A 230,686-nucleotide genomic window follows, 5' to 3' on the forward strand; every position below is an offset into this window, starting at 1 on the left:
TGCTCAGACCATCGCTGTCATGCGGCCAGGAATCATCGATTGCGTTTTGCAGGGACGGAACACGTCCTATGACGCAATCCACCGTAGCCTCGTACTGGTTTTTCGCCAAGCTATCCCAATCGGCATGGCTTTCCAAATACGTGGATATGGGATTGAAGACAGAGTCGCAGGAACCTTTCTTCTTGCTATAGGTTGCCTGGATCTTCTCGGAAAGCTTCTTCCCCGCTGCGGTGCTGGGATCCAGATCCATATATCGGAAGTCGGGGCTGTCGTATGAGATTTCGCCGTCGCCGATGAGAATCCAATAGTCGGTTGCGGGGTCATAGTGATACTTCCCGCTCAGCCCGGCTTCGGTCAGACATTGAACATATGACTCCGCCGACTGCTTTGCCTCCGCGGTCGTCACTTTTTTATCCGCCATAACGTCATCTACTAAGGTCTGATAATTTCCCGTATCCGACGATTGCCCCTCAACGAACTGTTCGGCCTGTTGCTGGGAGTTGCCGCAGCCTGGTAATAACGCTATGCATATTCCGATACTGATGAGCGCTGAACAGTGTCGCATGACGGAACCTTTCGCCGAACCGCTTCCCCGATCTTCCTCGATGGGGGAAGATAACTCCAGCATATGGCATGCGAAATCGACAACACGCGTTTGATCAGAAACGGTCAGATAACAAAAAACCGCTCCGAAGAGCGGTGATGGAGCGGACAACGGGACTCGAACCCGCGGTCTCGACCTTGGCAAGGTCGCGCTTTACCAACTAAGCTATGTCCGCAAAAGATGACCGACTGGCCAAATCGTGGGCGATACAAGATTCGAACTTGTGACCCCTTCCGTGTCAGGGAAGTGCGCTACCTCTGCGCCAACCGCCCGGTTGTGTCGGAACCAGTCGATCACTCGACCGATTCGAGAGCGGACAACGGGACTCGAACCCGCGGTCTCGACCTTGGCAAGGTCGCGCTTTACCAACTAAGCTATGTCCGCAAAGTACTGCTGCCAGTACCGGTGGGTGATGTAGGAATCGAACCTACGACCCCTTCCGTGTGAAGGAAGTGCGCTAGCCGCTGCGCCAATCACCCAAACTGAACCTCTTCAATTAGTCAAATCGGCTAGGCCGATCTGGTGGGCGATACAAGATTCGAACTTGTGACCCCTTCCGTGTCAGGGAAGTGCGCTACCTCTGCGCCAACCGCCCGGTTGTGTCATGCCAAGAACTTTCATTCCCGACATAAGAGGTGGGTACGAGAGTCGAACTCGTCTATACGGCTTTGCAGGCCGCTGCCTAACCGCTTGGCTAACCCACCACTTGCGGTCCTTTAGGGACTCGAGCGGACAACGGGACTCGAACCCGCGGTCTCGACCTTGGCAAGGTCGCGCTTTACCAACTAAGCTATGTCCGCATGTGATTTCAACCCCGACCTGACTGGCCGGTGCCGTAAGCACGAGTAATTAATATAGCGATCACCTTGGGTTAGCGCAAACTCGGCGTGTCGCGCCACTGTATGCGGTGCCTGTATGAGCGGTGGACCCGTTCTCGCTGGGCATACTCAACCGTTGGAAACACAGGGCTGCGGTAGTGTGGGAGACATGAGCGAGAGTATGAGCAAACGACGTTTTCTGATCGCCGCCTTCGGTGGCTGGAACGATGCCTGTCAGGCTGCCACCGACACGGTGCGCCATTTGCTGGATGCCTACGAGTCACGGGAGATCGGTCATATCTGCTGCGACTCCTATTACGACTATCAGACCTCAAGGCCGATGATGTGCACCGTGCAGGGGCGCAAGCGCATCGTTTGGCCGGAAACCACGTTCTATGAGGTCACGATTGATGAGAACACCACCATCTATGTGGAGATGGGTCCCGAGCCGAACTTTCACTGGTCCGATTACTGCCAGCGGTCGCTGCGCTTCGCTGACGAATGCGAGGTGACCGACGTCATCACGCTCGGCGCCATGTTCGCCGACTGTGTGCATACCAGGGCATTGCCGGTCAGCCATTCCGACGGTGACGATGACGACCCCCAGAATGACTCCTACTGCGGTCCCGTGGGCATTCCCACCGTACTCAACTACGCGGCCGCGGAAGACGGTTTCGAGGCTCGTTCCCTATGGGTCTCCATCCCCCAGTATCTCGGCGGCGACGATTGCCCGGCCGGAACCATGCGACTGCTGGAGGAGCTCGGATCGATCATCGGCGTGGGATTCGACGAGACCGATCTGGCCGCACGCGCCGAGAAATGGCGCAGGAAGGTCGACATGCTCACCCGGTGCAACGACGATCTGAGTGATTACGTGCACCATCTTGAACGGATGATGGACGAGGACGGCGAGCAGGACGTTCCCACGCCCCATGCCAAGCAGCTGGTCGAGGAGACCGAGGAGTTCCTGCGGTCGTTCGATCATCCCGCGGCGCCGGAAAACTGACGGAACGACAGCGGTACTCAACACGGAAGCGGAAAGCGGATATAGAAAGGGCGGCTGGTTCATTTCGGAACCAGCCGCCCTTCTGTGTATTTATCGCGCCCCGGCTAGGCTGCGGCCGCGACGGACGGATCGATCGCCGGCAGCACGCCGGTGATGAGCAGGATCGCCACCACGACGGCAAGGCCGATACGGTAGATGGCGAACGCTTTGTACGAGAACGTGGACACGAACTTCAGGAAGCCGATGATCACGATGTAGCCCACGAAGAACGACACGAACGTGGCAGCGATCGTCGGACCCCAGCCGGGGAACGCGCCGATGGCCGCGCAGGCCTCAGTGGCGGCCTTACCGCCGGCGGAACAGGCGCTCACGTCCTTCACCGCGGAGACGGCCTCGAGGATACCGGCACCGAATACGGCGGGAATGGCCATCAGGAACGCCACGCGCACGGCAGCCTCACGAGTGTATCCCATGGCACGACCGAAGGTGATGGTGCCGCCGGAGCGGGAGACGCCGGGAATCAGCGCGAGCATCTGACCAATACCGAAGATGATGGCATCCTTGGCGGTCATACGATCCATGGTCTTGATCTGCTTGGAACGGGCATCGAACACCCACAGCAGCACACCGAAAACGATGAGCACGGTCACCGTGATCCACAGATTACGGAACGTGGTCTCGATCACGTCCTTGAGCAACAGGCCGGCGATGAGGATCGGCATGGTACCGATGATGATGTACCAACCCATCTTGGTGTCCTCGTTATGAGCGCCAAGACGACTCTTCCAGTCCTTGCCCTCCTTGCCGAACAGGGAGCCGAACCAGGCACCAAGAATACGGATGATGTCACGACGGAAATACAACAGCACAGCCAGCTCGGTACCGATCTGGATGATGGCCGTGAACGCGGCGCCCGGATCCGAACCGATCATCAGATCACCGACGATACGAATATGCGCACTGGAAGATACAGGCAGATACTCGGTCAATGCCTGTACCAGACCAAGGACGATGGCTTGGAAGAAATTCATATACCCCTCGTTGTCCCTTATGTCTTTTCGATTGGTTATCTACAATACGTTGCAACACAATAGCCGCACCCCTCTAAGAAACGATGAAGAAAGGGGTGGGTGCTCACGTAACGGACACGCGATTGCCACGAGCATGTCATACGGACATCGGATGTGGAAACGGGGGTATGGGATTGCGTGGTTGTCAGCGACACGACCGCGGTCCTAATATGAGTCGTGTTTTCACCAAGGAGGAATGTGATGTCCAAATATCGCAAGAGCCGCGTCATGGCACCGGAAGGATTCTTCGAATGCGAGGGACGCGGCCTGCAGTGGCTGGGCGAGGCCCAGTCCAAAGGCGGTCCCCGCGTAGTGGACGTATACGAATGGGGCAAGGACTATCTGGACATCGAACGCGTGGCATCGGCCTCCCCCACCGCCGACGCGGCATACGCGTTCGGCGCGGCCCTTGCCCGCATGCATGACGCCGGCGCCCCCTATTTCGGCTCGGCGCCGGAAGGATACGAAGGAACCTGCTACTTCGGTCCCCTGCAGGATCCGGTTCCCATGGACACCGGCAAATGGACCGACCCCATCACCTACTTCGCCGAAGGCCGACTGCTCCCGATGGTTCGCATGGGCATCGAACGCCGCGAACTCGACCAATACGACTACGAGATGACCCAGGAAGTGGTGGACGCCATGCCCGACCTGATGGGCGGCGCCGCCAAGGACAAGCCGGCACGAATCCACGGCGACCTGTGGAGCGGCAACGTGATGTGGACCAAGGACAAGAACGGCAAATCCGAAGCGGTGCTCATCGACCCCGCGGCCCACGGTGGCCATCGCGAGGAGGATCTGGCCATGCTGCACCTGTTCGGCATGTCGTATCTTGGCCAGATTATGGACGGCTACCAGTCGGTGCATCCGCTCAAGGCAGGATACGAACAGCGCTACACGCTCTGGCAGCTCTACCCCATCGCCGGACACTGCGTGTTCTTCGGCGGCGGATACGTCAGCGAATTCCGGTCGATGTGCCGGTCGCTGCTGCGATAACAGACCAGGAAGGGAATCAGTATTAGGCTCCCCTCAGTCCGCACGGCGAACAGCTCCCCTCTTCAGAGAGGGGAGCCTGAATGTCTGAGCGTCAGCTCAGCGCATCCTTCAGCTTGCTGAAGAAACCACCCCTCTTGGAGGAACCGCCGGCCGGACGCGGCTTGGACTGCTGCGTGACATGCTGGGCGTCGCCATCATGGGACTCGGCGAACTCCTCCATCAGCTTGCGCTCCTTGTCGCTCAGCTTGGTCGGAATCGCCACCATGATATGCGCGATGATGTCACCGCGCTCTCCCTTGGAACGCAGACGCGTCACACCCAGGCCATCCAACGTGACCGTATCCTCCTGCTGACTGCCCGCGGGAATGCTGATGGTGCGTGAGCCGTCGAACGTGTCGATCTCGAGATCATGACCGAGCACGGCCCAGCTCATCGGCACCTCGATCCAGCAATGCAGATCGTCGCCGTCGCGGACGAACGTCTTGTCCGGGGCGATGCGCACATCGATATACAGATCGCCGGCGGCGCCACCGCATTCGCCGACCTCGCCCTGCGAGGTGAGACGCAGACGGGTGTCATCGGAGATGCCCGCGGGCACGGAGACGCCGACGTTGCGCTTGGAACGGATACGACCATGGCCCATGCAGGACGGGCACGGATTCTGAATGATCGTGCCATGGCCCTCGCAGCGCTCGCACGGCGCGGAGGTCATCATCTGGCCGAGCATGGTGCGCACCACCTTCTGTGCGAATCCACGTCCCTGGCAGTCCGGACAAGTCACCGGCTGCTCGCCCTTGACGGCGCCGCTGCCCTGGCAGTCCGGGCACAGCGACATCGTACGGATGTCCACGTGCGCGGTGCCGCCAAACACGGCCGTCTTCAGATCGATGGTCACGTTGGCCAGGGAATCTCGGCCCGGCTGGGTGCGCGGAATCGGACCCTGGGATCCGCCACCGAAGCTCTGGCCGAAGAACTGGCCGAAGATGTCGCCCATGTCGAAGCCCGCCGCTCCGCCAAATCCGCCGGCGTTGGGGTTGTTGGGATCCACGCCCTGGTCGTACATACGGCGTTTGTCCGGGTCGGAAAGCACCTCGTATGCGGAGTTGACCTCCTTGAACTTGTCCTCGAATTCGGGGCCCGCGATATCGGGATGGTATTTGCGGCTCATCTTGCGGTAGGCCTTTTTGATCTCATCCTCGCTGGCGTTGCGGTTCACGCCCAGCACTTCGTAATAATCAGCCACTTCCTGATCTTTCCTGTCGTCGGTATGGGTATTGAAGTTGAACTAGTTGGGTAGGGTTTTGCTGTCGAATATTGTGCCACAAGGTATGGCGGGATCAGTCCGTATCGTCGTCCGTTTCGTCCTCCCCTTCTTCGTTCAGCATGAATTCGGTGAGATACTTCGCCACGGCTCTGACGGCGGGGATCGTGCTTGCGTAGTCCATATGCGTGGGACCGATGGAACCTACGAACGCCACAGGCTCGACCGTTGTGGAATCGGAGGATGCGTCTCCGGTGGTCTTGGAGGCGCCGGCCGTCGATTGACCGTAGCCGGAGGTGATCACCGAGGCGTGCATCAGACCGGGTGTGTGGGTTTCGGAACCGATGGCGATGCCCACACCATGCAGTTGCGAGACCTCGGTGAGCGCGGTCATCAACCGCATCAGCACCGCCTGCTCCTCCAACGCGTCGAACAGAGACGCCAGCGACGCCATGTCGGAGACGGAGCGATGCGCCAGCTGCGAGGTGCCGGCCATGTAGAGGTTGCTGGTCTGCTCCTGAGTGGCGAGTTCGTCGAGCACGCGTGCGACCGCCTCCAGGAAGGAACGCATCGGAGCGTCGGGCTCATCCTGCGAGAAGAGACGGATGCCATCCGCCGCCCGGCGAAGTGATTCGCCCTGGCATGCGGCGTTGATTCGGGAGCCCAGCTGGTTGAGGATGTCTTCCGACGGCCGGGCCGCGGTGACGATCGTACGCTGCTCCACTCTTCCCGTATCGGTAATGACGACGACAAGCACGGTGGCCGACGACACCGGAACCATTTCGATATGACGCAGCGCCGAACGGGCCAGCGATGGACTGGCCACCACGGCCACCTGTCCGGTGATCTGAGCGAGAAGACGCGCCGAGCGACGCAGCGTGTCGTCGAGATTCACCGAACCGGAGAGAAATGTTCGAATCCCCCGCTTCTGCGCCTTGGATAGAGGCACCACCGTGGCCAGCTTGTCCACGAAATACCGGTAGCCCTTCTCGGTAGGGATTCTGCCGGCGGAAGTGTGCGGCTGCACCAGATAGCCTTCGTCCTCCAGCGCGGCCATGTCGTTGCGTACCGTGGCCGAACTCACTCCGAGTTTGTGTCCGCGTGTCAACGCGCCGGATCCGACCGGTTCCTGTGTGCGAATATAGTCTTCGATCACGGCACGGAGAACCAGCATGCGTCGTTCGTTTGCCATGGAACCTCCTTTGAAAATCGCCGTACTGTACCTTTTTAGCACTCGGCGGTGTCGACTGCTAGCTGACGGAGAAAACCGAACTTTTGAACGGTCTTAAACGAACAAAAAAAGACATATTTGAACATTTAGTTCACAACTCGCGTAAGGAAATGCTGAGAGAAGTCTCCATACTGGGTTAGCATAAAAGGGCAAATGAAGCCAATGCGCACGTTCTATTCGTCCGTGCATGCACGGCGGCCGGAACGGGCGCGCTGGTTCCATCCGATTGGAAGGAAAGTTGATCCATGACCGAATTCAAGGAGACCGAACTGGACGAGCGCGCCATCAAGATGGCCAAGGTCCTTTCGGCTGATGCGGTCGAGAACGCAGGAAGCGGCCACCCCGGTTCCCCCGTCTCGCTGGCACCTATCGCCTACACCCTTTACCAGCATTTCATCAAGCATGATCCGAACGATCCCAATTGGGAGGGTCGTGATCGCTTCATCCTTTCCGGTGGCCACGCCTCCCTCACCCAGTACGTCCAGCTGTACTTCTCCGGCTATGGCCTGACCCTGGACGATCTCAAGCACTTCCGTGGCGGCGCCGACACCCACACCCCGGGCCACCCCGAGTACGGCCTGACCCCGGGCATCGAAATGACCACCGGTCCGCTGGGCCAGGGCTTCGCCTCCGCCATCGGCTTCGCCTACGGCGAGCGTTTCCAGCGCGGTCTGCTCGACCCGGAGACCAAGAAGGAAGACTCCCCCTTCTACCACAAGATCTGGGCCATCTGCGGTGAAGGCGACATCGAGGAAGGCATCTCCGGCGAAGCCGCCGCTCTTGCCGCCAACCAGAAGCTCGGCAACCTGACCGTGATCTTCGATGCCAACCGCATCCAGATCGAAGGCGACACCAACCTGGTGCTGGCCGAGGACGTGCTCAAGCGCTTCCAGGCCTACGGCTGGTACACCGACGAGTTCAGCTTCATCCAGCCCGACGGCTCCTACAAGGAGGACATCGAGGGTCTGGCCGACGTCATCGCCAAGGCCGAGAAGGAAGCCCCCGATCAGCCGAAGCTCATCAAGGTCCACTCCCTGATCGCATGGCCGACCCCGGGCAAGACCAACGACCCGTCCTCCCACGGCTCCAAGCTGGGCGCCGAGGCCGTCGCCGGCCTCAAGGAGCTGCTCGGCTACGACCCGGAGAAGAGCTTCCAGGTCGACGAGGAGGCCCTCGCCCACGCCCGCAAGGTCGCCGAGCGCGGTCTGGCCGCCCACGCCGAGTGGGACAAGAAGTACGAGGAGTGGCGCAAGGCCAACCCCGACAAGGCCGCTCTGTACGACCGCCTGAAGGCCGGCGAGCTGCCCGAAGGCTTCGACAAGGCCATCGATGATCTCGAGGCCACGTTCGAGGTGGGCAAGAAGGTCGCCACCCGTGGCGCCTCCGGCTCCGTGCTCAACGCCATCGCCGCCGTCATGCCCGAACTGTGGGGCGGTTCCGCCGATCTCGGCGGCTCCAACAAGACCGATCTCAAGGGCGCGGCCACCTTCGCTCCCGAGGAGTGCGCCACCAAGCAGTGGCCGGTCTGCAACGAGTTCGGCCGTCAGCTCCACTTCGGCGTTCGCGAGTTCGCCATGGGCTGCATCACCAACGGCATCCTGCTGGGTTCCCACACCCGCCCGTTCGGTGGCACCTTCTTCATGTTCTCCGACTACGAGCGTTCCGCCGTCCGTCTGGCCGCCCTCATGGAGATCCCGAACCTGTACATCTGGACGCACGATTCCGTCGCCGTCGGCGAAGATGGTCCGACCCACCAGCCGATCGAGCACCTGGCCTCCTTCCGCGCCATGCCGCAGCTTGAGGTCGTTCGCCCGGCCGACGCCTTCGAGACCGCCGAGGCCTACCGCTACTTCTTCGAGAAGAAGAACACGCTGCCGTCGGCTCTCGTGCTCTCCCGCCAGGGCGTGCCGGTGCTCGCCGAGACCGCTGCCAAGGCCAAGGACGGTGTGAAGAAGGGCGCCTACGTGCTCGTCGACACCGAGGGCACCCCGGACGTCATCCTCATGGCCACCGGTTCCGAAGTGCAGCTGGCCGTCGAGGCCGCCAAGACCCTCGCTGCCGAAGGCGTGAAGGCCCGCGTGGTCTCCGCTCCGTCGCTCGAGTGGTTCGAGGAGCAGGACGCCGACTACAAGGAGGCCGTGCTTCCGGCTTCCGTGAAGGCCCGCGTGTCCGTCGAGGCCGGTGTTGCCATGCCTTGGTACAAGTACCTCGGCTCCTACGGCAAGCCCGTGTCCATCGAGCAGTTCGGTCTGCAGGGTGACGGCGCGCAGAACCTGATCGACCTCGGCATCACCGCCGAGCACGTGGTCGAGGCCGCCAAGGCGTCCATCGCCGAGGCCAACGCCTGATCCGTACCGGTAACCGGCAATAAAGATTTTCCGTCTCCCCTTTTTCCGATCAAGGGGAGACGGAATGAAAGAAACAAGGAGAAAAACACTATGACTGCTGCAACTCAGCGTACGTCCGATTCCGGCGTTTCCATCTGGCTGGACGATCTGTCCCGCACCCGCATTGAGTCCGGCAACCTGCAGGAGCTCATCGCCGACAAGAACGTCGTCGGTGTGACCACCAACCCCTCCATCTTCCAGAAGGCCCTGAGCCAGGTCGGTCCGTACGACGCCCAGCTCAAGGAGCTCGGCAAGGTCGATGTTGAGACCGCCATCCGCGAGCTCACCACCACCGACGTGCGCAACGCCACCGACATCTTCCGCGAGATCGCTGAGAAGACCGATTTCGTCGACGGCCGCGTCTCCATCGAGGTGGATCCCCGCCTCGCCCACGAGACCGAAGCCACCGAGAAGCAGGCTGTGGAGCTGTGGGAGAAGGTCAACCGTCCGAACGCGATGATCAAGATCCCTGCCACCCTGGAAGGCCTGCCGGCCATCACCGCCACCCTGGCCAAGGGCATCTCCGTGAACGTCACCCTGATCTTCTCGCTCGAGCGCTACGAGCAGGTCATCGACGCCTTCATCGAGGGCATCGCCCAGGCTGACGCCAACGGTCACCCGCTGGAGCACATCGGCTCCGTCGCCTCCTTCTTCGTCTCCCGCGTGGACACCGCCGTGGACAAGAAGCTCGAGGAGATCGGCACCGATGAGGCCAAGGCCCTCGAAGGCAAGGCCGCCATCGCCAACGCCCGTCTGGCTTACGAGCTGTTCGAGAAGAAGTTCGCCGAGGATCCGCGCTGGGCCGCTCTCGAGGCCAAGGGCGCCAAGAAGCAGCGTCCGCTGTGGGCCTCCACCGGCACCAAGAACCCGGCCTACTCCGATTGCGTGTACGTGGACGAGCTCGTCGCCCCGCACATCGTGAACACCATGCCGGAGAAGACCCTGAACGCTCTCGCTGACCACGGCAACGGCGCCCCGACCATCCCGGGCACCTACGAGGAGAGCCACGCCGTCATGGCCAAGCTCGCCGACCTGGGCATCGACTTCAAGGCCGTCACCGACAAGCTCGAGGCCGACGGTGTCGCCGCCTTCATCAAGTCCTGGGACTCCGTGCTCGCCGACGTGCAGGCCGGTATCGACCGCGTCAACGGCTGAGACTCCTGACCGTTATGCGATTCGCCTAATGCGAGTTGCATAACAATGGACCAAGGGCTCCGATCCAATTGGATCGGAGCCCTTTTGCATATCCACTGAAAGTGTCAAGTGTCCTACAGACTTTCCAGCCATACGCGCATGCGGCGTAGTCCCTCGGCAGTGGCCTGAGCCGTGCCCACGTACGACATTCGCACGAATCCCCTGCCGCGGGAGCCGAATCCCGACGCCGGGGTGACCACGACCTTGCCCTCATGCAACAGCCGAACGGCGAACTCATGGTCGTCCATACCCGTGGCGGAGACATCCACCAGCACATAGAACGCGCCATCCGGTACGTTGCAACTCACCAACGGCATGTCGGCAATGGCGGATACGACCATATCCCGGTTGGCCCGATACGCCGTCTTCATCGTGGGAAGGATATCCGAACCGTTTTCCAGGGCGGCCGCGGCGCCGGTCTGCAATGCGCCGGGAACGCAGGATACGACGTTCTCCTGCATGATCGTCATCTGGTCGATGATCGATTTCGGACCGAATGCGCAGCCGATGCGCCACCCGGTCATGGCGAACGTCTTCGAGAACGAATCCACGACGATGGTCCACTCCCCCATATCTGGCATTGACGCAATGGACAGGCAACGGACGTCATCGTCGTAGACGAAGGCCCGGTATACCTCATCGCTGATCACCCACAGGTCATGCTTGACCGCCACCTCGGCGATGGCGGCGAGTTCGTCGGGGTCGATGATCGCGCCGGTGGGATTCGACGGGGAATTGAGCAGCAGCACCTTGGTCCTCGGAGTGATCGCCGCTTCGACATCAGCCGCACGCATGCGGAATCCGTGATCGGCGAACAGCGGGACCGGCACCACGTTTGCGTGGACCATGCGTACCTGTCCGAAGTAGTTCGCATAGCCGGGGTCCGGGATGAGGATGTCGTCGCCGATGTCCAGCGTGGCGATCAACGCCAGATAGATCGCCTCCATGCCGCCGGCAGTGATGATGATCTCTCCGTCCGGATCATAGTCGAGCCCATCATGCGAACGACGATAGTCGCACCAAGCCCTGCGCAGGTCGGCCGCACCCCGGTTTGGCGTGTAATGGGTATCGCCACGCACGGCTGCGGCATACGCCACATCGATCATCGAACGCGGCGTATCGAACCCCGGCTCCCCTATCGCAAACGATATGGCGTCCGGCTCCTGAGCCGCCAATTCGAACATCTCTCGGACGCTGGGATACAGCGCCTCACGAGCACGTTGAGACACAATCGGCATGCGGCCCTCCCTGTTCGTTCATTCATATGACAATCGCAAGGGCATTGTATACACGGCGATGTTGCGGGAGCTCATATTGTCCTATGTTCTTCGGAGTATTTTTCGCAGACCGGGCAATCAGTCTATGTCGAGGAAGGTCACGGCCGGCGGCTTCCAGAATCCGTAATGACGGAGGAACCAATTCGGTTTGTCAAGTGCGTGAACATTCCGAGCATAGGCGATGGGAACTCCGCCAAACGTCGAACTGTCGAATCTACTGGCGGTAGTAGCTGAGGAAGTCGGTGAGCTTGGCGGTGGCGTCCTTGAGGACCTCGATGCGGGGTAGGTAGACGATGCGGAAGTGATCCGGCTCGTGCCAGTTGAAGCCGCCGCCGCGCGTGATCAGGATGCGTTCGTCGTGCAGCAGGTCGAGTGCGAACTGCTCGTCGTCGCTGATGTTGAACTTCTTCACATCGAGCTTCGGGAAGATGTAGAACGCCGCCTTTGGCTTGACCGCGGTCACGCCGGGAATCGAGTTCAGCGCGTTGTAGATGTATTCGCGCTGCTCGTAGATGCGACCGCCGGGCACGATGTAGTCGTTGACGCTCTGATGGCCACCCAACGCGGTCTGCACGATCGACTGTGCGGGCACGTTCGAACAGATGCGCATGTTCGTGAGCATGTTGATGCCCTCGATGTAGTCCTTCGCCACGTTCTTGTTGCCGCTCAGTACCATCCAGCCGACGCGATAACCGGCAATCATATGGGACTTCGACAGGCCGGAGAACGTTACACAGAACAGGTCGGGGGCGAGCGACGCGATGGAGATATGCTCCAGACCGTCCATGACCAGACGGTCGTAGATCTCGTCGGAGAAGATCATGAGCTGGTGTTCGCGGGCGAGATCGACGATCTGCTGAAGCACTTCCTTCGGATAAAGTGCGCCGGTGGGATTGTTCGGGTTGATGACGACGATCGCCTTGGTCTTGTCGGTGATCTTGGCGCGCATGTCGTTGATGTCCGGATACCATTCGGACTGCTCATCGCACAGGTAGTGCACGGCGGTGCCACCGGCCAGGTTGACGCAGGCGGTCCACAGCGGATAGTCGGGGCTGGGGATGAGGACCTCGTCGCCGTTGTCGAGCAGCGCGGACATCGACAGGTTGATCAGCTCGCTGACGCCGTTGCCGGTATAGATGTCGTCGATGCTCACGTTCGGCAGGTTCTTCAGCTGCGAGTACTGCATGATGGCCTTGCGTGCGGAGAACAGGCCCTTGGATGCCGAGTAGCCTTCGCAGTCGGGCAGCTGGTGGGCCATGTCGTAGATCACCTCGTCCGGGGTGCGGAATCCGAACGGCGCGGGGTTGCCGATGTTCAGCTTGAGCACGTGCGTGCCGGTGGCCTCCATTCGGGCCGCTTCGTCGACCACCGGGCCTCGTACGTCATAGAGCACATTGTCGAGTTTGGTGGATTTGGTGAAGCGTCGCATGAGTCGTCCTTCCGGGATCGTGGTGTTTGGTGTGGTGTGATGCGTGTTGGAGGTCTTGGATGGCGCGGGTATGGTGTCTGGCGTCGTTCCGTCTGATACCGACGTCTGTTCTGTGATGCCGGCATCATTGGACGAATCGTTCCGTTCCATGGGGACGTCGTCACCGTGCAGCCATTGGTCATTGACGTTCAACGTGGCGGCCAGGAATCGCAGGGTGTCGACGCGAGGCACCGTCTTGCCGCTGACGTATTGGCTGATGTGACTTTTGCCGAGTTTCAGACCCTGTCTTTGTGCGGCACGCACCACGTCGATCTGTTTCATATGACGTAGGGACATGGCGGAGTTCAACCGCTTGGCGAACGTTTCCCGACTCATATCACTCCTCGGAAGTTCAACTTATTGAAATGCTGGTTCAAAGATTAGCACGAGGGAGGTAAAGGAAACGCACGGGTTCGGAATATGGACGTTGCAAACGTGGTCATATGAAATCATGAGTTCAATATTGAATTTACATAAGCTGTAAAAAGAATGAAAACCTTGAAAAGCAATGGTGACAACGTTTGTATTGATATATAAATGCAAGATTTTGATTAACAACTATGAAAAAATGATGACAACAACGTATGTAAATTGAACTCTCAAGTGAATGACTACATTATGTGACAAAACATGAATGCAAGTAGATTCCCCGCGATTGCACTATACGTGCGTATATCCATCCTCTCGGAGAGAGGGATCCGACATGGGCCGGAGTCTCGACGGTCTAGTTCAATTTACTTTCGATCCATTGCGCAACGCCGTCCTCATTGTTGGACGGGCAAATCTCGTCGGCAATGTTCAATACTTGTGGCACGGCATTGGCGACGGCGACTCCCCTACCGGCTCGTTGCAGCATGGTGATGTCGATAAGATCGTCGCCGAACGTTGCGGTGGAGTTCAATGGGATCTCAAACTTGGCGCACAGCAGATCCAACGCATGGCTCTTGTTGGCCAGCGGATTCATGAGCATCCACATCACGCCTTCGCTGATGCTGACATCGAAGTCAGGAGGAATCATTGTGCGCAGTCGATCCCATTGTTCCGGCTTCGGTAGGATGATGATCTTGTCGGCGGTGCCTTCGGGTACATCGGTGAAGTCGGTGTACCGGAACGTCTGTGTTTTCCAGAGTTCACGAACATCGAAGTTAGTGTATCGGATATCGTTCATTACGATGCCGATACGAATGCCGGGAAACTCCTCCAGCAGGAATCGGCAGACCTCGCAGGCCCGTCGTGAGGAGAAACCGAGTCGGAGCAGATGTCCGTCGTCGGGAACGGCGCCGGTGGTGAGCATGTCATAGTCGGATCGTGTCGGATCAAGGTCGATGAGCGCGCCGTTGAGATAGGCGCAGGCGTCGACGGGGAGACGATCGACAAGTTCGAGTGCGGTGCTGACTGGTCGTGCCGTTGCCACGGCGAACCGCACTCCCCTATCGTGCATGCGGTTGATCGCGTCGATGGTCCGTTGCGTGATGAATCGTCCTTCGAATGTGTCGGAATCATGCAGCAACGTGCCGTCGAGGTCGGCGACGATCAGGCGGGGAGTTTCGAGGTCGGTCATGACAGCGGGTTCTCCTTATGACAAGCTGACTGGCGTTTTCCGGAACCGGGCCCGTATGGGATAACGGACAAATGACAAGGCCCGCGGCAAGATCAGCCACGGGCCCTGAAACGATATGAATGGGATCAGATGAGACCGTACTTGGCCATGAGTCCCAGCGCAATGATGATAGCCACCCAGATCAGAGCGACGATAACGGTAAGACGGTTCAGGTTCTTTTCCGCCACACCGGAAGTGCCGGCGTTCGCGGTCAGGCCGCCGCCGAACATGTCGGACAGGCCGCCGCCCTTGCCCTTGTGCATAAGGATCAGCAGGGTCAGCAGAATGCTGGCCAGCACGACGATGATTTCAAGAACGATCTTGACAATGGCCACGGTTACCTCCGAATTACGACTCTTAGCAAGGATACCCCACGTATGGGATAAATGCCGATGTTTTGCAGGAAAAACTGACGGGAATCCGGTTAGCGACGGTTTCGTGCGGCCTTGGCCGTCAGACGTGCGATCGTTGCGAACTCGTCGGCATCGAGAGAAGCACCTCCGACGAGGAATCCGTCGATGTCACGTCCCTCCTGCATGAGCTGGGTGGCGTTCGAGGCGTTCACGGATCCGCCGTAGAGAATACGGACCTTGTCCGATACCCCTTCGCCATACACTTCTCCCAGATGGGATCGGATGGCGGCCGCGGCCTGCTGCGCCGATTCGGGTGTGGCCACCATGCCGGTGCCGATGGCCCAGACGGGTTCGTATGCAATGAGCATGCGCTCCGCCTCCTTATCGGAAAGGTCACGGATCACATCCTGTACCTGGCCGACGGCGAATTCCAGTTCGATGCCCTGTCGACGTTCCTCGAAGCTTTCGCCCACGCAGAGGATGGGACGCATGCCGGCCGCCAGCACGGCACGTACCTGATCGACGATGTTCGCGTCATCCTCAGGATGGTATTTGCGGCGTTCGGAGTGACCGACCAGTACATAACTGCAGCCGAGGCGGGCGAGCATGTCGGCCGAGACGTCACCGGTGAACGCGCCCTGATTGGTCACCGACACGGCCTGTGCGCCGTAGGTGAGTTTGAGACGGTCCGCGTCGATGAGCACTTGGACGCTGCGGATTGAGGTGAACGGCGGCATAAGCGTCACTTCGCAGCGTTTGAAGTCGAAGTTGGCGTCACGGAGTGTCCACGCCAGTTTCTGTACGAAATATGTGGCTTCGAGATGGTCGAAGTTCATCTTCCAGTTGCCGGCCACCACCGGTGTGCGTGCCATGATGCTCCTTGTTGCTGCGCGGGACCGATGCCGATCGAATGCCTGATCGACGGAAACGCGATGTTGATGTTGGATTGGGACTGATATCGGCTCGATGACATGCAGACTCCCCGACAGTCCGCACGCGCGCGGCGGCGCAGACGGACTGCCGGGGAGTCAGCAGAAAGGCGAAACTACTCGAGAACGCTCAGGCCCGGCAGCTCCTTGCCCTCGAGGAACTCGAGGGAGGCACCACCACCGGTGGAGATGTGCGAGAAGCCATCCTCCGGGAAGCCGAGGTTACGCACGGCGGCTGCGGAGTCGCCACCGCCGACGATGGTGAACGCACCCGCGTGGGTGGCGTCGACCAGAGCTTCGGCCACGGCCTTGGTGCCTTCGGCGAAGGTCGGGATCTCGAACACGCCCATCGGGCCGTTCCACACGACGGTCTTGGAGTCGACGATCTTGTCGTGGAACAGCTTACGGGTCTCCGGACCGATGTCCAGGCCCTCCTCGTCGGACGGAATGGCGTCGGCCTTGACGACCTTGGGGTCGATGACCGCGTCATCGCCGGCCGGGAAGCCGGGGTTCACGACGATGTCGATCGGCAGCAGGAGCTCGACGCCGTTCTTCTTGGCGGTCTCCATGTAGCCCTTGACGGTTTCGATGTTGCTCTCGTCGAGCAGGGAGTTGCCGACCTCGTAGCCGAGGGCCTTGAGGAAGGTGTAGGCCATGCCGCCGCCGATGATGAGGCGGTCGACCTTGCCCAGAAGGTTGGAGATGACGCCGAGCTTATCGGCGACCTTGGCGCCGCCGAGCACGGCGGTCAGCGGACGATCAGGGTTCTCGGTGGCCTTGGACAGTGCGGTGACTTCCTTCTCGACCAGCAGGCCTGCGGCGGCCGGCAGATCGGCGGCAACGTCGTAGTTGGAGCCCTGAGCGCGGTGCACCACGCCGAAGCCGTCGGAGACGAAGACGTCGCCCAGAGCGGCGATCTTCTTGGCGTACGGGGCACGCACCTCGGGATCCTTGCTGGTCTCCTCCGGGTTGAAGCGGACGTTCTCCAGCAGCACCACGTCGCCATCGTGCATGGCAGCGACCTTGGCCTGAGCGTCCTCACCGTAGGTGTCCTTGGCCAGCGGCACGCTGATGCCCAGCAGCTCGCCGAGGCGGGCAGCCACGGGGGCGAGGCTCAGCTCGGGGACGACCTTGCCCTTCGGACGGCCGAGGTGGGCCATCAGAATGACCTTGGCACCCTGCTCGCGCAGGTTCTTGATGGTCGGCAGGGCTGCCTTGATACGGCCATCGTCGGTAATGGTCGTGCCATCAAGCGGAACGTTGAAATCAGCACGCACCAGAACGCGCTTGCCCTGAAGATTTCCTAGATCCTTGAGAGTTTTCATTGATATCCTTTCCTGCTGCGGCGCGGACAAAACAATCCGCATGTGCTGCGCCATTAAGGAATCTTACCGTGCCAGAGGGAAAAAACCTATTAACGCGGCGCCTGATGTCGCGTATTCACGGATTTCGGGAGTGGCGCGAAAATCCATGCAAACGAAAACGGGTGCCGTTCCGGACCATGCCGGACGACACCCGTTGACGACTGAGCGAACGCATGGCCTGGTGACTCACATGATTCATATGGTCATCGGCCTGTTCAAGCGAGAATGGCGTATCACTCCTGTTCGGCGGCCGCGGCGGCGGCCCGCTGCTTCTCCACCTTGTTGGCGAGCTGCAGGAGACGACGAATACGGCCTGCGATCGCGTCCTTAGTCACGGGCGGATCCGCGAGACGACCGAGCTCCTCGAGGCTGGCGTCACGATGGTCAAGACGAAGCTGCCCGGCGGCACGCAGATTTTCGGGGACGTCGTCGCCCAGGATCTTGAACGCCTTCTGCACCTTTTCACTGGCCTCGACGGCGGCCTTGGCGCTACGCCTCATGTTCGCGTCGTCGAAGTTTGCCAGACGGTTCGCCTTGCCGCGGTATTCGCCGTCGTTGCGCTTGCCGCTCCATTCACGGGCCGTGCGCGTGGCTCCCATCAGGGTGAGCATGCGCTCGATCACGTCGGGGTCGCGCAGCGTCACACGTTCGGAGCTACGCACCTGACGTGCCTTGGCGGTGATGCCAAGACGTCGTGCCGCACCGACGAGAGCCAGGGCGGCTTCCGAACCCGGGCAGACGATCTCGAGATAGCTGGCCTTGCCAGGGTCGGACAGTTCGCCGTGCGCAAGGAACGCACCGCGCCATGCGGCCTTGATCTGGGCGATGTTGCCGGAGACGATCTCCGCGGGCAGGCCGCGGACGGGACGCTTGCGACGATCGAGAAGACCGGACTGCAATGCCAGAGCGCCACCGGCCTTGAGCACGCGCACCGAGTATCGTTCGACGGTGCCGGTGGGGGTCTTGCGGGCCACCTTGATCAGATCGGCCTCATGTCCGTAGACTTCCTGAATGGTACGCTGAAGCCACTGGGCTGCATCCAGTGAATCAAACTGGCTTTCGACGACGATGTGACGTTGGATGAGGTGCAAGCCGCCTCCGAAACGGATCATCGCAGCCGCTTGCGCCTTCTTGGCGGCAGGCAGTTCGTCATCGATTGCGGCCAGTTCGCTTTTGACTTCATCAACCAGAGCCAAGAGCTAACCTCCTTTAAATTGTACAGCTTCAATGGGGGTGTCGATCGAGTATCGCCGTTCGGGCTGTCGTATGCACCGATCTTCTGTGTTACAGAATCAGGTGGACAAAAACGGTGTTCGTACCGTTCCTCATCCAAAGGTTTTCAGGATGTGAGATAACGGGGAGAATCCGACCCGGCGGGACCGGGTCGGGGGGATCGGAGTCAGTGGTGTTTCTTCAGCTCTCGTGCCGAGACGGTGACGTTGAGTCCCTTGGCGCTCAGACGCTTCGCCAGCGCCCGGCTCATGGCCACGGAACGGTGCTGGCCGCCAGTGCATCCGATGGCGATGGTCACGAAGTGCTTGTCCTCCCGCGAATATCCGGCGATGGCGGTGAGGATGGCGTCGGTGTAGGAGTCAAGGAACTTTGTGGCACCGTCGCTGGAGAGCACATAGTCGCTCACTGCCTTGTCGTTGCCGGTGAGTTCACGCAATTGGGGAACCCAGAATGGGTTGGGCAGAAATCGTACATCGGCGACGAAGTCGGCATCCAGCGGGATTCCGTATTTGAATCCGAAACTGAAGATGTGGACGGCCACGGTCTGCGGTCCCTTGCCGAGCAATGCGTCGTAGAGTTTGGTGGACAGCTGGTGGATGCTCAGCGTGGAGGTGTCGATGACGATGTCGGCACGCTCCTTGAGGTTCTCCAGAAGTGCGCGCTCCTCTTCGATACCGTCGATCAGACGACGACCGTGCTGCAGCGGATGGGGGCGGCGGACGGACTCGTAGCGTTGGATGAGCACGTCGTCGGCCGCATCCAGGAACAGGATGCGGCATTTGACGCCCAGATCGTCCAGATGGCTGAGCACCTGGGCGAGATCGTCGAAGTAGGATCGGGACCTCACGTCGATGACCGCGGCGAGCTTGTGCACCTTGGAACCCGATGAGGTCATCATGTCGACGAGCGGGACCAGCAGGTTCGGCGGCAGATTGTCGACCACGTACCAGCCCATGTCCTCCACGCTGTCAGCCGCACGGGAACGGCCTGCACCGGACATGCCGGTGATCAGCAGCACCTCAAACGAATCGGCGGGCTGCGGGCGTTCTTCCTCGTTTACTTCGGCACCGTTCATTACAGCACTTCCTCCAATGCGTGACGGATGGTCGAATCAAGATTGGCCGGCAGGGCGTCGAAATCGGTGCCGGTCATGTAGGCGATCTGTGGAATGGCCTGGTACAGGAGCATTTCCTCGCCGCCGAGCGCAATGCCGCCGAGACGACGCCAGGCGGACATCAGTGCGGTGGGACGGGGATCATAGACGACGTCGAGCAGTGTGCCGCGTACGCTGCCGGGACGGAGCGAGGCCAGGCCGGCAGCGGTGGAGTCCGCGGCGTGCGACGGTAATGTGCTGACGACGATCTGCTCGCCACCGACGATCTCCGGAATCTGTCCGAGGGCGATCACGTCGACGCTCATGCCGAACGTCTGCGCCAGAGGTGCCAGAGCGTGCGCCTTGTCCGGATGACGTGCCGCGATGGTCACATGCTGGATCTGCAATGTGGAGAACGCGGCGATCGCGGACGTGGCGGTCGAGCCGCTGCCGATGACCAGTCCCTTGCCGCGGATATCGTCGGGAACCTCCCCGCCGTCGCGTTTCATCGCATTGGTGATGGCGAGATTGATGCCGGCCACGTCGGTGTTGTACAGCTTGATGTCGGGGCCGCTCGCCTCGGGACGCCAGCGGAAGATGGCGGTGTTCGCCACGCCGAGCTTCTCGGCCCAACGGTTGCTGGGCTCGCCCATCGGCATGATCGCCTTCTTCAACGGCATGGTCAGGCTCAGACCGCTCCACCGGGGATCAAGCTCGCCGATGAAATCCCCCAGCGTATGCTCGTCCACCTCATGACTGTCGTAGAACCAGCCGTCCAATCCCATCGCCCTATAGGCGGTGTTGTGAATGATCGGGGACAGGGAATGCGATATGGGCTTGCCCAACACGGCCGCGCGGTGCCTGATTTCTGTCATCGAATGCTCCTTGCTCTCTGGGTCTCATGCTAGCCCATGGAACCGATTATCCATGGATGATTGTAGATGCGTCCGTATGACGTCATGATGACGTTCGACCATGTTCGTCGGCATGCAGGGCGTCGTAGATGGCCTGAGCCTTCTTCGTTCCGATGCCGGGAACCTCCATCAGATCCTCGACGCTCGCTCCGCGCATCGTTTTGACCGAACCGAACCGTTGCAGCAGTTTCTTCTGATAATTCAATCCGATGCCGGGAATCGCGTCCAATGCCGAACGCAGACCGCCCTTCGTTCGCGCCTCACGATGATAGGTGATGGCGAACCGGTGCGATTCGTCACGCACGCGCTGCAGCAGATACATGCCCTCGGACTGTCGTTTGAGAATGACCGGATAGTCGTCATCCGGCACCCAGACCTCCTCCAGACGCTTCGCTAGACCGCACAACGCCACATCATCCACGCCGCAGTCCGCCATGGCACGGGCGGCGGCCGCCACCTGCGGTTGACCGCCGTCGACCACGATGAGGTTCGGCTTGTATGCGAAATGCCGACGATCCGTGTTCTGCTGCACGACCGCATCCGACGGCGAGTCCGCCGCGGATCGTGCGTCGGCGGCACGGTCATTCATGGACGAGGCGACGCGACGCTCATTGTCCATGCTCTCGCCGGAATCTCCCGCGATGTTGCCATGACGGAACCGGCGGGTCAGCGTCTCGTACAGGGCCGTGGTGTCGTCCACCGCTCCCCTGCCGTCCTTGCCGCGAATGGCGAACCGCCGATATTCTGATTTCTTGGCGACACCGTCCTCGAACACCACCATCGACGCGACCTGATAGATGCCGCCGACCGTATTCGAAATGTCGTAGCATTCGATGCGCAACGGAGCCTGCTTCAACCCCAATGCCCGGGCCACGTCGTTCATGGCCTCGGTGCGGGTGCCCACATCCTTGATTCGGCTCATCTTGCTGCGCTGCAACGACTGCTTCGCGTTCGCCGTGGCCCGGTCCATCAGCTCCCTTTTCTCGCCGCGCGATGCGACGCGAATGGTGACCACGGAACCACGGAGACCGGAAAGCCACCGTTCCAATTCCTCACGACGGGACGGTTCGACCGGCACGATAACCTCCCGCGGCACCGGCGCGATCGGCGCCAACAGATCGGCGCGCCCGGTCAGTTCCTGACGGGAATTACGCGAACGCGTGGCCTGAGCGCGGGCCGACGCATCCACAGCGGTCACACGCTGCGTGGGACCGATCGCATCGCGACTGCGCGACACCGCGACCGCGCCTGCCGACGAGACAGGCGCCATAAGCTCCGTCGATTCTCCTGCCACATCGGCATACACCTGCGTGATCAGATCGGCGATCAGATCGGCGTCATCCACGTCCTCCACGCGTTCCACACTCCAGCTACGCTCGCCGCGAATGGCGCCGGACCGTACGAAGAACGCGTGCACACTGGCTTCGAGCTCATCCGCATCATAGCCGAACACATCCGCATCCACATCGGAGTCGAACGCCACCGCATTGCGCTGCAGTACCGTGTTGAGCATCGTGATCTCGTCACGGAGCCTGGCGGCCCGCTCAAACTCCAGTTCGGCGCTTGCGGCCTTCATCTCCGCGGTGAGTTGGGCGACGTACGATTTGCCGAGACGCCCGGTCATGACGCCGACGAGGCGCTCGCACATGAGCCGGTGTTCGTCGGCGCCGACGCGTCCCACGCATGGCGCCGAGCATTTGCCGATCGACGCGAGCAGGCAGGGGCGGTTCGTCAGACGGGCCTTGCGGAACGCGCTGTCCGTGCAGGTGCGGACAGGGAAGCTTTTGAGCAGTAGGTCAAGCGACTGCCGGACCTCCCATACCTTCGCGTACGGCCCGAAGTATCGGGTGCCGCGACGGTTGCGGCTGCGGGTGATCCAGACGCGGGGATACTCGTCTCCGACCGACAGTGCCAGATACGGATAGGTCTTGTCGTCGCGGAACACCACGTTGAATCGTGGATCGAATTCCTTGATCCACGTGTATTCGAGGGTCAGGGCCTCGAGCTCGGTGCCCACCACCGTCCATTCGAGGCTGCGGGCGGTGAGCACCATCGTCTGGGTGCGCGGATGCAGTTGGCACAGCGGCTGAAAGTAGTTCGTCAGACGGTTGCGCAGGTTCTTCGCCTTGCCGACGTAGATCACGCGGCCTTCGCCGTCACGCCACTTATAGACGCCCGGCTGCGTGGGAATGTCGCCGGTTTTCGGGCGGAACAGGTCACGGGAGTCCCCGAGCAGCGGGGCTCCGTTGACGTTGACCGCGGAGTCGGTGACATCGCCGGGATCGTTCATGGCCGTGCTCTCCTGTTGACGCTGTAGTTGTTCGGCGGCCTTGCGCCATGTGCCGGGCGCGTGTCGTTCGATCATTCCCGACGGCATGCGTCACCTCGTCGATGTCGCCGTTGCGGCCAGCATCGGCTTGAGGAAGCGGCCGGTCCATGATGCCTCGCATTGCGCCACCTGTTCGGGCGTTCCCTGGGCGACGATGGTGCCGCCGCCGTCACCGCCTTCGGGACCGAGGTCGATGATCCAGTCGGCTGACTTGACCACGTCGAGATTGTGCTCGATCACGATGACCGTATTGCCCTTGTCGACCAGGCTTTGCAGGACGCCGAGTAGTTTGCGCACGTCCTCGAAGTGCAGGCCGGTGGTCGGCTCGTCGAGAATGTAGATGGTCTTGCCGTCCGATCGTTTTTGCAGTTCGGTGGCAAGCTTGACGCGCTGTGATTCTCCGCCGGACAGCGTGGGGGCGGGCTGGCCGAGGCGAATGTAGCCGAGGCCGACGTCCACCAGCGTGTTGAGGTACCGGGAGATGGACGGGTAGGCCCGGAAGAAGTCGGCGGCCTCCTCGATGGGCATGTTAAGCACGTCGGCCACGCTCTTGCCGTTGTACTTCACCTCCAGGGTCTCGCGGTTATACCGCTGGCCGTGGCAAACCTCGCAGTCCACATAGACGTCGGGCAGGAAGTTCATCTCGATCTTGAGCGTGCCGTCGCCGTGGCAGGCTTCGCAACGGCCGCCCTTCACATTGAACGAGAACCGTCCTGGTCCGTAGCCGCGCACCTGCGCTTCGGGGGTCTTGGCGAACAGCTGGCGGATCTTGTCCCATACGCCGGTGTAGGTGGCCGGGTTGGATCGCGGGGTGCGGCCGATGGGGTTCTGGTCCACGTGGATGACCTTGCGCAGTTGGTCGACGCCTTCCACTCGCGTATGTTTGCCCGGTACGATGCGCGCGCCGTTGAGACGATCGGCGAGCACCGGGTAGAGGATCGTGTTGACCAGCGTGGATTTGCCGGAGCCGGATACGCCGGTCACGCACGTGAACACGCCCAGCGGGAAGTCGACCTTGATGTTTTTGAGATTGTTTTCGCGGGCGCCTACGACGGTGAGGCACCGGGTCCTGCGTACCTTGCGCCGCTGTTCGGGAACCGTGATGGCCCGTCGTCCGGCGATGTAGTCGCCGGTGATGGACCGCGTGGCCTCGGTCAGATGGCTCGCCGGGCCGGAGTAGACGACCTCGCCGCCGTGTTCGCCGGCGCCGGGGCCGATGTCGACCAGCCAGTCGGCCTCCTCGATGGTTTCCTGATCGTGTTCGACCACGATCAGTGTATTGCCGAGGTCTCGTAGATGATGCAGCGTTTCGATCAGGCGTTCGTTGTCGCGCTGGTGCAGTCCGATGGATGGTTCGTCGAGCACGTACATCACACCCACCAGTCCGGATCCGATCTGCGTGGCCAGTCGGATGCGCTGCGCCTCGCCTCCGGACAGGGTGGCGGCCGCGCGTGACAGGGTCAGGTAGTCGAGGCCGACGTCGTTGAGGAATCCGAGCCTTGCGCGGATCTCCTTGAGCACTTCACCGGCGATCATGGCGGCCGAGCCGGTGAGCTTCAGTCCGTTCACCCATGCCAGTGCCTTGCGCACGGGCATGTCGCACACGTCGAAGATGGATTTGCCGGCCACGGTTACGGCAAGCACCTCGGGTTTGAGTCGCTTGCCGCCGCATTCCTGGCAGGGCACCTCGCGCATGTACGACTCGTAGTACTGCTTCATCGCATCGGAATCGGTCTCGTCGTGGCGACGCATCAGCGTGCGCACCACGCCTTCGAATCCGGTGGAGTATTCGCGCAGGCGTCCCCAGCGGTTGCGGTACGACACCTTCACCTTGAAGTCGTGGCCGTACATGATCGCCTGACGGATATCCTTCGGCAGGTCCTTCCATGGGGTGTCCATGGAGAATCCGAGATCCTCGGCAAGACCTTCGAGTACGTGGCCGTAGTACTGCGAGGTGGTCTTGGTATTCGACCATGGTTCGATCACGCCTTCGGCCAGCGACTTATCCGGGTCGGAGATGACCAGTTCCGGGTCGATCTCCAGCTTGAATCCCAGTCCGGTGCACACCGGGCAGGCGCCATAGGGCGCGTTAAACGAGAACGTACGCGGCTCGATCTCGTCGAGCTCCAGCTGATGGCCGTTCGGACAGCTGCGCTTCTCGGAGAACGGCTGACGACGTTCGGGACTGTGCTCGTCCACGTCCACGAAATCGGCGATCACCACGCCGTTCGCAAGCTTGAGCGCCGTCTCCACGGAATCGGTGAGCCGCTGGCGGATGCCATCCTTGACCACGAGACGGTCCACCACCACCTCGATGGTGTGCTTCTTCTGCTTGGTGAGCTTGATGTCATCCGACAGCTGCGTCATCGTGCCGTCGATGAGCGCACGGGCATAGCCATCGGAGCGAAGCAGCTCGATAGTCTCCACGAATTCGCCCTTGCGCCCCTTGACCACTGGGGCGAGGATCTGGAATCGGGTGCGCTCCGGCCTGGCCATGAGCGTGTCGACGATCTGCTGAGGCGTCTGCGCTGTGACCAGCTCGCCGCATTCGGGACAGTGCGGGATGCCGGTGCGGGCGAACAGCAGACGCAGGTAGTCGTACACCTCGGTGATGGTGCCGACGGTCGAACGCGGGTTGCGGTTCGTGGTCTTCTGATCGATGGACACGGCCGGGCTCAGGCCTTCGATGAAGTCCACATCGGGCTTGTCCATCTGGCCGAGGAACTGCCGGGCGTAGGCGGACAGCGACTCGACGTAGCGACGCTGTCCCTCGGCGAACAGGGTGTCGAACGCCATCGAGGACTTGCCCGAACCGGACAGGCCGGTGAACACGACCATCCGGTTGCGGGGAAAGACGAGATCCACGTTCTTCAGGTTATGCTCGCGCGCGCCCTGCACCACGATCTTGCGGTCGTTGGGCAGGCCGGACAAGTCCGCGATCAGGGATCCCTCGGCTTCCTTGCCGTCGTGAAGCCATGTGATGGAGTCGGTGGTGTCTGCGTTCGCGCGTATCGCCATTCCTGTGCCTCGCTGTCCTCATCCCCCCGTAGAAGTCCCCTTCGTGCGGGATTGCCATGCCGTGATGTTTTCCGGACTCAAGGATAGCGCAATTCACCCCTTGTTTCGAACGACTGTTCGACATCGGCGAAGATGTCCAAAATGCGGTCCAGTATACGGACAATATTTCGCGATGCGACCTTTTTGCCGTCATGTAGATGAATTTTCCCTAAATGGCATTGACAATCAATTTCCTCCAACGTACCTTTATAAACCAGAAACGCAGAGCCGCGTTTCTGTAAGGAGAAGGGGCCATGAGCAAAGTGGCTGCAAAGGAAGGGATCCCCTCCTACACCAAGGAGGAAGAATCCCGAATCATCAGAAACAAGCAGGGCGTCCCGGTCGGCGTGGAACCCGACTACAAGTGGACACCGAAAAAAGTGGCGATCTGGGTGGTCATCACCGCACTGGGGGTGCTCGCATGGCTGATGATCGCCGTGATCCGAGGCGAGGAGGTGAACACGCTATGGTTCGTCATCGCCGCCGTATGCACCTACGCGATCGCCTACCGCTTCTATGCGCTCTACATCCAGCAGAAGATCATGCGGCCCGATGACCGCAATGCCACACCATCCGAACGCATCAACAACGGCAAGGACTTCGACCCGACCAACCGCGTCGTGCTCTACGGACACCACTTCGCCGCCATCGCCGGCGCCGGACCTCTGGTCGGACCGATCCTGGCCGCCCAGATGGGCTACCTGCCCGGCACGATCTGGATCATCGTCGGCGTATGCCTCGCCGGCGCCGTACAGGACATGCTCGTCCTGTTCTTCTCCATGCGTCGTGGCGGTCGCTCCCTCGGCCAGATGGCCAAGGACGAGATCGGCAAGATCGGCGGCTCCGTCGCCACCATCATCGTGTTCGTCATGCTCATGATCGTGCTCGCCGTGCTCGCCATGATCTGCGTGAACGCGCTCGCCGCATCCCCGTGGGGCGTGTTCTCCGTCGGCTGCACCATCCCGATCGCCATCTGCATGGGCCTGTGGCTGCGCTATGTGCAGCCCGGCAAGATCACCGAGGTTTCTATCGTCGGCTTCGCCGTGCTGATCTTCGTGATCATCGCCGGACGCTGGGTGTCCGAATCATCCTTCGGCCAGTATCTGCATCTGTCGCCCACCGCCCTAGTGTGGTGCATGGTGATCTACGGTTTCTTCGCCGCCATCCTTCCCGTGTGGCTGCTACTCACGCCGCGTGACTACCTGTCCACGTTCATGAAGGTCGGCACGATCTGCATCCTCGCCCTCGGCATCGTCATCGTGCGTCCGATCGTGGAGATGCCGGCCGTCACCGCGTTTGCCACCAACACCGAAGGCCCGGTGTTCGCAGGTGCCATCTTCCCGTTCCTGTTCATCACCATCGCTTGTGGTGCGCTGTCCGGCATGCACGCCATGGTCTCTTCCGGCACCACGCCGAAGATGATCCAGAAGGAGAGCCAGGTGCGCATGATCGGCTACGCCGGCATGCTCATGGAATCCTTCGTGGCCGTGATGGCCATCGTGGCGGCGATCTCCCTCAATCAGGGCATCTACTTCGGTATGAACACGTCCGAGGCCACCAGTGAGAAGCTCGCCGGCCCGGCCGTGGTGCAGGTAGCCACGGACAAGGAGGACATCATGGCCGCCGCCGTGCAGAACCTCGGCGTCACCGATGTGCACGGCAACAAGATTCACGCCGAATGGGACTCCTGGGACGAGAACGGCAACGACAAGGTCTACAAGGACGCCGACGCCTACCGTCAGTTGGCCAAGGATGTCGGCGAGCCTTCCGTCGTCTCCCGTACCGGTGGCGCCCCGACCCTGGCCGTGGGTATGGCGCACATCCTTCACCAGATCGGCGGCGGACGGACGATGATGGGCTTCTGGTACCACTTCGCCATCATGTTCGAGGCGCTGTTCATCCTCTCCGCCGTCGACGCGGTGACCCGAGTGGCCCGCTTCCAGCTGTCCGACGCGTTGGGCAACATCTGGCCCAAGTTCAAGGATCCGTCATGGCGCATCGGCGCATGGTCCTGCACGGCCGTCGTGGTCGCCGCATGGGGTTCGCTGCTGCTTATGGGCGTGACCGATCCGCGAGGCGGCATACAGACGCTCTACCCGTTGTTCGGTATCGCCAACCAGCTGATCGCCGCCGTGGCCCTGCTCGTGGTGACCGTGATGGTGGTGCGCAAGGGCTACGTCAAGTATGTGTGGATCCCTGTGATTCCGCTGGTGTTCGACACGGCCGTCACCTTCGTGGCCTCGTGGCAGAAGATCTTCTCCACGGATTCCGCCGTCGGCTACTGGCAGCAGTGGCGTGACGCCAACGCGAAGCTCGCCACGCTCACCGACCCGGCCCAGATCGAGATCGAGAAGGCGATCGTGCGCAACACGTTCATTCAGGGAACGCTGTCCGCGGTGTTCCTCGTCACCGTGGCGTTCGTGATGGTGTGCGGTCTGGTGCGCATCGTGCAGACTGTCCGCACCAAGGACACCACCACCAGCGAGGATCCGTTCGTCGAATCGAACTTCTTCGCCCCGGTGACGATGATCCCGTCCAAGCTCGACCGCAAGCTCGTCAAGGAGTATTCGATCGTTGGCGACCCGGAGCTCATCCCCGGTCTCAGCCGCGAGCAGCGCGACGAGCTGGAAGGCAAGGTCAAGCAGCCGGCGTGATGAACGTTCGGTCGTGACCTGATCCCAATGATCCATTGTGGCCGTCGGAATGGCATCCAGCCGTTTCGACGGCCACAATGGTTTTGGTTATCCATGAAGGAGACGAACAATGAACATGGCTGTCATCCGTACCACATGGCAGGAGTTCCGTGCGTTCTGGCGGGACCTCACCGGAGAAAACGCCTACGATCGGTATGTGGAGCGGCATCGTCGCAACCATCCCGATCACGAGCCGATGAGCGAACGCGAATTCTGGCGCGCCCGCGACGACTTCAATGAGACGCATCAATCGACCGGCTGCTGCTAGGCGACTAGGCAACTAGGCAGCCAATCTCTTGCTGACGGGTCATCTCACCATGAAGGTTCGTTCTCCGGGGAGTGCGGGCATGCGGGTTACGGTGACGTGCTCCACTTGGCTCCATCTCGGACCTTTGCGGAGCTGCCCGGTGAATTGTCCGAGCGCGTCGGCCTGGCCCTGTGCTTCGATTTCGACGGATCCGTCGTGCTTGTTGCGTACCCAGCCGGTGATCCCGTATTGCCGGGCTTGGATTGTGGTGAAGTAGCGGAATCCCACTCCTTGGACGAGTCCGGTGACGATGATGTGTATGCGGGTTGTCGTGTCTCTGCGAGTCATGATGTGGTTGCGTCGGTTGGTTGTGGTCTCTGGTTTAGTATCCGTGGGCATGGAGGTAATCGTCGTCGAAACCGAAGTAGTGACCGATTTCGTGCATCACGGTTTTGCGTATCTGCGTGACGAGTTCCTCATGGGTGGTGCAGATGCGTTCGTGAGGGCCTTTGAAGATGGTGATGATGTCCGGCATCACTCCCCCGTATCCGTTCGTCCGCTGTGGCAGTGGAATCCCCTCATATAATCCCAGCAATTCGTCGTATGCGCTCTCCATGGTGGCGAGTTCGCGTTCGTTCGGCTCGTCATCCATCGCGATGCCAATGTTGTCCAACGCCCGATGGAAGCGCGCCGGAATCAATTGCAGCGCTTCTTCGATGGCCTTCTCGAATTCCTCGTCGCTGATGCGCATGCCGTCTCCCATCCTCAATGACGCCTGTTGCATCCACTGTTCTCCATGCCGGAGACTTTTCGATTACGGCCAGTGGATGAATGTCCAGACTCATGCGATTAACTTACCCATTGGAAAGCGTGAGAACAGGAACGGAGAACAGAGGCGACTGATGGATAGCGAACTGTTTGAGAGGGCGCCGATCCCCAAGGCGTATTTCAGTCTGGCCATGCCCGTGGTGATGAGCATGCTCGTCACCCTCGTCTACAACATGGTCGATACGTATTTCATTGCCCACACCGGCGATGCGAACATGGTGGCGGGCGTGTCCCTGTCCGCGCCCGTGTTCATGGTCATGATTGCCATTGGCGACATCTTCGGTCTTGGCGGCAGTTCCGTCATCTCCCGGCTTTTCGGTCAGCACCGGTACGCCGATGGCAAAAGACTCAGCGTATTCTGCTTCTACGGAGCGTTGCTCGTCGGCATCCTCGTCATGGCATTCGGGTTGATCTTCCATGATCCGATCCTGCGTCTGCTCGGCGCGAATGATGCCACCTGGTCGTACGCCTCCGCATACTATACTTGGATCCTCATCGGTTCACCGCTCATCATCGTCTCCATGACGCCGGTCAATCAGCTACGCACCGAGGGGCATGCCGTACCGTCCATGATCGGTCAGATCGCCGGCACTGTGATCAACATCATCCTCAACCCGCTGTTCATTCAGGGATTCGGCTGGGGCGCCGCCGGCTCCGCGTTCGCCACCGTATTGGCCAACGTGTGCACTGATGCATACTTTGTCTGGTTCCTGCTGTTCCGCAGCACCAACCTGTCGATCGATCCGCGGCTCATGCTGCGTTCCAACGCCGATACCGGCCGCGCCGCGCATGATTCCGGCAAAACCTACGGCAGGGCGTTCGAGGAGCATCCGGTGCCGGTGCGCCGCCGTCTGCTCAACATCACATCCCTGGAGATCAAGGACATTCTCGTCATCGGCATTCCCTCGGCCATCACCAGCTTCACGCAGAGTTTCGGCATCATCATGGTGAACCTGTATCTGCTGCGTTACGGCAACGATCCGGTCGCCGCCATGGGCATCGCGTTGAAGGTCATCATGATCGCCGTATCCGTGTTCGTTGGTTTCGCGTTCGGCGCTCAGGCGCTCATCGGCTACAACTACGGTGCGCGCAACATGAGGCGTCTGGCCGGAATCCTCAGATTCTCCTATATTTTCCTCAGCTGCTTCGCCATTATCATGACCGTCTTGCTCAGCATATTCGACCGTCAACTCATGGGCTTCTTCATCAATGACCGGCACATCATCGATCTGGGTGCGGGCATGCTGCGCGTGCAGCTGCTCAGCCTGGTGTGCGTCGGCATCATCATGGTGACCACCTGCACGTTCCAATCCACCGGCAAGGCGCTTGGCGCATTCATCCTGTCGCTCAGCCGTCAGGGAGTGGTGCTGGTCGTCGTGCTGGCGGTCGCCTCCCGCATGGCCGGATACGATGGGGTGATCGCCGCACAGGCCATCTCCGATCTGATCACCGCGATCATCGCCATCGTTCTGTTCATCGTGATGCTGCCGGAACTGCGCGGCGGAAAGAGGAAAGGAGCCAACGCATGACGATTCGACTGCTGGTAATGGATGTGGACGGCACGCTGACCGACGGGCGCATCTGCATCGGCGCCGACGGCGAGATGATGAAGACGTTCAACTGCAAGGACGGATACGGGATCAAGCATCTGCTGCCCGCCGCGGGGATCACACCGATGATCATCACCGGACGCAACTCGACGATCCTCGCTCGTCGCGCGGATGAGCTCGGCATCACCGAGCTGTATCAGGGCGTGCACGATAAGCTTCCGCTGCTGAGACGTCTCATGGAGGAGCGTGGACTCACGCCGAACGAGGTCGCCTACATTGGCGACGATTTCAACGATCTGGAAGCCATCCGATTTGCGGGACTGTCCGGATGCCCGGCCGATAGCACGCAGGGCATCATCGACGTCGTCGACTACGTCTGTCGACGGGACGGCGGCCGCGGTGCTGTTCGTGAATTCATCGAACATATGATCCGACTGAACGAGGCCGAACGCTGATGTTCTCCTTCGAGGACATCCAACGGTTCAACGACACGGAGACCGGTATCTACCGGTATGTGATCGCGCATACGGAATCCGTGGCGTACATGACCATTCGCGAGCTTGCCGCCGCCACGTTCGTCTCGCCGTCCACGATCCTGCGCTGGTGCGACAAGCTCGGATACCCCGGCTATACGGAGTTTCGCAACGCGTTGCGCGAGGAGAACGAGAGACGAACCGTGCCTCGACTGGAGCCTCGGCAGGATCTGCACGATCTGGCGTTGTTCTTCGATCGGGCGAACTCCCCCGCGTTCGAGGAACATCTCGACTCTGCCGTACGACTGATCGGCGATGCGGAACCGATCGTGTTCATCGGCGAGGGTTCCTCCGGGGTGATCGCCGAATACGGGGCCCGCCTGTTCGCCAATCTCGGCATCTTCGCCGTCGGCATGACCGACGCCTTCTATCCGGTCTCCGCCTATGCGCGTGATCACATGGCTGTGATCGCGGTATCGGAAAGCGGAGAGACTCCCAAACTGGTGAAGGCCGTGGAGGCGTTCCGAGCAGCGGGAAGCGTGACGCTGGGTGTGACGAACAGCGTGCACTCCACACTGGAGCGGCTGTGCGACTGGTCATTCAGTGCGGGGCTGCCGTCACAGCGGGTGAACGGCGGATACAACGCCACCACGCAGGTTCCCGCACTGTTCGTCATCGAATCGCTGGGACGTCGTCTGCGCTAACGGTCGTCGTCTGTCGTGGCGGATTCGTCGTCGTTGATCCGGCGCAGAACACGACAGGGGTTGCCGACCGCGACCACATTGGCCGGAATGTCCCTGGTGACGACCGATCCCGCGCCGATCACCGTGCCGGCGCCGATGGTCACGCCCGGCAGCACGATCACGCCGCCGCCCAGCCAGCATCCCCGGCCGATTGTGATGGGCCGGGCGTAGGTATGCCACCGGTATCGGGCGTCTCCCGGCGTCCAATCCTCGCGCAGGCGATCATGCAGTTCTACCGGATGAGTGGCCGTGTACAGCTGCACGTTGGAGGCGATCAGCGTGTCCGAGCCGATAGTGATGGTGTTGCAGTCCACGAACGTGCAGTTCATGTTCACCGACACGTTCGACCCGATGTGGATGTTGCGTCCGTAGTCGCAGATGAACGGCAGTCCCACGGACACGTTTTCTCCGATCGATCCGAACAGTTCGCGCAGGATCGTGGTCTTGCGCTCCTTTTCGTCGTAGGCGAGCCGGTTGTATTCGGCTAGCAGACGGCGGGCATGGTTCTTGTAGTCGAGGAAGATCGGATCATGGCAGTCGTAGATCTCCCCGGCCATGCATTTGTCCAGTTCGGTGTGCTCCGGTTTGCTTGCTTCCATTGTGGCCCTTCTATTCCCACACGTCGAGGCGACGGTTCTTGAAGTAGTATTCGCGGTCCTTCTCGCCGATCTCGCGAACCGGTCTGCACGGCACGCCGACCGCGACCACGTTGGCGGGGATGTCGTCCACGACCACCGAACCGGCGCCGATCACCGAATTGTCGCCGATCGTCACACCGGGCAGGATCGACACGTTCGACCCCACCCACACGTTGCGTCCGATATGCACGGGAATCGCATACGTGTAATGGTGTTCGCGCAGGATCGGCAGGATCGGGTGCCCGGCCGTGGCGATCGTGACGTTCGGGCCGAACATGGCGTAGTCACCGATCGTGATCTCCGCATCATCCACCATGCTCATGAACGCGTTGATGTAGATGCCGCGACCCATGCGCACGCGACGGCACCCGTTGTTCGCATGCAGCGGCGTCTCCACATGACATCCCTCTCCCACCTCGGCACACATGTCCTTCAGTAGGTTCTGCCGTTTCTCCTGCTCGGTGGGTTTGGTCTGGTTGTATGCCCACAGCTTCTCCTGCCAGGCCAGCTGACCATCCATGATCGCCGGATCGTCGTAGTGGTACGGCAGCCCGGCGTCCTTACGCTCCGCGTTGGTCAACGGTCGTTCTACGCCATCCGTCTGTGGATTCGGTCGATCGGGTGAACTCGTATCCGCCATCATGCGTCCTTTCGTTCGTTGTCGACACCCATCGTAGAAGCGTCGTAGTCGACTTGGTTGCCGGACGGGACATGTGGAACATCCTGTTTCGGGAATGGAACGCATGCGCCGTTGAGCAGGGCGTGGGCGTAGTGGTGGAGTTGCTCACGGGTGAGTGCGTGGCCGCGAAGGTAGGCCCAGTCGAGAACAAGCATCAGCGTGGAGGCATAGTGGTCGGCGATCAGTTCATCGGGCAGGTCGTGTCGTCCGTGATCGGTGCAGGCCTGCATGAGCATGCGCGCGCGTTCGGCGATGAATGCGCGCAGGCTTATGAACAGCGGACCGTCGGCGGGATTGTGCTCCAATATGGCTGCGAGCAGGTCCGCGTTCGATTCAAGCAGGTCCGCCATTGCATCGAGGGCGACATCCACGCGGCGCTCCGGTTCGATCGATTCGAGGTCGGTCATGTTTGCCCGCCCCGCCAGCGTGGTCCAGCAGTAGTTCACCAGATCGTCGCGATCGTCGAAGTAGTTGTAGAACGTGGCACGTGGGTAGGAGCTCGTCTCGCAGAGCTCGTTGATGCTGATCGCGGTGAGGGGCTTGGTGCGCAGCAACCCTGTCATCGCGTCGAAGAACGCGTCGAGCGTGCGGATGGTTCCGCGTGTGAGCTTGCCGCTGAGATCTTTTTTCATGGGGCTCCCCTCGGTGTGTTGCAAGGCATGGCAATGGTTTCACGCTAGCGCAACGTCCGTAATTTTGCAACTGTCTAAAAATCGACTACTCTCAAGTTTAGACAGTTGTACAACTGTAGACATTCGCAAACAGATGGAGGAAGCCATGACGAACAATCACGCGCCCAGAGTCGCCGCACCACTCACGTTGCCCTGCGGTGTGACGGTGAAGAACCGCTTCTACAAGTCGGCGATGAACGAAGCGATGGCGGGTCGGAACTGTGCGCCCACCGAGAGGCACGTACGCCTCTACCGTACGTGGGCCGACGGCGGGGCCGGCGTGCTGGTCACCGGCAACGTGATGGTCGACCGCACCCAGCTGGGCGAGCCGGGCAACGTGGCGGTCGAAGATGAACGCGATCTTGCCATGCTGCGTCGCTGGGCCAAGGCCGGCACCAGCAACGGCACCCACTGCTGGATACAGATCAACCATCCAGGACGACAGTCCCCCATCACCATCAACCAGCATCCCTATGCGCCCAGCGGAGGAAAGCTCGAAGGCGACTACGGTCGATTCTTCGCCGAACCGACCGAACTGACGGTCGAGCAGATCCACGACATCGTGCGTCGGTTCGCCAACACCGCCCGTATCGCGAAGAAAGCCGGATTCACAGGCGTGGAGATCCATGCCGCCCACGGCTATCTCATCAACCAGTTCCTCTCCTCCGCCGACAACCGTCGCACCGATGAATACGGCGGCGATATCGAGCATCGCGCACGCTTCCTGTTCGAGGTGTTCGATGCGGTGCGCGAAGCGGTCGGTCCTGCGTTCCCCGTCGCGGTCAAACTCAACTCGAGCGATGTGCCGATCGCGGTGAAGACCGGTGCCAAGGATGTCGTGTTCGCTGGATTCGACGAGACGGAGTCGATCTGGGTCATGAAGCAGCTTGAACGACGAGGCGTCGACCTCATCGACATCTCCGGCGGAACCCTCGAACAGCCGGTCATCCAAACCACCAGTGGTGCCGTCGAGGATCGTAGGCGTGGCGTGTACTTCACCGAGTTCGCGCGCCGCGTCAAAGACGAGCTCACCGTACCGATCGCGCTGACCGGGGGATTCCGCAGCGTACGCGACATGGAGCGCGCACTCGACGAGGACATCACGCAGATGATCGGCGTCGCTCGTCCCTTGGCGCTCGTCCCCGATCTGCCCAAGCGCATCATCCGCGACCATTGGGAAGGAACCGTCGATCTGCCGTGGGTGACGACCGGCCTCAAGGCGCTCGACAAGGCATTCGGCGGCATCCTCGTCATCAGCTGGTTCGAATTGCAGATGAACCGCATCGGACGCGGACGGAAACCGAATCCCCGCATTGGCGGAATGCGCGCACTGTGTTTCGCGATCGGCAAGCACGGGCCTGCCGCGCTGACGCCACGCCGTCGCAAAGGCCGCCAGTAGCACACGACGAGTCGCGTAGTTACGCACGTTTTCCGGGTCCGTAGCGTGCGTAACTACGCGAAACCGTCGTGACGGCGCGGAGTTATGCAGCCGAGTTATCCACAATGGCGTGACATTCGACCACATGCTCCGATCCGCCTTGCCGCGACGTTCTCTGATCGTTCATCATCGTTGCATGAGAACGAACAACGATATTGAACGACTCCGCACCCAGGCGGAACGAGCCCGACGCTGCTTTTATCCGACGAGTCGATCACAGCAGCAGGCGGCATACGCCAGAACACGCGTCGGACAACTGGTGCGACCGTACCGCAACATGTATGCGGACTCGGAATACTGGAGCACGCTGCCGCCTCCGGAACGCTCGCGACACATCATTCGTACGATGGCGCAGCAGTATCCGGGTCGTGTGTTCGCCGGACTCAGTGCCGCCGCAATCCTGAGTCTTGAGTATCCATGGGGTCTGCACGCCGATGGTCTGATCTACATTGCCGCGCCCCGCGGCCGTTCGGCGGGTACCCACCCGCAATTGCGGCACATCGTCCTGACGGACACTCCGGTTCGCACGGTGGTTGACCGTATCGATGGCGGGCGGTTCGGGACGCTCATACTGCCGGACCCGGCAACGTATGACGGAATCGGCGACGTCGTCAACACTATGCGTATCACGACACCAGCCCGTACGCTGGTTGACTGCGGATTGCGGTATCCGTTTGTGCAGACGCTGCCGATGTTTGATTCCGCACTGCGGCGCAATCTGGCCACTCGGGAGGGGCTCCTCGAACTGTGCGATGGGTTGCGGGCAGACTGCGGACCGGTCATGCGACTGTTGCGGTACACCAATCCCCTCAACGAGAACGGTGGCGAATCGCTGTGCTATGGCACGATCATCGAAGAGGGGTTCGCGGTACCGGAACTGCAGCACGTATTCATTGATCCGGATGATCCACGGGTTCGGTACCGTGCCGATTTCGTATGGCATACGTCGGATGGACGCGTGATCGTGCTGGAGTATGACGGTACGCGCAAATATGTCGATCCGGCCATGACGAACCGGCGGGACGTGCGGGATGTGGTACGCAGGGAACGGGCAAGGGAGGACGCGCTGCGACGTGCCAAGGTCACGGCCATCATCCGCACGGACTATGACGAGGTGATACGACGCACTCCCCTACGTCGTAAACTGCTGACCGCAGGCGTGCCGATGGCCGTCGCCGACCCGCGGTATGAACGTCGTCTCGACATGCACGGACGGGAATGGTGAATATGACGAAGGTCGCGCGTAGTTACGCACGTTTTTCGGGCCCGTATCCTGTGTGACTGCGCGCGACCGTCGTGACGGCGCGGAGTTATGCAGGATTCGTGGCGGCATCACCACTGTTCCGATTCGGCAGACCGTTCGGTATCATGGTCGGTTGGACTTTACGAGAGAACAACGAACTGACGGCAGGTGAACCATGGCAATTGACGCACAGGGACTGGAAATCCGCATCGGCGCACGTACGCTGCTCAACCCCACGGACTTCCACGTGGCGAAGGGTGACCGCATCGGTCTGGTCGGCCGTAACGGCGCCGGCAAGACCACCCTCACTCGCGTCATCACCGGTAGCATGCTGCCCACCGCCGGCAAGGTGCGCGTCACCGGCAAACTCGGCTACCTGCCGCAGGACACGCACACCGGCGACCAGGAGCAGACCGCGCTCGACCGCATCATGAGCGCCCGCGACATCAACACCATCCTCACCCGCATCCGCAAAGCGGAAAAGGACATGACCAACCCCGATCCCGACATCATGGACAAGGCCATGAAGCGCTACGACAAGGCGCAGCAGGACTTCGAAAACGCCGGCGGCTACGCCGTCCAGTCCGAAGCCATCGTCATGGCCGAAAGCCTCGGCCTCGACCAGGAAGTCCTCAAGCGCGAACTCGGCACCCTCTCCGGCGGCCAGCGTCGACGCATCGAACTGGCTCGCATCCTCTTCTCCAACGCCGACACCATGATCCTCGACGAGCCCACCAACCATCTCGACGCCGACTCCATCGAATGGCTGCGCGACTACCTCAAGAAGTTCCAGGGCGGCTTCCTCGTCATCTCCCACTCCACCGAACTCCTCGACGAAGTCGTCAACAAGGTCTGGCACCTCGACGCCCAGCTCGGCCAGATCGACATGTACTCCCTCGGCTGGAAAGCCTACCTGCACCAGCGCGCCGTCGACGAGGAACGCCGTCGCCGCGAACGCGAAGTTGCCGAAAAGAAGGCCGAACGCCTCATGAAGCAGGGCATCCGCCTCCACGCCAAGGCCACCAAGGCCACCGCCGCGCAGAACATGATGCGCCGCGCCGAGAAACTCCTCTCCGAAACCAGCGAAGCCCAGAAGCAGGAAAAGGTCGCCGACATCCGCTTCCCCGAACCCGCACCCTGTGGCCGCACCCCCATCATGGCCAAGGACATCTCCAAGGCGTTCGGATCCAACATCGTTTTCGCCGGCGTCAATCTCGCCATCGACAAGGGATCCCGCGTCGTCATCCTCGGCTACAACGGCGCCGGAAAAACCACCACCCTGCGCATCCTCGCCGGCATCGACAAGCCCGACACCGGCGAAGTCGTCTTCGGGCACGGCGCCAAGATCGGCTACTTTGCCCAGGAACACGACACCCTCGACAACGACGTGACCGTGCTTGAGAACCTCACCCACGTCGCGCCCGAACTCAACGACACCCAGGCCCGCAGCATCCTCGGATCTTTCCTCTTCTCCGGAGACGACGCGCTCAAACCCACCCACGTCCTCTCCGGCGGCGAAAAGACCCGACTCGCACTCGCCACCCTCGTCACCTCACGCGCCAACGTACTCCTCCTCGACGAGCCCACCAACAACCTCGACCCCGCATCCCGCGACGAAATCCTCAAAGCCATCGCCAAATACGAGGGCGCCATCGTCCTCGTCACCCACGACGAAGGCGCCGTCAAAGCCCTCAACCCCGAACGCGTGCTCCTCATGCCCGACGGGGACGAGGATCTGTGGAGCGACGACTACCTCGACCTGGTTGCCGAGGAATAACGGAGCGTCAGCCGCGTTGCTCCTCAGTCGACGTACCGTTGTACGTCTTCCTTCGGTGCGCCTTGCTGCCGCACGCGTTATTCCTCGGCAACCCACCTGGGGGTTGAAGGCCTTGGAGCTGAGCCGCTAGACCGGTAGTTGAAACGAGACAGGTCCGGACGAACGTGCGCGATCACAACGTTCGTTTCGACTACCACATCACATATGAGCCACGGCTTGGCCACAATCCCGCGAAACCCGACATCCCAGACGCGACAACGGCATATACTGAATGCTGTTTACGCAATCAATGTCAGGGAAGAACGGGGTGAACCGCCATGGACGAATCCACGGATTCGGCTACACAGGCTACAACAACCAACACCAACCACACGGCACCCAAGCCGGTACAGGAAAGCAAGCACGCAGGATCAGCCGTCAAAGCCGCACTCGCCGCCAACATCGGCGTAGCCATCGCCAAACTCTGCGCAGCAGTATTCACCGGCTCATCCGCCATGCTCTCCGAATCCGTACACTCCATCGCCGACTGCTCCAACGAAATCGTCCTCATGATCGGCGGACGATTCTCCCACCACAAAACCGACGGCGACCACCCATTCGGCCTCTACCGCGCCAAATACCTCGCATCATTCGTCGTCGCCACCCTCCTCTTCTTCGTCGGCGGCTTCTTCTCCACCTCCGAAGCCATCAAAAAGATCGTCGCCGTCGCGGAAAACCCGGCCATGCGCGACGCCAATCAGGGAGAACTCCTCGTCGCGCTCGCCGTCGTTGCCATTAGCGCATGCCTGGAAGGCTACGGTCTGCATCAGAGCGCCAAGGAAGCCAACGAGCGCATGAAGCGCACCAACACCCCGCACATGGGGCTGTACAAGTTCTGGGGACGCACCAAGTCCGCCGAACTCGCGGCCGTGATCATGGAGGACACGCTCGCGCTCATTGGCCTCGCCTTCGCAGGCGCGGGCATCGGACTGGCTATTCTGCTCGACAACGAACTCTGGGATGCCGTCGGTGGTCTCATGGTCGGCCTGGTGCTGATCTGCGGATCCCTGCTGCTCGCCTTCAAATCCGGATCCCTGCTGATCGGCGAAGCGGTCGACCCGGACACGCGTTCCAAGATCGTCGATGCCGTCAACGCGACGCCCGGCGTAACACGCCTGCTCAACATGCAGACCGTGCACATGTCCGAAAACGACATCCTGCTGTGCGTCAAGATCGAAACCTCGAAACTCGACCGCGACTTTGATGTGCAGACCGTCGACAAGCTTGAGACCTCAGTGCGCAACGCCCTGCCATGGTACACGTTCGAGATCTACGTGGAACCCGACATCTACCGCAAGGACCACAGCAAACCGATCGAACTGTAAACCGACCCGGTCGAACGTGAAAGGCGTCATGATTGCACGGACAATCACGACGCCTTTCCCTATAGGTGGACTACTGCGCCGAACCGTTGTCGTCCAGTAGGACCTCCTGTAGGTAGGAGCGGGAGGTGTCGGGATCCTTGTAGGCCACGTAGGCCTTCGAAGAGACCTCGAGAATCTCCGCTGTCTTGCTTTCCGGAGCGGATACGATGACCTGGAATCCCAGCCGCGGCAGCACGGACAGCGCACGTTGCGTATACCGGCCGTCGGCCTTGATCAACGCCTCGTCCAGGAACAGCGTGGTGTACGTGGGCTGGCCGGTCACGTCGCCACCCAACAGGTAGATCAGCGCGGCGCCGTACACGAACGAGGTGAGCTCCTGCAACGCGCCACCCGACTTGCCGCCGGTGGACGTGATGCGCTCGTCTTCGCCGTCCTTGTGATGCACGACCGCGTAGAACGATGATCGGCAGCGTGGATCCAGATTGCGGGCGCCGTAGCTGCGGATGCCGTTTGCGTCACGTACCTGCTCAAGCTCGGTTCGGAGACGGTTCACCAGTCCGGCGCACCGGGCGAACACCCGCCGATTCTCCTCCGGCGTCGAAACGCCGCCTGCCTTCCATTCGTTGAGCAGGACCATCGTACGCTTCAACGGACCGGTGAATGCCGCCTCCGGACGACGGACATCCGCGCCGATGGACAGGCTGCCATGCTTGGGCCCGAACTGCTGACCGCGCAGCATGGCGTTGATCTTGTCAAGCTGATCGCCGATGTCACGAGCGTCGGCGTCGATCGCACGATTGAGCTGAGTGAAGTCCATGAGCATCTTGTCCAGACAGTTCACGTACTCCTCGTTGGTGGCGTTCACTGCGGCCAGTTGCGATAGACTCCTCAGCTCCTCCTGATAGAACCGATAGTCCCCCACGCTGGCCGTGACCGTATCGTCATCCGGCACATATAGTTCGCAGTACGTGGCCATGCGATCCTCTACGGCGGACCGTGCGGAACCCACGCCGGCGCGCAGCATGCCGATCCGCTGACGAAGGTCGCTCTCCACGCTGGCCACGGTGCTGGCGACGAACGACTTCCCCGCACCATCGGCATCGGTCTTCCCCGCGCCCGCCATGACGATTACATGGGCGCGGTCATCATGGTTGAGCACGCTGGAGAATGCACGCTCATAAGCCGCATCCAACACCTGACGAACATCGTCGGCAAGTACCGGTGTCGTCGTTCCCTCCTCCGACGGGCGGGCGGTATGCCCTACGTTCGCGGTGGCGGAAGCGGCAGGAGCATGCGCTTCCAGCCACCGCTGCGCCGACTGGATCGCCTGTTCGGTTCCCTGCTTTGCCATCTTGGCTTCGACGGCGTGTTCACGGGCCTCGTTCAGCTCACGTACAAGGCCCTGCTTGATGTCGAGCAGCCGGGCCAGTTCGGGATCGTTACGAATCGCATCGATGGTCGCCTCGAGATCAGCGATCCGCCGTTCTGCGCCATCGACGTCGACCTTGTCCCACGGCGTGTACGACAGCTGCTCGGCCAGATCCTCCCTGGCCCGCAGCGTCTCCAGGTCGTTGCTGGCCGTGCGGTACTCGTCGTCGGCGGAGACCAGTCTGGCTTCCGCATCGGTGACCTGGTCGCGTAGCTCCTCAAGATACGCCTCGGTCACGAAGCCGATGACCGGGTGCATGCCCTTGCTGCCATGATGGCCATGCTTGCCGGACTTGACCTGTCCGTCACGCTGCACCTGCCGCGTCGAGCGATCCTCATCGTCGATGGCATCCACGCACAGGGCGTCCAGCCGTTCGGAACACGTCTGGGATTTCAGCCAGTCGGCGAACGGGGAATCCTCCCGATAGCGCAGCTTGCCGGACATCCACGCCTTCTCGCTGTCGGAGATGTAGTCCCGCGTGGTGTCCACGAACGTCCACGTACGACGAACCATCAGCTTGGGGTCGATGGCGCTCACCTTGGCCGCGAATCCCGGTTCGTGCCGCTTGTCCACGAGAATGGTCTGGGCCAGCTGGCCGTACACCACGTTCATGGCGTTCCGCCATTCCTCGGCGTCCTCTCGTACGTCCATGAGCTCGGCCACATACGGTAGCTCGGCCACGGATAGGCCGGTGGCCTTGGCGATCAGCGCGCGGGCCTCATCCATCGGTTGGGAGATGCGGGTGCGCTGCGTGCGCTGACGCTCATAGTCGCGACGCAGCACGGCCAGTTCGCGTTTGATGCCGCCGCTCGTCTCCACGGCGGTGTTGCGTCGCTCCTCCAGTTCGGCCTTGTGCTGCGCGAGATCAGCGTCGAGCGCGGCGAGACGAACGCGGCATTCCTCCCACGACTGCCGATCGGCAGGCATGGTTTCACCGGCGGATGTGAACCGTGCCTGCATGCGTTTCCGCTGCTCCCGTACGTCGTCCAGCGCATGCTCGGCCTGCTCGAGCTCCGTCTCCAGACGGCTCAGATTACCACCGTCGCGCTCCTGCATCTGCGATTCGATCTGTGTGACGCGCTCCTGCAGATCATTGACTTTGCGCTGCAGAGATTCAAGCTCCTGCTCCTGACGTTGCAACGCGAGCTCGTCAAGTGGCAGCTGCGCGCGCACCTCACCGGTCATACGGGACGTCACCCAGGCGGCAACCGTCGCATGCCCCTGCCGCTCGTCGTCGGGGTCCACCGCAGTAAACGCACGTTCCTGCTGTACGGCGTCGACGTAGGCGTCGTGGCTGGTCTGAATGTCCCTGAGCTTGGCGATTCGCTTGGCCTTCTCCTCCATGCTGCGGAAGTTCGCGTCGTATCGCTCGTAGTCCGTGACGGCGGCCTGGGCGAGTTCGATCGCCTTCGGTACGCCGAGCACACCCTGCTTGAAGATGTCGTCGAGCCGGGATGGGGCATCCGCCGACTGCAGCTTGTGCAGCAGCCGGCATGCCTCCGCGCTCAGACCCATGATCTGCCAGATGTGCGCATGGAACACGTCGGCGTTCGGGAACGTGTCGCACCCGTCGTACGTGTTCTTCAACTGGGTTGGGGTGAACGGGGTGTCGCGATACCGGTCCATCAGCCGAGGATCGATGGCATGATCCCATGTGACGTACTGGCGGCGAACCTCTCCCTGACCGTCTCCGGCGGACAGATACAGGAACTTGCCGCACGACAGCGTCTGACCGGTCGTGCGGTTCACGTAGGTGTCCACGATGGCGCCCCACACCGGCTGCGGTGTGCCGTCATCGCCTCGACCGCGCAGGAACACGGGGACATCCCCGCCGCCGCTGTTGCCGTAGCCGAGCATGCCGCGCAGATACGTGTAGTCGCTGCGTTCGGAGCGGCCGGCATTGGACGCTTTGTTAAACGGCGTGCCTGTCGGGTACAGCAGGGAGATCTGCGCGTCCACCAACGTGGATTTGCCCGACTCGCTGGCGCCGGCGAGCAGGGTCACCGGAAGCTTGTCGTCAGTGGACGGACGGAACTCGTGATAGCCGTCGTACGATCCCCAGTTGACGATGCGGCGACTATCCAGCATCCATCGGTCGGCGATGATCTGCATATCGTACGACATGGTCACTTCCCCTCCTCATCGTTCACGGTGTCTGCGGGAACGTCGTCATGATCGTCGTCCGCGTCGTCGAACAGTGTTATGGCGTCGTCCGTAACTGCGCGATGCTCGGCTGGCTCTGTGGTATCCGTTTCCACAGCGTCGTCCTCGTACGATTCATCCGTTCCCGCTTCCAGTGATGTGGATTCAGACGTGTCGGTGGCGGTGGGATTCGCGTTCAGCCATTCGTTGGCGAGCCGACGATCCAAGACCACGGGCACCAGCGGCGTGATGCGGTACATGCCTTCGTCGTTCTCCACCGCAGTCAGATATCCGTGGGTCAGCGCCATGGAGACGGTAATGGACAGCTTCTTCAGCACGCCCTCCTCGTCGTTGCGCGCGGCGAGATATCCTGCGCCGGTGGTCAATGCGGCTCGGATCTCCTCAAAACCGACGATCCATTGGTCGACGTTGGTATTCACGTTCTCGTACTCCAGCACTCGAATACGCAGGAACGCGAGCAGCGCAGCCTCCTCGCGGGTCAGGCTCGCACGGGTCTTCAACGACCGGATCGTTACGTCCGGACCACTGACCGGTGTGGCGTACATGATGCGATACCGGTCGTTGACCACCAGTTCCAGCATGTCGTTGTTCAGGGAACGAACCACTGCATCTCGATTGTCCAATACCGTGTCGTACAGGCTGCCGGCGATGTACCGATCGCGCTTGAGCGCAATGGCCGCCATGCGGGCGTCGGCAGGCATAGTGCTGAGATCACCTTCGAACAGGGCGTTCGGATTGACGTCGTTGACGGCATCGTCGTCGTCGATCATTCCGGTCATCGTTGCGTTCATCCTTCCTCCATGATGTCGTCCAGCAGATGTTCGTCCACCATTATCGGACGGGTTCTCCAGGAGCGTTGCGCACCATTGAGCGTGACGCAATGCCAGGTCACGTAGTCATCGCCTTCGGCGCGCATGCTGCCCAGAAAGCCGATGATCTCGCTTTCCCGCCGTTCCTCCGCAGGCAATTGGTTGAAGCTGGCGGCCATATCCACCAAATCGCCGCGCTTACAGGGGTTTTCTCGGATGAGCGAGACCATGCGTTTGAGACGAGGGCCTCCTACTTCGATCATCGAACGAATATCGGGAGGCGGGGTCTGAGCGTCCGTACGATCGTCCAGCCCCGGTGTTGTGGCGCGCGTCATGGGCTTGGCTGGCCGTGTCGGAAGGCCTGCAAGACGGACGAATGCCGTATCGGTCTCATATGGCGCGCTACTGTCATCCGGGTCGGCTTTCGCCTCGGTATTAAGTTTGACGAACAGTTTGTTCAGTGTGTCGAGCATGGTGCGATACCGGGTGTCGGTCTGCTGCCGGACCAGACGGCTGACCGCCTCGTCAGAGACGCGCATCTGGCGGCGTACGTCCTCGATGCCGTCGTAGATATGCGCGAGCTCCGACTTGACCTGTCCGAGCAGTGCGTTCGTCTCCCCTGCCAGATATGGGGTCTTGGCGATGGCACGCATGGCGTCGTCGATCTGCTGACGGCCCTCGTCGGTGACGATGACCTGGAATGCGTCCTCGAAACGGCGGCCGCTGTCGGACTCGCGGAAGGCCCGACGATATTCGTCATGGTATGCGGTGAGGATCTCATCCACGCTCATGCCGCCGGATTGCATGCGCCGCCGTAGCTCGTCGCCGTTATCGCGTTCGGACAATGCCAGTTCATGCAATTCGACGGGTACACCACGCAACGTGTTGTGGATCACCGCGATGATGTCGTCCACATCCTGTTCGGACAGCCGATTGTCACTCCGCCCCTGCAGAATGCGCTTGATCTCATGCTTGCGGGCCTTGATCTCGCGATTGAGCAGGGTGATACGTTCCCGGGGGTCCTCGGTCAGCTGCATGCGCGCATGCTCGACCTACATGATGATGCTGTTCGCCTGTGCGCCGGACAGGTTCTGCGTATCGTCATCGAGTCTGGTGAGCGCGTCGATCGCACGATGGGCGCGGGCGGTGAGCCGGTACAGGAACCGATGTGTTCCCACATCCAACGAGTTGGCGAGCCATGCGTAATCGCCAGCACCCTCACGAGTGAGCTCGCCAAGAATCAGCCGCGAGGCCGACTGATAGGTCTGGTCCTCGGCAAGCGTGTAGTCACCGATCTCCGCAAGCCCGCGCAATCCCTGAGCGAGACGATCCTCCAGGATCTCACGAGGCAGCTCCGTGGTCAGCGGATCGAATGCGGAGCGCAGCAGCGCCACGTACATCCTTGAATTGGTGCGGAGAAGCAGTCGCAGCACGCCGGTCTCGTACACCGGTCGCAGCCGTTCCATCTCCTGTCTCACATCACCCAAAACCGACCTCGCTCTTCCATACGTCACGTGTGCGATTGCATATAGAAGCTAGCATACGACGTCATATGCGGCATGACACGGAACGACTCCCACAGGGCCGTCCAGCCATCCTATCCACGCTGGTAGTACAGCGCGAAACCGATCCGCAGCGCCTGCATCAGGCAGACCACGATCCCGCAGGTAAGGCCGATGGTGCCGAGCACCACGCTGTGATATATCGGCAACAGCATCAGCGTTCCGACCATCACGATGACCAACGTCACCTCCAACACCTTGGCGGTCATGGCATTGGCCTGGGAAATGATCTGCCGATCGCGTTCGTCGAACGGCAGGGTGGCTTCCGTGGCAAGCGACATCTTCTCGGAGAATGCGCTTGCCAATTGCATCATGCCGGCAACGAGCCACAGGGCCGGAAGGGTCCACTTGAAAATGCGGTCGAAAATCGGCATTCCCGTATATGGGGCGGTGACGAACACCGCCTGAATCAGAAAGAACGCCGCCGCGAACAGGCTGATCACCGCCCTGTGCAGCGTTTTGCGTCCGTGGATCTTCATGATGATCACCTCTCGTCTTCGAGTCGTCGGTTTTCCTCGAGCAGACAGAGATCCTCGACCGTGGTGCCGAATACGCGGGCCATGCGATAGGCCAGCATGAGTGAGGGATTGTACTGCTCTTTCTCTATGGAGATGATGGTGCGGGCGGAGACGAATACGGCGTCCGCCAGTTGCTGCTGTGTCATTCCCGCTGCTCTGCGGTATTCACGTACCTTGTTTTTCACCGATTCGCCTCACCTCCCTGGTGAATCGCGCGGATACAAAAAACTGAAGCTTACTTCATGTGAAGTTAACTTCAGTTTATATGATTCGATTGCCATCGTCAACGCGTGACCGGGATCTCAGTCGTCCGCCGACCGTTCCTCGGACAGGTCGAAGTCCGGTTTGAGGATTTTCTGCAGATCGGCCAGATACCGGTCGAACGCCGCCTTGCCTTCGCGCGTGAGCTTCACATGCGTCGCCGGAATGCCGGTCGCGGAGAACGACTTGATGATCGTGATGTAACCGGCCTCGTCCAACTTCTTCAGCTGCACCGAAAGATTCCCCTTGGTGACTCCGAGTAGCTTCACCAGGCGTTTGAATGAGATGCGTCGCCCCACTCCGAGCTCCGCCATGGTGGCCATCACGCGCAGACGTGTCGGAGAATGAATGATTTCGTTCAAGGCCCTCTCCTCTCGGTGCAGTACTGGGGTGGTATGTGACGTTGTTTGGGCAGTTGCTTTGTGGTTGGTGGTGTCGTAGGTTTTTATTATAGAAGATGTCTGTGATATAGACTTGTCTATAAATGATGGGTTTTCCTTGTCCGCTAATCATCTCGTTTGGCAACACCGACATACTCCCGCTGCTATTGGCCCCTGTACACAGTTCGGGGTCATGCCTCATCCTTGTGGAAGGCACGACCCCGAACTACCGCTGTTGACGATGTCGATCGGTTCCGTCAGTCCCCTATCACCGCGTTGACGATGCCGGAGACGATCGACATGATCAGCGAACCGATCACCGCCCACAGGAACCCGTGAATGATCACGCCCACGTCGAACAACGACAGGGCAAGCCACGAGGCAAGCTCCATGAACAGCCAATTGAGAATCAGCGCGAAAATACCGAAGCTCATGATCGACAGCGGCAGGGCGATCAGATGCACCACCGGCTTGATCGAGGCGTTGATCAGCGCGAGGAACAGCGAGAATGCGGCTACGCCGAGAATCGGCGGCTCCCCCACCGCTTCCATGCCGGGCAGGATGGCTACCATGACGCCGGCCGCGATGGTGAGCACAAGCCAACGGGAAAGAAATCGTGTCATGCCCCGATTATGGCATCACAGCACCAATAAAGGTGGCATGGCAACAGACTCTCCCCATTTCGTACACTTGTTCGATCGGCGGAATGATGACCGTGCCCGCTCCCCTATCCTTCGAGCGCGGTTGTTTTGTTTGTGGGGTTGTGGTGGGTTTTAGTCGAGGATGGTGTTGTTGTCGATGATGGTGTTGTCGAGGAACCAGTAGTCGTGGGGGTCTCCGCGGAGTGCGGTGAATGGTGTGAGTTCGATGTCTTGTTGGTGGGCTTGGTTGATGAGGTAGGCGCGGATGATCCAGGGGTATTCGAGTCGGTTGGATTGGAGGTTGATGATGCGTTCGATGGTGTGTGGGGTGACGTTGAATGTTTGTGCGAGTTGTTGGGTGGTGAGTCCGAGGCGTCGCATGTTGTCTTTGAATTCTTTGATGGTGGCGGTTCGTTGTGTGGTGGTGAGTGACATGGTGGTTCTTCTTTTCTGGTGTTGGTTGTGTGTCTTGTTGTCGGTTGTTGATTGTAGGGCGGTGTTGTTGGTTGTGTGTGGGGTTTTGCCGTGGAGATAATGGTGGTTCGGTAGGCTGGAGCGTGCAGTGGTGCCTGGGAAAGGATGAGTATGACGGATAGTGGTGGGCGTTCGTGGCGTGAGCGGGCGCGTACGTTTGGTAGGGCGATGAATTTGGAGATTCATCAGCATAAGGTGTCGTTTGCCGTGTATGCGATTCTGCGTTTGCTGGTTATTGCGATGGCTGTGTTGCAGTTTTTCAATGGTGATTATGAGAATGTGTTTTTGTGTGCGTTGACGTTGTTGATGTTGATGGCGCCGGCGTTTGTGCAGGTGCGGTTTCGGATTGAGTTGCCGTCCGTGCTTGAGGTGATCATGTTGTCGTTTGTGTTCGCTGCGGAGATTTTGGGTGAGATCAGTGCGTTCTATGAGATCTTTCCGTTTTGGGATACGGTGTTGCATACGTTGAATGGTTTTTTGGCGGCGGCTATTGGTTTTTCGTTGGTGGATTTGTTGAATCGGTCGGAGCGGGTCAGGTTTGAGTTGTCTCCTGCGTATTTGTCGTTGGTGTCGTTTTGTTTTTCGATGACGATTGGTGTGGTGTGGGAGTTCTTTGAGTTTGCGATGGATTTGGTGTTTGGTCTTGATATGCAGAAGGATACGGTTGTTCATGTGATCAGTTCGGTTGCTCTTGATCCGGCGCATGGGAATACGCCGGTGCGTGTTGATGGGATTACTGCTACCAGTGTTAATGGGGTGGATCTGGGTGTTGGTGGTTATCTTGATATTGGTTTGATCGATACGATGGAGGATCTGCTGGTGAATTTCATCGGTGCGGTCGTGTTTTCCGTCATTGGTTTTCTGTATGTGAGGAATCGTGGTCGTGCTGATGCGTTGATCGATAGTCTGGTGCCGCGTCGTAAGTCGGAGGATCAGGATTATCTGCGTTTGGTGCGTGATGGGGATGAGGGGTTGTCGGATGGCGGGGCACGTGTTTAGGTCGTTGTTGTGTCTCGTGGCGTGCGGTCGGTCTTGCTATGCTGGTTAGGCGAAGGGTTTCGGGATTGGGGGCGTTGTGTCCATCACCATCAGGCATTTGAGTAAGCGGTACGGCGAGCGCGAGGCGCTTCGGGATGTGAGTCTTGAGGTGTGTGATGGTGAGTTGGTGTGTTTGTTGGGGCCGAGTGGTTGTGGGAAGTCGACGTTGTTGAACATTGTTGCCGGGTTGTTGGATCCGTCTGGTGGTGATGTGTGTATTGATGGTCGGTCTGTGGTTTGTGTGCATCCTAAGTATCGTGGTATTGGGATGGTGTTTCAGGATTATGCGTTGTATCCGCATATGAGTGTGGTGGAGAATGTGATGTTTCCCTTGCGGGTTGGGGAGCATAGGGTGTCTCGTGGTGAGGCGTTGGTGCGGGCGCGTCGGTTTATGCGGTTGACGGGTATTGAGGATTTGGCGCGGTTGCGGCCGGGGAGTTTGTCTGGTGGGCAGCAGCAGCGGGTGGCGATTGCGCGTGCGTTGGTGCAGGAGCCTCGTGTGTTGTTGTTGGATGAGCCGTTGAGTAATTTGGATGCGCGGCTTAGGTTGTCGATTCGTGAGGAGATTCGGCGTATTGTCAAGGCGACGCGGGTGACGACGGTGTTTGTGACGCATGATCAGGAGGAGGCGTTGTCGATTGGGGATCGGATTGCTGTGATGGATCAGGGGGTGATTCAGCAGTTCGCTGCCCCGCAGGATTTGTATTTGGATCCGGCGAATCTGTTTGTTGCCCGGTTCATGGGGTCGCCTGCCTTGAATACGTTCCGTTTGTCGTATGATGCTGGGCGTCGCGTGTTGGCGGGTGATGATTTTTCGGTTCCATTGGATGTGTTGGATGTGGCGCGTTTTCGTCGGCCTGTTGGTGAGGTTGAGGATGTGTTGGCTGCTGGCGGGTGTGTGCTGGGTGTGCGTCCTGAGCATTTTCATATTGTTGATGGTTGTGATGGTGATGGGTCGGATGGTTTCCCGGTGATGTTCGGGGTGCTGGTGGAGTCGGTGGAGATGATCGGCCGGTATGCGGTGGTGCATTTCACGGCGGATGGCGAGCGCTGCCGGTGTGTGGTGGATGTGCGTCGTGCGCCGCGGGCTGGCGATCGTGTGCTGGTGGGGTTGGATTGTGTGAGCGTGCATGTGTTTGACGCTGATGGTGGGAGGTTGTACTGATGGCTGGTGTGGTGCGTCGCTGGCTGGGTCGGGTTGGCTCGTATAGTGCGGAGCGTCAGCCGCGGGCGTGGCTGTTGTTGTTGCCGGCGTTGGTGTGTATTGGCGTGTTTAATGTGCTGCCGTTGGTGCGGGTGTTGGTGATGGCGTTTCAGTCGGGTACGTTGCGGCATTTGCGGTTTGCGGGATGGTCGAATTTTGTGGCGGTGTTCGCGGATCCGTCGTTTGTGCGCGCGTTGGTGAATACGGGTGTGTTTGCGGTGGTGACGGTGCCGGTTGGTCTGGTGGTGTCGTTGATGCTGGCGGTGGCGGTGGATTCCGGGCTGCGCGGGTCGCGCGTGTTCGAGGCGCTGCTGTTCGTCCCGTATCTGACGAGTGTGGTGGCGGTTGGCGTGGTGTTCCGCTACCTGTTCAATGGTGATTATGGTGTGGTGAACTACGTGTTGTCCCTGGTTGGGTTGGGGCCGTTTGATTTTCTCAATGATCCGCGGTTGAGCATGGTGACGTTGTGCGTGTTCGGCGTGTGGCTGTCGTTGGCGTTCAACATTGTGATCCTGTTGTCGGGGCTGCGTGCGATCGACCCGATGCTGTATCGGGTGGCCGACCTGTATGGGGCGTCCGCGTGGGAGCGGTTCTCTCGGATCACGCTGCCGCAGTTGGCGCCGATGATCACGTTCCTGTCGATCATGGATCTGATCAACGCGTTCAAGGTGTATACGGAGGTGTACGTACTGTTCAATGGCAAGCCTGGCGTGGCGGACAGTGCGGTGACGGCGGTGTTCTACGTGTATGACAAGTTCTACGTGCAGGGCCGGTATGGGCAGGGCATGGCGGCGGCCGTAGTGCTGTTCATGCTGATTCTGGTGTTCACGCTGCTGCAGTCGCTGCTGGTCAGGAGGCTGTCGAAGTGAGACGTGCGGGCAGGGTTTTCGCGTACGGGTTCGTGCTGCTGATGACGGGGATGACGGTGTTCCCGTTCCTGTACATGGTGTCGGCGTCGCTCATGTCGTTCCAGGAGGCGACGGGCGTGCCTCCCGCCATGCTGCCCGCCCACGCCCGATGGTCGAATTTCGGGGAGGCGCTGCACGCGGCCCCGTTCGCCCGGTATGCGGCGAACACGGTAATCGTGTCGGGCCTGTCGACGGTGGGTACGCTGGCGACGACGATACTGGCCGCGTTCGCACTGGTCCGCCTACGGTTCCGGTTCAAACGACTGCTGACCGGCATGATGGTCGCGCTGCTCATGGTGCCGTATGAGATCCTCGTGTTCACGAACTATCGAACGATCGCACAGCTCGGCTTGTTGGACACGTATGCTGCGCTGATACTGCCCTCTCTGGCCAGCGTGTTCTACATCCTCTACCTGTGCCAGTATCTGACCGCGATCCCAGACACATACTACAAGGCGGCGATCGTGAACGGGTGCGGCGACCTGGAATACATCTGGAGGATCATGATCCCGATGTCACGCTCCGCACTGTTCACCATGGCATTGCTGCTGTTCATCTCCGGATGGAACTCGTTCCTGTGGCCGATCCTGGTGACCAACACGACGGACATGCGCCTGGTAGGCAACGGGTTGAGCGCGTTCGTCACGGAAAGCGGCACGGCCGTCCAACTGCAGATGGCGGCGAGCACGATCATCGTGCTGCCGATCCTCATCCTGTACGCGGTCTTCCACCGCAGGATCATCGAAGGAGTGCACGTCAATGGCATCAAACGCTGACCCCACACACGGCAACGGCAGCACAGCGAGCGCGACGACGGTCGGCGAGCGCACGCGGATCACGCTGCTGCGCGGCACGGACACGATCGGCGGGAACCTGATCCTGGTCGACTATGGTCGGGATCGGATCGTGTTCGATTTCGGCTGCGTGTACGATCCGGCCGCCGGCGAGACGCCGCGGGACCTGCCGGGCTTGGTGGCTTCGGGCGTCGTCCCCTATCTGCCGGGCGTGTTCGACCGGGATGTTCCGGTGCCCGGCCACGAGTGGCGTGACGATCATGATCATGTCGCCGTCTTCGTCTCGCACGCGCATTTGGATCATTCGGCGATGATCAATCTCATCGACCCGGCCGTCCCCCTGTACATGATGGAGGACACGCGTCGCCTGGTGCGGGCGATGAACGCGTTCGGCGGATTCTGCCTGCCGGCCGGGGCACGTCATGACGGGTGGGATCATACGCGGCCGATCATCGGCGTGCCCGCCGGCGGCCGGGTGACGGTCGGAGCGATCCAGGTGACGCTCATGCCGGTGGATCATGACGCGTACGGGGCGGCCGGCTTCCGCATCGACACTCCGGACGCGTCCATCGCATACACGGGTGACCTGCGCTTCCACGGCTGGCATGGCGGTGACTCCATGGCGTTCCTCGCCGCCAATCGTGGCGTGGACATGCTCATCATGGAGGGGGTGAGCATCTCGTTCCGCGAGCCCGGCGAGCCGGCCGTGGAAGCGGAGACCAGCGAGGCCGACGTGCTGCGCGAACTGGTCGGCCTGATCGAGGCCAATCCGGGCCGGCAGATCACGTTCGACTACTATCCCACCGACGTGGAACGCGTCCGTCATCTCATCGCCTTCTCGCCGCGCAGGATCGTGCTCGCCGCGCGGGCTGCCGGCGTGCTCGCCGCCGTCACCGGCGAGAAATCCTACTATTATCGGCTGCCCGGCGAGCGGACAGTCGACACGCTGGACCCGGGCATGGAAGTGGACATCGAACGGCTGATCGCCGACCGTCACGACTACTGTTGGCAGTTGGACGCCATGGCGCAGGACCGGGTTTTCGACCGGCTTGCCGCCGGCGGCCTGCACCTGCATACGGGAGCCCTGCCGTTGGGTGATTTCGACCCCGCGTACGAGCCGTTCATGCGACGGTTCACCGACCGGGGCATCCGCGCGTACGACGTGAACTGTTCGGGACACGCGTACGTGGAGCAGGCGATCGGCATCATCGACATGGTCCGGCCGCGTACGCTCATCCCGGTGCACGGGGAACGTCCCGACCGGTACCGCAATCCGTATGGCAGGACGGTCATCCCCCGTCCCGGCATGATCGTCGAACCCTGAACGTCACCCTGACGACAACCAACCGACAAGAGAGGAAACCATCATGAGGATCAGAAGGACACTGCTGCCGGCCGTGCTGGCCGCCACGCTCGCCCTAGCCGGCTGCGGTTCAACCGGCAGCGGACAGGACACGACGTCCGAGGCGACGCCGGACACGACCATCACCGGGAACGTGACCATCACGTTCTGGCATGGCATGACCGGCGACCAGGAGAAGACCCTGCAGCAGATCACCGACGCGTTCATGAAGGAGAACCCGAAGATCACGGTCAAACTGCAGAACCAGTCCAGCTACGACGGACTGCAGCAGAAGCTGACCGCCGCCCAGCAGAGCCCGAAGAACCTGCCCACGATCACCCAGGCGTACTCCAGCTGGATGATCAACGCGATCGACGACGACCTGGTCGTCGACCAGACCCCGTACATCGAATCCAAGGACCAGAACCTCAAGTTCGACAACTGGGACGACGTGCTCGAAGGCCTGCGCAAGAGCGTCACGCTCGATGGGAAGATCTACGGCATGCCGTTCAACAAGTCCACCGAAGTGCTCTGGTACAACAAGGACATGTTCGACGAGCTCGGCCTGAAGGTCCCCACCAGCTTCGAGGAGCTGGAGACCACCGCCAAGGCGATCCACGACGCCAAAGGCATTCCCGGCGCCGGCTTCGACTCCCTGCAGAACTTCTACTCCGTGTACCTGTCCGACCACGGCAGCGAGTTCGGCAAGGACCTCGACGTGACCAGCAAGGCGTCCCAGGACGCGTTCACCTACTATCAGGACGGCGTACGCGACGGCTGGCTGCGCACCGCAGGCACCGACCAGTACATGAGCGCCCCGTTCGCCAGCGAGAAGGTCGGCATGTACATCGGCTCCAGCGCCGGCGAATCGTTCGTCAAGGAAGGCGCCGCCGGCAAGTTCACGTACGCGGCCGCGCCCGAACCGTCCAAGCACGCCATCCAGCAGGGCACCGACATCTACATGTTCACCTCCGCGTCCAGCCAGCAGCGCACCGCCGCCTACCTGTACGAGAAGTACCTGACCGGCAAGGACAACCAGATCACCTGGGGCGTGCAGACCGGCTACATTCCGATCCGCACCTCCGCGATCACGGACAGCAAGTACACGTCCGCCGACACCGCCATCGCGCCCATCCTCGCCGACGCGACCCGGAACCTGATCGCCGCACCCATCAAGCCCAGCTCCGAACAGGCCACCACCGACGTGGAGAAGAGCCTCGAGGCGGTGCTCGCCGACCCGAACAGCAGCGTCAAGGACGCGCTCGCCAAGCTCAAGCCCACATTCGAATCCGACTGGCAGGAATAAAGCCGGCTCGACAATAGGTGTGCGACCGGCCCACCACCCGTCACACGCCTCCCCATGCGGATGGCCTCCCCTCATCACCGAGGGGAGGCCGTCCGCATATCGGGATCCGAACAATACCGACACGTTGCACGAGACCAGAAAGCATGCTATACTCCGGTCTCGTGCATTGATTTTTCATGCCTTCGTTCCTCAGTTGGAACGCCTTGACCAGAAACCGAGGGAGTAGTGTATCCACACGCTCTCAAGGGGACTGGAACAGGACCAACCAACAGGAACGAAAGGATATCATGACGACGATCCAGTCGATCAGCCCAGCACACACCACCAGCATCTCCCCCATCAACCTGTCCGCCCTATCCGAACGCCTCCGCGCATCGACGCGCACCGTGGACGTGACCGACATGGGCAACGGGCTCATCGTCACCGACGAACGCACCCCCTACCTCAGGACCTACATCCGCCCCGACGGCATCGCCCTGCCCCGCTGGGAATACCCGGCACCCGACCGCCGCGGCCGCATCCGCGGCCTCAAGCCCTACGACGTGCAGGCCGTACAGCGGCTCGACTCCCCCACCATCCCCCTCACCCCGTTCACCCTGGCCGGCGACACCAGCCGGCAGACGCTGCTCCTGCGCCTGCACCTCGACCGTCAGGCCAACCGGCTCGCCCCGCACCAGGTGCACACCGCGCTGCGCCTCGACCAGCTGACCATCTCCGTCAACGCCCGCCACGACGTATGGGGAGCATTCCAGCACCTCCTCGCCGACGCGATCGCCGCGGGCGGCACCGACCGCCTGTTCGCCGACGGCCCGGATCGGGACATGCAGATCCTCATCGACGCCATGGCCTCCCCGGCCGCACCGAGCGTCATCGCCGCGCTCATCATCGGCGAGGTCGAACGGCTCATCCCCGACAAGGACCGAACGGCCCGCGACCGCGAACTGCGGTTCATCATCGACGACATCACCTACGACACGGACCCCGACACGCAGACCGACCAGGCCGAACGGCTCACCGACACCGCCGTCGAGCTCCTCTCCCACGTGCGGATCCGCCCCGACCAGACGCGCATCCGCATGATGCGCGCCCTGCTCACCGGCATCGCCAACCGACTGCCCGCCAGCGCGCTCGCCGCCGCCAACGTCAGCCGGGCCAGCCTGGGCGGCACGCTCATCCTCATCTCCTGGTGGCTGGGCCGCGACCTCGACCGGCTCGCCGAATCGGCGCTCCGACTGGAGATCGCCACCGGAACCACCACCGGCACACGGGCCGTACGCAACGGCCGGCCCGGCTGGCTCGCCTGAACCGGCCTCCCAAGGCGGTCTCCCCGGAAATGGGGAGGCCACCCCTCCACCACTGTCCGCCGGAACGCCCTGCGCGAACGCAATGTCAGCTGCGAATGACACGATGTGTGGCACAAACGGCACAGCATGGAGGCGGCATGAGACGACACGCACACTACGGACGGGGCGGCCGGCGAAGCGGCATCGGCACGGCGATCGCGGTGATGCTCACCATGGTCGCCGCACTCACCGCCATCGCCATGATCGTCCTCCTGATCAACCTGCGCCGCACGGACACCACGCCCGCCCCACGCTCCGCGTCCGATGCCTACTGCACGGCCGGAAATGACACCATGCCCCTCAACCCCACGCAGGCGGCCAACGCGGCGCTCATCACCCGGATCGCCATCGACCGGGGCCTGCCCGACCATGCGGCCACCGTGGCGCTCGCCACCGCCATGCAGGAATCCAAGCTCACCAACATCACCTACGGCGACCTCGACTCCGTGGGACTCTTCCAACAGCGGCCCAGCCAGGGATGGGGAAGCGTCGACCAGCTCACGGACGAAACCTACGCGGCCAACGCGTTCTACGACGCGCTCGTCAAAGTGCCCGACTGGCAGACCATCCCCACCGAGGACGCCGCCCAGGAGGTGCAACGCTCCGGATACCCCGACCTGTACGCGAACTGGGACGGGCTCGCCCGCGCCTGGGCACAGGCCCTGACCGGCGAGGTACCGGCCGGCGCCACCTGCGCACTCGAACCGGCAAGCACCTCCGACCATAACGGGCTCGTCGCCGCGCTCGGCGAGACGTTCCCCACGATCAGCGTCACGACGGGCACGGCGAGCGCGACGGCCGATGGGAGCACGGCGAACGGTACCGCCTCGTCGTCATCGTCGGCGTCGGCGTCGGCATCATCGTCGGCGAGCGCGGCGGAGGGGTCGTCGAAGACGCTCACGCTGACGGTGCCGGCCGGCCTGTCCGACGCGGGTGCCACACGGCTCACCTGGCAGGCGGCCACGTGGCTGGTTACGCAGGCCCGTGCGTACGGCATCGACGCCGTACGCGCGAACGGGATGAGCTGGAATCGTACCGACGGCGTGTGGACGGGAAGCGAGTCGGGTCAGAGTGCGCTGAGCGTCACGCTTGTGTGAGGCTTTGCCTGTCGGCCGGGTTGTCGGCCCTGTGGGTGAACCAGCCGGCCCAGTCGGTCACGGCTTCGATGTTGTTGCCGTCCGGGTCGAGGACGAACGCCGAATAGTAGCCCGGATGGTAGGGTCTGGGGCCGGGTGCGCCGTTGTCCGTTCCCCCGGCGGCGAGCGCCGCCTCGTGGAATGCGTGGACGCTTTCATGATCGGGGGCGAGGAAGGCGATATGCGTGACCGGGGTTGCCCGGGTGTCCGCGGGATCGTCGGTATCGATCGGTGAGATGTAGAAGTCGGAGTGCGGGGTGCCGTCGTCGACGCCGAAGCCGAGCGTGGGCTCATGGTGGGCCTTGACGATGTAGCCGAGGGGTGCGAGCGCCTGCCGGTAGAACGCGATGCTGCGTTCCACATCGCGCACGTGCAGGGTGATGTGATCGAGCATGCCTGTCACTGTACGCCGGTCGTGGTCGTGACGGATGGGAAGTTCCACGCGTTCCCGGAACGCCCGTTTGGGGCGGCGGGGCGGGACCGGGGCCGCTTCGGGACCTGTCCGGTCGTCCCCCGACGCCATACAATGGCTGAGCAGGAAAGAAGGTGGACGGGCATGTGCAGGAGATTCGCGATCGACTTGGATTGGAATGCCGTGGCGGAGGGGTTCTCCGTGGATGGGGATGACGTCGATGGTCCCGAACTGCCGGAGCCTTCGTATGATGTCGCGCCCGGGCAGACCATTGCGGTCGTGGCCCAGGGAAAGGATGGGCGTCGTCATCTGACCGGTGCACGCTGGTCGCTCGTCCCCCGGTGGAGCACGACCGACGGTCTGCCGTATCCCACGTATAACGCGCGCGTGGAGTCGGCCGCGTCCAAGCCGACGTTCGCCGAGTCGACGCGGTCCATGCGATGCGTCATCCCCGCGTCGGGCTACTACGAGTGGCGTGGCGTGCGACCGTTCTATTTCCATGCCGTCGACGATGCGCCGCTGTTTATGGCGGGACTGTACTCGTGGTGGCGGGCGTCCGGGTCGATGCCGTGGCTGCTGACGGCGACGATCATCACCTGCGGGGCCGTGGATGGTCCGGCGAGCGTGCATGATCGCATGCCCATGCTCGTGTCGCCCGTGATGCGTGACGCGTGGCTGGATCCGACGGTTGATGGTTCGACGCTGCTGGAACCGGTTCACGAGCATGGTCTGGCATTGTCCCGCGCGCTCGCCTTCCACGAGGTCGCGCCCCTCGACGAGGCCGAGCGTGCCGGCGTGCATGACCGCCGGCTCATCCGGTCCGTCGTCCGCGAGGAGCCGCTGCGCCTGTTCTGACCGTTCCGTCCGAATGGCCGGCGGGGTTTCCGGTGGCTGGTGTCACGGCACGCCGGCCGCCGGCATGATTCATGATTCGGCGGGGAATCGTTTGTTGCGTATCCAGTTCGGTGCGAGCATGCGACCGTCACGCTGCAGGCGGATCAGGATGGCGATGGCGAGACCGCCCAGCAGGATCACCGGGACGATGCTGGCCTCGAGGCCGAAGGATCCGCCGGTCAGCAGGTCCGGTCCGTTCCAGCGTGCGACCAGCCATGACTGCTGCGAGCCGGTGCCGGATACGACGGAGCCGAAGATCGGGCCTTCGGCGATGTTCCACATGGCGTGGAAGCCGATGCACCACCACAGGGAGCGCGTCGCCAGGTAGATCGCGCCGAACAGGAGTCCCGCCTCGATGGCGATCGCGACGCCGCCCCACAGCGTGCCGTCCTGGTTGGTCACGTGCAGCAGGCCGAACACGAGCGCGGACACGCCCACCGCGCCCCATGAGCCGAGGCCCTCTTCGACCAGGCGCAGTAGGATGCCCCGCATGATGATCTCCTCGGCGACACCGGCCACCAGTCCCATCGTCAGCAGGTCGGCCCACGGATTATAGCCGGCGTTGAATCCGACGATCCGATATCCGCCGAACAGGGCGATGACGGTCAGGCATGCCGCCATGCAGGCGAACGCCATGAGCCCGCCCCACAGCAGGCCGATTATGCGCGACGGCCGCAATTCCACGGGATGGCGGCGCCCTTCCATCGCCAACACAACGACCGCATAGGCTGCGATCGCGCCCGTCAGCTCGCCGATCATCGACATCAGTATCTTCGAATCTCTGCCCGTCGTTACGGAGAGAATGACCCCTCCCGTGACCTGGACGGTCACCATGATGCCGACGAGCACGGCCGCGAACGCGAGACCGCGCAACGGCGCCTTGAGCCGCAACGGCTCGCCCACATACCGGCGAACCGGATGATCCTCGGTGAGCAGATCACGATCCCGTATTCGTACCGCATCATCCGTCGGTATCGGACGTCCGCCGCCTCCTCGCCGCGTGGCCCGTCGCATATCGTTCATGGTCATACCCCTTCGTGTGAGACCGATTCAACCCCGCTCCCTCTTTCAGTATGACACTGCAGCGAGCGCGACACCATGGGGATGGAGCCTCATCCTTGAGTATGAGGCGCGTATTCATTCCTGTGATCGATGGATATTCCACGTGGAGGGGAAGACCATGGAAACAGCATCCCCCTTTGGATGCCAATGGTAAGCAGCGTCGTTAGACACGCGGCCGGGGGGGGGGGGCAAGGCTCCTTGGCTTTTGCCTTTGAGACCGTCTTCTTTTGAAAGGTGAATCATGCCAGCTATATCGGCCACCAATCTCTCGATCGGGTACAGGAATTCCCCGATCGTCAGCAACATCAACCTGCAGCTAAGGACGGGCAGAATCATCTGTCTGCTCGGAGCGAACGGCACGGGCAAAACCACGTTGATGAAGACGCTGCTCGGACGGATACAACCCGTGAGCGGGCAGGTCACATACACCCAGACGAATATCAACGAGATGTCCGCGGCAATAGACCACCCCAGTTTCTTCCCCTACCTGAGTGGCAGGCGGAACGTTGAAGTAGTCTCCGCATTCTGGGGTCTGGACGTGGATCCGGAGACGGCGTTGAACAATGCGGGCATCGATCGCACGGCACATGGACGAAAGGCAAAGGACTACTCGACCGGCATGAAGGAGCGTCTGGAACTCTGTCTCGCCCTCGTGCCGCGTCCAAGGTTCCTGTTCCTTGACGAGCCGCAGAACGGCCTGGACCCCGATGGCATGATCGCCCTGTCCGAAACGCTTCGCGCCTATCGGGACAAGGGGAACTGCGTCGTCATCTCCACGCATCTGCTCCATGAGATCCAGGGAGTCCCGGACGAATGCATCATGATCCGTCATGGTCAAGCGGTCCAGATCCCGGATCTGACCGGGGTGGACCTCGCGGATCTGTACCAGGGGAGGTAGGGTCGTGAGTACTGCGTCTCCCATTCGAACGCTGATCGACTACTACTGGAACGTGTGGTATTTCCTCGCCGCGGTGTTCGGCGCCATAGCGTCCCTCCTGCTGGGTGCCTGGATTTCAGGCGCGGCGAACGGGACCCCGATAACCGGTGGGTATTGCGTCTATTTCACCGGCACCCAGCCGCTGATCTGTCTTTCGCTGCTCTTCGCATACGATGACAGGGTCTTGAAGGCGCACTACGGAGGCCTGCCCCGCCGGGTGTATTTCGCTTGGAAGCCAAGCTCGCTCAGAACCGTATTCCGGGCTCTGGTCCTGGCCGCTGTGAACCTGCTCGGCGTATTATGCTTCGACGCCATCATGATCCTGACGGGCGTCGAGATGCACCCGAATCTGGCCATCGTTTTGCGTTGTGTTGTACTGCAAAGCTTCTTGATTGCCCTGATCTACTCGATAATCGAGATCGTTACCGATCCCAAGATTGCCGGGATCGTCTCGGGCGTCCTGTGCTATGTATGGGTTATTCTGCCGGGCGACCTTCCCGACTACGCGACACCCTACGTTGCAGCCGCTCTACGGACCGTCGGCCTGAACCTGAACGGCACCGTAATGTCGCCGGCGGAAACGGGGAGCCGATCGTCTATCGACCCCGTGATGGGCGTGCCGATTGTGGCGCTCTGGATCGCCTATATTGTCGTCTACGTTCTGCTGAGCTGGTTCCATCGCGAAGGAGCGGAAAAGAAATGAAATCCGAAATGAAATCCCTGTTCCGTATTGAACATGTGGCATTGATCCGCTGGTCGACGCTTGCCTTCATGGCCGTGCTTTTTCTTCCGCTGTTCTTTTTGCGTTACGGGAACATGGGCGCGGTGGTGCAGTCGGCGATGGTGATGGCGCTTCCCATAGCCGCGGCAGGTCTTGTCTTCTCCCATGCGAGAGTGCCCGGCTCGTATCGTTCCTTCAGCATCCACGATCGGCTCCTGCTCCGCTTCAGTCTGAAGTCACTGTCGCTCGGCGTCGCGGTCAACGTCTGTCTGACCCTGATATACGGATTTGCCGTCGGATTCGTCGTCAATGAGCGACCGCTTTCATCGCATACCGTCCTGATGCTCGCATTCACCGCCGTTGTCCTTTCCTTGGCATGCTTCGTCCTGCGGGTCTGGACCAGTCCCCTTGTCTCCTGGAACGTTGTCGCTTTCTTCATCGTCGCCGGACTCACGGTAAGTTCCGGCATGTTCGAAAACGCGCCAATCCTGCACGCCGTCATACCGACCACATGGATGCTAAGCGGGGCAGGATTCGCCGGTTACGTGATTCCGGTCGGCATCGCCGTCGCCGCGATAAGCGCATGGCTGCTGCTCAAGGCGGTGAAACGAGTCTAGCTACCGAAACTTCAGCGAATAGGCCGAACCATTGTTCGAGATCGGCGAGCGCGACGGGCTGCTATAGCACTGATAACGTCCCGGAACATCACTCATGCGAAACATCATGAGACCTCGGGAATTTTTAGCGTGAACCTATCGCGAAGTCACGGCTACCAACTATTACAAGTAGCCTTCAATGAGGAGTGATCATGGGTTTTCTGTCGGCGTTTACGGTTCCGTTCCTGTTTGCGTTGGCGTTGTGGCCGGTGGTGTCCATGGCGTTGACCGTTCCGGTGCTGGCGATGCTGTATCACCGCGATAACCGGCTTGGATTGCCGGCGGTCCTGTCCGCGTATGGCACGGTGCTGTATGCGATCGGCTTGCTGTGCTTCACCTTGTACCCGCTGCCGTCCGATCCCGTCGCGTTCTGCGCCGCCCACCATCTGACGCCACAGCTGGACCTGTTCCGGTTCATTGACGACATCCGTACCGACGGGTTGGATGCGGTGTTGCAGATCGTGATGAACGTCATGTTCTTCCTGCCGCTCGGATTCATCGTCAGGCGCGTGTTCCGCCGCGGGTTTTCCACGGCTCTCGTCGCCGGGTTCCTGGTCTCGCTGCTGGTGGAGACGATGCAGCTGACGGGAGCGCTGGGCATGTTCCCGTGCGCGTATCGCCTGTTCGACGTGGATGATCTGGCGTGGAACACGTCGGGCGCGCTGGCCGGGTACGGGTGCGCGCTGGTGTTCGACCGGCTCCTGCCCGTGCGTGAGTCGAATGCGGTGACGGTGACCCGTCCCGGTCTGATCCGGCGTCTGGTCGCGTTCCTCGTGGACATGGGCCTCGTGATGTCGGCGGCCCTGCCGCTGGCCGTCGCGGCGAACGTCGCCCACGCATTGGTCTCGGGCAGCAGGCCCGGTGCGGATGCCGACCGCGTGCTGGGCGGGTTGGGGTTCTCAGGGCTGATGTTCCTGCTCATGCTGTTCGTCTTCGAGGTGCTGGTGCCCTGGCTGCGGGACGGGCGCACGTTGGGAGGCGGCTACACGCATATGACCTGCGAGACAGTCCCGCGCTCGGGCGCACGCCGGGTCCTGTTCTATATGGCACGGTTCGTGGCGTTCGCCTGTCTGACGCTTGCCGGCATGCCGTGGCAGCCCGTGATCGCCCTTGCGCTTCTGGCGTTCTGGAGGGTGTTCAGGCGCATGCCCTACGACCTGATCTGACGATCCTCCGGGCGTGTCGGCGCCCGTGCCGTGAACCGTCTGCGCGTTCCCCGCTACGTAAACCGATGGATACCCGTCTACGATGTGCCGTGGAAGGAGCAGCATACGCAGGATGACATGACCTCGCCCGGTGGGGAGGCGACGCGCGACGAGGATCTGCTCGCGCGGGTCGCCTCCGGGGACGAGCGCGCCTTCGAGACCCTGTACGGACGGTACGCTGTGGCGGTGCGGGCGTTCGTGCGTGCACGCGTGCCGGATACCGGCACGGCCGAGGAGGTGTGCGCCGACGTGTGGCTGGGCTGCTGGCGGTCGGCGAAGGCGTTCCATGGTGACGCGAAGGTGCTGTCATGGCTGCTGGGCATCGCGAAACGCCAGATCTATATGCGTATACGGCGCGTGCGCCCGAACGTGACCGCGTTGGACGACGCGCCCGAACCGCGTGACGATGGCCCGAGCCCGGAGACCGTCGTGCTGTCCGAAGCGGGCATGGACGATCTAACGTCGTTGCTGCGCCGTCTGCCCGTCGAACTGGTGGAGACGGCGACGTTGGCGTGGCTGCATGGCCTGCCGTACCGGCAGATCGCCAGCCTGCTGGACGTGCCGGAGGGCACGGTCAAATCCCGTGTCTCGCGTGCGCGCCGTCTGCTGCGCGCGCAACTCGACCGCCAGAATGATGCGGCTGGAAAGGAACGGTGAACCCTAATGACCGATCATATCGACGAAACGACCGGCCGCTTGACGGACGATGAGGCCGACGAGCGTCTGCTCGCGGCATTGGCCGCCGTGGAACGATCCCGTTCGGGAGAAACGCCTCCCGTGACGGCATTGATGGCGCGCATTCGCGCATCGCGGTCCCCGTTGGATGGTCCCGCATGGTCGTGGGCGCGTAGCCTGCGGTTGTTCATGCTGCTGCTGGGCCGGCAGACGAGGGTGGTGCCGTGGCAGGTGGTGCCGGCCACGCTGGCGTTGATGGCGTTCGCCGGATTGGGGGCGCGGTTCTTCGCGGTCGGCTGGGGGGTGACGGTCGTGTCCCGCGCGTTCTGCTCGATGGTGCTGGCCGGCGTGTTGTTGAGCGTGACGATGGCGTTCGGTGATTCCCGCGCGGACATGATCTCGTCGGCCACCCCGTTGGGGCCGGGGGCGGTCACGCTGGTCCGGTTGGCGTTCGTACTCGCCTGCGACGTCGTGTTCGGACTGTTGGTGACCGTTGTGATGGGCGTGCAGGACTATGGGGCGTTCGGCGTGCTGCTGGTCGGGTGGCTGTCGCCTTTGCTGTTGGTCGCCGGCGTGGGCGCGATGCTCGCGATCCGTTTCTCCACGGGCGTCGGCTTCGGCGTCGGCCTGCTGCTGGTCGCCGTGATCCGCACGGACCTGCTCGGGCTCATGGGCCTGCCGTCCGCGGGCTGGATCGATATGACCCGGACATTCGGGCAGCCGCTGCTGGCCGTCGCGGGTCTGCTGGCGTGCGCGGTGGCGGTGGCGTTCGCTGGACGATTGTCCGAGGCGCGCGTGGCGGCCGCGGCCGTCTGAACGGATCAAGGTCGATGAGTCGGCCGGTGGTCGTTCGGCGTGTCGCGTGAACCATGCGGTCGGCGACCGCTACCTATCTGGTGACGGACGATAAGGAACGGCCGTCGAACTTTCGGACTTCAGGGAGGGACGGCATGTCGGGAATGATTCGCGCGCAGGCCAGGCGCATCGGCCCGGGATTGTTGGCGGCGCCCGTGGTCTGCGGGATTACTGTTGCGGCCGCCGGCATCATGGTGTTCGGCGTGTGGTCGCGTACGCAGACGTTGACGGTGGTGAACTGGCTCGCCCAGCTGATGGTGATCGGTTCGGGCGTGTGCGTGGCGGTCGCGTTGACCGGCGACCCGCTGGTCGAGGCGAGCGAGTCCACGCCCGTGGGCTGGCGGCGCGTTGAGTCCACGCGGTTCGTCCTGACGGCCTTGTCCGGTCTGGTCGGCGCCGTGCTCATGTTCGCGCCGTTGCACGTGCTGGGCTTGTGGCCGCAGGACCTGGGATGGATGAGTCTGATCGCGCCGACGGGCGCGGTACTGGTCGTGGGGGCGGCCGGATTCGCGACCACCGCCATGACCGCGTCCACACAGGCCACGGTCATGGCGGTGGTCGCGGTATGGATGTTCCTCGCCCTCCTGTGGGACCCGTACGTGCTCGACCCGGTCGCGCAGCGCGGCATACCGCTCGCCGCCGCCGTGATCGCCGTCGGGGCCGCGTGGCGGCTGCTGGGCGACGAGGAACGCAACGTGACGCTTGCGAGGAGGAGCATATGAGCATGCGCATCGGTTTCCCGCGATTGGTCCGCGTCCACCTGTTCATCGTGTGGCGGCAACGCTCCCTATGGGCTGCGGCCGTCCCATTGGCCCTGTTCGCGCTCCTGCTGGGCGTGATCTCCCCTGCCGGTCCGCACGACCACGGCGCGGGAGATCTGGCGTTCATGGCCAAGACGATGGCCATGTTCATGCCGATCGCCTACATGGCCGCGTTCACCGATTTCCACACGCGCCACGACCGGCTCGGCATCGGCCAGTTGGAGGACTCCACGCCCACACCCGCGCCCGTGCTGGCCGCGGCGCGCACGCTCGGCGCGTTCCTGATCCTCATCGCCCCGTCGCTCCTGCTGCTGGCCTGCGCCGGCGTCACGCAGACCCTGCACGGCTCGTGGCGGGCCGTCCCGCAGGCGTTGGCCGCCGGGCTTACGATCACCGGGCCGGCCGTGCTGACCGCGATGAGCCTGTCCTCGCTGCTCGGCGCGATCCTGCCCATGATCGTCGCGCGCATCGCCGGCGTGCTCGCATGGTTCGCGCTCGTGTTCTCCTCGCCGATGCTGCCCGTGCCGACCGTCAACGGCACCATCCTCAACGTGATCGGCGACGCCGTCGGCGCCGGATGGTTCGGACTCAAACCCGTCTACCCGGCCGCGGGAGGCATCCTCGCGGTCACCGGCACGCCCGCCAACGCGGCCTTATCCCTGATCGCGCAGCTCGCCGCCGCCATACTACTCATGGCATTGGGCGGATGGTGCTCGGCACGCCCACGCACGGCACGCTGAACAGCATCGGCGGAACCCTCATCGGAAACATCGACACGGGAAGGAAAAGCATCATGTTCATCTCCATCAGCCATCTGACCAAGGACTTCCCGAGGAAGCCCCGCGCACTGGACGACGTGACCTGCGACCTGCCGCACGGCATGGTCGGCCTGATCGGGCCGAACGGCGCCGGCAAGACCACGCTCATGCGCATCCTCGCCGGCATCATCCGCCCCACGTCGGGCCAGGTGCTCATGGACGGCCACGATCTGAAGGACGCGAAAACCCGCCGCGCGCTCAAACGCACGCTCGGCTACCTGCCGCAGGACATCGAACCCTACCCGCAGCTCACCCCGCTCGAATTCCTCGACTACGTGGGCGTCCTCAAAGGCATCGACGACACCCGGGAGCGCATGCGCCAGGCACGCGAGCTCATCGACCGGGTCGGACTCACGGACGTGGCCGACCGGCGCATCGGCGGCTTCTCCGGCGGCATGTGCCGCCGCGTCGGCATCGCCCAGGCTCTCATGGCGGATCCCCGGCTCATCATCGTGGACGAACCCACCGCCGGACTCGATCCCGAGGAACGCATGCGCTTCCGCACGCTGCTCGCCGGCCTCGGCGGCGAGCGCACCGTGATCCTGTCCACCCACATCCTCGACGACATCGCACAGACCTGCCCATACGTGTTCGTCCTGCGCCAGGGCCGCATCCGCTACGACGGGCCGACCGAACAACTCACCGGACACGCCGCGGGCCGCGTCTGGCTCACCCAGCCGGCCAACACCCCGCCACCCGCAGGCATGATCGTCGCCAACGCCGTCACCACCGCACGAGGCGTACGCTACCGCGTCATCACCGACAATCCGCCCGCCAACGCGCACCCCATGGAACCCACATTGGAGGACGGCTACATGACCCTCATCGAGGAACACCCCGACCACCACTGACGGCCGGAGAACCGGCAACCAAAACACCGCCGAACACGACAAAGGAAACCAGCATGACCAACACGACACACGCCATCCGCACCATCACGGCCACCGGTCTCGCCGCCATCATGGCCCTGAGCCTGACCGCCTGCATGGACGGAATCAAGCACCCCGAAAACTACCCGACCGACGGCAGCAAAACAATCACCGCGACCAGCAACCCGCAGGACATCAGCGCCGACCAACTCGGCCACACATGGCCACTCACCGTCGACCACGGCACCGTCAGCTGCACGCACGACACCAAAGGCGACCCCGTCATGCGCTTCACCGCACCCGACGGCACCCAATACGCCCTCAACCAGACCAGCGACAACAAGGACCTGCCCGACATCGACCAACTCCTCGCCAACGGCAAATCCACCGGCACCCTCACTAGCTTCGCCTTCACCGTCTGCGACGTGAAATGAACAGCACAGCCCTCATGGTGAGAGGGCGTTAAAACCGGACCCTTAGATTTGAGATTGCCCGTTCATCAGTCTGCGCATCATATGGGCGAATCCCGGCATGCCGGAATGTTCAAGCCGTTCCAGTTCTTCCCGCATGGTGCGCGGCGGATGCTTCTTTGATGCGACCAGTTCGGTCATGGCCTTGATCGCGCGTTCGGGATACGCCTCGGCGATACCGGTCAAAAACGCGTCAGGATGACGGGCGGATAATCCGATCTTGGCGAGTTGGTTCGCTGGGAAGTCTTTCAGATTGAAGGTGACGATCACGTCCGCATCCCCGTTATGGGCGGCGGCCGCCACATGCCGATCGCCGGCGTCCGGCAACACGACCTCACCGGTCAGTTCCGGAATGGAGGAGACAAGATAATACGGCTTGATATTGCGGATGGCGGACAGATAGCGGTCAACCCAAGCAGGGTCCTTGCCGAGATCATCGACGAATGCCCGGCGGGCTTCTTCAAGCACGTCGTCAGAGTATTCGGGGTCGAACAGGTGATGGTCGGCAAACGTGAGCAGCACATCCGTCAGCCAGGTGTGCGGGAAGATGTTCGCGTCGAGAAAAGCGACTACCAACTCAAATTCCTCTCGTTTTTCAGCTATGACGAGCCAGATAGGCCGAGTAGTCGATGTCGTCCAATCCGCCTTGGCTGGCGGCCTCGCGCATGGCCTCCAACGCCTCGTGGCCGTGGGATTCCGATTTGTCGCGGTAGGCGATGACCTGTGCTCGGGAAACCATGCGGTTGCCTTTCGCACCGTAGCGGACGAACGGAATCTCGCCGGCGTCAAGCATGCGCGCGACGGTCTTCGCTGATACGCCGAGAATCTGAGCGGCCTCGCCGGTGGTGATCATTTCGGTTGAATCGTCGTGCACGATGGCCGCGAACGCGCGACGCAGCTCCTCCGCATCCAACGGATACGCCCTGCCATCACCCGTGGTGATGTATGCGGAGCCTTTGCCGATCTGGGAAATGGGGATCGCCTTGAATGCGGTCATGGCAGTTCCTTTCCTGAAGCCTTATGTTCAGCCTACCCCAGACCAGACATTTCGGCAATATCGGACATATCGGACAATCAGCCGATTAGTTACGCCGCGTATGGAATGCCGATCTGCGTTGAATGCCGCGCGGCCCAGACGATGAGACGGACGCGGTTGATTTGACCGGTTTTCCTGAGGATGTTGCCGATGTGGGTTTTGACGGTGGATACGCTGATGCCCAGGCTCTCGGCGATCTGGTCGTTGGAGTCGCCTTGGACGACGCGGGCAAGAACGTCGTGCTCCCGGTTGGTGAAATCGGGAAGATCGTCGTTCCTCTCATCCGAGGTTTCGCCATCGTCCGCGGATACCATCACCGGTGCCGACGTCTGGACGGAACCGGTGGCGAGACGCCGGTTGAGGCGGTTCATGGTGGTGGTGTCCATGACGGTGTTGCCCGAGACGGTGGCACGTATGGCGTCGAGGAACCGTTCGGCGTTGGTGTTTTTGAGAAGGAAGCCATTGGCTCCGGCGTCGAGCATGCCTATGGCGTAGTTGTCGGTGCCGTATGAGGTCAGTCCGATGATGCGTGTTTCCGGCAGATCGTGGATGATGGTGCGTGTGGTTTGGATGCCGTCGAGTCCGGGCATGCGCACGTCCATGAGGATCACGTCCGGTTTGGCCTGTCGGGCCGTGCGTATCGCGGTTTCGCCGTCCGTGGCCGTGACGATGACGCTCATGTCGGGCTGTGCGTCGATGATGCGTGCGAATCCGTCGAGGATCAGCGTCTGGTTGTCGACCAGCATCACGCGAATGGGCCGTGTCCCGTGCATATTCGTCATCGTCATTGTTGCCGTTCTCCTTGCCTGTGTCCGTCGGCCGTCTCGCCGAATGCCGCCGCCAACGGTTCCCGCTGATGATGCAACGGCCAGACGGCATCAATCGAATAGAGCCCATCCGTCATGCTGACGCTGGCGCGGCCATCGTATTGTTCGCACCTCCACCGAATGCCGTCAAGACCGTGTCCGTGTCGTTGTCGTTCGGTGACATCGGTGTGTGTGAGAGACGTATACGGGTTTTCGCAGTGCAGTCGTATATCGTCGCCGGTGATGGTCAGGGACAGGTCGACGCAGCGGGGTTGCGCGTAGCGCAGCGCGTTGGTCAGACATTCCTCGGCCACCCGGTACACGGCGTGGGACAGTCCCGTCGGCAGATACGGCGATTGCGTATACTCCTGGTGCAGGTCGATGACCAGCCCCTGCTTCCGGTATCCGGCGATGAGATCGTCGAACTGGTTGAGCGTGGGTTCCGGCAAGCGGTCTTCTTTCGTGTTGTCGGATAGCAGGGCCCGCAGATCGGCGACGGCCTCGCGTGAGGCTTGGGAGATGTCCGCGAACACCGTGCGCGCTGTGGAATCGGCGGTGGTTGTTCTGCCGCTTTCGGCCTGGACGGTGATGCCGGTGAGCGTGTGGGCGAGGATGTCGTGCATCTCGTGGTTGATGCGCATGCGTTCCTCCAAGACGGCCAGTCGCGCACGCATGTCGCTGTCACGTTCGGCCATGATCCGTCGTTCCTCCTCCGCCTCAAGTCTCATGTCCTTGACGCGGTTGAGCCGGCCCGCCTGCCATGCGGCCAGCATCAGACTGCCCGCGAACAGTCCTGCCACGGGCATCGTCCAATCCGTCGAGCGGATGATCGCCAGATGCAAGCCGAACGCGACGACGGGCAGCAGACATGACGCCAGACCAACCAGCCGGCAATGCTTCGCCCGACTCGCCCCGCACAGGAACGCGGATACTACTGCCATGAGCTGGCCGATCAACGTGAACGAACCATAGACTGTCGTGTAGGCGAAGGGAACAATGGCAGTCAATACGGCGAATACGGTGAACCGCCGTCTCATGAACACGCTGGAGGCGCCGGCCACGCTCGCCCATATCCAATCGCCCATGCCCGCCGCACCGAACAGTATGCACAGCAGCACGCCGAACAGGGCGATCGCATCCTCTGTACGAACCTTCATGCCAACGACGTTACCCGTGCCGGTTGGCCGATACCATGATTCGCAATGATGGTTTCCCGCATCCTCATCCCACGGGAGTTCATACCCAGGTACCATACGGCTCGTACTTCGGTGCCATGCGCATGGAACGTGATCCGTTCGGACGATACCCCGCACGATTCCGTCCCCGTAGGTTGATTGTGTGCATGGACGATCCGACGTACCGGCAGCCGAATCATCCGCGGAACACAGGAAGGGGCTGGCATGACAGGCATAACAGGAACGAGCACCGGCATGACCGCGTATCCGGCGGCGGTCGAGGCGCTTGACGTGCGCAAGACGTACGGTTCCGGCGTGGCCGAGACGGTTGCGGTGGCGGACATCACGGCCCGGTTCGAGAAGGGCAGGTTCACTGCGATTGTGGGACCGTCCGGTTCGGGCAAGACCACGTTGCTACATCTGCTGGCGGGTTTGGATACGCCGACTTCCGGCCGGGTGGTCATCGACGGCACGGATATTTCGACGTTGTCGGATGACGAGCTGTCCGATCTGCGGCGTGACCGGATCGGGTTCATCTTTCAGGATTTCAACCTACTGCCGTATCTGACGGCGGAGCAGAACATCGAGCTGCCGTTCACGCTGCGCGGTAGGCATCCGGACCGGCAGGCCATACGGGGGATCGCGCGTGAGCTGGGCATCGAGAATCGGCTTGATCACAAGCCGCGGGAGATGAGCGGTGGGCAACGGCAGCGCGTGGCGGTCGCCCGCGCGCTGGCCGGGAATCCCGCGGTGGTGTTCGCGGACGAGCCGACCGGCGCACTGGATGTGAAGTCGTCGCGCCAGTTGCTGGCGATTTTGCGGGATATGGCGTCGCGTCGTGGGCAGACGATCGTGATGGTCACGCATGACCCGAACGCCGCCGCCTATGCCGACCGGGCGCTCGTGGTGCGCGACGGGCTGATCGCCGCGGACATCGCGCATCCGGCCGCGGTGGACGTGGTGCGAGTGCTCGAGCAAAGCGCCGAACCGGCGAACACGGAAGCGGGCGTGCGATGATCCGGGTGGCATGGGCGCAGATCAAGCATTCTCCATCCCGACTGCTCGCCGTCCTGTTGGCGGTGGTCCTGTCGGCGGCGATGCTGGCGGGCACGGTCGTGTTCCAAGGCACGTCCACCGCGAGCATGGCCACGGTCACGGCCGCGCCGTTGAAGCCGGTGGACGTCATCATCGACCCCGGCGACACCGACGTGAAATCATTGAAGCCCTCGTGGGCCGAGGACGTGCTCACCAAGGCGCGTATCAACGACAAGGTGAAGGCGACGGCACCGTATTATGCGGCCACGGTCACCGCATACGGCACGGATGCGCGCGGCACGGCGAACGTGTATTCCGTCTCCAGCGACCCGTCCCTGCGCTGGTTCGGACTGGAAGCCGGCGACTGGCCACGGTCCGCCGACCAGATCGTCATCTCGCAGGATACAGCCGACAAGCTCGGCGTGAACGTTGGGGGCACGGTCACGTTGAAATCATCCGACGGGACGAAACATGTGGTGACGGTCAGCGGTGTCAGTGATGTGCGGTTCAAGCCGATGACCGGCACCGACTACGCGATCTACGCCGACCCGACGTACTTCGGCGACGCGACGCCGGGCGAACTGTTCGTCAAACTCAACGACCCCTCCGACGTCGATTCGGTCGCCCAACGTCTTGCGGCGGCGGCCAGAGCGGATGGCGTCACGGCGGCCACGGGCGCGGAGATGATCCGGCAGGCGTCGGCAATGATGGCCGGCGGCAGCACGCAGCTGACCGTGATCATGGCGGTGTTCGCCGTCATCGCCCTGCTCTGCGCGATGATGGTGATCTCCAGCACCTACCGGACGTTGATCGCGCAGCGCACGCGGGACATCGCCATGCTGCGCCTGATCGGAGCACGCAGAGCGAACATTCGTTCGCTCGTGCTGTCCGAAGCGCTGATCACCGCCATAGCCGGCACGATTATCGGCGCCCTGATCGGCATGGGCGGCGGATACGCGGCCATGACGGTGATGGGGCAAGCGTTCGGCGGATTCGCCGCCAACCCGCTCCTGCTGTCGGGAACGCTGCTGCTGACCGTTGCGGCCACGGTATCGACCGCATGGACGACCGTGCGCCACGCCACGCGCATCCCACCCATCCAGGCATTGGACGGAGTGGCACAGCCCGGCAGCGGAAACAACGACGTGAAGGCGGGTGGCAGGACGCATAACGGCAGTGTTCCGTGCATCGTGTTCGGCGCAGTGTGCGCGATCGCCGGCATCGCGTCGCTGTGGATCGGGGCGACCGGCTTCCACATGCCCGTCGCGTTGGTTGGCGGAATCGCCTTGGCACTCGGATTGGTACTCGCCCTGCCCGGACTTGTCGCGATGCTCATGCCCGCCATCGGTGCGGCATTGTCCGTATGCGGGCTGGCGGGCAAACTGGCCGCGGCGAGTCTGACGGCGAACGCGCGGCGCGCGGGCGGCACCGTCACCGCGGTCGCGTTCGGCATCAGCCTGATCGCCGCGCTCTCCTCGGCCGCGGCCACCGGCACCGCCACTATCAACGCCGACCTCGACCACCGCTACCCGGTCAGCGCCGCCCTCTACACGCCGGACGGCAATGCGCTCTCCGACAAGGTCCTGCAGCATGTCAGCGAAATCACCGACGCGCGAGGCTCCTACCCGATACACACCATCGCCATCGATCAAACGCCGGACGGGGCGAAAACCACGCCCCGGATACTCGACGTCATCCCCGACAAGGCCGCCGCCGTCTTCGCCAAGGACGACCAGTGGCACGCCGGCGAGACGAACGGCTTGCCGGTCGCGCTCGTCCACCCGCGTTACATGAGCGCCATAGGCATCAGGGAAGGCGATACGCTCACGTTCACCGTCGCCGGTGTTCCCGTCACGGTCAGGGCGCACGCCTCGCAGCTCACCGAATCGCCGAAACTCGCGGTCATCATCACCGACAGCCAACTCGCCGCACTACCACACGCCGACGCCATCGAACCGGCATTGAAGACCAGCATGATCTGGTTCAAGACCAAGCCCAATATCGACCGAGCCAAACTCGCCGGCCAAGTCAACCGACTGGCCGTGGCCGACCCGAACGCCACGGTCGGAGGCGGCATCGCCGAAAGCAACGACATCCTCAACGTGCTCAACATGCTGCTCATGCTCTCCTACGCGATGCTCGCCATCACCGTCATCATCAGCCTGACCGGACTCGCCAACCAGCTCGCCTTGTCTGTCATCGAACGCACCAACGAGATCAGCATGCTACGCGCGCTCGGCACCAGACGCGGTGTCATCCGCACGGAAATCGCCATCGAAGCGGTGACCCTGACCATCATCGGCACCCTTATCGGACTGCTTGTCGGATTGCCGCTCGGTGTTGCCGGCATCAAAGCCCAGATCGGCGGCATGACCGGCCAGTTCACCACGCAGCTGCCGTGGACGCAGATCGGCGTGCTCATCCCCGTCATCCTCATGGCGGCGTTCCTCGCCGCGGCCATCCCCGCGCGCAACGCCACCCGAATACAACCAGCACAAGGCCTCACGCATTAGAAAAGCCCGCCGGCCGTATACATGCGGCCGGCAGGTTTCCTCGGCAATCACTGGCAATCGGCGATCAGTCGCCCCACACCTCGTCGGCGATGGACTTGACGAGGGCGATCTTGGCCCACTGCTGGTCCTCGGTGAGCTTGTTACCCTCCTCGGTGGACGCGAAGCCGCACTGCGTGGACAGGCACAGGCGCTCGAGCGGCACATACTGCGCGGCCTCCTCGATGCGGGCCTTGATCACGGCCGGGTCCTCAAGCTCGGGGGTCTTCGACGTGATCAGGCCGAGCACCACCTTCTTGTCGTCGGACAGTTCGGCGAGCGGCGCGAAGTCGCCGGAACGGTCGTCGTCGAACTCCAAGTAGTAGGCGTGCACGTTCTCCTTGCCGAACAGGTTCGCAGCCACGGGCGCGTAGCCGCCGGAGGACAGCCACGTGGAGTGGAAGTTGCCGCGGCACACGTGCGTGTTGATCACCAGGTCGGCGGGCTGGCCGTCGATCACCGCGTTGATGATGTCGAGGTTCTGCTGCTGCAGGCGTTCGGCGTCCTCGTCGCTCCAGCCCAGGCGCTCGCGCACGGCCGGATCGCACAGGCGGGTCCACGTGCAGTCGTCGAACTGGACGTTGCGGCATCCGGCCGCGTACAGTTCGGCGATGGTCTGACGGTACGCCTTGACGATGTCGACGGCCAGCTCCTCGTCGGTGGCGTAGAACTCGTCGTACGGGTAGGCGGCCTTGTTGCCGGTGAGCACGAACAGGGTCTGCGCGGGCGACGGCATGGTCTGACGGGCCACGGTGTTCTCGTCCTCGAACTGCTTGACGAACTTGAAGTGCTCGACGAACGGATGGTTGTGGCCGTCGAGCCTGCCGGTCACGGCGGCGGTGTCGGCGGGGGTCACCTCGTCGTGGAAGGCGACGCGGTGGGCGGCGGCCTTGTGCTCCACGCCGGCGAAGCCCCACATGAAGTCGAAGTGCCACCAGCGGCGGCGGAACTCGCCGTCGGTGATCACGTGCAGGCCGGCCTGCTTCTGCCTGGCGATCAGGTTCTCGATGGCCTTGTCCTCGACGGCCTTGAGCGCCGCCGCGTCGATCGTGCCGGCCTCGTAGTCCGCGCGGGCCTGCTTGAGGGCCTCGGGGCGCAGGTAGCTGCCCACCACGTCGGCGTGGAATGGTGCGTTGCTCGCGTATGCCATGATTGTCTCCGTTTCCTCGGGTTGCTTGCATTGCCGTCGCGCCCGGCCGGGCCGGCGCACGACGTTGACCTTGGTACCTTACCGCGATTTTCCGTGTCGCGTGGAGGCTGCCCTCATCCCGGACAGTCCCCCGGCACCGGTTTTCGTCCGGTTCCCCGACGCTCAGATCCTCACGCCCAGCGAGGCGAGGTCGCGGCGCGCCTGTTCGGCGTCGGTGAAGAGGAACGCGCGGATGCCCGCCACCTCAGCGCCGGTCACGTTGCGTTTGGTGTCGTCGAGGAACACGCATGAACCGGCGTTCAGGCCGAAACGCGTCAAGGCCAGCTCGTAGATGTCGGCGTTCGGCTTGTGCATCTTCTCCACGCCGGAGACCACGGTTCCGCCGAGCAGCTCCTCGATCTGCGGGAACTTCTCGAACGCGAGGTGGAACGTCTCGTGCGACCAGTTCGTCAGGCCCCACACGCCGTAGCCGGCCGCTTTCAGGTCGCGCAGCAGCTGCTCCATGCCGGGCAGCATACGCGGCAGCGCATCATCGTAGTGGTCGATGTAGTAGCGGAAGATGCCGGCGATCTCCTCGCCCTGCTCGCGCACCACGTCCGGGTAGATGTCGTCGAAGTCCTCGCCGGCGTCCATGCGGTCCTCGTACCGGTAGAATCCGTGCGGATCGTCGTCCGCGCAGATCGCGTCGACCGTCTTCTGGGGGAAATGCCCTTCGAGGCATGCGCGGCACTGCCAGTCGAGCAGCACTCCGCAGAAGTCGAAGATGACGTCGGTGATGGGGGAATCGGTGCTCGTGTCGCTCATGGAGGCTCCTCTTCGCTGTCGGCAGGCCGGGTGACGGCCGGGATTCGGTATGACGTCTGACAGTGTAATGCGGAACGCCGGCACCACACGCCTCCGTTCCGAGCAGTGGGCGGCACGGGACACGGCCCGGCCCTACGGCCCGTCTTCGGACGATGGCAGGGGGTAGAGTTGGGGAAAGCATGCCGAACGAACGGCATTGGGGCCGAAGGAGTGTCTAGCCCATCATGTCCGACTGGAATTCAGCGCAGTATCTCAAGTTCGAAGCCGAACGCACGCAACCATCCGTCGATCTGGCGCGCCGCGTCAAACAGATCATCCCGGGACCCAACATCATCGCCGACCTCGGCTGCGGACCGGGCAACAGCACCACGGTGCTGCGCGAGGAGTTCCCCGGCTCGCGCCTGTTCGGCATCGACAACTCGCCGAACATGATCGCCAGCGCCAAGGAGAACCATCCCGGCATCGACTTCATCCTCGGCGACGTACACCATCTGCATGGCCGCTACGATCTCATGTTCTCGAACGCCTGCCTGCAGTGGATCCCCGGCCACCGGCTGCTCATCCCCCAGCTCATGGAGTCGCTCAACCCGGGAGGCGTGCTCGCCGTGCAGATGCCGATGGTGGGCCGCATGCGCCTGTTCAACATCATCAACGAGGTGGCGTGCGACCCGCGCTGGAATCTCGGCGACATGCTCGACGGCCGCAACGGCACGCTGCAGCCCGACGAATACTTCGATATCCTCGCCGCCGTCAGCGCGGACTTCGTCCAGTGGGAGACCACGTACTACCATCGCATGCCGTCGGCCGACGCGCTCGTGGAATGGGTCAAGGGCGTACGCATGCAGGTGTATCTGCACGCGCTCGACGAACGCGATCCGAGCGGCGAACTGTCGAAGCAGTTCGAACGCGAGGTGGCGTGGCGCGTGAACTCCGTGTACAAGCCGCGCCCCAACGGCGAGGTGATCCTGCACTTCCGCCGGTTCTTCTTCATCGCCACCAAACGCTGGTAGCGATCCGAGGGAAGCCTGCAGACGGATGGCCGCATACATGGCATACGTTATGCTCGTTATGCTATTGCAGAGTTTCACGTCACAGGACGGCAGAACAGTAAGGATGCGGGACCGCGTTGCATGCGGCGACGCCCGCACATGAAGGAGACCACGTTCATATGGCATTGACCAAGAAGCAGATCAAGCAGCTGCGCGCCATGGGCCAGCAGCTGAACCCGGAGCTCATCGTCGGCAAGAACGGCATCACCGACGCGTCCATCGCCCAGGCCGACGAGTGCCTGGAATCGCACGAGCTGATCAAGTGCACGCTGCTGGAGGGCTGTGGATATACCGCCAAGGAGGCCGGCGAACTGTTCGCCGAACGCCTGCACGCCGACCTGGTTCAGGTGATCGGTCACCGTTTCGTGCTGTACCGTCGCAGCAACAAGGACGGCGTGAAGAACATTCGCCTCGTACGCGAGTAGCGGATCTGATCGGCCGCGACACCGGCGACCGGCCGACCGATCCGATCGCATGATCGGCATGGAAAAGGGTCCGGCATGACATACGCGTCATGCCGGACCCTTCATCGTATTCGCGCCCGCAACGAGGAACGGGGATGCGATCCTCGCTCATCTTCGTCGGGCTGCGCGAACGTCAGCCGGGAATGCGCGAAAGCATCGTGTCGAGCGAATCCAACGCGTCTGACGCCTGTGCGGCGGAATCCTTTGCCTGATCCACCGCGTCGGTGACCTGTTGCACGTGCGTTTCCGGCAGATCGTCGATGGTGGCCTTCACCCGCGCCATGACGTCAGCCGCATCCTGGATGTCCGTCTTGGTCTCGCGGATCCTCGGGATGGACAGCGTGCCATCGCTCCACGACGTTCCCTGGAACAGGCTGCCAAGATCCGTGTCGACGAGCGTACCGTCGGCGGCCGATTCGATCTTCGGCAGCGCGTTGGCGGACGCATCGGCGCCGGCCGACAGCAGGCCGCGCACGGCCGTGACATCCGACCCGTAGTACGGTACGACGGACGCGATACGCCAGATCGGCGTCTCGGCCTCACGGTGCGCGTCCTCCACGCTGGCACCGGCACGGTCCAGTTGCCTGAGCGCCGTCTTCAGATCACCGTCCTTGAAGCTGGACTGCGCCTGGCGCGCATAGCCGCCCGCCTGACGCACGGACTCCCCCACCGTCGCCGCCGAATGCCAGAACATCAGTCCGAGTGTCACGATCGCCGCCAGGACGATGCCGATGACAGAGATCACGATGATGGGCGCACGACTGCCGCGCGCACGAGTGTTTGCTCTCATGCCGCCCATTATCCCCACTCCTACGGGACAATGAAGAGCCGGCGAAACGGCAATGATTCCAAGGGGTGCATCCGTATTGCGGCATGGGGTCATCCATGGAGGGGCGTGGCGTGGGAACATAAACGAGACCCCGGAGCTAGTGTTTCAAACCCCGGGGTCTCATGGCTGATTTGTTTCCATATCGCCTTTCCTTCAGTTATTGGACGAGCGGTCTCGTCCGTTGGATTATCCATATTCAGTTATCGATTCAACTACCTCTGGGCGTCCTTGCCCGATCATCATCCGCGCGGCCTTACATATTCATTCATCTACTTCTCGTTTTCCTCGTTCGCCGCGCCTTGCCGTCCGCGTCTCGGCCATCATCTTCACATTCCATCTGCCATCGGACGGCTTCCCTGTTCTGTTATCTGTTCCATTATCCTCGTTCGCCGCATCCTCGCGGGTTCCGGAAGATCGGAAAACCAACCATCCTTGGACTCGAATCGAACACGTCATCATGTTCGATTTTCCTTGGTTGATCATTTCCAACCTTCGCTTTCAGTATAGCACACCATCTCAAATAAGCAACTGGAAAACACAATATTCCCAATGGTTCGGCAATCATCTCGCCAGATGTAGAAACCGCTCAATATTGAGCGCTAACGCTGTGTGATTCGCACATACATCACCGTATTTCTCACATTTTCCACCACGGTCGCTTCGCCATGCCCGACGAACGACTGCACACCCATACGTGAAGGAACCGTGATGTTCGAAAGCCCGGAAACATCCATCCACCTAGACTTACTCGAATGCACATCTCCAATCATGTACGATCCATCATGACGCGCGCGGTCGCGTCGATTCTGTCCATCGCATTCCTGTTCGGTCTGGCGGGCTGCGCCGCTGACTCGGATTCCGTCAGCCGGGGGCTCGACGAACTCACCCAGTCGCTGTCGTCCGGCAGCACGCCGACGCTGTCCGACAACCAGTCCGCGGACTCCCCCAACGCCATCGTCTGGTCGCAGCAGCAGTACCCCGACTACTACGTGGTCTCCGGCAAGGCCGACTTCACCAACGCGGGAACCATGCCCGCCAAGGGCGAGATCCGCTACACGGGCCTCGACTCGTACGGTCGCGCCGGCATGGTCGTCGGCGTGATCGACAAGCAGCTGCGCGACAGCGGCTCCGCCCGCGAGCGCGACATGCCCGAGACGATCGCCGGATACCCCCGCCCCAATCCGAAGGTGACGATCGATCTGGGCGGCGGCAAGTCGTATCGCGGTTATCTGTTCAACCGCAGCCATCTGCTGGCGAAGAGCCTCGGCGGCGAGGATGCGGAGAAGAACATGGTGACCGGCACGCGAACCCAGAACGTGGGCAAGAACCAGCCGGCCGGCGGCATGGCGTACACGGAGACCGAGGCGCGTGACTGGCTGGACGACAATCCGAACGGCACCGTGGAGTACATGGCTACGCCGAACTATGAGGGTTCCGAGCTGCTGCCGCGCACCGTGAGCGTGGACATCCGCACGTCCGACGGTTCGATCGACCAGCATGTGATCGTGTTCAACACCGCCAACGGCTATAACATCGACTATCAGAACGGTGGAGTGAAGTAGCGAGCAATCTGCCGCGATTGCTGACGCCGTCATATAAATGTCCCGTCGACCCCCTACCGGGGTCGGCGTTTTTGTTTGCCCTTTCATATGGTGAGATCATGCGGCCCACTCCCCCGTATCCGTCATTAGGGGGGGGTATGTTGCTGATTGTGCGTGCAATGTCGGACGTCTGATCGGCATGCAGTACGCGCATGAAGAGCAGTGAAAGGAAGCGGACATGAATAAGACGCTGAAGATATCGGTGGCGGCGACGGTTGCGGTCGCATCCCTGGGAGCGCCGACGATGGCGATGGCCGATGAGGTCTCCTCCGAGCAGACGGACGCTCAGGTCGCGGCGCAGTCCACGAAGACGACCAGCGTGGCCGACGCGCAGGCGAAGGCCGATCAGGCGGCCGAGAATCTGAACAAGGCACAGTCCGGGTTGGATCAGGCCCAGTCGAAGGCCGATCAGGCTTCGGCCGCGCAGTCGCAGGCGAAGCAGGAGAACACGGCCGCCCAGCAGCAGGCCCAGCAGGCCCAGCAGTCGGCGGAGGCGGCGCAGAAGGCTGCGGACAGTGCGGCCGCGAGCGCGGCCGACGCGCAGCAGCGTATCGACCAGGCGAATGGTCAGAAGGCTCAGGCCGAGGGCGAGAAGACTCAGGCCGAGTCGGAGAAGGCTTCGGCCGAGCAGGATCGTCAGGCGGCTCAGGCGGAGTCGGATCAGCATCAGCAGGCCATCGATCAGGCGCAGTCGCAGGCCGATCAGGCCCAGTCGCAGGCCGATCAGGCGTCGGCGGACAAGGCGAAGGCCGAGGCCGAGCAGAAGCAGGCCGAATCGGATAAGGCGACGGTGGATCAGACGGTCGCCGAGGCACAGAAAGAACAGACGCAGGCCGAGCAGGACAAGACCGGCGCCCAAGCGGAGGCCGACAAGGCCGCTTCGGAGAAGACCGAGGCGGACAAGACCGCGGCCGACAAGCTCGCCGCGTTGAAGAACGCGCTCGACAACGAGAACACCGCCAAGGCGGACAAGGATGCGGCCGACCGGAAGGTCGCGGACCTGGAGAAGGAGGACGGCGGACTCGCCGATCTCGCCGCCCAGCTCCAGGCCGCCAAGCAGGCCGCCACCGAGGCCGATCAGGCGCAGGCTGATGCGGACGCGGCTCAGAAGGCTGCGGACAAGGCGAAGACGGACAAGGCTGCGGACGCGGCGGCCAAGCAGCAGGCTGCGGACGCGGCGCAGGCCGACGCGGATGCGAAGAAGACGGTCGCCGATTCGGCGGATGCGAAGCTGCAGCAGGGCGCGACCTCCTACTATCTCGACAAGGGCGCCCAGCGCGCGTACAAGATCCTCACGGACGGCGACGAGACCATGTACCTGCAGTACGTGCACAACGGCGACAAGGCCGACGCCACGTCGATCGACAACATGCTGCGCGCCCTCGAGTACATCAAGGAATGCAACGAGATCCGCAAGAGCGAGGGGCTGCCCGAACTCAAGGTGTCCGACGAACTGATGGCCATGGCCCAAGCCAACACCGACTACGCCAACGAAAACACTCATCACTCGATGCAGTTCGGTGTGGCCGAAAACCTGGCATGGGGATTCAGCGAGGAGAACAGCCCGTTCAAACTGTGGTACGACAAGGAAAAGGCCATCTACGAGCAGGCGGTGAAAGAGAATCCCGCCATCAAGAACCTTAGCCCCTACGCCTTGCAGTACCAGTACCCATCCCTGTACAAGCAGGTGGGCCACTACCTCAATATCATCGACGGCAACACGGTCACCGGATTCGGCGTCTCTCAGAACGGCACGACCTACGGAACCACCGCCAGCCAGGTGTTCTCCACCAGCGCATCCAACAAGAACGGCAACCGTGTAATGACGGTCGACGACTACATCGCGGACCTGACCGCGTGGAAGGCCGCGTTGGAGAACGCGAACGGCGACTGGCAGGCCGCCAAGGCCACCGCCGACAAGGCCGCGCAGGCCGCCGAACAGGCCAAGGACGAGGCCGCCAAGGCCGAGGCCGAGGCGGAGAGCGCGAAGGCGACGCTCACGGAGAAGACCCAGGCCGCCAAGGAGGCGCGCGAGAAGCTCGCGGCCGCGCAGAAGGCGTACGACGAAGCCGTCCAGGCCAACGCCGACAAGGCGCAGGCCCTGAAGCAGGCCAAGGCCGACCAGCAGGCCAAGACCCAGGCATACGACAAGGCCAAGGCCGCATCCGAAACCGCCCAGAAGGAGTCGGATCAGGCCCAGGCCGCCGCCCAGACCGCCCAGAAACGTCTCGACGAGGCCACCCGGAAGGTCACGGACGCGCAGACCCGCATCAGCCAGGCCAAGGAGAAGGCCCAAACCGCCAAGGAAGCGGCCGCCACCGCCGACCAGCGCATCAGCCAGGCCAAGAACGCGAAGGCGGACGCCCAGACCCGTCTCGACCAGGCCACCGCTGACAAGACGACCGCACTCAAGGCGCTCGACGAGGCCAGGAGCGCGAAGAGCGTGTCCGATGAGAAGGTCGCCCAGGCGCAGGCGCGCGTGGACGCCGCCCAGCAGCGCATCGACCAGGCCCGGGCCACGATCAGCACGGCCGACCAGCAGATCGGCCAGGCGAACACGGACCTGAAGAACGCCGCGGACGCGAAGACCCTGCTCGCCCAGGCCAAGACCGCCGCGGAGAAAGCCAAGACGGACGCGGAGAACGCCCAGGCCAGGCTCGACAAGGCGAACGAGGCCAAGCAGCAGGTGGACAAGGAGCTCGAATCCGCGAAAACCGCCTACGCCAAGGCTCTGGCGGACAAGACCGCGTCCGACGCGGAACTCGACGCCGCCAAGAAGGCCCAGACCGACGCCCAGCACAAGGCCGAGCAGGCCGAGCAGGACAGGAACCAGGCCCAGACCGACGCCGACAACGCGCAGAACGCGCAGACCGACGCCCAGTCGAAGGTCAACACCCTGACCGGCGCCACCACCGTGGGCTCCACGACCACCACCGGCAAGAGCGAGAAGACTGTGGATGCTCCCACAACCGTCATCAAGGAGTATGGCCCGCTCGCTGCCACCGGTGTCACGTCCGAGGCGATGCTTGGTCTCACCGCGATCATGATGCTCGTGGGCACTGGATGCGTGCTCACCCGTGTCCGCTTTGATCACGAGTAATCCCGCCTGACCATTACCCACCCGAAGGTTCCGCTCTGTCATTTCGCAGGACGGAACCTTCATTCATATTCGACGACCATCCTCCCCCATGGCCGGCGCGGCTGCGCGTATGTCGGTTCGGCGTGACGATACTCCGAATCTTCCGGTAGACGACGCTTGTTGCCACGATCGCGCTGGTTACAGCCGATCACACCCGGCCGGTTCCAGCGCGCGTCCTTCTGCAGGTAGGTGGCCGGCCGGCAGCACTGACCCTCGCGTATCCGTTTTGAGGCACTTTTTCCCGGCGTTTCGGAGACGAAAACCGGTTCGGTCGAACAGTGTCCGTAAACCTCCGTTTTCGAGACACACTTCGCTAAACCAAGGATCGCCGGTTCAAAGAGTTCAGACAGGACGTTATCCAGCATATGAAAACCGATCTCTCACGATGTTCGATATCGGCTTCGTCATCCTCCATAGGAGGAGACATCCACGCGCAGCGATCATGACGCAGCTCCACATTGGTAATCCTCATGACCAGCCACAACCGTTACGTTTTCGACTAGCCCCAGTAAGAATCCTTAAAGTCCATTTATCCGAGAGCGGCAGAACCCATACCTTTCCAGCCTCTCATGATCGCTGAAAACCTTACCGAGCATCACCGTTTTTTATACCATCGACAATTTCCGACAAATAGGTCGTACTATCAGCTTTCATCGATTGTTCAAGATCAATAATGCACTGATAAACTCCCAGCTCACGCTCTTTTAAATCCGTCTGATCACTGCCGTATGCCATTTTTAACGATTCGATATACTGTCGAATGTCGTCGACCTCTTGATTCAGGTCCTCTCTTCCGTTGGGGTTGACGACCCTTTGCAGATCCTGAATGCCGATCCAGTCATTATCAAAATTTTGATCCGCTACAGTGAGCGTAACAAGCCTCAGCCAGTTAGGATCAAAATCATTGGATACCAATACCGTATCAATAGGACGTCGTTCACCTCCACTAACGGTAAACATCGATCCACTTTGCATCCCCAGTAATCTCTGCACGTAAAGAAGATCCCAGGAAGCATTCCACGCGGTCTTGGCAATCCGGTTGGCAAGCTCCCGACGCTTCTCCGCTACCTGCGCTGAAGAAAGTCCACCCTTCTCGATCTCCTCTTTGATCGAGTCGGTTTGACTGCGCAATTGATCAAAGTGAAGGAAACTACGCGCCCTCGATCGGTACTTTTCCGACTTATCGCCACCAGACATGTCCCTAGCGGACAAGAACAGGATTATCAAAGATAGAGGGTATGCAAGCACCGATCCGTACTTATTGCGCATCCATCCCCATTCATCATTAAGCATTCGCTTCTTATCTTGCATCGTACGAGGCTCACCCTTCTCAATCTCAATGAGAGAATGGAGGAAATGCAGCAGGATGCCATAAAATGCAAACACCTGCGCCTTAACAGCCCTACATTCACGGCGAATGCGCTTCCGATCCTTGGGCTCAATACCCCGCTTCCGCCCATGCCTAGTCCTACCGGCACGTTCGAAATCTGCATCGTTCATGGTCATTAGCTTTTCTACAGCCGTCTGAGAGTTATACCATCCCTCGTAATGGAACTCACCGATTCTTGGACAATACCTTTCCGCAAGGCCAAATAGCTCAAAAAAGGCAGTCTTGGTAGTCCTGCAGAACGGATGTTGTATCCTTGCTTGCATTGCTCGCGTAAGTACCGAATCACAGGGGCAAACGACTCATCTTGGACCGTCTCAAAAAAGTATTTGTCCATTTCAATCACAACATTTGTATCAAGGATAGGGCAACAAAGATCCAACGGGTCAATTTCTGGCAAATGAATCAGACGGCAGCTCTGAACTACGTCACTACTCTGTCTCCATGAGATCTTCGAAGCCACATCAGAATCCCTAACCACAGAGTCTTTTATTGCCTTGCCAAGCATCGATCGTTCCCCTTTGCAAATACACCTTTTGCCATTATGGGGCTATAGGAACTTTTGTGGTGTTTTAGGTTTGTCTTATCTCTGTTCTGAGTGACGGCCGTGTCCTGTCCTTGCATGGCGTTTGTTCCTGTGACGGGTACTGTGGCGGGCGGGCTGCTTGCCTATCTCAGAGAGCCGGAGGGCAAACAGCGGCGGTTCCGTAATAGCGGCGACGAGTGGCAGCCAGTGTCCGCCGGTGATGCCGTTACCGAATGCCTCGGCAAGGTTGGATGAGATCTGGACGAGCTGCAACAGCGTTTCGACAATTTGCGTCATGCCGGCGTCTATGCGTCCAGCGCGCGTGGCGCCGGCTCAGAGATACGTGGAAGCCGCGATGGTCAGCAGTCGAATCGCCGCCCGACGTGGGTGTGGAACTCGTCCCAGCTGATGCCGGTGCCGTATTCCGGTGCGCCGGTGTCGCCGTCCTCTTCGGCCGGTGACGGTCGTGCCGGACTCCGGTGTTCGGGTCTGATCAGTGATGCGGGGTCCGGGGATCCGCTTTTCATGTAGCGCACCCATTCGCAGGCGCGTCTCATGTGTTCCTCGGGCAGACCGTGGTGGTCGAGGAGCACGTGCTTGAGCGGCGAGTTGACGCCGCCCTCCAGCCGGTTCGTGGTGCGCACCACCGGACCGCCGGCCGTGAGCGCAGGTTCGAGGAACGCGAACAGCTTGCCCTCGCGGAACAGTCGCTCCAACCGCCGGTAGCAGCGTCTGACCTCCTGGTGGGTCCACCACCACTCCCGGCGCGTGGCCTTCGGGTTCGTCGGATCGTCCCTCGCGAAGGTGCGTTCGTTGATGAAATCACCCCACCTGAGATGCCATGCGTTGAGCGCCTCGCCCCATCGGGCCGCCTGTTCGGCGTCGTGCACCTTGGTGAGCCGGTCGGAGAGTTTCTTGAGCTCCTTGCCCGCATCGAGCCTGGGCTTCGACGTGAGATCGGCCCTCGTGTTGCGCTGCACGTGCACCAGGCAGCGCTGGATCCGCGTATCCGGCCATGCGGCGTTGCATGCGGTCTCGGCGCCGTGCAGCCCGTCGGTGATCAGCACGTCGGGCGCGGGGATGCGCGAGAACAGCGCCATGTACGCGGCCTTCGACTCGTGCGCGCACCACCGCAGGCCCAGCACCTCGCCGCTCTCGCCGTCGACCGCGACGATCAGGCACCAGCCGTGGTTCATGTACGTGCCGTCCGCCATCACCGTGTGATGCCTGACGATCGGCGGCGGGATGACGGGCCGGACGTTCCAGCACCATTGAATGCGTTTGCGCAGCGCGCGCGGCCCCGGGCCCATGTCACCCTGCGTCCTGCCGGAAAGCAGCCAGTCGAGGAAGGCCCGCAGATCGGCGTCATGTTTCCTGTCCGGCCTGGGCGCGGTGACCCCCAGTGAGCAGTCCGTGCATTTGCAGCGTTGGGAGCCGGCCTTCGTTCTTCCGTTCTTCCTCATCGGTTTTCCGCATACCGGGCACAGCCGGGCCCTCTTCGACTTCGTCCTCATGCACCCATCGAACAGGCACCGGACGACCGGACCGGCGGTCTTTAACACGACAACGCATTAAAACCACCCCGACACGCCTACTGCTACAAGGCCAAACCCCGGTCATAAACACCACGTTTGGTTCCTATAGCCCCACAAGGGGTGCCGGTTTTTTTGTTGCTCATCGGGATATCGAGATGCATGGGCCGGCGAGCGCCGAACACGTTCCGAGAAAGCTGTTAATAGATGCAGGGGGCTTCCGTTGTTTCTGCGGTTCAGTCACTCGCTTCTTCGCGACTCACCCCCAGGCATCAATAGAAGCTGGGAATCGGTGGGGTCCGGCAGGATGAACGTCTCGCCCGCCCGTTCTCGAATGATTTGATCAGAGTGGATCGCACGGAAGTGTCATCGTCGGGAGAATTGCTGCCCGTTTTGCGACGATGAGTGACCTTACGGCTCAGACGACGATACGCGTCGCCTGAGCGCAGGTTAGACATTATCGAAACTTCCAGTCATGGAAACGATCGTTCGCATCGTGCGGTGGCCGCGTCATTCCATCGTCGAAACCCCTAACGACGTAAGGCATGGCAACCGTTGGGATATCACCGATATCCCAACGGTTGATGGGTGGGGTTTCGCGGGGACTATGGGCTTCGGTTAGGCTAGAGCACGGTGGTTTCGACGATGTGCTGGTAGACGGCGAAGCTGGGCTTGGGCGTGCGCGCGAAGGTTCCGTTTTCGCGGTCTACGGAGCATAGGCCGAGCCGGGAGTCGTAGGCGGAGATCCATTCGAAGTTATCCATGAGGGTCCAGTGGAAGTAGCCCTTGACCGGTACGCCGTCGCGGACGATGTGGGCGAACTGGGCGAGGGAGTCCTCGATGAATCTGCAGCGCAAAGTGTCGTCGTCGGTGGAGGCGCCGTGTTCGGTGACCACGATCGGCAGTCCTGTCAGTTCGTGGATGTAGATGACGGAGTGGGCGAGGGATTCGGGGCGGAATGCGGTGCCCATGCCGTTGACGGGTTCGCCAGGGGCGGGCGGGATGATGCCGTCGTCGCCGAAGACGAGCTGTTCGTAGTTCTGCACGCCGATGAAGTCGTCGCCCTGGACGGCGTCGACCCAGGTGCCGTAGCAGGCGTCGCGTTTCTGCTGGCACAGTTCGCGGCCGTGTTCGGTCACGTAGGTGTCGTCCATCACGGACAGGGACAGGCCGACCGGGACCGTGGGGGCGATCGCGCGAATGGCGGCGACGGCGGCGCGGTGGGCCTTCTTGAATCCGTTCTCGAGTTCGTCGAATTCCTCGGGGATGGCGACGTTGCCGGCGCGGTAGCGTTCGACACCGGTCTTGGCGGATGCGGCGTCGAGGCAGGCGCGCTGCAGTTCGATGGCCTCCGGGGGCAGGCCTCCCATGGCGAGGATGTGGGGCAGGTTGGGCTCGTTGAAGGTCACGGCGAGGGCGACACGGTCGCCGATGCGCTGCATGACGCGGGTGCATTCGTCGGCGAACCAGTCCGCGGCCTGGGGGTTGAGCCAGCTGCCCTGGCGTGCGAACCAGTCGGGCGCGGTGAAGTGGCTGAGTGTGATGGCGGGGGTGATGCCGCGTTCGAGGCAGGCGTCGATCTGACGGTCGTAGTGGTCGAGGGCGGTCTCGTCGATCTTGCCCTGTTCGGGTTCGATGCGGGACCATTCGATGGAGAACCGGTAGGCGTTGAGCCCGTGGTCCTTGATGAGGTCGAGGTCGGTCTGCCACATGTTCCAGCTGTTGTCGGCGAGGCCGGCGGGCTCCTTGAAGACGCTGGGGGTGACGTGTTCGAGGAAGGTGGTGTCGGCGTGCTCGTCGCCGCCGTCGATCTGGTGTCCGGCGGAGGACACGCCCCACAGGAAGTGGTCGGGGAACTGTGCCGTGCTGCTGGTGGTCATGATTGATGCTCCTTCTGGTTGTTGTAATCGTGTCTGATGGTCTGGGGGCGGCTGCCGGTTTACAGGTGGTGTTCGGCCATGAACCTGTCGGCCGCGCTGACGATGAGGTCGGGCATCGGGCAGTAGCCGCGTGCCGAGGCGACGGTGGGCAGTTCGCCGATGGGGTCGTCGAGATAGGCCTTGGCGTTGCCGGCGAATACCACGTCCGCGTCGTCGCCCGCGTACATCGGGTTGCCGCACTGTCGCAATGCGTCGCGCAGCTCGTCGAACAGGGGCTTGTCGTCGATCAGGTCGCGGATCGTGGCGACGTGATGTTCCGGTCTGGTGAACGGGACGGTCCATGTGTGGGTGCCGTGGCCGACCGTGGCATGGGTGCCGTCAGGCAGGGTCACCTCGGCGGTGACGCCGGCGGGCAGGATGATCGTCGCGCTCATCGTATCGTTCTCGAGTCTCCATGCGGTGTCGATCGTGCCGTACGGGGTGGTCTGGCTGGCGGTCGCGTGGCTGAGGTCGCCAGTAGGCTGAGGAGCGAATCCGACCTTACGGTATCCGGGTTCGATGATCGACAGTCCGGCCACGCCGCTGATGAGCCATCCGGCGATGGCGCCGAGCGCGTAGTGGTTGAACGAGGTCATCTCGCCGGGGTTGATGTCGCCGTTGGGCAGCATGGAGTCCCAGCGTTCCCACACGGTCGTGGCGCCCATGGTGACCGGGTACAGCCAGCTGGGGCAGCCGCGTTCGAGCAGCAGTCGCATCGCCAGGTCCATGTGTCCGCTTTTGGCGAGGGCGGGACAGACGAGCGGGGTGCCGAGGAATCCGGTGGATACGCGGAACGCGGTCGTTCGCACGATGTCGGCGAGACGGTCGGCGGCGCCCGTGAACTGGCGGCCGGGCTCGAGCAGATCCCACACGATGGCCATCGCGTACACGCTGGCGCAGTCGGACAGCACGCGTCCGCCGGCGGTCACGTATTCGTCGCGGAACGCGCGGGCGATCTCGTCGGCCAGTCTGGCGTACCTGTGTGAGCCTTCCCTGTCGTTCAGGGCCTCGTGCGCGCGGGCGACGAGGCGTGTGGAGTGGGCGAAGTACGCGGTGGCGACCACGTCGGGATTGGCCTTGGAGCCGCCGGGGTTGTCGGGCGGGGCGGTCGGGTCGAGCCAGTCGCCGAACTGGAATCCGCCGGCCCAGATGTGCGTGCCATCGGTGAGCTCCTCCACGCCGTCGATGAACGCGTCCATCATGGCGATGTTGTCGGCGAGGATCCTGGTGTCGCCGGTGGTCTCGTAAATAGCCCAGGGAACCAGCACGGCGGCGTCGCCCCACCCGCAGGTCAACTGCGGGCCGTCGAGCACCTGGGGCACGACGACGGGAATGCCGCCGTTGTCGCCGCGGTCGGATTCCACGTCGGTCAGCCATGAGGCGAGGAAGCCGCCGCAGTCCATGAGCCGGGTGGCGGTCGGCGCGTACACGGCGATGTCGCCGGTCCATCCGAGGCGTTCGTCACGCTGCGGGCAGTCGGTGGGGATCGTGATGAAGTTACCGATGGTGCTCCACACCGCGTTGAGGAACAGACGGTTGACCTGCGGGTCCGAGCAGTCGAACCGGGCGAGCCTGTCCATGTCCGCGGACAGCACGCGCAACGTCGCGTCTTCGAGTGCGAGTTCGGTCACGCCCTGGATCTCGACGTAGCGGAATCCGTGCTGGGTGAGCTGCGGTTCGAGGACCTGTTCGGGCGAGCCGTCAAGGATGAACGTGTCGACGGCCTTCGCATTGCGCAGGGGACGCACGCCCAGTTCCCCGTGTTCGAGGACCTCGGCGTGACGCAGGGTGACCGTGTCGCCGGCCTTGCCGCCGCGTACGGTGAGCCTCACCCAGCCGGTCGCGTTCTGTCCAAAATCGATGATGGTCCTGCCGGACGGCGTGGTGATGATCTCCCGTGCGGGCAGTTCGTCGATGATGCGCGCCGACGGGGCCGTCTGCGGCACGATCCTTGCCTCGGGCATGGGCAGCACGCGCACCGTTTGCTCGTCGTCGGGCTTACCGAGGAGCGGACGACGGGTGTCGGTGTCCTGTCCCTGATACAGGTCGTTGGCGAGGATGTTGGACTGGCGCCATGTCCAGGTCTCGTCGGTGCCGAGCACGTGCGCGCCGTCTGCGTCGGTCCACCTGAGGTCGGCGAGCAGCCACAGGTCGTCCCCGTACACGTTGGTGCGCATGGCCCAGGTGAGGTTGCCACGCCACCAGCCGTTGCCCAGCAGAACCGCGATCTCGTGCTCGCCCGGCGTGAGCATGTCGGTGACGTCATGGGTGGATGCGGTGATGCGCTTGTCGTATTCGGTCCATCCGGGCGCCAGCTCGTCGTGGCCGACACGTTGGCCGTCGATGTAGGCGATGAGGATGCCGCCTGCGGTGAGCGTCAGTCGCGCGTCACGAGCGTCCGGTCCGACGGTGAACCGTCGGGTCAGCACCGGTGCGGGGTCCTCCCGGCCGACGGACGGGACCGGGGTGACCGGCACGGCATGCCAGTCCGTTTTATCCAGCAGGCCGCATTCCACGGTGACGGGATCCGACCATGCGGACCACGTGTCGTCGGTATCGGGAACACCGATTCTGACCGTGGCATGTTCCAGTGAGGCGAGCGGAGTTGCGGGCCACGGCACGTGCACGCCGTCCGCGTCGTCGATCTCATGGACGTGCGCGATGCCGGCCTGATCGGTCACCTCGATTCTCGCCTGTGTCGGATGCCAGTCGGCCGGCGCGTCCTGTACACGCCAGGACAGCGATGGGGTGGGGTCGTCGAATCCGATGACCGTGTCGGATGCGCGGTGGTGTCCGAAGCGTACGTCCACGACCTTCATGGGAGTGTTCCTTTCCGAAGCGGGTCCCGCACGGGGCGGGACCCTGGTATTCGTTGATGTCTGATTGTCCTGGCGGGCTGGGCGTTTACTTGACGCCCTTGACGAGGGGCATCATGCCGGCGGCTACCAGGGCGAGGACCGCGGCGACGCACCAGTAGAGCAGATAGTTCTGTCCGGCGCCCATGTTGATGAAGAATGGGGCGCAGGCGGGGGCTGCGGCCTGGCCGATGGACAGGGCCACCGAGAACATGGACATGTCCTTGCCGGTGTCCTTCTTGTTCGGCAGTACGGCCACGCACAGTGCCAGATCGACGGTGAGGTACATGGCCTGGCCGATGGCGAACAGCTCCCATGCGATCGCGAACTGCACGAATCCGTGGGAGGTGCCGGCCAGCACGAGGGCGGCGGCCATGCAGATGCCGGCGATGACGACGAGGGGCTTGCGCCGGCCGATCTTGTCGGAGATCCAGCCGGAGACGGTGAAGAAGATCACGCTGACCGGCGCGGACATGAGCGTGAGCGTGCCGGCTGCGGCGCCCACCGAGGTCAGCGGGGTGTCGAGCTTGTCGATGAGGTAGTAGGTGAAGTAGCTGAACAGCGCGGCGATCGTGAAGCCGGACAGCACACGGGTGATCCACACGAACATGTAGTCACGGGCCTTGAAGCCGGAGAACAGGCCGCGGAACACGTCGCTGGCCCGGCCTTCGGGAACTTCGTCCTTGGTCTTGTGCGGGTCCTTGTACAGGATGAGCAGCGGGATCGAGGTGATCAGGCCCAAGGCGACGGGCGTGGCCATGAGCAGCATCGGCCAGCGGACGAGCGCGCCGGCGAGGTAGGAGCCGAACGAGGTGGCGAGAGCACCGAACATGCCCATGAAGCCCATCACGCGAGCGCGGTACTTGTCGGGTACGCCTTCGGCCGGGATGACCGAGTAGATCGAGAAACCGCACTGCATCATCATCAGACCGAGGCAGTAGCAGATGCCGATACCGATGGCGTTCGTGAACAGGCCGACGCCGAGCATCATGATCACCGAGACGATCAGGCAGCCGGCGATCCACGGCTTGCGGCGTCCCCAGCGGCTGGTGGTTCGGTCGGACAGAGCACCGATGAACGGCTGGGCGACGATGTTGATGGCCGCGCCGAGCGCGGTGATGGAACTGTAGATCGTGTTGCGTGTGGCGGCGTCCATGGCGTTCGGCCCGTCGGCCAGCGCGGCGATGCGCAGCGACAGACAGGTTCCCAGTGACATGCACATGATGTACATGCCGATGGCGGCGATGAGGATCAGCGCGATGGTGCGTTTCGGATCGCCGTATTCGGCGACCACGCGACGGTAGTCCTCCTCCTGAGCCCGGTGGATGGCCTCGTTTTCGGTGACGGTTGACGGTGCAGCCATGATGCGTTCTCCTTCGTTCGGACATCATTGTTCCTGCGACGGATCGACGCCGCGTCCGCCTGTGGCGTGGACGGCGCCGCCGTTTCGGATACGTCCGACGCGGTCATTGCATCGGACGCGGATTATGCGTTTCAGCTGTTGACTCCGATTCTGCCCGACCGGCAGGCAGTGCACGGACCCGGTTTCCATTGGATGGAAAAAGACCTGATTTTTCCATCCAGTGGAAAATCATGCAAGCCACGGCTAGACTCGAATGTCATGGGAACAAGCAATGACGCCTGCAGGAACGATGGACGTCGCACGCGCTCCGGGATGGTGGACCGCGTATTCGCGATTCTCGACTGCTTTACTTCCGAGACACCTCGGTTGAATCTTACTCAATTGGCTTCGCGTTCCGGCCTGCCGGTCAGTACGACCAGCCGCATACTCACCGACCTGGAACGCCACGGCGTGGTGGAACGACTGCGCGGCGGCGAGTATTCCATCGGGATGCATCTCATGGAGCTCGCCCAATTGGCGCGTCCCCTGCTGTCCATCCGCGAGGACGCCTCGCCCTGCCTGGACGAGCTGAACCGGATCACCGGCATGCACGTGCAGCTCGCCGTGCTCGACGGCCCGAACGTCACGATCATCGACCGTCGTGACGGCAAGCAGAAACTGCCCATCTACTACCACATCGGCGACTCCATGCCACCCATCCCCACAGCGGTGGGACGCGTGCTGCTCGCCTACGCAAATCCCGCGCTGATCAGCGAAGTGGTCGACCGAGACGACTTCACCTGGCCAAGCTTCGACTCCCCACGCCCCAGCGTCACCGCGGTCCATCGGGAGCTCGACATCATCCGCAGGAACGGCGTGGCCCTGTTCGCCCCCGACGGGGCACCGGTGCACTCCGTGGCCGCGCCCATATACGACAGGACAGGCGCGGTGGCTGCCGCCATCGCCGTCGTAACGAATGCCGAGTCCATGCCCTCGGACCGGGTTGTCGCTCTGGTAAAGGGCGCCGCCGTGGCCATCACCAAACGCCTCGCCGCCCCACCGGCACAAAGGGTGCTGCCCTCATGGGAGGAATCCAATATCAGCATCCGGTAACACAAAGTACGTGCACAGAGATTCCCGGCGAGAGGGACTGAGCCCGTCTGTCCAACACGACGGTGGTCATCGTGAGGTCAGTACAGAACATCTGTTCCCGATAATGGCGTTCCTTCCAACAGAGCGTCCGCCAATCTATGGTCACGACTACGGAGAACGACCGAACACGGCCTCGTCGCCCATCAAGAAGGCATTGGATTGGAATTGGCCCATGGATGCAGCTCCATGCCGTCCATCTGTTGGCCCATGAGTTCGCTATGGCGGACCGGTGAGAGATAATGATCATGATGCTCCTAGCAAGAAGAAAGGCCTTCTATGCTCAATCAGTATTCCGATTTTCTTCGGTTTGCCTGCACGCAGGAGACGTGGGTGACCCGTCTGACGGCGAATGCGCTCAATGCAGGGGCGAATACCTTCTTCTGGCGCGTCTGCTGGACCGTGGTGTGTCAGGGTTGGAGATTCTTGGCGCGAGCCGGAGCTCCCGGTCGAACACAACAGGACCGCATTCGCCGGCTGGTCATACCTGAAACTGCTCAGTCACTGGCAGCGCAAACACAACCGCGCCGCATACGTGCCTTACCTGCGCGAAGACAAGGACGGCGATACCTCGGTTGAGTTTGGTCCGCTCATCACTCTTGGTATCTCTACCAGCTTCGGTCTGTTCCTTCAGGCATTCAAGGACGGCAAGGCTGTTTACGATCCTGGGGATAAGGCCACGCTTACGGACGGCAAATGGACTCCACATGCCCGCAGCCAGTTCCGTATCAACCTCAACGACATCGCCGCCATCTACGGAAAGGTGCGCGAGGTTGATATGCGCGATCCGGAATCGTATTAAAGCGGTTAACTATGCGTCACCTATTCACGGGGATGCGGAACACGAAGCTGCCAACCTTATACCCAGAACAATTAGATCACGTTGGATCGCATGAAAGGCCTGTATCATATGGGCGCCATTCGAAAAGCTTTTAAGGTGAAGAATGCTGTCAGACATCCGGTTCATACCGCGACGAGGCCTGTCCGACGCGCTGTTCGAAAGGCAGTAGTTCCCAAGTCCGTGCGCAAGGCATCGTATAAGATACGTTCGGTAAGCACCGCAGTGCACAATCCTGTTTCAACTGCCGTGCGTTCTTTGGACGGAGACAATCACGGAAGGAGAGCGCCCGGCCGATCATCTTCCCCCAAAACAACATATGGCAGGTCTTTCAAAAGGTCTACAAGGCGAAGCACAAGCATCGGATATCCCGAACACTCATATCCTTTCGAAGGAATGGCATCTGATATAGACGACGTGAGTAACCCCAGAGAGACCGCTCCTGTCGTCTATATCAGCAAAGAGAAGTCGCTTGCCCTGCAATTTCTTGACAGAATTATCGAAGTCGTTGCACCATGGATTCTCCTATTCGCCGTACCGTTTTTGTTTTGGTTAGCGATAATGCCCTTCACTTTTCTTCCGGGAGGAGGAAACTACGACAGATATATTGCGCCGATTCTTGACCATACACAACAGGAATCCATGCCGAGCTACACATCCGTAGAGGAAAAAGCCAAAGCCGGCAGCAACGAAGATCCGGCATCACTTAGGGATAGCTGGAGAGATAATGATCTTGATGTCATTCTGATAGATTCCCAGACCGGTCAGATCGTCACTAATGAAGTGACGCGAGATAATTGGCATACTGACGGACTGATCTCATATTCCAATGACACAATATCCATGTTCGTCAGGTCCAAATAAATCGAATCTTATTCATTGCCCCAGCGAAATTGGATATCCATTTACTGAGAAAGATAAGCATGGACAAAGATACCAAAAAAGCATTACTTCTACTCCCGTTAGCTGTATTGGCAATTGCGGCTATCGTTTTGTCTGTTTCTTTCATAAATTCAAAAACCACTTCCAATGCAGACAATCCAACCACCCAGGCAAAGACATCCGCACAGCAGGGAAATAACGCGGGAAAATCTAATTCCGTCAAACATGTTAGCTCCATCGACCAGCTTGTTAAAGCATGTCCTAGCCTAGAACAAGATTCTTACGGCACTGTTTATGTGACCTATGAGGGCGGAGACAGTGACGGAAAACTCGATTGCCTATTTAATGGCATCGGAATTCCCCCGAAAGACCGTGAATATATTAGAAACGGAAGGGCCTTCCCATCATCAACAAGGCCTACATACACTGATTTCAGTAATGGCACATGGAATGGGTTCGATATTTCATGGATGACCAAAGCCGAGGGAGGTATTTATGGATTAAATGTAAAGGACAAGGACAGCACCAACGAAACAATTGAACTACCCGAGGACTACAAGCGTGGAGAAGAAGCACTCTTCCCCAATGGCTTTTTCAAGGAGGAAACCGTTGCCTCCAGAATGGACGGCGTGCAACAACTACGTGATGAGGGGTGGACCGTCTCCTTCACCGATAAGTCTGAAGATGTTACCAGTAAGGTAGATGCAGCTCCAAATGATTGGCAGCTCGTTGCTTTGGGATTAGGATCTTCTGACGATCGGATAATTTCCGTCCTAGTTAGTGAGATCAAGGACGACGAGCCTCAAAGCACTCCCGGCAATAGGAGTAACGTCTACTACCCCAACTGCAAAGCCGTCTGGAATGCTGTAGGACATGGAATAGGCAGAGGGGATCCGGGATACTCCGCTCACCTGGATGCCGATGGCGACGGCCGAGCATGCGAACAAAAGCCAAACTATTAAAACAGACAATGCTCTATCTGGCATAAACTGCTTATGCGAGAACACTACCTGCCTATTGGCAAATAGTATTGGAATGCAACGGGACTAGTGAGAACAATGTTATTTCTTTATTCGTTCCATATTGCCTATCCGAGGAGGAGATGTGGTCATGTCCATTCCCGTACTCACGCTGCCGGAACCTCTACACCGCATCCAGTCGTGGCTGATGGCCCATTGCCCGCACCACTATCAGACCGGGTACGATCCCGACACACTCCGGCGCTTGGCCGAGCAGGGGCATCGTGACGAGCTCACCGCCTTGTTCACGCATGCCATCGTCCATGCGACGGACCGCTATGACATGGAATACGTGTGGTTCCTACGCGTCATCCACCCCCATGACTTCACCGGCCTGCTGCCCGGCCTGGTCGGGGAATGCCTCCGCACGGTCGACGAACGCGCAGCCATGGGCGTCCGCGATGTCAGGAACCCGGCCCTCGAACGTCTGCTCGTCGAGGAACGCCTGTCGGACGCGCCCCTGCATTATCTGCATCATGTCTCCCGGCCGCCGTACCCGCTGCTGCGCGTTTTGGCGATACGGCATCGTCCTGTCGCCGACGCGCTCATCCTGCGCGGCCTGCCTACCGGCGCCCTGCACGGGCATTGTCTCCTCGCGGACAACCAAGCCGCCTACAGCCGTATTGCACACGTTCTGAACCAATACGCGGACGTGTTCACTCCGGCCGACGCGTCCTGTGTCGTGCAACGGATCCTCGACCGCTACCCCGGCCGGCGGAAACTGAAAGCAATCATCGGCCGCTATCTCAACCCATATCCCGCAAGCACACATCGATCCCATTCACAGCTCTCCTGATCTTCGGCCGATTCTCCAAGGTCGTTCAATCGCCGAAGATGAACTCAACCTTCCGAGGATGCCTCAGCGTCCACGAGACGGATGCGGTTGCGGTAATGCAGATGCCATGGAGGGTAGTCATGCCTTGCGTACCGATCTCCTTTGGATAAACCCCGTTCCGGGTATAAAAACCACCCGTGCGGGTGGTTGCAAAAATGGAGTGAATCGTTAGACGACCGCGCCTTGGGGAATCTTGTACCAGGGGCGTGGCTTGCCTGCGACAAGGCATTCGATGGCCATCTCCCTAGCCTCCTCATCGTTTCGTGGATTCTTTGGATCGTTGAAGTGATAATCGAACACAAGGGCATAGTACGAAAGAACGTCATCCACCGGGAGTGCGGCGAATTCCGGGGACGCATACATGTCCTTCAGCGACGCGTAATCGTCCGGGTCGGGGTAGTATCCGGGGTCTCCTGGTTTCATGACGCCATGCTCCTTATCATGTCTTGGAACATTTTACTGTCCTTTTTTGGAGGAAAGGATGGCTCATGAACAGGGTCCGGGTAATCTCGCCGGCGAGATATCCGGAAAGCATTTCAGCGAGTGCCTTCATGACGATTTTGCCGTCAATGTGTCCCTCGAAGAGAACATCACCGAGGATTCGCAAAACGCCCTTGCCATAAAGGCTTGCCGAAGTACTTGCTTGCATCGTCGTGTTTGATAGTCGGTGCAGATAACGGTTTTCGCGTATCCGCGCTTGCTGGCGTCTCTGCGGATGCTCCCGGGCTGGCGTTGGGCGTTCGGTCTGACTGTTTGAGCTGTTCCAGCTCGTCGATTGCGCTCTTGTTGGCCTTCGCACGCTTCTCCCGCTCATGCGAATGCGAGATGACGTCCTCGCATTTGGCCTTCCAGTCGACCGCCGGGGTCTGCGGCTCGCCGTTCGGCTCGACCACAGACCGCTGAGATTCGGTGGATTCCTCGGCCATGCTTCCTCCTTGGGAAATGGGGCTGGGACCCGTTCCCGGCATAAAAAAACCACCCATGCGGATGGTCAAAGACAAGAAAAAATGGTTATAGGCTGGCTAGTCCTTGGCGGCGAACGGATACTCGTCACGCGGGCGCCCGTAGAAAATACACCAGTTCAGCCAGTCGCGCAGCTTCTTCTCTCCAACGTATGGCCCGTCTTCCCCCATGTTGAAGAACGCCTCATGGAATACGTGCGCGTAGGACGTCAGGAGATCGCCGAGTGGCATGCTTTCGCCTTCTTGGCAGAACTCCTTGAAGAGCTGGTCATCCATTGAGCGTCTCCTGTACCATCTTGTCCACCAGTTCAGCTGATTACGTCAGAAGCATCACCTGAGTTGATCCGGTCGCTCGTCGTCGGCATCGTATTTGTCGACGGCGAGCATTTCCCTCAGCGCGACACGAAACCGCCTCTCGACCTCGTCGTAATCGACTCCTGCAACCATTCCAGACATGTCTACATTTTATTGTCCTTTATCTGACCGGATAGGAGCTTCACACGAAATCGGATTCTTCCTGTTACCAATGTTCCACCGGCTGGCACACGCCACATTGGTCGCACGGCATTGCCCTTACACAACGGTAGGATGAAGGTGTCAACGAGGTAAGGGGGACGTGTGGAATCCTCGAAGGCAAAAGTTCGGATTCCGGTGAGATTGCGTATCTGCCGGTTCGGCGTGACGATGCTCCGAATCTTCTGGTGGACGACGCTGATCGCGACGATTGCACTAATCGCCGCGGCGTTCGTGATGCTACCGCACGATTGGCCTGCATGGCTTGGTGCGACGACGGCCGTGGTGGCGATCGAGTCGGTTGTCTTCTGGATCGGCATCATCGCAGTGTATCTGACGAGCGTGCAGCTGGGATTGAAGATCCGTGTCATCGGCGTCGTCTGCGGGTGGATCCCGATCGCGAACCTCATCGCCCTGCGACTGATCATCCGCACCGTACGCGAAGAGGTCCGGTTCGAGACGGACAAGGAACGGCTCGACCAGTCGCGCGCCGGCGATCGCGTGTGCGCCACCCGGTATCCGATCCTGCTGGTGCATGGCGTGTTCTTCCGCGACACGAAGGTTCTCAACTACTGGGGTCGTGTGCCTGCCGAATTGGAGCGCAACGGCGCGACCATCTACTACGGCAACCATCAGTCTGCCGCCTCGGTCGAGGACAGTGCGAAGGAGCTCGCCGAACGTATTCGTCAAATCGTCGAACAGACCGGCTGCGGCAAGGTCAACGTCATCGCGCATTCCAAGGGCGGACTCGACATGCGTTGGGCGATCGCACGTGAGGGCATCGGCGACTGCGTGGCTTCGCTGACCACGATCAATACGCCGCACCGCGGCTGCGGGTTCGCCGACTATCTGCTGGGATCCATTCCCAAGGGCGTGCAGCATCGTGTGGAGGCCTCGTACAATGCGGCCGCATCCAGGCTCGGAGACTCCAATCCGGATTTCATGGCGGCCGTGCACGATCTGACCCAGGCCGGCTGCGAGCGCATCAACCGGACCATCGGGCTGGACGCGTTCCCCGGCATCGTGTGTCAGAGCGTGGGTTCACGACTGCTGCATGCCACGACGGGCAAGTTTCCGCTGAACTTCACCTACCCGTTGGTCAAATGGTTTGACGGGCCCAATGACGGTCTGGTCTCCCGTCCGTCGTTTCCGTGGGGCGATCGGTTTGTCTGGCTGGAGCCGTCCGGCGATCGTGGGATCTCGCATGCCGACATGATCGATCTGAATCGTGAGAACATCGCCGGCTTCGATGTGCGTGAATTCTATGTGGGGCTCGTCGCCGATCTGAAACGGCGGGGACTGTAGCAGGCGGTATCGTGGGAGTGGATATGGAAGGCCGGAGCGTCTACTCGCATTGCAAATCACCGGTCGGAAAGGACGGCTGATGGCCCGCCTGTCGAGATCCCGGATCGTGGGATTGTGCATACTGCTTGTCGCGGTGATCGTTCTGTGTGGCGGCATCGCGTGGAAGGCGACGCGTCCCAAGCCTGTGCAGACCGTATCCGTGACCGGCTATCTCGGCGGTGAGAAGACGGGTCTGTTCGACGATTCCGAATTCCAGACGCTGGCGAAAAGCGCGGGATTGGATGTGTCGTATCGCAAGGCCGGCAGTCTGGACATGATGGATGCCGATCGTTCGGGCATGGATTACCTGTTTCCGTCCAGTCGCACGGCGGTCGAGTACGGCAAGAGCCGCGGTGTGGATGTGAGCCGTCAGGATATTGTGTTCAACAGTCCGATCGTCGTCTACACGTACAGGCAGGTGGCGGACGGTCTGTGTTCCACCGGTCTTATGTCGAAGGATGATGCCGGCGTGTACCGGTTGGACATGAACCGTGTGGTGGACGCCATGAAGAACGGCCAGTCTTGGGCCGACGTGGGCTGGCCGAGCGGGTATGGCGTGTTCCACATCGAGTCCACGGATCCAGTGAAGTCCAATTCCGGCAACGAGTATGCGGCTCTGCTGGCGACGGTGATGAACGGCGGCACGCCCGCCACCGTCGACAGCGTCAACCGCGACTTGCCGGTGCTGCAGGACATCTTCCGCAAGTCGGGGTGGATGGAGACCAGCAGCGAGGATAGTTTCAGTCAGTTCCTTACGCTTGGCGTGGGGTCCAAGCCGATGATGGTTGGCTATGAGAGTCAGATCCTTGATCTGGCTGCCACCCAGCCGGATGCGTACGCGCAGGTGAAGGATGATCTGGTCATCGCCTACCCCACGCCGACAGTGTGGAGCACGCATGTGTTCATCGCACTCGACGACAAGGGCGGCAAGCTGCTCGATCTCATGCGATCGGATGACGTGAGAAAGCTCGCTTGGGAGCGCCATGGCTTCCGTTCGGCGAACTATTCCGGCACGGACGGCATCAGCCGGTTCCACGTGCCCGGCACGGTCGATCAGGTGCAGCAGGTGGTGGAGCTGCCCGCCAACGACGCCATGCAGACGCTGATCGACGGGTTGAAGCAGCAGTGACCCTGAGATATAACCGCAATCGATGACAATACCTCTGGGTATCATAAAATTTTATGACACTGCTTCAGCTTAAGTACATCGTCAAGATCGTCGAATGCGGTTCGATGAACGAGGCGTCCCACGAACTCTATATCTCCCAGCCGGCGCTGTCGTCCGCCGTCAAGGAGCTGGAGAAGGAGATGGGCATCGAGATCTTCACCCGCTCCTCGCAGGGCATCGCCCTGACCGTGGACGGCGCCGAATTCCTCACCTACGCGCGTCAGGTGCTCGACCAGACCGCACTGCTCGAGGAACGCTACAAGAACGCCAAGCCGCGCAAGCAGCTGTGCCAGGTGTCCACACAGCATTACATGTTCGCCGTCGAGGCGTTCGTGGAGCTCATCAACTCCATCAAGTCCGACGAATACGAGTTCACCATCCGTGAGACCCGCACCAAGGACATCATCAACCAGGTGGCCAACATGCAGTCCGAGGTCGGCATCCTCTACCTGTCCGACTTCAACAAGGATGTGATCGGCAAGCTGCTGCGCGAGAAGCACCTGGAGTTCCATCCGATCTTCCGTGCGGGACTGCACGTGTTCCTCTCCCGCTCCAACCCGCTCGCCACGCGCAAGAGCCTGACCATGGAGGACCTCAAGCCCTATCCGTGGATCCAGTACGAGCAGGGCGAGGAGGGTAGCTTCTACTTTGCCGAGGAGGCCGTCTGGCCCGAGTACTCCCCCAAGCAGATCAACGTGACCGACCGTGCCACGATCCTCAACTTCATTGTGGGTCTCAACGGCTACACGGTCTGCTCCGGCATCGACAACGAGGATCTCAACTCCGAGAAGATCGTGACCGTGCCACTCGAATCCGACGAGAAAATGCTGGTTGGCTGGATCACCAACGAGCGCACCAAGCTCTCGCAGGCAGCCGAGATCTACCTCGAGAAGCTCAAGTCCGTGATCGCCAACCACGGATACACGCTGATCGACTGACCGCCCGCATTTGATCTTTGATCAGACGATTGTGTGAAACCGCCTGACGGTTTGTACGACCGAAATACAAATTCGATGTGAATCACGTATGTAAATGCCCGGGGATTCTCCCATCACAGGGATCCCCGGGCATTCGCATATCATTCGACCGCATTATTGACAACTCTAGCGACGACGCAGGTGTTTCGGGGAGCGCAGGGTTTCCGGCAGCACCGTGTCGTTGGTGGACGCCGGGATCCCGGTCTTCGGAAGTTTCGCGTAGTCTCTGATGGCCTTATCGTCGGGCTGGTATGTGGCGTGTCCATGCGTTCCCTGAACCATTTGTCGCGAACTCGCCCGGATGGACTACGGCACCGTCAATGTCAGAGGCATCGCCAAACAGAAAAGAAAGCTCATAAGACAACGCTGCCCGCACATATGCGCAGGCAGAACGGAAAACCATGTCAGAACAACGTCAGCTGCTCACCGATGCTCCGATGCTCATGAACCCTGACGATGGAAACATACCGCGTCATAAGCCGATTGTTCTCATCCAACGACTTCTCCACGCGCATATCAACACGATAAATATCATTGGCACGCATGGCTTCATCGCCATCAAGCACGCGCTTCTTGAACTGCTCGTCCTCAATCGTCACGAACTGCGTCTTGATACCGTCGGTGATACGCCATTTGCCGTTCTCGCGAAAGGACACGTCCAACGCCTGAATAACGATCTCCACCGTGTCCTCGCTGCTCTCCCTGGCATCAGGATCATAATGGGAAATAGCATCGGCCTCCTCCGTCCTAACCGTCTCATCGCGAGTGCCAGACTGGAACTGCACGAGATCAATGCCATCCTCCAACGTCGGAGCAAAGACCCCCTTGACGGCCTTCACGAGCTCTGGATTCCTCAAAGCATCCACGGATGCCTTCAACTCACGCATTCTCGATCCATCGGGGAAGGTGATATCCACAAGGTCAAGCCCGTTCTCATCCTGTCCGGCATCCTCCGACTTCGCCGGCTTGGCATGCATGGCAAACCGCTTGATAAGCCTCACAGCACCGAAGTAGATGGCCATCAGACCGGACGCGTTAAGCACCGCGGTCACACCATCCCCCGTGAGTAGCCCCTCCGCCTCGTTGACGAAGTGGAGCAGCAGATCAATGGTGAACGACCCCTCACGGGTCGCCTGTGCGTTGAGTCGTACGCGAGCTTCCGGCGCCACGTCCTTCTGCATGATGTCGAACGCCTTCGCAAGCGACAACAGCGCCGGCGCAAGCTGCTTCACGTCCATCTCATGGGTTCTCAGCGCCTCACCGTCATAGCGCACATACAGGGTGTCCACGGCAGTATCGGGCTTACGCTGTGCAAGATCGGTTGATTTCATACCGTCCACGATATCCGTAGATCAATCAGAGACATGCGGGCCAAGCCAAAATCCACAAAACGTACGAGGTAGAACAAAGGCGGGAAACCCGACACATATCCATGAAAACATGGATTCACCAGGAAAAAGATGTTCAAGAATGGTTCGCCTAACACACCGTCCACGACCTGCGACGCACTGCCTAGTCGATCCGCCGTGCACGCCGAAAAGCACTCCCAAAACGAAAAACCGGGCGTCAGCCACACGGCGGGCACCCGGCAGAAACCCTTTACTAGCGACGGCGCGGGCGTGCTTCGCGCAACGCGTCCTTGACGGCGACCTTAGTGATCGCATACTGCAGCCACACGCCCACGACGATGCTGGCCACGGTGATCGCGCCGGTGATCAGCGCGGGGACGATCATCTCCTTGTTCGCCTTGAACGGGCAGACGCGACAGGTGTTCGGCTCGTCATCGTCGTCGAAGAGCTCGGCATCGTACACATCATCGTCGTACACATCGTCGGGGTTCTGGATGGTAGCGTCGTCGGTCATGCATCCTCCTTTGCATAGCGTGATCCGTAGTTCTCAGTCTACTGCGATCACGCCATGCCGGAGGTGACCGAAACGCAACGCGCTCGATCGGTTTCAGCGTGATCAGGCGCCGTACTGGTCGAGGTAGGCGTCGGCGGCGGCCTTGATCTCGTCGGTCACGTACGGCTCGCCGCTGGCGGTGGCGATGTGACGGCCGGCCTCGAAGATCTCACGCACGTTGGCGATGGCGAACACGGGGAAGCCGAATTCGGCCTCGACGGCCTTGACGGCGGACGTGTCGGAGTCCTTGGTCTTCTCCATGCGGTCCACGGACAGCACGAGGCCAACCACCTCGACGTCGGCCTCGGCCTTGAGCTTGGGGATGACCTCACGCACGGCGGTGCCGGCGGTCATCACGTCGTCGACGAGCAGCACCTTCATGCCGTCGGTCAGCTGGGTGCCGACCATCATGCCGCCGTCGCCGTGGTCCTTCTTCTCCTTGCGGTCGAAGGTGTAGCCGATCTCCATGCCGTGGGCGCTGGTCAGCGCGATCGCGGTGGACACGCCCAGCGGGATGCCCTTGTAGGCGGGACCGAACACGGTGTCGATGTCGGCGGGCAGGTTGCCGGCCTTGATCTCGTCGGCGATCTTCTCAGCGTAGAACGCGCCGAGCGTGGCGATCTTGCGGCCGTCGTTGAACGCGCCGGCGTTGATGAAGTACGGGGACTTGCGGCCGGACTTGAGGGTGAACTCGCCGAACTTCAGTGCCTGCGAGTCGAGCAGGAATTCGGTGAAGCGATGGTCGAGGGATACGTTGGTCATGATGCTCCTTATTGTGGTGGCCTTTTATCGTGGTGGCCTTGTGTGATGCCTAATGCCCGATGTGATGGCCGGGACTCCCCTGTCGAATATCGAAAATCCGAGAAGAGCCCCGCCCGGGGAAAGTGATCGCTCAGCGCCAGGTCTTGCCGGCGGCGAGCTTGGCGGCGAGTTCGGGACGCTCGTCGAGCAGGGCGTCGAGTTCGCGAGCCACGCGCAGCGGTGCGATCGGATCGAACAGCGCGGCCGCGCCCACCTCCACGGCGTTGGCGCCGGCGTACAGGTATTCGAGCGCCTTCTCGCCGGAGTCGATGCCTCCAAGGCCGATGATCGGAATGTCGGGCAGCGCGGTACGCACCTGCCAGACGCGGGCCAGACCGATCGGCAGCACGGCCGGACCGGACACGCCGCCGGTCACATGGTCGATGATCGGCTTGCCGGTGCGGGTGTTGATGCGCATGCCCACGATGGTGTTGATTAGGCTCAGCGCGTCGGCGCCCGCCTCCACGGCGGCGCGGGCCGGCACGGTGATGTCGGTGACGTTCGGCGTGAGCTTGACGATCATGGGCTTGTCGGTGAGCTTGCGCAGACGGGTGATGAGCTTGCTCAGCGCGACGGGGTCGGTGCCCACGCTCATGCCGCCGTGGCTCACGTTCGGGCAGCTCACGTTGATCTCGAGCATGTCGGCCGGCGAGTCGGCGAGCTTGGCCACCACCTCCGCGTAGTCGTCGTCGCAGCGGCCGGCCACGTTGGAGATGACGTTCGCGCCGATCTTCTTGAGCTTGGGCAGGTCGTCGACGAGATAGTGGTCCACGCCGGGGTTCTGCAGGCCCACGGCGTTGACGTTGCTGGCCGGTCCCTCGGCGGTGCGCACGCCGGGGTTGCCCTCCCACGGCACCGGGGAGACGCCCTTGGTGCACACGGCGCCGAGCTGGCTGACGTCGTAGAACCAGCGGACGGCGGCGAACTGGAACGTGCCGGAGGCGGTGCCCACCGGGTTCTTCCAAGGCACGCCGGCCACCACGGTGGGGTGCTTCCACTCGTACGGCTCGTACAGGTCGATCGGGGTCGTATCGCTCATCGTCATCACTCCCATCCCAGCTGTTCGCGGGTGAATACCGGTCCGTCGGCGCACACCTTGAGACGTCCGTCCACGGTGTCCGTGGTGCACAGCACGCAGGTGCCGTAGCCGCATCCCATGCGCTGTTCGAGGCTGAACTGGCAGGGGATGTCGCGCTTGGCGGCCCACGTGGCGATGGCCTTCATCATCGGCATCGGACCACAGGAGAGGATGACCGGCGGCAGGTCGGACGCCTTCAGCTCATCCTCGATGCGATCGAGCACGGTGATCACATTGCCTTCGGACTCGTCGATGCTGTGCACGGTGTCCGCGTAACGGGCCACGATGTCGTCGGCGAAATGGTTCTTCCGGTAGCCGAACACCGCGGTGGAGCGAGAGCCTTCAAGCCCGGCAATATGCTGAGCGGCGGCGATCACAGGCGGCACACCAAGGCCACCGGCCACGAGCACGTAGTTGGCGTCCTCCTTGGTCTTGAACGGGCGTCCCAGCGGACCGAGCACGTCGATCACGTCGCCGGCGCGCATGGCAGCGAACTGGCGGGTGCCCTCCCCCACCACGGCGAAAATGAAGCTCACCTCGTCGCCGTTGATCTCGCCGATGCCGAACGGACGCGGCATGAGACGCATGGGATCGTGGGTGAAGAAGTCCACGAACTGCGCGGGACGGCCATGCTGCGCGATGTACGGGTCGCGGATGGTCATGCACATCACGTTCGTGTCAAGTTCGCGCATGCCGGTGATCTCCACCGTGTGGCGCGGGGGGAACCAGCCGTGGCTGACGGCCGAGGCGACCAGGGCCTCGCTGTGCTCCAGCTTCGCCCGGTCGGCGACGGAGACGGTGGGAATGAACGCGTCCGTGGTCATCGACGGGCCTCCTTCAGGGCCGAGTTCAGGTCCTCGCGCATGGCGAGCGCGGCCGTGCGGGCGCTCTGTGCCACGATGGCGAGCGCGTCGTCGATGCTGAGGTCCTCGTTGTAGTCGGGGTTCTTCTTCCACGCGCCGATGATGCCGCGGGAGGAGTTGACGATGGCGCCGGATCCGTTGGTGTCGAACATGCGGGCCACGTCGGCGGCGGTGCCGCCCTGGGCGCCGTAGCCGGGGACGAGGAAGAACGTGTGGGGCATGCGTTCGCGCAGTCGTGCGCCTTCCTCGGGGTGGGTGGCGCCCACCACGGCGCCGGTGCGCGAGTAGCCGTGCTTGCCGATCGTGTTGGCGCCCCAGCCTTCGACCAGGTCGGCCACGTGCTCGTAGACGCGTCCGCCGTTTGCCAGTTCGAGTTCCTGGATTTCGCTGCTGGACGGGTTGGAGGTGCGGACGAGGATGAAGATGTCCTTGTCGTGGGTTGCGGCCGCGTCGACGAACGGGGTGATGCCGTCGGTGCCGAGGTACGGGTTGACGGTGACGGCGTCCTCGTACCATTCGGAGCCGAACTGGAATTCGTCGCCGTTCTCTTCGGCGTCGTCGATGCCGGCGGCGTTGGCTTCGGCGTTTCGTTCCACGTTTTCGACCTCGTCGGGGTCGGCCACGTCGGCGAATTTCAGCGGGAAGCCGCTCAGGTGGTGGGCGTAGGCTTCGGCGGTGGATCCGATGTCGCTGCGCTTGATGTCGCCGAGCACGTACAGGCCGTTGTCCTGCGCGTACTTGCAAGTGCGGGCGTACATCCACAGTCCAGCTTCGCCGAGTGCCTCGTACATGGCGATCTGCGGCTTAACGGCGGGCACGATGTCCTTGACGGCGTCGATGATCGCCGTGTTGAACTTGAGGTACATGGCGGCGAAGTTGATGGACCATGCGGCTTCCGCGCCCATGGGGTTGCCCATTTCGCTTTCGCTGATGGTGGCTTCGCGGGCGTTGTCGATCAGCTGCTTGGGCAGCAGTGCGGGCTTGGGGTCGAGGCCGACCACGCTGGGATTGTCGGCGGCGGTGATGGCGTCGATGAGTCGATCCACGGTGTTCCTTGGTTCCTTTCTGTGCGTCTGTTCTGTGTGCGCTTGTGGCGGTTACGTGTGTGCGGTGCTTGTCTGTGCGGTGGTCGTCTAGCACGCGATGCGGCTGAAGACGAGTCGGGGGCCGATGATGGTGGCGAGGGGACGGCCGGTCACGTGCCAGCCGCCGAATGGGGTGTTGCGCGCCTTGGAGTGGAACTGTTCGGGGTCGACGGTCCAGGCTTCGCCGGTGTTGAGCACGGCCAGGCCGATGCCGGCCGCGGTGGTCTCGTCGAGTGCGCCGAGGTCGAGCGTGCGCTTGGCGCCGGGCTCGCCGTTCCGGTTCTGCTTGTCGAGCAGTGCGGTGACGTCGGTGGGCTTGTGGCCCATGAGGCGCATGGGTTCGACGCCCATGAGTTCGATCAGGCGCTTGTCGGAGATGTGGCCGCCGTCCACGAGCACCTTGTGGCATACGCCGTACGCGCATTCCAGGCCGATGATGCCGTTGGGCGCTTCGAGGAAGCCGAGCTTCTTCTCGTCGAGCGTGTGGGGCGCGTGGTCGGTGGCGAGCAGGTCGACGGTGCCGTCGGCGATGGCCGCGATGGTGGCCTGGCGGTCCGCTTCGGAGCGCAGCGGCGGGTTCATTTTGGCGAGCGTGCCGTATTCGAGCAGCGCCTCGTCGCATAGGGCCAGGTAGTGCGGTGCGGTCTCGCAGGTGATCGGCAGGCCTTCGGCCTTGGCCTTGCGGATCGCGTCGAACGAGATCGCGGTGCTCACGTGCTGGAAGTGGACGTGCACGCCGGTCTCGCGCGCCTTGGCGATGTCGCGTTCGACGACCTTGAGCTCGGTGTCCTCCGGGATTCCGGGCACGCCGAGCTTGCGGGAGACGGGGCCTTCGTTCACCGCACCGGTGTCGTGGTGCTCGCAGTGTTCGATCAGGTAGAGGCCGGATTCGCGGGTCATGGCGAGCACGTCGTCGAGAATCTCCGGAGTCACGGCCGAACCGTCGTCGCTGATCGCGGTGACCGGGTGGGCCAGCTGGTAGCGGTCCTTGGACTCGTCGTCCTGACCGGGCATGTAGCGGCGCCAGTGGTCGAGTTCGGTGGCCTCGTGGCCGACTCGGCCCTTCGACGCGCACACGCACAGGTCGTAACGCACCGGCAGGTCGACCTTGTGGATGGCCTCGTAGTGCTGCAGGTAGTCGATGACGTTGTCGCATCCCGAGTCAAGCACTTCGCGCGCGCCGGAGGCTTCGGGATCGGTCAGGGTCTCGCCGTCCATGGCGGGCACGGTGTTCGGCATGATGAGCACGTCGGTGTAGCCGCCGGAGGCCGCCGCCGCGCATCCGGAGACCATGGACTCCTTGTAGGTCTGGCCCGGATCGCGGAAGTGGACGTGCGGGTCGGCGAAGCCGGGGGCAAGCGTGAGCCCCGTGGCGTCATAGTCGCCGTCGGGCATCGCCGTGCCCTCGGGAATCGTCAGGTCGATGGTCTCGCCGGTGTCCCACACCGTAATGTCGCGCAGGGTGATCATGCGTCGTCCCTTTCCTCAGTAATCGTCAGTCGAACAGTCGTCAGTCGTCTCGTCGGTCGTCCTCAGTGATCGTCATGATCGCAACGACTCCGCCGCGCCGACCAGCCCGCTCGGGGGGCTGGTCGGCGCGACGGAGTCGAACGGTCTGTCAGAGCTTGGCTTCCTCGTCGCAGTAGTCGCAGCGGTATTCCACGCGCTCCGAGTTGGACAGGTGGAAGCGCTGCTTGATGCCGCGCTCGATGGTGGTGACGCAGCGCGGGTTCACGCAGGTGATCACGTTGGTCACGTGCTCGGGCAGCGTCGGGGAGAGCTTCTCCACGATGCGTCCGCCGTGCACCACGTCCACGGTGGCCTGGCGGGCCACGAGGCCGAGCACGTCGAGGTCGATGTCCACGTCGCCCTCAATCTTGATGATGTCCTTCGACTCGTACTGGTGGCTCGTGGCGTTCATGATCAGCGCCAGACGGGTGGTCGCCGGATCGATGTTGAGATAGTTGAGCACCTTGAGCGCCGTGCCGGCCGGCACGTGGTCGATGATGATGCCTTCGCTGATGCTGGTCACCTCCATCAGGCGGCCACCTCCTTCGTGTTGACTGCGTCGATTCCATCGGGGTCGAAGCCGGGCAGCTCGTCGCCCAGCACCGAGCACTCCAGGGCCATGCGCATGAGCATGCCGTTCTTCACCTGTTCGAAGTATGCGGCGCGCGGATCGCCATCCACGTCCACGGAGATCTCGTTGACGCGCGGCAGCGGGTGCAGCACGGCCATGTCCTTCTTGGCCAGACGCATCTTGTCCTCGTCGAGGATGTAGGTGTCGCGCAGACGCAGGTAGTCGTCCTCGTTGAAGAAGCGCTCCTGCTGCACGCGGGTCATGTACAGCACGTCGAGGTCGCCGATCACGGAGACCAAGTCCTTGACCTCCACGTACGTGCAGCTGTCGGTCGCGTTGATGCGGTCGATCACGTACTGCGGGGTCTTGAGCTCGTCGGGGCTGATGAGCACGAAGTTGACGTTGCCGAAGCGGCACAGCGTTTCGATGAGCGAATGGACGGTACGACCGAAGGTCAGATCGCCGCACAGGCCGACGGTGAGGTTGTTGATGCGGCCGAAACGCGACTGCAGGGTGCACAGATCGGCCAGCGTCTGCGTGGGATGCATGTGGCCGCCGTCGCCCGCGTTGATCACGGGGATGTTCACGGCATGGGACGCGACCAGGGCGGCACCCTCCTTCGGGTGTCGGATGGCCACCACGTCCACGAAGTTCTCAACCGTCTTGAGCGTGTCGGCGATGGACTCGCCCTTGCTCACGGAGGCGAGCTGCGCGCCGGCGAAACCGATCACCTGACCGCCCAGACGCAGCATGGCCGTCTCGAAGCTCAGACGGGTGCGGGTGCTCGGCTCGTAGAACAATGTGGCGATGATGCGTCCGTCGCAGGTGTGGGACACGAGCTTGCGATTGGCATCGATGTACTGCGCCTTGCGCAGCAGCAGTTCGATCTGCTCGGTGGTCAGATCATCGAGCGTAACCACGCTTTTGCCGATGAAATCCTTGCTCGGAGATGAATTGGAGCTGGCTTGAGCAGCTGATAATGACATGCGCACGCCTTTCTGAAAACGTAGAATCAAGGCGGCCACAACATCGTCGCGACCTAATCAAGTCTAAGCTGTAACGGGGACGATTGGTACGAAAACCGGACACGCGTTGTTCAGCTTGGGTTTACGCGGCGTTTTCCGTAAGCCAATGATGAATTCATCCGACGTTTGAAACATCGGACTGTTAGAGTCGGAACGTATAAGGTTTTACTCTACGAAGAGACAAGAGGGATTCTTTTCGCCATGGCTGTGCTCACGTTGGTACTGGAGATTCTGATCGCCGTTCTGATTTCCTCGGCTCTCAGCCATTTCATACCACGCGTATCCACGCCTCTGGTTCAGATCGCGCTGGGTGTCTGCTGGTATTTCACGCCGTTCCTGCCGAATCTGGAACTGGATTCGGAACTGTTCATGGTGCTGTTCATCGCACCGCTGCTGTTCCTCGAATCCCGCAACGTTCCCAGACGCGAGGTGGCGAAGAACCTCGGTCCGTCATTGTCGCTGGCGATCGGCCTGGTGCTGCTGTCGCTGGCGGTGACCGGCGTGACCCTGCACGTGCTGTGGCCCGCCGTGCCGCTGGCCGCCGCCTTGGCGCTCGGCGCCGCACTGGGACCGACCGACGCGGTGGCCGTCGCGTCGCTGGGCAAGGAGGCCAAGCTCACCGACCGTCAGCTCAACGTACTGCGCGGCGAAAGCCTGTTCAATGACGCGGCCAGCATCGTCGGCTTCCAGTTCGCCTGCGCCGCCGCGCTCACCGGCACGTTCTCAATGTCCGAGTTTGCCAGCGGCATCACCGCCAGCTTCTTCGGCGGCGTGACCGTGGGCGTGATCATCGGATTCCTGTTCAACCAGCTGGTGCTGCTGCTGCGCCGCTACCGCATGGAGACGATGACGCTGCGCATCGGCATCGAGATCCTCATCCCGTTCACCGCGTATGCCGCGGCCGAGCATCTGCACGTCTCCGGCGTGCTGTCCGTGGTGGCGGCCGGCCTGATCATCACGTTCCAGCGCTACGGTTTCGGCAGCGACATCGCCCGCACGAATCTGGTGTCCAATTCGGTGTGGCAGTTCGTGGAGTTCACGCTCAACGGCTCCGTGTTCGTGCTGCTCGGCATTGAGCTGCCCATCGCCATGCGCTCCAGCTGGGAGAACGCGGCCGTGAGCAGCCGCATGCTGGTGACCGCCGTGGCCGTGCTCACCGTGGTGTCGCTGATCCTGCGATTCCTGTGGATGGCCGGCATGCTGCGCGTGACCAAGGACGCGGCCACCGGCAAGCGCCGCAAGATGACCAAGGATCGCTGGCACAGCGCCGCGGTGATGACGTTCGGCGGCCCGAAGGGCACCATCTCGCTCGCCCTGGCGTTCACGCTCCCCTACGGGATCGACGAGGCCACGCATATTCCGCTGCGCAGCGCCCTGCTATTCATCATCTCCGGCTACATCGTCGTCTCGCTGGTGCTGGCCAACGTCGTACTGCCGCTGCTCGCCCCCAAGGACGACGACGCGCAGGGCGAGGAGTACGCGCGCGTGAACGTGGAGATGCTGCGCCGCACGCTCACCAAGATCGCCGAACTCGACACTCCGGACACGCACGCCGAAGTCCGCGCCGTGATGCACTCGTACGGCGAGCGCATCGACCGTGTGAAGCTGGCCGTGCCGCAGGAGACGATCAAGCGCGAGCAGAAGGTGCGCATGACCACGCTGGAATGGGAGCGCATGTGGCTGAACAATCTGATCGAGGAGCATCCCGAGAAGGAGGAGGCGGCCGAGGAGCTGCTGAGCCGTCTGAACACGTCGCTGAATCATATGGCCGGCCCGGACGGTCACCATATCCAGATCCGTCAGGCCAAGCCGCGTCGTCAGCTCGCAATTCTCATGCGTCGCGCGTGGTCGGTGATCGCGCGTGTGGCACCCGGTCTGAGCTCCAGCAAGGTAGACATGATGCGCGCCATTCAGATCGAACTGTTCAAGGCGACGATCGCGCACCTGCAGAAGGAGGTGCTCACCGACGTGGAGAACGCGGAGATCATCGCCCGTCTGATCGGCGAGTATCGTGCCGCGTTGAGCAGTCTGCACACCAAGACATCGTCGCTGGTGAGTCTGCAGACGCTGCCGTCCCGTCAGGGCGTGGCCGACATTCGTACGCAGACGTTCCGCCTGGAGTTGGAGACGATCCGCGAGATGCTCGACGAGGACGAGATCACCCGCGCCCAGGCGAAGATGATGCGCCAGAACGTCTACCTCATGCAGGCTGACGCCGTGCTGTAATCTCTCTCCGCCCGCTCCCCTTGGTTCTCCCTCCCCATTCTTTTTTGGTTCTCCCTCCAGGGGAGGGAGATGTCCCGGCAAATGCCGGGACAGAGGGAGGGCTCCGATGCGGAAGAGTTTCCTATCCCCTACTCCACCCGAGAATAGTTCACCGCGAAGTTCTTCACCGGCCGCAACACCGGCATACGCAGCAGCGGACTGAACCATTCAGCGTCGTAACGCTGGTAGATATCCAGTCCACGTCCAAGATCGATCACCCATCCCGTATCGGTGCGGATGGAACGGTCATGGATGGATCCGCTGAACTCGTATGAGAACACAATGCCCAATTGGCGATAGTTCTCCTGGATGTATGCGAGATCGTCGTCCTGTCGTTCGTCCGGCGGATTGTCCCGACTGGTGATCAGATGGACGCGGATCTCCTCGGTTCGGTCGGTGAATCGCAGCACGGTTTCCAGAAACTCCGCCAGATTGCGGATCTGGTAGGCCTTGCGAATGTACGCGTCGCAAATGGTGATGCTCTTGGCCTTGCAGATCCAGGGGCCGAACAGTTTGTCGTAGCTTACGCCGTGCTGACCTTCCTGGTATTCCCTGCGGCCGGGCTTTGCCTTGAGCGCAAGCTGTTCGCGTGCGCTCAGTTTTGGCTGAGGCGCGGCATGGCTTTCCGCATTCCCTGAAGCGACAGGCTCGGTTCGGGAAGCCGGGGATTGCACGGAGTCGCCACTCGTGGATTCCGCATCGGTCCCTTCCGTGGTTTCGCCCATATCCTCATCCTCGTCCGGCCTGCCACGCCAGTACAGTCGCGGATACTCCGTCTCCTCCAATGTGCGCACGGCGGTCGCCTCGGCTGCGCCTCGCCGCGTGTAGGAGAAGTCCACCTCCGCCATGGTGGAGTCGATGCGGCACAGCTGGTCCTTGACGCGCTTGCGTCCCTCGATGGCGCAGCGCAGCAGCGGCTCCATCTCGTCCGCGCTGGCCTCCCCCGTTGGATAGATGAGCTTCATCAGGCCGGAGAACGTCTTGCGCACACCGTCCTTGTCTCGCGTGCTCAACGACGACGACAATGTGAAATACCGTTCGTACGCCGCCCCGTAGTCCACGTTCCGCAGATTGTGCAGGATCTCCGCCAGATAGTCGACCACGAAACCGTAGCCGTTGGTGAACATCTCCCCGCGGATCTGCTCGAACTCCCATCCGGGCACGTAGTAGTGGATACGGTCGAGGAACGCCGAATCGTGATACTGCTTGGGCAGCTCCTCGAACAGGTCGGAGTTCTTGAGCATGTACGGCACGTTGTGCGACGTGTTGCCCACGAACACCATGGAGGCCTCGCCCTGCATCATTTCCTTGCCGCGCGAGAACGACTTGTTGGCCATGTAGTTCTTCATGATGTCGACGAGCGCCTTGTCGGCCCGCTTCGCCTTGCCGGCGAACTCGTCGAACGCCACGATATCCCAGTAGCCGACCAGACCGATCTTGTTGTTCGAGTTGTTGACGAACAGTTTCGCGGCGGTCACCTCACCGCCGGAGATGAGCATGCCGTGCGGGGAGAACTCGGAATAGATGTGGGACTTGCCCGTACCCTTTGGGCCGAGCTCGATGAGATTGTAGTTGCGTTCCACGAACGGGATCATGCGCACAAGATGCAACAGTTTCGCGCGGGGGCCAAACATGTCGGGGTTGAAGCCGATCGACTGCATGAGCAGGTCGATCCACTCCTGCGTGGTGAACCGGGAACGCAGCGTCAGATAGTTCTCCCGATCGTCATGGGACATCTGCACCGGGACGAGCTTCAGCAGCTGCCATGGCACCTCATGCGGGTCGCCGGAATACGCGTAGCCGAGGGCGCACTTGCACCACACGCCAGCGACCAGCAGCTTCGGATTCTTCTTCACCACGGCCGGATCGACCGTAACCCCGCTGATCCCGAGATTCGAGAACGAGGCCTCATACCGGTCGTATTTCTCGTTCAACGCCACCTGCACGCGGTCGATGATGCTGTACCGGCCGCGCTCGCGGATCTTCGACTGCACCAGATTGGCTTCCTCACGGTGAACGTAGTTGTCCGCGAGGATCTGACGCACGCGGCTCACGCCCGCATCGAGGCTAGCCGCATCCGTGGTGGCAGCGTACTGGCCGATCAGATATTCAAGCACGTATGAGGGCACTAGGGCGTTGCCCTTGATCTTGCCCACCAGATCCTTGCGCACCGTGTATTCGGGGAACGCGTCGACGATCTTCCGGTCGAGCTCGCTTGAATCGGCCGGAGCCTTGTCGGCGTCCAGTGCCGTGTCATGATTCTGCATCGTGTCATTCATGCCCGTCATATCCGCAACCTTAATCCGTTTTACTGTCTTGCTTTGAATCGTGTCCGTTCGTCTATCGTGTCCGACCGTCGGAAGCGATCGTCAGAAGTCGATGCCGTCGTCGAAGAATCCTCGACGCAGTACGTAGTCGGCCTTCTTTTCCACCATGCGCCGCTGGCTGCTGCCGGGGATCGTCTCGAACACCCGCAGCTCCACCGTCGTGTTGTTGAACCTGTCGGCGTCACTGGTCAGCATGAAGGTGGCGGGAACGTGGCGTTCCCTCGCCTCCGGGCTCTGCGACAGGAACGTCACCGGCACTTCGTTGGAGATGGGCACGGCGTTGCCGTTTTCGAGACCATATAGTCCGGCGAACACCGTTCGCTGGATCACCTTGTCCTGCACCGGTTCGGTCTGCAGGAATTCCACAGTCAGCTGTCCGGTGGTGATGCTGTCGGTCTGCTGCAGGATGCGGAAGCCCACCGGGCGCACGTCCTGCGAGGAGGAGCGGCCCTTGCTGATGTGCACCACCGGCACCACGATCTCCGGCAGCGAGGCCCCGCCATGCACGTATCTCACGCCTCTGCCCTGCAGACGAAGCCGATGGATCGCATTGGGGATCTGCACGGTCACTCCCTCACCCTCGGGATCGTCCAATCCAAGCTGGTCGGCCGTGAACGTGGTGAAGGCCGGGGATTCGGCAAGGTTCGAGCCGATGACGAAGCGGCGCTTCCTGTGCCATATGACATCGCCCTGCGGCTGCTCGCTCAGCCATTCGCTGTCCGCCACGTCGTGGTCCTGATACAGAAATCCGTGGTCCGCGGTGACGATCATGTTGGTCACGTTCGCGTTGGCGAGTTTCTTGACGAGGTTCACCAGTTCGTCGACGCACTTCTCGCAGGCGTCGAACGTGTCTTCCTCCTTGTGTTCGCCGATCTTGTCGATGGCGTTGTGGAATACGTACAGCACGTTGCATGACTTCACCAGCTCACGGGATTCGTCGCGGTTGCGTTTGATGAGATCCTCGTAGGTCACGGCCTTGCCGTTCACCTGCGCCAGGATCGCAGCACGGTTGTCGAGTCCCTGCGAGGAGGTGCCGTCCACGAGCACGTTGTAATGCTTGTCCTTCGGGTCGAACGCCAGCGTCTTGTGCGGCAGCAGGGCCGCCATGCCGAGTTGCGTGTATGACGGCAGCACGCCCAGCTGGGCCTCCGTCCGGGCGCTCCAACGGTTCTGCGAGCGCAGTCGTTCGGCGAATGACTGCGCCACCTCGTAGCGCAACGCGTCGGAGATGATGACGGCGATTTTTCGACCACCGTTGACTGTTTTGCTGATGCAGCGTTCGTAGAAGTCCTGCTGTGCGGGCACACCGTCGATGGTCCAGTGGTCGAGGGTGTCCAGCTGCTTCTGCCAGACGCCGCCCAAGCGTGACTGGAACAGTGAGTAGCGGCGTTCCAGATTGTCGCGGATGCCCGAGCATTCGCTTTGGCGGGTGCTGTTCTTCCACGCGCGGATGAACAGTCGATACGCCTGATCGACCAGATACAGGCGATCGGCGTACAGCGTGAATCCCTGGTTCGGCGAGTCGATACCGTCCATGAGCGGTTCGCTCTCGTCGAGCAGGACGCGCAGTCCGCTTGCGGCGCCGATGGCCTCGTAGTCGTCCCGGTAGTCATCGTACCAGAGTCGCGGCTCGCGTTCCCGGATGATGTCCTGCACGTCCTTGTGGGCGATGGATTCGTTGCCGACGCTCTGGTACAGCAGGGTCACGATCTGCTGGTCCACTTCACCGAACAGGCCACGATCGACAAGCTCCTGTAGGGGCATGGCGAGGATGGTCCGGTCGAGCCCGAGTTCCTCGTACGTTTGTTCGGCGAGGCGTTTGAAGGTTGCGGTGAAGGTGCGGTCGTTGCGCCAGTTCTCGAAGTCACGGCGGATGTTGGCGTACCGGTCCGATCCGGTGTCGTCCTGGGTGAAGTCGTTCCATGCGAGTCGGAACAGCCAGATCACGAAGTCCTTGACGGTAGGCGATTTGTCAGGGAGATTCCCCGGGCATACGTATCCGTAGATGCCGCATGTTCCCTGCCAGTGGAAGTCGGACAGTCCCATCTGCTTGATGCGTTCGATGCCGTCATCGTCGCCGTCGGTGTACTGTTCGAGCAGGCAGCGCCAGATGTCCTGCAGACTGTGCTTGCCTTCGGGCAGGCCGAGCAGCACGGCGATCATCTTCGCCTGCATGGCACGCGCGTCATCGTTGGCGGTCAGGCGCTTCGCAAGCGCGGTCACATAGTCGTCGTTGTCGAAGAACGGCTTGGTCTGCTTCATCACGTCGAGCCATGCCTCGCGGGTTTCGCTGTCGGCGTCCTTGGGCAGGGTCTCGTTGAGGATGAGCATGAGCTTGTCCGCGGAGAATATGGGACCGTAGGCGAGTTCGAGATCAAGGAGCCAGTTGTCCGCGTCTGCGGGATGCTCGTTACCAGGTTCGGTGGTGTTGCGGTAGATGAGGAACCTGTCGTGCGGCTGTTCGATCAGCACCCGGTATTTCACACCGAACGGGTTGGTGTTGGTCAGTCGGATCAGTTCGACGTTGCGTAGTGTCTCGTTCACCGCGTCCGGTCCGACGATCGTATCCACGATGCCGTCGTATGCGCCTTCGTTGTCCTCCCAGAACACGAGACGCCCCTCGCCGTTGGACGATTCATCGTACTGTTTGAATCGCGCCGCCAGCAGTCGGCTCAGCTGCTCGTTACCGCCCATAGGGTCTGCTCTCCTTCTGTCACGAGGGTCATGCCGCATCGCGGCGTGGTTTACGCTTTCGGCTATTTCGTACTGAGACTATTCTGCGTCATCATCAGGAAGTACATACTTGGTGTAGCGTGCCGCTCCAACACGCTTCAACATGTCTTTGGCAACAAGATCGGACAGTAGTGTTTGTGCGCGACGCTCCCGAACCTACAGCAGAGTCTGCACCTCCTTGGCGGTAATCTGACCGTATTCCCCCACGAAGCGTCGAATAATATTCTGTGGATCAGCATCGTCAGTAACATCCCGCACTTTTTCTTCGGCCGGAGCCAGTTCATTCTTATTGGAAGACTCCACGCGGCGATAGATATTAATTAGATCGGCGTCCCCGCCAAGAAACTCCGGTTCCGGTAATCTAGCCTCGCGCACTTCCCTGATGAACTGATCTACTATTCCTTCAGAAGATATCTGATGCTCTTTCCAATTTTATCGTTGTTCAAACGTTCCCGCATTTGTCCAATACTCGCCCCAAGCTGCAATCCAACCCACAATCGCAAAATTATCATTCCCTCCATTGTCACCTCATACATAGTCTGAAAATCAGAACTTTGCGCATCTGGATGTTTATCTCCCATATAAGTGTTCCTCATATCCATCTTCCATTTATCAGCATCAATAAATGGAAAATTGTCTTCAAACTTTTCTATAATAGCGTCAAGCATCTTGCTATACGGCCCTGCTTGCTGCTTTCCTGATCGCTTTTTCATACGTTCCGTCTGCTGTTCGGATTGGACAATATACCATCCAACACATTCAAGGGCCATTCCAGCCAGCATAGTCAAAGTCTCTATAGCCATATGCTCATGATTCTGATCCAAGTGTCTCAAAACAGACATTCCCTGACCACAGTCGGTATTCAACTTTCGCCATGTACGAATCCCCTCAGATCCTATATCAGAGAAATCAAACAAGAAATTCTTCGGACAATACTCATTTCCCTTACGATCAATTAGAGGCTTATACGAAAAAACTGGAGCCCATCGATCATCAATAACCGTTCCAGCCTCAGTCTTTATCGGATCACTTTTACATATAACCGTCATATCAGTGAAGCCCTCTGACATCCAACTAGTTATAGAAATCAAATCCAAAACTTCTCTATGAATTTCAAGATGTTTGGACCACTCTTCCACATCATCAATATTTGTTTCAATATCAACGTTCTGCCGCGAAATAACTGCATTTTTCATTGGCGACATTGTGACATTGAAAGTAGGTCTAACATAAAGTCCAACTTCCTTATCTATAGGCAGAGGATCTTTTACCTCTGAATGAACATCTACGCTTTCGCAGCGACCAACGTCATTCAAAGTTGATCTACATTCCGTAGAAGGTAAATTAAACCATTGTACCATATCAGCACAATTAGTCCTCATACCGTTGATTTGGTCATACTCATCGGTTCTTCCACCATAAACCACATATGTAGGAACAATTTTCCCGGTTCCAGGACCCAAACCAAACGAAAAGGAGCTGGTCATACCAGCATAATGACAGTCGATTAGAATAAACGTTTCGTTATTGTATATGAAACGCATGGAATAAGGAATCTGCGACTCTTCATCTTCTTTTAAAGGGAAGACACCACGATTAAACCATTTTCCACGCCCTTCTTTAAGACTTGAAAAAGGGATTGATAATTCAAAACGCTCCCCTGTATCATACAGCATTGCCGTATCAGCGGTATCTTTATCTTTCAGAACGAGCCAGCCAATCATCGGCTTAGACAGATCCGGCATATTGGTCATAACAGCCTCCCATTCCTCTTAAATGAAAAGAGATATTCCCTCATCCTTCTAGCTTGTGGTGGGGCCAGGTCCAGGTGGTTACTTCTTTGCGTTTGCGTTCCAGGGCGGGGATGGAACGAAGAGCGTCGCCGAGGCGCAAGTAGTTCACCAGCACGCCGTCGTCGAGGTCGATCTCGAGGTTTCGGGTGGCGAGCGGGTAGAGGATGCGGTCCTCGTAGGTGCGACATTCGGTGATCGCCGACTGCAGCTTCTCCCCCTCGCGCACATCACGGGCGGAGTCGGAGGCGAGCAAACGCTTGGACTGGGCGTCGAGCTTGGCGGTGTAGTCGCGCAGGTAGCCGAGCACGTTGCTCGTGGTCTGCGGTGTGTACCGGTGCAGGTATACAAGCGCCTTGAACGAGCCCTTGTTGTCGGTGCGGCTTGAGTACATCCAGTAGATCGGACGGTTCTTGTACATCTTCACGTGATCGTTGTAGAAGTCGTTCACGAAATACTTGCGCAGGTCCTTGCCGAGCATGGATTCGATGTACGCCACGTTCTCACTCAGGTGCTCCTCGCCGTAGACAATACCGAGGAACTTGCGGAAGCGGGAGACGATGTCGTCCTCGAACCATTCATCCGAGGTGACCGGAATCACGTTGTCCTCGTCAGGCATGAACCGCGGCTCCGGGATCTGCGACAGGTAGTCGTCAAGCGTCTCCCCTTGCGAGGCGAGAATGAGTCCCGGCTTGTCGATGCTGTAGCGGCCGAACACGCAACCGACCGCATAGGAGATCAGCTCCTTGACCAGATCACGAGCCATGAGCTCGTCGCGCTCGGCGGGCGTGTTCTTCGGATAGACGAACGCCGGATTCCGCTTCAGTGAGACGCGTTCAATCGGCACGTCGCACGAAACCTCATCACGGACACCATAGGCATCCGCCACTAGCTCATTGTTTTGTACTTCATAAGACTGTTGCTCTCTTGCTGACACCTTACATCTAGTAATACAATTGGGAACAATTTCGGATAAGCTTAAGCCCATATTAAAAGAATCACTATCTGATTGGGAAGATTTCGCATATTTCAAAATTGTCAACCTCGCGAAATCCCACGAGGTTTCATAAGAATCCCAATCGAATCGCGAAGAAGCAATAAGCTTTTCAATAGCATCAATACCGATGTCTCTCTTAATAGGAGCATATCCAACCGGACCTTGCATATAATGCGTAGAGGATCCCAGTACATTTAGCAATTTTACAGCTGTCGAACTATTGAGAATAGATAAAAGAACTTGCAAATTCTCATCGCTTGACGAAGCAAGAAATCCGCTGGTTTGATCACAGATTACCCCCGTACCGTCAAAACGAAAAGAGGGATTCCCGGATGTCACCGTCGACCATGAAATGGACTGGCTAAAATAAAAATCTATATTCTGCGGACGTGACTTAACACGACCTCCACACTCAGTACCAAAAGAACGAATTTCGCTGCCATCTTTTTCCCAGTTTACTAAATAATCTCGATTTCCATACCATTTGCGGAACTCACCACCTTTGTTATATGGAAACCAGCGTTTACCGCTCGCAGCAGCCTGCTCACGCGTATCGCATTTGAATGAACTACACGAATAGTTCACTTCCCACCATAAACGAACAAATCGATTATTGTCCGCTGTTGCAAGTCCCTGACGAGGTGGAACAAAATTCCGAAGAGGTACACCCTTCGAAAAAGCAGCAAGAACCCTTTTAGGCAACCAATAGGCAATAGCCGACTCCGGAATTTGAGTGAAATCGGACTGTGAGACAGTGAAGATCTTCGAAGTGTCACTCCCCTCAGTCGGCCGCGCCGACAGCTCCCCTCGGCGAGGGGAGCCAGCGATCCTCGAGCATGCCTTCGCCTGATTCGCATCGCCTTGTACATCAACCAAACGAATATATGAGCCTCGTTCACCATTTCGAGCCGCGGCACGACGAATGGTAAAAGCCGTGGTCGAAACTACTTCGCCGCCGATCGAGTCGAATGCGCCGGCGCCCAGATGGGCCATCGTTTCGATGGTGTTGGTGGCGAGCAAATCCTTGCGCAGGTTCTCGAACGAGGAGAGGAACATCCAGCTTTGCATGGTGATCATGCCCAGCAGTGCATTCGGCTGGATCAGCTGCAGGTTACGCAGGATGAACGCGGCGAACAGGTCGGCCTTGCCGCCCTTGTAGTTGCGGTTTACGTAGTCCTTCAGCTCGGCGCCCATGTTGCCTGAACCCATGTAGGGCGGGTTGGCCACGACCGCCGTGTATTTGCGGGCAAGGTAGCGGGTCTGAGTGAAGACGATCTTGGCTTTTTCAGCGAGTGTTTCGTGGTTGACAAGGGTGTCGCTGAGGAGCGCGGGCTGCTCCGAAGCGATGCTATTATCTCCCTCAGTCACGTTTGGCGCAAAGGCTTCCGCATCAGAGGAAACCTGGGAAGCCAACGATGCGAGCTGCGGCGAAGGCTGGATGAGGGAGCCGAGGATGTCGGCCTGGGCGTAGGTGTTCCAGATTTCGGGGTCGAGATCCACGGCGTACTGCTGGTTGAGCTCATGCACCTCGTCGTCGGTGAACGATACCGGTTCGATGCGCTGGATGTTGGGGCGCACGTGCTTGCGGAAGAAGCGACGGTAACGGTCGCGGGCCTTCATCGTCAGAGCGAAGGAGGCGAGGTTCGCGGCGCGTTCGTCGATCTCCATGCCGTAGAGGTTGTGTTCCAGGATCAGACCGGGGATCTCGTTGGGACCGTAGCCCTGCTCCTCGTAGATGTCGTAGAGCAGATCGAACGCGTAGGTGAGCATGTGACCGGAACCGCAGGCGGGGTCGCAGACGGTGAGGTCTTCGGGAGTGTCGATGGTTAGTACGGAATCGGAAACCCCCTCCGTCGGCTGCGCCGACACCTCCCCCTGGTAGGGGGAGGCAGAGGACGCGGGGTTCGTTTCGTCCGATACCGACGACGTGGGATCGATGTAGTATTCCCACTTCTTGTAGAGCTGGGATTCGGGGTGGGACTGCATCCAGAGACGACCGACGGTGTTCTGCACCAGATACTGTACGATCCAGTCCGGGGTGAACAGCTGCGTGGCGGCGGGGATCTCGGCGGCGCCGGCCTTGGCACGCTTTCTGAAGCCGGCCATCACCTCATCCTTGCGCTGGGAGATGTAGAACTGGTAGAGCCAGCCGATGACCTCCACGTTGCCGCGGCGCTCGCCGTCCTCGCCGACAATGATGCAGTCCTCGGGAGTCATCGCCTCCAGCGCGCGGCGCGGCACGGAGTCGGAGGCCAACAGGTCGGTGGGCATGAGCAGTTCGTCCACTTTGCGGTCAAGATTCTCCTCACCTTCGAACATCGAGGGGATCGACTCATGCCAGTGGCGGCAGTACGCCTGCAACAACAGACCATACGCCTCACCCTGCGGGTCGTCGCTCGTTCGAGTGCCGTCTATCAGCGCCTCGACCGTGCTCTGCACGCCGGCATCACGGTTTACGCGATCGTTCTCGAACACGTCGGGGTCATAGACGCCGCGCAACGCGTCGGACAGCACCTCCGGCAGGCCGTTCGTGGCCGACACGTCCTCGGCGGAGACCACATGGGCGTCCGTATAGTCGAGCACGTCCATGTAGCGGAAGGCGATGATCCTGTTGAACCACCGGTAGGCGTAACGCTCCACCACGGCCGCACGGCCGGCGTCGCCGCCGCCCGCCTCACGGATGATCTCCTCCAAACGGCCGACCACTTCGGGTACATCCGCTCGGGCCGACGACATGGGGGCCAACACCGTTCGCACTCGGACGGCGATCGAGGCCATCAGCTCGGTACGGGATTCGGAGGCAAACGTCTGAAGCTTGTTCGTGTTCACAGCAGGATCTTCTTTCCTTCATTGATGGCCTGAATAAGGGTGCGCCGGTAGGCTTCGAGGAACGTGTCCACGTCATGCTCGTTCTCCAACGCCGTCACGGGTTTGGGCGCGGGGATCGTGGTGATGAAGACGCTTCGTCGCACCGTAGGCTCCAGCGTCTCCTTCGATTCGGGCTCGGCAACGGTCTTGACATGTCGTCCGGGCTGCACCGCGGGCTCCGCCCCATTGCCCGTGGTCTTCTTCTCGTCGCGAACGGCGGCGTCCAATCGAGTGACGAGTTCCGCATACAGGGTCTTCTGCACGTTGTCGGCAGTCTGCCGGATATCCGCAATGTACTTGACGGACCTCACCTTGCCGGCCGCCGCTTCCAGCTGAGCAACCGCCTGCTTCTGTGCCTGTTCGGTCGCGTTCCCGTAGGATTCCGACTGGACGATGCTCTCCTGCACCGACGTGATGACGGCGAGCGCCTGGTCGCGTTCCTCGGCGATCCTCTGGTCAAGCGCCTCGCGGATCCCGTCCACCTTGGTTTTGAGCTGGTTGATCCGGTTGCCTCGGAACAGCTTCGTATCGCCGGCCATGTCCAGGGCTTCGTCTCGTGCGGTCTGCAGGTCGGCCGGTGCGAGTGTGAAGTTCGATTCGTTGCTCTTCAGATAGTCAACGCAATCGACGAGCACGGTCCTTTGCGCGCCGTTGAGGATCTGCCTGATCGGATCGACGGTATCGTCCTTGTCGTCGAGCAGCTGCTCGTCGTTGTCGTCCTCGCTGCCGGTGACGAACAATTCAAGCATCCACTGGTCGCCATGGTTCACCACCCGACGCAGGCATGCGATGACCGGTTCCAGCTGCCGGACGAACGCGAACCGGGCATTGCGGTCGACCAGACTCTGCAATTGCACGGTCTCATCGCTCAACGCGTTGCGAATAAACCCGGCCATGTCCACCGGGTCGGCAGGCAGCCTGCCGTGGGATGAACTGAAATACTCGTCGTAGAAGCGGCGCAGACGGTTCACCTTGCTCTGGTCGTACTGTTTAGGCACCTCAACGGCGATGGAATCCTGCTTCTTCGAGTTCGTCAGCAGAGTGACGACAGCGGTCCGCTCCACCTTACGACTATCCAGCGTGAGCTGGATCTGGCCAGTGCCATACAGGTGCAGCAGGCACGCCAGGGTGGCAGCGTACGGCCAGCCGTACGGCGGCTCCTCGTAATGGGAGATGATGGCACGGACGGTGGGGCGAATGGTCTTCGACCTCAGCAGGATGAACGAGAGCACGTCCTGCACGGGCGCGTCCAGCCTGGCACGGGCGTCACTCGTACCGGGCAGCATCTCATCGTCCGGGGTCTGCGCGTCAGACAGCACCTTGGCCAGACCCTTCTCGTCGTATTTCACACCGCCGAGCATGCTGAAGTTCGAGTAGAACTTGCCGATCATCATGTCCATGGCCTCGACGATGCGCCCCTCGGCCGTGGACGACTTCGGTTCAAACACCGCACCGTTGTAGGCGAACGTGGACTGCATGATCGTCTGCTGAAGCGTGGCCTTCAACGTAAGACGCATGCCAGTCAGGGCGGCGCTCTTCTCACTGATGATGCGTGCACGCTGCTCGGACGTCTCCTTGTTGCGCAGATTCACCTTCACGTACTTCTCGGTCTTCTCGTACATGATCACGTCGCTGATGAACGTCTTTTCCTCAGGGAGGATAATGCGCACGACGTTGCGCTCACCGGAGCTGCGCAGCACCTTGTTCTCGATGCTGGTATTGTCGCCCGTCATATCGATCAGCGGCGTGACAAGGTGAAGCGCCGTCGCCTGGGCGCGGCCGATGTTCGCGCCGTCGATGGCGATGTTGTACCTGAACGGGGTCTTCTGCGGACCGTGCTCGATCTGCAGACGGCCGCGCAGAATATCCTGGCTGAGAAGCTCGTGGATGAACGATCGGATATCCGTGTCGGCGATGTCGACGTTCTTGATCTCCTTCTCGACCTCCTGCTCCTCATTGGTCAAGTACTCGTAGAATTCGCCGTTGCGATGCACGTAGTTCTCGGTCTCGAGCATGTCGAGCACCCGGGTGATGCGAGCCTCCAGTTCAGGGATGTCCTCGCCGAACCTGTCGAGCACCAGCACGCGGAGATTACGCACCGTGGCCTTGAACCCCTGAACATGCTTGACCATGAGCAGCGCCTTGAGCAGAGACAGCGCCAACGGCTTGTCGTCGTTGTCCGGCAGACGATTGTTCGCCTCGTTGATGCGATAGTTCGCCGAGGTCTGCAGAGTACCGGCGATGCCATCATACAGTTTGCTGAACGGAACGATGCCGCCGAACGGCACGTTCCGGCTCTCCGTCAGCGCAATGCTCACGGTGCTGAGCAGCGAGCGCTCGCCCACGGAACGGTGAGAGCCCTCGAAGAATCCGGAGTCGGACATGCCGCGCATGGCGTTCTGGAACAGGCCGAACTCGTAGTTCATGAACGGGTAGGAGCTGACGAAGTCCTCTTCGGAACCGAACTGGTTCGTGCGGAACTGCTGGGCGCCACCCTCGCCCTGAAAGTCGAACAGGGTGCCGAGATTGCCCTGCTCACGCTGCCAGAGCCGTTCGAGCTCGGTCTGCGCCTCATCGGTCTTGGTAAGCAGACGGCGTTGGATCACCTCGATGGCGTCGGTGCTGCTCAGTCGCATGTTGATGTCGAAACGGCCCTTGATCTTCGTCAGGTCGAGGCCCTGGCTCACGGTGCGGTCCTTCACCACCTTGTCCAGATCCTCCTGCGAGGTGACGAGGACCCATGCCCGGCCGTTGGTGCGGGTGAACAGCTCCTCGGTCACGGACTGCAGGTTGAGCATGCGCTCTGTTTTGTTCGAGATGAACTGGCCGACCTCGTCCACGAGGAACAGGATGCGATGATTCGGATCCTGCGTGTTGAGCCAGGCGTTCACATCGTCGGCGAAGTCGGCGATGGTGGGACGGTACTGCGTCTGATAGTCGGCGATGATCGTCCTGTCTTCGCGCGTGGGCTTGCCGGTCGCCTCGGTGAACGCCTCGCTGATCTCCTCGTCCCAGAACTGGGATTCGGTACGGCCCTCCTCCCACGACTTGCCGGTCTTCTCCTCGAACAGCTGCTTAAAGGTTTCGAGCTTGCCGTTGTTGTCGAGATCATGCTCGAACTTGGCGATGTAGCGGTTCGCTCCGAAATAGCCGCGAGCCTCATTGAACACGCGTGCGAACGCGTCCGCCGTAGCGGTTTCCTTGTTGCCCTGCGACTTGCTGTCGATGTTGAACAGCAACGAGGTGGCGGGAATGCCGAGGCTGCGCTGCAACAGTCCCTCAAGCTCGTAGTTTCCGGCTTCCCTGGCCTTGCGCATCAGCGTGCGAACGGCCTGCTCTCTGGGGATGCGGGCGGCCGGATCACTGACGAACGCATCGGGGGTGTCACCGAGAATATGCGAGAGGATCTTCAACAGGTGGGATTTACCGGAACCGAAATAGCCTGAGATCCACACGCCATTCGTATGATGCGCGCCCGGAGCATCATATTCGCTCAACAGGTTATCCAGACTCTGCTGGATCTCGTTGGTCAGCACATATTCGTCGATCTCGTCCCTGAGGTTCTTGTCGTCGCTGGCCTTGACCACACCGTCGATCCGCTGATCGATGTCCTTGACGAACATGCTCTTCAACGTCATCGTTCCGCTCATCGTCTCATCAGTCATATTCTCGCTCCTTTGCTCGCAATCACGCCATCAATCAAACTTCGCTCTCGCACGGCTATTCGTCGGCGAGCGGATCCTCCATCGCGTTCAGACTGAATGCGCGGTAGTAGTTGCTCGATTCAAGCCGGTCGAACAGGCGCATGGTGGACACCGTGCTCGCCGTCTTCGCATAGGTGCCGGGGAAGAACAGCACAACGGGCCGAGTCTGCTCAAACACCAGCTGGATGCGTTCCATCAGTATGTGCGTGCGAATGTACGGGTACACCTTGCCCACACCGGTGATGAATACGATGTCGCCCTGCTTATGCTCCCGCGCCTGTCGGTATTGTTCGGCGATGGAGTCCATCAGATCATCCTTGTCCGGGCTGAGCTTGTCAATCAACGACTGAGTAAACATGTCGGGTATCTCTCCGTCCGGCGAGGCCCGGTGTAGTCTCGGCTCCTTCCTAAGCACCCGTTCGAAGATCCGGCTGTCGCGCAGCACCTGGATGGCGGTCTCGTACAGGTCGATGATCAGCACGCCAGGAGCGGTTTCGGCCGGGGATGGCATGGTCATGCTTCGCAGACGATTCGCCAGCTGGTCGGTGCGCCGCTCCACTTCGAGCTCCTTGACCGGCGGATACGCGTAAATGTAGTTCGCCGGCTCGCCTGCGGTGTCGCTGCCGGTACGGAAGGACGGTCTGCGCATGATGGCGAACAGGCTTTCGAACTCACGCTCGATGTCTCGCGGATCACGCTGTACCGTATTGCTGACTGCCACGTCGCTGCTCCTCCTTGCTCTTGCCGGCTCATCACGATTCGTATTCGCTCATCGGAAAGAATCCGAACGATTCAGGTCTATTCTTCAGAATATCGGTAACTTCACGGCTCAGCAGGGAAGGCACGACGATATTCCCCTCACGTTCCAGCAGTTTCGCCTCGAACATGGCCTTGAACACGTTCTGACGCAGCTTCTTCGCCGTGGATTCGCTCAGCTCCTCCAGCTCCGGATGCCATACCGTCTTCTTAAGCACGAACCGGTCGTAATCCGCGTAGGTCACGCTGGGCAAGCCCAGCAGATAATGGTCACGCAGCACCTCGTTGGCGAACTCCCCCACCAGTTCGTAGTATCGGCACATCGCCACCCACATGATCGCGTCGCAATCCTCGATGGGCGTGTCTGATGATGCAAGGTATCGCAGCTCGGTCTCGGAAAGCGCACCAAGTCGTTTGATCGTCTCCCTAGCGATGCGCTTGGCGGCAGCCAGCGTTCTGACACCGAACCGGTCACCGTCCAGCACGATCAGACGGGACTGCTCCCAATCCCCGCAATCCAGGAACGTTCTGGCGACGTCTATGCCCTGTCGTGTCAGCAGTCCCCCGACCGTGAACGATAAACGATACCGATCCGCCACCATCACGCTCCTTCTTGATTCACACGAATATTTCAGTCTACATCCCGAATCATCGTCATGGCAATCACGCCGCGGCGCGACGCAGATATTCGCGAAGGAACGGCACTGCGAAATCAACCTCACCGCGTTCGGTCTCCCGCTTCGTTTTATCCAAATTCAAAAGAATCAAAAATATCAAAAGAATCAAAATTCCAGCGGACAGCCATACCTGCTGGGGACGTCGCATCGCTTCCTTTCCCAATCGAACCGTACGGGTTCGACGTGGTCTCCCCTACCGAGACCCGCAATCCCGCCGATTCGCGAATGCGGCACTACCATGGGAAACATTGCTGGAATCACAGCGCACGAAGCACCGTACGGAAGGGGAGGCTCATGAGCGACGACGCCATGACCATCACGAATTTCAATGATTTCTGCGCCGACCTGGTCAACGTCGCACAGTGGGCGAAATCCAACGGTCTGGGAGGCACGCCACTGGTCGCCGTCAGTAGCGACATCGTCGAACGGGCGCCGCAGGAGATATGGGAGGCCATCACTCGTATCAACAGCGCCCGGGCCGATGTGATCGCCGAGCCGGACGATTATTCGAACTTCCTCAGCGAGGAGGATCTGGATGCGCTCGCCGATCTGTCCACCGATGATCCGGACATGTTCGACGATGAGCATGGCATCGATGATCGGCCCGAGGTGATCCGATCGCTGTATACGCTGCTGTGCTCCTATGATCAGCGTCGCCTCGATATCCTCTCGTCACGCATGCTGTCGGATGATCCGAAGACTTTGGATGAGATCGGCAAGGAGCAGAGTATTACGAGGGAACGGGTGCGTCAGATCGAAAAGGAGATGAAGGCACAGCTGTCAAGTCTCCTCAATGAGTCGGAGGTTCCCACGCAATTGCGTGATCTGTTCCGCCATGAGGGAGACATCCTGCCGCAATCCGCGGCCTTCAAACATATGCCATTGCTCGGCGAGAACGTTCCTCTCGTGGACGTGCCGATGTGGAGACTGGTGCAGGAGCTCGAAATGGAGCCACGGTTCGAAATCGCGGACGGGTGGATGGCGGCGCCGTCCATCGCCGATGCGAAACGGTTCGTCAACGAGACGCTGTCGGCCGACGCGAACGGATTCGGTGTGGTGCGTATCGGCGGCACCGCCTCGCACGCGAAGACCGACCAGATCGACGACAGCGCTCGCAATCTTCAATTGTGGCTGCAGTACTGCGGGCTGATCGTGGTGGATGACTTCGCGTTCGTCTCCTGCCGCAGCGTGGAGGACTTCGCCGCGGCCTTGCTGTATGTCAAGGATCGTCCATTGACCCTTGACGAGCTGAGCAGCGCCGATCCCAAACGTCGGAGCATGACTTCGATGCGCAACGCCATGGCTAGGGATGAACGCATCATCAGAGTCAGCAAGGACAAGTACGGGCTGGTGATCTGGGGCATGCCCGAGTACTCCAGCATCCGTGGGGAGATCCAGCGGATCCTCGACCGCAATGGCGGGTCGGCCGATCTCGACCAGCTGGTCAAGGAGATCGCCGGACGGTCCGGCGCTTCGGAGAGAAGCATCATCTCATACGCCGCCTTTCCTCCGTTCCACACGGCTCGCGGCGTGGTGACCGTGGCCGATGCCGATCAGCTGAAGGCCGACAACGACCCGTACGAGGCGCCACGCCTGTTCCGCAGGAATGACGCCTGGATACTGCGCGTCACGCTGACCAAGGAGCATGAACGCGGCAGCGGCAGCGTCCTTCCCTTGGCCTTGGCGAACGTGCTCGGCATCGAGTTCTCCGGCGAGCGCGAACTGCAGTCGCCGGCGGGTGTGCAGCACGTGTATTGGAATGGCATGAGTCCGAATCTGGGTACCATCAAGCGGTTCTTCGGCCAGTACGGTCTGGCTGCCGGTATGCAGGTGTTTCTTCGGTTCGGGGATGATGGCACCTTCGACATCGTGTCGGCGTCGTCATTGAACGGGGATCCGCTGCACGATGTTGTCGCGTTGTCCGGAGTCGAGGAGACCGCCGACCCCGAGGCCGTCATCTCCGCCTTGGCGCAGTCGATCGGTTTGCCGGCCGATTCCGTCGCCGGCGATGTCGCTGCGCGTCTGCGCAAGCGCGATGATGACGACCTCGCCGATCTGGTGGACTCGCTGGCGGAGTAGTCGAGGTCCGACGGAATCACGGATCTGGGTATAACCGCATCACGAAGAGATCGAAAACACGTCCTTCATGATCCGGTTATACCCAAATTCACTGCCACCGTTACGACCGGCCGGCCGCCCCTACTCTGCCTCCTTGCCGTAGAAGAGACGGTCGGTGACCTCGCGGCAGCGGCGCATCACACCGAGCAGCTCGTTCTCGAAGTCCTGTCCGCGGTGGGCGGGGCGCTTGAGCACGGCGGCGATGCCGCCCAGCGAGTAGGCGTCGTCGGGCAGCACGTCGGCACGGTTGGCGCGACCGGACCACAGGTAGTTCGCGTTGCGCGCGTTGGTGGCCATGGTCCACGCCTTGCGCAGGGTGGCGGCGTCATCGGCATCGATCTTGTCGAGCCGTTCGAGCGCGTCGAGCGCCGGTAATGTGGAGACGACCTGCAGTTCGGGATGCTCGTGCGCGTTCTGCAACTGCAGTAGCTGCACGGTCCACTCCACGTCGGACAGACCGCCCTTGCCGAGCTTGAGATGCCGTTCGCGGCGCACGCCTCGAGGCAGTCGTTCGGCCTCCACACGGGCCTTGAGCCTGCGGATGTCCATGAGTTCGGTCTCAGTCAGCTGTCCGGCCGGGTATCGCAATGGTGCGGCGATGATTTCGAGGAAATCCTGCGCGAGCGCCTGATCTCCGGCCGTGTACCGGGCGCGCAGCAGCGCCTGATGCTCCCATGTGCTCGCCCACGACGTGTAGTATTCGCGGCAGGATTCATAGGAGCGGACGAGCGGGCCGTTCTTGCCTTCGGGGCGCAGATCGAGGTCAAGTTCGATCTTGGCCTCGGTGGAGATCGGCCCCATGAGAATGCGACGTAGATCATCCACCACGTTCTTGGCGAAGGTGAACGCGGTCCGGTCCTCCACTCCCCCGTTCGGCCGATAGATGACGATCACGTCGGCGTCAGAACTGAAGTTGACCTCGCGTCCACCGTATCGTCCCATGCCGATGACGGTCAGTCTCGCCGGCGGCTCGTCATAGCCGTGTTCCCGGCACTGGTTGTCGAGCGACCAGTTGAGCGCACAATCGATCAGCGCGTCGTACACGGTGGTCATGGCGTCGAGGCTCTGGATGTCGTCGATCACCGAGCTCATCCATCCCAGACCGATGCGTTCGATCTCGTGCCGGCGCATGGCGCGCAGCACAGTGGCGAAGTCGTTGATCCGGTCGCTGTATCGGGTGCGGGCCGCATGGCATTGGATGTTCAGGCTTTCGCGGGTGCGTGGCTGCATCTCCTCGTCGTGGCCGAGCCAGGTCACCGACTCCATGGACTTGTTCATCGCGTCGCCAAGGTAGCGCGAGTTCGACAGGATGTGGCACAGACGCTGTCCGGCGGATGCGGAGTCGCGCAGGAAGCCCAGATAGTCGCTTCCCTGACCGAAGTTCTCCTCGAGCTTGCGCCAGGCGAGCAGTCCCATGTCGGGGTTCTGACCGTCACCGAGCCACTGCAGCACGGCGGGCAGGATAATGCGGTTGATCTTCGCGGAACGGCTGATGCCGCTGGTGAGCGCCTGCACGTGGCGGACCGCGCTCTCCGGGTCGGCGAATCCGATAGATGCGAAGCGCTCCCTGGTCGCCTCGGCGCTCAGCGTGATCTCGTCCTCGCCGAGCGTGGCGATGTTGGGCAGCATGGGCCGGTAGTAGATGTCGAGGTGGAGTTTGCGTACCTCGCGGCGTGTGGCGTCGTACCGTTCGATCAGTTCCTCGGGGTGCAGGCCGAGCGCGCGGGACAGGCGGCGCAGTTCGGCGTTGTTCTGCACCTCGTCTCGGTCGAGCTGACGCTGCGTCTCGATGCCGCCGGCGTTGCCCTTGCCCAGATCGGGGAACAGGTGGGTGCGCTTGAGCGCCCACATCTGCTGACGGTGTTCGAGCACGCGTTCGAAACTGTAGTCCACGGCGAGTCGCGCCGCCTGCTTGCGCGACACGTAGCCTCCGGCGGCAAGCGCCTGCAGGGAGTCGAGCGTGCTGGCGGTGTGCAGGGCCTCGTCGGTGCGACCGTGCACGAGCTGGAGCATCTGCACGGTGAATTCCACATCGCGCAGTCCACCACGACCGAGTTTGATCTCGCGGTCCTTCTGAGCTTTGGGGATCAGATCCTCCACGCGTTTGCGCATCTGCTGGCAGTCGTAGACGAAGTTCTTACGTTTGGATGCGGACCAGACAAGCGGACGGGTACGGTCGTAGTATTCCTTGCCGAGTTCGGGATCACCGGCGACGGGACGCGCCTTGAGCAGCGCCTGGAACTCCCAGCTTTCCGCCCACTTGTCGTAGTAGCCCAGATGCGAGTCGAGGGTACGAACCAGCGGGCCGTCCTTGCCTTCCGGGCGCAGACCGCCGTCGATCTGCCAAAGCACCGGTTCGGCGACGCCCATGACCACCGACTGACAGACGCGCTGCAGGGTGACGCCGAGCTTGGTGCCGACGCGGATGAGCTGCTCGTGACCAAGTTCGGGGTCGGCGGGTTCGACCACGTAGATGAGGTCAACGTCGGAAACGTAGTTGAGCTCTCGGGCGCCAAGCTTGCCCATGCCAATGATGGCGAAACGGCATCGTTCGCTGCCGGCGACCTCATGACGGGCGATGGCGAGCGCGCCTTCGAGGGCCACATCGGCCAGGTCGGACAGGCATCGGCTGGTGGTGGGTTGAATGGTGAGCGGATCGTCGGCGGTGACGTCCTTGGCCATGATGGCGGCAAGCTGCTCACGGTAGCAGCGGCGCAGTTCGGTGGTGGATTCGGCGATGGGTTTGCCGCTGACCGGTGTGGCGGCTTCCGGATCGGCGCCGATGCGTTCGAGCATGGCCCGACGACGCTGGTCACGGTTCCACAGGTGGGTTTCGTATCCGGTTCCGGTGGTGACGGCCCGAATCAGGTCCGGACGGTTGAGCATGAGGCGTCCGAGCTCGTCGGATGCGCCGAGCACGGCAACGAGCCGGGACAGTCCGTCGAGCCCGGTGAACAGGGATTCGAGTGGCTCGCCGGCATCGTGCACGCGTTGGGCGAGCTCGGTCACGTGCCGAAGCGCGGTGTCCGGGTCGAATGCGGATGACAGGGCTTCAAGCAGTTCCGAACGATAGTATCCCTCCACTCCGAGGGATGTAAGAGTGGCGAACAGGTTCTGCGCCTTGTCCAGATCGGAGATCCCGGCCCTGATGATCTCGCGCAATGGCAATCGTGAAGCTTCCATGGTGTTCCATTTTAGCGGCTGACAACGTTGAAACGACGCAATCGGAACGAATACGCGACGAGGGGTTGCGCTCCCGTCGTGATGTATCGGGAACGCAACCCCTCGTTGTTGTCCGTAGGTATTGTCCGTATGACCGGTGCGGCCGGTGTCCTACGACGTTTGACCGCGGCCGGTGTCGGTCAGATCTTCTGGAACAATGGCTTGACGTTGTTCCAGATGCGCCGGGTGGTGCCCGGATGGTTCATCGAATACAGATGAATGCCATCCACGCCGTTCGCCACCAGATCATTGATCTGCTGCGACGCGTAGGCGATACCCGCCGCGTGCAGCGCGTCACGATTGCCCTCCCACCGGTCGAGAATGGCCTCGAGCGGCTTGGGGATACGCGAAGCGTTACGCTCGGCCATGCGTCGCACCGACTTGGCGCCACGCACCGGCATGATGCCAGCCTCGATCGGCACATCAATGCCGGCGGCACGAGCCTTGTCAAGGAACCGATAGAAATCCTCGTTGTCGTAGAACAGCTGGGAGATTAGATGGGTCGCACCCGCGTCCACCTTGATCTTCAGATTCTCGATGTCCTTGTCCAACGATTCGGCCTGATAATGCCCCTCCGGATAGCAGGCGCCGAAGATCTTCAACGACGGCCTGCGCTCGCGGATGTAGGCCACCAGATCGCTAGCGTGCGGGAACACGCCGACGGACTCGTGGTCGGGAAGCTCGTCGCCACGCAACGCCAGAACGGCGGTGACGCCGGCTTCATCGAACATGTCGAGAGCACGATCGACGACCTCATGATCGGAGTACAACGCGGTCAGGTGCGCGACCGTGGGAATGCCGTATTCGGAGCGGATCGTGTGGGCGATGCGCGCCGTGGCGGTACGGTCCGACTGGGTGCCGTGACCGTAGGTCACCGAAATGAAATCGGGGTCGAGCCCTTCCAGTCCGTCGAGTGTGTCATAGATGGTTCCCACCGGAGCGTTGCGCTTCGGTGGGAACACCTCAAGCGAAAAGATCGGCTTGTGCATGATCACGCGAGTTCGGCGCGCACCTTGCGGGTCGCTTCGACCAGGTGCTCAAGGCTCGGCCAGGTTTCGGCGTTGCCACGAGTCTTCAGACCGCAGTCGGGGTTGATCCACACCTTCTCCACGTCCATCTTCTTGAGGATCTCGTGGATACGGTCGACGATCTCCTCGGTGGAGGGGATGCGCGGGCTGTGGATGTCGTACACGCCGGGGCCGGCCTCGGTTTCGAAGTTGGCGTCGTGGATGGCGTCGAGCACGACCAGATCACCGCGGGAGGCCTCGAAGGAGATCACGTCGGCGTCCATCGCGTCGATGTCGCGGATGATGTCGTTGAACTCCGAGTAGCACATGTGGGTGTGGATCTGGGTGCCGGGCTTGACGGCGGAGTGGACCAGACGGAAGGCGGGCACGGCCCAGTCGAGGTACTTCTTGTGCCAGTCGGAGCGGCGCACCGGCAGCTTCTCGCGCAGTGCGGCCTCGTCGATCTGGATGACCTTGATGCCGGCGGCCTCGAGGTCGAGCACCTCGTCGCGGATGGCGAGCGCGAGCTGCGTGGTCTGCTCCTCGTGCGTGATGTCCTCGCGCGGCCAGGACCAGTTGAGGATGGTCACCGGGCCGGTGAGCATGCCCTTGACCACGTGGTCGGTCTTGGACTGGGCGTAGGAGCTCCATTCCACGGTGATCGGGTTGGCGCGGGAGACGTCACCCCACACGATCGGAGGCTTGACGCAGCGGGTGCCGTAGGACTGCACCCAGGCGTTCTTGGTGAACAGGAAGCCGTTGAGGTTCTGGCCGAAGTATTCGACCATGTCGTTGCGCTCGAATTCGCCGTGCACGAGCACGTCGAGGCCGATCTCCTCCTGCTTGGCGATCACCTCGTCGATCTGCGCGGCGATGAACTTGTCGTACTCGGCCTTGGAGATCTCGCCCTTGCGGAACTTGGCACGGGTGGAACGCACCTCGCGGGTCTGCGGGAAGGAGCCGATCGTGGTGGTGGGCAGTACAGGCAGGCCGAGTTCCTTCTTCTGGATGGCCTGGCGTTCGGCGCGGGCGGGCTGGCGCACGTACTCGTCGTCGGTGAGCTTGGCGACGCGCTCATGCACGGCCGGGTCGGCGGCCACGCGGGTGCCGTCGAACAGTTCCTGGTTGGCGGCGAGCTTGGCGTCGGCGGCGCGGGCGGCGTCGTCCAGATCGGCAAGGTCGGCCACTTCCTTGAGCTCGTCGAGCTTTTCGACGGCGAAGGCGAAGTGCTTGAGCACGTCGGCGTCGAGCTTGTCCTCGCCGGCGGTGCTGAACGGCACGTGCAGCAGGGAGTCGGCGGTGGAGACGGCCACGTTGGCGGTCTTGGTCTTCACGGCGTCGACGAGACCCAGGCTCACGGCGTAGTTGTTGCGCCAGATGTTGCGGCCGTTGATCACGCCGGCGAAGATGGTCAGATCGGCGGGCACGCCGTACTCCTCGATGGCGGCGAGGTTCTCGTCCTTGCCTTCGATCAGGTCGAGGCCGAGGCCGTCGAAGCCGAGGTCGATGGCGGTCTTGTAGGTGTCGGCGATGTGGCCGAAGTAGGTCTGCAGCAGCACCTTCACGCTGCCCTTGGCGGCGAGGATGGTGGTGTACAGCTTGGTGAAGAGGTCGAGGTCGCCCTCCTCCTTGTCGAGCACCAGGTACGGCTCGTCGAGCTGCACCCACTGGGCGCCCAGCTCGTTGAACTTGGCGAGCAGGTCGGCGTAGGCCTTGGCGGTGTCGGCCACGAGCTTGTCGGTGAGCTCCAGATCGGCGCCTTCGGCACCACGGGCGAGCTTGAGGAACGTGTAGGGACCGATCACGACGGGCTTGGTGACGATGCCGAGCTCCTTGGCCTCGTTGAACTCGTCGAACGGCTTGGTGCCGGTCAGGGCGATCTCGGTGTCGGCGGTGATCTCCGGAACCAGGTAGTGGTAGTTGGTGGTGAACCACTTCTTCATCGGCTGGGCGGTCACATCGCCCTTATCTCCCTGATAGCCGCGGGCGATGGCGAACAGCGTATCCTCGGCGTTCAGGCCAAGATCCTTGTAGCGCTGCGGAACGGCGCCGAGCAGGATGGCCGTGTCGAGCAGCTGATCGTAGTAGCTGAAGTCGTTGCTCGGGATCAGGTCAACGCCGGCCTGCTGCTGCAGCTTCCAATGCTCGGCACGCAGCTGGGCGGACGTCGCCTTGACGTCCTCCAGGCTGTTGGCGCCCTTCCAGTAGCCTTCGATGACCTTCTTCAGCTGTCGGTTGCTGCCGATGCGGGGGAATCCGATGACGGATGTCAGTGCGCTCATAATTCTCCAATACGATGTGAGTGAAAACCGCAAAAAGGTTAACAAACTTGGCGCGAATCAAGGATATCCACCGATTTTGGGTGTCGTCATAGCAGGCGTTTATAACAGCAAAACCCTCATTTATGACCGCTCAGTGTTATGCAAACACACGTACGAACGGTCACGAATGAGGGCGAGAGCTGATTGATTACGACTATGCCGCGCAGTCCTTGGGGGTGAGGATGGCGATCAGATGGGCGCTGCGCAGATCCCACTGGGCGAGCGGCTTGTCAGAGCCGAGAATGACCACCGAGCCGGTGGACAGTCCCAGTCCAAGCACGTTGAGCAACGCCGGATCGGAGTCAGGCGAGGCCAGCCACTGAGCCGCGGACGACACCGTGGGCTCATGACCCACGATCATCAGACGCTTCGTTTTGGGCTTCATATGACTCATCTCGCCGAGAATGGCCTGCATGCCGTCCTCGTACAGACTTTTGCGATAGTCCACGCCCGGCTTGTCGCCAAAATACTTGAGCATGCGCTCCAGCGTCTGGCGGGCGCGCGTGGCCCCCGAGCAACGGATCTGATCGGGAATCAGCGACATCACGGCCAGCGCCTTGCCGACCTTCTTGGCCTGCTTGAGACCCTTATCCGTCAGTTCCCGATCCACATCGCTCTTGCCGGATCCGGACTCCGCATTGGCATGACGCATGATGATGAGCTGATACTCATATGATTTGGTCTTTTTGGCGACCTTGTTCAGGTTGACCATTCCCTGCCCCTTTCGACGGACGGCTGCAACGTCCGTGTACTCTATTGTGGCAGATTTTCACCCCGGCCGGTGCTTTTGGCGATATTTGCCACCTGCGTGTCCAGATCCTTGAGCACCTTGCGAAGCTTACGGTCGGAGATGTCACGCAGTTCAAGCTCCTCCAGACGCGCCTGCTGCTGTTCGGGAGTGAGCTCGTCGATATCCGAATACGTGTCCTTGGTGGCACGCTGACGCTTGTGCAACGCCTCGACGTCCGGGGCCATGGCGCGCGCGGTGATCAGGAAGCCGGTGTGGCCGATCATCTCATGGTTCGGTCGTACGGCAAGACCCTGGGCCTTCCATCCGCGTTCCATGGTTTCGCTGATCTCCGGCTCGGTCCACTGCCCGGATTCACGCATCGCCTCGGCCACGCGGCTCAGCTGCGTCGTGGTGGTCACATAGCAGGTGATCACACCGCCCGGGGCAATGACCCGCCACGCGTTCTCCAAACGATTCCACGGGTCGAGCATGTCCAGGAAAATGCGGTCGAAATAGTGCTCGGGAAGATCCTGGGACTTCGAATCGAAATCACCGACGAGCAGGTTCCACCATGCCGGGCGCTCGCCGAAGTACACGGTGGCGTTGGCCTCGCAGACGCGTGCGAACTCGGGGCGCATCTCGATCGTGGTCAGTTCACCGTCCTCGCCCACGGCGTCCAGCAGATGCAGGCCCATGGCGCCGCTGCCGCCGCCGGATTCGAGCACGCGCATGCCGCGACGGATATCGCACACCTCGATGACCTGGGCGATGTCCTTGGGGTACATGATCTGTGCTCCACGAGGCATCGAAAGAATGAAGTCCTGCAGTCGGGGTCTCATGACCGTGTACTGCCATCCGCCGATCTTGCGGGTGTTCTTCCACGGTTTGCGTGGATTGTGACGGTAGGCTTCGGCGGCGCTTTCCACGCTGCCTTCGCTGGTGAGGGTGACGACGACCGCACCTTCCGGACCGCCGATGATGTCATCATGACGGATCACGCCACGCTCGGTCTGGGTCTCCTCCCCCGCCATGAGCTGCACGGTGATCTTCTTGCCCTTACGATCGGTGAGCTGCACCTTTTCGCCGGCCTGCAACGGTCCTCGACGCACCATCGTCATCCTCCTGTGAATTCTCGTGGATCATGGCTGGATCTCGCCTTTTCGCCTTGCACAGATTGGCAAGACAGTGCGACAAACGCCCGAATACACGTGCCGGACATGCCTGCCGGCACCGATTCGGCGTCACTCGGCGAATGCCTGCCAGCGACCGTTTTCGTGTCGTACGGTGAGCGGCAATCCGAAGATGCGCGACACCCGTTCGGTGGTCAGGCCATGCTCCAGGTCACCGGTGTAGATGATGGTTCCCGGCGCGGGATCGCCGCCACGCACCTTGGTCTCGTGCGCAAGCTTCTCGTCGCCCTCGATCCTGCCCATCACGGCGATATGGTCGAATCCCTCGGGGATCTCCTCGAGTCGGTGGGTAACCAGAATCACGGCGCGGTCGCTCTGCTCCCGGCCCAGATCGCCCAGCGTCTTGACGACCAGTTCTCGGCCACCGAGGTCAAGCCCCGTGGTCGGCTCGTCGAGAATGGCGAGTTCGGGATCGGCCATGAGTGCGCGGCAGATGAGCACGCGCGTGCGTTCGCCTTCCGAAAGACGCCACATCTGCTTGCCTTCGAGGTAGTCGATGCCGAACCGGCGCATCAGGTCACGGGCCCGATTCATTTCCTCGTCGGTGTAGGTGTCGCGCCAGCGTCCCGTGGTTGCGGTGAGCGCGGTCACCACGGCGTCGAGAGGATCCTCATCGGGAGGGAACGCTCGGGACAGTTCGGCCGAGGACAGACCGATCCTGTTGCGGTAGGAGAACACGTTCACCTTGCCCAGCCGATTGCCGAGGATGTCCACCGTGCCCTCGCTGGGGTATTTGCGGGTGGCCATCATGGCGATCAGCGTGGATTTGCCGATGCCGTTGGGGCCGAACAGCACCCAGCGTTCCCCTCGTCGGATGGTGAGGTTCACGCCGGTGACGATGACGCGGCGGCTGCGGCGAAATTCGACGTCGGTGAGCTGCAGGGCGATGTCGGTGCTCGCATTGTTCATGGATCAGGTCCTCGTGGTTTCCTCGTGACATGGGACGGGCTCCCGACGTGGGGAGCCCGTCATGATTACCGGATTACCGGCTGTATCCGTCGACAGCGTCTCGGGTCAGCCGTTGATGATCTTGTTGTACACCTCGATGGTACGGTCGGCGATGGTCTCCCAGCTGAACACGTCGCGGGCGCGAGCGTAGCCGGCCTCACCCATCTTCTTGGCGAGCTCGGGATCGCGCATGACCTTGTTGATGGCGTCGGCCATGTCGTGCACGAACTTGTCGGGGTTGGTGGGAGTACCGGTGCCGTCGTGCAGCTGGTCAATCGGCACAAGGTAGCCGGTCTCGCCGTCGACGACGACCTCGGGGATGCCGCCGGTGGCGCTGGCGACCACGGGCAGACCGCAGGCCATGGCCTCGAGGTTCACGATGCCAAGCGGCTCATAGATGCTCGGGCAGATGAAGGCGTCGCAGCCGTGCTCCAGGGCGCTGAGCTCCGGCTTGGGCAGCATCTCCTCGATCCAGATGATGTTGCCGCGCTCCTTGTCGAGTTCGGCGAAGGCGTTCTTGACCTCCTCCATGATCTCCGGGGTGTCGGGGGCGCCGGCGCACAGCACGACCTGCACGTCCTTGTCCACGAAGTGCAGCGCCTGCAGCAGGTACGGCAGGCCCTTCTGGCGGGTGATGCGGCCGACGAACAGCAGCGTGGGCTTGCTGCGGTCGATGTGATAGCGATCGAACACGCCCCAGCCCGGATCATCATCCGCGGGGGTGGCAAACTCGCTCATGGTGATGCCGTTGTACACGACGTGCACCTTGTCGGGGTCGACGTTCGGGTAGGCGGCGAGGATGTCTTCCTTCATGCCGCCGGACACGGCGATAATGCCGTCGGCGTGCTCATAGGCGTCACGCTCGGCCCAGGAGCTCAGGTTGTAGCCACCGCCGAGCTGTTCCTTCTTCCACGGACGGAACGGTTCGAGGCTGTGCGCGGTGATGACCAGCGGGATCTCGTGAAGCTGCTGGGCGAGACGACCGGCCAGGCAGGCATACCAAGTGTGGGCATGGACGATGTCCGCATCGACATCATTGGCGATCTGCAGATCCACACCGAAGGTCTTCAGCGCCGGGTTGGCATCGGCAAGCTCGGTGGGCGTATTGTATCCCACGACGTTGAGGCTGCCCTTGGGCGAGTCGCCGGGGATCGCCGGAATGTCGTCGGAAGTGCGCGGACCGTCGAACGCACGGACGGTCACGTCGATACGTTCCGCCAGCACCTTGGACAGCTCCTCGGCATGAACTCCTGCACCACCATAGATGTGCGGCGGATACTCACGGGTGAGGATATCGACTTTCATTGGCGTCTCCTTTGAACAAATGAACAACATATCCCAGTATATGAAAGAACCGCCGGAAAGTCCGGCGGTTCATCACATGTTTCGCGTGAATTTGCGAGAAGGTCGGTCCAATCAGACCCGACACGCCATACACGCGTTAGACGGCTGTACCGTATTCGTCCAGATTCGGATTGTCCTTGGGATTGCCGGCCACGAAGAACAGACTGAGCACTCCCACGGCGAACACCGCGGCCACCACGATGGTGGCCCATGTCGGCATTCCCGGGATCCACATGACCACAAGGAACGCGATGGCGGACAGGATGATCAGCGCCCAGCTGACAAAGCGCAGCCAGCCTCGCACCCCTCGGGGCGCGCCGGGCTTGCGCATTGTACGAGCGGACGACGCGGACTGCTCAGGCAGGTCCGTGGTTGCCGTGGGCTTCCATTCGGCGGTCTGTCCGTTCTCCAATCGGACGGACCGCTCCTGCAAGGCGTACTCGTCGACCAGTCCCTGACGGGAACGGGCCTGCGGACGTTGCTGCTGGCTGGTGGTTCCACGACGGCTGCGCTTGGCATTGGCGCGTCGTTCTGCTCGGTTAGGCATAATCGCTCCTTTGACGACGTATCACTGACTGCGAGTATAACCCTTTGGTCAGCGAGGGAGCATCATCGGACGCTTCGACGCGGTGATCGGGGCGGGCAGCTCGGTGGAGCCGGTCAGGTAGCGATCCACGGCGGCGGCGCAGGAGCGGCCTTCGGAGATCGCCCACACCACGAGGCTCTGGCCACGGCCGGCGTCGCCGCAGGCGAACACGCCGTCCTGACTGGTGGCAAAGGAGTCGTTCCTTGCCACGTTGCCGCGACGGTCGAGCTCGACGGGCAGCTGGTCCACCAGCGTGTCGGTCTCGGGGTGCAGGAAGCCCACGGAGATCAGCACCAGATCGGCGGGAATCACGCGCTCGGTGCCGGGCTGACGAGTGAACGGACCGTTCTCGCCGGGAGCCACGCTCACGATCTTCAGGCCGGTGACGTGACCACGCTCATCGGCAACGAAACCTTCGGCGGTGGCGCCGTCGATCTCATGCACGTTCTTCGGATCCGTGGCGCCTTCGAACTCCACCGAATCGGTGTCGTACACGTAGGTGCCGCCCTCTTCCATGGAGGAGGTCTTCTGGTAGATGCGGGCGTAGGTCGGCCACGGCTGGTTGGCGGGACGTTCGGAAGGCTCCTTGCTCATGATCTGCAGCACGGTGACGGACTTCGCGCCCTGACGGATCGAGGTACCGAGGCAGTCGGAACCGGTGTCGCCGCCGCCGATCACCACCACATGCTTGTCCTTGGCGGTGATGTCGTTGACCGGCTTCTTGCCCCACACGCGACGGGTGGCGTCCGGCAGGAAGTCCATGGCGAAGTGGATGCCGTCCAGCTCGCGGCCGGGCAACTTCATGTCGCGCGGCACCGTGGAGCCGATGGCCACCACGACGGCGTCATAACGGGAGCGCAGATCGTCCCAGGAGATGTCCTTGCCGATCTCCACGTTGGTCTCGAAGCGGGTGCCCTCGGCCTCCATCTGCTCCACACGACGGTCGATCAGGGACTTGTCGAGCTTGAAGTTCGGGATGCCGTAGCGCATCAGGCCACCGATGGCGTCGGCGCGCTCGTAGACGACCACGGTGTGGCCGGCGCGGGTGAGCTGCTGGGCGCAGGCAAGGCCCGAGGGGCCGGAACCCACGACGGCGACGGTCTGGTCGGTCAGACGCTGCGGCGGCAGCGGCTTGACGTAGTCAAGGTTCCACGCCTGGTCGATGATCGTCTGCTCGTCGAGCTTGATCATCGTCGGCGGCTGGTGAATGCCCAGCACACAGGCGGATTCGCACAGCGCCGGGCAGATGCGGCCGGTGACCTCGGGGAAGTTGTTGGTCATGGACAGCTTGCCGTAGGCGTCCTCCCACTGGCCCTGACGGACCAGATCGTTGAATTCGGGGATGACATTGCCCAGCGGGCAGCCGGTCATGCAGAACGGCGTGCCGCAGTCCATGCAACGTGCGGCCTGCTCCTGGGTCCACGGCTGCAGACCGGACTCGGCGTGGACGTCCAGCCAGTCCTTGATGCGTTCCTGGACCGGACGCTCCGCGAGCTCATGACGGGAACGGACCTTCAGAAAACCTCTAGGATCGCCCATGTTCAGCGCACTCCTTCCATAACCTGCTCGTAGACCTTCTCCCAGGCCCCCGGAGCGTTGAAATCAACATTGTCTTCCTCGGCCTTCTTCATCGCCGCGGTCATGGCGACGAACTGGGTAGGCACGATGTGGGTGATGCGCTCGACGGCGGCGGGCCAGTTGGCCAGCAGCTCCTTGGCGATCGTGGAGTCGGTCTCCTCGGCGTGACGCTTGATCAGCTCGTGCACCAGCTTCTCGTCGTCGCCTTCCAGCGGGAGGAACTTCAGCGCACCGCTCTTGACGGCGGAGGGGTTCACCTTCGACATGTCCAGATCAAGCACGTAGGCGTTGCCGCCGGAGAAGCCGGCGCCGAAATTGCGGCCGGTGGCGCCGAGCACCACGACCACACCACCGGTCATATACTCGCAGCCGTGGTCGCCCACGCCCTCCACCACGAACGTGGCGCCGCCGTTACGCACGGCGAAGCGCTCGCCCGCCTTGCCGGCGACGAACATCTCGCCGGAGGTTGCACCGAATCCGGTGACGTTGCCGGCGATCACGTTGGTGTGCGGGTCGAAGCGCACACCGTCCTCGGCACGCACGATGATGCGGCCACCGGACAGGCCCTTGCCGGCGTAGTCGTTGACTTCGCCGTAGATGCGCATCGTCTCGCCGCGCGGGATGAACGCGCCGATGGACTGTCCTCCGGAGCCGTGCAGGGTCATGTCGATCGTATCGTCCGGCAGGCCCTCGGCCTGATAGCGCTTGGTGATCTCGTAGCCGAGCATGGTGCCGACGGTACGGTTCACGTTGCGGATCGGCAGCTCGATGCGCACGGGCTCCTTATGCTGGAGCGCGGGCTGGGCGAGCTCGATGAGCTGGTTGTCGAGCGCCTTCTCGAGCTCGTGGTTCTGCTTCTCGGTGTTGTGCAGGATCGTGCCCGGAGTCGGGCCGACCTGCTTGAGCACGTTGCTCAGGTCCACGCCTTCAGACTTCCAGCGCTTGATGGCCTCGTCCTGATCCAGGCACTCGACGTGGCCGACGGCCTCCTCGAGCGTGCGGAAGCCGAGCTGGGCGAGGATCTCACGCACCTCCTCGGCGATGAACATGAAGAAGTTGACCACATGCTCGGGCTTGCCGCGGAAGCGGGCGCGCAGCTCCGGATCCTGGGTGGCGATGCCCTGCGGGCAGGTGTTTTTCTGGCAGGCGCGCATCATGACGCAGCCCTCGACGATCAGGGCGGCGGTGGCGAAACCGAACTCCTCGGCGCCCAGCAGCGCGGCGATGACCACGTCGCGGCCGGTCTTCAGCTCGCCGTCGCACTGCACGACGATGCGGGAGCGCAGTCCGTTGAGGATCAGGGTCTGCTGCGTTTCGGACAGGCCGATCTCCCACGGGGTTCCGGCATGCTTGATCGCGTTGAGCGGAGCCGCACCGGTACCACCGTCGTAGCCGGAGATCAGCACCACGTCGGCATGGCACTTGGCCACACCGGCGGCGATGGTGCCGACGCCGAACTCGGACACGAGCTTGACATGGATGCGGGCCTTCGGGTTCGCCATCTTCGCATCGTTGATCAGCTGCTTGAGATCCTCGATGGAGTAGATGTCGTGGTGCGGCGGCGGGGAGATGAGCTCCACGCCGGGGGTGGCGTGACGGACCTTGGCGATCCACGGCGGGACCTTGGCGCCGGGCAGGTGGCCGCCCTCGCCGGGCTTGGCACCCTGAGCGAGCTTGATCTGCAGGTCGGTGGCGTGCACCAGGTAGTCGCTGGTCACGCCGAAGCGTGCGGATGCGATCTGCTTGATCTTGCTGTAGCGCAGCGGATCGTTGATGCGGTCGTCGGACTCGCCGCCCTCACCCGAGTTGGAACGGGCGCCGAGCTGGTTCATGGCGATGGCCAGCGTCTCATGGGCCTCCTGGGAGATGGAGCCGTAGCTCATGGCGCCGGTGGAGAAGCGCTTGACGATCTCGCTGGCAGGCTCGACCTCGGAGATGTCGATGGGCTTGCGCTTGGAGTTGAACTTCATGAGTCCACGCAGGGTCATCAGACGGTTCGAGGTGTCGTTGATGTGGTGCGAGTACTTCTTGAACATGTCGTAGTCGCCACGCTGGGTGGACTGCTGGAGCAGGAAGATCGCATCGGGATCGTTGAGATGATCCTCGCCGGTGCGACGCCACTTGTACTCGCCGCCGGTGCGCAGATTGCGGTGCGGCGTGGCGGTCCACTGGTTCGGATAGGCCACGCGATGACGGATCGCCACCTCCTCGGCGAGTTCGTCGAGGCCAACGCCGCCCACGCGGGACGTGGTGCCGGTGAAGTAGCGGTCGATGACCTCCTGGCTCAGGCCGATGGCCTCGAACAGCTGGGCGCCGCGGTAGCTCATGATGGTGGAGACGCCCATCTTGCTCATGATCTTGAGCACGCCGGTGGAGAGCGCCTTGATGAGGTTCTTCACGGCCTGGGCCGGCTCGACCTTGACGTAGCCGCGACGGGACAGGTCCTCCACGGATTCGAGGGCAAGGTACGGGTTCACGCAGGCTGCACCGTACGCGATGAGCAGTGCCACATGGTGGATCTCGCGCACGTCGCCGGCCTCCACGGCCATGGAGATCTGGGTGCGGGTGTGGCGACGCAGCAGGTGGTGCTGCACGGCGCTGGTGAGCAGCAGGGACGGGATCGGGCCCCACGTGTGGTTCGAGTCACGATCGGAGAGCACCAGGAAGTTCTTGCCGTCGGCGATGGCCTGATCGATCTCGGCGAAGATCTCCTCGAGACGCTCCTCGAGGGCCTTGCCGCCGCCGGCGACCTGATACAGGCCCTTGACGACGAACGGACGATAGTAGCCGCCGAGCACCTTGGCACGGTCGAGACGCTTGAGCTGGGCCATCTCATCGCTGTCGATGACGGGCAGCGGGATGAGCACCTTCTTGGCGTGCAGCTCGGAATCCTCCAGCAGGTTCGGCTCGGGGCCGATGGCGGACTCGAGGCAGGTGACGATCTCCTCGCGCTCCCAATCGAGCGGCGGGTTGGTCACCTGGGCGAACTTCTGGGTGAAGTAGTCGAAGAGCATGCGGGAACGCTTGGACAGCACCGGCAGCGGCACGTCGTTGCCCATGGAGCCGAGCGGCTCCTTGCCGGTGTTGGCCATCGGCGTGAGCAGCAGCTTGAGGTCCTCCTCAGTGTAGCCGAAGGCGCGCTGGCGGCGCTGCACGGACTGACCGGAGTGGTTCACGTGCTCGCGGGCGGGCAGCTGGTTGAGTTCGACGGAGTTGCCCTCCACCCACTGACGGTAGGGGTGCAGGGAGGCGAGGTTGCGCTTGATCTCCTCGTCGGGGATGATTCGTCCCTCGGCGGTGTCGATGAGGAACATCTTGCCGGGCTCGAGACGGCCCTTTTCGACGATGTGGTCCTGGGCGATCTCGTTGAGCACGCCGGCCTCGGATGCGAGCACCACGTAGCCGTCGTCGGTCACCTGCCAGCGGCCGGGACGGAATCCGTTGCGGTCGAGCAGGGCGCCGACCTGGGTGCCGTCGGTGAACACGATGTCGGCGGGGCCGTCCCACGGCTCGATCAGCGTGTTGTTGTACTCGTAGAACGCCTTGATGTCGGGATCCAGATTGTCGTTCTTCTCCCAGGCCGGGGGCAGCATCATGGAGATGGCGTGCGGCAGGGAACGGCCGGCAAGGTGCAGCAGTTCGAGGCATTCGTCGAAGGTGCCGGAGTCGGAGTAGCCCGGGGTGTTGATCGGCAGCAGCGGCTTGAACTCGCCCAGCAGTTCGGAGCTGAGGCGGCCCTCACGGGCGGACAGCCAGTTGCGGTTGCCCTGGATCGTGTTGATCTCGCCGTTGTGGGCGAGCAGACGGAACGGCTGGGCCAGCGGCCAGCTCGGGAACGTGTTGGTGGAGAAGCGGGAGTGGACGATGGCCACCACGGTCTTCATCGAAGGATCGGACAGATCCAGGAAGAAGGACTTGAGCTGCATGGTGGTGAGCATGCCCTTGTAGGTGATGGTGCGCGCGGAGAGGGAGGCGAAGTACACGCCCACCTCGTGCTCGACGCGCTTGCGCACGCGGAACGCCTTGCGCTCCAGCTCGATGCCACCGAGCTTGGCGCCATCGGCATCGGCGAGCACCAGGGTCTTGAAGGCGGGCATGGAGGAGAGCGCCTGCAGGCCCAGGCCGTTGGGGTTGGTGGGCACGACGCGCCAGGCGAGGACCTCGAGGCCTTCTTCCTCGGCGATGGCGGCGATGGCCTTCTCCTGCTGGGAGCCGGCCTCGATGTCGCGATCAAGGAATGCGATGCCGGCGATGTAGTGACCGGCGGCGGGCAGCGCCACGTCGATGGTGTTGCGCATGAACTCGTCGGGCATGCTCATCAGGATGCCCGCACCGTCGCCGGTGTTCTCCTCGGCGCCGACGGCACCACGATGGTCGAGGTTGATCAGCACCTCGATGGCGTCGTCGACGATCTTGCGCTCGGGAATCTTGTTGAGGGTGGTGACCATGCCAACACCGCAGGCGTCATGCTCCGAGATCGGGTCATACATGCCTTCGGGAGTATGGATCGTCAGGTCAAGCGGAGCTTTTGTCACCGAAATCACCTCTGGGCTAGGGCAGGACACACCTGCATTTTGAATTGCCTTGACAGAATACAGCCTCTGTGTATCTTAGAGGCAAATCGGACCCCATATCACAAAAGCCAAAACTTTTAAAGACTTTTCTTTTCTAGGGCTTTGATATGTTCCACATAGTGAGACAGTGTGTGTCGTCGTGGCGTATCGTCTCGCCCGACACGCCCGTACGTAACATTCTCGAAACGCGATATGACACGCCGAAGGGGTATATCGACGTGTCATATCGTCAGAAAAACGGGAATTTTTTTCGAAAGGTTCCCGATGCCCTTCATACGATCGACTTTGCGGGTCAACTCCGCGGATCACCCGACTCTACAGATCGCACAGATCGAAGAAATCACCGATCAACGCGTCGTTCAGCAGACGTCCGCGACGCGTCGGGATCACACGGTCGCCGTCAAGGACGATCAGACCATCATGGGACAACGTGTTGAGCTGTGATCGATCCATCTCATGTCCCAGTTTCGATTCGACACGCTTGAGATCCAGTCCCTCCCGCAGACGCAGCCCCAGCATGATGGTCTCCTCGAGATCCTCCTCCGGGCTGATATGCTCGCTGCCCTGCCATGGCACCCGGCCTTCGGCGATGGCGGTTCCCCAGAGACGGGGGTGCGCGATGTCCCATGATCGCAGCGCATCCGGCGACGCATAATGCGAATGCGCCCCAGGGCCGAGCCCGGCCCAATCCACGTTGCGCCAGTAACCGAGATTATGGCGACTCTCGTATCCGGGCCGGGCCCAATTGGAGACCTCGTACCATTGCAGGCCGGCTTCGGAGAACAGGTCGTCGGCGATCTCGTACTTGGCGGCTTCGTCGTCGTCATCGGGCTTCGGAAGCCGTCCCGCAGCAATCATGCGCCCCATCTTCGTGGTGGGCTCCACGGTAAGCGCATATGCCGAGATATGGTTCACGCCAAGGCCTACGGCCGCACGCACCGAAGTGCGCCAATCATCGAGGCTCTCCCCCGGCGCGCCATAGATCAGATCCACGCTGGAACGCAGTCCCGCATGATCAGCGGCGCGCACGCCGGCCTCCACGTTGGCCGGCGTATGCGTACGGTCCAACGTGCGCAGCACATGCGGTACGGCGGACTGCATACCGAAGGAGATCCGGGTGAAACCGCCGTCGGCGAGCGTCTTGATGTACTCGGCGTCCACCGTGTCGGGGTTGGCCTCGGTGGTGATTTCCGCTCCGTTCTCGATGCCCCAGATGCTGCGGATTGCGTCGAGCATGCGGATCAGATCGGCGGCGGGCAGGATGGTGGGGGTGCCGCCGCCGAAGAAGACCGTGGACACCGCCGGCTCGTCGATCCCGTGATCGAGCTGCCATTGGCGTACGAGCTTCATCTCCTTGATCACCATGGCCGCGTAGTTGCCGCGGCTGGCGCCTCCACCGAGGTCGGTCGCCGTGTAGGTGTTGAAGTCGCAGTATCCGCAGCGCCGCATGCAGAACGGCACGTGGATGTAGATTTCGTAGGCCACTGGCGGTAGGTCAGCCTTCCTTCTTCTGCGCGGCGCGGATCTTGTCCTTGGTGTCGCGATCGGTGGGCTCGTCGGTGGACAGCGCGGCGATGAACGCCTCCTGCGGCACTTCGACGTGGCCGAGCATCTTCATGCGCTTCTTGCCGGCCTTCTGCTTTTCGAGCAGCTTGCGCTTACGGCTGATGTCGCCGCCGTAGCACTTGGCGAGCACGTCCTTGCGCAGGGCTCGGATGGTCTCACGGGCGATGATGCGCGAGCCGATGGCGGCCTGGATCGGGATTTCGAACTGCTGGCGGGGAATGAGCTCGCGCAGCTTCTTGGTCATCATCACGCCGTAGCTGTAAGCCTTGTCGCGGTGCACCACGGCGCTGAAGGCGTCCACCTTCTCGCCCTGGATGAGGATGTCGACCTTGACCAGGTCGGCGGACTGTTCGCCGTCCTCGTGGTAGTCGAGCGAAGCGTAGCCCTTGGTGCGGCTCTTGAGCTGGTCGAAAAAGTCGAAGACGATCTCGGCGAGCGGCATGCGGTAGTGCATCTCCACGCGGTCGGTGCTGATGTATTCCATGGTGCCCATCTGGCCGCGGTGCTCCTGGCACAGGTCCATGACCGCGCCGATGAACTCCTTGGGCAGGATGATGTCGGCGGCCACCATGGGCTCGACGATCTTCTTCACCTTGCCGTCGGGGAATTCGCTCGGGTTCTTGACGATGTGCACGCTGCGGTCCTCCATCGTCACCTCGTACGTCACGTTGGGGGCCGTGGAGATCAGGTCGAGGCCGAATTCGCGGGCGAGTCGTTCGGAGACGATCTCCATGTGCAGCAGTCCGAGGAAGCCGCAGCGGAAGCCGAAGCCCAGCGCCACCGACGTTTCCGGCTCGTAGATGAGGGCCGCGTCGTTGAGCTTGAGCTTGTCGAGTGCGTCGCGCAGGTCGGGGAACTGCGCGTTGTCGATCGGGAACAGGCCGGCGTACACCATGGGCTTGGGGTCGCGGTATCCGGGCAGCGGGTCGGCGGCGCGGCGCGCATCCTCGGTGACGGTGTCGCCCACCTTGGACTGGCTGACGTCCTTCACGCCGGTGATCACGTAGCCGACCTCGCCGGCGCCAAGCGCCTTCGTTGGCTGCATTTCGGGGCTGATCACACCCAGTTCGATCGGATCGTGGGTGGTTCCCAGACCCATCATGTGGATCTTCTGGCGGGACTTGAGCTCGCCGTCGACCATACGGATGTACGTGACGATGCCACGGTAGGAGTCGTAGACGGAGTCGAAGATCAGCGCGCGGGCCGGGGCGGTGGGGTCGCCGTGCGGCGCGGGGATGTCGGTGACGATGCGGTCGAGCAGTTCGGCCACGCCCTCACCGGTCTTGCCCGACACCTTGAGCACGTCGGAGACATCGCAGCCGATCAGGCCGGCGATCTCCTCGGCGTGCTTCTCGGGTTCGGCGCTGGGCAGGTCGATCTTATTGAGCACCGGGATGATGGTCAGGTCGTGGTCGATGGCCATGTACAGGTTGCTCAGCGTCTGCGCCTCGATGCCCTGCGTGGCGTCGACGAGCAGCACCGCACCCTCGCATGCGGCCAACGCGCGTGACACCTCGTAGGTGAAGTCGACGTGGCCCGGGGTGTCGATCATGCCGAGCGTGTACTCGGTGCCGTCGAAGGTCCACGGCACGCGCACGGCCTGCGATTTGATGGTGATGCCACGTTCCTGCTCGATGTCCATGCGGTCGAGGAAGCGGTCGCGCATCTCGCGTTCCTCGATGATGCCGCTCAACTGAAGAATGCGATCGGCCACCGTGGACTTGCCATGATCGATGTGCGCGATGATACAGAAATTACGGATCAATGACTGATCGGTGTAACCGGGCTTGTTCTTCTGCTCAACCGCCAAACTAGTCTCCTTGTCAACCGCATGGGCATACGACGTTTATTCCAAAATCACTAGTCTACCGGCAACCGTTGTCACGCGGTCAACGCACGACGTTGCCGCGGGAGAACTGGTCGGCCCACGACTGCGAGTTCACGTTGGTCGCGGGATCGCCGGAGATACGGCCCTGGGGATCGTGCAGCGCGTCGATGGCGGCCATCTCGGCGTCGGTCAGCTCAAAGCCGAACAGATCGAGGTTCTGACGCATACGGTCGGGATGCGACGACTTGGGGATGATCACGCGACCGGACTGCACGTGCCAGCGCAGCACCGCCTGCGCCGGGCTCACGCCATGGTGCTCGGCCGCCGCGAGCACTGCCGGGGTGTTCATGTCGCCACCATGCCCCAACGGGGAGTACGCTTCCACCGCAATGTCGTGTTCGGCGCAGTACGCGCGCACCTCGGGCTGGGAGAATCGCGGATGCACCTCGATCTGGTTGATGGACGGAGCCTGTCCGGTCTCGTCGATGAGCCGCTGCAGATGTTCGGGGAGGAAGTTCGACACTCCGGCGGAACGCAGCACGCCTTCGCTCTTGAGGTCAAGCAGGGCCTTGAACGTCTCCACGTATCGGTCGATCGCCGGGAACGGCCAGTGGATCAGATACAGGTCGAGCACGTCCACGCCCAGCTTGCGGCGGGATTCCTCGAACGCCACCTTCGTCGGCTCGTATCCCTGATCGCAGTTGCGCAGCTTGGTGGCCACGAACACCTTGCCCGCCATACCGGTCGCCCTGAGGGCAGCACCCACGCCCTCCTCGTTGTAGTAGGCGGCAGCGGTATCGAAATGGCGGTATCCGATCTCCAGCGCCTCCTCCACTGCCCGCTGGGTGTCCTTCGCGGGAATCTGATAGGTGCCGAATCCCACCTGCGGGATCGTCACGCCGTCGTTCAGCCGGATATCCTGCACACCGTCGTACTTGTCTGTCATGGCCTGTCCTTTCCTTGTCCGGAACCGGCGAAGGGCCGGTCCTTCGTTTCTCAGAATACCGTTCCGGCACCGTTGTTTCCGGGATGCGACATGATCGGCAGGAGAAAATCCTCTGAAGAGTTGGCGTCCGTCCTTGCCCGTGGTATACTATTCGCTCGTATGTCCGTTTAGAACACGTCGTTTGGAGTACATAGTGGCAAACATCAAGTCGCAGAAGAAGCGCGTCCTGACCAACGAGAAGGCTCACATCCGCAATGTGGCCTACAAGAGCGAGCTGAAGACCGCCGTGCGCAAGGTCCGCGAAGCCATCGCCGCCGGTGACAAGGCTGCCGCCGAGGCCGCCTACCGCGTCGCCGCCCAGAAGCTGGACAAGGCTGCCGGCCGTGGCATCATCCACAAGAACCAGGCCGCCAACCGCAAGTCCGGTCTGGCCCTCGCCGTGAACGCCCTCTGATCGTCGTTCATAGCCTATAGGCGCTTCGGGATTCACCCGCGATCCACATGTGACGGCGTGAATTCATAGACGTGAAAGCCCCGCAGGATTATTCCCGCGGGGCTTTTTCACATTCTCACCACATGGAGTAGCACAGCAAAAGAACGGAAGTGGCCGGGACCGATTCGCTGTTCGGTCCCGGCCACTTCCGTCCGTTCCTCTCTATTGTGCAATCGGGAGAATCATCACTCTCCGGCGTCGATGGAACGTAGCACGTCGATCATTTCCAGGGCGCCGAGCGCGCAGTCGAAGCCCTTGTTGCCGGCCTTGGTACCGGCACGTTCGATGGCCTGTTCGATGTTCTCGGTGGTGATGACTCCGAACAGCACCGGCACGTCGGTGTTCAGGGACACCTGAGCGATGCCCTTGGCCGTCTCGTTGCACACCAGATCGTAGTGGGAGGTGCTGCCGCGGATGATCGCGCCAAGGCAGATCACCGCATCGTAGCGGCCCGTGTTCACCATGCGCTTCGCGGCGATCGGGATCTCGAACGATCCAGGCACCCATGCCACGTCGATGTCGGAGTCCTCGACGCCGTGTCGGCGCAGTCCGTCCTGTGCTCCGGACAGCAGGTTGGACGTGATGAACTCGTTGAAGCGGGCCACCACGATGCCGATGTGTACCGGTCGTCCGGACTGCGGCTGTGCCTTGGCTACGAGGCTACCTTCGAATACCGTCATGATTGTGTTGCTCCTTTTGTCTGTCTGGTTGGAGATATCGGAAAATATTGTTTGATCGATTGATCAATCGGCGTGTGCGATCGATCAGTCCATATCAGTCCGCGATCGCACCGATGAGATGGCCCATGCGGTGCTGCTTGGTGGACAGGTACCGTGCGTCGAACTCGTTCGGTTCGATGACGATCGGCACGCGATCGGCCACGACGATGCCGGCCTGTTCCAGCTGTGCGACCTTGTCGGGATTGTTGGTCATCAGATCGATCGATTCGATACCGAGATCCTTGAGAATGGCTGCCGCCGTGCCGTATTCGCGCATGTCGGCGGGGAATCCGAGCTCGAGGTTGGCGTCGAGCGTATCGAAGCCCTGCTCCTGCAATTCGTAGGTGCGCAGTTTGTTGAGCAGTCCGATGCCGCGCCCCTCCTGGCTGAGGTACAGCACCACACCCAGGCCGCGTTCGGCGATACGACGCATGGCCTCCTGCAGCTGCGGACCGCAGTCGCAGCGCATGGATCCGAAAACGTCACCGGTCAGGCACTGGGAATGCACGCGGCAGAGCACCGGCTCGGTCACGGCATCTCCCCCGGCGATCGAGGCGAGAATGTCCTTGCCCATCACCAGCGCCACATGTTCGCCGCCGTTTTCGGATTCGTAGCCGACCATGGTGAACCTTCCGTAGCGCGAGGGCAGGTCGACCGTCGCCACGCGGCGAACCGTGTGGGGGAACTCGTGTGAGCGGCGATACTCCTGCAGCTGGGCGATGGTGATGTACGCCAGTCCGTGCTCGTTGGCGAACGCGCGGAGATCGTCTCGGCGCATCATGGTGCCGTCCGTCTTCATCATTTCGCAGCACAGACCGCACGGCTCGAGGCCAGCCAGTCTGGCGAGGTCCACGGTGGCTTCGGTGTGGCCGTTGCGTTCCAGCACGCCGCCAGGGCGGGCCACCAGCGGGAACATGTGTCCGGGACGACGGAAATCGCCGGGCTTGGCGTCAGGGTCGATGCACGCCAGTGCCGTGACGGAACGGTCGCGTGCGCTGATGCCCGTGGACGTGGTCACATGATCGATGGAGACGGTGAACGCCGTCTGATGGTTGTCGGTGTTCGACGTGCACATCGGCGGCAGATCCAACCGTTCGGCGAGCGCTCCACTCATCGGGGTGCAGATGAGACCGCGACCATGGGTGGCCATGAACGCAATATTGCCGGGCGTGGCAAAACGTGCGGCGCAGATGAGATCGCCTTCGTTCTCGCGGCTTTCGTCGTCGGCGACCACAATGATGCGGCCCGACGCGATGTCGTGGATGGCACGCTCCACAGGATCGGCAATACGTCCGTCGGTGGAGGTCGGCTCGATATTCGTTTCGTGATTCATGATTGGTCCTCGAATAAGTTCGGTGATGTAACAAATGAAAATGGATGGTTTGAATGAATGTTGCCAAGCGAATGAACGGTCCGGGAATGACTCGGCCTCGCAGGACAGCGAAACCGCGTCAAGCGGAGCGACGCCGAGCGGGGTGGTCAGAACCCGCGGCTCAGCAGAAAGTCCTCGGTGATCGACGATCTCGACGCTTTGGGCGTGTCCGCATCGTTCTCGATCCGCGGCATGGATAGCAGTCGATCCACGTATCTGGCGATGGGGTCGATCTCGAGATTGACGATGTCTCCGACCTTGCGTTCCGGGAGTACGGTGTGCCCGGCGGTGTGCGGAATGATCGATACGCCGAAGGATCGGTCGTCCGCGAAGGTCACGGTCAGGCTGATGCCCTCCACCGCTATGGATCCTTTCTCCGCGATGAACCGCATCAGGTTGTGTGGGGCGTCGATCGTGTAGACCGTGGCGATGCCGTCCCGGACGATGGCCCGCACAATGCCGGTGCCGTCGATGTGTCCGGAGACGATGTGCCCGGAGAATCGACCGTCCGCGGGCATGGCGCGCTCCACGTTGACGGGGCTTCCCCGGCGCAGCAAGCCGAGGCTTGACCTGCGGAGCGTCTCATGCATGACGTCGGCGGTGAAGGTCGTGCCGTGGATTGAGGTCACGGTCAGGCACACGCCGTTGACGGCGATGCTCTCCCCCAGCAGCGTGCGGTCGGTGACTACGACGTTGGAGGATACGGCGAGCGCGGCGAAGTCGGCGCCGCGGGTCAGCGACTCGACGGTGCCGAGGTCCTCAACGATTCCGGTGAACATAGTCCACGCCTCCTTCGAGCAGGACGTCGTCTCCGATCGTCTGCACCGTGAGGTCGACGATCCGGTAGCCGTCGGCGGGGTCCTCCACGCCGGGGCCGCCGATGGGCGACGGAGCCGTGGCGCCGCCGAAGAGCTTGGGCGCGATGTAGGCGTCGATCTTATTGACGATCCGGGCGTGCAGGGCGGACCATGCCAGAGTCGCGCCGCCTTCGATCATCACGCTGTCGATGCCGCGCTCCCCCAGCGTGTGGATCAGCGTCTGCAGGTTCACGTGTCCGGTGTCGTCGGCGTCGATTGTCAGCACTTCGCATCCGGCGTCGCGGTACGGCTTCGCCTGTTCCTCATCGTGGGAGCAGGTGGCGATGATCGTTGGCGTCTCGCGGGCACTGCGCACAAGTGCGGAGTCCAGTGGCGTGCGCAGCGTGCCGTCGCATACGATGCGCAGCGGATCATGACCGTTTTCGATGCGGCAGGTGAGCATGGGGTCGTCGGCGAGGACCGTGCCCACGCCCACCATGATCGCGGCGAAGCGATTCCGGTCCTCGTGCACGCGTCTGCGGGACGCCTCGCCGGTGATCCATCGTGAACGGCCGGCTGCCGTGGCTATTCTGCCGTCCATGGTCATGGCGTACTTGAGCAGCACAAACGGCGTGTGTCGCACGATGTAGTGCATGAATATCTCGTTGAGGGCGTCGCATTCGTCGCGGAGCACTCCCTGATCGACGGTGATTCCCGCCTGTTCCAACTGACGGATTCCCTTGCCCGCCACCAGCGGATTGGGATCGGAGGAGCCTACGACGACGCGGGAGATGCCGCTGTCGATCAGCGCCTGCGTGCATGGCGGCTGCTTGCCCTGATGGCAGCATGGTTCCAAGGTGACGTACATCGTGGCACCTTGAACCAGAACGCCCTGAGCCTTGGCCGCCTCCAATGCGGCTCGTTCGGCATGCCAGCCACCGAAATGGTCATGGTGGCCGGTGGCGATGATCCGGCCGTCTCGTACGATGACGGCTCCCACCATGGGGTTGGGATTGACCTTTCCCGCGCCCAGTTTTGCGTGGCGCAATGCCACGGACATGAAATCTCTATCGTCCACGTTTCCCCTTTCGACGCGATAGAGCATGTCCAGGGTACGTGGCGACGCATGTGCCGACGATCGTCACGACAAATAAAAAAAAATCCCTGAACTCCGTTGGAATTCAGGGCCGTATGTCCGTGACGACGTCACCGTGCACGATATGCACGGTATACGCGCATATGTATGATTCGCATACGCACGGTTGCGCCGCCGCATTCTTCTTCCATCCAGACTGTAACTGTCGGTACCGGAATCACACCGGTTCACGAACGTCGTAACGTTCCTGCATATTGATTCGATTGCGATCTCAATGCTCGCGGACTATACCGCCGATCGGGAATTTCACCCTGCCCTGAAGATGCGTTGTTGAGTTATGGTTTTGATTGAACACCGTCTTGTCGACATCACATCCCGACAACTACGCTTTTGTCCGCATAATGGACAGCCGATATGGTGATCGAATCACAACGGAGGACGTCCTATTTACACATATAGGTGTTCGGATGGATCTTTCATCTATTCACCGTCATCGTTTCTCACGGTCTTTTCCGAGTCCGGATGAATCACCGGACGCTTGAGATACCGGCCCTGTGACGGCAGATGTGCTCGACGACGCTCCATCGCGCCCGGGAAGGTGATGTTGAATTTCACCGAGATCACGCGCAGGACGAACACGAGGATCACGATGGCCACATCGAGGACCATCTCTCCATTGAGCCCAAGATTCCAATATACGGACGCACGATAGGCGAACACGGTGAGCACGCAGGCCACGCATGACGGCACCGCATACAGATGCTTGTCACGCAGGATCGACGGCACCTCGTTGAGCAGGATGTCGCGGATGGTGCCGCCGGCGAGCGCGGTGAACATGCCCAGGAATGCCGCGGTCATGCCGGACGTGTGGAACGCCAGCGCCTTGGCGGTGCCGTTGACCGCGAACAGTCCTAAAGACAGCGCGTCGGTGACGATCATCGACCATTTGAGGTGTTCGATCTCCGGGTGCGCGACGGCGACGATAATGCCGGAGAACAGGGCCGTGAGCACGAATCCCTTGTCCGTGATGCCCACGGGAGGCAGATCGCCGAGCAGGACATCTCGCGTGATGCCGCCGCCGAGCGCCGTAACCCATGCGATGACCAGAATGGAGAACAGATCGTAGTGCTTGCGGATCGCGGCCAGACCTCCGGAAAGCCCGCAGATGAAGATCGCCAGATATTCGATGCCCATGAATACGGCGTTGCTTTCCAGCGCGACCTGATCCACTGCGCCCCTCCCCTACAACCGCGGGCCCTGCCCTTATCGGATTTCAGCCGATAAGAGCGTAGCACCGTACGCCGGTGACACACTGACACCATGACAGAGTTCGCCCGTTGTTCACTTTCGCAGCGCGGCGGCGGGAAGGCTGTCGGTACGGGATTTTCTGCTTAATCTTCGCCTAGCAACAATCGCCTCGTGCTGTCGGCCAGCGAATAGCGGACGGGACGCATGCCCATCGTGACCACGTCTCCGCTCTCGACCAGCGGATCCAAAGCCGTGTTCACGCGCTTGCGGCCAAACTTCAGCCCATTCTGCAACTGTGGGCGAGTAACCCGATGCGGCGGCGTTCCGAACAGCTCTTCCTGGATGAGTACGCCGACGATATCCACCTGATCATCGCTCCATCCGCGCTCGCGGCTGAGCTCATAAAGTACGGCCTTGGCGCGCTCGAACGCTCCGTATTTCTCGGAAAGATCATCGATGATGCGCCGCTGCGCGTCGCTCACGAACTTCATCATCCGGTAAGAGAACAGACTCGCGTCGCAGCAGTTCAATGGGTGCTGAGCATCCTCGAACGCCTTGTAGTACCGGTCCTTGCCGTCAGAGATCACGGGACTAAGGCTGATGGATGTGGGTACGCTCAGATGTCGTCTGAGCTGCAGGGCGAACAGGAACCGTCCCGTCCTGCCATTGCCATCGTAGAACGGATGAATGTATTCGAACGCGAAATGGCACATCGCGGCACGAAGTAGCGGTGGCACATCCCGGTTCTTCATAAAGGCAAGCCACTGCGTGAGCAGCACTTTGATCTCGGATTCCGGAGTGATGCCCGTGTGGATGCGCCGTCCAGTAGCCTCGTCATCGATGTAAACGGGACCGTTGCGGAACAGATCCCCATCCGGCATGTCACCGTCATCCAATTCCCCGGAGACCACTCGGTCGTAGAGGGCTCGGATATCCTCCAGACTGTGTGGAAGGGCGAGATGTTCCGGGTCGCTGTCACTGAGCGCAAGAAACAGCTTGGCGAACTCGCTGAACCGCTTGTGAGGACCATTTGTCATGGCGGTCTCAAGCGCCTCGCTGATCTCCTTGCGAGTGGAACGCACTCCCTCGATGCTGTTGGTGCTCTGCATCTCGGCACCGATGAGATCCATGATGTAGGCGCGACGGGCAATGGGAGGAAGAGTCTCCCATAGGGTAGTCACCATATTCTCCTGTTCGCGGACACGGTCGAGGATGGCGGCGAGTTCCCGGAAGTTGACCACAAACATCTCGTGACCGCGTAGAACGATGTCGGACCTGAACGTGCTCCATCCTTCCAGCCGTTGCCGGTACTCATGTTCGGCGATGGCCTTGGGCGGCTGCGTGGATTGGCTCATATGCGTCATCTGCCGAATGCTCTTGTACTGCATATGGTCTCTTTTCATGGTTTTACGTCAAAGAATTGTCTGAATTCTACTTCTATTGTTTCTTTTTAGCAAAAAGAAACAATAGACTGCATTCGTAGATGAGTGTATTGTCTCGAGGTATGCTTGACGCATGTCTTGAGACAATGCACCATCAAAACGCGCCAAATCTCACTAAAAACACAATAGCCGCTTGGCCTAATCGAGATTAGGCCAAGCGGCTATTGCTCAACGTTCCGCGGAAGCGACGATCAGCGCTAGCAGACCTTCCACATCCAGTTGTGCGGATCCTCGATCTCGCCGAGCTGGATGCCGAGCAGCTTGTTGCGCAGGGCCACGGTCAGCTCGCCGGAGCCGCCGTCGGCGACGGTCACGTCGAACTTCTCGGACTTGAAGCGGCCGATCGGGGTGATGATGGCGGCGGTACCGCAGGCGAACACCTCGGTGACCTCACCGGACTTGATGTCCTCGAGCAGCTGCTCAAGGGCGATCATGGTCTCGACCACGTCGTGGCCGTCGTCCTGCAGCAGCTGGATCAGCGAACGACGGGTGACGCCGGGCAGGATGTTGCCGGTCAGGGACGGGGTCTCCACGTGGCCGTCCTTGTGCACGACCATCATGTTCATGCCGCCAAGCTCCTCGAGGTAGGTCTTGGTGGCGGCGTCCACGAAGCACACCTGTTCGCAGCCGTTTTCGATGCCGGTGTACTCACCGAGCAGGGAGGCGGCATAGTTGCCACCGCACTTGGCGAAGCCGGTGCCGCCGGGGCCGGTGCGGAACCACTTGTCCTCCACCCAGATGCTCACGGGCTTGACGCCACCGGGGAAGTACGGGCCGGACGGGGATGCGATCACGCAGTAGTCAACCTCCTGCGGGGCACGCACGCCCAGGAACGGCTCGGAAGCGAACATGAACGGACGCATGTACAGCGTGTACTCGCGACGGGACGGCACCCAGTTGGCGTCACGCTTGACCAGCGCGGCCACGGAGCCCAGAAAGTCGTCGATGGACAGCTCGGGCAGGTACAGGCGCTTCGCGGAGTTCTGGAAACGCTCAGCGTTGGCGTCCGGACGGAACAGCCAAGTGGAGCCGTCGGCGTGACGGTAGGCCTTGAGGCCTTCGAAGCACTCCTGGGCGTAGTGCAGCACGGATGCGCCCGGATCCATCTTCAGCGGGGCGTACGGCTCAACGCGGCGGTCGGACCAGCCTTCGCCCTTGGTCCACGTCATGTGGGTCATATTGTCGGAGAAGACCTGACCAAACGCCGGCTTGTCGATGAGCTCCTGACGCTTGGCGTCGGAGGCCGGATTGTCGTTGGGCAGCACGGTGAAGGCGTCGGCCAGCTTGGACAGGGCCGCCGGATCGTGATGAGTATTTTCTGTCATTCTCAGCTTCTTTGTATTCCTTGCCGATCGAGAATCGGCTGTCAGTATGTCGTCAGCGCTTCTGGCGCCGAACTGAGTAACACTTTCTCACATGCCTGTTACCAGCATGGAAGAAAGTTCACATTATGAAAACCGCGGACCGTTCCGACGGAGGTGCGCAAAACACCCCACGAATGCGAAGAGCCCACACGGACGGTGGGCTCTTCTCCGATGGCGTTGACCACCGGTTAGTCGTTCATCGTCGGATGACGATCGGTGAGACTCAGGCCTGAGCGTCGGCAGCCGGAGCGGCAGCAGCATCGGCGTCGGCAGCCGGAGCGGCTGCCGGGGCCTCGGCGGCGTCTTCCGGCACCTCGACGGTCACGACGGACTCTTCCGGGTTGTCGTGCACGAGCTCGACGCCCTCGGGCAGGACGACGTCCTTGGCCAGCACCTTGGTGCCGTCAACCAGGCCCTCGACGCTGATGGTGATGCGCTCGGGCAGGTTGGTCACGTCGGCCTTGACCTTGAGCTCCTGGATGTCGACGAACGCCACGGCAGCGCCCTTCGGGGTACCCTCGACGAAGACCGGGACCTCGACCTCGATCTTCTCGCCGGCGCGTACCTCGTAGAAGTCCACGTGCTCGATCTGCTGCTTGACGGGGTTGCGCTGCACGTCCTTCACGACGGCGAGCTTGGAGTCCTCACCGAACTTCAGCTCGAACAGGGCGTTGGTGTGACGCAGGGCGTTGGTGGTCTCCTTCATCGGGAGCTGCAGGAAGGTCGGAGCCTCGCCGCCGGCGTACACGGTGGCCGGAACCAGCTTGGCGACGCGCAGACGACGGGCCGCGCCCTTGCCGAACTCGGTACGAGCGGCACCTTCGAGAGTGATATCTGCCATGATGTTCTCCTTGATTAGAACTAAAAACCAAAGTTTCGTTTTGGCGCATCGACGCGCCGCGGAGAACGCCGTGCCATATGGGTACGGGGAAAATCACACGTCGAGTCGATAACGGAGGATGACGCAATTCACGTCACCGCTCCCTCGCCAAGACAACAGTCACTTAGTCTACCACATCCACCGAATCATGACCAACCGGGTGTCGCACTCGGGATGTTCCGGAGAATGTGACCACTACGGCGAGCATCACGCATCCGACGCCAATGAGCTCCCAGATGGTGGGGAATTCGGCGAACAGCAGTCCGACCGCCACCGCCATGGCGGGGTACATGGACTGCATGACGGAGAACGTGCCTGGCGTGGTCTTGCGCATCACCACTTGGTCGATCACATAGGGGAAGAACGAGCTGAACACGGACACGACGAGCATGAGCAGCAGCAGATGCAGGATTCCCCATTCTCCTTCGGTCACGAGCCATGTCGCCGTCTGCGGCGGCACGAAGAGACCACGGATGGCAGGCACTGCGAGGAACACCGATTGAATGGCGAATCCGATGCACATGGCGATGGACAGGCGATTGAGCGGACTGCCGGTGTTGGCCACCTGACGTCCCAGAACGATATAGATGCCCCACATCGTGCCACCGGTCAGGATGGCAATGAGTCCAACGAGGAAATGTCCGCCGTCCGGCGAGGCGAGCGACATGCCGGCGAGCAGCACCACGCCGACGGCTGCGATGAGAATGCCGACACGTTCCCTCCAGTTTCGTCCGGTGATCACCGCGACGCCGAGCGGTCCGACGAATTCGATGGCGACGGCCATACCCATGTTCATCTGACTGATGGCCAGATAAAACATGGTGTTCATGGCGACGATGGCGAAGCCGCATCCGGCGGTGATCAGCCAATCGCGACGGGTGGAAGGCAGAGTGTGACGAACCTCGCGCCGCCACGGCCTGCGCCACAGAAGCATGAGCAGCGCCAGGAAGCCGAATCGATACCATGCCGCGCATAGCGGATTGATCTGGGTGAACACACTTTTGGCGGTACCGGTGGCAATGTACATGAGCGCGCCCTCAAGCGCCACGATCACCACGGCCGGGGTCGCATCAAGCGTACGGATAACGAACTTCTTCACACTGCCTCACCCTACATCACCCTATGCCTGACATAGCCTCATCCAATGTCCCCTCACACCCTCGCACGCCCACCGCCCAAAACAAGGCGAGGCCCCGCCCGATTCCTCGGACAGGGCCTCGCCCACATATTTCGTTTCGAAATCCCTCCTACCGCTTCAGTTCCTCTCAGGTTCAATTTCCCCACAGGAAATCACCCCCAACCGAAGGACCTAAAACAATTGAGGGGTAAGGGGTGATCATTCACGTAACGCGTGCGGCTTCGGTCGAGCGGAAGGCGAAGGCGTACGACGGTACGTCGAGTCTTCCGATCGGCCGAAGACGCTCCGTTACGTGAATGATCACGAGATGAGTTCCTTGACGGAGGCGATGATGGCCTGCAGCTCCTTCTTCGCGTCGCCGAAGAGCATCTGCGTGTTGTCTTCGAAGTAGAGCTCGTTTTCGATGCCGGCGTAGCCCTTGCCGCGGCCGCGCTTGATGACGACGACGTTCTGGGACTTGTCGACGTCGAGGATCGGCATGCCGGAGACCGGGGTGCCGGGGCGGCGGGCGGCAGGGTTGGTGACGTCGTTGGCGCCGACCACCAGAGAGATGGTGGCGGTGGGGAACTGCGGGTTGATGTCATCGAGGTCGACGAGCTCCTCGTAGGGGACGTTGGCTTCGGCGAGCAGCACGTTCATGTGGCCGGGCATACGACCGGCGACGGGGTGGATGGCGTAGGCGACTTCGACGCCGCGGCTCTTGAGCAGTTCGCCGAGGTCGGCGAGCTCGCGCTGGGCCTGGGCCATGGCGAGACCGAAGCCGGGGACGAAGATGACCTTCTGCGCGTAGACGAGCTGGACGGCCACGTCGTCGGCGGATGTCTCCTTCATGGTGCCGGTCACGCCGTCGTCGCCACCGGCCGCGTTGTCGCCGCCGAATCCGCCGGCGAGGACGGAGAGCAGCGGACGGTTCATGGCCTGGGCCATGAGGATGGACAGGGTGACGCCGGCCGCGCCGACGAGGGCGCCGGCGACGATCAGGGCCACGTTGTCGATGGCGAGGCCGGACATGGCCACGGCGGTGCCGGTGCAGGCGTTGAGCACGGAGATGACGACGGGCATGTCGGCGCCGCCGATCGGGATGACGAACACGAGGCCGTAGCACAGGGCGAACACGGTGGTGAGCACGGACCAGAGGAGCCGCTGCTCGGGCTGGACGCACAGCATGACGAACGCGGCGATGGTAAGGATGATGAACAGCACATTCCAGAAGCTCTTGCCGGGCAGCTTGAGGTTCTTGACGAACTTGACGCCCTGCAGCTTGCCAGCGGCGATGAGCGAGCCGGTGAAGGTGACGGAGCCGATCATGATGCCGAGGCCGGCGGTGATGAGCACGACGAGGGTGGGCAGCTGCTCGTTGGTGAGGATGTCGTTGAGCGCCACGAGCGCAGCGGCGCCACCACCCACGGTGTTGAACACGGAGACCAGCTGCGGCATGTCAGTCATCTTGACCTTCTTGGCGGACACGACGCCGGCGACCGCGCCGATGAGGATGCCCACGACGAGCACGATCACGGCGGTGACGGAGATGAAGCCCTGCACGAAGAGGTGCACGAACGCCATGACGACGGCGAACACCATGCCGGTGGCGGAGATCTGGTTACCCTTGCGGGCGGTCTTCGGGGAGTTCATGAAGTGCAGGCCCATGACGAACATCACGGCGGCCAGCAGGTACACGAACCATGCAACGATATCGATGGGTGTTGCGGTCATTACTTATCGCCTTCCTTTTCGTCCTTCTTGGAGGGCTTGGAGCTCTTGAACATCTCAAGCATGCGGTCGGTGACCACATAACCGCCGACGACGTTCATGGTGCCGAGCACTGCGGCGAGGAAGATGAACACGTAGGCCAGCGGGGTGTGGGCTTCGGCGGCGACGATGACGACGCCGACGATAACGATGCCGTGGATGGAGTTGGCGCCCGACATCAGCGGGGTGTGCAGGGTCGCCGGCACCTTGCCGATGACCTCGATGCCGATGAGCAGGGCGAGTACGAACAGTGTGATCGAAACGACGAGATCCGGCATGATCACTTCTCCTCTTCCTTGGTGGCCGTGGACTCGTCGCGTCCGGCGACGACCATGGCGTTGTCGAGTTCCTCGTTCAGATCCATGACGAGGCTGCCGTCGTGTACGAAGTGGGTGAGCACGTCGGCCACGTTACGGGCCAGCAGGTTGGAGGCCGTGGTGGCCACGCCGCTTGCCAGATCGGGCGCGCCGATCAGCTGCACGCCGTTGTCGGTGATGATGGTTTGGTTTGGTGCGGATCCTTCCACGTTGCCGCCGAGTTCGCTTGCCGCGCAGTCGACGATCACGGCGCCTCGGTGCAGTCCGTCGACACCGGCCTTGGTGAGCAGCACCGGAGGCTTGCGTCCGGGCACCTTGGCGGTGGTGATGACCACGTCGAATTCAGCAGCCTTCTTGTCCACTGCGGCCTGCTGGGCGGCCTGCTCCTCGGCGGTGAGCTGACGGGCGTAGCCGCCTTCGCCCTGTCCCTTGGAGAAGTCGAGTCCCAGATCCAGGAACTTGGCGCCAAGTGAGAGCACCTCGCCCTTGGCGGCGGGACGTACGTCGTAGGCGGTCACGACCGCGCCGAGACGACGTGCGGTGCCGATGGCCTGCAGGCCGGCGATGCCGGCGCCCAGAATGAGCACCTTGGCGGGACGGATCGTGCCGGCCGCGGTGGTCATCATGGGGAAGAACGAGCCGTAGGCGTCGGCCGCCTTGAGCACGGCCTTGTAGCCCATGACGGAGTTCTGGCTGGTCATTTCGTCCATCGACTGCGCGGAGCTGAGCTGTCGGGGCAGCTTTTCGATGCCGACGCCGACCAGTCCGGCCTTGTCGAGACGATTCACATACTCCTGATCGGTGAACGAACCAAGCATGCCGATGACCCACGAGCCCTTGGGCAGCTTGCCGATGAGCTCGTCATCGGGACGTCCGACGAATCCGAATGCCCGTGCCTGGCTGATGACCTCATCCTTGGAGCCGATCCTGGCGCCTGCCTTCACATAGTCTTCGTCGCTGAAACCGGCGGCGTGTCCTGCGTTGCTTTCGATGACGCATTCGACGGACGAGCGCTTGAGTCGCTTGACGATATCCGGGGTGAGAGCCACGCGGGATTCATATTCCGCGGTCTCATTGAAAATTCCATAAGTGATGGTCGATTGCGTATCTTCCGCCACCTGGTCCTCCCTCGTAATCCTTCTGTAATGGCGTCACAACAATCCGTGACGCCCCGACAAGTCTATATCAAAGTCAACAATTGGCAACATTTGCCCAAGATACGGAAGTATGCGGTACGTCGATCTTCCGAAAGACGTTTGTTTTTGTCGCGCCTACGGTAGCGTAACGAGCGGGACGGGGGCTAAAGTGTGCGAGGAATCTTTAAGTTGAAGGAGAACTCGTGGGTCTAATCGGTTCCGTGAAGAACGCCGTCGCATCGGCGGCGCATCGTGCTTCCAACCTCGGACGTAATTATCAGGACTACCCCGGCAGTGACGATCTGAACGACGATGGTCTGCCCGACAACCCGCAGCCGCAGGAGATGCCTTCCGCCGACGAACTGCCGCACGTGGATTTCTGGGGCCCTGGCTATGCCACAACGACTTTTCTTGATGAGGCCGGTCTGCTGACGGCGCGCACGGATGGCAATCCCCCGCTCGACGACGGCACGAGCATCTACGACATCTACGCCGAACGCGCCGAACGCATGGGTGACAAGCCGCTGTACACCTTCAAGCAGGACGGCCAGTGGGTCACCAAGACCGCCAACGAGGTGCTCGCCGACATCCGCATCACCGCGAAGGGCCTGCTGCACTATGGCTTGAAGAAGGGCGACGGCGTGGCGTTCATGTGCCGCACCAGCTACGCGTGGGATGTCATCGACGCCGCGATCATGGCGTGTGGTGGCGTGCTCGCCACCATCTACGACACCGATTCCGGTGAGCAGATCCGCAATATCGCCAACAATTCCGATGCTCGTCTGCTGATCGTGGAGACCACGGCCATGCGCGACGAGGCGGAGAGCGTGCGCGCCGACTGCCCGACGGTGGAACACATCGTGTGCTTGGAGACCGGCGGACTTGACGAGATCCAGGCGTATGGCGCCTCGATCTCCGACGCCGTGCTGGACGAGCGCATCAGTTCGATCCGCAAGACCGATTTGTGCTCGATCGTCTACACGTCCGGCTCCACCGCCGCGCCGAAGGGCGTGGAGATGACGCATGAGCATTACTGCGCCGATGCGTTCAATCTGCGCGACTATATGCCCGATCTGCTGCACGACGAGCGCAACTCCGTGCTGTTGTTCCTGCCGCAGGCGCATTCCTTCGCCCGCGCCATCAACTACATCGTGGTGGCCAGTGATATGCGCGTCTACATCGCCCAGGGCATCAAGACGTTGATCAGCGATCTGCAGGTAGCCAAGCCGGCCGTGATGATCGTGGTGCCGCGTGTGCTGGAAAAGGTGTACAACGCCGCCTCCCAGAAGGCCGGACACGGCGCCAAGGGTCTGGTGTTCGCCGCCGCGGTCACCGCCGCGCAGGATTACATGAAGGAGGTCAACGACAAGGGCCATGCCGGTGCCTTGACCGCCGCCCGCCGTGCCTCGTTCGACCCCGTCGTCTACAAGTCGCTGCGTGACGTGCTGGGTGGCCGTATGCAGTGGATCGTCTCGGGCGGCGCCCCGCTCGACCCGGAGCTCATGGCGTTCTTCCGCGGCGCCAAGGTGCCGGTGTATGAGGGCTATGGAGCCACGGAGACCACGGCGCCCTGCGCGTTCAACCCGTTGGGCGTGCCGTTCCATCAGGGTTCCGTCGGCATTCCGTTCCCGGGCTTCTCGCTGCGCATCGGCGACGACGGCGAGATTCAGATCAAGGGCGCTTCGGTGTTCCACCGCTATCACAAGAACGACGAGGCCACCAAGTCGTCGTTCACCGACGACGGCTGGTACGCCACCGGAGATCTTGGCCGTCTCGATGGCAATGGATTCCTGTACATCACGGGCCGCAAGAAGGATCTCATCATCACCGCAGGCGGCAAGAACGTGTCCCCCGGCCCGATCGAGGAAGTGATCCAGCGCTGCGAGATCGTCTCCCAGGCGCTGGTGCTCGGCGACAAGCGTCCGTTCATTTCGGCGCTGATCACGCTGGACGAGGAGGCGCTGCGCCCCTGGCTGGAGTCCAAGGGCCTCAACCACGACATGTCGATGGAGGAGGCCGCGTCGAACGCCGCGGTGCGCGCCGAGATCCAGAAGTTCGTCGATCAGGCGAACGACGGTGTGTCCCGCGCCGAGTCGGTGCGCAAGTTCATCGTGCTGCCGGAGGAGTTCACGCAGGAGAACGGTCTGATGACCGCGTCGATGAAGGTCATCCGCCCGAAGGTGATCGCCCGTTACGCCGATCTGCTCAACACGCAGATGTACACGCCGCGCAAGAAGTAGACGACCGCACGCAACCGGCACGGCAGCGATAGCAAGACGGCGGGGTTGGTGTCCACGGAATCATCGTGGACACCAACCCCGCCGTCTTTCGTTCTCCATCGGAGTGTCGCGAATCGGTTCGATGGGCGGCCTCCGATGGTCGGTCCACGTTACCGCTCGAACGGATAGACCTCGCCCCACTGTGCTCGCAGGGAGTCCATGACGCGCATGATGCGCAGCGTCTCCTCGTGAGGCATCTCCGGGCATTCGATGCGGCCGTCGAGGATCGCATGGGCCGCGGAGACCACCTGGTACTCGTATCCCGTGATCTGCTCCGGAACGTCGATGGAACGTACCTTGCGATGGTCTTTGTCGAACACGTCGATGCGTTCGGGATTGTTGATGTTCTCGACGATCAGATATCCGGCATCGCCCTGAATCACGCCCTGTCGGCTGCCGACGGAGACCATGGACGAGTCGATCGTGGCCGCCACGCCGTTGTCGAGCCAGAAGGTGGCGGAGAACTGCTCGTCCACTCCCCTGTCGGTCAGCGTGCAGGAGCTGACCGTCCGTTCGATATCGGCGTTCGGGAACGCCATGGCAATGAAGTTGATCGGGTACACGCCCACGTCGAGCAGCGCGCCGCCGGCCATGGCCGGATCGGTCATGCGCGCCTTGGCGGAGACCGGGTACGACAGGTTCGCGTATGCCTGCCGCGGCGTGCCGATCTCACCGGAGTCGAGCAGGTCGAGAATGAGCTGCCGGCTGGGCATGTATCGGGTCCAGATCGCCTCGGTGCAGGTGAGTCCCGTCTGGCGTGCGAAGTCCAGCACACGCCGGGCCTGGGTTTCGTTTGCGGTGAAGGACTTCTCCACCAGCACGTTCTTGCCGGCCTGCATGCAGGTGATGGTCTGATCGGCGTGCAGAGCGTGCGGGGTGGCGATGTACACCAGATCGATCTCGGGGTCGGCGAGCATGTCCTCGTACGATCCATAGGCGTGCGGGAAGCCGTATTGGTCGGCGAATGCGCGAGCGCGAGACTCATCGGCCCTCGTGGCCACGGCATAGGGGCGGATCAGATCGGAATAGCGTTCGTCCTGGCTCATGCCCTGCAACGTCTGCGCCATGTGATGCGCGATGCGGCCACAGCCCAGAATCGCCACATTCACGATGCCCGAGTGCGTGCCATTGCGATTGCTCATGATGCGTTGTCCTTTCTATGCGAGGTCCCGGAAATCGGCCGTCAGAATCCGAGGCGTTCCAGCTTCTTCGGATCGGACTGCCATTCCTTGGCCACCTTCACGTGCATGTCGAGGTTGGCCTTGCATCCGACGATGCGGTTGATCGGCGTGCGCAGCTTCTTCTTGACGCGCACCAGGTGCTCGGCCTTGCGTCCGATGATGATCGGCTTCTGCGAGTCGCGTTCCACATACACGGAGACATGCACCTGGGCCTTGGGCTTGGGGGCGTTGGCCGGGCGCTGTGCATCGGACCCGTCCTCCTCGTCCTCGTCCGGGTAGTCGATGGAGTCGACGACCACGGCCAGCGAGTGCGGCAGTTCGTCGGTGAGCTCCTCGAGGAACGCGCCGCGAATGAGTTCGGCGATCGTCTCGGAGGGCGGCTCCTCGCTGATCTGATCGTCCGGATACATCTGGGGGCCTTCCGGCATGGCCTCGATGAGCACATGCTTCACCTCGTCGAGGTTGTCCTTCTCAAGGGCCGATACGGGCACGATGTCGGAGAACGCGGCGAACTCGTTGATCTCGATGAGCTTGTCGACGAGCTGCGCATGGTTGAGTTCGTCGATCTTGGTGACGACGGCGATCAGCGGGACCTTCCAGGTGAAGGTGCCGTCGTCGTTCTTGCGGGCGAAGTCGCCGCGCAGACGGCTGAGGATGCGCTTGTCGCCGGGGCCGATGGGCTGGTCGGCGGGCAGCAGGAATGCGACGGCGTCCACGTCGGACAGGGAGTTGTCGACGATGTCGTTGAGTCGCTGGCCCAGCAGCGTGCGGGGACGGTGGATACCGGGCGTGTCCACCAGCACGATCTGCGCGTTGTCGGTGGTGAGTACGCCGCGGATCGCTTTTCGCGTGGTTTCCGGGCGGGATGACGTGATGGCGATATGGGAGCCGATCAACGCGTTGATCAACGTTGACTTACCTACGTTCGGTCGTCCAACGACCGCGATGAATCCTGACCTGTAAGCTTCTTGCATAACAGAACAGTTTAGCGCGACGCCTGCCGCATCCGCCGTTTTATGCGGTCGAGGACGTCGCGCCGGCCATGATCATCGAGGACCGTCACTCATCGTCGTCGTTCTGCTGATCGTCCTTCGCTGTGTCCTTGGCGGAGTCTTTGTCGACGACGCTGCCCAGTGATTCGACCAGAATGGTCGACACCTTCTTACGGCGACCGGCGGAGTCGACCGCGGTCAGTTTGAGCCCGTGCGTGACCGCACTGGATCCGACGAGCGGCACACGGCCGAGCATCTTGGTCAGCAGTCCGTATACCGTGTCGACGTCATCTTCGTCGAGGTCGATCTCGAAGATCTCCTCGATGTCGGCGATCGACGCGCGGGCGGGGAACCGCCACCGTCCCTCGCCGATCCGCTCGGGTTCGGACTTCTGCGTGCGATCATGCTCGTCTTCGAGTTCGCCCACGATCTGCTCGAGCGCGTCCTCGATGGTGACCAGACCGGCGATGCCGCCGTATTCGTCGACAACGATGGCCACGTGCTGGCGCTGACGCTGCATCTGGTGGAACAGGTCGTCCACGGGCTTGGATTCCGGAACAAGCAGCGGGTCGCGGCTGATGGATTCCACGGGACGGTCGGTGGCAGCGGGGTTGAAGGCCACGGCGCGCACGGCATCCTTAAGATATGCCATGCCGACCAGGTCATCGACCGAATCGCCGATGATCGGCACTCGGGAGAATCCGGAGCGGGAGAACATCTTCAGCACGCTGCCGAGTGGCTCGTCACGGCCGATGCAGATCATGTCGGTGCGCGGCACCATGATCTCGCGTGTCAATGTCTCGGACAGCGTGAGCACGTTGCGCAGCATTTCGGAGATCTCCGGGTCGAAATCGTTGGTCTCGACCAGACGGTCGATCATAGCGCGACCCTGCTCAAGATGGATCTTCTCGAGTTCCTCGTCGTCGGAGAGCTCCGCCTTTCCGCTGTTGCGACCGATGCCGTTGACACGGGCGAATGGCGTGAGGAACACGACGATCGACACCACCTTGGCATGGCGGAGCATGATCTGCAACGGCTTGCTGGCACCGGTGCTGCGCGGACGCACCAGAATGGAGATCACACCGACCACCAGGGAGAACAGCAGTCCCACCAGCAGCGTCAGCCATAGCGGAGCGCCCAACGCATCGGCGATGCTGGCCACCAGCACGCCATCCAGGATGTTGCACACGATACGGAAGAACGCGCAGGATCCTGACGTGGCGAAACGGTCGGCCACCAGACGCTGCACCCGATGGATGCGGCCGATCTGCTTCATCTTGGTGAACTGGCTGTCGGATCCGGTCTGTACGTCAAGGATGAGATTGTTCAGGCTGGATCTCGTCACCCTCGACACCGCCCCTTCGGTGGAGGCCATGACCAGAGAGAACCACACCAGCAGCAGTGCCACCAGCGCCAGGGCAACGACTATCGGCAACGTGGGATCGTTCAGGTCCATCATCATCGACTCCCCGGCTCAGCCCTTCCGGGAACGGGCATGGCCGTCGCGGTGGGTGGCGTCGTACTGCGCCAGCAGATCAGGCGATCCCGCAGGCAGCGTCACATCGTCAAGCACGCCGGGACGCAACGCGAGGAAGGTGAGCAGCAGCTGACGCTGCAGACCGAACATCTGGCGTTCCTCCTCCGGTGTGGCATGATCGTACCCCAGCAGGTGCAACGTGCCGTGGATGGTGAGCAGCAGCATCTCCTGAATGGTGGAGTGCCCTGCGGCGCGAGCCTGTTCGGCGGCCACATACGGGCAGATGACGATGTCGCCAAGCACGCCTTCGGGCGTGAACCGGGCATTGCCCGGGCGCAACTCGTCCATGGGGAAGCTCATCACGTCGGTGGGGCCTTCGAGGTTCATCCACCGTTCATGCAGCTGGGCCATGGACTCCGGATCGTTGAACATGATGGTCAGATCGGACTGCACGCTTACACGCATCTGGTCGAGCACCCAGACACCGAGGTCGGAAAACACCTTGGGATCAATGGTCCACGGGGTTTCGTTGGTCACATCCACGCTCATGCGTTGTTCTCCTGATCATTGTTGTTGCGGGAGCCGTCATGATCACGACGATCACGACGATCACGATGCATCTGGTGTTCCTCATCGTAGCGCCCGTAGGCCTCCACGATCCTGCCGACGAGTTCGTGACGAACCACGTCCTGCGGCTGCAGATGCACGAAGGCGATGTCATCGATGCCATGCAGCACACGCTCGATGGTCTTCAGACCGGAGCTCGGCACAGCCAGATCGATCTGGGTGATGTCGCCGGTGATGACCATGCGCGTATTGAATCCGAGACGAGTGAGGAACATCTTCATCTGCTGCTCGGTCGTGTTCTGCGCCTCGTCGAGGATCACATAGGCGTCGTTGAGCGTACGGCCACGCATGTAGGCGAGCGGCGCCACCTCGATGGTGCCGTCGGCCAGATATCGATGCAGCTGATCGGTTCCGAGCATGTCGCCCAACGCATCGTATAACGGCCTGAGATACGGGTCGACCTTGTCGCTGAGCGTGCCGGGCAGGAATCCGAGGTTCTCCCCCGCCTCCACAGCCGGCCTAGTCAGGATGATGCGGTGAATCTGTCCTTCCTCGAAGGCGCGAACGGCCTTGGCCACGGCCAGATAGGTCTTGCCGGTACCGGCCGGACCGATACCGAACGTGATGATATGGCTTTCGATGGCGTTGACGTAGGCGATCTGGCCGGGGGTCTTCGGTCGGACCGGCGCTCCCAACGCAAACGTGATGACGCCGGGCACGCGTGGGCGCTTCCGATCGTTCTGCGTCGACGATCCCCGGTTCCTGTCCGAATTCTCGGAGGACGTTCCGCGTCTGGCGGCCGACTGTTCACGGCGTATGGTGTCGAGATCCGCGTGGGAGTTGGCGAGCATGCGACGCACCGTATCGGCATCCATGGGAGCGCTATACGCCGCATGGATGATCTCCTCGACGATCTCCTGCGCCTTGTTGGCCTGAGCCTCGGTCTGGCGCGAACGCGACATGATCGCCACGCGGTTGCCCCGCACGATGATGGTCAGATCCGGGAACGCCTTCTCAACTTCACGGAGCACCTGATCGGCCGGGCCGAGCACGGCAACGGGATCAAGTTCCGACGGAATCGTAATGGTACGTGTTGTTGTGGCCACGTTAGGTCGTTGTCTCTTTCGTTCGTGTGATGTGATCAGCAACGTGTACGCGGGGTCAGCCCCGAATCGCTCAGGGACGCGGGACTACTCGTCGAGCACCTCGCCGGTAAGCACATGCGCGTGTACATGGAACACGGTCTGGCCGGCGTCCACGCCGGTGTTGAACACCAGACGGTATTCCCCGTGGAACTCCGCGTCGGCAATGGACTGCGCCACCTCCACGATGTGGGCCAGTCGTGCGGGTTCCGCCTTGGCGAGCGCCGCCACGTTCGGGTAATGGTCCTTGGGCACGATGAGCACGTGCACCTTGGCCTTGGGGTTGATGTCCTTGAACGCGTACACGGTATCGTCCTCGTACACCTTGGTGCTCGGGATGTCTCCGGCGATGATCTTGCAGAACAGGCAGTCGTTTTCCTGGCTCACGATTCCTCCTTGCATTGGTGGCACTGCGTCTTCATGCTATCGCGCTTCGCCTGATTCCGTGGAATCTGCGGTCAGGAAAATCGTCCGAGCACGCGGGCCAGCAGGGCGAGCGCCACGGGGCCCGCACTTGATGCGCGCATGATGTTGGCGCCGAGCACCACGGCGGAGGCGCCGGCGTCCACGAATGCGGCGACCTCCTCCTCGCTGATGCCTCCTTCCGGGCCGACGACCACGTAAACCGTGCGGGCACGCCCGTCGTCAAGGCAGCGCTCCGCCATGGCCCTGACCTTGTCTTCGATGCCGTTCCACGTATCGGTGGCGTCCTGATGCAGAACGACCACCATGTCGCCGTGCACGTTGGCGCGGCGGCACATCTCCACGATCTGCTTGCTGGATACCTTGTCGCCGAGCTCCGGCGCCCACGCACGACGGGATTGCTCGGTGGCGGCGTCGAGCACCTGACGCCATTTGGCGGCGGCCTTGGCCTCCTTGCCGGCCTTCCACTGCACGATCGAGCGGTTGGCCTGCCACGGCACCACCAGGTCCACGCCGATCTCCGTGGCGGTCTCTATGGCCTGTTCGTCCCTGCCGGACTTGGCGAGCGCCTGCACCAGGGCGAGACGGGTGACCGCGGCGGGCTCGCGGGAGAATTCGTCCACGCGCACCTGGCGGTTCTCCGGATCGTGCACCGTGGCGAGGATACGCAGGCCTCGGCCGTCGGACAGCTGCAGACGGTCGCCCTCCGCCAGACGCATCGACTTGAATGCGTGGCGGGCCACGGTCTGCGGGAGGGTGAGCACCCAGCCGTCGTGCAGTTCGTCGCTGTTTACCGGGGTTTCGTCCGTATCGGGGTCAATCAGAAAAAGCGGAAACGTCATGGTTCAAACGTATACGACACGCCGGATAACATTCTCGATTTGACAGACACCCCACTGGGGATGGTAGAGTTCCATCTCGTTGCCAAGCACGGCACCTGTCCGGGTGGCGGAATGGTAGACGCGCTAGCTTGAGGTGCTAGTGGTTATTTTATACAACCGTGCGGGTTCAAGTCCCGCTCCGGACACAGACAAGACCCCTTGAAATTCAAGGGGTCTTTTTGTTTTCCAGAATCGTCCGGAGCATTTCCGGGACATCCGCATAGACTTCACCGCTCCCCAAATCCTTCAGGAACGACCCATCGGAATCGGACTGCATCCTTCTCGTCATCATCCTCCTCGTCGAACCGATCCGCCATGAATCACAAATTCCGGATCCGCCATCGGTCCGACCCGACGCCATCGATCATTGCACGGCCGCCGACCATCACGCCCATCCTCTTCTTCGCCCCGGCACACCTACTCCCCGCTGAAATGATCGGCATTGTCCATCCTTATGACAATTACGCGACACGCCGATACGCGATTCCGATTTGACAGATACCCTACCTGTGATGATAGAGTTCCATCTCGTTGCCAAGCACGGCACCTGTCCGGGTGGCGGAATGGTAGACGCGCTAGCTTGAGGTGCTAGTGGTTATTTTATACAACCGTGCGGGTTCAAGTCCCGCTCCGGACACCGATTAACCCGGGAGTTTCGACTTCCGGGTTTTTTGTTTATCCCATCGGTTCCAAACCGATCGTTCATGTCTGCCGCACGGCGGCCCGAGGTAGGATCATGCGCTACATTCACATCGACTCCATCGACGACGAACGACTTGCATCGTTCACCCACCTGACCGAACCGCAGCTGCGCAATCGCCTCGAACCGTCCATGGGCATGTTCATTGCGGAATCCCCCAAAGTGATCGATCGCGCACTCGCCGCCGACGTGGAGCCGGTATCGTTCCTGGTCGAGGAATCATGGCTGGCCGGCATGGAGCCGGAATTCACTCAGGTCGACGAACGCTGGGGCTCCGACATTCCCGTGTACATCGCCACCAGCGAAGAACTCAAGCGAATCACCGGATACCGTCTGCATCGCGGTGCGCTGGCCACCATGCGCCGCTGGACGCTGCCCAGCGTGGAGGATATCTGCCGCAATGCGTCGCGCGTTGCCGTGATGGAGAACATCGTGGACCCCACCAACGTCGGCGCGCTCATGCGCTCGGCGGCCGCACTCGACGTGGACGCCGTACTGGTCACGCCGTCATGCGGAGATCCGCTGTACCGTCGTGCCGCGCGAGTCTCCATGGGCACGGTGTTCCAGGTGCCGTGGACGCGCATCGGCGGCGACGACACGCACTATTGGCCGTGGAAGGGCCTGAAGCAGCTGCACGAATGTGGCCTGACCACGGCCGCGCTGGCGCTCACCGACGACTCCATCGGTCTGGACGATCTGGTGGAACGTCTGAACAACACGCCCGACACTCCGGGACACATCGATCGTCTGGCGATGATCTTCGGCACCGAAGGCGACGGGCTGAGCCGCCATACCATCGCCAACGCCGACCTGACCGTGAAGATCCCCATGGGTCACGACGTGGACAGCCTGAATGTCGCGGCTTCCAGCGCCGTCACGTTCTGGGCGACGCGCCGACGCTGATCACAAGCGCACCGGCGTGTCGCTTGAACATTTTCCCGGAATTTGAACATGGCTGGCGGGTAACGGCACGGCAAACGATTAACGAAAACCCGCAACACCCCCAACACCCATGCACATAATCACGATTTTTGTGAGATTATAGAGGCATTGTTTCAACTCACCGACGAGTAGAAGGCAGGGGATACCCATGAAGAGAAACCCGAAAGTGCTCTCGATAGTGCTGGCAGGTGGCGAAGGCACGCGTCTGATGCCGCTCACCCGTGATCGAGCCAAGCCGGCCGTGCCGTTCGGCGGCGTGTTCCGCCTGATCGACTTCCCGCTGAGCAACTTGGTGAACTCTGATTTCCGCCACATCATCGTGCTCACGCAGTACAAGTCCCACTCACTTGACCGTCACATCTCCCAGGTCTGGCGCTTCTCCTCGCTGCTCGGTAACTACGTCTCCCCCGTTCCCGCCCAGCAGCGTCTCGGCAAGCACTGGTATCTCGGCTCCGCCGACGCCATCTATCAGACGATCAACATCATCGAGGACGTCAAGCCCGACATCGTGGTGATCGTGGGCGCCGATCACGTCTACCGCATGGACTTCCAGCAGATGGTGGAATCGCACATCGAATCCGGCGCCGAGTTCACGGTGGCCGGCATCCGCCAGCCGATCAGTCAGTCGAACCAGTTCGGCGTGATCAATACCGATCCGAACCATCCGGGCCTCATCACCCACTTCGAGGAGAAGCCCGCCACCACGCAGGGCCTGCCGGACGATCCGTCGATGATGCTGGCCTCCATGGGCAACTACGTCGCCAACACCGACGCCCTGTTCGATGCGCTGCGCAAGGACGAGAAGGCCAAGGACACCAAGCACGACATGGGCGGCGATATCGCCCCCTACTTCGCCTCTCGCGGCGAGGCCGGCGTCTATGACTTCACGACCAACGAGATCCCCGGATCCACCGAGAAGGATCACGCCTACTGGCGTGACGTGGGTACGATCAAGCAGTTCTACGATGCCCACATGGATCTGATCGCCTACGTGCCGGAGTTCAATCTGTACAACACGGATTGGCCGATCTACACCTACTCCGGATCGCTGCCGCCGGCAAAGTTCGTGCACGCCGGCCGTGACCGTCTCGGCCACGCCACCGATTCGATCATCTCCCCCGGCGTGATCATCTCCGGTGGTGAAGTGCATCATTCGGTCATCTCCCCGAACGTGCGCATCCACTCCTGGTCGCAGATCGTCGATTCGATCCTGTTCAACAACGTCACGATCAACCGTCGTGCACGCGTGTACAAGGCGATTCTGGATAAGAACGTCGTGCTCACGGAGAACGCGACCGTCGGCATCGACACCGAACGCGATCTCGAGCGCGGCTTCACGGTGACCGCCGAAGGCATCACCGTGGTGCCGAAGGGTACGATCGTCACCGACTGATCCATTCCTGTGAGGACATGAAAAAGTCCGAACCCCCATTTGTCATGGCGGGTTCGGACTTTTTTCGTAGACGAAGATCATACGCCATACGAACACATTACAAAAAGGGGACGCTCCGAAGAACGTCCCCTGTATCAGGATCGTCGATCACGCACCGTACGTGGGCAGGTTGTTGAAGTTGAAGCCCAATGCGGAAAGCTGGGCCTGACCCTCGGGAGTGATCTTGTCGATCGTCCACGGCGGAGTCCACGTCCAATCGATGCGGAACTCCTCGACCAGTCCGGCCAGCACGCTCGCGGTCTCGTCCTCGATGAGATCGGTGAGCGGGCACGCCGGCGTGGTGAGGGTCATGGTGATGATGGCCCTGCCGAGTTCATCGATCTCGATGCCGTACACCAGACCGAGATCGATCACGTCAATGCCAAGCTCGGGATCGATGACCTGATGCATCGCCTCACGCACATCCTTGGCGGTGGCGCGGCCGATGTCGTCCACAGCCTTCAGTTCGATGCCGCCGTCCTCGGGATCCTCTCCCCCGCAACCGCATGCACCGTGGTCGTTGCCGCAGCCACAGGTGTCGGCCGCAGCAGCCGCGGACTCATCGCCCTTGTTCGCCTGCACACTGCCGGCGAGATTCGGGTTCGCCATCACCTGACGAGCCGCCTTCTCATCACCCAGTGCACGTTCCACGGACGCGAAGATCGAATCCGTGGGCTCGGGTACCAGATTGCTGTTATCGCCCATTTACGCCTCCTTTGCGTTCATCTGAGCCAATGCCTGTGCCATGGAGTCCTTCAGACCCTCCCATCCGAGCAGTGCGCACTTGATGCGCATCGGATAGCGGGAAACACCCTGGAAGACCACGGCGTCGCCGAGCTCCTCCTCCATCGCCTCATCGTCAAGACCGGCTCCACGTGATTCCATAAGCTTGTGGAATGCGTGGAACAGCTCCATGGCCTCGTCCACGGTCTTGCCGTCTACAAGATCAACCATAATCGAAAGGCTGGCCTGCGAGATGGAACATCCCTGACCATCCCAGACCAGATGCTCGATGTGCTGGGGTTTGCCGTCGGTACCATCGGAGATCTCCACGCGCACGGTGACTTCGTCGCCGCAGGTGGGGTTGAACTGATGGGACTGCGCCGGCACACAGTACTCGTGGGTCGCGCTCAACGTGCTTTCACCGGCGCTGAGGCTATCCACGCCAATGGTCGCCTGCTGACCGTCTCCGGCGGTGAAACTCACCTTGCCGTGCGGTGTTTTCGAAGCCTCGAGGATGACCTCCTGATACATCTGCTCGAGCTCTTCGCTACTCATTCCGTAATCTGCCATGCCCTCTAACCTAGTGGCGCGCCCTGACTTGGACGCGCCGTACTTCTTCCAGCGAAAATGATGGCGATGATGAACGAGATCGGTCCCGTCCGCGTCTCAGACGCGGAAGAAGGCACGCACCTTGCCGACGGCCTCCACCAGCGCCTGGGCATCCTGCACCGAGTTGTACACGCCGCTCGACGCACGGTTGGACGCGAACAGTCCAAAATGACGGTGCACCGGCTGGGCGCAATGATGACCCACGCGAATGGCGATGCCCTGCGCATCGATGAACTGGCCGACGTCATGCGGGTGAACGCCCTGCACATCGAAGGCCACCGTACCGATGCGGTTCACGTTCTCGCGCGGTCCGAGGATGCGTACGCCGTCGATGTCACCAAGCTTGAGCAGTTCAGCGGCGATGGTCTTCTCATGCGCCTCGATGTTCTCCATGCCCACGGCACGCATCCAATCGGCGGCCACACCGGCGGCCACCACCTGGGCGACGGGCTGGGTGCCAGCCTCGAATCGAGCCGGCGGCGCCATGTACTGGGCCGGCTTGTCCATCCAGGCCAGCTCGACCATCGATCCGCCGAAGTTGGCCGGAGGCAGGGCCTCGAGCAGCTCACGCTTGCCGTACAGGAATCCGACGCCGGTAGGTCCGTACATCTTGTGGGCGCTCCAGGCGGCGAAGTCCACGTCCAGCGCATGGAAGTCCACGGCCAGATGCGGCACGGACTGGCAGGCATCAAGAATGAAGATCGCACCCACCTCATGCGCACGGCGGATGATCGGCGCGATGTCGGTGATGGCGCCCGTGGTGTTGCCCACATGGGTGATGGCCACGACCTTGGTGCGCTCGGTGATCACTTCATCCGCGGTGTCGGAACGTACGCGCCCTTCCTCGTCCAGATCGAACCACTTGAAGGTGGCGCCGGTGCGAGCGGCAAGCTCCTGGAACGGCAGCAGGACGGAATGATGTTCGGCCTTGCTGACCACGATCTCATCCCCGGGCTTGAGTGCGAAGCGCTTCGCCGCGTCTCCCCCACGACCCAGCGAAGCGTTGCCGATGGCGGTGGCCAGTAGATTCAGGCCTGCCGTGGCGCCGGCGGTGACGACGATCTCCTCCTCGCCTTCCGCCGCATTCGCTCCGACCAGTGCGGCGACCTTGGCACGAGCCTGCTCGAACGCCTCCGTGCTCAACGCGGCCAGTTCGTGCGCTCCACGGTGCACGCCGGCGTTGATGGTCCTATAGAACTCGGACTCCGCGTCGATGACCGTCTGGGGCTTCTGCGACGTGGCCGCCGAATCCAGATACACCAGCGGATGACCATGGATCTGCTGATCCAGAATCGGGAATTCCCCCCGAATAGCCGCAAAATCAACCATAATTCCCCCTAATTTATCCTTTTCGCTTCAGTAAGCCAGTAGTTGTACGTGAGCCGAGGGGCGGGACGCATGATGTTCGACTGTAGGCTCGGCCAAACGGCCTTGAGTGTGTCGCACATCATGCGTCCCGCCCCTCGGCGACCAACCAAGTACCTTACGCCAGGGCGCTTTCGGAATCCGCGCCCTCCGGCAGATACTGGTCGTAGCCGTTCTCCTCCAGCTCGTCGGCCAGCTCGGGGCCGCCGGTCTTCACGAAGTGGCCGTCGGCGAACACGTGCACGATGTCGGGCTTGATGTACTTGAGGATGCGGGTGTAGTGCGTCACCATCATGATGCCAAGGCCGGTGTTCTCCTTGGCACGGTTGACGCCTTCGGACACAATGCGCAGGGCGTCGACGTCGAGGCCGGAGTCGGTCTCGTCGAGGATGGCGAACTTGGGCTTGAGCAGCTCGAGCTGCAGTACTTCGGCGCGCTTCTTCTCACCGCCGGAGAAGCCTTCGTTCACGGAACGGGATGCAAACTTCGGATCCATGCGCAGCTTCTTCATCGCCTCGCCGAGCTCCTTGGCCCAGGTACGGATGGCCGGCGCCTTGCCGTCCACCTCGGTCTTGGCGGTGCGCAGGAAATTCGTCATGGACACGCCCGGCACTTCCACCGGGTACTGCATGGCCAGGAACAGGCCGGCCTTGGCACGCTCGTCCGGGGTCATCTTCAGCAGGTCGACGCCATCGAGCAACGCCTGGCCGGAGTCCACCTCGTACTTGGGGTGGCCGGCCAGCGTGTAGGCCAGGGTGGACTTGCCGGAGCCGTTGGGGCCCATGATAGCGTGGGTCTCGCCGGAGTTGACGGTGAGGTTCACGCCCTTGAGGATCTGCTTGCGTCCGTCCTTGGTCTCCACCGAGGCGTACAGGTCCTTGATCTCCAATGTGGACATTTCAAAATCTCCTATTTCGTCGTTACTTGTCTTCGAGGACCTGTGCCATGGCTGCGCTCTCGCCCTTGGCGAGCCTGCGGTCGATGACGGTCATCAGATGTTCGGAAATGGACGGGATGCCGATTTCTTCGATCAGTTCGGCGAAGAATCCGCGTACCACGAGCTTGCGAGCCTCGGTTTCGGGAATGCCACGGGACTGCAGGTAGAACAGCTCCTCGTCGTCGAAGCGTCCGACGGAGCTGGCGTGGCCCGCACCCACGATGTTGCCGTTCTCGATCTCCAGGTTCGGTTCGGAGTCGGCCACGGCGCCCGGGGTGAGCACCAGGTTGCGGTTGAGCTCGTAGGAGTCGGTGCCGGGGGCGGTCGGTTCGATCAGCGCGTTGCCGACCCACGTGGAGTGGGCGTCCTTGCCGTCGAGCGCGCCCTTGTAGACCACGCGGGACTTGCATTCGGGGTGGTTGTGCACCACCATCGTGCGGTGCTCGATGTGCTGTCCGGGATCCACGAAGTAGATGCCGAGCATGTTGAGATCACCCTGGGGACCGCCGAAGTCCTGGTCCATGCGGATACGCACCACGTCGCCGCCGAGCGTGACGACGGAGTGGCGCAGGCTGGCGCCTTCGCCCACATGGATGCGATGGTTGCCGACGTGCTTGCTGGTCTTGTCCCATTCCTGCACGAACGTGGTGGAGATGTGCGAATCCTTGCCGGTGGTGATCTCCACGCCTTCGGCGAGACGGGCATGGCCGGTGTGTTCGATGATCACGTCGCCGTGCGCCTTGTCGTCGGCCTTGATCACCAGATGCAGAGCGTCGAGCTCGTCGCCGGCGCCGGTGATCTTGATGAGCACGGGCACGGCGAGTTCGCCGGTCAGCTCCACCACGGTGGCAGTGGAGCCGGACTGCCATTCGACGGCCGACACGCGGTCGTTCGGCTTGGAGACGGTGCCGGAGGGGGCTTCGCCAATCGCGGTCTGGTACAGCTTCACGTTGTCCGCCGCGAGCTCGGTGCCGTCGATGGTGGACACTTCGATCGTGGTCTCGCCACTGGGCTTGAACACGTCGAAGAACTCCGTGATGCGGTCGACGGGAGTGAAACGCCAATCGTCCTGCTTGCGCGTGGGAACGGCGAAGTCGCCGGCCTCGAACGAACGGATCGCCTTATCCGCGCTGGACGGCATGAGGGCCGGCACGGCGTAGGGATCATTGAGGTCAGCGACGGGAATATTGAGTTCGGCGGCGATGTCACGCACGGTGCCGTCGCCGACGGTTTCGACCTTGTTTTCGTCTGTCATCGGTATCAGCCCACCGATCCTTCCATCTGCAGTTCCACCAAGCGGTTGAGTTCGAGCGCATATTCCATGGGCAGCTCACGGCTGATCGGCTCGACGAATCCACGCACGATCATGCCCATGGCCTCCTTCTCCTCAAGGCCGCGGCTCATCAGGTAGAAGAGCTGGTCCTCGGAGACCTTGGAGACGGTGGCCTCGTGGGCCATGGAGACGTCGTCTTCACGCACGTCCACATGCGGGTATGTGTCGGAACGGGAGTAGTCGTCGACCAGCAGCGCGTCGCAGACCACGGAGGAGCTGGAGCCCTCGGCGCCCTTGACGATCTTGACCAAGCCACGGTACGCGGAGCGTCCACCGCCACGGGAGATGGACTTGGCGACGATGGTGGAGCTGGTGTGCGGGGCCAGATGGATCATCTTGGCGCCCGTGTCCTGATACTGTCCCTTGCCAGCGAAGCCGAGCGACATGGTTTCCGCCTTGGCGTACGGTTCGGCGAGAATGCAGGCCGGGTACTTCATAGTGGCCTTGGAGCCGATGTTGCCGTCGACCCATTCCATGGTGCCGCCCTCACGCACGTAGGCGCGCTGGGTGACGAGGTTGTACACGTTGTTCGACCAGTTCTGCACGGTGGTGTAGCGCACGCGGGCGTGCTTCTCGACCACGATCTCCACGATGGCGGCGTGCAGCGAGTCCTCGGACCAGATCGGGGCGGTGCAGCCCTCGACGTAATGCACGTAGGAGCCTTCGTCGGCGATGATCAGCGTACGTTCGAACTGTCCCATGGCCGGGGTGTTGATACGGAAGTACGCCTGCAGCGGGATATCCACGTGCACGCCCTTCGGCACGTAGACGAACGATCCGCCGGACCATGCGGCCGTGTTGAGCGCGCCGAACTTATTATCCTCCGGCGGCACCACGGTGGCGAAGTACTTCTTCACCAGATCCGGGTATTCACGCACGGCGGTATCGGTGTCGACGAAGATCACGCCCTGCTTCTTGAGATCCTCCTGAATGGAGTTGTAGATGACCTCGGACTCGTACTGGGCGGCCACGCCGGAAACCAGACGCTTCTTCTCGGCCTCGGGGATGCCCAGTCGATCGTAGGTGCTGCGAATGTCGTCGGGCAGCTCGTCCCAGCTCTTGGCCTGCTTGTCGATCGGCTTGACGTAGTACTTGAAGTCGTCGGCGTTGAAGCCGGAAAGGTCCACGCCCCATTCGGGCATCGGCTTCTCGAGGAACGCCTTGTATCCGCGCAGACGCATGTCGAGCATCCACTCGGGCTCGCCCTTGTCGGCGGAGATGGCCCTTACCACGTCCTCGTCGATGCCTCGCTTCGCGGCCTCGCCGGCGGCATCGGAATCATGCCATCCGTAGCTGTAATCGCCGAACTGCGAGATGATCTCGTCATCCTGCTTGATCTTGTCCTCGTTGACGCGGGAACGGTCGGCCACATACTGGCTCATCTCCACGTCAGCCGCCGCGGAGCCCTTGTCCGGGGTCTCCTGCGACGTCATTTCATCCGTCACCTTGAGTTTCCTCCCATCGTCCGGCGTGATCATGGACGCCGGAGCCTTGACGAAAGTGCTTTCTGTCAGTAGCAAACCTAACAGAACATCACGAACAACACTAATCGGCATTCCGTGAATTATCCATCGGCAAACGTGAGAAAGATTACAAAGCCGCTGTGTCCGTCGGACGCGGAATACGACGAAGCCCGCCGTATGCGTAATGCACGGCGGGCTTCATAGCTCATCGGCGGTCGTCGAACCGATCGGTTGGATCATGGATTGACCGACGAGCCCCGATCAGTGCGTGGCCTGATGATCGAGCGCGGCCTTGACCAGACCGGCGAACAGCGGGTGCGGCTTGGTCGGGCGGGACTTGAACTCCGGGTGGGCCTGCGTGGCGATGTAGAACGGGTGCACGTCCTGCGGCAGTTCCACGAACTCGGTGAGCTCGCCGTCCGGGCTCTGGCCGGAGATACGCAGACCGGCCTCGCGCAGACGATCCTTGTAGGCCACGTTCACCTCGTAACGGTGACGGTGACGTTCGGTGACATGCGTGGTGCCATACAGCTGTGCGGCGAGGGAGCCCTCCTCCAGCACGGCCGGGTAGCTGCCCAGTCGCATGGTGTGGCCCATGTCGCCCTTGCCGGCGACGATGTCCTTCTGCTCCTCCATGGTGGCGATGACCGGGTTGGCGCAATCCGGCTCGAACTCGGAGGAGTTGGCATCCTCGAGGCCGAGGACGTGGCGGGCGTATTCGATGACCATGGACTGCAGACCCAGGCACAGGCCCAGAGCGGGCAGACGGTGCTCACGGGCGTACTTGAGGGCGCCGATCTTGCCGTCGATGCCGCGGATGCCGAAGCCGCCGGGGATCACGATGCCGTCGACGTCGGCCAGCGCCTTGGCGGCGCCTTCCTCGGTCTCGCACTCGTCGGCAGCGACCCATTCGACGTTGACCTTGGCCCAGTTGGCGAAGCCGCCGGCCTTGATGGCCTCGGTGACGGACAGGTAGGCATCGGGCAGATCGATGTACTTGCCCACGATGGCCACGTTCACCTCATGCTTGGGGTGGTGCACACGGTCGAGCAGGTCGGACCATTCGGCCCAGTTCACATCGTGGAACGGCAGACCGAGCTCACGCACCACGTAGGCGTCGAGACCCTCGTTGAACAGGGTCTTCGGCACGTCGTAGATGCTCGGGGCGTCCACGCAGTTGACCACGCCCTCCTCGTCCACGTCGCACATGAGGCTGATCTTGTCCTTGATGGACTGGGACAGCGGACGGTCGGAACGCAGCACCAGAGCGTCGGGAGCGATGCCGAGCTGACGCAGCATCATGACGGAATGCTGGGTGGGCTTGGTCTTCAGCTCGTGGGCGGCGGCGATGTACGGCACGAGAGACACGTGCACGAACATGCAGTTGTCGGAACCGATGTCACGACGCACCTCGCGGGCGGCCTCCAGGAACGGCTGGCTTTCGATATCGCCGACGGTGCCGCCGATCTCGGTGATGATCACGTCGACGTCGTCGGACGCCTGGGCGCGCATACGGGACTTGATCTCATTGGTGATGTGCGGAATGACCTGCACGCACTGGCCGAGGTACTCGCCGGCGCGTTCCTTGCGCAGCACCTCCTGATACACCTGACCGGTGGTGACGTTGGCTTTCTGGGAAAGGAACACGTCAAGGAAGCGCTCGTAGTGGCCGATGTCGAGATCCGTCTCTGCACCGTCCTCGGTCACGTAGACCTCGCCGTGCTGGAACGGGTTCATGGTACCCGGATCAACGTTGATGTAAGGGTCGAGCTTCTGCTGAAGCACATGGATGCCACGACTACGGAGGAGTCGGCCGAGGGATGATGCCGTGAGTCCCTTGCCGAGCGACGACACAACTCCGCCGGTGACGAAAATGTGCTTGGTGATGTGCTCTTGCGCGATGCCATGTTTTCTTCTAACCATGGAATTTCACTTTATCATCGCCTTGAGACGCGGCGTGTTCGCAGTCGGCTCAGCGATCGTGTTCATGCACGACCGCTGAGCCGACTGGAGTGAGCGTTATCGAATTCGTTCAGGCGTTGACCGTTCAGCCGTTGACGATGTGCGCCACGGCCTCGAGGGCGAGCCGGTATCCGAAGAAGCCCATGCCGGTGATGGTACCGGTGGCCACGGGGCTGATCACGGAGCGCTTGCGGAACTCGTCGCGGGCGGACGGGTTGGAGATGTGCACCTCCATGAGCGGCAGTCCGGCGTCGCCGACCATGTGCGCGGCGTCGGACAGCGCGTACGAGTAATGGGTGAACGCGGCGGGGTTCATCACCACCGGGGTCTTCTCGTCGGCGGCCTGATGCATCCAATGGACCATCTCGGCCTCGTCGTCGGTCTGACGCACCTCCACGTCGAGACCGAGTTCCGCACCCCACTCGGTGCACAGGCGGCGGAGCTCCTCAAGATCCTGACGGCCGTAGACATCCGGCTGACGCACGCCGAGGCGACCGAGATTAGGTCCGTTGACAACGATGACTTTGGTCATGTTCTTCTCCTTTGCTGCCGTTACCGCTGAATGCGGCGGAAGGCCTCTTCAACGGCATCGGCCGGCGGGTTGTCCAGATGGATGACATGTCCGGGGCGATCGAGCACCACGAAGCGCAGCATGTTGCCGCGGGCCTTCTTGTCTCGGTGCATGAGTGCGAGCACGTCCTCGAAGCTGCCGCCGTCCCACGAGGTCGGCAGGCCGAGCGAGGACAGCAGCGAACGATGGTAGTCCACGAGATCCTGATCGATGTAGCCGAGCAGGTGGGCCAGTTCGGCGGCGTAGACCATGCCGACGGCCACGGCGTTGCCGTGACGCCAGCGGAAGTGCTCGAGCTTCTCGATGGCGTGCCCCATGGTATGACCGTAGTTGAGGAACTCGCGCAGTCCCTTCTCCTTGAGATCGGAGGAGACGTGATGCGCCTTGACCCGCACGGTACGCTCGATGAGTTCGGCGATCACATGCTCGAGCTCGTCGGACACGTGCTCGGGATCGAAGGTGCGCAGCGCCTCGGCGTTCTCCTCGAGAATGCGCAGGATCTCGGTGTCCATGATGAAGCCGGACTTGGCCACCTCGCCCAGACCTTCGACGAAGATGTCATTCGGCAGCGTGGCGAGCGTGGTCAGGTCGGCGAGCACGCCGGCCGGCGTGTAGAACGAGCCGACCAGGTTCTTGCCGGCCTCGGTGTTGATGCCGGTCTTGCCGCCCGTGGACGCATCGACCATGGCCAGCAGCGAGGTCGGGCAGTTCACGTAGCGGATGCCACGCATCCAGGTGGCGGCGACGAAGCCGGCCAGATCGGTGGCCGCGCCTCCACCGAGACCCACCACGGCGTCGGAACGGGTGAAGCCCTCCTCACCCAGACGCTTCCAGATGCCGTTGGCCACCTCGATGGTCTTGCCGGCTTCGGCGTCGGGGATGGTGATGTCGGACACCTGATAGCCGGCGCGACGCAGCAGCGTACGCGCCCGGTCGGAATGTCGCTGGACCGGCGTGGTGTGGATCAGGGCGATGCGTACCGGCTTGTCGCCCAGCACCTCGGCCAGATGATTGCCCACATGTGCGCCAATGCGCACGTCATACGGATCCGCACCCGTGACGTGCACCACACGTTCATTCGCGGAATCGGCGATGTTCTGTGCCGCCTGCATAGGATTCTTTCCTTTCGTATGCACAATGCAATTCGCCAGACGTTCAAATACCGGGCGACGCTGGGAATAGAGCTTCCGCCATTTCTTCGCAGCGCCGTCGGCCAGAAGGGGCCTGTTGCCGGAACGGGATGCGCGGGCGATGGCCTCGTTAGGATCCGCGTCGAGGTAGGCGACGGTGCCGCCCTCCCCGATATAGGACTCCAGCGCGTCATAGACCCGGTCGGTCATCGGGGCGCCTCCACCCAGTGACAGCACACCGTCGAAATCGTGCAGATATTCGAGGATCGTGTCCGCCTCGATGCGACGGAACTCCGCTTCGCCTCGGGTCTCGAAGATCTGAGGGATCTTCACGCCTTCGCGTTCCTCGATCTCCACATCGGAATCCACGAACTCCACGTCCAGCAGTTCGGCCACATCCTGACCGATGCGGGTCTTGCCCGCTCCCGGCATGCCGATGAGCACGGCCTTGGGAATCAACGTCATGTCAGGCTCTCCCCCTAACGCATGTGCTCGGGCCAGGATGCCAGATAGGCCTCGGCGTTACGGCGGATCTCGTCCACCGAATCACCGCCGAACTTCTCCAGCACGAACCGAGCGAGCGTCAGACGGACCATGGCCTCGGCCACCACGGATGCGGCGGGTACGGCCGTGGTGTCGGAACGCTGGTTGATGGCCTGTGCGGTCTCTCCGGTCAGCACGTCCACGGTACGCAGCGCACGCGGAATCGACGGAATGGGCTTCATGGCGGCGCGCACGCGAATCGGCTGGCCGTTCGACATGCCGCCTTCGATGCCGCCGGCACGGTTGGACAGACGGGTGATGCGGCCGTTCTCGTCGGTCACGATCTCATCGTGGGCCTGAGAACCGGGACGGACCGCCTCAAGGAAGCCGTCGCCGATCTCCACACCCTTGATCGCCTGGATGCCCATGACCGCACCGGCCAGAGCGGCGTCGAGACGACGATCGGACTCCACGTAGGTGCCCAGTCCGGCGGGCACGCCGTAGGCCAGCACCTCGATCACGCCACCGACCGTATCGCCGCTCTTCTTGATCTCGTCGATGCGGGCCACCATGCGGGCCTCGCCTTCCTTGTCGAGGGTGCGGACCGGAGACGCGTCGAGCGCCGCCACATCGTCGGGGGTCGGCAGCGGGGCGTTGTCATCAACACCGGCACCACCAATGGAGATCACATGGGCGACGGTACGAATGCCCAGCGTCTGTTCAAGGAACTTGGCGGCCACGGCGCCCAGCGCCACACGGGATGCAGTCTCACGCGCGCTGGAGCGTTCCAGCACGGGACGGGCGTCGTCGAATCCGTACTTGCGCATGCCGGTAAGATCGGCGTGACCGGGACGCGGACGGCTCAACGGCGCATTGCGTCCCTCACGAGGGATATCGTGATCAAGCGGATCGGCGCTCATGACCTCGGTCCACTTGGGCCACTCGGTGTTGGCGATCTCAATGGCGACCGGGGAACCCAGCGTGGAACCGTGACGCACGCCGGTGAGCATGCGCACCTTATCCTCTTCGAACTTCATGCGGGCACCGCGTCCATACCCCAGACGGCGGCGCGCCAACGCGTCCTTGATGTCCTGGGATGTGACGGCCACGCCGGACGGCAATCCCTCGATCATGGCCACCAGCGCCTCGCCATGTGATTCTCCAGCCGTCTGCCAGCGCAACATCTCCCGCTCCTTTGTCAACGTATATTTCCGGTCGAACGTTTGTCGTTCAACCTCGGTATATCTTACGAGTAATGACGTACCTTTTCATTCCTACAGCAGTAGCCGGATTTGTGGTGACGTGTACCGATATACGGACACGTCGGGTGCCACGTGCGGTGATCGCAGCCGGTCTGCTGACGCAGGTGATATGCATGGTCGCATGGTGTGCGGTGGCAGGACGATGGTCGCCGTTGATCATAGGTTTGGGTCTTGCTCTGGGATCCGCGGCGGTGCAGCTGCTGCTGGCGATGATCCGTCCGGGAACGTTGGGATTCGGCGACGTGACATGCACGCTGATGATGGGGCTCGCCGTGGGATGGTTCGGCGTGGAGGCCGTGTTGGTCTGGTGGCTTCTGATGGGAACGCTCGGCCTGCTCATGCTGGGCATACAGCAACGCCGGGGCAGGGATTCCATTCCCTTTGCCCCGGCGATCGTGCTGTCCGCGGTGATCGTGGTGCTGGCGTTCACGCTCTGATTCGTGTCGCCGCAAGCCCGCAAAATCCAACGGCCTAGTTCTCGGCCTCCCATGCCTCGTATTCCTTGGAGAACTGCTGGAATTCGTTCTCGTCGGCGGTGAACTTCGTTTCACCCGTATCGAGGTTGACGGTCACGAAGTACAGCCAGTCGCCTTCCTCCGGATTCATCGCAGCCTTGATGGCGTTGTCGCCCGGCTGATTGATGGGGGTTGGCGGCAGTCCCTTCTGGGAACGGGAATTGTAGGGATTGCTGGTGTCGTTGAGCATCGCCTTGGTCAGTGCACGCGGTTCGACGTTGTTGCCGTAGGCGATCACGGAATCCATACCGAGCGGCATGTCCTTGGCGAGTCGGTTCTCGATCACCCGGGTTACCTTGCCGTAGTAGTCGGACTTGTTCACCTCGCCTTCGGCGATGGACGCGATCTTGAGGATGCGCTCCCTGTCGTCGCCGGTGGGCACGCCAAGCTGGTCGAGCTTGGTGATACGCTTCTCGACCATCATCTTCATGATGGCTTCGGCCGACTTCTGATCCTTGACGTTGTAGTTTCCGGGTTCCAGCCAGCCTTCGAAGCTGCCTCCCGCCTCGGCGGGAAGAATGCCGTCGCCCTTGTTGTCAATGATGGCTTGGAATTCCGAACGGTCGATGCCAGAAAGTTCGGCGGCCTGATCCAGCACGGCGCTGAGCCGCTCACCGGAATTGACCACGAGGAAGCCCTTGGCCTTGCTGGAATCGGTAAGCACCTTCACCACAGCGTCGGCCTTCATACGGTACTTCAGTTCGAACACGCCCGGCTGCAGATGATTCTCAAGACCGGCGTTACGCACCGCCTGCTGGAATGCCGCGCTGGATTTGACGATGCCTTTCTTCTCCAGATTGTCGCCGATCTGCACGCTGTTCTGGCCGCTTTCCACGGTGAACTCCACATCACCGGAGCCGGGACCGGGATAGTCCGCGGCCTCGGTACGGGTGACCTCCACGGCGTTACGGACCGCCCCCAGTTTGGAGAACAGCAGCCAGCCGCATAGACCGACCAGAACGACGAACACCACCGCGATGATGACCTTGATCTGCCGGGCTCGCTGCTGCTTGCGCCGATACTTCTGCATCTCCTTGCGGGAGCGAGGAGGACGCGGAGGGGTGTTGGAGGCGGACTCGGGCTCACCGTCCCCGCCGACCCATTCGGCCTGTTCAGCGAAAAAGTCCTGCATATCGTCGTCGGCCATCAAACCTCCATACCCGCTATATCCGTGCGTTTGCGCGCGTTCGTATCCAAAGCCTCCTGCAGCAGCACCACGGCGGACTGCTGGTCTATGCTCGGCCGATGGTCACGGGTCCTGAGCCCGGCCTCGCGAAGCTGACGGTGCGCGTCGACCGTCGTCAACCGTTCGTCCAACAATTCTACCGTGGCGGCGATGCCGTCCTCGTCGAGACGGCGTTCCAAGGCCTTGGCCCAGCGTCGAGCCTTCTTGGCGCTTTTGCCTTCGGTGCCATCCAATTGCAAAGGATGGCCTACAACCACATGAATGATGCGCTCGTCCTCGATGACGTCGAGGACATCGTCAAGCGCATGAAAATAATCGTCTCCCCATACCTGCACATTGCCGATGGGGTGCGCGAAGGTAAGCTCCGGGTCGGACTTCGCGAGTCCGACCCGGGCGTTACCGAGATCCACGCCCAACCAACATGACATGGAATACTCCGTCCCGCTGATCAGTGCTTGAGCACCTGGGCCTTCAGGGACGAGAGGGCCTCATCGATCTTGGTGGCGTCCTGACCGCCGCCCTGGGCGAAGTCGGGCTTGCCGCCGCCACCGCCGCCGAGCGTCTTGGATGCGGTACGGACAAGATCGCCGGCCTTGATGCCGGTGCCACGCGCGGCCTCGTTGGTGGCCACGATGATCACCGGATTGCCATTCTCGCCTTCACCGGCGAGAGCCACCACCAGCGGCTTGGATTCGCCGAAACGACCACGAATGTCCATGACGGACTTGCGCAGGGCATCGACGGAGCCGAAATGGCCGACGTTCTTCACTGCCACGGCCACGTCTTCGGCGGAATCCTTGGCGGTCTCGAGGATCTGCGGCACCTGGGCGGCGAGGTTGCTCTCGTACATGGCCGCCAGACGGCGATCGGATTCCTTGAGCTTGGCCAGCAGAGCGTTGACGCGATCGGCCAGCTCGTCCGGACGGGCATTGAGCTTGTCGGACAGCTGGGAGACCAGCGCATGCTCGCGGGCGTGGAAGTCGTAGGCGCCCTGGCCGACGACGGCGTCCACACGACGCACGCCGGTGCCGACGGAGGCCTCGGACATGATGGACACGGCACCGATCTTGCCGACGTGGTCGACGTGGGTACCGCCGCACAGCTCGCGGCTCCAGCCGTCCTCGCCGATGGAGACCACGCGCACGATGTCGCCATACTTCTCACCGAACAGGTGCATGGCGCCAAGGGCGATGGCGTCGTCGAACTTCATCTCCTGGGTGGTTACGGCAAGGTTGTCACGCAGACGGTCGTTCACACGAGCCTCGACGGCGTTCATGACGTCCTTGCTCGGGGCCTTGCCCCACTGGAAGTCGAAGCGAAGCCTGTTCGGAGCATCCTCGGAACCACGCTGGGTGGCCTGCGGGCCCAGTTCCTCGCGCAGCGCCTTGTGCACCATGTGCGTGGCGGTGTGGGAACGGGCGATGGCGCCACGACGCTCCTGATCGATGGTGGCGGTGACCTTGGCGCCACGGACCAGCGTGCCTTCGGTCAGGCGGCACTGGTGCACGGTCAGGCCCTTGATCGGGTGCTGCACGTCGTCGACCTCGAGCACGGCGCCGTCATCGGTCAGGATCTCGCCCTGATCGGCGAGCTGGCCGCCGGCCTCGGCATAGAACGGGGTGCGGTCGAGGATGACCTCGATGGTGGCGGGGGCGCTGACGGCCGCCACGGAGCCCTTGCCCTCCTGAATGATGCCCAGCACGTTCGAGCGGCTGGAGAAGTCGGTGTAGCCGAGGAACTCGAGCGGCGCCTCAAGCGTCTTCTTGAAGTCGTCGTACACGGACAGATCCACGTTGTGGCGCTTCTTCAGCGCGTCGGCGCGGGCGCGGGACTTCTGCTCGTTCATGAGCTCGCGGAACTTGGCCTCGTCTACCTTCACGCCCTGTTCGGCGGCCATCTCGAGCGTCAGCTCGATCGGGAAGCCGTAGGTGTCGTGCAGGGTGAAGGCGTCCTTGCCGGACACCACCGGATCGGCGCCTTCCTTCTTGGCCTTCTTCACGGCCACGTCGAGGATGGACGTGCCGTTGTCGAGCGTGCGACGGAAGGCATCCTCCTCGGCGTACGCGGATTCGGAGACCTCGTGGAACGTGGTCTCAAGCTCCGGGTAGCTGGGGGCCATGGCGTTCTTGGACACGGGCAGCAGGTGCGGCATCACCTCGTCGGTGACGCCCAGCATGCGCATGGAGCGCACGGTGCGACGCAGCAGGCGACGCAGCACGTAGCCGCGGCCCACGTTGCTCGGGCGCACGCCGTCGCTCATGATCATCAGAGCGGAACGCACGTGGTCGGCCACCACGCGGAAGCGCACATCGGCGTCGGCGTTCTCGCCGTACTTCAGACCGGAGAGGCGCTCGGCCTCCTCGATCACCGGGTAGACCTCATCGGTCTCGTAGATGTTCTCCTTGCCCTGCATCAGGTAGGCGAGACGCTCGAGGCCGGCACCGGTATCGATGTTCTTGTTCTCCAGCTCGCCCACGATGTGCAGGTCGGTCTTGGACTTGACGTTGTCGACCTCGTAGTTTTCGAACACGAGATCCCAGATCTCGATGAATCGGGTCTCGTCGGCGGCGGGACCGCCGTCCTTGCCGTACTGGGGACCACGATCGACGTAGATCTCGGAGCAGGGGCCGCCGGGGCCGGGGCCACCGGTGGTCCAGAAGTTGTCCTCCATGCCGAAGATCTGCATGTGCTCGGGGTCGAAGCCCTCGTTCTTCCAGATGGAGCGGGCTTCCTCGTCATCGGTGTAGGTGGTGACCCACAGCTTCTCCGGGTCGAAGCCGTAGCCGCCCTCGCTCTGCGGGGAGGTCAGCAGCTCCCATGCGAAGTGAATGGCCTCCTCCTTGAAGTAGTCGCCGAAGGAGAAGTTGCCCAGCATCTGGAAGAAAGTGCCGTGGCGGGTGGTCTTGCCGACTTCGTCGATGTCGAGCGTGCGCACGCACTTCTGGTTGCTGGCCATGCGCTTGCGCGGCGGCGTCTGCTCACCGAGCAGGTAGGGGATGAACGGCACCATGCCGGCGATGGTGAACAGCGTGGTCGGGTTCGGCGAGATCAGGGATGCCGAAGGAACGACCAGATGGTCATGCTTCGAGAAGTAATCCAGATATCGCTTGGCGATTTCCGATGTGCGCATGGACGTGCGACTCCTTTAATTGATTGGCTTGCGGGCACGGCGATCGGCCCGCGAAAATTATTGATGCTGATCGCGGCGGACTGGGCCTGCGATCGACTAGCGGGCGGTCCGTTCGATGAATTCGCGGTTGAGCTGGTCCTCACGGTCTCGACGATGCTGCTGGAAGTCGTCGAACAGGGCCTGCACCGTCTGCAGGGTGATGGGCGGCTGCTCCTCATCGGGACCGAACACGAACTGTCGTGCCGGTTCGGGCGTGTGGGCCTTCACGTAGGCCTGTGCCTTGGTCACGGCCATGATCCCGATGCCCACGCCGAGCGAGACCCAGAAGATGCGTTTGAACATGCTACTCCCCCTTGGATGCGTCGGACAGCGGCGACGGCTCGGTATGGCGACCGGCTGCGCGACGGTTCAGGAAGTCCTGCGCCGTAGCCTTGAGAGCCCACACGGCGGAGGCGGCCTTGATCACCGGCTTGCCGAGGAACGATCCATACAGGTCGGTCAGTGCACCGACGTTCGTGGCGGAACGCTGCGCGGCATCGGAGATGGTGTTGACATCCTCGAGGGAACGATTGACCTTCTGCACGGTGGTCACGCCCTCGTCAAGGGCGGGAAGCGCATGGTCTCCGGTGTCCTTGACGGTCTGTGCGATCTGATCGAACAGCTTGCCCAGACGAATCAGTGGGTAGATCATGAATCCCGCCAGAATGGCGAACGCGATGGCCGCGATCAGGCCGGCGATCTGACCGATATCCATTGCCGAATACCTCGTTTCCTTGACAACTTCCCGCGTCCCGGACGCAATACAAATCCAAAGGCTATCACCTACGGCGAACAGTACCGTTATATTCGCCTATTCGCCGCAGGCGGTTCACGCTCGGCTCACTGATTGTAGGAGACGATGGTGATGCCGCCGCCGTCCAGCGGACGGGTCGGATCGTAGTCGAGCACGGTGACGCTGCCGTTCGCCGGGCGTTCGCTCAGATCGTAGCCGGCAGGCGCGAATCGATGCATCAGGCTGAGCAGCGTGTTGCCATGGGAGATCACCAGCACGTCGTCGCCGTCCTTGAGTGCGGGGTTGGCGGCGATGATGTCGAAGCCGCCCTCCACACGCCGCCAGTATTCGGTTTCGCTTTCGGCGTCATGGAACGGATCGGCTTCCTTGAGGAAGTCCTTGGTGGCACCGAGACCGAACTTCTCCACGATGGCGTTGTAGGTCTTGACTCCATGCGGCGCGCCGGCGGCGTACCATGCCATGGCCATGTCGAGGCCTTCGTAGTAGCCGTAGAACTGCTCGCGGAAGTGCATGTCCACGGTCAGTTCGGGACGCTGATGGCCGGCCTGCTCGTTGATGTCGAGGATGGATCGTGCGGTCAGTTCGGCGCGGGTGGTATCGGAGCAGTAGGCCGCCGCGAAATCGAGACCCTCCAGCTTATGGCCGGCCTTTTCGGCGTCGGCGATGCCGGATTCGGTCAGCGGTGAGTTCGACCAGCCCTGCAGACGGTTGTACCGGTTGAAATAGGTCTGTCCATGACGGACCAGATGCAGATGAAACGTCATAGCTTTGATTATCCCACGCTCAGCCCGCGATGGGCTTCCACCGGGGCATATCGTCGTTGCGAAGTTCCTCGGGACCGTTCTCCCAGTCCGTCAGTCCCGCAATGGCCGGACCGGTGTTGAATTCGTCGAGCGTCCACCGCAATGCGCCGTCACCGGCGAATACGGGAGTGAGTCTCGACCAGAAGGCATTGCGCATGGATCCAAGATTGCTGAGATTGTCGGGGTCCATGCCGACCAGGGTCTCGATGGTGGCCACGATCCAAGATCCGTGCCCCACGATGACCAGCGTGGTCTCCCGTTCCTCGTCACGGGATCGGGAGACGATGTCGATCACCGCGTCCGCGCCACGCCGACCGACATGGGTGCGGCTTTCCACCCCGTACTTGGTCTCGCCGCCGGTATGAGCCTTCCAGGACGCGTAGGCTTCGGCATCCATCGCACGCATTTCCGGTCGGGTCAGTCCCTCCCACCGTCCGAAGGCGCGCTCTCGCATGCGTTCGTCCAGCTCGACTGGCAGACCGAGGATGTCGGCGAACGCGTGAGCGGTCTGCTGGGCACGGAACAGGTCGGATGCCACCACTTTCAGGGTTTTGCGGGCCGCAGACGCCTTGCGGTATTCCTCGGTGCTGCTCGGCCGCGCCGCCTGCGGTCCCGGCTGCGGCAGGGTTTCGGGATAGTCGGCAATGCGACTGACCTTGGCCCAGTAGTATCGCCGGGCCAGCTCGTATCCGGTCTGATCGGCCTGCCATTGGCCGACGATGTCGAGCGGAACGTCGATCTGCCCCTGCAGCCGACGTTCAAGATTGAAGCAGGTACGTCCGTGTCGCACCATCACCACTTCGGTAATCATCGTGTTCCATCCATTCCATGCCGTGTCCGTGACGGTAATCGTCGTATCGTTCTTATCATATGCTGAACACAGGTATTGAAGATCGGCCGGGGAGGCACGATGAGAATTCTGCTGGCGACGTTGAACACGGCGTTGCGCAATGCGGTACGTGCGGCGTTGGAGTCCGCCGGACACGTCGTGGAGACGATTCCCGCAGGGGATGATGACGATGGCGTGTTCGACGCCTCCGCCGCGGAACTGATCATCATGGACGATGCGTTTCCACGGCAGGCGGATCGCGAGGATCTGGATCTTCTCGTTGCGCAGATGATGCATGCCAGGCTGCTCTGCCTGCGTACACCCACGCTGACGGCCGGCCACGACTCCCCTGACGTCGCACATGACGGTCATGACGAGGCGACCGAGGCCGGCGTACTATCGCAGATCGACGACGAACTGTATAAGCCGTTCTCCGATGCGGAACTGCTTGCCCATGTCCGCCGTCTGTCTCGCGTCGACGACGCCGAGGACACGACGATCCTGACCCGTGGCGATCTGGCGCTGGATACTGACTCCAGACGGGCGTTCTACGGGGATCTGGGCCGCCCGCTCCCCCTGTCTCCACGTGAGTATGCGGCATTGGAGATGCTGGTCCGTGCCGACGGCGGGTATCTGACGTTCGATGAGCTGCTGGAGGGGGTGTGCGGCAACGGGTTCTTCGAGCAGCGCGACATCATGGCCACGGCCATGCGTTCCCTTGCACGCAAACTCCAACGTGCCGGCCTGTTCCTCACGCAGCGTGGCGACCGATACCGCATCGGATGACGCACCGAGGCCTGTGGGCGGTCGGTGGTAATTGGAAACCGAGGGCTAGCTGATCACGGCTCCGAACGGCATGAGGGCGAGCTTGGCCATCTTGAAGGACTGGATGCCAAAGGGAATGCCGATGATCGTGATGCAGTTGGCCAGTCCGGCGAGGACATAGCCGATGGCCATCCACAGTCCCGCGACGATGATCCAGATGATGTTGAGCAGCAGGGAGCCGAGTCCTCCTCCGTAATCCACATGCCTGCCGAACGGCGTGAGCGTGAGTTGGGCCATCTTGAAGGCTTGGAGTCCCAGCGGAATACCGATGATCGTGATGCAGAGGATAATGCCGATGACGGCCCAGCCCAGCGCGAGGAAGAGCCCACCGAGGATCAGCCAAAGAATGTTACCGAGCAGTCTCATGATTGCGATGCCACCTTGTTTTATGCGTGTGATTATCCGTATGTCTTCATTATGGATGCGTATGGGTGACGCCACCATCGGGGTTTGCCCTGATTGTTCCCCGATTCGTCCCCGATAACCAGCGGCCACGAAGTCGGCGGCATTCCGAATACCGGTATTCGGGTATGGAAAAGCCCTGCGGCCACGAGGACGCGCAGGGCGAAATGCTGAACTGAACCAGGATCAGCGAGCGTAGAACTCGACCACGTACTGGATGTTCACCTGAACCGGGATCTCCTCGGCGAGGGGCTTGCGGGTCAGGGTGGCCTTCAGCGAGGCGAGGTCGACGTCCAGGTAGCCCGGGACGGCCGGCAGCACGTCACGGTGCACGCCTTCGGCGGCAGCCTGGAAGGGCTCCATGGTCTGGCTCTTCGGACGGACCTGAATGGTCTGGCCGGGGCGCACCTTGTAGCTCGGACGATCCACCTTGTTGCCGTCGACCATGATATGGCCGTGCACGACGAACTGACGAGCCTGGGCGGTGGTGCGGGCGAAGCCGGCACGCAGCACGAGGGCGTCGAGGCGGGACTCGAGGTCCTGCAGCATGGCGTTACCGGTCTGGCCGGCCTCGTGGGTGCCCTTCTCGTAGGCGGCGCGCAGCTGCTTCTCGGAGATGCCGTACTGAGCGCGCAGACGCTGCTTCTCACGCAGACGAACGGCGTAATCGGACTCGGTGCGACGACGGGTGCGGCCGTGCTCGCCGGGGGCGTACGGACGCTTCTCGAAGATGCGCTGGGCCTTGGGGGTCAGAGCGATGCCGAGGGCGCGGGAAAGACGCACCTGACGGCGGGAGCGCTGAACGTTAGTCATGAATGTTCATCCTTTGTTTCTGTCGTTATCTGAACGGAACGCGCGACATGCGCCACGCGCTGAGCCGGCCTCTCCAATGCTTCACCATGCCATGGCACGAATGGCCGTGATGCACTCACAGCCACCGACCCATTGATGGGCTAAGGCTCCAGATAGGTTTCTACCTGATGGCAGACACCAAAAATAGAAGTGTACGGCAGTGCTCGGACTTTGTCATTGCTGCGGCCTGTCGGCGAGTCGCCCGGCGTCCAAAGTGAGTACACGATCGGCATAGGGCAGTGCGTCGGCGTCATGGGTGACCATGAGCACGGCCGTGCCCCGGTCGGCGAGGTCGCGCAGCAGACGCATGACGATGAGCGTGCTTTCTGCGTCAAGATCTCCGGTGGGCTCATCGGCGATCAGCAGCTTCGGTCGATTCATCAGCGCACGGGCGATGGATACGCGACGCATCTCGCCGCCGGACAGTTCCTTGGGATAGCTGTCGGCAAGGTCGTCGACCTGCAACTCGGCCAGCAACGCGTGGGCACGCGTCGACAACGCGTCGGGCTTCGCGGCGGTCGGTTCGGGAACATGTACCGGAGTTATGACGTCAGGCATGTCCGGATCGTCGGCCGGCACCGGTTCCGACGACTCGACATCGTCATTCCCGCCCTTGGGATCGATAGGGTTGCCGTCGGTCTGACTATCGGATTCATCCGGGGAACAATCCGATTCATCCGGGAAGAAGAGCGCGGGCAGGATCACGTTGTCCAGCGCAGTCAGGTTGGGCAGCAGCGTCTGGCTCTGGGTGACGAAGCCGATGGTGCGATTGCGCAGCCGGGACAACGCCTTGTCGTCGAGGTCGGCCACAGTCTGCCCGTCGATCGTCACCGTGCCCGAGGTGGGTCGCAAGAGTCCGGACACCATGTTGAGCAGCGTGCTCTTTCCGTTGCCCGACCTGCCGACGATGGCGACGAGTTCCCCGCCCTCCATGGACAGGTTCACATGATCGACCGCCGCGAACGGCACGCCGCGACGGGTGAACTCACGGGTCAGATCCTTGATCTCAAGCAGCATGTCACTCCCCCTCCCTCAGAGTCAGATACGCCTCGGGACGTCCCAGACGGAAGGCGACGAACAACGAGGCCACGGCCGCGGTGAACACCGCGAAGACGAGAGCAATCAACGCCATGACCAGAATCGATCCGATGCCCACCTGCAGGTACGGCAGCTGCATCTGCTTGCCGATGTACCCGCTGAAGGGGAAGACGATCAGCGATGCCGCCGCCACGCCGATCACGCCGCCGGCCAGACCGGTGATCAACGCCTCGCGGATCACGATGGAGATCAGCATGCCGCGCGTGGCGCCCATGATGCGCAAGGATGCGAACTCCTTCTTGCGTTCGTTGACCGAGGAGGAGAACACCGCGAGCATGACGATCAGCCCCATGACCCACAGCACGACGACGAACACCAGCATGTAGGACAACATGGTGTTCAGTGAAGTCTTGGTGGAGGCCGTCACGCCACCGGGGTAGACGAATCCCACCGAGGCGAGCTGCGGATCCAGTTTGGCGATATTGTTCGCCACCGTGTGCGCATCATAGCCATCCTGCACCTTGATCAGCACGGAAGAGACGGCCTTGGACGCGTATTCCTGGGGCATGACGCGCTTGGCGACCTTGGCCGACGCGGCCACCATCTGCGGAACTGTGGCCTTGTTGACGAACACGGAGTTGTCGAGGCTGGTACCGGTGCTGGCCAGCTGCGCCACCACGGGCCAGGTCTTGCCATACAGTTCGATCGTGCCGTCGGTGGATACGTTCACGTTCGCACCGGCCACCATCTGTCCGTCGCCGAGCGTCTTGTCGTACTGTGAGGCGACCCACGGTTCGATCACGAAGTCGGTCTGCGGATCGAATCCGATGATCTGCAACTTTTCGGCGCAGCAGGCCGCAGCCAGCGACGAGATGTAGGTCTGGGACGTGATCTGTGCGATGCCGTCGGCCTTGGACACCTTGGATTCGATATCGTTCGTGAAATAGAAGGTATTCGGCGTGCCGTCGGTCAGCAGCGCCTCGGCCTTGGACTCGGTGGTCTGCGGCACGACCATGAGGTCGGCCCCCAGACGCTCCTCCATGCTGGTCAGGCCTTTGTTGAGGTTCATCGCCAGCATGGATCCGCCGAAGAACGCGACGGACAGGATCGCCACCACCGTGATGAGCGACGCGGTGCGGAACGGCTTGCGCCTGAGATTCTCCAATGGCAGACGGGCGAGTGAGATATGCGGTGACATGATGCTCGATTCGTAATGTGATCGATTATTGCTCGTACGTGATCATACGATTCGGCTGTGTGACGGCGTGGATAGGCTCAGGCGCGCTTGGCCGGACGGGAGTCCAGCCAGATGCCGATGGCGGCGAAGATGATGGTCAGCACGCCCAGCACGATCAGCGTGGGTCGGGCGACCATGTGGCAGTGCATCATGGCACCGGGGCATACGCCGATCAGCACGGTCGGCACGGCGATGGCCAGCAGTGCACCCAGCACGGCGGCGATGTTCAGACCGATGCGGATCTGGGGAGCCACGAACAGGGCGATCACACCCAGCACGGCGATAAGCGCTCCGACGCCGATCTCGGCCTGGGCGGTCCAATGACAGGCCATCGGCATCTTCTCGACCTTGCACACGTAGGCGAACGTGTGCGGGGCGATGGCGATGAGAGCGCCGAAAACAATGGACGGAATGGACGCAAACAGCTTGTTCTTCACGATCTTCTCCTGCTACTTCTGCATAACGCGATATGCGAACGTTACGCGGACGCCCAACGGCATCCGAACTTGAGCGATTGTGAACGCCAATCGGGGGAAAATCAAGTCTTGACTTTCCCCCGATATGTGCTACAGCTTTTCGATCGGCGCCACGCGCAGCAGTAGACGCTTGGTGCCGTCGGAACCGAAGTCCACGGTGATCACGGAGTTACGGCCTTTGTCCTCCACCGCCACGACGGTGCCCAGACCATACTGGTCGTGGGTCACCTTGTCACCGGCGTGGAAATCGGCGACATTGGGAATGCCTTCCTGATCATGCTGCGCCGTCTTGCGCGAGGCCGCGGCCTTGGCCTTCGACAGTGAACCGAACAGATCCTGCTGCATGCGCTTCGTGGTCACCTTGCCGGAACGCGGGGAGCCGGAACGGGAACCGTAGGACGAGGAGCCGGAGCCGCGGCTGCCGTAGGACGATCCGCCATAGGAACGGGACGAACCGGATCCATACCGAGAGCCCGAACCACGTGATCCGGAACGGGAGCCATAGGAGGAACCCGAACCATACGAGCCGTAGGAACCGGATCCATAGGAACCGCCGGACGAACGACCGGCACCGGACCCCCATCGGGACGACGAACCGTATCGGAAATCGGACGTCGACTCGAAGCCGCCAAACTCGTCATCGTCATCGAATCCGCTCCCCCAGCCGGTACGCATGCGCTCCGCGGAGGTTTCCCTACGCTTCCATTCGATCAAGTTCTCAGGGATGTCGTCGAGGAATTGGCTGGGCATCATCTCCGCCGCCTGACCCCACTGGGCGCGCACCGCGGCCCGGGTGACGTAGAGGATCTGACGGGCGCGGGTGATGCCCACGTAGGCGAGACGACGCTCCTCCTCCAGTTCGCTTTCGTCCTCCATGGCCCGCGAGTGCGGGAACGTGCCCTGTTCCATGCCGGTGAGGAACACCACCGGGTATTCGAGTCCCTTGGCGGTGTGCAGCGTCATGAGGGTGACGGTGCCGGTGTCCTCGCCTTCGCCGGGCAGCTGGTCGCTGTCGGCCACGAGCGCCGTGGTCTCCAGGAAGCCGTTGAGCGTGGCATCAGGCGTGTTCTGCTCGTATTCCGCGGCGACGGATTGCAACTGAGAAAGATTGTCCACACGGGTCATGTCCTGCGGATCCGTGGATTTGCGCAGTTCCGCAAGCAGACCGGATTTGTCGAGCACCTCGGCCACGATCTCGCTCGGTTTGGTATCATTGGCCGCTGCGAATTCCTGCAACGAGCGCATGAGGTCGCGGAACTGTCCAAGCAGGGTGGCGGTGCGCGTGGGCACGCCTTCGATGGTGTCCAATGCCTCGAGGGCTCCCCACGTGCTGGTCTGGTGATCGGCCGCGTACATGGTGATCACGGCTTCCGCGCGGGCGCCGAGTCCTCGTTTGGGCACGTTGAGGATGCGCCGGAGGTTGACGTCGTCGGCCGGGTTGGCGATGGCCTGCAGGTAGGCCATCGCGTCCTTGACTTCCTTGCGCTCGTAGAACTTGGTGCCGCCGACGAGCTGGTACGGGATGCCGGCGTTGATGAGCGCCTCCTCGAGGGAGCGTGACTGTGCGTTGGCGCGGTACATGATGGCGATGTCGGAGTAGCGGAAGCCCTCCTCTCCCGCGAGCCTGGCGATTTCGGTGGCGATCCAGGCGCCTTCCTGCTGGGCGTTGTCGGCGGCGTAGCCGATGATCTTGCTGCCTTCGCCGAGCGCGGTCCACAGTTTCTTGGGTTTGCGGCCCGGGTTGAGGGCGATCACCGCGTTGGCGGCGTTGAGGATGGTCTGCGTGGAACGGTAGTTCTGTTCCAGCATGATGGTCTTGGCGTTCGGAAAGTCTTTTTCGAATTCCTGGATGTTACGGATGTCGGCGCCACGGAATGCGTAGATGGACTGGTCGGAGTCGCCCACCACGGTGATCCATGCCGGGCCGGTCTTGCCGGCGCCACGCGCGTTGGGGTCACGCGGCTGGCCGGAGTCCACGCCACCGAGCTCGCGTACGAGCACGTACTGGGCGTGGTTGGTGTCTTGGTACTCGTCGACCAGGATGTAGCGGAACTTGCGACGGTAGTAGTCGGCGACCATCGGGTCGGTGCGCAGCAGTTCCACGGTGCGCATGATCAGGTCGTCGAAGTCCACGGCGTTGGCCGCAGCGAGCCGGTACTGGTATTCGGCGTACACGCAGGCGTAGAGCACTTCGACGTCGCCGAAGTTGCCGATCTGGGAGCCGCGGATGCCGGGCTTGAACTGTGGCGCGTACTCCTTGAGTCGTTCCTGCCATCCGATGAGGCTGTTCTTGTAGTCGGAGATGCGGGCGAGGATGGATCGGGGCGTGTACCGCTTGACGTCGATGTTGAGTTCGTTGCAGATGATCTTGACGAGCCGCTGCGAGTCGGCGGTGTCGTAGATGGAGAATCCGGATTTGAGTCCGATCTTGTCGCCGTCGCGGCGCAGGATGCGCACGCAGGCGGAGTGGAAGGTCGACACCCACATGCGCTGTGCCACGGGGCCGATCAGCGTGGTGAGTCGCTCCTTCATTTCAGCGGCGGCCTTGTTGGTGAAGGTGATGGCCAGGATCTGGCTGGGCCATGCGCCCACCTGGCTGAGCAGCCAGGCGATGCGCCGGGTGAGCACTCGGGTCTTGCCGGATCCGGCGCCGGCGGCGATCAGCAGCGCCGGACCGTGATACTGCACGGCTTCGGCCTGCTGATCGTTGAGGCCGCCCAGCAGCTCCTCCGCGCTGCGGGCGATCACCTCTGGTTCGTCGTACATCATCATTCGTGCTCCCCTGTCCCGTTGTCGATTCGTATGGTTGCGCGTTCCTCGCGGTAAAACCGAGTACACGAATCTACCATCGGGCGCGGTCAAGCAGAATGGACGGGCATGACGGACGGGCATGGACGAATGCGGCGTTCGTCGGCGTGACGAAGGTCAGGCTTTGACGGCGTGTTCCTCGAGCAGTTCGCCGACGTTGGTGTCGTCGTCCATGTAGTGGTCGAACACGTCGGTGATCTCCTTGTCGGGCTCCTTGGTGGCGAGCGAGACCACGACGATGGCGATGGCGGAGATGATGAACGCAGGCAGCAGCTCGTAGATGCCGAAGATGCCGCCGAGGGGCTTGAGGGCGAGGTTCCAGACGAACACAGTGACGGCACCGACGATCATGCCGGCGATGGCACCGTGCTTGTTGGTGCGTCTCCAGTAGAGGCTGAACAGCATGAGCGGTCCGAACGAGGCGCCGAGACCGGCCCATGCGTAGGAGACGACCTGGAAGATGGAAGAGTTCTGATCGGCGGCGATCACGCAGCCGAACACGAACACGACGAAGATGGTGATGCGGGCCACCCACATGACCTGGCGGTCGCTGGCGTTGCGCTTGAAGATGCCGCGGAAGATGTTTTCGGCCACGGCGGATCCCGCGATGATCATGTAGCTTGACGAGGAGCTCATGGATGCGGCGAAAATGCCGGAGACCACCACGCCGCAGATGAAGCTGGGCAGCAGCATCTGGCTGAGCACGATGAACACACTTTCGGCGGCCGCCTGCGTGCCGAACTGGACGGGCAGCATGGCGCGGCCGAACAGGCCGATGGCGATGGCGCAGCCGAGCGAGATGACGACCCACACGGTGGCGATGATCCTCGACTGCTTGATCTCCTCGGCGTCACGCACCGACAGGAAGCGCACGAGCACCTGCGGCATGCCGAAGTAGCCCAGACCCCAGGCCATCAGGGAGACGATGGTGATCAGGTCGAAGTCGGTGGGGGCGCCGAACAGGGGTTGGCCGCCTTGCGCGATCTGCGCGCCAGTAGCAGGGTCGAGCGTCGGGGTGGCGGTGTGGTTGGCGCTGATGTATCCGGGGATGTCGGAGAGGAACGCGGCGACGTGGTCGATGCCGCCCGCGCTGATTACGGTGCCGCTGCACACCACGGCGAGCGCGAAGAACATGAGCATGCCCTGGATGAAGTCGGTGACGACGACGGACAGGTAGCCGCCGATCACGGTGTAGAGGAACACGACGATGGCGCCGAGCACCATCATGAGGTGGTAGTCGAATCCGAAGAGGGTGTCGAACAGCTTGCCGACGGTGACGAAGCAGCTGCCCACGTATACGGCGAAGAACACGATGATGATCACGGCCGCGATGGTGGACAGGATGTTCTTCGTGTCGCCGAATCGCTTGGAGAAGTAGTCGGGAATGGTGATGGCGTTGCCGGCGGCCACGGAGTAGCGGCGCAGACGCTTGGCCACGATCTTCCAGTTGAGATAGGTGCCGATGGCGAGGCCTGCGGCGGTCCAGCCGGCGTCGGCGACGCCGGTGAAGTAGGCGAGGCCGGGCAGGCCCATGAGCAGCCAGCCGGACATGTCGGAGGCTTCGGCGGACAGTGCGGTCAGCCATGGTCCGACGCCGCGGCCGCCTGCGAAGTACTGGGATGCGGATGAGTTGGATCGTCTTGAATAGAAGAATCCCACCGACAGCATGGCCACGAAATACAGGACCATTGCCAAGAACACCCAGATATCGCTGGTTTGCATGAAACCGTTCCTCCGCTTCCCTTTGTTGACGTCGCCGGCGCATACCGGCACGGAGACTTTACTATAGCCATCTTGCCGCCGGCGCCCTAATGCGTCTCACATGGTAAAGTCCAAACCCCGGTTTGTACCGCGGTACAGTCGTCATCCCATGTACCGAGTACTCTGCTAGACATACGTGGACGATTACTGTCCGCGGAGTGAACAGACCGTAAACGGCGGCGGGGCGACGAGCCGAAGCCGATGATCAAAGGGGTGTGCATGAAGGAACTCGAGGAGCGAATCCGCAAGGAGGGCACCGTCAAGCCCGGCAACGTGCTCAAGGTAGACGCTTTCCTCAACCATCAGTGCGATGTGGAGCTGTTCGACCACATGGGCGCGGCGTGGGCCGAGCACTTCAAGGGCAAGACCATCACCAAGATCCTCACCATCGAGGCGTCCGGCATCGGCATCGCCTGTTGCGCCGCCCGCCATTTCGGCAATGTGCCGGTGGTGTTCGCCAAGAAGGCGCAGTCCATCAATCTGGACGGCGACCAGTACGTGACCACGATCTACTCGTACACCAAGCAGCGTGAGTTCCCGGTGATCGTGGCCAAGAAGTTCCTCTCCCCCGGTGATCACGTGCTGCTGATCGACGACTTCCTCGCCAACGGCAAGGCGCTGCAGGGCCTGATCGAGATCTGCGATCATGCGGGTGCCACGGTGGAGGGCATCGGCATCGCCGTGGAGAAGGGCTTCCAGGACGGCGGCGAGCAGCTGCGCAAGGCCGGCTATGACCTGGATTCGCTGGCGATCGTCAAGTCCATGGACGCCGAGACCGGCGACATCGAATTCGCCTGATCGTTTCACGAATCGAATATCGTTCCCGAGGGAGGGCTCCCACATCACGCCCTCCCTTTTCCATGGGACGGGAAGATCCCATGGGTAAGGGATATATGGAGAATCAAGAGAGGAGTCACCATGAGTGACAAGACAACCACCGAGAAGGAGCATGGCTCGGGCATTTCGTTCGAGGCGCTGAGCAGCCTTGATGCCCCGGTTTCGTTCTGGAAGGGCATTCCCTTCGGCCTGCAGCACGTGATGGCCATGTTCGTGGCGAATCTGGCCCCGATCTTCATCGTGGCCTCCGCTGCGAAGATGAGCCCGGAACAGTCGGCCACGGTCATCCAGGCCGGTCTGCTGGTGGCCGGTCTGGGCACCTGCCTGCAGCTGTACGGCGCCTGGCGCATCGGCTCGAAGCTGCCGATGGTCACGGGCATCTCGTTCACGTATGTGGCGGCGGCCGTGGCGATCTGCGCCGACAAGGGCTATGGCGCCGTGGTGGGTGCGGTCATGGTCGGCGGTCTGCTCGAACTGGTGCTCGGCCTGACCGCGAAGTACTGGCGCCGGTTCGTGCCGCCGATCGTTTCGGCGATCGTGGTCACGTCGATCGGTTTCTCGCTGCTGACCGTGGGCGCCACGAGCTTTGGCGGCGGCTCCGGTGCCAAGGACTTCGGCAGCTGGCAGAATCTGACGCTCGGCCTGATCTCGCTGGTCGCCTGCCTGGCGTTCCAGCTGCTGATGAAGGGCACCGCCAAGCAGCTGTCCGTGCTGTTCGGTCTGGTGGTCGGCTACGTGGTGGCCATCTGCATGGGCAAGGTTGATTTCTCCGGGTTCCAGCATCTGGCGATCGTGTCCGTACCGCAGTTCATGCCGTTCCGCCCCGAGTTCGACTGGGGTGCGATCATCTCGCTGGGCCTGCTCTATGTCGTGTCCTCGGTCGAGGTGCTGGGCGACACCGCCGCTTTGACGAAGGTCGGTCTCAACAGGCTTCCCACCGAGCGTGAGACCGCCGGTGCGATCGCCGGCGACGGTCTGATCTCCTCGGTCTCCGGTCTGTTCGGCTGCCTGCCGCTGACCTCGTTCGCTCAGAACATCGGCCTGGTGGCCATGACCAAGGTCGTCAACCGCAAGGTGATTCTCTCCGGCGGCGTGATCCTGATTCTCGCGAGCTTCATTCCGGCCATCGCCGAGGTGTTCAACTCGCTGCCGCAGGCCGTGCTGGGCGGCTGCACGATCATGATGTTCGGCAACATCATTCTCTCCGGCTTCCAGATGATCTCCGAGGCCGGCTACACGCAGCGCAACATCACCATCGCGGCGCTTTCGCTGACCATCGGCATCGGCTTCACCCAGGTGAGCGACATCTTCGTGCACTTCCCGGCCCTGTTCCAGCAGATCTTCGCCTCGAACTGCATCGCCGTGGCGTTCGTCGTGGCAGTGATCCTCAATCTCGTGCTGCCGAGCGAGGACCACTTCCTCTCGGCGCCGAAGGAGCAGCCGGCCGACGCCGAGTGACCGCTCGATTATTCGTAAGTCGTTCCGTGAATGACGGCACGACTTACGATCGCGCATGACAAAGGCGCTTTCGACACGAATCGAACCGTGTCGAAAGCGCCTTTTCACGTCCTGGGGTCTGCGAAAGATCAGCCCTTGTATCCGAAGTCCGGGATGGCGGCCCAACGGCCGCGCAGGAAGTGGGCGGCCATCTTGGGCTGGCGGTCGCGTGTGAGGATGCCCTTGCGGTTGCCTTCCACGCGCATGGTTCCCTGGATGGTCACGAAGTCGGCGAAGTTCCACAGCTGCTCGCCGATGAACCACGGACGCTTGTCGATCTCCGCGTCGATGCGGGCGAAGTAGTCACGCTGGTATTCCTCGCTCCACATCTTGCCGTGGGTGCCGTGCACGCCTTCCATGGTGTCCGCGCCGTATTCGGTGAACATGACCGGCTTGCCGATCTTCTCCCACCAGTCGAGCTCGTAGTTCAGGGCATAGCAGGCGGCATCGAGGTCGCCGGACAGGTTGTACCAGCCGTAGTAGCGGTTGAGGCACACCACATCCATGGTGCGGGTGACGAGATCCTTGGTGTAGTCGTTCTGGCAGCACACGATCGTGACCGGACGGTTCTGCGGGTCCTCCTCGTGCGCGAGTTCGTACAGCGGGGTGAAGTACTTGAGCGCGTTCTCGGACTTCTCGCCGCCCTGGTCGTACCACGGTTCGTTGGCGAGCGACCACATGACCACGCTCGGATGGTTCTTGTCGCGAGCGATCATGTCGCGGATCACCTGCTGGTGGTGTTCGAACAGCGGCTTGTTGGTATACTGCGGCCAGCTCATACCCACCGCCGGCGTCTCGTCGATGATGACGATGCCTTCGCGGTCGCACAGGTCGTACATGTTCTCCGCATACGGATAGTGCGAGGTACGGAACGAGTTGGCGTTGAGCCAGTGGATGAGCGAGACGTCCTTGACGTTGAGCAGCTGGTCGGTGCCGCGACCGTGGAAGTAGCTGTCCTCGTGCTTGCCGAAGCCCTTGAAGTAGAACGGCCGGCCATTGATGAGGAACTTCCGGTCCTTCACCTCCACGGTGCGGACGCCGAAGGTCTGATCGTATTCGTCGCTTTCCGCCTTGGCCTCCGCCGGGCCGGCGAGCGCGACGTGCGCGGTGTACAGATATGCGGCGCCGGGGTTCCACAGGTGTGCGGCCGGCAGGGTGATCTCGCCCCTGGTTCCGGTCGCCGTGGCGACGGTGTCGCCGTTCTCGTCCTGGATCGTCACGGTCACGCGATCGCCGCGTTCGTCCGTGGATTCGCCGCCGAGCGTCACCATGTAGCCGATGACGGCGGGGCCGGTCTCTCCCTCGTTCAGTCCTTCGGTGATGGACTTGGTGGTCACGGCCACGTCGGCGATGTAGGTGCGTGGCGTGGTGTAGAGCTCAACGTGACGGTTGAGGCCCGCGAAGTTGAAGAAGTCGAAGTTCGGTCGGTTCTGCGGCTTGGCCCAGCGCTTGCCAGCCTCCACGGAGGGGATGCCGGCGTTGTCGGAGCCGAAGAACGCCACGTTGCCCTCGTTGCCGATCGGCAGGGTGGACTGGTTGATGCGATTGTCGATGGCGACGGCGAGCAGGTTGTCTCCGGGCTTGATGTTGTCGGTCACGTCGAATTCGAACGGCAGGAAGCCACCCTTGTGGCTGCCGAGCTTCTCGCCGTTCAGGTACACGTCCGCCGCGTGGGTGGCGGCGTCGAAGCGCAGTACCACACGCTGGCCGTCGATCACGCGTTCGGGCAGGCTGAATGTGCGCTGGTAGACGACCCATCCGTACACGTCATACAGGTCGGTCATATCGTTCTGATCGTTGTATGAGCCGGGCACGGCCATGGGAATGGGCTCGGGCAGGGCCTCGGTGGTCCATTCGGACGGATAGTCGGTTTCACCGACGGTTCTGAAATTCCATACGCCATCGAGGCTGAACACCATGCGCGCATCATTGGTCTGTGGGTAGAGCATGCCGCTTCCTCCCTGTATTGTTGACAGCTTTGTCTCTTACTGTTCATAATACACGAGATTTATGCAGTTTTGATCATTTTCGCACATTTTCTATCAGAAGATGTCAAGGTGGCGACAAGACGGCGTTCCATCTGCCCGGCAAAAAGCCGAAAGGGCCAACCCCGGCGGGATTTCCGGAGATGGCCCTTCGCAACAAGGAATCGAGACGATCGATCACGGCACACGAATTGAACCGCAGTTCACAACGGTCCGATCCTGTCGCCATGACGTCGTTGGACCCGCATCGTCAGGATTCGCCTTCCGCGTTCAGTGCCTCGTGACGCAGGATCAGGAATCCGATCGCGCCGGCCACGATGGACGCGGCAAGGATGGCGGTCTTCGAGATCGCCGCGATCTGCGGATCGGCGAACGACAGGTTCGTCACGAAGATCGCCATGGTGAAACCCACGCCGCCGAGCGCCGAAACGCCGGCGATGTGCCCCCACTTGACGCCCTTTGGCAGCTGCGAGACGCCCAGCTTCACCGTGATCCACGTGGAGATGAAGATGCCGAGCGGTTTGCCCACCAGCAGGCCTAGGAACACGCCGATCGCCACCGGACTGGTCACGATCTGCGAGAACGACATGCCGCCGAGCACCACGCCGGCATTCGAGAACGCGAACAACGGCAGCACGAAGAAGTACACGAACGTGTGCAGACTCTTCTCCAGGCGGATCGTCGGCGGGATCGTGGCATGCGATACGCGACGGATCGAATACACTTCGCGCAGGTATTCGCGCTGTGCCACGTCCGGCTCGCCCGGATCATACCGGTCCTCGGCCGTGCGTGCGCGATGGGCGAACCAGCCGCCCACCCGGTCGAGCTTGATCTCGGACCGCGCGGGAATGGCGAGCGCAAGCATCACGCCGGCGAGCGTGGCATGCACGCCGGAGAACAGCACGCAGACCCACAACACGAATCCGACCACCAGATACGGCGGCAGATCGTAGATATGGCAGCGGTTGAACACGATCAGCAGCGCGAATGCGGCGAATGCGGCGATCAGCCACGGCAGGCTGAGGTCAGACGTGTAGAACAATGCGATCACGCCGATGGCGATCATGTCGTCGGCGATGGTGAGCGTGGACAGGTAGGCGCGCAGTCCGGATGGCACGCGACGGCCGAGCAGGGCGAGCAGGCCCAGGCAGAAGGCGATGTCGTTGGCCATGGGCACGCCCCAGCCGCCGATGTACTGTCCGCCGGCGTTGACGATCAGATAGATGACGGCCGGCAGCAGCGCGCCGCCTGCGGCCGCGACGATGGGCAGCACGGCCTTGCGCGGCTCGGTGAGTTCGCCGGCGCGCATCTCGTGCTTGATCTCGAGGCCGACCATGAGGAAGAACAGCGCCATGAGGAAGTCGTTGATGAAGTGCTCCAGGCTGATATTCGCGTGGAACGACCCCAGTGAGAACGACAGGTGCACGGATTGCCAGAACTCGTTGAAGTACGGCAGCGCCGGCGTGTTCTCGATGGCGAATGCGGCCAGTGCGGCGAACACCATGAGCATGGTCGCCTTGGTGGATGAATGTGTGAATTCGACGAGGCGTCGTTTCCCCCTGTGGACCTTGACGACGCCGGGTTCGAGAATGCCCTCGTGAATCTGGGGGCTTTGTGTCATGCGAGTGCTCCTAACAACTGCTTGCGTGAATGGAGTCGGCCGACGCGTGCGGCCGCGAGGATTCAACCTTTCTAGTGTACAGGATGCACGTACGGGGGCATCGCCGAGCGCGAAACCGGTACCGCCCGCCATGAGCGCTCGTCGACGAGCATGAATTCTTGATGAACTGCGCGACAACGGCGGCGCACAGGGAACGAATGGCGGACCGGTGCGGGACAATGGTATCCAAGGAGGTCCGCCATGGTTGACGACTACACCGCGAAGATGACCGAGCTGATCGAGCTGATGCGTCTGATCGGCAACGATACGCAGCAGTGCGAGGTCAAGGAGTGCAAGCGCAAGATCTCGTCGACCATCACCGACACATTGTCGGCGTTTTCGAACGGGTCGGGCGGCTGGATCATTCTGGGGCTTTCGGAGAAGAACGGGTTCACGCCGGTACCGGACTTCAACGCCCGATCCATGCAGGAGTCGCTCAGCCAGGCGTGCGAGAAGATGACGCCCGTGGTCCGTCCCGTGATCGTGACATGCCCGTTCGAGGGCTCGAATCTGGTGTTCGCACGCGTGGATGAGATGCTGCCGCGCGACAAGCCGTGCTTCATCTCGGCGATCGGCGCGCACGGAGGCTCGTACATTCGCACCGGCGACGGCGACCGCCGCATGACCTCGTATGAGGTGGACCGTCTTATCGAGGAGCATCTGCAGCCCACGTACGATCTTGACATCGTGCCGGATGCGACGATGGCCGATCTGGATCCCACGCTGACCGCCGGACTGCTGGACCGGGTTCGCGAACAGCATCCGCATGTGTTCGCCGACCGCAGCGACACGGACACGCTGCTGGATCTGCAGGTACTGCGCCACGACGACTCCGACTACGGGCGCGCCGGCAGCGTGCTGCGGCCCACGCTCGCCGGGCTGCTGGCGCTCGGCCGCTACCCGCAGAAGTTCTTTCCCCGGCTCAACGTGTCCATCGCAGTGTTCCCAGGCACGAACCGCAACGACGTGTTCCGTGGCGATGAACGACTCGTCGCCTCACAGACCGTGGTCGGTTCGATCCCGGTGATGATCGACGACACGGTGACCTCGCTGATGCGCTGGATCGGCGCACGCAAACCCGACTATCCTCCGGACGCGCTGCGCGAGGCGATCGCCAACGCGCTGACCCACCGCGACTACTCCCCCGACGCGCGCGGCACACAGGTGCATGTGAGCGTGTTCACCGACCGCATCGAGATCAGCAATCCCGGCGGCCTGTACGGCACGGTGACGCATGACGTGCTCGCCGGTTCGAATCCCGTGTCAGGCACGACGTTCTCATCCACACGCAACCAGTTCCTGTTCACACTGCTGGAATCCACCCCCTATCCGGACGGAGGGTTCGTGAACCCGGAGGGCGGCGACGGCTACCAGCGCATCGCCGCCGCACTGAGGGAGAACGGCATCGAACCAGCCACCACGCGTAACGACATCAACACGTTCACCATGACGATCACCAAGCACCGCACACTCAAACGCAGCTCCCCCAGCGAAGTGTCGAAGGAGATCATGACGCTACTCGAACGGCATTCGGCGATGAGCGTCAAGGAGATCATCCGGGAGCTGAGCCTCACCCCGCTCGCCGCTACGTCGGGACTGCGGGAACTGGTGAAGGAGGGGCGGGTCGCCAAGGTGCGCTTCCAGGACGACCCGACCCAGCGCTATCGGCTCAAGACCAGCTGAGTCCGCCGGGTCTTCGACCCGTACGGCTCGTTCATGCTCATGCCTCGGCCAGCACGGTGGCGGCCGGGGAGACGGCGGCCGGCCTCGTGCGACGGATGCGGCCGGCCGCAAGACCAAGGCACATGAACGCCACGGCGAACAGGAGCACCAAGCCGATCGACCCCATCCAGCCCGACACGCTTACCCTCTCGACGGTACCGAAGCCGAGCGCGTTGTCGATGGCTACGCAATACCACCAGCCAGGCAGGAACCGTGCGATCACCAGCATCACGTCGGGCATCATGTCCGGTGGGAAACTGATGCCCGACGTGAACAGGATGAGCAGACCGAACAGATTGGCGAACCCATTGGCCATCGCGTCGGTGAACCCCAGCTCGCCGATCAGGAAACCACAGGCCACGGTCATCAGCGCGTACAGGCAGGTCGATGCGAACGTCATCGCCACTCCGGCGGTGGGCAGGTCCAGAGGGTTGAGTCCGGCGGCCAACATCAGCACGAATGTGACGAGCAGATATCCCAAAGACACGATCAGAGCGAACCCGCACATCGTGGCCATGCGTGCAAGGCCCACCGACGACGTCTTCCGGGGCGCGGCGGACAGTCGGCGACTGGTCTCCCCCGCGTTGAACACGCCACACACCAGCGCCGTGCACACGGTCATGGCCAGGAACAACGGATACAGCGCGGTCTTCATGATATTGCCGAATCCCGAAACCGCCGCATCGGCCACGGCACCCTCTCCGGACGAGCCGTTGGCAGCGGTACGGTCCACCGCGATGGCATGGTTCACCTTTCCGTCCTTCGCGACGGCCGCAGCCGAGCGTGCAGCCCGTGCCAGATCGTCATGGGTCGACCGATCGACCGTTCCCTCAGGAAGGTGGTCAAGGCCGCCTGAGGTCAATGAATCGGACGCTGACGAAGACGAGGTCGTTCCCGACGCGCCAGCATCCGCGCCCGCACCGGCGTACAGTTCGGCGAAATCGGCGGCATCAACCCGCACGCCGTCACCGATCAGCGCGGTGCGTGTCAGTGCAAGAAAGCCGCTGACCTCCATGGACGCCATGGCGCCGTCACCCGACGTGTAGCTGGTGACCGTCTCGACCTGCGGCGCATCCGCGCCGGATGACACCGCATCAAGCAGCGCATCCGCATAACCGTCCGGGATGATGACGATGAGATCCACGTAGTTCGAGGCAACCGCCTCCTGCAGGGTTTCGGAATCGTCCTGCAGGGAGATCAGCTCGCCGTCGGCCTTCACATAGTCGCGCATCGCGTCGGCGATGCCGCCACGCCCATCATCCCGGTCGATCACCGCGACCGTGGGACGGCTGGGAGCATACGTGTCGCCCGTCTTGGATCCGGACGTCAGCAGCGACCACCCGATGCCGAACATCAGCACGCCGATCATCACCAGATAAATGATGACATACAGCCGATGCGCAATGAGTATGCGCAACGTGACCTTACAGGTGTTCATAGCGTTGCCTCCTCAGAAGAATGACGCCCACCGCGAGGAACGCCACGCTCATGACGAGCAGACGGGCGCAGGTGGCGGCGAATGGTCGATAACTGTCGTAGTAGAGAATGTCGTAGAACAGGTTCGTCACCTGCTGCGCCGGATTGATGAAAGCCAGGACCGGCTCGTGTCGGGCGATCCAGTCACTGAGTTCCATGGCGAACGAGCCGTACAAGCCGGAGAACAGGGACAGCACACAGGGAATGGCGCTGGTCAGGCCGATCTTCGCCCCATGTGACAGTTTGGGGATCGCGCCGATCATCGTGCCGAACGCGCAGGACATGAACGAGGCAACGGCCACCGCCAGCACCGCCGCCGGCTCACGCCCTCCCAGCAGCACACCACACCCGTAGCGGATGTATGCCAACGCGATGAGCAGACTCGTTCCGGAGCAGAGCCAGCTGGCCAGGAATCCGGCAAGCAGCTGCCTGGCACGCCCCAGCGGCGCGACCGTGCGACGAATGCCAAGCGCCGAAAGATTCGCCTGGGCGAAAGTGACCGCCGCAACCGCATAGGACATGGCCATCAGGCACGCCATGCCCAACAGCGCGTAATAGTATCTGGCGATAGCGTCGGGCCGGAAATTGGTCAACGCCGTCTCCTTCGTCAGATCGGCGGCATCACCTACCGATCGCCAGAACCGCGCGGATGCGGCGGCGTTCGGATGCTCCTCGATAGTCTCCCGAGTGATGGCGTCGGTCCGGTTGTACAGTTCGATAGCGCCATGAAGCGCCGCAATGGTGACGGTGGCATTGACGTCGGACGACGCGGAATCTCCCGCAGAGTCCGCGGTATCGGAGGAGAGCGTCATACGCAGCCGCCCATCCCCGTCCGCGTTCAGGTACCCCTGCACGCCATCGTCCGCAAGCCTGTGCCGCGCCTCCGTCGTCGATGCGACCGTCGTGATGTCGATCAGACGCTGGTTAAGGCCTGTCGCGGTTCCTTCGTGGGAACCGGTCGTCGCGTCCGACGAGGACTTCTTCCCCGCCAATGATTCGACGAAGGCGTCCGCGCCGACCGCGCGATGCCAATTCGCATCCTCCACGACGGCCATCGACATCGGCTTGATGTCATACCCTTGGTCGATCTGGCCAAGCACGCCGTTGAACATGGTCGCCAGCACAAGGGGAAACACGATCAGCCAGAACAACGCCGACCGGCTTCGCAGGTTCATTTTCAATACGACCAAAAATGTGGTCCACATGATGCTCTCCTTCTCCGCTCCGACCGGCGGGATCGGCGCTCAGTCCCTCAGGGCCTTGCCGGTGAGTTCCAGGAACACGTCATTAAGGGTCGGCGGACGGCTGGTCAGATGGCCGACATTCGCGCCGAAACGCTTGACCGTATCGAGCACATCGGTGAGATTACGGTCGCCGCGCCGGCACCGCACATCGAGTTCACGACCGTCGTACGTGGCTTCGATCACGCACGGCAGCGCACGCGTGGCGGCGAGCGCGTCATCGGTCAGATCAAGCGTAGCTATGGTGATGCGCTCGCCGGTGTCGATCATGGCTTTCAGCTCATCGGCGGTGCCGAGCGCGAGATGTCGACCGTGGTCCATGATGAGGATGCGGTCGCAGATCTGTTCGACCTCCTCCATGTAGTGGCTGGTGTAGATGACGGTGGCGCCGTTCCGGTTGAGTCGTTGGATGCCTTCGAGAATGGCGTTGCGGCTCTGTGGGTCGACGGCGACCGTAGGCTCGTCGAAGAAGATCAGGTCGGGTTTGTGCGCGACGCCGCAGGCGATGTTGAGGCGTCGGAGCAGTCCGCCGGACAGTTTGCCCGGCCGGAACTTGCGGAAGTCCTGCAGTCCGGCGAATTCGAGCGCCTCCTCGACCAGTGGCGCGCGTTCGGCCTTTTTCGGCACGTATAGCGAGCAGAAGTAGTCGATGTTCTCCACCACGGTGAGTTCGTTGAATACGGCCACGTTCTGCGGCACGATGCCGATACGGCGTTTCAGCTCATACGATGTCGGTGTCATCGGTTCCCCGAACACGCGAATGGTGCCCGAATCGTAGACGAGCAGGGCGAGAATGCAGTTGATCGCCGTGGTCTTGCCGGATCCGTTGGGGCCGAGCAGACCGAAGATCTCTCCGGTCTTCACGTCAAGGTCGAAATAGTCGAGGGCCACCATGTCGCCGTAGTGCTTGACCAGGCGGCTGACCTTCACCGCCGATGCGGTTTGCGCGGATTGCATTGTCATCACGCCCTCCTTGGTTGTGTTCCTGAATATTGTTGTGATTTCATGATCGTTCATATGGCGTGGCGAATCCACCGATGAAGATCATGTCGTCCCCGGTATGGCATGACATTTGTCACTGCCTCATCATCCGGCACCCCCACCCGATGTCCGGTCATGCTATCGTCGATGCCGCGCGCCATCGTATGTTCGTCGCGGACGACGCGCTAAGCTCGTATTGGAGCAAAGGGGGGATCATGCGCGTCGCGGTGGAGAAGGTCCTGCTCGTATTCATGTCGTTGACATTGATGCCGATGTTCCCCTCCTCGGTGATCGACGACGGGACCATGACCGTCGGATTCCTGCTGGCCCTGATATGTTCGGGGTTGGTCGAATGGTGTGGCGGGGTTTCGGCCCATGCATGGATGATCTGCGTGGCATACGTGTTTGGCGTCTTGGCGTTCCCGCAATGGTGTGTGTTTCTCCCGCTAATCGCCTATGATTCCGCCCGACTCTCTTGGATTTCACGTCGGACCGCCGGCCCTTGGGAGGCCCGTATGGGGACTGTCGCCGGATGGCTCTGTCTGGCACCCGTATTCATATGGCTGGCGCGATACTGGTACGGAACCGCGTATCACATCGTCGATGCCGCGATTCCCCAGGCCTCCGCGGTGATGCCGTTGCTGGCGACGGTCGTATTGCTTGGATTCGCGTTGGGGTCGGTGCGGGCCAAATCCTCGTCATCCCGCCGGGCTCTTCGTCGTGTACGGGATCGGGCCCGGGAGCGTTCCCGTCATGTCCGGCTTCGTTTATCCGATGTCGAGGAGGAACGGGCGAGGGCGGTGCGCATGGCCACGCTTGGGGAACGTACCCGCATCGCTCGTGAGATTCATGACAACGTCGGACATGTACTGACTCGTGCGATCATGCAGTCGCAGGCGGGCAAGGTCGTCGCCGACGCCATGGGCAACGCCGCGGCGGCGGAGGGGTTCACCTCGTTGAACGCCACGCTGAACGACGCCATGACGTTGGTCAGACGCTCCGTGCACGATCTTGAGGACAACGGCACCGACTTCGCCGCTCAGATTGCCGATGCCGCGGGATCATTCGACGGGCTGTCACCTGATTTTGCCGTGACGTTGACCAACGACATCACGTCCGCTCCCGCGCCGGTGTCCCGTTGTTTCGCCACGACGATCCGCGAGGCGCTGTCCAATGTGATCCGGCATAGCCATGCCCGCACCGCAACGGTCATGTTGCGTGATTTTCCTGCCATATGGCAACTGGTGGTATTGGATCCCGGACCGGCACGGAACGACGATTCCTCGTCGGTATCCGAAACCGCGATGTCGGACACCGATGAGGGACTTCGCGGAATGGGTTTGGCGGATATCGAGGTACGTGTGCGGGCGTTGGGTGGCACGTCGTTATGCGGGCCATACCGTGACGGATGGAGAGTGTTCGTCTCCGTTCCCAAGGCGCCGTGGGTTCGGGACTCCGGCGGACATGAATCCGATCATGAACAGACATCGAGTCCGAAGGAGACGTGATGAAGACGGCAATCGTGGATGATGATCCGATCGTCTGCCAATCGTTGACGACCATACTGACGGCCACGCGAACGGCACAGGTCCTATGGACGGCATGCAATGGCGACGACGCGATTCTCCAGTACTTCGCAACGCCGGCCAGCCATCCCGATGTGTTGCTGATCGACATACAGATGCCGGGAAAGGACGGGATCACGACGGCGCAGGAGATTCTGCGTCGGGATCCGGCGGCACGGATCCTGTTTCTCACCACGTTCTCCGATCAGACGTACATCACCCGTGCCATGGCCTTGGGCGCCCGGGGATATCTCATCAAGCAGGATGTGGCATCCGTGGGTCCGGCCTTGCAGGCGGTGATGGCGGGGCAGATCGTGTTGGGTGCCGAGGTGCTCGGGAAGCTGTCGGGAATGGCGCCAGCTCACGATTCCGCCGCTACTCCTGTTCCCGACGATGACGCCGTTGACGCGGCTGCGTTGAACACCCTCACCGACAGGGAACGGGAGGTGGCCCGACTCGTCGCCAAAGGGCTTGACAATCGGGACATCGCCGCACGGCTGTTCCTCAGCGAGGGCACGGTACGTAACCGCATCAGCTCCATGCTTGACAAACTCGGACTGACCAACCGCACCCAGCTGGCGATCCTGTGGATCAATACGCATCGATGACCGCTTTCCCTTCTCGTTTGCCATGTATGGAATCATCTGGCAACAATCACCCTTTCATGAACGCGAGCCGATAAGATCGCCAGTACAGGCCGAAGGCGGCCTGCCGCGGCCCTTCCGTTTGCAGGCTTGCACGGCGCTCGATGCAGAGCGGGGCCCCGATCCGTATCAACGACGAAAGGATCAATCGATGGATATCAGGAACGTAGTCGTGGCCGGTGGTGGCGTGCTCGGCAGCCAGATCGCCTTCCAGATCGCGTATAAGGGATTCCACGTGACCGTGTGGCTGCGCAGCGAGGGGTCGATCGGCCGCGCGAAGCCGAAGTTCGAACGACTCAGGGGCATCTATCTGAACACGCTCGAGGCAATGAAGACGAACCCGGCGGCCTACTGCCGCGGACTTGCTCCCTCCCCCGATCTGTCCGCAGAACAGATCGACGAGCTCAAGGCAAACGTTGAACGGGCATTCGACGGCATCGTGTACACCACGTCCTATGAGGAGGCGGCCAAGGACGCCGATCTGGTGATCGAGTCGATCGCCGAGAATCCGCAGGACAAGATCGCCTTCTACACGGAGCTCGCCAAGCATCTACCGGAACATACGATCGTCGCGACGAACTCCTCCACCATGCTGCCCAGCGCGTTCGCCGAATACACGGGACGTCCGGAGAAGTATCTCGCGCTGCACTTCGCCAACGAGATCTGGCGCAACAACACGGCCGAGATCATGGGACACCCCGGCACCGGTGCGGAGGCGTACGACGAAACGGTCGCATTCGCCGAGGCGATCGGCATGATCCCGCTCAAGCTCAGGAAGGAGCAGCCCGGCTACATTCTCAACAGCATGCTGGTGCCGTTCCTCAGCGCGGCCGAGGCACTGCTCGCCACCGACGTGGCCGATGTGGAGACGATCGACAAGACATGGATGCTCGCCACCGGAGCCCCGCTCGGCCCGTTCCGGATCCTCGACATCGTGGGCCTGACCACGGCGTACAACATCGGCTCCATGGATCCTCGTTCCAAGGATCCGAACACGCCGCAGGGCAAGATCGCCGCCATGCTCAAGCAGTACATCGACGAGGGCAAGACCGGCATCAACGCCGGCGAGGGCTTCTATAAGTACGGCAAGTGATGGTGTGACTGAGGGAGGGTGTTTGATCCCTCCCTCAGTCATGCTTCGCGTGCCAGCTCCCTCCCATGGAGGGAGCATGAAAGAGGCGGGGTGTTCTCCCTCCGAGGGAGGGAGATGTCATGACGCACGTCATGACAGAGGGAGGGATCAGACGCCTTATTGCCCCGCAATCCCTCCCTCAGACCGCCTACGGCGGCCAGCTCCCTCCCGTGGAGGGAGCACGTTAGTGTTGGCCTACTTGTGGTACAGGCTCACGCGTTCGTACTTCGGTTCGCAGCACACATTGATGCCGAGCTTGCGGTACAGCGCCTCATCGGCCGCGGAGATGATGACGGAGAAGAACGCGTCGCAGCCGCGCAGCAGCTCGAGTCCGTCGATCACCTGTGCCGCGGTGGAGCTCTGTGCGCTGGTAATCGACAGCGCGATCAGGGTCTCGTCGGAATGCAGGCGGCGGTTCATGCTGTGCAGGTGCTCGGTCTTGAGACGGCAGATCGGCTCAATGGCCGCCTCATCGATCACACGCACCGCACCATCCACGCCGGTCACGGCCTTCAATGCGTTCATCAGCAGCGCGCTGGCCGCACCCAGCAGATCGCCGGTCCGTCCGGTGATCACACGACCGTCAGGTAGCACCATGGCGCCGGCCGGGGCTCCTGTCTCCCGTTCGCGATTCAGCGCGGCGGCGCGCGCGGGAGACAGATTCTCGTTCACGCCGGCCTTCTTCATGATGGAACGCAGACGTTCCACCTGTTCCTCACCTGTGCCGGTGCGCTTGACATTGACGACTGCGGTGAAGTATCGACGGACGATCTCCATGTTGGCAGCTTCACGGCATGCCTCGTCGTCCGAGATCGCGCATCCGGCCATGTTGACGCCCATGTCCGTGGGGCTCTGATACGGGCTTTCGCCCAGAATGCGTTCCATCATGGCCTTGAGTACGGGGAAGGCCTCGACGTCACGATTGTAGTTGACCGTGGTCTTGCCATACGCCTCAAGGTGGAAGGGATCGATGATGTTGGCGTCGTCAAGGTCAACGGTCGCGGCCTCGTAGGCGATGTTCACCGGATGGTTCAGCGGCAGGTTCCAGATGGGGAACGTCTCGTATTTGGCGTATCCGGCGGAGATGCCGCGCTGGTGCTCATGGTACAGCTGCGACAGGCAGGTGGCGAGCTTGCCGGAACCGGGGCCGGGCGCGGTGACCACGACGAGCGGACGGCTGGTGACGATGTAGTCGTTACGGCCATAGCCCTGGTCGGATACGATGTTCTCGATGTCGTGCGGGTATCCGGCGATCGGATAGTGCAGATAGCAGGTGATACCCAGCTGCTCCAGACGATGACGGTAGGCGTCCGCGGCCGGCTGGCCGGCATACTGGGTGAGCACGACCGATCCGACGAGGAAGCCGTGATCGCGGAACACGTCGATCAGTCGCAGCACGTCCTCGTCATAGGTGATGCCGAGATCGCCGCGCACCTTGGCCTTTTCGATATGGTTGGCATTGACGGCGATGACGATCTCCACGTCGTCGGACAGACTCTGCAGCATGCGGAACTTGGTATCGGGCTCGAAGCCCGGCAGCACTCGCGACGCGTGATAGTCGTCGAACAGTTTGCCACCGAATTCCAGATACAGTTTGCCGCCGAACTGCGCGATGCGCTTCCTGATGTTGGCGGCCTGCAGCTCGATGTATTTGTCGTTGTCAAATCCCTGTCGCATGTGGCGGGAATCCCTTCTCGAACGGCGGTGCAAATGAAAGCATTATAGGGACAGCCCGGAACTACGCGCGATCATACGACACGCCAGTGCTCTTTGGAGGATCGGGACAACAAAAAGGGCCACGGCATGGATGCCGCGACCCTTCAACGTCAATTCGAAAACGACGTTAGATCAATGTCGCTGAAGGCCAGCCTCACTGGGCGGTGACGGCAGTCAGCGCCACGGTGTTGATGATGTCCTCGACGTTGGCGCCGCGGGACAGATCGTTCACCGGCTTGTTGAGGCCCTGCAGCACCGGGCCAATGGCCAGAGCGCCGGAGGAGCGCTGCACGGCCTTGTAGCCGATGTTGCCGGCGCACAGGTCCGGGAACACGAACACGTTGACGTGGCCGGCCACGTCGTTGCCCTTGGCCTTGGTGGCGGCCACGACCGGGGACCAAGCGGCGTCGAACTGGATGGAGCCGACGACGGCCAGCTCCGGATCCTTCTGCTTGACGATGGAGGTTGCCTCCTCGACCAGATCCACGTCCGGGCCCTTGCCGGAGCCGAGGGTGGAGTAGGACAGCATGCCGACCTTGGGCTCGATGCCGAAGGCCTTGGCAGTCTCGGCGGACTGCAGGGCGATCTCGGCAAGCTGCTCGGCGTTCGGGTTGAGGTTGATGGCGCAGTCGGCGAACACGGCCACGTGATCCTTGAAGCACATCAGGAAGGCGCCAGAGACGAGCTTCTGGCCGGGCTTGGTCTTGATGACCTGCAGGGCCGGACGCACGGTGTTGGCGGTGGAGTTGATGGAGCCGGAGACCAGACCATCGGCCTTGCCCAGCACCACGAGCATGGTGCCGAAGTAGCTGGCGTCGGTCAGCTGCTTGCGGGCCTGCTCCGGGGTCATGCCCTTCTTGGCGCGAAGCTCGCACAGCTTCTCGACCATCGGGGCCAGCACTTCCTCATCGTTCATGGACTGGAAGGAGGCCTTCTCGAGGGAGTTGAGACCGAGCTCCTTGGCGCGCGCCAGGATCTGGTCCTTCTCACCGACGATGATCAGGTTGACGATGTCACGCTCGAGCAGGTAGTCGGCGGCCTTGATGATGCGGTCCTCTTCGCCTTCGGGCAGGACGATCGTCTTCTTGGCGGCCTTGGCCTTGTTCAGCAGGTCGGACTGGAAGGCGTACGGCGTGGTGGGCTGGGCGAAGTCCTGGTTGAGGGCGGCGAGGATCTGCGCGGCCGGGACGTGGGCTTCGAAGTCGGCGAGGGCGGCCTTGGCCTCCTCCTCGGTGCCGCAGTCGTGGGCCGGAACGGTCCACACCGGGGCGGCGAAGTCGGCGAGGGCCTCCTTGACGGCCGGAGCCTTCTCGTCGTCGCAACCGGTCAGGAACACGCCGGCGACGGTCTGGCCGGCGTCCTTGACGCTCTTGGCGCAGGCTTCGACGGTGGCCTTGGCCTGCTTGGCGTCACGCTCCAGGGCGCACACGGCGAGGAACACGGGAGCCTTGAGATCAGCGGCCACGGCGGCGTTGAAGTCGAAGGCGGCGGGGTCGAAGACGCTGCTCTTGTCGGTGCCGACCACCACGACGGCCTCAGGATCCACGGCGGTCACGGCGGCGGAGTACGCGCGCACGATATCGCCACGGGCGCCTTCCTTGTCTTCACGGGCGGCACAGGGGCACACGCCAACGGCCTGCTCGCGGGACTGGCCGGCATTGGCGGCTCCCAGAAGCACGTCGGTGAAGGTTTCCTTCTTGCAGGCGGCCGGACGGAACACACCGGTCTTGTACTGTCCTGCGAGAGCAGAAACGACACCGTAGGCGACGACATTGCGGCCATTGGCGGCTTCGGGGCTGGCGATATACACACTGGTAAGACTCACGGTCATACACTCCTTCGCGAATGGTCAGTCCATTACTGGACTGAGGTGCGGCAACACTGCATTGCAACCTCGTCCATTGTAAGTGTGTGAGCGCCTCTCATTGCCGGTTGTTGTCGATTGTTGTCGTGGTTTGCATCGGCGGTTCGGGAATTGGGATTCACCTGATACAAGAAAACCCCTACAACCATCTAGGCTGTAGGGGTTTTCTACGATTCGCTAGCGAATCAGACCGTTACCGGTAATGTGACGAATCTCACTCGTTGTCGCCAGCGGTGGCGGCGGTGGCGGAGACGGCACCCGGCAGCTCGGTCTTGACGCCCGGCCACACCCAGTCGGTGTAATCCGGGTGATCGTAGCCGTTGTCGACGGCGAACTGGAAGGCCTCGAGGCGGAAGTCCTCGAGCTTCTTGATCTCGTCGGCGTACTTGTCGGCGTCGACCATGCGCAGGGCCTCAGCGGTCAGCTCGTAGCGGTCGATGTTGTTCACGCGCACCATGTCGAACGGCGTGGTGGTGGAACCCTGCTCCTCGTAGCCGTGGACGTTGAAGTTGTCGTGGTTCGGGCGATCGTAGATCAGACCACGCACGTCGTGGGCGTAGGAGTGGTAGGCGAACAGGACCGGCTTGTCGGCGGTGAAGAGGTCAGCGAACTCCTCATCGGTCAGGGCCTCGTCGTTGTCCTTGGCGGACTGGAGCTTGACCAGATCCACCACGTTGACGACCTTGAACTTCACGCCAAGCTTGTTCAGCTTGTCGGCAGCGGCCATGAGCTCCTGGGTCGGAACGTCACCGGCGGAGGCCAGGACGACCTCGACCTCGTCGTTGGAGTGAACGTTGGAAGCCCACTCCCACTCGGCGGCACCCTTCTCGAGCTCGGCACGAGCCTCGTCCAGGGTCTGCCAGGTGGCGGCCGGCTGCTTACCGGCGATGATCGCGTTGATCATGTTGGTGGACTTGTAGACCTTCTCACCAACGGCCAGCAGCATGTTGGCATCGGCAGCGAAGTAGATGCCGATCACGTGGTCGTTGTTGTAGCACTTGTTCAGCAGCACGGAGGTCACACCCGGATCCTGGTGCGAGAAGCCGTTGTGATCCTGACGCCACACGTGAGAGGTGACGAGCAGGTTCATGGAGGAGATCGGCTTGCGCCACGGGATCTCACGCACGGTGGCCTCGAGCCACTTGGCGTGCTGGTTCAGCATGGAGTCGATCACGTGCACGAAGGACTCGTAGGAGCTCCAGATGCCGTGACGGCCGGTGAGCAGGTAGGCCTCGAGGAAGCCTTCCATCTGGTGCTCGGACAGCTGCTCCACAACCTGACCGGTGACGTTCATGTGCTCGTCGACCAGGTCGGACAGGTAGCCGGCATCCCACTGCTTGTTGGTGACCTCGTAGGAGGCCTGCAGACGGTTGGAAGCGGTCTCATCCGGTCCGAAGATGCGGAAGGAATCCGGGTTCAGCTTGATGACGTCGCGGGTGTAGACACCGAGACGACGGGTGGCCTCGAGCTGGCCCCAGCCGTGGCCGAACTCCTTGACTTCCTTGACCTCATAGTCGTCGAGGTTCGGGAGCTTCAGGTCTTCGCGGATGCGACCACCGTTGGCGTTCGGGTTCTGGCCGATGCGCAGCTCACCCTGCGGCATGAACTTGGTGACCTCGGGACGGATGGCGCCGTTCTCGTCGAACAGCTCCTCCGGCTTGTAGGACTCGAGCCAGTGCTTGAGGACGTTGAAGTGCTCCTCGGTATCGCGGGCGGAAGCCAGCGGCACCTGGTGGGAGCGCCAGGAACCCTCGGTCTTCTTGCCGTCGATGAACTTCGGGCAGGTCCAGCCCTTCGGGGTGCGGAAGATGATCATCGGGTAGAACGGACGGTGCTTGTCGTCGGTCTGAGCGGCAGCCTTGATGTCGCAGATCTCGTCGAAGACGGTCTCGAACAGCTCGGCGAAGCGACGGTGGATCGACAGGTGATCCTCATCGTCGAAGCCAGCGACGAACTCGTAGGGCTCGTAACCCATGCCGTGGAAGAACTCGTGGAGCTCTTCGTCGGAGATGCGGGACAGGATGGTCGGGTTGGCGATCTTGTAGCCGTTGAGGTGCAGGATCGGCAGCACGATACCGTCGGTGCGCGGGTTCACGAGCTTGTTGGACTGCCAACCGGTGGCCAGCGGGCCGGTCTCGGCCTCACCGTCGCCGACGATGGCCGGCACGAACAGGCTCGGGTTGTTCATCACGGCGCCGTAGGCGTGGGACAGGGCGTAACCCAGCTCGCCACCCTCGTGGATGGAGCCCGGGGTCTCCGGAGCGTAGTGGGAGGGGATGCCGCCCGGGTAGGAGAACTGGCGGAAGAACTTCTGCAGGCCAGCCTCGTCCTTGGTGATGTTCGGGAAGTACTCAGTGTAGGTACCGTCGACGTAGGACTGAGAGGTACCAGCGGGGCCGCCGTGGCCCGGTCCCATGATGATCACGGTGTTCTGCTGGTGGTCAGCGATAAGACGGTTGATGTGGCCGATGAGGAAGTTCAGGCCAGGGGTGGTGCCCCAGTGTCCGACCAGGCGGTGCTTCACATCCTCACGGGTGAAGGGCTCCTTCATCAGCGGGTTGCTGCGGAGGTAGATCTGACCGATGGAGAGGTAGTTGGTGACGCGCCAGTACTTGTCGACGGCCTCGAGGGTTTCGTCGGAGATCGGAGCGTTCAGCTTCTTCCAAGGGGTGCCAATAACAGGACTCGTCATGTGTACTCCTGTACTTCTGCACTTGATGTGCGATCGGTTATTTCCTCAGGATTGCAATCCCTTGTGTTCCTTGGATTGGAACGTGCAATGAACTGCATTTCCTAATCGCCCTTAATGGTAAAGGAACGAGCGGACTTTTGCATAATCGGCCGTCGGACTTTTGTTAAGAAATGTTCGTAAAGTTGTCAAAGAGGATCGAAACTTGTGCGTTTCTAGGAACGGGCGAAAATGCCGCGCCGGGCCGCTAACTCTTGGGTTTTCGGTTGCCGAGGTTTGCCACAGCATGTGAAAATCTATCATGTGAAAATGCGCAAGCGCTGTTGCATCCCAAGGGCGTGTCGTCGTCGATCAAACGAACGACATGCGCATGCGCGTTCGGCAAACGCCCCTATGTCGCAATCTTCAGTGATAATCGACACACCGTTTCACGTAATCTTTCTGAACTCCAAGGGAGGCTCGTATGGCCAATGGACCGGTTCTCGTCGTCGACTTCGGCGCCCAGTACGCGCAGTTGATCGCACGTCGCGTGCGCGAGGCGCACATCTATTCCGAACTGGTGCCGCACTCCATGCCCGTGGATGAGATCCTGGCCAAGGACCCGCAGGCGATCATTCTTTCCGGAGGCCCCGCCTCGGTCTTCGAACCCGGCGCACCCCGCATCGACACGAAGATCTTCGACGCCGGCGTCCCCGTGCTCGGCATCTGCTATGGCTTCCAGGTCATGGCCCACGAGCTCGGCGGCGACGTCGACAAGGCGGCCCTCGGTGAATACGGCAAGACCCCGGCCGTCATCACCGACGCCGAAGGCATCCTTGACGGCTCCCCCGCCGATCAGAACACCTGGATGAGCCACGGCGTGGCCGTCAACAAAGCCCCCGAGGGCTTCAAGGTCCTCGCCCACACCGAAGGCGCACCCGTCGCCGCCATGGCCGACGAGTCCCGCAAGCTCTACGGCGTGCAGTGGCACCCCGAGGTCAAGCACACCCCGCTGGGCCAGGATCTCATTGAGAACTTCCTGCACAAGTGCGCCGGCCTGCCGGACAACTGGACCGCGTCCAGCATCATCGACGACCAGGTCGTCAAGATCCGCGAGAAGGTCGGCGACGCCGAGGTGATCTGCGGCCTGTCCGGCGGTGTGGACTCCGCCGTCGCAGCCGCCCTCGTGCACAAGGCCATCGGCGACCAGCTCACCTGCGTGTTCGTTGACCACGGCCTGCTGCGCAAGGGCGAGGTCGAGCAGGTCAAGCACGACTTCGTCGAAGCCACCGGCATCAAGCTCATCACCGTCGACGCCGCCGATGACTTCCTCACCGCGCTCAAGGGCGTCTCCGAGCCGGAACGCAAGCGCAAGATCATCGGCGAGAAGTTCATCCGCACCTTCGAAAAGGCACAGCAGCAGGTACTCGAAGAGGCCGGCGCCCGCGGCAAGGAAGTCAAGTTCCTTGTGCA

Annotated in this window: 188 protein-coding genes, 9 tRNA genes, 1 pseudogene and 1 riboswitch (2 of these 199 only partly in view); of the genes and pseudogenes, 63 read left to right on the plus strand and 135 right to left on the minus strand. The window is 61.8% G+C overall.

Translation table 11 applies throughout. The features are described from left to right. The 8 genes from D2E23_RS00285 to D2E23_RS00320 all read right to left on the minus strand — a co-directional run. A protein-coding gene (locus D2E23_RS00285; RefSeq protein ID WP_126029035.1) for a hypothetical protein crosses the window boundary here: on the minus strand, positions 1 to 715 show its 5' portion. The gene continues 194 nt to the left of window position 1, outside the view; only the first 715 of its 909 coding nucleotides appear in the window; the start codon lies at positions 713 to 715; the stop codon falls past the left edge of the window. Next, a tRNA-Gly gene (locus D2E23_RS00290) sits at positions 704 to 779 on the minus strand. Before D2E23_RS00290 ends, D2E23_RS00285 begins: the two co-directional genes overlap by 12 nt. Positions 780 to 804: 25 nt before the next feature. Next, a tRNA-Val gene (locus D2E23_RS00295) sits at positions 805 to 876 on the minus strand. A gap of 39 nt (positions 877 to 915) precedes the next feature. Continuing rightward, positions 916 to 988, minus strand: a tRNA-Gly gene (locus D2E23_RS00300). A gap of 22 nt (positions 989 to 1,010) precedes the next feature. Further along, positions 1,011 to 1,083 (minus strand) — tRNA-Val (locus tag D2E23_RS00305). A 41-nt stretch (positions 1,084 to 1,124) separates the two neighbouring features. After that, positions 1,125 to 1,199 (minus strand) — tRNA-Val (locus D2E23_RS00310). A gap of 38 nt (positions 1,200 to 1,237) precedes the next feature. Then, positions 1,238 to 1,308, minus strand: a tRNA-Cys gene (locus D2E23_RS00315). Positions 1,309 to 1,331: 23 nt separating this feature from the next. Beyond that, positions 1,332 to 1,404, minus strand: a tRNA-Gly gene (locus D2E23_RS00320). A gap of 199 nt (positions 1,405 to 1,603) precedes the next feature. Between D2E23_RS00320 and D2E23_RS00325 the strand changes: the two genes are divergently transcribed. Further along, positions 1,604 to 2,428, plus strand: a complete 825-nt coding sequence (locus D2E23_RS00325) for a PAC2 family protein (RefSeq protein WP_241227155.1) — start codon at positions 1,604 to 1,606, stop codon at positions 2,426 to 2,428. 104 nt (positions 2,429 to 2,532) lie between these two features. On the opposite strand, the gene D2E23_RS00330 is transcribed toward D2E23_RS00325, so the two are convergent. Then, on the minus strand, positions 2,533 to 3,459 hold the full coding sequence (locus D2E23_RS00330) for an undecaprenyl-diphosphate phosphatase (RefSeq protein WP_126029037.1): 927 nt from the start codon (positions 3,457 to 3,459) through the stop codon (positions 2,533 to 2,535). A gap of 240 nt (positions 3,460 to 3,699) precedes the next feature. Here D2E23_RS00330 and D2E23_RS00335 point away from each other — a divergent pair, with 240 nt between their 5' ends. Continuing rightward, positions 3,700 to 4,494: a fructosamine kinase family protein gene (locus D2E23_RS00335; protein WP_126029038.1), complete on the plus strand. Its 795-nt coding sequence runs from the start codon at positions 3,700 to 3,702 to the stop codon at positions 4,492 to 4,494. Between the two features lie 91 nt (positions 4,495 to 4,585). Here D2E23_RS00335 and dnaJ read toward each other — a convergent pair whose 3' ends face one another. Beyond that, on the minus strand, positions 4,586 to 5,737 hold the full coding sequence (gene dnaJ / locus D2E23_RS00340) for a molecular chaperone DnaJ (RefSeq protein WP_126029039.1): 1,152 nt from the start codon (positions 5,735 to 5,737) through the stop codon (positions 4,586 to 4,588). Between the two features lie 94 nt (positions 5,738 to 5,831). Further along, positions 5,832 to 6,947, minus strand: coding sequence for a heat-inducible transcriptional repressor HrcA (gene hrcA / locus D2E23_RS00345; protein WP_126029040.1), 1,116 nt, complete (start codon positions 6,945 to 6,947; stop codon positions 5,832 to 5,834). 284 nt (positions 6,948 to 7,231) lie between these two features. Between hrcA and tkt the strand changes: the two genes are divergently transcribed. Together tkt and tal are read left to right on the plus strand one after the other, a co-directional pair. Then, entirely contained in the window at positions 7,232 to 9,334 is a 2,103-nt protein-coding gene (tkt, locus tag D2E23_RS00350; protein ID WP_126029041.1) for a transketolase, read from the plus strand. Between the two features lie 90 nt (positions 9,335 to 9,424). Continuing rightward, positions 9,425 to 10,528: a transaldolase gene (tal, locus tag D2E23_RS00355; protein WP_093959510.1), complete on the plus strand. Its 1,104-nt coding sequence runs from the start codon at positions 9,425 to 9,427 to the stop codon at positions 10,526 to 10,528. A gap of 113 nt (positions 10,529 to 10,641) precedes the next feature. Here the strand turns inward: tal and D2E23_RS00360 are convergent, their stop codons facing one another. From D2E23_RS00360 to uvrA, 11 genes are all read right to left on the minus strand, one after another. Next, positions 10,642 to 11,805: a pyridoxal phosphate-dependent aminotransferase gene (locus D2E23_RS00360; protein ID WP_126029042.1), complete on the minus strand. Its 1,164-nt coding sequence runs from the start codon at positions 11,803 to 11,805 to the stop codon at positions 10,642 to 10,644. Positions 11,806 to 12,058: 253 nt separating this feature from the next. Beyond that, positions 12,059 to 13,648 carry an aminotransferase class I/II-fold pyridoxal phosphate-dependent enzyme gene (locus D2E23_RS00365; RefSeq protein WP_126029043.1) on the minus strand — a complete coding sequence of 530 codons (1,590 nt, stop codon included), beginning with the start codon at positions 13,646 to 13,648 and terminating at the stop codon, positions 12,059 to 12,061. A 388-nt stretch (positions 13,649 to 14,036) separates the two neighbouring features. Next, positions 14,037 to 14,873: an HAD family hydrolase gene (locus D2E23_RS00370; protein ID WP_126029044.1), complete on the minus strand. Its 837-nt coding sequence runs from the start codon at positions 14,871 to 14,873 to the stop codon at positions 14,037 to 14,039. Positions 14,874 to 14,998: 125 nt separating this feature from the next. Continuing rightward, the gene (gene secG, locus D2E23_RS00375) at positions 14,999 to 15,247 is read right to left on the minus strand and encodes a preprotein translocase subunit SecG (RefSeq protein ID WP_126029045.1); all 249 of its coding nucleotides are present in this window, start codon (positions 15,245 to 15,247) and stop codon (positions 14,999 to 15,001) included. Between the two features lie 89 nt (positions 15,248 to 15,336). Next, positions 15,337 to 16,137, minus strand: coding sequence for a triose-phosphate isomerase (gene tpiA, locus D2E23_RS00380; protein ID WP_164520599.1), 801 nt, complete (start codon positions 16,135 to 16,137; stop codon positions 15,337 to 15,339). A gap of 173 nt (positions 16,138 to 16,310) precedes the next feature. Then, positions 16,311 to 17,519, minus strand: a complete 1,209-nt coding sequence (locus D2E23_RS00385) for a phosphoglycerate kinase (protein ID WP_126029047.1) — start codon at positions 17,517 to 17,519, stop codon at positions 16,311 to 16,313. Positions 17,520 to 17,791: 272 nt separating this feature from the next. Further along, complete coding sequence (gene whiA, locus D2E23_RS00390) at positions 17,792 to 18,754, minus strand: DNA-binding protein WhiA (protein ID WP_093959499.1); 963 nt, start codon at positions 18,752 to 18,754, stop codon at positions 17,792 to 17,794. Positions 18,755 to 18,957: 203 nt separating this feature from the next. Then, on the minus strand, positions 18,958 to 19,866 hold the full coding sequence (rapZ, locus tag D2E23_RS00395) for an RNase adapter RapZ (protein ID WP_126029048.1): 909 nt from the start codon (positions 19,864 to 19,866) through the stop codon (positions 18,958 to 18,960). Next, positions 19,866 to 20,759, minus strand: a complete 894-nt coding sequence (locus tag D2E23_RS00400; protein WP_126029049.1) for a shikimate dehydrogenase family protein — start codon at positions 20,757 to 20,759, stop codon at positions 19,866 to 19,868. Before D2E23_RS00400 ends, rapZ begins: the two co-directional genes overlap by 1 nt. An 82-nt stretch (positions 20,760 to 20,841) precedes the next feature. Next, entirely contained in the window at positions 20,842 to 23,175 is a 2,334-nt protein-coding gene (gene uvrC / locus D2E23_RS00405; protein ID WP_241227156.1) for an excinuclease ABC subunit UvrC, read from the minus strand. Positions 23,176 to 23,178: 3 nt separating this feature from the next. Then, complete coding sequence (uvrA, locus tag D2E23_RS00410) at positions 23,179 to 26,145, minus strand: excinuclease ABC subunit UvrA (protein WP_126029050.1); 2,967 nt, start codon at positions 26,143 to 26,145, stop codon at positions 23,179 to 23,181. A gap of 293 nt (positions 26,146 to 26,438) precedes the next feature. On the opposite strand from uvrA, the gene D2E23_RS00415 reads away from it, so the two are divergent. Together D2E23_RS00415 and D2E23_RS00420 are read left to right on the plus strand one after the other, a co-directional pair. Continuing rightward, a complete protein-coding gene (locus D2E23_RS00415) occupies positions 26,439 to 28,838 on the plus strand; it encodes a carbon starvation CstA family protein (protein ID WP_126029051.1) in 2,400 nt (799 codons plus the stop codon). Between the two features lie 109 nt (positions 28,839 to 28,947). Next, positions 28,948 to 29,145, plus strand: a complete 198-nt coding sequence (locus D2E23_RS00420; protein ID WP_126029052.1) for a YbdD/YjiX family protein — start codon at positions 28,948 to 28,950, stop codon at positions 29,143 to 29,145. Between the two features lie 39 nt (positions 29,146 to 29,184). Here the strand turns inward: D2E23_RS00420 and D2E23_RS00425 are convergent, their stop codons facing one another. Continuing rightward, on the minus strand, positions 29,185 to 29,523 hold the full coding sequence (locus tag D2E23_RS00425; RefSeq protein WP_338142168.1) for an acylphosphatase: 339 nt from the start codon (positions 29,521 to 29,523) through the stop codon (positions 29,185 to 29,187). Continuing rightward, on the minus strand, positions 29,507 to 29,875 hold the full coding sequence (locus D2E23_RS00430; RefSeq protein ID WP_126029053.1) for a metallopeptidase family protein: 369 nt from the start codon (positions 29,873 to 29,875) through the stop codon (positions 29,507 to 29,509). The genes D2E23_RS00425 and D2E23_RS00430 overlap by 17 nt, the downstream gene beginning before the upstream one ends. Positions 29,876 to 30,026: 151 nt before the next feature. Here D2E23_RS00430 and D2E23_RS00435 point away from each other — a divergent pair, with 151 nt between their 5' ends. Genes D2E23_RS00435 through D2E23_RS00445 form a run of 3 tightly spaced genes read left to right on the plus strand, consistent with a single transcriptional unit; the run spans position 30,027 to position 32,679 of the window. Further along, positions 30,027 to 31,481: an MATE family efflux transporter gene (locus D2E23_RS00435; RefSeq protein ID WP_126029054.1), complete on the plus strand. Its 1,455-nt coding sequence runs from the start codon at positions 30,027 to 30,029 to the stop codon at positions 31,479 to 31,481. Then, positions 31,478 to 31,957 carry a KdsC family phosphatase gene (locus D2E23_RS00440; protein WP_126029055.1) on the plus strand — a complete coding sequence of 160 codons (480 nt, stop codon included), beginning with the start codon at positions 31,478 to 31,480 and terminating at the stop codon, positions 31,955 to 31,957. The genes D2E23_RS00435 and D2E23_RS00440 overlap by 4 nt, the downstream gene beginning before the upstream one ends. Further along, entirely contained in the window at positions 31,957 to 32,679 is a 723-nt protein-coding gene (locus D2E23_RS00445; RefSeq protein WP_126029056.1) for a MurR/RpiR family transcriptional regulator, read from the plus strand. Before D2E23_RS00440 ends, D2E23_RS00445 begins: the two co-directional genes overlap by 1 nt. Here the strand turns inward: D2E23_RS00445 and D2E23_RS11900 are convergent. Genes D2E23_RS11900 through D2E23_RS00460 form a run of 3 tightly spaced genes read right to left on the minus strand, consistent with a single transcriptional unit; the run spans position 32,676 to position 34,667 of the window. Further along, a complete protein-coding gene (locus tag D2E23_RS11900) occupies positions 32,676 to 33,317 on the minus strand; it encodes a sugar O-acetyltransferase (RefSeq protein WP_126029057.1) in 642 nt (213 codons plus the stop codon). The genes D2E23_RS00445 and D2E23_RS11900 overlap by 4 nt on opposite strands. Positions 33,318 to 33,327: 10 nt before the next feature. Next, positions 33,328 to 33,936 (minus strand): sugar O-acetyltransferase, encoded by a 609-nt coding sequence (locus D2E23_RS00455; RefSeq protein WP_241227157.1) that lies wholly within the window; start codon positions 33,934 to 33,936, stop codon positions 33,328 to 33,330. Between the two features lie 59 nt (positions 33,937 to 33,995). Next, entirely contained in the window at positions 33,996 to 34,667 is a 672-nt protein-coding gene (locus tag D2E23_RS00460; RefSeq protein WP_126029058.1) for a TetR/AcrR family transcriptional regulator, read from the minus strand. A gap of 145 nt (positions 34,668 to 34,812) precedes the next feature. Here D2E23_RS00460 and D2E23_RS00465 point away from each other — a divergent pair, with 145 nt between their 5' ends. The 4 genes from D2E23_RS00465 to D2E23_RS00480 all read left to right on the plus strand — a co-directional run bounded on the left by D2E23_RS00465 (position 34,813) and on the right by D2E23_RS00480 (position 40,528). Further along, positions 34,813 to 36,105 (plus strand): NADH:flavin oxidoreductase/NADH oxidase family protein, encoded by a 1,293-nt coding sequence (locus tag D2E23_RS00465; RefSeq protein WP_126029059.1) that lies wholly within the window; start codon positions 34,813 to 34,815, stop codon positions 36,103 to 36,105. A gap of 175 nt (positions 36,106 to 36,280) precedes the next feature. After that, positions 36,281 to 37,369, plus strand: coding sequence for a CTP synthase (locus tag D2E23_RS00470; protein ID WP_241227158.1), 1,089 nt, complete (start codon positions 36,281 to 36,283; stop codon positions 37,367 to 37,369). A 193-nt stretch (positions 37,370 to 37,562) separates the two neighbouring features. Further along, positions 37,563 to 39,164, plus strand: a complete 1,602-nt coding sequence (locus D2E23_RS00475; protein WP_126029060.1) for an ABC-F family ATP-binding cassette domain-containing protein — start codon at positions 37,563 to 37,565, stop codon at positions 39,162 to 39,164. Positions 39,165 to 39,481: 317 nt separating this feature from the next. Continuing rightward, complete coding sequence (locus D2E23_RS00480; RefSeq protein WP_126029061.1) at positions 39,482 to 40,528, plus strand: cation diffusion facilitator family transporter; 1,047 nt, start codon at positions 39,482 to 39,484, stop codon at positions 40,526 to 40,528. A gap of 70 nt (positions 40,529 to 40,598) precedes the next feature. Here the strand turns inward: D2E23_RS00480 and D2E23_RS00485 are convergent, their stop codons facing one another. The 8 genes and pseudogenes from D2E23_RS00485 to D2E23_RS00520 all read right to left on the minus strand — a co-directional run bounded on the left by D2E23_RS00485 (position 40,599) and on the right by D2E23_RS00520 (position 48,726). Continuing rightward, a complete protein-coding gene (locus D2E23_RS00485) occupies positions 40,599 to 44,081 on the minus strand; it encodes an ATP-binding protein (protein WP_241227177.1) in 3,483 nt (1,160 codons plus the stop codon). Positions 44,082 to 44,083: 2 nt separating this feature from the next. Further along, entirely contained in the window at positions 44,084 to 44,899 is an 816-nt protein-coding gene (locus D2E23_RS00490) for a DUF4194 domain-containing protein (protein WP_126029063.1), read from the minus strand. 8 nt (positions 44,900 to 44,907) lie between these two features. Then, positions 44,908 to 46,416, minus strand: a pseudogene (locus D2E23_RS00495) (DUF3375 family protein). Positions 46,417 to 46,526: 110 nt separating this feature from the next. Continuing rightward, positions 46,527 to 46,970, minus strand: a complete 444-nt coding sequence (locus D2E23_RS00500; RefSeq protein WP_126029064.1) for a hypothetical protein — start codon at positions 46,968 to 46,970, stop codon at positions 46,527 to 46,529. Between the two features lie 5 nt (positions 46,971 to 46,975). Continuing rightward, positions 46,976 to 47,194: a helix-turn-helix transcriptional regulator gene (locus D2E23_RS00505; RefSeq protein ID WP_126029065.1), complete on the minus strand. Its 219-nt coding sequence runs from the start codon at positions 47,192 to 47,194 to the stop codon at positions 46,976 to 46,978. A 117-nt stretch (positions 47,195 to 47,311) separates the two neighbouring features. Then, positions 47,312 to 47,632, minus strand: coding sequence for a transcriptional regulator (locus D2E23_RS00510; protein WP_206431962.1), 321 nt, complete (start codon positions 47,630 to 47,632; stop codon positions 47,312 to 47,314). 275 nt (positions 47,633 to 47,907) lie between these two features. Further along, positions 47,908 to 48,273 carry a phage holin family protein gene (locus D2E23_RS00515; protein WP_126029066.1) on the minus strand — a complete coding sequence of 122 codons (366 nt, stop codon included), beginning with the start codon at positions 48,271 to 48,273 and terminating at the stop codon, positions 47,908 to 47,910. A gap of 150 nt (positions 48,274 to 48,423) precedes the next feature. After that, a complete protein-coding gene (locus D2E23_RS00520) occupies positions 48,424 to 48,726 on the minus strand; it encodes a DUF2316 family protein (protein WP_126029067.1) in 303 nt (100 codons plus the stop codon). 207 nt (positions 48,727 to 48,933) lie between these two features. Between D2E23_RS00520 and D2E23_RS00525 the strand changes: the two genes are divergently transcribed. The 8 genes from D2E23_RS00525 (at position 48,934) to D2E23_RS00560 (ending at position 57,797) form a co-directional block, all read left to right on the plus strand. Beyond that, entirely contained in the window at positions 48,934 to 49,764 is an 831-nt protein-coding gene (locus tag D2E23_RS00525; RefSeq protein ID WP_420829306.1) for a DUF2238 domain-containing protein, read from the plus strand. Positions 49,765 to 49,840: 76 nt separating this feature from the next. After that, entirely contained in the window at positions 49,841 to 50,968 is a 1,128-nt protein-coding gene (locus D2E23_RS00530) for an ABC transporter ATP-binding protein (protein WP_126029069.1), read from the plus strand. Then, positions 50,968 to 51,876, plus strand: coding sequence for a carbohydrate ABC transporter permease (locus tag D2E23_RS00535; protein ID WP_126029070.1), 909 nt, complete (start codon positions 50,968 to 50,970; stop codon positions 51,874 to 51,876). Before D2E23_RS00530 ends, D2E23_RS00535 begins: the two co-directional genes overlap by 1 nt. Positions 51,877 to 51,917: 41 nt before the next feature. Beyond that, entirely contained in the window at positions 51,918 to 52,691 is a 774-nt protein-coding gene (locus tag D2E23_RS00540) for a carbohydrate ABC transporter permease (RefSeq protein ID WP_126029071.1), read from the plus strand. Beyond that, the gene (locus D2E23_RS00545; protein ID WP_126029072.1) at positions 52,675 to 54,033 is read left to right on the plus strand and encodes an MBL fold metallo-hydrolase; all 1,359 of its coding nucleotides are present in this window, start codon (positions 52,675 to 52,677) and stop codon (positions 54,031 to 54,033) included. Before D2E23_RS00540 ends, D2E23_RS00545 begins: the two co-directional genes overlap by 17 nt. A gap of 43 nt (positions 54,034 to 54,076) precedes the next feature. Further along, positions 54,077 to 55,357 (plus strand): ABC transporter substrate-binding protein, encoded by a 1,281-nt coding sequence (locus tag D2E23_RS00550; RefSeq protein ID WP_126029073.1) that lies wholly within the window; start codon positions 54,077 to 54,079, stop codon positions 55,355 to 55,357. Positions 55,358 to 55,644: 287 nt separating this feature from the next. Continuing rightward, positions 55,645 to 56,661 (plus strand): hypothetical protein, encoded by a 1,017-nt coding sequence (locus tag D2E23_RS00555; protein WP_126029074.1) that lies wholly within the window; start codon positions 55,645 to 55,647, stop codon positions 56,659 to 56,661. Positions 56,662 to 56,798: 137 nt separating this feature from the next. Beyond that, complete coding sequence (locus D2E23_RS00560) at positions 56,799 to 57,797, plus strand: cobalt transporter (protein ID WP_126029075.1); 999 nt, start codon at positions 56,799 to 56,801, stop codon at positions 57,795 to 57,797. On the opposite strand, the gene D2E23_RS00565 is transcribed toward D2E23_RS00560, so the two are convergent. Further along, on the minus strand, positions 57,784 to 58,230 hold the full coding sequence (locus D2E23_RS00565) for a VOC family protein (protein WP_126029354.1): 447 nt from the start codon (positions 58,228 to 58,230) through the stop codon (positions 57,784 to 57,786). The genes D2E23_RS00560 and D2E23_RS00565 overlap by 14 nt on opposite strands. Positions 58,231 to 58,392: 162 nt before the next feature. Between D2E23_RS00565 and D2E23_RS00570 the strand changes: the two genes are divergently transcribed. After that, positions 58,393 to 59,103, plus strand: coding sequence for an SOS response-associated peptidase (locus D2E23_RS00570; protein ID WP_126029076.1), 711 nt, complete (start codon positions 58,393 to 58,395; stop codon positions 59,101 to 59,103). 69 nt (positions 59,104 to 59,172) lie between these two features. On the opposite strand, the gene D2E23_RS00575 is transcribed toward D2E23_RS00570, so the two are convergent. Then, the gene (locus D2E23_RS00575; RefSeq protein ID WP_164520601.1) at positions 59,173 to 60,165 is read right to left on the minus strand and encodes a CPBP family intramembrane glutamic endopeptidase; all 993 of its coding nucleotides are present in this window, start codon (positions 60,163 to 60,165) and stop codon (positions 59,173 to 59,175) included. Between the two features lie 280 nt (positions 60,166 to 60,445). Here D2E23_RS00575 and D2E23_RS00580 point away from each other — a divergent pair, with 280 nt between their 5' ends. The 10 genes from D2E23_RS00580 (at position 60,446) to D2E23_RS00625 (ending at position 68,135) form a co-directional block, all read left to right on the plus strand. Further along, positions 60,446 to 61,102, plus strand: coding sequence for an ATP-binding cassette domain-containing protein (locus tag D2E23_RS00580; RefSeq protein ID WP_126029078.1), 657 nt, complete (start codon positions 60,446 to 60,448; stop codon positions 61,100 to 61,102). Positions 61,103 to 61,106: 4 nt separating this feature from the next. Next, the gene (locus D2E23_RS00585) at positions 61,107 to 61,844 is read left to right on the plus strand and encodes a hypothetical protein (RefSeq protein ID WP_126029079.1); all 738 of its coding nucleotides are present in this window, start codon (positions 61,107 to 61,109) and stop codon (positions 61,842 to 61,844) included. Then, entirely contained in the window at positions 61,841 to 62,479 is a 639-nt protein-coding gene (locus D2E23_RS00590) for a cytochrome C oxidase subunit IV (protein ID WP_240541521.1), read from the plus strand. Before D2E23_RS00585 ends, D2E23_RS00590 begins: the two co-directional genes overlap by 4 nt. A 191-nt stretch (positions 62,480 to 62,670) precedes the next feature. Further along, the gene (locus D2E23_RS00595) at positions 62,671 to 63,684 is read left to right on the plus strand and encodes a VanZ family protein (protein ID WP_126029080.1); all 1,014 of its coding nucleotides are present in this window, start codon (positions 62,671 to 62,673) and stop codon (positions 63,682 to 63,684) included. A gap of 117 nt (positions 63,685 to 63,801) precedes the next feature. After that, on the plus strand, positions 63,802 to 64,380 hold the full coding sequence (locus D2E23_RS00600) for an RNA polymerase sigma factor (RefSeq protein WP_126029081.1): 579 nt from the start codon (positions 63,802 to 63,804) through the stop codon (positions 64,378 to 64,380). Positions 64,381 to 64,386: 6 nt separating this feature from the next. Further along, a complete protein-coding gene (locus tag D2E23_RS00605; protein WP_126029082.1) occupies positions 64,387 to 65,214 on the plus strand; it encodes a hypothetical protein in 828 nt (275 codons plus the stop codon). A gap of 134 nt (positions 65,215 to 65,348) precedes the next feature. Beyond that, positions 65,349 to 65,975, plus strand: a complete 627-nt coding sequence (locus D2E23_RS00610) for a hypothetical protein (protein ID WP_126029083.1) — start codon at positions 65,349 to 65,351, stop codon at positions 65,973 to 65,975. Next, positions 65,972 to 66,754: a murein hydrolase transporter LrgB gene (locus D2E23_RS00615; RefSeq protein ID WP_126029084.1), complete on the plus strand. Its 783-nt coding sequence runs from the start codon at positions 65,972 to 65,974 to the stop codon at positions 66,752 to 66,754. Before D2E23_RS00610 ends, D2E23_RS00615 begins: the two co-directional genes overlap by 4 nt. Before the next feature lie 53 nt (positions 66,755 to 66,807). Beyond that, entirely contained in the window at positions 66,808 to 67,683 is an 876-nt protein-coding gene (locus D2E23_RS00620; protein ID WP_126029085.1) for an ABC transporter ATP-binding protein, read from the plus strand. 53 nt (positions 67,684 to 67,736) lie between these two features. Then, positions 67,737 to 68,135 carry a superoxide dismutase gene (locus tag D2E23_RS00625; RefSeq protein WP_126029086.1) on the plus strand — a complete coding sequence of 133 codons (399 nt, stop codon included), beginning with the start codon at positions 67,737 to 67,739 and terminating at the stop codon, positions 68,133 to 68,135. A 42-nt stretch (positions 68,136 to 68,177) separates the two neighbouring features. Here the strand turns inward: D2E23_RS00625 and D2E23_RS00630 are convergent, their stop codons facing one another. From D2E23_RS00630 to D2E23_RS00645, 4 genes are all read right to left on the minus strand, one after another. Next, positions 68,178 to 68,693 (minus strand): PIN domain-containing protein, encoded by a 516-nt coding sequence (locus D2E23_RS00630; RefSeq protein ID WP_241227159.1) that lies wholly within the window; start codon positions 68,691 to 68,693, stop codon positions 68,178 to 68,180. Between the two features lie 73 nt (positions 68,694 to 68,766). Beyond that, positions 68,767 to 69,168, minus strand: coding sequence for a helix-turn-helix domain-containing protein (locus D2E23_RS00635; protein ID WP_126029088.1), 402 nt, complete (start codon positions 69,166 to 69,168; stop codon positions 68,767 to 68,769). Positions 69,169 to 69,257: 89 nt separating this feature from the next. Then, a complete protein-coding gene (locus D2E23_RS00640; protein ID WP_126029089.1) occupies positions 69,258 to 69,995 on the minus strand; it encodes a response regulator in 738 nt (245 codons plus the stop codon). After that, positions 69,992 to 71,170, minus strand: a complete 1,179-nt coding sequence (locus D2E23_RS00645; RefSeq protein WP_164520603.1) for a sensor histidine kinase — start codon at positions 71,168 to 71,170, stop codon at positions 69,992 to 69,994. Before D2E23_RS00645 ends, D2E23_RS00640 begins: the two co-directional genes overlap by 4 nt. Before the next feature lie 273 nt (positions 71,171 to 71,443). Between D2E23_RS00645 and D2E23_RS00650 the strand changes: the two genes are divergently transcribed. Beyond that, positions 71,444 to 72,205, plus strand: coding sequence for an ABC transporter ATP-binding protein (locus D2E23_RS00650; RefSeq protein WP_126029091.1), 762 nt, complete (start codon positions 71,444 to 71,446; stop codon positions 72,203 to 72,205). Next, a complete protein-coding gene (locus D2E23_RS00655) occupies positions 72,202 to 74,736 on the plus strand; it encodes an FtsX-like permease family protein (RefSeq protein ID WP_126029092.1) in 2,535 nt (844 codons plus the stop codon). Before D2E23_RS00650 ends, D2E23_RS00655 begins: the two co-directional genes overlap by 4 nt. Before the next feature lie 64 nt (positions 74,737 to 74,800). Here the strand turns inward: D2E23_RS00655 and D2E23_RS00660 are convergent, their stop codons facing one another. Together D2E23_RS00660 and D2E23_RS00665 are read right to left on the minus strand one after the other, a co-directional pair. Then, entirely contained in the window at positions 74,801 to 75,922 is a 1,122-nt protein-coding gene (locus D2E23_RS00660; RefSeq protein WP_126029093.1) for a 5-methyltetrahydropteroyltriglutamate--homocysteine S-methyltransferase, read from the minus strand. A 162-nt stretch (positions 75,923 to 76,084) separates the two neighbouring features. After that, on the minus strand, positions 76,085 to 76,726 hold the full coding sequence (locus D2E23_RS00665) for an HAD family hydrolase (RefSeq protein WP_126029094.1): 642 nt from the start codon (positions 76,724 to 76,726) through the stop codon (positions 76,085 to 76,087). A 224-nt stretch (positions 76,727 to 76,950) separates the two neighbouring features. On the opposite strand from D2E23_RS00665, the gene D2E23_RS00670 reads away from it, so the two are divergent. Beyond that, positions 76,951 to 77,736 carry a methyltransferase domain-containing protein gene (locus D2E23_RS00670; protein ID WP_093959455.1) on the plus strand — a complete coding sequence of 262 codons (786 nt, stop codon included), beginning with the start codon at positions 76,951 to 76,953 and terminating at the stop codon, positions 77,734 to 77,736. 158 nt (positions 77,737 to 77,894) lie between these two features. Then, the gene (locus D2E23_RS00675) at positions 77,895 to 78,200 is read left to right on the plus strand and encodes a YhbY family RNA-binding protein (protein ID WP_126029095.1); all 306 of its coding nucleotides are present in this window, start codon (positions 77,895 to 77,897) and stop codon (positions 78,198 to 78,200) included. Positions 78,201 to 78,372: 172 nt separating this feature from the next. Here D2E23_RS00675 and D2E23_RS00680 read toward each other — a convergent pair whose 3' ends face one another. Next, entirely contained in the window at positions 78,373 to 79,029 is a 657-nt protein-coding gene (locus D2E23_RS00680) for a moaA protein (RefSeq protein WP_126029096.1), read from the minus strand. An 821-nt stretch (positions 79,030 to 79,850) separates the two neighbouring features. Here D2E23_RS00680 and D2E23_RS00685 point away from each other — a divergent pair. Continuing rightward, entirely contained in the window at positions 79,851 to 80,630 is a 780-nt protein-coding gene (locus D2E23_RS00685) for a DNA/RNA non-specific endonuclease (protein ID WP_164520604.1), read from the plus strand. A gap of 217 nt (positions 80,631 to 80,847) precedes the next feature. After that, complete coding sequence (locus D2E23_RS00690) at positions 80,848 to 83,769, plus strand: CAP domain-containing protein (RefSeq protein WP_126029098.1); 2,922 nt, start codon at positions 80,848 to 80,850, stop codon at positions 83,767 to 83,769. Positions 83,770 to 83,828: 59 nt separating this feature from the next. Here D2E23_RS00690 and D2E23_RS00695 read toward each other — a convergent pair whose 3' ends face one another. The 6 genes from D2E23_RS00695 to D2E23_RS00720 form a co-directional block, all read right to left on the minus strand. Next, positions 83,829 to 84,173: a hypothetical protein gene (locus D2E23_RS00695; RefSeq protein WP_126029099.1), complete on the minus strand. Its 345-nt coding sequence runs from the start codon at positions 84,171 to 84,173 to the stop codon at positions 83,829 to 83,831. A 220-nt stretch (positions 84,174 to 84,393) separates the two neighbouring features. Further along, a complete protein-coding gene (locus D2E23_RS00700; protein WP_126029100.1) occupies positions 84,394 to 85,314 on the minus strand; it encodes a hypothetical protein in 921 nt (306 codons plus the stop codon). Positions 85,315 to 86,080: 766 nt separating this feature from the next. After that, positions 86,081 to 87,235 (minus strand): IS1249 family transposase, encoded by a 1,155-nt coding sequence (locus tag D2E23_RS00705; protein ID WP_126029101.1) that lies wholly within the window; start codon positions 87,233 to 87,235, stop codon positions 86,081 to 86,083. A gap of 641 nt (positions 87,236 to 87,876) precedes the next feature. Next, positions 87,877 to 89,133, minus strand: a complete 1,257-nt coding sequence (locus D2E23_RS00710; RefSeq protein WP_126029102.1) for a glycoside hydrolase family 1 protein — start codon at positions 89,131 to 89,133, stop codon at positions 87,877 to 87,879. 59 nt (positions 89,134 to 89,192) lie between these two features. Then, entirely contained in the window at positions 89,193 to 91,991 is a 2,799-nt protein-coding gene (locus tag D2E23_RS00715) for an alpha-L-rhamnosidase (protein ID WP_126029103.1), read from the minus strand. An 85-nt stretch (positions 91,992 to 92,076) separates the two neighbouring features. Next, on the minus strand, positions 92,077 to 93,390 hold the full coding sequence (locus D2E23_RS00720) for an MFS transporter (protein WP_126029104.1): 1,314 nt from the start codon (positions 93,388 to 93,390) through the stop codon (positions 92,077 to 92,079). Positions 93,391 to 93,702: 312 nt separating this feature from the next. On the opposite strand from D2E23_RS00720, the gene D2E23_RS00725 reads away from it, so the two are divergent. The 5 genes from D2E23_RS00725 (at position 93,703) to D2E23_RS00745 (ending at position 98,053) form a co-directional block, all read left to right on the plus strand. After that, the gene (locus D2E23_RS00725; protein WP_241227178.1) at positions 93,703 to 94,482 is read left to right on the plus strand and encodes an IclR family transcriptional regulator; all 780 of its coding nucleotides are present in this window, start codon (positions 93,703 to 93,705) and stop codon (positions 94,480 to 94,482) included. Positions 94,483 to 94,879: 397 nt separating this feature from the next. Further along, the gene (locus tag D2E23_RS00730; RefSeq protein ID WP_241227160.1) at positions 94,880 to 95,320 is read left to right on the plus strand and encodes an MvaI/BcnI family restriction endonuclease; all 441 of its coding nucleotides are present in this window, start codon (positions 94,880 to 94,882) and stop codon (positions 95,318 to 95,320) included. A 432-nt stretch (positions 95,321 to 95,752) separates the two neighbouring features. Next, positions 95,753 to 96,220, plus strand: coding sequence for a hypothetical protein (locus D2E23_RS00735; RefSeq protein WP_126029106.1), 468 nt, complete (start codon positions 95,753 to 95,755; stop codon positions 96,218 to 96,220). Positions 96,221 to 96,279: 59 nt separating this feature from the next. Then, positions 96,280 to 97,200, plus strand: coding sequence for an excalibur calcium-binding domain-containing protein (locus D2E23_RS11660; RefSeq protein WP_206431963.1), 921 nt, complete (start codon positions 96,280 to 96,282; stop codon positions 97,198 to 97,200). A 148-nt stretch (positions 97,201 to 97,348) separates the two neighbouring features. Further along, positions 97,349 to 98,053, plus strand: coding sequence for a hypothetical protein (locus tag D2E23_RS00745; protein ID WP_126029107.1), 705 nt, complete (start codon positions 97,349 to 97,351; stop codon positions 98,051 to 98,053). Positions 98,054 to 98,260: 207 nt separating this feature from the next. On the opposite strand, the gene D2E23_RS00750 is transcribed toward D2E23_RS00745, so the two are convergent. The 3 genes from D2E23_RS00750 to D2E23_RS00760 form a co-directional block, all read right to left on the minus strand. Further along, positions 98,261 to 98,515: a hypothetical protein gene (locus D2E23_RS00750; protein ID WP_126029108.1), complete on the minus strand. Its 255-nt coding sequence runs from the start codon at positions 98,513 to 98,515 to the stop codon at positions 98,261 to 98,263. Between the two features lie 167 nt (positions 98,516 to 98,682). Further along, a complete protein-coding gene (locus tag D2E23_RS00755; RefSeq protein WP_126029109.1) occupies positions 98,683 to 99,018 on the minus strand; it encodes a hypothetical protein in 336 nt (111 codons plus the stop codon). 96 nt (positions 99,019 to 99,114) lie between these two features. Continuing rightward, complete coding sequence (locus D2E23_RS00760; protein WP_126029110.1) at positions 99,115 to 99,330, minus strand: hypothetical protein; 216 nt, start codon at positions 99,328 to 99,330, stop codon at positions 99,115 to 99,117. A 375-nt stretch (positions 99,331 to 99,705) separates the two neighbouring features. Between D2E23_RS00760 and D2E23_RS00765 the strand changes: the two genes are divergently transcribed. The 3 genes from D2E23_RS00765 to D2E23_RS00775 all read left to right on the plus strand — a co-directional run bounded on the left by D2E23_RS00765 (position 99,706) and on the right by D2E23_RS00775 (position 103,017). Next, positions 99,706 to 100,872, plus strand: coding sequence for an esterase/lipase family protein (locus D2E23_RS00765; RefSeq protein WP_241227161.1), 1,167 nt, complete (start codon positions 99,706 to 99,708; stop codon positions 100,870 to 100,872). A 79-nt stretch (positions 100,873 to 100,951) separates the two neighbouring features. After that, a complete protein-coding gene (locus D2E23_RS00770; RefSeq protein WP_126029111.1) occupies positions 100,952 to 102,040 on the plus strand; it encodes a hypothetical protein in 1,089 nt (362 codons plus the stop codon). Between the two features lie 53 nt (positions 102,041 to 102,093). Then, complete coding sequence (locus D2E23_RS00775; RefSeq protein ID WP_093959444.1) at positions 102,094 to 103,017, plus strand: LysR family transcriptional regulator; 924 nt, start codon at positions 102,094 to 102,096, stop codon at positions 103,015 to 103,017. A 165-nt stretch (positions 103,018 to 103,182) separates the two neighbouring features. Here D2E23_RS00775 and D2E23_RS11505 read toward each other — a convergent pair whose 3' ends face one another. The 10 genes from D2E23_RS11505 to pyrB all read right to left on the minus strand — a co-directional run bounded on the left by D2E23_RS11505 (position 103,183) and on the right by pyrB (position 111,851). Further along, positions 103,183 to 103,338 (minus strand): hypothetical protein, encoded by a 156-nt coding sequence (locus D2E23_RS11505; protein WP_164520606.1) that lies wholly within the window; start codon positions 103,336 to 103,338, stop codon positions 103,183 to 103,185. Positions 103,339 to 103,460: 122 nt separating this feature from the next. After that, positions 103,461 to 104,387: an LAPAL motif-containing putative phage structural protein gene (locus D2E23_RS00780; protein ID WP_126029112.1), complete on the minus strand. Its 927-nt coding sequence runs from the start codon at positions 104,385 to 104,387 to the stop codon at positions 103,461 to 103,463. Between the two features lie 271 nt (positions 104,388 to 104,658). Then, positions 104,659 to 104,919, minus strand: a complete 261-nt coding sequence (locus D2E23_RS00785; RefSeq protein ID WP_126029113.1) for a hypothetical protein — start codon at positions 104,917 to 104,919, stop codon at positions 104,659 to 104,661. A gap of 102 nt (positions 104,920 to 105,021) precedes the next feature. Then, positions 105,022 to 105,720: an orotate phosphoribosyltransferase gene (pyrE, locus tag D2E23_RS00790; RefSeq protein WP_126029114.1), complete on the minus strand. Its 699-nt coding sequence runs from the start codon at positions 105,718 to 105,720 to the stop codon at positions 105,022 to 105,024. Positions 105,721 to 105,850: 130 nt separating this feature from the next. Then, complete coding sequence (locus D2E23_RS00795; protein WP_093959438.1) at positions 105,851 to 106,813, minus strand: dihydroorotate dehydrogenase; 963 nt, start codon at positions 106,811 to 106,813, stop codon at positions 105,851 to 105,853. Then, entirely contained in the window at positions 106,804 to 107,661 is an 858-nt protein-coding gene (locus tag D2E23_RS00800; RefSeq protein WP_126029115.1) for a dihydroorotate dehydrogenase electron transfer subunit, read from the minus strand. The genes D2E23_RS00795 and D2E23_RS00800 overlap by 10 nt, the downstream gene beginning before the upstream one ends. Beyond that, positions 107,658 to 108,746, minus strand: a complete 1,089-nt coding sequence (gene pyrF, locus D2E23_RS00805) for an orotidine-5'-phosphate decarboxylase (RefSeq protein ID WP_164520607.1) — start codon at positions 108,744 to 108,746, stop codon at positions 107,658 to 107,660. The genes D2E23_RS00800 and pyrF overlap by 4 nt, the downstream gene beginning before the upstream one ends. A gap of 87 nt (positions 108,747 to 108,833) precedes the next feature. Then, entirely contained in the window at positions 108,834 to 110,255 is a 1,422-nt protein-coding gene (locus tag D2E23_RS00810) for a dihydroorotase (RefSeq protein ID WP_126029116.1), read from the minus strand. Positions 110,256 to 110,403: 148 nt separating this feature from the next. Further along, a complete protein-coding gene (locus tag D2E23_RS00815) occupies positions 110,404 to 110,823 on the minus strand; it encodes an aspartate carbamoyltransferase regulatory subunit (protein WP_093959435.1) in 420 nt (139 codons plus the stop codon). Beyond that, positions 110,823 to 111,851, minus strand: a complete 1,029-nt coding sequence (gene pyrB / locus D2E23_RS00820) for an aspartate carbamoyltransferase (protein ID WP_126029117.1) — start codon at positions 111,849 to 111,851, stop codon at positions 110,823 to 110,825. Before pyrB ends, D2E23_RS00815 begins: the two co-directional genes overlap by 1 nt. Positions 111,852 to 112,091: 240 nt before the next feature. On the opposite strand from pyrB, the gene D2E23_RS00825 reads away from it, so the two are divergent. Continuing rightward, the gene (locus D2E23_RS00825; RefSeq protein ID WP_126029118.1) at positions 112,092 to 114,116 is read left to right on the plus strand and encodes a cation:proton antiporter; all 2,025 of its coding nucleotides are present in this window, start codon (positions 112,092 to 112,094) and stop codon (positions 114,114 to 114,116) included. Between the two features lie 128 nt (positions 114,117 to 114,244). Here D2E23_RS00825 and brxL read toward each other — a convergent pair whose 3' ends face one another. From brxL to D2E23_RS11510, 8 genes are all read right to left on the minus strand, one after another. Further along, a complete protein-coding gene (gene brxL, locus D2E23_RS00830; protein WP_241227162.1) occupies positions 114,245 to 116,443 on the minus strand; it encodes a BREX system Lon protease-like protein BrxL in 2,199 nt (732 codons plus the stop codon). A gap of 81 nt (positions 116,444 to 116,524) precedes the next feature. Then, positions 116,525 to 119,176 (minus strand): BREX-1 system phosphatase PglZ type A, encoded by a 2,652-nt coding sequence (pglZ, locus tag D2E23_RS00835; protein ID WP_126029119.1) that lies wholly within the window; start codon positions 119,174 to 119,176, stop codon positions 116,525 to 116,527. Positions 119,177 to 119,610: 434 nt separating this feature from the next. After that, positions 119,611 to 120,969, minus strand: coding sequence for an ApeA N-terminal domain 1-containing protein (locus D2E23_RS00840; RefSeq protein ID WP_126029120.1), 1,359 nt, complete (start codon positions 120,967 to 120,969; stop codon positions 119,611 to 119,613). Between the two features lie 40 nt (positions 120,970 to 121,009). Next, positions 121,010 to 124,831 (minus strand): BREX-1 system adenine-specific DNA-methyltransferase PglX, encoded by a 3,822-nt coding sequence (gene pglX, locus D2E23_RS00845; protein ID WP_126029121.1) that lies wholly within the window; start codon positions 124,829 to 124,831, stop codon positions 121,010 to 121,012. Beyond that, complete coding sequence (brxC, locus tag D2E23_RS00850; RefSeq protein WP_126029122.1) at positions 124,828 to 128,535, minus strand: BREX system P-loop protein BrxC; 3,708 nt, start codon at positions 128,533 to 128,535, stop codon at positions 124,828 to 124,830. Before brxC ends, pglX begins: the two co-directional genes overlap by 4 nt. A gap of 55 nt (positions 128,536 to 128,590) precedes the next feature. Beyond that, positions 128,591 to 129,295, minus strand: coding sequence for a DUF1788 domain-containing protein (locus D2E23_RS00855; RefSeq protein WP_126029123.1), 705 nt, complete (start codon positions 129,293 to 129,295; stop codon positions 128,591 to 128,593). Between the two features lie 31 nt (positions 129,296 to 129,326). Beyond that, the gene (locus tag D2E23_RS00860) at positions 129,327 to 129,932 is read right to left on the minus strand and encodes a DUF1819 family protein (RefSeq protein WP_126029360.1); all 606 of its coding nucleotides are present in this window, start codon (positions 129,930 to 129,932) and stop codon (positions 129,327 to 129,329) included. A 61-nt stretch (positions 129,933 to 129,993) separates the two neighbouring features. Continuing rightward, positions 129,994 to 130,155, minus strand: coding sequence for a hypothetical protein (locus D2E23_RS11510; protein ID WP_164520591.1), 162 nt, complete (start codon positions 130,153 to 130,155; stop codon positions 129,994 to 129,996). Between the two features lie 146 nt (positions 130,156 to 130,301). On the opposite strand from D2E23_RS11510, the gene D2E23_RS00865 reads away from it, so the two are divergent. After that, positions 130,302 to 132,086: a sigma factor-like helix-turn-helix DNA-binding protein gene (locus D2E23_RS00865; protein ID WP_164520608.1), complete on the plus strand. Its 1,785-nt coding sequence runs from the start codon at positions 130,302 to 130,304 to the stop codon at positions 132,084 to 132,086. 120 nt (positions 132,087 to 132,206) lie between these two features. Here the strand turns inward: D2E23_RS00865 and D2E23_RS00870 are convergent, their stop codons facing one another. From D2E23_RS00870 to D2E23_RS00930, 13 genes are all read right to left on the minus strand, one after another. Beyond that, complete coding sequence (locus tag D2E23_RS00870; protein ID WP_126029125.1) at positions 132,207 to 135,308, minus strand: bifunctional [glutamine synthetase] adenylyltransferase/[glutamine synthetase]-adenylyl-L-tyrosine phosphorylase; 3,102 nt, start codon at positions 135,306 to 135,308, stop codon at positions 132,207 to 132,209. A gap of 179 nt (positions 135,309 to 135,487) precedes the next feature. After that, positions 135,488 to 136,336: a methylenetetrahydrofolate reductase [NAD(P)H] gene (metF, locus tag D2E23_RS00875; RefSeq protein ID WP_126029361.1), complete on the minus strand. Its 849-nt coding sequence runs from the start codon at positions 136,334 to 136,336 to the stop codon at positions 135,488 to 135,490. 2 nt (positions 136,337 to 136,338) lie between these two features. Then, positions 136,339 to 138,636, minus strand: coding sequence for a 5-methyltetrahydropteroyltriglutamate--homocysteine S-methyltransferase (metE, locus tag D2E23_RS00880; RefSeq protein WP_126029126.1), 2,298 nt, complete (start codon positions 138,634 to 138,636; stop codon positions 136,339 to 136,341). 193 nt (positions 138,637 to 138,829) lie between these two features. Continuing rightward, complete coding sequence (locus tag D2E23_RS00885; RefSeq protein WP_126029127.1) at positions 138,830 to 139,387, minus strand: SixA phosphatase family protein; 558 nt, start codon at positions 139,385 to 139,387, stop codon at positions 138,830 to 138,832. Between the two features lie 41 nt (positions 139,388 to 139,428). After that, the gene (locus D2E23_RS00890; protein WP_126029128.1) at positions 139,429 to 140,517 is read right to left on the minus strand and encodes a tRNA (adenine-N1)-methyltransferase; all 1,089 of its coding nucleotides are present in this window, start codon (positions 140,515 to 140,517) and stop codon (positions 139,429 to 139,431) included. A gap of 129 nt (positions 140,518 to 140,646) precedes the next feature. Then, positions 140,647 to 141,504, minus strand: coding sequence for an ABC transporter ATP-binding protein (locus tag D2E23_RS00895; RefSeq protein WP_126029129.1), 858 nt, complete (start codon positions 141,502 to 141,504; stop codon positions 140,647 to 140,649). 105 nt (positions 141,505 to 141,609) lie between these two features. Continuing rightward, on the minus strand, positions 141,610 to 142,848 hold the full coding sequence (gene glgA / locus D2E23_RS00900; RefSeq protein ID WP_126029130.1) for a glycogen synthase: 1,239 nt from the start codon (positions 142,846 to 142,848) through the stop codon (positions 141,610 to 141,612). A 136-nt stretch (positions 142,849 to 142,984) separates the two neighbouring features. Beyond that, the gene (locus D2E23_RS00905; protein WP_126029131.1) at positions 142,985 to 143,434 is read right to left on the minus strand and encodes a tripartite tricarboxylate transporter TctB family protein; all 450 of its coding nucleotides are present in this window, start codon (positions 143,432 to 143,434) and stop codon (positions 142,985 to 142,987) included. A 48-nt stretch (positions 143,435 to 143,482) separates the two neighbouring features. Next, the gene (locus D2E23_RS00910) at positions 143,483 to 145,012 is read right to left on the minus strand and encodes a glutamate synthase subunit beta (RefSeq protein WP_126029132.1); all 1,530 of its coding nucleotides are present in this window, start codon (positions 145,010 to 145,012) and stop codon (positions 143,483 to 143,485) included. 2 nt (positions 145,013 to 145,014) lie between these two features. Continuing rightward, positions 145,015 to 149,541 (minus strand): glutamate synthase large subunit, encoded by a 4,527-nt coding sequence (gltB, locus tag D2E23_RS00915; protein ID WP_126029362.1) that lies wholly within the window; start codon positions 149,539 to 149,541, stop codon positions 145,015 to 145,017. 399 nt (positions 149,542 to 149,940) lie between these two features. Continuing rightward, positions 149,941 to 151,074 (minus strand): radical SAM family heme chaperone HemW, encoded by a 1,134-nt coding sequence (hemW, locus tag D2E23_RS00920; RefSeq protein WP_217625534.1) that lies wholly within the window; start codon positions 151,072 to 151,074, stop codon positions 149,941 to 149,943. A gap of 46 nt (positions 151,075 to 151,120) precedes the next feature. Beyond that, positions 151,121 to 153,001: a translation elongation factor 4 gene (lepA, locus tag D2E23_RS00925; RefSeq protein WP_093959269.1), complete on the minus strand. Its 1,881-nt coding sequence runs from the start codon at positions 152,999 to 153,001 to the stop codon at positions 151,121 to 151,123. Positions 153,002 to 153,080: 79 nt separating this feature from the next. Continuing rightward, positions 153,081 to 153,965 carry an aldo/keto reductase gene (locus tag D2E23_RS00930; protein ID WP_126029134.1) on the minus strand — a complete coding sequence of 295 codons (885 nt, stop codon included), beginning with the start codon at positions 153,963 to 153,965 and terminating at the stop codon, positions 153,081 to 153,083. Between the two features lie 193 nt (positions 153,966 to 154,158). On the opposite strand from D2E23_RS00930, the gene rpsT reads away from it, so the two are divergent. Next, positions 154,159 to 154,419: a 30S ribosomal protein S20 gene (rpsT, locus tag D2E23_RS00935; protein ID WP_093959271.1), complete on the plus strand. Its 261-nt coding sequence runs from the start codon at positions 154,159 to 154,161 to the stop codon at positions 154,417 to 154,419. A 224-nt stretch (positions 154,420 to 154,643) separates the two neighbouring features. Here rpsT and ribH read toward each other — a convergent pair whose 3' ends face one another. The 12 genes from ribH to D2E23_RS00995 form a co-directional block, all read right to left on the minus strand. Continuing rightward, positions 154,644 to 155,138, minus strand: coding sequence for a 6,7-dimethyl-8-ribityllumazine synthase (gene ribH, locus D2E23_RS00940; RefSeq protein ID WP_126029135.1), 495 nt, complete (start codon positions 155,136 to 155,138; stop codon positions 154,644 to 154,646). Between the two features lie 94 nt (positions 155,139 to 155,232). Then, positions 155,233 to 156,510, minus strand: a complete 1,278-nt coding sequence (gene ribB / locus D2E23_RS00945) for a 3,4-dihydroxy-2-butanone-4-phosphate synthase (RefSeq protein WP_126029136.1) — start codon at positions 156,508 to 156,510, stop codon at positions 155,233 to 155,235. Between the two features lie 146 nt (positions 156,511 to 156,656). Next, complete coding sequence (locus D2E23_RS00950; RefSeq protein ID WP_126029137.1) at positions 156,657 to 157,328, minus strand: riboflavin synthase; 672 nt, start codon at positions 157,326 to 157,328, stop codon at positions 156,657 to 156,659. Next, positions 157,309 to 158,424 (minus strand): bifunctional diaminohydroxyphosphoribosylaminopyrimidine deaminase/5-amino-6-(5-phosphoribosylamino)uracil reductase RibD, encoded by a 1,116-nt coding sequence (ribD, locus tag D2E23_RS00955; protein WP_126029138.1) that lies wholly within the window; start codon positions 158,422 to 158,424, stop codon positions 157,309 to 157,311. Before ribD ends, D2E23_RS00950 begins: the two co-directional genes overlap by 20 nt. Before the next feature lie 192 nt (positions 158,425 to 158,616). After that, a riboswitch (FMN riboswitch) is annotated at positions 158,617 to 158,770 on the minus strand. 152 nt (positions 158,771 to 158,922) lie between these two features. Further along, positions 158,923 to 159,636, minus strand: coding sequence for a trimeric intracellular cation channel family protein (locus D2E23_RS00960; RefSeq protein ID WP_126029363.1), 714 nt, complete (start codon positions 159,634 to 159,636; stop codon positions 158,923 to 158,925). Positions 159,637 to 159,833: 197 nt separating this feature from the next. Next, on the minus strand, positions 159,834 to 161,078 hold the full coding sequence (locus tag D2E23_RS00965) for a Fic family protein (protein ID WP_126029139.1): 1,245 nt from the start codon (positions 161,076 to 161,078) through the stop codon (positions 159,834 to 159,836). Between the two features lie 251 nt (positions 161,079 to 161,329). Then, positions 161,330 to 162,457: a branched-chain amino acid aminotransferase gene (locus D2E23_RS00970; protein ID WP_093959280.1), complete on the minus strand. Its 1,128-nt coding sequence runs from the start codon at positions 162,455 to 162,457 to the stop codon at positions 161,330 to 161,332. A 262-nt stretch (positions 162,458 to 162,719) separates the two neighbouring features. Then, entirely contained in the window at positions 162,720 to 163,337 is a 618-nt protein-coding gene (locus D2E23_RS00975) for a 50S ribosomal protein L25/general stress protein Ctc (protein ID WP_126029140.1), read from the minus strand. Between the two features lie 163 nt (positions 163,338 to 163,500). Further along, on the minus strand, positions 163,501 to 164,475 hold the full coding sequence (locus D2E23_RS00980; protein ID WP_126029141.1) for an EamA family transporter: 975 nt from the start codon (positions 164,473 to 164,475) through the stop codon (positions 163,501 to 163,503). A gap of 339 nt (positions 164,476 to 164,814) precedes the next feature. Beyond that, positions 164,815 to 166,227: an NAD(P)(+) transhydrogenase (Re/Si-specific) subunit beta gene (locus D2E23_RS00985; RefSeq protein ID WP_126029142.1), complete on the minus strand. Its 1,413-nt coding sequence runs from the start codon at positions 166,225 to 166,227 to the stop codon at positions 164,815 to 164,817. Then, complete coding sequence (locus D2E23_RS00990) at positions 166,227 to 166,541, minus strand: NAD(P) transhydrogenase subunit alpha part 2 (protein WP_094665387.1); 315 nt, start codon at positions 166,539 to 166,541, stop codon at positions 166,227 to 166,229. Before D2E23_RS00990 ends, D2E23_RS00985 begins: the two co-directional genes overlap by 1 nt. A gap of 2 nt (positions 166,542 to 166,543) precedes the next feature. Beyond that, complete coding sequence (locus D2E23_RS00995; protein ID WP_126029143.1) at positions 166,544 to 167,698, minus strand: NAD(P) transhydrogenase subunit alpha; 1,155 nt, start codon at positions 167,696 to 167,698, stop codon at positions 166,544 to 166,546. A 335-nt stretch (positions 167,699 to 168,033) separates the two neighbouring features. On the opposite strand from D2E23_RS00995, the gene D2E23_RS01000 reads away from it, so the two are divergent. Continuing rightward, positions 168,034 to 169,956, plus strand: coding sequence for an AMP-dependent synthetase/ligase (locus D2E23_RS01000; RefSeq protein ID WP_420897282.1), 1,923 nt, complete (start codon positions 168,034 to 168,036; stop codon positions 169,954 to 169,956). A 149-nt stretch (positions 169,957 to 170,105) separates the two neighbouring features. Here D2E23_RS01000 and D2E23_RS01005 read toward each other — a convergent pair whose 3' ends face one another. The 7 genes from D2E23_RS01005 to D2E23_RS01035 all read right to left on the minus strand — a co-directional run bounded on the left by D2E23_RS01005 (position 170,106) and on the right by D2E23_RS01035 (position 176,619). Continuing rightward, a complete protein-coding gene (locus D2E23_RS01005; RefSeq protein ID WP_126029145.1) occupies positions 170,106 to 171,137 on the minus strand; it encodes a Gfo/Idh/MocA family protein in 1,032 nt (343 codons plus the stop codon). A gap of 41 nt (positions 171,138 to 171,178) precedes the next feature. After that, entirely contained in the window at positions 171,179 to 172,150 is a 972-nt protein-coding gene (gene era / locus D2E23_RS01010) for a GTPase Era (RefSeq protein ID WP_126029146.1), read from the minus strand. An 85-nt stretch (positions 172,151 to 172,235) separates the two neighbouring features. Then, positions 172,236 to 173,624, minus strand: a complete 1,389-nt coding sequence (locus D2E23_RS01015; RefSeq protein WP_164520631.1) for a hemolysin family protein — start codon at positions 173,622 to 173,624, stop codon at positions 172,236 to 172,238. An 18-nt stretch (positions 173,625 to 173,642) separates the two neighbouring features. After that, entirely contained in the window at positions 173,643 to 174,194 is a 552-nt protein-coding gene (gene ybeY, locus D2E23_RS01020) for an rRNA maturation RNase YbeY (RefSeq protein ID WP_126029147.1), read from the minus strand. Further along, entirely contained in the window at positions 174,191 to 175,318 is a 1,128-nt protein-coding gene (locus D2E23_RS01025) for a PhoH family protein (RefSeq protein WP_126029148.1), read from the minus strand. Before D2E23_RS01025 ends, ybeY begins: the two co-directional genes overlap by 4 nt. A gap of 84 nt (positions 175,319 to 175,402) precedes the next feature. After that, positions 175,403 to 175,741, minus strand: coding sequence for a histidine triad nucleotide-binding protein (locus tag D2E23_RS01030; protein WP_126029149.1), 339 nt, complete (start codon positions 175,739 to 175,741; stop codon positions 175,403 to 175,405). 71 nt (positions 175,742 to 175,812) lie between these two features. Further along, positions 175,813 to 176,619 carry a 16S rRNA (uracil(1498)-N(3))-methyltransferase gene (locus D2E23_RS01035; RefSeq protein WP_126029150.1) on the minus strand — a complete coding sequence of 269 codons (807 nt, stop codon included), beginning with the start codon at positions 176,617 to 176,619 and terminating at the stop codon, positions 175,813 to 175,815. Positions 176,620 to 176,716: 97 nt separating this feature from the next. Here D2E23_RS01035 and D2E23_RS01040 point away from each other — a divergent pair. The 4 genes from D2E23_RS01040 to glgC all read left to right on the plus strand — a co-directional run bounded on the left by D2E23_RS01040 (position 176,717) and on the right by glgC (position 179,693). Further along, positions 176,717 to 176,804 (plus strand) — tRNA-Leu (locus D2E23_RS01040). 403 nt (positions 176,805 to 177,207) lie between these two features. After that, positions 177,208 to 177,295 (plus strand) — tRNA-Leu (locus D2E23_RS01045). 99 nt (positions 177,296 to 177,394) lie between these two features. After that, positions 177,395 to 178,261 carry a TrmH family RNA methyltransferase gene (locus D2E23_RS01050; protein WP_126029151.1) on the plus strand — a complete coding sequence of 289 codons (867 nt, stop codon included), beginning with the start codon at positions 177,395 to 177,397 and terminating at the stop codon, positions 178,259 to 178,261. 187 nt (positions 178,262 to 178,448) lie between these two features. Continuing rightward, positions 178,449 to 179,693 (plus strand): glucose-1-phosphate adenylyltransferase, encoded by a 1,245-nt coding sequence (gene glgC / locus D2E23_RS01055; RefSeq protein WP_126029152.1) that lies wholly within the window; start codon positions 178,449 to 178,451, stop codon positions 179,691 to 179,693. A 147-nt stretch (positions 179,694 to 179,840) separates the two neighbouring features. On the opposite strand, the gene D2E23_RS01060 is transcribed toward glgC, so the two are convergent. The 10 genes from D2E23_RS01060 to aroC form a co-directional block, all read right to left on the minus strand. Beyond that, complete coding sequence (locus D2E23_RS01060) at positions 179,841 to 180,437, minus strand: metal-sulfur cluster assembly factor (protein ID WP_126029153.1); 597 nt, start codon at positions 180,435 to 180,437, stop codon at positions 179,841 to 179,843. Next, on the minus strand, positions 180,438 to 181,025 hold the full coding sequence (gene sufU, locus D2E23_RS01065) for a Fe-S cluster assembly sulfur transfer protein SufU (protein WP_126029154.1): 588 nt from the start codon (positions 181,023 to 181,025) through the stop codon (positions 180,438 to 180,440). A 96-nt stretch (positions 181,026 to 181,121) separates the two neighbouring features. Then, positions 181,122 to 182,393 carry a SufS family cysteine desulfurase gene (locus D2E23_RS01070; protein WP_126029155.1) on the minus strand — a complete coding sequence of 424 codons (1,272 nt, stop codon included), beginning with the start codon at positions 182,391 to 182,393 and terminating at the stop codon, positions 181,122 to 181,124. Positions 182,394 to 182,547: 154 nt separating this feature from the next. Then, the gene (gene sufC, locus D2E23_RS01075) at positions 182,548 to 183,327 is read right to left on the minus strand and encodes a Fe-S cluster assembly ATPase SufC (protein WP_126029156.1); all 780 of its coding nucleotides are present in this window, start codon (positions 183,325 to 183,327) and stop codon (positions 182,548 to 182,550) included. Between the two features lie 22 nt (positions 183,328 to 183,349). Continuing rightward, complete coding sequence (gene sufD / locus D2E23_RS01080; RefSeq protein ID WP_126029157.1) at positions 183,350 to 184,621, minus strand: Fe-S cluster assembly protein SufD; 1,272 nt, start codon at positions 184,619 to 184,621, stop codon at positions 183,350 to 183,352. 5 nt (positions 184,622 to 184,626) lie between these two features. Next, positions 184,627 to 186,132 (minus strand): Fe-S cluster assembly protein SufB, encoded by a 1,506-nt coding sequence (sufB, locus tag D2E23_RS01085; protein ID WP_093959391.1) that lies wholly within the window; start codon positions 186,130 to 186,132, stop codon positions 184,627 to 184,629. 291 nt (positions 186,133 to 186,423) lie between these two features. Then, entirely contained in the window at positions 186,424 to 188,085 is a 1,662-nt protein-coding gene (locus D2E23_RS01090; protein WP_126029158.1) for a CTP synthase, read from the minus strand. Between the two features lie 124 nt (positions 188,086 to 188,209). Further along, positions 188,210 to 188,656 (minus strand): type II 3-dehydroquinate dehydratase, encoded by a 447-nt coding sequence (gene aroQ / locus D2E23_RS01095; protein WP_126029159.1) that lies wholly within the window; start codon positions 188,654 to 188,656, stop codon positions 188,210 to 188,212. A gap of 20 nt (positions 188,657 to 188,676) precedes the next feature. Next, positions 188,677 to 190,290: a bifunctional shikimate kinase/3-dehydroquinate synthase gene (locus tag D2E23_RS01100; RefSeq protein ID WP_126029160.1), complete on the minus strand. Its 1,614-nt coding sequence runs from the start codon at positions 190,288 to 190,290 to the stop codon at positions 188,677 to 188,679. Between the two features lie 14 nt (positions 190,291 to 190,304). Further along, on the minus strand, positions 190,305 to 191,492 hold the full coding sequence (aroC, locus tag D2E23_RS01105) for a chorismate synthase (RefSeq protein ID WP_126029161.1): 1,188 nt from the start codon (positions 191,490 to 191,492) through the stop codon (positions 190,305 to 190,307). Between the two features lie 143 nt (positions 191,493 to 191,635). Between aroC and D2E23_RS01110 the strand changes: the two genes are divergently transcribed. Beyond that, positions 191,636 to 192,007, plus strand: a complete 372-nt coding sequence (locus D2E23_RS01110; protein ID WP_241227163.1) for a peptidase A24 — start codon at positions 191,636 to 191,638, stop codon at positions 192,005 to 192,007. A gap of 34 nt (positions 192,008 to 192,041) precedes the next feature. Here the strand turns inward: D2E23_RS01110 and mltG are convergent, their stop codons facing one another. The 7 genes from mltG to D2E23_RS01145 all read right to left on the minus strand — a co-directional run bounded on the left by mltG (position 192,042) and on the right by D2E23_RS01145 (position 198,808). Beyond that, a complete protein-coding gene (mltG, locus tag D2E23_RS01115) occupies positions 192,042 to 193,232 on the minus strand; it encodes an endolytic transglycosylase MltG (RefSeq protein WP_126029163.1) in 1,191 nt (396 codons plus the stop codon). Continuing rightward, entirely contained in the window at positions 193,232 to 193,699 is a 468-nt protein-coding gene (gene ruvX / locus D2E23_RS01120) for a Holliday junction resolvase RuvX (RefSeq protein WP_126029164.1), read from the minus strand. Before ruvX ends, mltG begins: the two co-directional genes overlap by 1 nt. A 20-nt stretch (positions 193,700 to 193,719) precedes the next feature. Continuing rightward, the gene (alaS, locus tag D2E23_RS01125; protein ID WP_126029165.1) at positions 193,720 to 196,401 is read right to left on the minus strand and encodes an alanine--tRNA ligase; all 2,682 of its coding nucleotides are present in this window, start codon (positions 196,399 to 196,401) and stop codon (positions 193,720 to 193,722) included. A gap of 96 nt (positions 196,402 to 196,497) precedes the next feature. Next, positions 196,498 to 196,743 carry a hypothetical protein gene (locus tag D2E23_RS01130; RefSeq protein WP_126029166.1) on the minus strand — a complete coding sequence of 82 codons (246 nt, stop codon included), beginning with the start codon at positions 196,741 to 196,743 and terminating at the stop codon, positions 196,498 to 196,500. Between the two features lies 1 nt (position 196,744). Next, a complete protein-coding gene (locus D2E23_RS01135; protein WP_126029167.1) occupies positions 196,745 to 197,155 on the minus strand; it encodes a DUF948 domain-containing protein in 411 nt (136 codons plus the stop codon). A 125-nt stretch (positions 197,156 to 197,280) separates the two neighbouring features. After that, the gene (locus D2E23_RS01140; protein ID WP_126029168.1) at positions 197,281 to 197,958 is read right to left on the minus strand and encodes a histidine phosphatase family protein; all 678 of its coding nucleotides are present in this window, start codon (positions 197,956 to 197,958) and stop codon (positions 197,281 to 197,283) included. A gap of 19 nt (positions 197,959 to 197,977) precedes the next feature. Further along, positions 197,978 to 198,808, minus strand: a complete 831-nt coding sequence (locus tag D2E23_RS01145; RefSeq protein WP_126029169.1) for a histidine phosphatase family protein — start codon at positions 198,806 to 198,808, stop codon at positions 197,978 to 197,980. Between the two features lie 99 nt (positions 198,809 to 198,907). Here D2E23_RS01145 and D2E23_RS01150 point away from each other — a divergent pair, with 99 nt between their 5' ends. Beyond that, the gene (locus D2E23_RS01150) at positions 198,908 to 199,612 is read left to right on the plus strand and encodes a response regulator transcription factor (RefSeq protein WP_126029170.1); all 705 of its coding nucleotides are present in this window, start codon (positions 198,908 to 198,910) and stop codon (positions 199,610 to 199,612) included. Positions 199,613 to 199,657: 45 nt separating this feature from the next. On the opposite strand, the gene D2E23_RS01155 is transcribed toward D2E23_RS01150, so the two are convergent. From D2E23_RS01155 to D2E23_RS01185, 7 genes are all read right to left on the minus strand, one after another. Beyond that, entirely contained in the window at positions 199,658 to 200,017 is a 360-nt protein-coding gene (locus D2E23_RS01155; protein ID WP_126029171.1) for a YccF domain-containing protein, read from the minus strand. Positions 200,018 to 200,239: 222 nt separating this feature from the next. After that, positions 200,240 to 200,866 (minus strand): 30S ribosomal protein S4, encoded by a 627-nt coding sequence (rpsD, locus tag D2E23_RS01160; RefSeq protein ID WP_093959357.1) that lies wholly within the window; start codon positions 200,864 to 200,866, stop codon positions 200,240 to 200,242. Positions 200,867 to 201,079: 213 nt separating this feature from the next. Next, a complete protein-coding gene (locus D2E23_RS01165; protein ID WP_126029172.1) occupies positions 201,080 to 201,922 on the minus strand; it encodes an ABC transporter ATP-binding protein in 843 nt (280 codons plus the stop codon). A 1-nt stretch (position 201,923) separates the two neighbouring features. Beyond that, the gene (locus tag D2E23_RS01170; protein ID WP_126029173.1) at positions 201,924 to 203,141 is read right to left on the minus strand and encodes an ABC transporter permease; all 1,218 of its coding nucleotides are present in this window, start codon (positions 203,139 to 203,141) and stop codon (positions 201,924 to 201,926) included. Between the two features lie 77 nt (positions 203,142 to 203,218). Continuing rightward, positions 203,219 to 203,617: a DUF4418 family protein gene (locus D2E23_RS01175; protein WP_126029174.1), complete on the minus strand. Its 399-nt coding sequence runs from the start codon at positions 203,615 to 203,617 to the stop codon at positions 203,219 to 203,221. A gap of 129 nt (positions 203,618 to 203,746) precedes the next feature. Then, positions 203,747 to 206,422 (minus strand): UvrD-helicase domain-containing protein, encoded by a 2,676-nt coding sequence (locus D2E23_RS01180; protein WP_126029365.1) that lies wholly within the window; start codon positions 206,420 to 206,422, stop codon positions 203,747 to 203,749. A 159-nt stretch (positions 206,423 to 206,581) separates the two neighbouring features. Further along, the gene (locus D2E23_RS01185; protein ID WP_126029175.1) at positions 206,582 to 208,186 is read right to left on the minus strand and encodes a sodium/proline symporter; all 1,605 of its coding nucleotides are present in this window, start codon (positions 208,184 to 208,186) and stop codon (positions 206,582 to 206,584) included. 258 nt (positions 208,187 to 208,444) lie between these two features. Here D2E23_RS01185 and D2E23_RS01190 point away from each other — a divergent pair, with 258 nt between their 5' ends. Further along, positions 208,445 to 209,023, plus strand: a complete 579-nt coding sequence (locus D2E23_RS01190; protein ID WP_093959361.1) for a xanthine phosphoribosyltransferase — start codon at positions 208,445 to 208,447, stop codon at positions 209,021 to 209,023. A 120-nt stretch (positions 209,024 to 209,143) separates the two neighbouring features. Beyond that, entirely contained in the window at positions 209,144 to 210,520 is a 1,377-nt protein-coding gene (locus tag D2E23_RS01195) for a nucleobase:cation symporter-2 family protein (protein ID WP_126029176.1), read from the plus strand. Between the two features lie 128 nt (positions 210,521 to 210,648). Here D2E23_RS01195 and uidA read toward each other — a convergent pair whose 3' ends face one another. After that, a complete protein-coding gene (uidA, locus tag D2E23_RS01200) occupies positions 210,649 to 212,508 on the minus strand; it encodes a beta-glucuronidase (protein ID WP_126029177.1) in 1,860 nt (619 codons plus the stop codon). A gap of 286 nt (positions 212,509 to 212,794) precedes the next feature. After that, positions 212,795 to 214,165: a Na+/H+ antiporter NhaA gene (nhaA, locus tag D2E23_RS01205; RefSeq protein WP_206431964.1), complete on the minus strand. Its 1,371-nt coding sequence runs from the start codon at positions 214,163 to 214,165 to the stop codon at positions 212,795 to 212,797. 240 nt (positions 214,166 to 214,405) lie between these two features. Between nhaA and D2E23_RS01210 the strand changes: the two genes are divergently transcribed. Then, a complete protein-coding gene (locus D2E23_RS01210) occupies positions 214,406 to 215,887 on the plus strand; it encodes an ATP-binding protein (RefSeq protein ID WP_126029179.1) in 1,482 nt (493 codons plus the stop codon). A gap of 37 nt (positions 215,888 to 215,924) precedes the next feature. On the opposite strand, the gene D2E23_RS01215 is transcribed toward D2E23_RS01210, so the two are convergent. The 3 genes from D2E23_RS01215 to D2E23_RS01225 are packed head-to-tail and all read right to left on the minus strand — an operon-like array spanning position 215,925 to position 219,606. Next, positions 215,925 to 217,364, minus strand: a complete 1,440-nt coding sequence (locus D2E23_RS01215) for an ABC transporter permease (RefSeq protein WP_126029180.1) — start codon at positions 217,362 to 217,364, stop codon at positions 215,925 to 215,927. Continuing rightward, positions 217,351 to 218,607, minus strand: a complete 1,257-nt coding sequence (locus tag D2E23_RS01220; protein ID WP_126029181.1) for an ABC transporter permease — start codon at positions 218,605 to 218,607, stop codon at positions 217,351 to 217,353. The genes D2E23_RS01215 and D2E23_RS01220 overlap by 14 nt, the downstream gene beginning before the upstream one ends. Before the next feature lie 39 nt (positions 218,608 to 218,646). Continuing rightward, on the minus strand, positions 218,647 to 219,606 hold the full coding sequence (locus D2E23_RS01225; protein WP_126029182.1) for an ABC transporter ATP-binding protein: 960 nt from the start codon (positions 219,604 to 219,606) through the stop codon (positions 218,647 to 218,649). Between the two features lie 269 nt (positions 219,607 to 219,875). Between D2E23_RS01225 and D2E23_RS01230 the strand changes: the two genes are divergently transcribed. From D2E23_RS01230 to D2E23_RS01240, 3 genes are all read left to right on the plus strand, one after another. Next, a complete protein-coding gene (locus D2E23_RS01230) occupies positions 219,876 to 221,132 on the plus strand; it encodes a sensor histidine kinase (protein WP_420897284.1) in 1,257 nt (418 codons plus the stop codon). Then, positions 221,132 to 221,797, plus strand: a complete 666-nt coding sequence (locus tag D2E23_RS01235; RefSeq protein WP_126029184.1) for a response regulator transcription factor — start codon at positions 221,132 to 221,134, stop codon at positions 221,795 to 221,797. Before D2E23_RS01230 ends, D2E23_RS01235 begins: the two co-directional genes overlap by 1 nt. Positions 221,798 to 221,984: 187 nt before the next feature. After that, entirely contained in the window at positions 221,985 to 222,926 is a 942-nt protein-coding gene (locus tag D2E23_RS01240; protein WP_126029185.1) for a 3-hydroxyacyl-CoA dehydrogenase, read from the plus strand. Positions 222,927 to 223,160: 234 nt separating this feature from the next. On the opposite strand, the gene D2E23_RS01245 is transcribed toward D2E23_RS01240, so the two are convergent. The 3 genes from D2E23_RS01245 to D2E23_RS01255 all read right to left on the minus strand — a co-directional run bounded on the left by D2E23_RS01245 (position 223,161) and on the right by D2E23_RS01255 (position 229,237). Beyond that, complete coding sequence (locus tag D2E23_RS01245) at positions 223,161 to 224,642, minus strand: DUF1846 domain-containing protein (protein ID WP_126029186.1); 1,482 nt, start codon at positions 224,640 to 224,642, stop codon at positions 223,161 to 223,163. 193 nt (positions 224,643 to 224,835) lie between these two features. Further along, positions 224,836 to 226,512 (minus strand): phosphate acetyltransferase, encoded by a 1,677-nt coding sequence (pta, locus tag D2E23_RS01250; RefSeq protein ID WP_126029187.1) that lies wholly within the window; start codon positions 226,510 to 226,512, stop codon positions 224,836 to 224,838. A 247-nt stretch (positions 226,513 to 226,759) separates the two neighbouring features. Next, positions 226,760 to 229,237 carry a phosphoketolase gene (locus tag D2E23_RS01255; RefSeq protein ID WP_126029188.1) on the minus strand — a complete coding sequence of 826 codons (2,478 nt, stop codon included), beginning with the start codon at positions 229,235 to 229,237 and terminating at the stop codon, positions 226,760 to 226,762. Positions 229,238 to 229,697: 460 nt separating this feature from the next. On the opposite strand from D2E23_RS01255, the gene guaA reads away from it, so the two are divergent. After that, positions 229,698 to 230,686: the 5' portion of a glutamine-hydrolyzing GMP synthase gene (guaA, locus tag D2E23_RS01260; RefSeq protein ID WP_126029189.1), read on the plus strand. It continues 574 nt past the right edge of the window; 989 of the gene's 1,563 nt are visible here — the first part of the coding sequence; the start codon lies at positions 229,698 to 229,700; the stop codon falls past the right edge of the window.

The sequence above is a fragment of the Bifidobacterium callimiconis genome (genome assembly GCF_003952005.1).
Classification (GTDB): domain Bacteria; phylum Actinomycetota; class Actinomycetes; order Actinomycetales; family Bifidobacteriaceae; genus Galliscardovia; species Galliscardovia callimiconis.

Bases quoted from the DNA above. Each gene is read 5' to 3' on its own strand.
- D2E23_RS01145 (WP_126029169.1), bottom strand. From the start codon at position 198,808: ATGATTACCGAAGTGGTGATGGTGCGACACGGACGTACCTGCTTCAAT.
- D2E23_RS11660 (WP_206431963.1), top strand. From the start codon at position 96,280: ATGGACAAAGATACCAAAAAAGCATTACTTCTACTCCCGTTAGCTGTA.
- pglZ (WP_126029119.1), bottom strand. From the start codon at position 119,176: ATGGGCGGTAACGAGCAGCTGAGCCGACTGCTGGCGGCGCGATTCAAA.
- D2E23_RS00725 (WP_241227178.1), top strand. From the start codon at position 93,703: ATGGTGGACCGCGTATTCGCGATTCTCGACTGCTTTACTTCCGAGACA.
- D2E23_RS01060 (WP_126029153.1), bottom strand. From the start codon at position 180,437: ATGGGCGATAACAGCAATCTGGTACCCGAGCCCACGGATTCGATCTTC.
- D2E23_RS01230 (WP_420897284.1), top strand. From the start codon at position 219,876: ATGTCGTTGACATTGATGCCGATGTTCCCCTCCTCGGTGATCGACGAC.
- D2E23_RS01015 (WP_164520631.1), bottom strand. From the start codon at position 173,624: ATGGACCTGAACGATCCCACGTTGCCGATAGTCGTTGCCCTGGCGCTG.
- pyrE (WP_126029114.1), bottom strand. From the start codon at position 105,720: ATGACCAACGTATCCCTCGACCATCGCTTCACCGAATTCCTGCTCGAC.
- D2E23_RS00930 (WP_126029134.1), bottom strand. From the start codon at position 153,965: ATGACAGACAAGTACGACGGTGTGCAGGATATCCGGCTGAACGACGGC.
- D2E23_RS00705 (WP_126029101.1), bottom strand. From the start codon at position 87,235: ATGAGGACGAAGTCGAAGAGGGCCCGGCTGTGCCCGGTATGCGGAAAA.
- D2E23_RS00420 (WP_126029052.1), top strand. From the start codon at position 28,948: ATGAACATGGCTGTCATCCGTACCACATGGCAGGAGTTCCGTGCGTTC.
- brxL (WP_241227162.1), bottom strand. From the start codon at position 116,443: ATGACGGGCATGAATGACACGATGCAGAATCATGACACGGCACTGGAC.
- D2E23_RS00595 (WP_126029080.1), top strand. From the start codon at position 62,671: ATGGGTTTTCTGTCGGCGTTTACGGTTCCGTTCCTGTTTGCGTTGGCG.
- rapZ (WP_126029048.1), bottom strand. From the start codon at position 19,866: ATGAACGGTGCCGAAGTAAACGAGGAAGAACGCCCGCAGCCCGCCGAT.
- D2E23_RS00485 (WP_241227177.1), bottom strand. From the start codon at position 44,081: ATGTCGTACGATATGCAGATCATCGCCGACCGATGGATGCTGGATAGT.
- D2E23_RS00895 (WP_126029129.1), bottom strand. From the start codon at position 141,504: ATGAACAATGCGAGCACCGACATCGCCCTGCAGCTCACCGACGTCGAA.
- pyrB (WP_126029117.1), bottom strand. From the start codon at position 111,851: ATGTCATTATCAGCTGCTCAAGCCAGCTCCAATTCATCTCCGAGCAAG.
- D2E23_RS00770 (WP_126029111.1), top strand. From the start codon at position 100,952: ATGGCCCGCCTGTCGAGATCCCGGATCGTGGGATTGTGCATACTGCTT.
- D2E23_RS00635 (WP_126029088.1), bottom strand. From the start codon at position 69,168: ATGACCGCATTCAAGGCGATCCCCATTTCCCAGATCGGCAAAGGCTCC.
- D2E23_RS00950 (WP_126029137.1), bottom strand. From the start codon at position 157,328: ATGTTCACCGGAATCGTTGAGGACCTCGGCACCGTCGAGTCGCTGACC.
- D2E23_RS01155 (WP_126029171.1), bottom strand. From the start codon at position 200,017: ATGAGACTGCTCGGTAACATTCTTTGGCTGATCCTCGGTGGGCTCTTC.
- D2E23_RS00360 (WP_126029042.1), bottom strand. From the start codon at position 11,805: ATGCCGATTGTGTCTCAACGTGCTCGTGAGGCGCTGTATCCCAGCGTC.
- D2E23_RS00330 (WP_126029037.1), bottom strand. From the start codon at position 3,459: ATGAATTTCTTCCAAGCCATCGTCCTTGGTCTGGTACAGGCATTGACC.
- D2E23_RS01195 (WP_126029176.1), top strand. From the start codon at position 209,144: ATGAGTGACAAGACAACCACCGAGAAGGAGCATGGCTCGGGCATTTCG.
- D2E23_RS00520 (WP_126029067.1), bottom strand. From the start codon at position 48,726: ATGTCACTCACCACCACACAACGAACCGCCACCATCAAAGAATTCAAA.
- D2E23_RS00810 (WP_126029116.1), bottom strand. From the start codon at position 110,255: ATGATCACCCTGCGCGACATTACGGTGTGGGACACCGGCGAGACCATC.
- D2E23_RS01210 (WP_126029179.1), top strand. From the start codon at position 214,406: ATGGTTGACGACTACACCGCGAAGATGACCGAGCTGATCGAGCTGATG.
- D2E23_RS00335 (WP_126029038.1), top strand. From the start codon at position 3,700: ATGTCCAAATATCGCAAGAGCCGCGTCATGGCACCGGAAGGATTCTTC.
- D2E23_RS00645 (WP_164520603.1), bottom strand. From the start codon at position 71,170: ATGAAGGTTCGTACAGAGGATGCGATCGCCCTGTTCGGCGTGCTGCTG.
- D2E23_RS00500 (WP_126029064.1), bottom strand. From the start codon at position 46,970: ATGAAGATCCACGGACGCAAAACGCTGCACAGGGCGGTGATCAGCCTG.
- D2E23_RS00445 (WP_126029056.1), top strand. From the start codon at position 31,957: ATGTTCTCCTTCGAGGACATCCAACGGTTCAACGACACGGAGACCGGT.
- D2E23_RS11510 (WP_164520591.1), bottom strand. From the start codon at position 130,155: ATGCGACGTCCCCAGCAGGTATGGCTGTCCGCTGGAATTTTGATTCTT.
- D2E23_RS01255 (WP_126029188.1), bottom strand. From the start codon at position 229,237: ATGACGAGTCCTGTTATTGGCACCCCTTGGAAGAAGCTGAACGCTCCG.
- ruvX (WP_126029164.1), bottom strand. From the start codon at position 193,699: ATGTCATGTTGGTTGGGCGTGGATCTCGGTAACGCCCGGGTCGGACTC.
- D2E23_RS00990 (WP_094665387.1), bottom strand. From the start codon at position 166,541: ATGCCGGATCTCGTCGTTTCGATCACACTGTTCGTACTCGCCCTGCTC.
- mltG (WP_126029163.1), bottom strand. From the start codon at position 193,232: ATGGCCGACGACGATATGCAGGACTTTTTCGCTGAACAGGCCGAATGG.
- D2E23_RS01140 (WP_126029168.1), bottom strand. From the start codon at position 197,958: ATGACGTTTCATCTGCATCTGGTCCGTCATGGACAGACCTATTTCAAC.
- uidA (WP_126029177.1), bottom strand. From the start codon at position 212,508: ATGCTCTACCCACAGACCAATGATGCGCGCATGGTGTTCAGCCTCGAT.
- D2E23_RS00640 (WP_126029089.1), bottom strand. From the start codon at position 69,995: ATGACGATGACGAATATGCACGGGACACGGCCCATTCGCGTGATGCTG.
- D2E23_RS00590 (WP_240541521.1), top strand. From the start codon at position 61,841: ATGAAATCCGAAATGAAATCCCTGTTCCGTATTGAACATGTGGCATTG.
- D2E23_RS00685 (WP_164520604.1), top strand. From the start codon at position 79,851: ATGACGCGCGCGGTCGCGTCGATTCTGTCCATCGCATTCCTGTTCGGT.
- D2E23_RS01100 (WP_126029160.1), bottom strand. From the start codon at position 190,290: ATGACGTTGATTCCCAAGGCCGTGCTCATCGGCATGCCGGGAGCGGGC.
- D2E23_RS00565 (WP_126029354.1), bottom strand. From the start codon at position 58,230: ATGCTCGATCACATCACCCTGCACGTGCGCGATGTGGAACGCAGCATC.
- D2E23_RS00730 (WP_241227160.1), top strand. From the start codon at position 94,880: ATGCAGGGGCGAATACCTTCTTCTGGCGCGTCTGCTGGACCGTGGTGT.
- rpsD (WP_093959357.1), bottom strand. From the start codon at position 200,866: ATGACTAACGTTCAGCGCTCCCGCCGTCAGGTGCGTCTTTCCCGCGCC.
- D2E23_RS00580 (WP_126029078.1), top strand. From the start codon at position 60,446: ATGCCAGCTATATCGGCCACCAATCTCTCGATCGGGTACAGGAATTCC.
- D2E23_RS00385 (WP_126029047.1), bottom strand. From the start codon at position 17,519: ATGAAAACTCTCAAGGATCTAGGAAATCTTCAGGGCAAGCGCGTTCTG.
- D2E23_RS00755 (WP_126029109.1), bottom strand. From the start codon at position 99,018: ATGGCCGAGGAATCCACCGAATCTCAGCGGTCTGTGGTCGAGCCGAAC.
- glgC (WP_126029152.1), top strand. From the start codon at position 178,449: ATGAAGAGAAACCCGAAAGTGCTCTCGATAGTGCTGGCAGGTGGCGAA.
- D2E23_RS00605 (WP_126029082.1), top strand. From the start codon at position 64,387: ATGACCGATCATATCGACGAAACGACCGGCCGCTTGACGGACGATGAG.
- tpiA (WP_164520599.1), bottom strand. From the start codon at position 16,137: ATGGCACGCACACCGGTGGTGGCCGGCAACTGGAAGATGAACTTCGAC.
- D2E23_RS00435 (WP_126029054.1), top strand. From the start codon at position 30,027: ATGGATAGCGAACTGTTTGAGAGGGCGCCGATCCCCAAGGCGTATTTC.
- tkt (WP_126029041.1), top strand. From the start codon at position 7,232: ATGACCGAATTCAAGGAGACCGAACTGGACGAGCGCGCCATCAAGATG.
- D2E23_RS00655 (WP_126029092.1), top strand. From the start codon at position 72,202: ATGATCCGGGTGGCATGGGCGCAGATCAAGCATTCTCCATCCCGACTG.
- metF (WP_126029361.1), bottom strand. From the start codon at position 136,336: ATGCACAAGCCGATCTTTTCGCTTGAGGTGTTCCCACCGAAGCGCAAC.
- D2E23_RS00750 (WP_126029108.1), bottom strand. From the start codon at position 98,515: ATGAAACCAGGAGACCCCGGATACTACCCCGACCCGGACGATTACGCG.
- aroQ (WP_126029159.1), bottom strand. From the start codon at position 188,656: ATGACCAAAGTCATCGTTGTCAACGGACCTAATCTCGGTCGCCTCGGC.
- D2E23_RS00370 (WP_126029044.1), bottom strand. From the start codon at position 14,873: ATGACCGACCTCGAAACTCCCCGCCTGATCGTCGCCGACCTCGACGGC.
- sufC (WP_126029156.1), bottom strand. From the start codon at position 183,327: ATGTCCACATTGGAGATCAAGGACCTGTACGCCTCGGTGGAGACCAAG.
- D2E23_RS00620 (WP_126029085.1), top strand. From the start codon at position 66,808: ATGTTCATCTCCATCAGCCATCTGACCAAGGACTTCCCGAGGAAGCCC.
- D2E23_RS01190 (WP_093959361.1), top strand. From the start codon at position 208,445: ATGAAGGAACTCGAGGAGCGAATCCGCAAGGAGGGCACCGTCAAGCCC.
- D2E23_RS00700 (WP_126029100.1), bottom strand. From the start codon at position 85,314: ATGACCATGAACGATGCAGATTTCGAACGTGCCGGTAGGACTAGGCAT.
- D2E23_RS01165 (WP_126029172.1), bottom strand. From the start codon at position 201,922: ATGCTGCTTGAGATCAAGGATCTGACCCGTGAGTTCACCCGTCGCGGC.
- D2E23_RS00615 (WP_126029084.1), top strand. From the start codon at position 65,972: ATGAGCATGCGCATCGGTTTCCCGCGATTGGTCCGCGTCCACCTGTTC.
- D2E23_RS01235 (WP_126029184.1), top strand. From the start codon at position 221,132: ATGAAGACGGCAATCGTGGATGATGATCCGATCGTCTGCCAATCGTTG.
- nhaA (WP_206431964.1), bottom strand. From the start codon at position 214,165: ATGACACAAAGCCCCCAGATTCACGAGGGCATTCTCGAACCCGGCGTC.
- D2E23_RS01220 (WP_126029181.1), bottom strand. From the start codon at position 218,607: ATGTGGACCACATTTTTGGTCGTATTGAAAATGAACCTGCGAAGCCGG.
- D2E23_RS00650 (WP_126029091.1), top strand. From the start codon at position 71,444: ATGACCGCGTATCCGGCGGCGGTCGAGGCGCTTGACGTGCGCAAGACG.
- glgA (WP_126029130.1), bottom strand. From the start codon at position 142,848: ATGAAAGTCGATATCCTCACCCGTGAGTATCCGCCGCACATCTATGGT.
- D2E23_RS00885 (WP_126029127.1), bottom strand. From the start codon at position 139,387: ATGGTCAACCTGAACAAGGTCGCCAAAAAGACCAAATCATATGAGTAT.
- D2E23_RS00775 (WP_093959444.1), top strand. From the start codon at position 102,094: ATGACACTGCTTCAGCTTAAGTACATCGTCAAGATCGTCGAATGCGGT.
- D2E23_RS00425 (WP_338142168.1), bottom strand. From the start codon at position 29,523: ATGCCCACGGATACTAAACCAGAGACCACAACCAACCGACGCAACCAC.
- D2E23_RS00985 (WP_126029142.1), bottom strand. From the start codon at position 166,227: ATGACCGCAACACCCATCGATATCGTTGCATGGTTCGTGTACCTGCTG.
- D2E23_RS00415 (WP_126029051.1), top strand. From the start codon at position 26,439: ATGAGCAAAGTGGCTGCAAAGGAAGGGATCCCCTCCTACACCAAGGAG.
- D2E23_RS00800 (WP_126029115.1), bottom strand. From the start codon at position 107,661: ATGACCACGGACGCGTTCATTCCCACCGTCTCCGTCGCCGACCGGGCG.
- D2E23_RS01215 (WP_126029180.1), bottom strand. From the start codon at position 217,364: ATGAACACCTGTAAGGTCACGTTGCGCATACTCATTGCGCATCGGCTG.
- brxC (WP_126029122.1), bottom strand. From the start codon at position 128,535: ATGACTGATGAGACGATGAGCGGAACGATGACGTTGAAGAGCATGTTC.
- D2E23_RS00695 (WP_126029099.1), bottom strand. From the start codon at position 84,173: ATGCTGGATAACGTCCTGTCTGAACTCTTTGAACCGGCGATCCTTGGT.
- D2E23_RS00680 (WP_126029096.1), bottom strand. From the start codon at position 79,029: ATGAGAGCAAACACTCGTGCGCGCGGCAGTCGTGCGCCCATCATCGTG.
- D2E23_RS01180 (WP_126029365.1), bottom strand. From the start codon at position 206,422: ATGTACGACGAACCAGAGGTGATCGCCCGCAGCGCGGAGGAGCTGCTG.
- D2E23_RS00555 (WP_126029074.1), top strand. From the start codon at position 55,645: ATGACGACGATCCAGTCGATCAGCCCAGCACACACCACCAGCATCTCC.
- D2E23_RS00905 (WP_126029131.1), bottom strand. From the start codon at position 143,434: ATGCCTAACCGAGCAGAACGACGCGCCAATGCCAAGCGCAGCCGTCGT.
- ribH (WP_126029135.1), bottom strand. From the start codon at position 155,138: ATGACGGTATTCGAAGGTAGCCTCGTAGCCAAGGCACAGCCGCAGTCC.
- D2E23_RS00515 (WP_126029066.1), bottom strand. From the start codon at position 48,273: ATGACACGATTTCTTTCCCGTTGGCTTGTGCTCACCATCGCGGCCGGC.
- D2E23_RS00970 (WP_093959280.1), bottom strand. From the start codon at position 162,457: ATGACAGAAAATACTCATCACGATCCGGCGGCCCTGTCCAAGCTGGCC.
- alaS (WP_126029165.1), bottom strand. From the start codon at position 196,401: ATGCGCACATCGGAAATCGCCAAGCGATATCTGGATTACTTCTCGAAG.
- D2E23_RS00480 (WP_126029061.1), top strand. From the start codon at position 39,482: ATGGACGAATCCACGGATTCGGCTACACAGGCTACAACAACCAACACC.
- D2E23_RS00535 (WP_126029070.1), top strand. From the start codon at position 50,968: ATGGCTGGTGTGGTGCGTCGCTGGCTGGGTCGGGTTGGCTCGTATAGT.
- D2E23_RS00795 (WP_093959438.1), bottom strand. From the start codon at position 106,813: ATGGGAGTGATGACGATGAGCGATACGACCCCGATCGACCTGTACGAG.
- D2E23_RS00600 (WP_126029081.1), top strand. From the start codon at position 63,802: ATGACCTCGCCCGGTGGGGAGGCGACGCGCGACGAGGATCTGCTCGCG.
- ribB (WP_126029136.1), bottom strand. From the start codon at position 156,510: ATGAATCACGAAACGAATATCGAGCCGACCTCCACCGACGGACGTATT.
- D2E23_RS00860 (WP_126029360.1), bottom strand. From the start codon at position 129,932: ATGGTGGCGGATCGGTATCGTTTATCGTTCACGGTCGGGGGACTGCTG.
- D2E23_RS00840 (WP_126029120.1), bottom strand. From the start codon at position 120,969: ATGACCAATATGCCGGATCTGTCTAAGCCGATGATTGGCTGGCTCGTT.
- tal (WP_093959510.1), top strand. From the start codon at position 9,425: ATGACTGCTGCAACTCAGCGTACGTCCGATTCCGGCGTTTCCATCTGG.
- D2E23_RS00910 (WP_126029132.1), bottom strand. From the start codon at position 145,012: ATGGGCGATCCTAGAGGTTTTCTGAAGGTCCGTTCCCGTCATGAGCTC.
- D2E23_RS00625 (WP_126029086.1), top strand. From the start codon at position 67,737: ATGACCAACACGACACACGCCATCCGCACCATCACGGCCACCGGTCTC.
- sufD (WP_126029157.1), bottom strand. From the start codon at position 184,621: ATGACAGACGAAAACAAGGTCGAAACCGTCGGCGACGGCACCGTGCGT.
- D2E23_RS00365 (WP_126029043.1), bottom strand. From the start codon at position 13,648: ATGAGTCGGGAAACGTTCGCCAAGCGGTTGAACTCCGCCATGTCCCTA.
- D2E23_RS00865 (WP_164520608.1), top strand. From the start codon at position 130,302: ATGAGCGACGACGCCATGACCATCACGAATTTCAATGATTTCTGCGCC.
- D2E23_RS00325 (WP_241227155.1), top strand. From the start codon at position 1,604: ATGAGCAAACGACGTTTTCTGATCGCCGCCTTCGGTGGCTGGAACGAT.
- uvrA (WP_126029050.1), bottom strand. From the start codon at position 26,145: ATGGCGATACGCGCGAACGCAGACACCACCGACTCCATCACATGGCTT.
- D2E23_RS00665 (WP_126029094.1), bottom strand. From the start codon at position 76,726: ATGAGCGACACGAGCACCGATTCCCCCATCACCGACGTCATCTTCGAC.
- D2E23_RS00475 (WP_126029060.1), top strand. From the start codon at position 37,563: ATGGCAATTGACGCACAGGGACTGGAAATCCGCATCGGCGCACGTACG.
- hemW (WP_217625534.1), bottom strand. From the start codon at position 151,074: ATGCGGCGCTGCGGATACTGCGACTTCAACACCTACACGGCGACCGAC.
- D2E23_RS00545 (WP_126029072.1), top strand. From the start codon at position 52,675: ATGGCATCAAACGCTGACCCCACACACGGCAACGGCAGCACAGCGAGC.
- D2E23_RS01130 (WP_126029166.1), bottom strand. From the start codon at position 196,743: ATGTTCAAACGCATCTTCTGGGTCTCGCTCGGCGTGGGCATCGGGATC.
- D2E23_RS00715 (WP_126029103.1), bottom strand. From the start codon at position 91,991: ATGAAGGTCGTGGACGTACGCTTCGGACACCACCGCGCATCCGACACG.
- D2E23_RS00570 (WP_126029076.1), top strand. From the start codon at position 58,393: ATGTGCAGGAGATTCGCGATCGACTTGGATTGGAATGCCGTGGCGGAG.
- D2E23_RS00965 (WP_126029139.1), bottom strand. From the start codon at position 161,078: ATGCAGTACAAGAGCATTCGGCAGATGACGCATATGAGCCAATCCACG.
- D2E23_RS01050 (WP_126029151.1), top strand. From the start codon at position 177,395: ATGCGCTACATTCACATCGACTCCATCGACGACGAACGACTTGCATCG.
- aroC (WP_126029161.1), bottom strand. From the start codon at position 191,492: ATGTTGCGCTGGCAGACGGCTGGAGAATCACATGGCGAGGCGCTGGTG.
- sufB (WP_093959391.1), bottom strand. From the start codon at position 186,132: ATGACGTCGCAGGAGACCCCGGACAAGGGCTCCGCGGCGGCTGACGTG.
- D2E23_RS00720 (WP_126029104.1), bottom strand. From the start codon at position 93,390: ATGGCTGCACCGTCAACCGTCACCGAAAACGAGGCCATCCACCGGGCT.
- D2E23_RS01170 (WP_126029173.1), bottom strand. From the start codon at position 203,141: ATGTCACCGCATATCTCACTCGCCCGTCTGCCATTGGAGAATCTCAGG.
- D2E23_RS00470 (WP_241227158.1), top strand. From the start codon at position 36,281: ATGAGAACGAACAACGATATTGAACGACTCCGCACCCAGGCGGAACGA.
- D2E23_RS00660 (WP_126029093.1), bottom strand. From the start codon at position 75,922: ATGGCATACGCGAGCAACGCACCATTCCACGCCGACGTGGTGGGCAGC.
- D2E23_RS00960 (WP_126029363.1), bottom strand. From the start codon at position 159,636: ATGGGCATCGAATATCTGGCGATCTTCATCTGCGGGCTTTCCGGAGGT.
- gltB (WP_126029362.1), bottom strand. From the start codon at position 149,541: ATGTATGACCCGATCTCGGAGCATGACGCCTGCGGTGTTGGCATGGTC.
- D2E23_RS00815 (WP_093959435.1), bottom strand. From the start codon at position 110,823: ATGGAGGTGACCAGCATCAGCGAAGGCATCATCATCGACCACGTGCCG.
- D2E23_RS11505 (WP_164520606.1), bottom strand. From the start codon at position 103,338: ATGGTTCAGGGAACGCATGGACACGCCACATACCAGCCCGACGATAAG.
- D2E23_RS00710 (WP_126029102.1), bottom strand. From the start codon at position 89,133: ATGACCACCAGCAGCACGGCACAGTTCCCCGACCACTTCCTGTGGGGC.
- D2E23_RS00460 (WP_126029058.1), bottom strand. From the start codon at position 34,667: ATGAAAAAAGATCTCAGCGGCAAGCTCACACGCGGAACCATCCGCACG.
- D2E23_RS00780 (WP_126029112.1), bottom strand. From the start codon at position 104,387: ATGAAATCAACCGATCTTGCACAGCGTAAGCCCGATACTGCCGTGGAC.
- metE (WP_126029126.1), bottom strand. From the start codon at position 138,636: ATGAGCGCACTGACATCCGTCATCGGATTCCCCCGCATCGGCAGCAAC.
- D2E23_RS01150 (WP_126029170.1), top strand. From the start codon at position 198,908: ATGAGAATTCTGCTGGCGACGTTGAACACGGCGTTGCGCAATGCGGTA.
- D2E23_RS00465 (WP_126029059.1), top strand. From the start codon at position 34,813: ATGACGAACAATCACGCGCCCAGAGTCGCCGCACCACTCACGTTGCCC.
- D2E23_RS00440 (WP_126029055.1), top strand. From the start codon at position 31,478: ATGACGATTCGACTGCTGGTAATGGATGTGGACGGCACGCTGACCGAC.
- D2E23_RS00490 (WP_126029063.1), bottom strand. From the start codon at position 44,899: ATGACCGGAATGATCGACGACGACGATGCCGTCAACGACGTCAATCCG.
- D2E23_RS00825 (WP_126029118.1), top strand. From the start codon at position 112,092: ATGGCTGTGCTCACGTTGGTACTGGAGATTCTGATCGCCGTTCTGATT.
- D2E23_RS01185 (WP_126029175.1), bottom strand. From the start codon at position 208,186: ATGCAAACCAGCGATATCTGGGTGTTCTTGGCAATGGTCCTGTATTTC.
- D2E23_RS00735 (WP_126029106.1), top strand. From the start codon at position 95,753: ATGGCATCTGATATAGACGACGTGAGTAACCCCAGAGAGACCGCTCCT.
- D2E23_RS00575 (WP_164520601.1), bottom strand. From the start codon at position 60,165: ATGAACGATATGCGACGGGCCACGCGGCGAGGAGGCGGCGGACGTCCG.
- D2E23_RS01035 (WP_126029150.1), bottom strand. From the start codon at position 176,619: ATGACGTTTCCGCTTTTTCTGATTGACCCCGATACGGACGAAACCCCG.
- D2E23_RS01240 (WP_126029185.1), top strand. From the start codon at position 221,985: ATGGATATCAGGAACGTAGTCGTGGCCGGTGGTGGCGTGCTCGGCAGC.
- D2E23_RS01245 (WP_126029186.1), bottom strand. From the start codon at position 224,642: ATGCGACAGGGATTTGACAACGACAAATACATCGAGCTGCAGGCCGCC.
- D2E23_RS00670 (WP_093959455.1), top strand. From the start codon at position 76,951: ATGTCCGACTGGAATTCAGCGCAGTATCTCAAGTTCGAAGCCGAACGC.
- D2E23_RS01135 (WP_126029167.1), bottom strand. From the start codon at position 197,155: ATGGATATCGGTCAGATCGCCGGCCTGATCGCGGCCATCGCGTTCGCC.
- D2E23_RS00785 (WP_126029113.1), bottom strand. From the start codon at position 104,919: ATGACCGACGACGCTACCATCCAGAACCCCGACGATGTGTACGACGAT.
- era (WP_126029146.1), bottom strand. From the start codon at position 172,150: ATGCAAGAAGCTTACAGGTCAGGATTCATCGCGGTCGTTGGACGACCG.
- D2E23_RS00550 (WP_126029073.1), top strand. From the start codon at position 54,077: ATGAGGATCAGAAGGACACTGCTGCCGGCCGTGCTGGCCGCCACGCTC.
- D2E23_RS00870 (WP_126029125.1), bottom strand. From the start codon at position 135,308: ATGGAAGCTTCACGATTGCCATTGCGCGAGATCATCAGGGCCGGGATC.
- D2E23_RS00400 (WP_126029049.1), bottom strand. From the start codon at position 20,759: ATGACAGAAATCAGGCACCGCGCGGCCGTGTTGGGCAAGCCCATATCG.
- D2E23_RS00975 (WP_126029140.1), bottom strand. From the start codon at position 163,337: ATGGCAGATATCACTCTCGAAGGTGCCGCTCGTACCGAGTTCGGCAAG.
- D2E23_RS00430 (WP_126029053.1), bottom strand. From the start codon at position 29,875: ATGCGCATCAGCGACGAGGAATTCGAGAAGGCCATCGAAGAAGCGCTG.
- D2E23_RS00610 (WP_126029083.1), top strand. From the start codon at position 65,349: ATGTCGGGAATGATTCGCGCGCAGGCCAGGCGCATCGGCCCGGGATTG.
- D2E23_RS00690 (WP_126029098.1), top strand. From the start codon at position 80,848: ATGAATAAGACGCTGAAGATATCGGTGGCGGCGACGGTTGCGGTCGCA.
- hrcA (WP_126029040.1), bottom strand. From the start codon at position 6,947: ATGGCAAACGAACGACGCATGCTGGTTCTCCGTGCCGTGATCGAAGAC.
- D2E23_RS01070 (WP_126029155.1), bottom strand. From the start codon at position 182,393: ATGGTTGATTTTGCGGCTATTCGGGGGGAATTCCCGATTCTGGATCAG.
- pta (WP_126029187.1), bottom strand. From the start codon at position 226,512: ATGACCGTGAGTCTTACCAGTGTGTATATCGCCAGCCCCGAAGCCGCC.
- D2E23_RS00560 (WP_126029075.1), top strand. From the start codon at position 56,799: ATGAGACGACACGCACACTACGGACGGGGCGGCCGGCGAAGCGGCATC.
- D2E23_RS01005 (WP_126029145.1), bottom strand. From the start codon at position 171,137: ATGAGCAATCGCAATGGCACGCACTCGGGCATCGTGAATGTGGCGATT.
- D2E23_RS01225 (WP_126029182.1), bottom strand. From the start codon at position 219,606: ATGACAATGCAATCCGCGCAAACCGCATCGGCGGTGAAGGTCAGCCGC.
- ybeY (WP_126029147.1), bottom strand. From the start codon at position 174,194: ATGAGCGTGGATGTGACCAACGAAACCCCGTGGACCATTGATCCCAAG.
- D2E23_RS11900 (WP_126029057.1), bottom strand. From the start codon at position 33,317: ATGGAAGCAAGCAAACCGGAGCACACCGAACTGGACAAATGCATGGCC.
- D2E23_RS00675 (WP_126029095.1), top strand. From the start codon at position 77,895: ATGGCATTGACCAAGAAGCAGATCAAGCAGCTGCGCGCCATGGGCCAG.
- D2E23_RS00540 (WP_126029071.1), top strand. From the start codon at position 51,918: ATGACGGGGATGACGGTGTTCCCGTTCCTGTACATGGTGTCGGCGTCG.
- D2E23_RS00745 (WP_126029107.1), top strand. From the start codon at position 97,349: ATGTCCATTCCCGTACTCACGCTGCCGGAACCTCTACACCGCATCCAG.
- D2E23_RS00760 (WP_126029110.1), bottom strand. From the start codon at position 99,330: ATGGATGACCAGCTCTTCAAGGAGTTCTGCCAAGAAGGCGAAAGCATG.
- uvrC (WP_241227156.1), bottom strand. From the start codon at position 23,175: ATGCCGTCGGGAATGATCGAACGACACGCGCCCGGCACATGGCGCAAG.
- D2E23_RS00890 (WP_126029128.1), bottom strand. From the start codon at position 140,517: ATGGTGCGTCGAGGACCGTTGCAGGCCGGCGAAAAGGTGCAGCTCACC.
- D2E23_RS00525 (WP_420829306.1), top strand. From the start codon at position 48,934: ATGAATTTGGAGATTCATCAGCATAAGGTGTCGTTTGCCGTGTATGCG.
- D2E23_RS01090 (WP_126029158.1), bottom strand. From the start codon at position 188,085: ATGGTTAGAAGAAAACATGGCATCGCGCAAGAGCACATCACCAAGCAC.
- sufU (WP_126029154.1), bottom strand. From the start codon at position 181,025: ATGGCAGATTACGGAATGAGTAGCGAAGAGCTCGAGCAGATGTATCAG.